Genomic DNA, 230,686 nt, shown 5'->3' on the forward strand with positions numbered 1-230,686 from the left:
GGCTTGCCAACAGAACAACATAGGCATCACCTCTTTCTTAATGAGATTTAGCCACCATTTTCACACTTTCCTACATTTAGATGATAACATAAGTCAACAGGTGATGCGAAATGGAAAGGTGAAACTTCGCCAAAAATTGTGAAGTCACACAAGTTTCCTCAGACAGAGTGTTGTTTTATAATTTAGAAATATTTCATGTTAAGATTATTTCTAAAATAATAGTTTTTATCGATCAGGAAAATCATTCTATTTTCAAATATTACCTTGTTGTGGCGGTGTTTTGTTGCTATATTAGAAAAAGGGGTGATTAAATGAATGAAATCGATTATTTAGCAGATGTTATTTCAAAAAATAGTTTTGCTATTGAGATTATAAATGCAGGTGGTAATAGCATCTATGACACTGCACGAAATAAGACGGTAAAGGATATACTCAGTAATGCTCCAATAAATTTTAAGCAACAACGTTTAACAGAAATGTTTGATTTTTTGATTGAGAGCGAATGTATCCTTGTTGCAAACGAGAAACCTTTTAAGAATTCTGGACATGATATATCACAGGAGTTAACAAAAAAATTCCTGAGTTAACTATATAGTAAATGGGTAAGAAATAGAGCTATCCTCGTTAATAGCTCTTAAGATTGTAAAAGCCAGTGAAATTTGTGTTTTTATACAAATTCCACTGGCTTTTTTATTTGATTGAATAATCCTAATTAAGGTAGATTAGATTCGTAAAGTTTAATGTAATCGTCGACAGATTGTCTACTGACGAGTTCTTCAATAAGAGTGTAAGGAATTTTATTGATATTACTAAAACGAATACAACTTTTCCCCATATTTAATTTGGTAGAAACATGGTGTGGATACTCGGCAACAAATCATTCTAATAAAGCAGGGTCTGCATAGAGTCCTAAATGATAGAGTGAAATGTGGTTCTTTTGAACACCTATACTTAAAAAGGGGAGTGGTAATTCAGGGGTAACATGGTAACCTGCTGGATACAATTCCTTTGGAATAACAAATGTAGGCATGTCGTATTGCATAATACAAACAAATCCCTCGGGTAAGGCATTGGTAACTGTTGTTAATAGTCTTTCGTAGGCTGATCGACGTGTTTCATCAATCGCCGCAATATATTCTGAAATAGTCATGTCATCACTCCCTTAGATACCTTTAATTTTAGCATAATGAAAGAATGATAGCTGGAAAATCTTCAGAATATAAAAAGGTAAAATACGCAATTGATGGAAAGGTATTTATAAGACAATAAGATAAACATTAGTGCTAGATACTCATAAGGCATTAATATCTGCATTAATGCTTAATTAAATATAAAGATGCTTATAAGACATGAATCAAATGAAATGGTACTCGCTTGCGCTAAGGATTGGTACTCGCATTCTTCGAAGGCTCCGTCCCATACTGTCCTTGTCCTTGTAAAGCTCATGTCTTCGCAACAATGTCAGCACCCATACTACTCTCGTAAAGCGGATAAATCCGCTACGATATTAGCACTCATACTGTCTTTGTATGCTCATGTCTTTGCTTTGATAACAGTAATTTAAAGAAACTCTTCCTGACAAAAAGCGTCAAAAAGAGTTTTTTCTCCAGCACTTCAAGCCAAAACTTGTGAGATTTCAAAGCTACTCATAGCAATAAAAATAATCGCTAATCATTCTTTTCCAATCTCTTCAGTTCTGAACGGGCTTTAAGGTACTTTTATTTATCTCCAGCACTTCAAGCCAAAACTTGTGAGATTTCAAAGCTACTCATAGCAATAAAAATAATCGCTAATCATTCTTTTCTAATCTCTTCAGTTCTGAACGGGCTTTAAGGTACTTTCAATTTTTCCAGTTTATTCGGAGCTGATCGTTTGGTTTTGCTTTTATTCAGTGATTTTAATTGTTTTGATTTTGATGTCTTTTTCTGGTTTATCATTGGCGCCGACTTCAGTTTCAGCAATTTTATCAACGATGTCTAAACCTTCGATTGTTTGTCCAAATACTGTGTAAGAGCCATCAAGAGAGGGTACGCCTTTTAATTTTTCATACGCTTCTTTAACGCTGTCAGTGTATTGAATTGAATCGTTTTTAATTTGATCCGCTGTTAAAAATTTATTTTGTACGATGTAGAATTGGCTGCCGTTTGTATCTGGGCCAGCATTTGCCATTGCAAGTGCACCACGGAAATGATACAGGTTGTTTGAAATCTCATTTTTGAAAGGTTTTTTCCAGATGCTTTCGCCGCCTGTACCGTCACCTTTAGGATCTCCTGATTGAATCATGAAATTATCGATTACACGGTGGAATAACAAACCATCATAATAACCGTCTTTTGCATGAGTGACGAAGTTTTCAACGGCTTTAGGTGCTTCTTTTGGGAAAAGTTTAATTTTTACAGTACCTTCAGTTGTTTCGATAGTTGCGACAGGTTGGCCTTTTTCAACTTTATCATCTAATTGTACCAATTTTGGTTCAGTTTTTTTCTCTGTTTTTGCTTCGTTATTGCTGTTTTCTTTTTTTGATGTGTCATCTTTAGAACTTGATGAACAGGCGGCTAGCGTAAACATGGCTATCGCAAGTGTAAGTAATAATGCAATTTTTTTCATTTGTAATTCCTCCTTAGGTCAATACTACGATTTTAGCATAATTTAAGGCCATATATAAAGCTAAATCCTTTCTATTTTTTACTATGTCAGGGAATTAGATGAAAGGCTGCGCGGTTCTATCATATTTAAGGGGAATTTGATATAATCATAAGGAGTTAATTATAGAGGAGAGTGACTATGCGTATATTATTTATTGGTGATGTGGTAGGTTCATTAGGACGCGAGATGATTACTACATATTTACCGTTATTGAAACAAAAACATCAACCTAACGTGACAATTATTAATGGTGAGAATGCTGCCAGCGGGCGTGGGATTACAGAGAAGATTTATAAAAAATTCATGACAGATGGCGCACAAATGATTACGATGGGAAACCATACGTGGGATAATCGTGACATTTTTGAATTTATTGATGATGCTAAATGCTTGATTCGTCCGGCTAATTTCCCGGAAGGAACACCTGGTAAAGGTTTAGCTTATGTTCGTTATAACAATGTTGAAGTGGCGGTTATCAATCTACAAGGACGTACTTTCTTAGCAGATTTGGATGACCCCTTCCGTAAAGCGGATGAGTTAATTGCTGAAGCGCGTGAACGTACAGATATGATTTTTGTTGATTTCCATGCTGAAACAACAAGTGAAAAAGAGGCGATGGGCTTTTACCTGGATGGGCGTGTTTCTGCCATTGTAGGTACACATACTCATGTTCAAACAGCAGATGAACGTATTTTACCAAGAGGAACTGCGTACATTACAGACGTTGGGATGACAGGCCCTTATGATGCGTGTCTCGGTATGAATAAAGAGGCAGTCATTAGTCGCTTTTTAACACAAATGCCTACACGTTTTGAAGTGCCAAAAGAAGGGCGTACAACGCTAAGCGGCACATTAGTAGATATTGATCCTAAAACAGGCTTGGCTAAACGTATCGAACGGATTGTAATTAATGAGGATCACCCGTTCCGACCAGAATAGGAGGAATAACATGTATTCTGAAGATGATATTATCAAAAAAACAGCGGAGTTAACAGCTGCAATCCAAAAAACTGAAGAAGTGGCATTTTATCGAGAAGTTGAAAAACAAATTGCGCAAAATCAAAAAATTTCTCAACGTGTGGATCAAATCAAAGCGCTCCAAAAAGAAGTTGTTAATCTTGAACATTATCAAAAGGTGAATGCCGCTAAAGAGATTAATGACCAAATAGATACATTACAAGAATCAATTAATGAATTGCCAATTGTACAACAGTTCCGTCATTCACAAATGGATGTCAACGAGTTGCTCCAATTAATGATGCGTAATATGTCAATCAGTGTGAATGAAGAAATGGAAAAGTCTACTACTAAAGAATAGAAGGAGTCGACATAGATGGCTTATACCCCAATGATTCAGCAATACCTTGCGATTAAAGAACAGCATCAAGACGCCTTTCTTTTTTTCCGACTAGGTGATTTTTATGAAATGTTCTTTGAAGATGCACTTAAAGCATCACAATTATTAGAAATTACGCTCACTGCACGTGATGGTGGAGACCAAGGTAAAATACCAATGTGCGGTGTTCCTTATCATGCCGTACAAGGTTATATCGATCGTTTAGTAGGCAAAGGGCATAAAATTGCAATTTGTGAACAGGTAGAAGATGCAAAACTCGCTAAAGGAATGGTTAAACGCGAAGTTGTGCAAGTTATTTCACAAGGAACATTAATGGAACGTGGCGGCTTGAATGAGAAAGAAAACAACTATTTAGCAGCTGTCGTTGAACATGCATCGCAACAATATGGTTTAGCTTACTGTGATTTATCAACAGGTGAAATGGCCATGACATACTTTGCAGCGGATTCGCAAAAATTAATTGATGAATTAAGTACAATTAATGCAAAAGAAGTAATTATGGCATCTGATACAGATGAAGCATTACTTGAACAATTACGATTGCAACTTAATGTGATGATTTCCCATAATGATGCCTTGAATTGTGCCAAATCACATGCCTCACTTTTGAGCCAAACAATTAATGAAGTTGAACATCAAGCGGTATCGCGTTTGTTGAATTATCTTGATGATACCCAAAAACGTGATTTAACACATCTACAACCTGCGAATCATTATGAATTAAACTTGTTTATGAAAATTGATTTTTATTCGAAGCGTAACCTTGAAATTACCGATTCAATTCGTGGTAAAGGACGTCAAGGAACGTTGTTGTGGTTATTAGATGAAACACAAACCGCAATGGGTGGCCGAATGCTGAAACAATGGTTAGATCGCCCGTTAATTGAACGCTCTCAAATTGAACGACGCCAAGATAACGTGGCTGCGTTGATGACTTATTTCTTTGAACGTCAAGAATTGGCGCAAGCACTGAAACAAGTTTATGATTTAGAACGTTTAAGTGGTCGTGTGGCATATGGTAATGTGAATGCCCGTGATTTAGTGCAATTGCGTCAATCACTGCAACAAATACCCGCAATTAAAGAGTTGTTAGAGTCGATGACAGATGCTAACTTAAAAACATTAGGCCAAAGGTTAAACCCTGTTACTGAATTACGCACACTGCTTGAAGAAGCGGTGGTAGATACACCGCCTATCGCACTCAAAGAAGGTGGCATGATTCGTAATGGCTATAATGCTGATTTAGATGTGTATCAAGATGCGATGCATAATGGTAAATCATGGTTGGCGGCGTTAGAAACACAAGAACGTGAAGCAACCGGGATTAAAAACCTTAAAATTGGTTATAACCGTGTGTTTGGTTATTACATTGAAATTACGCGCTCACATTTAGCGAATGTGCCAGAAGACCGTTATGAACGTAAACAAACCCTTTCAAATGCAGAACGTTTTATCACACCTGAATTGAAAGAGAAAGAACGTATTATTCTAGAAGCGGAAGAAAAAAGCTTAGCATTAGAATATAGCTTGTTCCTTGAGTTACGTGAGGCGGTAAAAGCATATATTGAACCGCTACAAACGTTAGCAAAAGCGATCAGTGAAATTGATGTGCTACAAAGTTTTGCTTCAGTAAGTGAATCACAACAATTCACACGACCGGTTTTCTCGAATAACCGCGAGATGAACATTGTAAATGGTCGTCACCCCGTCGTTGAAAAAGTACTGGGTCATCAAAGTTATGTCGCAAATGACTGTGTGATGCATAATGATCGACAGTTATTGTTGATTACAGGGCCAAACATGTCAGGTAAAAGTACGTACATGCGTCAAATCGCTTTAATTGCGATATTGGCTCAAGTCGGTTGCCAAGTACCTGCCACAGAAGCAGAATTGCCATTATTTGACCAAGTATTTACACGAATTGGTGCAGCCGATGATTTAATTTCAGGCCAAAGTACTTTTATGGTGGAGATGCTTGAAGCGAATAACGCGATTCAAAATGCAACACCGGACAGTTTGATTTTATTTGATGAAATTGGTCGAGGCACGGCAACTTATGACGGAATGGCATTAGCACAGTCAATGATTGAGTATATTGACGAAAATGTGCATGCTAAAACGCTCTTTTCAACACATTATCATGAATTAACAGCTTTATCTGATACGCTGGAACACCTTTTTAATGTACACGTAACTGCGGTAGAAGAAGATGGTAAAGTGGTATTCTTGCATAAGATAGAGGAAGGACCTGCTGATCAAAGTTATGGTATTCATGTGGCACGCTTAGCTCATTTACCTGATGCCTTAATCGAACGCGCCGGTCATATTTTAGAACAACTTGAACAAAAAGAACAGGTGATTATCCAAGCGCCATTAGAACGAAAAACGGCACCACTTCCAACTGTGGCGGTGAAAGAGGTTGTTAAAGAAGAGCAACAGCCGCAACAAACGCTGGAGGAACAACAATTATCTTTCTTTGAGGAGCCAGTTAAGCAACCAGCGCCATCAAAGGCAGAACAAAAAATTATTACACGCTTGAATGCATTGGATTTATTAGCAATGACACCGATGGAAGCAATGATGTCACTCTATGATATTCAAAAAGATTTAAAAGCAAAAAAATAATCCGTATTTCAAACCAGTTTCTGAGAGATCTCAGTGCTGGTTTTTTGTTGTGAACGATTTTGAGTGCGTCTAAAATTGTTTTTATGCTAAAATGGAGGAATAGAAAGAACTGCTTGAAGGGGGAAAGATGATGAATCGCATACAACAATTACCAGATATATTATCCAATCAAATCGCCGCTGGTGAAGTGGTCGAGCGACCGGCTTCTGTCGTAAAAGAATTAGTAGAAAATGCTATCGATGCAGAAGCGACTGTCATTGATATTTTAGTAGAAGAAGCAGGACTTAAAAGCATTGATATTATCGATAACGGTAACGGCATCGCACCTGAAGATGTAACGTTGGCTTTTTCACGTCATGCAACGAGTAAAATAAAAACAAAAGATGATTTATTTCGCATCGCTTCGTTAGGTTTCCGTGGTGAGGCGTTACCAAGTATTGCCTCAGTATCTGAATTAGATTTGACCACATCGACGGGAACAGTAGGTACGCATGTGTTGTTACAAGGTGGCGTCGAAACACTGCATGAATCGTCTTCCGCTCGTAAAGGGACGCATGTGAAAGTTAGTAATCTCTTTTACAATACACCCGCACGCTTAAAATACATCAAAAGTTTACCAACGGAGTTAGGACATATTACGGATGTCATCAATCGCTTATCATTAGCACATCCTAATATATCTTTCCGCCTTGTGCATGATGGAAAATCAGTTTTACGTACGGCAGGAAACGGTAATTTAAAACAAGTCCTTTCACAAATTTATGGTTTAGCCATCGCTCAAAAAGCGAAACCAATTAAATTAAGTACGAATGACTTTAACATACAAGGTTATCTTGTATTGCCAGAAATCAGCCGTGCCTCACGACAATATATTTCAACAATTATAAATGGTCGTTATATTCGTAACTTTGCGTTAGTAAAAGCGATACAAGAAGGCTTCCATACGTTATTGCCAATTGGACGTTACCCAATTGTTGTGTTGCAAATTGAGATGGATCCATTAATTGTTGATGTGAATGTCCATCCTTCTAAATTAGAAGTTCGCCTCAGTAAGGAAAAAGAACTTGGACAAGTGATAGCGCAAGGAATTAAAGCTGTTTTTAAGAAAGAACGACTAATACCGGATGGTCCTGAGAGTAAGCAACAAACCCAGGTAGCACCAGTCAATGATCAAGCGCGTTTCAACTTTGATTCGCTGATATCTAGTGCGCGCTCATATGATTCAGATACAAATACTTCCAGTGATTCGGTGCATGAAGCGGTTGAACCATTACCTGATGGCCCTGCCATAGTGGATGATTTGGACAGCGTGATTGAGCAAACAGTGATGTACGATAATGATACACCTGACTACAATCAAACACCCGTTGTCGAAGAAACAGATGAAGGCAGACAACGTCAACCACGGATGGCAAAACTGTATCCGATCGGTCAAATGCACGCGACCTATATTCTAGCGCAAAATGAAGAAGGTCTATTTATCATTGATCAACACGCCGCTCAAGAACGAATGAAATACGATTACTTTAAGATAAAGATCGGTGAAGTCGAAAACAGCGCTCAAAGCTTACTGATTCCGCTTGTATTAGAGTTTTCAATGGATGAAGCCTTACGCCTCACAGAAAAGTTAGAACGCCTCACAGCGATAGGTATTGAGATTGAAGCTTTTGGACAAGGGAGTTTTGTTGTTCGCTCATATCCAACTTGGTTCCCGAACGAAAACGTTGATCAAATTATTCGTGACATCGTGCAAGACGTGTTGGAACACCCTAATGTGGACGTCGCTAAATTCCGTGAGAAAACAGCCATTATGATGAGCTGTAAAAAATCAATTAAAGCGAATCATTACCTCAATAGCGAGGACATGCAACGTCTGTTAGATGACCTCCGCTATGCAGATGATCCCTTTACCTGCCCACACGGACGCCCCGTGGTTATTAAATACTCAGTCTATGAAATGGAGAAGATGTTTAAACGGGTGATGTAAGGTTCTGAAATGAAAGGCAGTGTGGGATAATAAAAATAAAAGAAAATGCCATTTAGTTAAAGATAACTCTTATTAAGTATAATTAAATAACTGAGCTAGTTGAAGTGCCAGCATGCGAACTAAATGAAGAGTTTTTAATTGTTTGATGCGCTGTGTTAGAATAACTGTACTTTTATAAATGAGGAGGAGTTAAGTTGAAATTACTAGTAGTAGAAGATGATTCTGATTTACGTTCGGCCTTAGTTGAGGGGTTGCGTCATTCAGGATATGCAGTTGATGAGGCAGAAAATGGCGAAGATGCTTTGTTTCAATATGAAACTGAAAACTATGACTTAATGATTTTAGATTTAAATCTTCCTGAACGTGATGGTTTTTCTGTTTTGGAAAAGATTAGAGAAGCTGATTTGGAATTTAAAGTCTTAATATTAAGTGCCCGTAACCAAGCGGAAGATAAAGTCAGAGGTTTGGATGTGGGTGCCAATGATTATCTTACGAAGCCCTTTGATTTTATTGAATTGGAAGCTCGTATTAGAAACTTATTGAGACGTCAATTCATCCAAGAAAAAACAGATTTAGAAGTAGCTGGGATTAAGATGAGTATCGATAAAAATCAAGTGTTGGTTAATGAAACAGAGTTAAAGTTAACCAAAAAAGAGTTTTCAATTTTACGTTACCTATTAATGACTCCTAACAAGGTAGTAAGTCAGGAAGAATTGATTTCTCATGTTTGGGATAGTCATGCTAATCAGTTTAGTAGTTCTATTCGTGTGCATATTGCTTCACTGCGTAAAAAGCTGAAAGAACAATTAGGCTATGATGTGATTGGAACTAAAGTTGGTGTTGGTTATTATTTAGTGAAAGAGACAGGTGAAGAACATGTTTGATAGAATTCCCATTCGGATAAAGTTTACTGCTATGACGATGATAATTTTGACAGTCTGTTGTCTAGGGTTAACTGTATTCACCAACATGTCTGCCAAAAGAATGTCGATCAACATTGCTGAGTCGACTATTCCAGCAGCTTCAATTAATCAGCATGACAATCAAGCGGTTGAGATTCCAGGAATAACTATGACTCCTAGTGTAGATGCTGTTGATAATCAAGTTCGTGCTGAACAAGAGCGGTTGTTAAAACAGTATTATATTAGTAGCGTTGGTTACATGTTAGTGATTATTATTCTTGGAGGAGTAGCTGCTTATTATTTTTCTGGCAAAGGTTTAACAAGCTTAAAGGAATTAAATAAAAAAATGAAGAATAGTTCTGTTGCCACCTTATCAGAAGAATTGCCAGTACCTCCTTCAAATGATGAGATTGCAGAATTGACTGAATCTTTCAATAAAATGAAACATCAGTTAAATGATTCATTTATTTTTCAACAACAGTTCTCTGCGAATGTCGCTCATGAATTACGAACACCATTAACCGTTTTAAATACAAAGTTAGAAGTTTTTAAACGGAAAAATCCTGAGATGGATGAAACGTCGGAAGTTTTAGTAACCGATTTAACCAAACAAGTCGCCCGTCTAATTGATATGGGTGAAAAATTATTGCAGTTAACAAATGATTATACATCAGAAGAATATAGTTCAATTATTGCTAGTGATTTATTTGAAAGTATAGCATCAGATTTAAAAGATAGGCTTATGGATAAAGAAATTCAGCTAACACTACCAACTGAAAGCCATGTGATTGAAGGTGATTTAGATTTGTTATACCAAGCCTTCTATAACTTACTTGAAAATAGTATTAAGTATAATAAGCAACAGGGAATTATTAGTATAGTGACAACTGAAAGTGCAGATGAGACAGTTGTAAATATAAAAGACACTGGCTGTGGCATTCCTAAATCACAGCGTGAAGACGTCTTTAAAACTTTATACCGAGTTGATGAAGCACGCAATCGTGATGCTAGTGTTGGTGGCTCGGGGCTAGGATTAGCCATTGTTAAGAAAATTATTGATAAGCACCAAGGACAGATTAAACTATTAGATAACATAGATGGTACGCAAGGGATTACCGTAACAGTTGTTTTACCAAAGAAAAAAGAAGCCTAGTGTGCTTCTTTTTTTCTTTACACAGATTTAACATCCTCTTTGATATAGTTTGAATAAATACTAGAGGAGGTTTATCATGATTGAATTAAAACAAGTGTCAAAACGTATTGAAGATAAAGTTATTTTGGATAACATTACCACAAACCTAGGTGAGGGATTAAGTTTCATTACCGGTCCATCGGGTAGTGGAAAATCAAGTTTGTTAAGAGTTATTGCTGGCATTGATCACGACTACCAAGGTGAATTAGTAGTCAATAATCAAGTATTAAGCCAACTAAACAGCCAAGAAGAGAGTTATTTATTAAACCAAACAATTGGCTTTGTTTGGCAAGATTATAAGTTGTTAAACGAATTGACTGTTAAAGAAAACATGCTTTTACCAACGTATATCAATAAAGGTAAACAACCAAACGCGGAGCGCATCATGGCTGAATTAGGCTTAACACGTTTAGCCAACCATCAAGTTAAAGATTTATCGGGTGGACAACGACAACGTGTTGCCATTGCTCGTGAATTGATGAAAAATCCTGACTATATTTTAGCCGATGAACCAACAAGTGCTTTAGATAAAAAAACGGCCGTACAAGTGATGACCATTCTTAGAGAATTAACTAAAAGTCATAATGTCATTATCGTCACTCATGATACGGCGCATATCCTCCCGACAGATCATGTGATTGAACTTGATAAAGGAGCCGTGCAACAAGTTATTAATGAGCAAGAAGAAAGCAATAAAAGATCAAGTCAGCTCAAAAGGAATAAATTATTAAACCTTAAAGGTGTTAAAAATATTTTAAAAACAAGCATTGGCCGTCATAAAGGGCGCTTTTTAACTGCTGTTATGACGTTATTAGTAGGGACAGGCTTATTATTAGGTGCAACAGGTGAGAATTTAAAAGCTAATAATGATAAAGCATTTGATGATGTTTTAAAAACGTACGGTGATCAAATTCTAGATATTAACTTAGTAGGAAGTTTTACAGGTGCGGATGGAACAGGTGGCGATGAGGCGTCTGGTCCGTCGGCTGATGTGAAACAAGATATTGGATCGTTATATAAAAAGTATCAAAGTGATGAACGTATTCAATTTGCAACGTATAGTCAAGCATTTGATGAAATTGATATCACTGTAGATAGAAAAAATTATACTGTTCCAAGTTCTGGTAATGCGCCAGTTATTAATACTATTTTAGCCGGTGACATGCCAAAAGGTTCTGGCAATGAAGTGGTTGTTCCTGAAAGCTTTGTTAAAAAGATGGGTATTTCAAATGAAGATGCTTTAGGGAAAGAAATAAATTTTAATTCTAAAATTGTTGTGTGGGATGGTGAAACATCAAACTTTAAACCGACAAATACGAAAGCTAAAATTGTTGGTGTTGTGGATACAACAATGAAAATGGGAACCGGAGCAGATTTGTTTGAATATGAGATCGAAGATTCGTTCTTCTTTAGTGAACCAGCGTTAAGTAAACTGTTAGAAGTATCAGATAAAAAATTAAATGATTCAAACTTTATCATTCGAACAACATCGCCGAAAACGTTAATTGAAGTCAGAGATGAGTTAAACAGCCAAGGAATTGTTCCTCTTGGTAACTTTGAAGTTGTAGAAGATGTCGTTAATTTAGGCGATCAATCAACAGAACAAACTTTTATGGTCAATCGTTTAATGATGGTTTTAGTAGCTGTAATGGTTGCTGCGGTTTACTTGATTAGTAGTATGTTAAGACGTAAGGAATACGCAACATTCAAACTGAATGGTTTTGATTCAACAAACTTAACACTGTTAAATATCATTGAGATTGTTGGAGAAGTTTTAGTAGCATTTGTCTTGTTAATCATTTTATCTCCGGTTTTAAATATAATGTCTAAAGCAATGTTTGGTAATCAAATGATTGCGTTAGATTCAATTGTAAAAGGTTTGATGACAGTCGTTGTACTTGGATTGATAGGGCTTGTTATTTCTGAAGTGATTATCAGAAAAACAACAATTATGAATGCATTCAAGGTAGGTAAGGAATAATGTATAGACTGAATAACGTTACGAAAAAGTATCGCAATCAAGTGATTTTAGATGAGGTGTCATTTGATTTTCCAGAAAGAGGACTAGTTTGTTTAATGGGAGAATCAGGGACAGGGAAGAGTACCTTGCTTAATCTATTAGCGGGATTAGATAATGACTATCAAGGGAAGATTAATTTTGAACAACAAGATTTATCGCGCTTGTCGGCAAATGAATTAACGCATTATAGAAAAGATTATATCGGTCTAGTTTTCCAAGATTATCAGTTGCTTGAAGGGTATACAGCTCTTGAAAATGTTTTGATGGTAGGTCAACTTCATAAGATGAGAAGAGTTGAAAAAAGAGCGACGGGACTTTTAGAAGAAGTAGGTTTAGCAGAACAAGTGAATCAAAAAATCGAACAGTTATCTGGTGGTCAAAAACAACGAGTCGCAATCGCGAGAGCATTGTTGAATGATCCTAAAGTGATTTTGGCCGATGAACCAACAGGGGCACTTGATCGAAAAACGGCTAATGACATAATGGGATTGATTCAAAGAGTTGCAAAGGAGCGTCTTGTTATTCTAATTACTCATGATCCGAAGATTTGTGAGTTTGCTGATGGGGTCATTTCAATTGAGGATAAAAAAATTGTGGTGAACAAATTTAATTCAAATGAGTTGCTGGTAGATGAAGCGACATTTAAGTTAACACCTTATTCTAAAATTAAGACATCTAAACTAGCCTTGAAAAATGTTAAAGTCAACATCATGCCATACTTATTATTGGCACTGATGTTTGCCGTAGCAGCAACTTCAGTTCTTTTTAGCTTCTCTGCTAACAATATAATGGGTCAGTCGATCCAACAATTTCAAGAGAAGAATAGTGCTTTAAGCAACGGCTATATAAAGGTGACTGAAAAAAATGGAAAAGATGTGTTGGCACAATTAAAGACTGATTCGCGGATTAGTAATTGTTATCAACAAATCATCTTAAAAGATATTGCCTTGAGTTTTAAAGATAAGGAAATTCAATTGCCAGAAGTTTTTCCAACACCTAAAGCAAAAGAATCGATTTCGTATGGTGTCATGCCACGAATTAGTAAAAATGAAATAGCAATCAGCGGAACCTTAGCGAAGCAACTTAATTCAAAAATCGATGAATTGATTGGGGAAACGATTAAAGTATTAGTGAATCAAAAGGAACTGTCATTAAAAATTAGCGGTATTTATAATGCTGGTTATGACGACTTATTTATTAGTTCAGATATAGAACAGCAGCTAATGGGGCAGGTAACAGACTCCGATGCTTATTCTATCAGTTTTGATGTTAGAGATTTTAAAGAGATTCCCTTAGTGTATGACAGATTAGTTAAAGATGAGCTAAAGCCTGAGATGGCTGTGGATGAAGTTAAAAGTATGTTGACATCATTTGATAAGATTAAAACAATCTTTATGATCATCACAGTCTTAGTTCTAGCGGTTTGCTTATTTATCTTATTAGTTATGTTAAATAAACTTCAAGGGACACGAGAGAAACTAGTAGCCTTGCTAGTGGCCCTAGGATTTAATCGGAAAATAATTAGTCGTTTCCTAGCAAAAGAGAATGCTCTGTTAGCGCTATTATCTACAGTTATGACGGTTATCTTAGTCGTAGCAGTCAAAAGTGTGGCTAAAATAGGTGGGCTATCTATCATGATTACTAGTAATCAATTGATTGTATTGTTGGTAGCAAGCTTTGTAATAGTGTGGCTATTAAGTGGACTGTTGAAGCAAAAATTATTAAGAGTTTCTGTAATAGAAACATTAAAGAAATAAAAGTAAAAGAGGTATGGAAAATGAAGAAAATAGTAATGGTAGTTGTCAGTTTGATGGCAATCAAAAATAATTAATTGTGTGTTATATTATAAAAAAAAATAAAAAAGAGGTGTTCAAATGTTACCAGGTATATTTTTAAGTGGGTTTGGTGCGTTATTGTCAGTATGGGGTTATGTGAGAATCAAACATGATTTCAAAGATAATAAAGAAATAAATAATTTCTTTTCTTTATTATTAACAGGACAAGCCTCTGGAATTGGACAGCTACTATCAGGAATCCTAGCGATTGTTGTTGGAATTGTTGTTATGTTCATGAATAAATAAAAAGCCTCCGCAGTTGCAGTTTTTTTGATTTCTGAAATAGCTCCTCAAAAACTAAATGCCATGTTAAATGCCATTTGAGTGAAAATGAATGATGCTTATTGATTTCATAAAATAATAAAATCATTGTGTTTATTGAGTTTGATACAAATATAATGCTACTGATTGTCCAAATGTTTAATGGAAGTCTTAGTAGGGCAATGAAAATAAGAAAAGATGAAAACAGCCTCTGTGTCAAATAGTGTTGGTGAGAAAAATTGCTAATATCGTAGCGAAGTCATGAGCGTACGAGAGTAGTATGGGACGGAGCGAAAGCGAGTATCAATCAATTCTATCGAATTAAGAAGCTTTTTGGATTGTAGATTAAGTTCTACAATCCTTTTTTGTATTCGATTAATTATCGAAACACAAAAGAATTCGATTATGAAAATCAGTGGAAGTTTCGTCAAAAATTGAGTATCATTTATTCGATGTATCTCGGTTGAACAACTTTATATATAACTACTATTAATCACGTATATTAATCACGTAAGGTTTTATTTTTTGCGTAAAAATAGTCTTAGCAACATATTTTGTCACCAACGTTATACATTATAGAGGCTAAAACAGGTTGGAAATGTTTAATTAGTATAGATTATGGCTTTTTTCAGAAGTAATAAAAAAACTAGACTCCTAAATTTTATAAAAATAAATTACAATGTTCATTGACCTTTGGGTAACCCTAAGGTTTATACTATTTATGAGGTGAGAAAATGACTGTGAATTTAATAACTATTTCAGAGTTAGCAAATATATTCGAAATAAATCAACATACGATCAGACACTATGAAGAGAAGGGGCTTTTAGCACCTGCAGAAGTTAGTGAAAATGGCTATAGAAAATACGGTTTAACCGAAGCTTATAAACTATCATTTGTTTTATTTTTAAGAGAATTAGGATTGAGTCTATCCGAAATTAATGAATTACTGGAAAGTGGTTCTAAAATTGATTATACGAAGGTTTTAATGGAGAGAAAATTAAAAATACAAGAAGAGAAACATCGACTAGACATGCTAAGTCAGATGGTGGATGAACAAATTCATCTGACTACGAAGATAAAAGAAAAAACATATGATGTTAAGTCACCTATAAGATTAAAGTGTCTAGTAAGAAAACAAATTACAGAAAATCTAACCATTTTAGACTTGCTTGAGTCGGGTTTGAAAAAAGAAATTTTTCTAGGAAGGGTATATTATATCATCTACGAAAATTTTTATGATGTTTGTATTGAGAATAAAGATGGTAAGGATTTTGAAATAGATTCTGGCAGATACGGCATGACCGTTATTGAGGTGAATAATGAAGTGGAATTGAATTATGAATTAGAAAAGATATTGTTGCTTCAAGAATTGCCGTTAATAGCTATTGAGGATAATGAACGCTTTTTATCATCAGGAGAACGCCTAACTATAAAGGTTTTAGGTGCTCAAAGATGAAAGAGATTTAAAAAAATTAGATGTTGACGGAATTAGAATTAATTTTCTTGTATCAAGCTTTCCCATGTTTTAAAATAATGATTGCTACTAAATTATAAGGTGTGTTGGATATGAAAAAATATTTATTTTTGACTGGAATAGTGATATTTGGTCTAATTGCAATTATTGTTTATACTAATGATTTTGCCATGACTATTAATGAGGACACCGTTAAATTTAAAGATAGAAGAATTGCGATTGAATATTCTGAACCTAAAAGTAGCCCCAAAAAACCAGGCTTAATTTTGTTTATCCATGGAGATGGCCCAGTGAATAAGAATAGCGATGAAGGGTATTATCCAGCCTGGGAAACTCTTGCCGAAGAAAATATTATATCCGTAAGTTGGGATAAACCTGGTGTTGGAAATTCAACTGGTAATTGGTTAGAACAAGATATGGAAGATCGCAAAGACGAGGCAGAAAGAGTATTGAAATGGGCACTTGATACCTTTGATGTTGATCCAAATCGAGTCGGTGTATGGGGAGCTAGTCAAGGGGGATGGGTTATCACTAAATTATTAAACAACAATATAGATATTAAATTCGCAATTGGTGTTGCTCCTGCAGTCAATTGGATGAGACAAGGTAAATTTAATACAGTTAGCGAGATGGAGTATGAAGGCTATTCATCAAAAGAAATTAATAAGAGATTGTCAATAGAATCCAAGGTTAATGACTATTTAAATCAACATGATTATCAAGGATATCTTAATAGTAAATTAGAAAAAGATATTATAGAAAAAGATAGATGGGACTTTATACGTAAAAATATGAGTTTGGATAATACTAAGGAGCTTGCTAAAATTAAAAAGCCTTATTATTTAATAGTGGGTGATCATGATATTAATGTTGATACTAAAGAAACAGAAGAAGTTTATCAAAAGCATATAACTAAAGAGTATTTGACGGTCTATAATATTAAAAATGCGACACATCGAATGCTAAAACCAAGACATCAAAAAGACAATGTTATGACAGTTGGTGAATCGATTTTTAATCCTAGAGAAATTTTTGCACCAGGATATTTGAAAGCATTAAAAGATATTGGCAAAGGGCTATAACTTATCTTTTGAAATAACTCAAACAACAAGTGTTATTGAAGCGGACAGGATAAAACCAAACTACTTTAAATAAACAGTGTGTGAGGGTGAAAAAATGATGTGCAATGAAAACTAATATAAGGATTGCAGTTCATTTCGGCTCTGTATCAAATAGTGTTGTATCACTGTTAAATTAAGATTTTTTTGGATTGTAGATTAATTTCTACAATCCTTTTTTGTTGGTTATATATATGATTAAGGTTAAAAAGTTCAACAGAAAGCAGATGATTCACTTATAAAAAGAGTAATAATCCCCACTTGTTACATATAAACGGCAAGTTGTTACAAGTGAAAAAAAAATCAGGGTATCCAAGGTATTATAGTTATAGCGATAGGGGAAATCAGATTTTCAATCGAAGAAATTTAAGAAGAATTGATTGAAGAATATTTTCACGACAAAATCTTTTGTCTGCTATTTTAGTCACAAGAATTTTATGGCAATTTAGGATTGATAAGAATACAGATGTTAACATCTTGCTTCAATTTATAAATGATAACCCTTTTCTGTTTCATGATATGAATCAAAATAAATTGAGATGTATAAAGGGAGTTAGTCTAATAATAACTCTCTGGTTAGTGCCAATTATAAACAAAATACTATCAGTATAATTGGGGGCAGATAGAGTTGAGTAAACAATTAGTATTACATTCACTGAGTAAAAAATATAATAAATCAGAAAAATTTGCTAATAAAAATATAAACTTAACTTTTTTCTCAGGTGAGATTTCCACAATCACAGGTCATAATGGTGCAGGAAAAACAACGATGTTGAACCAGGTGATTGGTATTACTAAACCCTCTAAAGGTTCCATCACTTTCAACGGAAAGTCTTTTGTAACAGAAAGCAAAGTAGCTAGGGAATATGTTTCAATGATGCCACAGCTACATGCACCACTCAATGGTGTAACAATGTCGCAATCAATTCGTTCAATATTACGTATTAGAGGTCTTTCCGAAAAAGAAGTGAAAAAGGAGACGACTAAAATATTGAAAGAGTTGGCTATTAATGATTGGAAAGATACGCCTGGTCAGAAGCTTTCGGGTGGATTAAGGAGGCTTACTTCTTTTGCAATGACTGTAGCATATCCAGCACCAATCCTTCTATTGGATGAGCCTACAAATGATGTGGATCCAATCAGACGACAGATAATTTGGAAGCATCTAAGAAAACTTGCTAAAAGCGGACATATTATTATTGTTGTCACCCATAATTTGCTTGAAGTTGAAAAGTATGCCGATCGTTATATTTTAATGAATAATGGAAAAGTTTTAGAAGATAAGCGGCTACAAGAGCGTTCACTTGAAGGCAGTCGGTTAAATAAATTAGTTGTGAACTTCAGTAGCGAAGAAGAGGCATTGTGTGTGAAGTTGCCAAAATCCTTAAAACATACATACAATTCTGAAGAAGTAGCTCACGAATTCGATATAGAAGCTGAAGAAATGGTAGCTGGAATATTTTGGTTGATGCAAATGATCGAAGAGAAGAAGGTTGTAAATTATTCGTTCAGTCCAAAATCTTTAAATGAGACCTATGGAGAGATGATAAATGGAGACGATGAAGAATAGAAACAAATCAACTTTAGTTGGATTATCTGCATTAATAAAGTGGAGTTTATTACGACATAAATCACTGTTGACAGTTTTTACGGCAACTCAAGCATTTTTATCAGTTGCGATTGTTTACGGATTAGCATTGTTGATACCAGATGTTGATAATACTACCGCAATTTATCTATCTTCTGGAGCAACAACACTTGGAATAATAGCAGTGGGTTGCGTTTTAGCTGCTCAAATTGTAAGTACTGCTAAACAAGATGGAATAGTTGACTATCAAAGGACTTTACCGGTATCAAGATTGAGTATTTTAATTGCTGATTTTGTTATTTGGGGGATGGCTTCGTTACCTGGCGTGTTGATGTCATTTTTGGCATCATACGTGAAGTTTAAGGTAGAGATTTTTCCCTCGATTAGTGCAATTTTAGCATTAATAGTAATACAAATTTGTATGATATCTATTGGCTTTTCAATTGCATATTGGTTAGCACCCAACGTAGTAGGCTTAGTAACTCAAATTATAATGATTGGAGGTCTTTTATTTTCTCCAATTACATATCCCACAGATAGACTACCTGCAACATTTGTGGCTATCTTCGAATTTCTACCGTTTGTTCCTGCAAGTAATGTCATACGGTCGTTATTTTTTGGATATGGAAGTTTTGATTTTAAAAATATAATGGTGTTACTTGCTTGGACAATCGTAACTTGTATTTTATCACTGAAAGCTTTATCGAGAAGGGACTAACTGTAATTATGAAAAATTTTAATATAAAGGAACTCATTAAAAGTACAAATGATTCATTTACACTGAATGTTAAAAACATTGAACTCCAACCTGGGACTATTTATGGTTTAGTGGGACCGAATGGAGCTGGAAAAACAACATTCATGAAATGTCTTTGTGGCTTATTTAGACCTGATAGTGTTTTTTTAGAGATAGATAATCGAAAAGCAGCTACATCTGACATGGATTTGCTAAGTACGGTAGGGACAAATTTTGTAAACTCCGACAGTTTAAGGGGGTTTAGCCTCAATGAGATATACAATGATCATATCTTTTACTACAGTGTAAAACTGCCACCTACAATTGAAGAATTAATAAATGATGTTGGATTGAATGTAACGAAGGAACTGCATTTTAATAAAATGTCCTTGGGCATGAAACAACGATTTTTGTTAGGAATGGCTACAATTCATAATCCTTCAATCATTTTGTTAGATGAGCCTTTTAATGGTCTAGATCCTGATGGTGTGGATTTGTTCATTAGAAATATAAAAGAGTTATCTGAGGATCGAATTCTGATTATTAGTAGTCATGTACTAAGAGATCTCGAACTTTTTTTAGATGAAATAATTTTTATTGATCAAGGCATTGTTAAAGAATCAAAATCAATGATTGAGATTGAACAAGAATACGAGAAGGGACTTAAAGAATATTATGATGAACAGAAAAATAGATCATTCAACTAAAACATCAACATCAAGTGTATTTGACTATGAGCTGTCCAAGCTAAATAATAAACGTTGCTCCTTATTTATAATGGCGATAACTATACAGTTACTTAGCTTTTCATTCTTTGTTTTAGTGGGGAAATTTGATACGGGTGAAGATACGATATCTAGCTTTAAAGGGATTATTGCTTTATCGAATACAGTAACTATGTGTGTGTACGTTATTATTGGATCGGTAATGTTGAGAAAGGACTTGGTTCGCTTTTATATTGGCGAACAAAGAAATAGATTGTTTCTTTTTCCAGTGGATAGAAAGAACCTCTTTATTAAAAAAACTTTTTCTGTTCAAGCAATTTTACTCAGCAGTTTTGTAACGGGTATTATAATAGCTCTTTTTATTGAAATAGCAGCAAATAGACTACTGCATTTTGATAGCCCAGGAATAGTAGCAGATGTAACGATTGGAATAACTTCAGCTGTTGTCAGCTGTTTATTGGTATTTATGATAGTGATTGGTTCCGAAATAATCGCGATATGGAAACAGTCTGAGATTGCAACAGTCGTTTCAGCTGTTGTTCTAATGCTGTTATTTTCAAACATTTCGGCAATCGGACTCATCAATTTTTCGTTTTTAACATTAGTTACAGTGATCGTTCTAAGCACACTGACGTTGTTTATTTTCGATAAATTTGCAAATAGTATTGAAACGATGGAATCCACTTAACTTCTAATCGCATAATTAAAAAAAGAGCTTCGGTATTCTTGGGAATGTCGGAGCTTTATTTTTATGTCTTCTTTTTATGATACACATTGAATAAAACGATGGAAACATAGTAACGATCATTTTCATGCCAATGCCGATATATCCCGCCAACATCTGCAATAAGTCCATCAATATTTTTCATGCCTAGAGCAGCTGTTTTTCTGCTTTGCCTTGTTATTAACTCCTCGCTATTGAAATTGTTTGAGACTTCAATGATTAAATCATTTTGAAACTGCTTGATTGTTACATTTATTTGTCTGCGTTTTTTTTCTAAGCGGTTAGAAGCTTCAATGGCGTTATCTATTATGTTTCCTAATACAATCGCTAATATATCATTGTCTATCTTTAGGTGTTTCGAAATGGATATCTGATGGCAGACTTCAATGTTCTTTTCTTTCGCACAATTAAGTTTATCACTTAATAAATAATTTAATACTCCATCAGCAGCATACATTGATAGTGGTGGTTCAAGAATTTGAAGTGAATTTTTAATATAATTCTTAGCTTCATGAGTTTTGTTGTTGTTAATCAGACCTAATATGACAAGATATTGATTTTTCAGGTCGTGTTTAAGCTTCAATACATTCGTTCGATTCTTCTTGACTTCGTCTAGTAAACGCCGCTCTGCAATCAAGGCATTCTTACTCAAGGTTATTTTATATAATTGGTGCTGATGATCGACTGTAATCTTATAAAGAAATATCACGCAGATGTTTAGCAAGATAACGCTACTAGTGATAGCTGTTTCAGATATGTTTTGGTTACTAATATTTTCCCCACGTATCAAAACACCAACTAATATAACAATTGATAATATTGGAATAGAGATTAATAATAAAGCGGTTGAGATATTAAGGGAGGGTGAAGGTATTCGGCCCTTAAATAGGGATGATTTCAATAGTACAAATACGACAATTCCAAGTAGTGTGGAAATGCTTGTCCCTAAAATCGCAAATTTGGGATTAGAATAAGAGGCAATTTCATTGGTGATTATTAGTTTCGTTATGTTCAATGATAACCATTCACATATCAGGGTAGCGGCTATTAGTAATATTGACCAAATCAATGTATCGAGATAAGCAACATTGTGTATTCTTGCCATTGAAAATATTAAAGTGAAACTTAGGATTAGATTGATGAAGGGGATAGTGGCTGTATCAACAAAGGCATCTGTAAACAAGCTTATTATCATTACGCTGAGGATCATTGTCAACCAAATAAGCTTTGAAGTACACTTTGTAAGTATTCGTTGGTTTGTCCCATTAGAAAAGAAGTAATAAAGCAATGCAATATAGGCAAGCAAGCTTACATTCCTAAGAATTATATATAACATCATAATTTACCTCTCATCGACATAACGATGTTTTCATGAGACTTATTTTTAAAGCGTCTACTTATGGAAAGTTCTATTGACTCTTGAGCATAATGTAAAAGCAAAAAATTACTACCTAATTCTTTTATATAAGAACAATTAATAATAAAAGAGGCGTGTATCTGTACAAAATCATTATTGAGTTGCCCAAGTAACTGGTTAGTCGATATATAAACTCTGTATTTTTCATTTAAAGAATGTATAATTACTTGTCTTTTATCTTTCTCAAAATAAACAATATCAGACATTTTCAACTTGAATTTATTTTTGTTGATGGAAAAAATAAAGGTATCTTCAACTTTATCAAGGTAAAGTTTTAGTCTATCTAAGACTTGAAAAAAGCGATTTTTATCAAGGGGCTTTAAAAGATAATCAAAAGTTTGCACTTGAAAAACCGCTTCCATATATTCTTTATAACTCGTTAGAAAGACAATAGGAGCTAAAATTCCTTTTTTTCGAATTAACGTGGCTAATTCCACACCATTAATAGTATCCATTTCAATATCTAAAATATAGCAGTCGAATTTTTCAGTGTCGATTTGTTGTATTAATTTTTTTGAACCGTAATAGGTAAACGTTTCGAACAATGTTGAGTCATATTGTATTAACAAGTCATTTACATGCTCGGCCAACGCTGGATCATCGTCGCAAATTGCAATTTTCAAAAAGAACACCTCCAATGTTTATAACTATTTACGCTATTAAATTAGTATGCTCGATTTTGAGATTGTTTTCAAATCAAAAAATGTAACTTTTTTACAGATATAATGCATAAAAAAGAATAGTAGGTCACTCCATAAGCTCAGTTTGCTTAACTCGTCGTGCTTCTTCCAATAAAATTGAGTTTTTAACCTTGTAATTGTAATTTTTGACATAATCTTTTGAGAAATAACCAGCATATAAAACATTCAAAATAAATAAAATAGATTCTTCAGTTGAAAAGTTACTGATTTTTTTATAAAGCTGTTATTTTGGGGGAATTGTAAAAAGAGGAATATAGCGATTCTGCCTTCGAAACAGGCTTAAGACGAATGCGATGAAGCGGTGTTTGTAACGAGTGAAAATAAAAAAGCATTTCTTGTTAAATTCGAACTGAATTGAACAGGAGATGCTTTTTTTTGTATGGAAACAAACTTAACTTATCGGAAATTATAAAATTGCTGGACAGATAGTGCGTGGTGACTTTCTATCTGATAGGTAAAACGTAGTTTGATTTGAGGAGGATTTTTTGCTAACACTCTACTGTTTCTTAATGTATAGTACTCGCAATATATCAAATAAAGCGGCTAGAAAAAATAAACAAAAAACGAATAAATGAATGATGCCATAGCCATATAAAAAACAATAGCTAACAAGTAGTATTCCCCAGATAATTAAACGATATTTAATTTTTGACATTAGTTTGCCTCCTTGAATGAGCTAGTGTTATTTATGTTGTCAGTGATGTTACAGCGACTCTAAGTTTTGCTATTCAAAATATCAATGACAATATTTTATAGCTTCTACACTTAGTATACATTATTTAATTGTTGCCTGATATAAAAAGCCAGATAGCAACATTTATTACCTCAAATATTTGTTAAACTATAATAAGAAAGGGGGGATTTGAAATGGTTAATAAGAATGATAGTTTAAAATTAAATACACCCGCGCTCTTTTCTTGGGGAGCAATATTAAATTATTTGAAGCGTGAACACAATGAAGTGATGTTTGAGGTGATTGATGACAAGGTAAGGCGCGCCTTTAGGGTTGGATCAGACACGTATTTGTGCGAGATTTCTTATAATGAAACAAAGCAGCTGATTGAAATAACCGTATTAAATGAACAAAGCTGGACAGAAAAGAGTATGAGCGAAATTGTTGCTTTTATAACAGATTGGTTCGATTTAAATACAGACTTAGAACCTTTTTATAGGCTAGCAGAGACAGATACAATCTTAAAGGACTTAACTACTAAATTTACCGGTCTTAGAATGGTGGGGATGCCGAATTTTTATGAAGCAATAACTTGGGGGATTTTTGGACAACAAATTAACCTTGGGTATACTTACACATTAAAACGACGTTTTACTGAAAAATACGGTGAGTGCCTTTCATTTGAGGGGAAAAAATACTGGATTTATCCAACAGCTGAAAAGATAGCGAGCGTATCAATAGCAGAACTGTTAGAATTGAAATTAACATTACGTAAAGCAGAGTATTTAATTGATATATCTCAGCAAATTGTTGCAGGAAAAATCTCAAAAGCTTACTATTCTAACTTTCAAAATAACGATGCGGCTGAAAAAGCGATGACAAAAATACGTGGTATCGGTCCTTGGACTGCTAATTATGTGTTGATGCGGTGCTTAAGGATGGGAGATGCGTTCCCCATGGCAGATATCGGTTTGTTAAATGGCATAAAAGTAATTGAAAACCTAGAAAGTAAGCCGGATGAGATTCATATGAAAATTTTGAAGGAACGATGGGGCCCCTGGTGTAGCTATGCGACCTTTTATATTTGGCGTTTGCTTTATTAAAAAGGTGATCAAAATAAGTGATATAATCACTTGATATAAGCGGCGGTAAGGAGTGAGTTATGGACAAACCAAAAATTGATATTCGTTTATTATTCGAAACACTTCTCAAAGAAATGGGCCCACAAGGGTGGTGGCCAGCAGAGAGTAAACCAGAAATTATCTTGGGTGCCATTCTGGTGCAAAATACCAATTGGTCCAATGTGGAAAAATCCTTGGAAAATTTGAAAGTAATCACCCAGTTTTCTTCGCATAAAATTAAAAGGTTATCTTTGGAAGAGTTGGAATTATTGATTCGTCCGAGTGGTTTCTATAAAAATAAGGCACAAACAATTAAAGCAGTCTTTGCTTGGTTCGAGCAATACAATTGGGATTATCAATTCATCAATCAGCAATATGGTGAAAAACTGAGGGAAGAGTTATTAACTATTAAGGGAATCGGGTTTGAAACGGCAGATGTGTTGTTGGTATATATCTTTGATCGACCTGTATTCATTGCTGATGCTTATGCAAGGCGTTTATTTGGTTGGTTACAGGATGACACCTTTGATACTTACGATAAGTTATATAAGGTTATCAAGTTACCAGAAGATTTCACCGATACTGAGGCACAAGAATTTCACGGCTTAATTGATGAGTTTGGAAAAAGATACCTCACTAATAAAACGAAAAAGGAGAATCCTTTTCTAAATAAAGTAGACTTCCTCTTTTAATACTAACCTTTAAAAGCTATTTGTAATTGGGCAATTAGCAATAGAGAGAATGTTGCGGGAGTATGAGCTACGTTGAATAATGATGACAAAATCCTTAAGCATGAGCTAATAGAGATAATGATAGTTAAAAATAATCTTTAGATGCACGAGGCTGAACAAATTGCCTCAAGGTTTTTAACGCATGATGATAAATAGAGCGGTTATTGCGTGGTAGTTAAGCGTGTTAATTTAAAAGCATTAACGTTTTATGTGGATTGTTATAGGTGGGTAATAACGTGAGGATGTTTATCTCTGTATAGGGTAAGCATAGTAGCAAATAAAAACAGCAACGTTCAAGACAAATGATGTCCTGGCGTTGCTGTTTCTTTCTTATGACTGAGAAGCGGTTACTTTCTTATCAATAAAATAAGCGAGGAGGCGTGTATCCTCTGTTAATTCAGGATGAAACGCTGTTGCTAATAAGGTGGGTGTTTCAACCGCGACAATTTTTGTATCGATACGTGCGAGTACTTTAACAGCGTTACCTACTGAGGCATAGAAAGGTGCACGAATAAACACAGTTGGGAAACTAATCGTGCCTGTCTCTAATTCAACGGGCAAGTGGTATTCGAAACTATCGATTTGACGACCAAAACCGTTACGTACAACCTCTGCTTCAAGGAAGGCACCCTCATTCAGCTGGCTTAATAAAACCATACCGGCACAGGTACCGAAGACGCCATGTCCTTCTTCGATAAAAGTAATCAGCGCTGGGATAAAATCAAAGGTTCCTAAGAGGATATGCATCGCTGTGCTTTCGCCTCCGGGTAGAATGAGACCGTCAATCGTTGCCAGTTGCGCGGGTAGGGTAATTGGCACTGCTTTATGACCCAAACCTTCTATTTGGGAAAGGTGCTCACTGACGGCACCTTGCAAGGCTAAAACACCAATTGTTTTCATATTAAATCCCTCTTTCCTGCATACGGTCTTCAGTTTGAAGTGACATCACGTCGATCCCTTTCATCGGTTCGCCGAGTCCTTTTGAAATTTCTGCTAACAAGGCATAGTCTGTGTAGTAAGTTGTTGCTTGAACAATCGCACGAGCAAATTTTTCAGGGTTTTCAGCTTTAAAGATACCAGAGCCAACAAACACACCGTCTGCGCCTAATGACATCATTAATGCAGCATCTGCAGGCGTTGCAACGCCACCAGCAGCAAAGTTAACAACGGGTAATTTCCCTGTTTCATGAATTTCTTTCACCAACTCATAAGGTGCGGCGATATCGCGAGAGAATGCCATTAATTCATCTGTTTGTAACGCTTGAACTTGTGCAATTTCACGATTAATCTGACGCATATGACGAACGGCTTCAACAATATTTCCAGTACCTGGCTCACCTTTAGTACGTAACATCGCGGCACCTTCACCAATACGGCGGAGTGCTTCACCTAAGTTACGACAGCCACAGACGAAGGGCACCGTGTATTCGTTCTTGAGTAAGTGATGTTCTTCATCGGCAGGTGTTAACACTTCACTTTCATCGATGTAGTCAACGCCCATTGCTTCTAAAATACGTGCTTCGGCAATATGACCAATACGTGCTTTTGCCATAACGGGGATTGAGACAGCCGCCATGACTTCTTCGACGATATTAGGGTTTGCCATACGTGCAACACCACCTGCTGCTCTGATATCAGATGGCACACGTTCTAGAGCCATGACAGCAACTGCTCCTGCTCGTTCAGCAATAATTGCCTGTTCTGCATTGATTACGTCCATAATAACGCCACCTTTTTGCATTTGTGCCATTCCTCGTTTCACTCGTTCAGTACCTGTTTGTTGATTCATTTGTCATCCCTCCAAGTTGGTTGTGTGATTGCCTTAATCTACTTCTTATGATAGAGTAGGAATACTTTTAAACAACAACCAATTGGTAGGTAAATGACCCAACCAATTTTGAGAGGAGTCTATTTATGTGGCAATTACCAGAGATGAGTGCCTTACCGAAGTACCATCAAATTATTCATGTGATTGAAGAGAAGTTAGGGCGTGGAGAGTTACAACCAGGGGAAAGATTGCCGACAGAACGCGCGTTGGCTGACTTGTTTCAAGTGAATCGCTCAACGGTGAAGCGGGCCTATGAAGAACTTGTTGCTAATGGGATAGTGATTGCCGAGCAGGGGAGAGGAACGTATATTAATCCTGACAAGTGGTTTCGTTATACAGGTAATCAGACAAATTGGCATAACTATATGAAACAAAGTCGTTTTTCATTAAGTGTGCCATTTATGGATGCCCTGAAAGCCAAACAACGAGAAGCTGATCCGGAGTTGCTTGATTTTGCATCAGGCGATTTACCGGTATCACTGACGCCGGAAATAGAATTGCCGCATCTATCATGGCAGACGTTGCTAAGTGAAGAGGCCAATGATGCACCGAGTGGGTACGAACCATTACGCACCGTATTTGCGGAACAATTAAGTCAGCGGAGTAATCAAGCGTTAACAAGTGAACATGTGCTGATTACATCAGGCGCGAAACAAGCGTTGTTCCTGATTACACAAGGGCTCCTCAGTCCGGGCGATGCGATTGCCATTGAAGCGCCCTCATATTCGTACTCATTGTCATTATTTCAATCTGCAGGGTTACGACTTTACCCCTTACCGATGACTGATAGTGAGGATTGGCGTGAACAACTAGAGACGCTATACGGGAAGCACCGTATTAAAATGGTATTTGTTAATCCGACTTATCAGAACCCGACTGGTAAAGTGATGTCACATGCTGCGCGTCAACGGTTGGTCGAAACCTGTGGCAAGTTACATATTCCCATCGTAGAAGATGATCCATTTGGTATGCTAACCCCATCATCCATTCAACCGCTTTATAGTTATGCGCCTGACAACGTGATTTACATCGGTTCACTTTCAAAAGTTGTTGGGGCAACTACACGGATTGGGTGGCTAACTGCTCCGCCTGAAGTCATCAAACGGTTGGCAGAGGCACGTAATGAAATGGAATTAGGCCTCAGTATTTTTCCACAAGTACTGGCATACAGCTTGTTAAAGTCAAATGGTTTTTCACAACATGTGGCTCATTTAATGCAACAAACTACTACATTACGTCAAACCTTTCAAAAACAGTTACGCTTAGTTTTTGATGAAGCCATTCAGTTCGAACCCATAACGGGTGGGTATCATCTCTGGGTAAGTCTACCTGACTATGTCACAACCCAGCGGGAATATGATCACTTATTAAAGCAAAATGTACTGTTGATGCCAGGGACGTTATTCGGCGATTCAGCAAAATATTTCAGGCTAAGTTTTATCCATTTTACAGAAGAGCGTTTGCTAGAAGCGGTTCTGTTATTAAAAAAACAACTTCAAGAGCTTAAATGAAAACCTTCTGCTATAATGAGTTTTGTGACATCAGTGTTTGAAGGGGGAAAATACATGAATAGAGCATTACTTGTAATTGACTACACCAATGATTTTGTTGCAACCGAAGGATCGTTAACTTGTGGAGAAGCAGGACAAGCGATTGAAGAGACGTTGCTTAATCTATTAGAAACCTTTGCTATCAACCAAGATGAAATTGTGATGGCGGTTGATTACCATCAACTTAATGATCGTTATCATCCTGAAAATAAATTATTTCCACCGCATAATATTAACGGAACAGCTGGACGTGAGCTTTATGGTTCTGTTCAGAACTGGTACGATGCGCATCAGCGCGATAAAAATGTTTTTTGGCTCGATAAAACACGTTACAGTGCCTTCGCAGGAACGAATTTGGACATGCATCTTCGTGAGCGCAATATTACGGAAGTTCATCTCGTTGGTGTCTGTACAGATATCTGTGTCCTACATACAGCCATATCAGCTTATAACTTAGGCTATAAAATTGTGGTGCATGAAGCGGGTGTCGCGAGTTTTAATCAGGCGGGGCATCAGTGGGCGTTATCTCATTTTAAAGCCAGCCTTGGGGCAGAGGTACGCTAAAAATAAAGAAACAAAAAAGACACTAACCTCAACTGTTATTTCAGTTTGTTAGCGTCTTTTTTTAGGCTCTAATTTTAGTATCTTCAAGTATTAATTCACATATTTCTTTAAAGGCCTGACGTGCTTCAGGAAAATAGTACATCATCCAGATATGGAGCATTTTGGGGTACTCACGATAATCAAATGGAATCTGACGTTCAGCTAATTGTTGTTGCAACTTTTTCGCATCCGGATTCGTTATATCATAGGTTCCTGTAAAAAGGCTTACAGGCGCAATTTTTTCAAAATCTGCATAAAAAGGACTCACTAATGGGTGTGTCACCGGCAAATCACAACGGTACCAGTCGGCAATAACAGTGAGTGAAGGCAGCGCTAAAACAGGGTCGTTTTTTTTCATGGCTTCAATCTCTGGATTGCTGAAAGAAAGATCAAGCGCAGGGGAGAGTGCAATAATAAGTCGAGGCTGCGAAAGACCTCTATCACTTAATAGATGAGCCAAAGCCAATGCAATCCCACCACCTGCAGAATCCCCCATTAAAACTAAATTGGGTGTGTAGAGCAGTCGGTAGAGCGGCACAGCCATTGAAAATACTTCATGATAGCTATTTTGTGGCGCCAATGGATAAATCGGGACTGAAACAATACTGCCAGTTGTGCGTACGAGTCGTGCTAAAAATTCCCAATGGAGAGGTGTGAGTGTATAAATATAGCCGCCTCCATGAAAGTAAAGAATCGGTGGTGCACTCGTGTTAATTTCTGACTCTTTTGGCGATAGACGATAATAAAGTTGATCGTCAAGATAATGCATCGTGATATTAATTTGTTTAGTAATGAGTTTGAGAGGTTGGTGACGGTCATTTTTTTGTTTATTGTGCACACGCTTTTCGAGTTTTTTACCTGTGAGTTGCCAATGTTGATTAAAATTCGACGCACGAAGCGTTCGATGAATCAGTTGACTGTGAATACTTTGCATAAAATCACCTACTTATAAAGATACTTTCAGTATATAGCTGAATGTTTTAGTTTGTACAGCTTAATGGCTTAATTGACTTCTAATTAAAACAAAAAAATAAAAAAGGCGAAAATGTGTCTAAATACTTGTAATAGTGAAGCGTTTTCATTATGATAAAGGAGTAGTAAGAGATTTATTAATCTTCAGATTGAATATTTCTTTTATTGCATCGAGTTATCCGTATTGTTTGGAATTAGTAATGTTCAGTGATTGAACTGAGCTAGTTTCCTCTTCGTTAGAGCAAGCCTCATAACTCAATACATTTTCAAGGAGGAGTTACACATGATTGAAGGAATTAAAGTATTCGCAGATGGAGCAGAATTAGATAAGATGGTCGCTTCTTACAAAGCAGGAGAAGTCAGTGGTTTTACGACAAATCCAAGTTTAATGAAAAAAGCCGGTATCACTGATTATAACGAATTTGCTAAAGCCGCTGTAACAGCTATTCCAGATATGCCACTCTCATTTGAAGTTTTTGCGGATGATTTTGAAACAATGGAAAAAGAAGCACGTAAAATCGCTACATTTGGCGATAATGTTTTTGTTAAAATTCCAATTACAAACACAAAAGGGGAGTCATCAATCCCACTTATTAAAAAATTATCTTCTGAAGGCGTGAGTTTAAACGTTACTGCGCTTTTAACATTAGAACAAGTACAGGACACTGTTGATGCATTAACTCCAGGCACTAATAACATCGTTTCAGTCTTCGCTGGACGTGTTGCTGATACTGGTGTTGATCCAACTGAATTAATGGTGAAATCACTTGAAATTTGTAAACAAAAACCGGGTGCTGAATTATTATGGGCAAGTACACGTGAATTAATCAACATTATCCAAGCAAAAGATATTGGTGTTGATATTATCACAGTTCCGCCTGCAATTATCGGCAAAATCAAAGATATCGGTAAAGATTTAAATCAAGTGTCACTTGATACTGTTATTGGTTTCAATAACGATATCAAAGCATTAGGTTATTCAATTCTTTAAGCGATTCAAATTACAGTATGCGGCCACTTTATGTGGCTGCTTTTTTTATAGTGAAAATTTCCTTTAATAGGCGTTGTTTGTCGGTTGTTTCTAAAATCACAAAAAAGCACTCAAACGATGCTGAGTGCTTTTTTTATAAGAAAACATCTTAAGTATAGCTATATAATTAGATTTAGACTGTGTAGTTAACAGCAATTAACAATGGCGTTAAAATCAAAATAAAGAAAATTATTATCCAAAATAAGATTTTTAAAAATAGTTTTAAATTGGCTGACATAAAAAAACCTCCTGCGATCAATTCATTTAAGTTTAACATGACTGTGAAAAATATTTAAGTGAATACATGTCAATTATACATAAAAACAACAGAAATGTGACCGTTTAAAAATTGATTAGGTAATTGGGTGTACATTTGCTAAAAAAGATAGATAAATACACAATGTTTAGACATGAAAATAAAGCTATCATTTGTAGGAGCTTTATATAGCATCAAAAAATAAAAACCAGTACACTGATTAGATTATTTCTGTTTAGTGTACTAGTTTTTAATTAACAAATTAAAAGGGGACTGTGTCTTTAATAATTTGAATTGATTTTTTGTCTAACATGATAACACCTCACTATTTGTCATTGAACAAGAACGGTAAAGTAGACAAAGAAAAACTTCTACAAAAACAGATATTTACAGATAAAAAAATTGGCAATTACCAAAGACAGAAACTGAAAAATAAATACTAAAAATCTGGCAGGAAGTACTTGAACTGGAATAGATCAGTAAAGATGGTAATTTCTTTAGCATAGGTGTAGACTCAATAAAAGCTATAACGATTGCAAACCTAATATATAAAGTTTAGGTGCTCAACTCTCAATGATTGATTTCTTGAATGCAATACAATTGTAGAACTTGCGGAAATTGCAGATGGCAATAACAGAGAGAAAATAGAAAAACAAGAACGTAGCCAATATCGTATCAATTAGTAGATGAATGAAGTCCAAAAATTCTTACTGAATAATTAAAAAATGATAGGAGGATTAATCTATTGAAAGAAACTATTAGTTCTAAACAAGCTAAGATTGTAGTAGAAAAAAAAGGTAGTAAAGAAGTGATTTTGTTATTACATGCCGGTATTTTAGACAAAAGAATGTGGGGAAATGAAGTTAACCTGCTATCTAAAGATTATTGTGTTATAGCAGTAGATTTACCAGGATTTGGTGAAAGTGAAATTCTAGGAAATAGGATCAATTATGTCGAAATAATTGAGACAGTATTAGAGCATTATGAACTTACAGAGGTATCGATTATAGCTGCTTCTTTTGGCGGGAAAATCGCTATTGATTTTTGTCTTATACATCCTGAAAAAGTAAAAAAGATGATTTTAATTTCTCCAGCAGTTAGTGGTTGGGAAGATTCTAAGGAATTAATCGATTATGAAGAACAAGAAAGTTTAACAACTGATGTAAAAGATTTGGTTACTATGAATTATGAATTTTGGATTACACGTGGTCGTGATGCTACAAATGTAAATGCTGAAGTTGAAAAACTAATTGTTGAAATGTTACAACACAATTTTTCATTAGAAGATAATCAAGCAGAAGAAATAAATATAATCGATAATAGTCTGAAAAAACTAGGAAATATTGAACAGTCACTATTGATTATAAATGGTGAAAAAGACGTTTCTGATTTTTTAGCCATTGGATCTTGTATTCATAATAAAGTACTGCTTTCACAAAGAGAAGTCATTCCTAATACAGCTCACTTGCCCAATTTGGAAAATAGCAATTTAGTCAGTCGATACATTACAGCATTTTTGAAAAAATCAGATTAATTACAGGAGAAATTTATACGAGGAAAGCTTTGAAATATTGGGTGACGATTAAGCAGCATGTTATTTTCAATAATTAAAATACACTTAAAGAGTTATTTACTAATAATAGTGACGAGGTTGAATTTGATAATATTATGTAAATATACGGAACGTTCTTAGAGGTTATAATGAAAACAACAAGGTGAACTTATTTAATCGATAAGTTCGCTTTTATTTTTCAATGTTAGGATAGTTAACTTAAACTCAGTAAAGAGGATAATTATAATTGTATAATTCATGTAGAAATTTAGTTGTACAATATTTTTTTCATAAATACCCAAAAGAGACACCGTGTTTGAAAAGTGGCTCTAATTTTCGTGCAATAAAATAGGAAAAGAGTGATTTAACCTTAAATCTATTAGCAATAATAATGTGTTGCAATTAATCTTGATATCTTACAATTGCATACAACTCCTAGATGTCATAATAAAGTGCAACAAAGTAGGCTGTATTATTGTTTGAATAGGAAAATAATCACACTCTAATTCGAGTGTATTATTCCCTTTATGAAACTAAAGGAATGTTTATAATTAAAAGATATTGGTGACAAAAATGTAAGTAGGCAACTTATTTTTCATTTGTTATATTGGATTTAATTACTAGTAATTAATTCAAATATAAGGATGGTGTCTATGAACAAGCTATTTAAAATGTCAATCATTACAACCATGGCGTTATTTACGGGATTGAGTACTATTATTCCTGAAAAATCTGTTTCAGCATCTACAACAGAAAGTAATACTACTGTTTCGCTATGGGATATCGAAGACGGTAATAATATTCGTTATGATGAAAAAGAAACACATCCAGAGGTTAAATTAACAACCGATGAATTGATTATTCAAGGGAAATCATATACAGCTTCTCAACTCATTGCTCTCTTAGAGACATCAACGGAAATAAATGGAACCAGTAGTAATGGGAGACAAAAAAGATTTGCTCCAGCTGCGGCTATCTATTTTATACCTGGAGTGGGTCAAGTAGCTTTAGCTGCTACAGGTGTTATCGCTATTGGTGGTGTTACCATTGGTGCCGGACATTGGGCATATAAAACGATTAAAAAATACTTTGCTAAAAAAGGAAAAAAAACTGCAAAGAAAAAAAAGAGTGTGAAAAATACACCTGCTAAACTCTATAATACTGCCAAGAAAAAGGGTATTAAAGTTAAAAATAGACATACAACTATAAAGGTTACTAAGAAAAATAGGTCTTTACCTTCTAGAGTATCTAAATCTTATTCGTCTAAAGACCTTATAAAAAATGGTAAGCTTGATATACGAAGATATTACGGGAAAAATGGTAAAGCAGAAGTAGATATTCATTATACAAATCATGGCAATGCTAAAAAACACCCTAAAGTTCCACACCGTCATGGTTGGCATAATGTAAACGGAAAATGGACGAAAAAAAATACTTGGTATTAGTAACAGAAAGGATGAAAAAGAATGGATCAAAACACATGGAAAAAATTCCAAGAAGCAATAGAAGAAGGTCAAGAAATAAGTTTTGATTACAAAAATGAAGAATGGTGGATTAGTAGAGTAGAAGAGGAACGCAGTTTTTTATTGACACGTTCTTCAGATAGTTATACTCAATCTTTTGCAACTGCAGAGGAGCTTTATAAAAAAGGTATTATTGATGGGGAAAAGTTTATAAACAGGGTTAAAGATTTATAAAAATGAATACAGTATATTTGGGAGTGTGACTTACCAATATAAGGATTTTTTTCTAAAAATCCAATTAAAATGAAATAGATACTATGATGGTAAAGTGAATGCCTCGATGGATATTGACTATCGTCATTCACTAAGTAGACATGAGAAAAAATATGTTAAACTTCCGCACAGACACTATTGGAAAAATGGAAAACGTTCACTTCACTAAATAGGAGGGTTTATCATGGATGATAATTTTTATTCAAGTAAGGCATCATTTGAGCTGCTTATGCAGCTTTTAGAAATTGGGCATGAAATTGAATTTACGTACAAAGATAAGGAATATTTCATTGGAAACTTTAGAGATGGAAGGTCTTTGATATTAGATTCAGAAGAATTATTTAGATATAAAGATGATAACTATAAATTTGTTGAAATGGCTAAAATTGATGGTATCACTCTTAAAGAATTATTTGCAAATCATAGTGACGAGATCGAATTTGGAACTATCTTCTAAATATACGAAACATTCTTAGACGTTATAATGAAAACAACAAGGCGAACTTATCTAAATGGATAAGTTCGCTTTTATTTTTCAATGATTACCAAAACCTAAGGTTTATGTAACGACTGTTTTGAGAAATCAGAAGGTTAGTATAACAGGCTTATCAAATTACAATAAATCATTATAAATATCTTTATACTAAATCTCTTGCAAAAAGAAAAGGAAATTAGGATAATTAACTTAAACTCAGTAAGGAGGATAATTATGATTATTGGTTATGCACGAGTATCTAAAGATGAACAAAATTTAGATCGCCAGATCAATCAATTAAATGACTATGGCGTTGAAAAATAATTCATGAAAAATATACTGGAACAAAAAAGCAAAGACCAGGCATGGATCAATTGATCCGGATAATTCGTCCCGAAGATACGGTTGTTGTAGAAAGTATTTCAAGATTAGGTAGAAATACTTTGGATATACTATTGTTTATTCAGCAATTAGACCACGATAACATTGCATTTATTTCTTTAAAGGAAAATATAGATACATCAACATCTACAGGTAAAGCAATGCTTCAAATGATGAGTGTGATTGCTGAACTAGAACGAAACCTATTAGCAGAGCGTGTTAAAGAAGGCATTGCAGCAAGTCGTCGTGGTACTGCTATCGGACGACCAAAAGTAGAACGTAGTAAATTGAATATGGCCATGCGACTGTATAATAGTGGTGACTATTCGGTCAAAGAGATTACAGAATCTTCAAAAATTTCTCAAGGCATTGTATAGCTACATTTATTGAGCGTAAGACACGACAATATGTTGCTATAAAAATACTTAAACAAGATAGTTTTAGTATTTTGAATGCTATGAAAGAATTAATTCAACGTTATCCTAAAGGAACAGTCAAATCCATTACGTGTAATCGTGGTGTAGAATTTGTTCATCAATTTAATGTTCATTTAATTGAGAGTAGCTTTGGTATCAAAATTTATTACGCTAATCCTTATTCACCACATGAAAGAGGCGCTAATGAGTATCACAATGGATTATTAAGAGAATATTATCCAAAACCGACAGCATTTAATAAAGTGTCCCAAAATCAACTAGATGAGTCTGTTAAATCAATAAATACACGACCAAGAAAAATATTGAAATAGAAATCTGCGATTCTTCGGTTTGATAGAGAATGTTTAACACTAAGATAAGCTATTGAAAGTATAATTCATGTAGAAATTTAGTTGTACAATATTTTTTTCATAAATACCCACAAGAGACACCGTGTTTGAAAAGTGACTCTAATTTTCATGCAATATCATAGGAAAAGAGTGATTTAAGCTTAAATCTATTAGAAATAATAATGTGTTGCAATTAATCTTGATATCTGCCATTCACATACAACTTCCGATAATATATATTATGTAAACTAGAATTAATATTTAAGTTTTATCTTTTGTTTATTATGTTAATATATCATTTTCAGCCTCTCTTCATGACTTTTTGCACCAAACTTTCTAAGCGAGTTTTAACTCACTGTTTTTCTGATTATTGCAGGATATTTTATGCGTTACTTAACTTAACAGCTATCACAGTAAATCTAATACTGATGTCTGTTGTTAAATTGAAAATTGTGATCCATAATAGATATTTTTTATCTAAGCAAATTAATCCGCTAAAACATTTTAACTGATTAGATGTAAAAGCTTTAAATGTACTTAAATATAGCATAACTGTCATATGAGACTGATTATTCAAATGATGAGATAAATACAGGATAAACATATTTTATTGATGTTGTATAACTGTGTGACAACGATAACTTTACGTTTGTGTTGTTATTATAATAATGTCAGTCTCAGAAGCTTTGTGTGCGCTTTTATTGATGATAAGTCCAACAGACCATTTTTATCACAAAAGCTTATGTATGCCAATTTCAAATGCTTATAACATCTTTGAAAATACATCTGAACAATGCATATATTTTAAACGGTATTAATTTACTCCATAGATGGATATGCTTAAATGCTATCTTATAAAAAATAGCATTATTTTGTAGTAAATAGATAGTTGGTATTGATTATTTAACCATTATCATATACTATGGAGTTGGAGTTATATCAGTAAATAGCTATTTAATAACAAACCTATGAAGGAGTGGATTTTATGAGTGAGCCCGAACAAAAACTTGAACGAAATTTGAGTAACCGTCATGTGCAGTTAATCGCAATTGGAGGTGCAATTGGTACAGGTCTCTTTTTAGGGGCTGGAAAAACAATTCATCTCGCCGGGCCTTCTCTTCTACTTGTTTATTTAATTGTTGGTATCGTTGTTTTTTTCATGATGCGAGCATTAGGTGAATTACTACTTTCCAACACAGAATTTGGTTCTTTTGCAGATATTGCGAATGAATATATCGGTCCATGGGCAGGTTTTTTTGTTGGTTGGACATATTGGTTATGTTGGATTGTGACAGGTATGGCAGAAATAACAGCTGTCGCAACCTATGTTGGTTTTTGGTTTCCTGATTTTCCCAACTGGATTTCCGCTTTGTTCTGTGTAGTCTTTTTGGTATTACTTAATTCGTTAACCGTTAAAGCATTTGGAGAAATTGAGTTTTGGTTCGCAATAATAAAAATTGTCACAATATTAGGACTAATTATTGTTGGTTTTGTGCTTATTTTCAACAAATTCCAATCAACACCTACAGCAACAGCATCAATTTCAAATCTTTGGCAACATGGTGGGTTCTTCCCTACTGGAATTTCTGGCTTCCTCCTCGCCTTTCAGATGGCAGTTTTCTCGTTTGTTGGGGTTGAATTAATCGGAGTAACAGCAGCAGAAACAAAAGACCCAGAAAAAACTATTCCAAAAGCAATTAATCAAATACCTTTACGTATTGTGTTGTTTTATGTGGGTTCATTATTTGTTATTATGTCTATTATTCCTTGGAATCAAATTGATCCAGAAAAAAGTCCTTTTGTTACCCTCTTTCTTTATGCAGGTATTCCAGCGGCCGTTGCAATCATCAACTTTGTTGTGTTAACAGCAGCTGCATCGTCTTGTAATTCAGGGATATTCTCAACAAGTCGGATGTTATATGGTTTAGCTAATCATAAACGTGCACCCAAAATTTTCCGCAAGTTAAACAGCCGCAACATTCCTGGTGCGAGTCTTTACTTCTCAAGTGCCGTTTTATTAATTGGAGTGTTATTAAACTACTTTATTAAAAATGCAATCACAGTTTTTACGATTGTAACAAGTATTTCATCATTGTTATTCATCTTTATCTGGTCAATGATTGTTATCTCGTTCGTCCGTTACCGTAAGTCTAATAAAGAATTAGCAGCTAAAAGCATCTTCAAAATGCCTGGTGCATCATTTATGCCTGCCTTTATGTTAATTTTCTTTGCAGGCGTGCTAGTAATGCTAGCCATTGCACCTGATACACGTATATCGCTGATTTGTGGTGCTGTATGGTTCCTACTGCTGTTTGTTATTTATAGAGTCTTTAACAAAAATGAGCTAAAGAAGGGTGAGAATTAAAAATGAAAATTGGTATTCCAAAAGAAATTAAAAACAATGAAAATCGTGTCGGTATTACACCAGCAGGCGTAAAAAGTTTTGTAAAAAGTGGCCATGATGTGGTGATTGAAAAAGCAGCTGGAATCGGTTCACATATCACTGATGAGCAGTATCGTTTAGCTGGTGCAACAGTGGTTGACACAGCGGCTGAAGTTTGGTCAGCTGAAATGGTCATTAAAGTGAAAGAACCCCTTGAGTCAGAGTATCAATACTTTTATGAAGGTTTGCTACTCTTTACCTACCTTCACCTGGCAGCTGAACGTAATTTAACGCGTGCTCTTATTGAAAAAGGTGTGACAGCTGTTGCTTATGAAACAATTCAATTAGAAAATGGTTCGTTACCGCTACTTGTTCCTATGAGTGAAATTGCTGGACGTATGTCAATCCAAATTGGTGCACAATTCCTTGAAAATACTCATTCAGGCAAAGGTATTCTACTTTCAGGTGTTCCAGGAGTGAGACGTGGGAATGTTGTTATCATCGGTGGTGGTTCTGCGGGTACAAACGCAGCACGTATTGCTGTTGGTATGGGAGCGAATGTTACAATCCTCGATATTAGTGCAGCCCGCCTTGCACAAATTGATGAACAATTTGGCAATTCACTTTCAACTTTGATTTCGGATTCTTATCACATTGAAGAAGCTGTTGCAAAAGCTGATTTAGTTATTGGGGCCGTGTTAATACCTGGATCAAAAGCACCAAAACTTGTATCAGAAGAAATGGTGAAACAAATGTCACCTGGTTCAGTCCTGGTTGATATTGCGATTGATCAAGGTGGTATTTTTGAAACCTCAGATCATATCACAACACATGATGATCCGATTTATATTAAACATGGTGTTGTGCATTATGCAGTGGCTAATATGCCAGGAGCTGTAGCTCAAACAGCAACATATGCGTTGACAAACGTAACAATTCCTTATGCATTACGTATTGCGAATCAAGGATTAGCAGAATTATGCGAAACAAACAGTGATGTTTTAGCAGGTATTAATACAATTAACGGTAATGTTACTTATAAAGCCGTAGCAGATGCCCACCTACTACCTTATGTTGAAGCAGGAACACAACTTTACTAATATCGTAGCGAATTTATGAGCTTACGAGATTAGTATGGGACGGAGCGACAGCGAGTACCAATCCTTTTGTTAAAATCGTAGCGAATTTATGAGCTTACGATAGTAGGTATAGGTGCTGAAATCGTAGCGAATTTATGAGCTTACGAGATTAGTATGGGTGATGACCTTGTTGCGAAGAAATGAGCTTACAAAGACATTATGGGACGGAGCGACAGCGAGTACCAATCCACAGGAAATTCTTTAGTGTTCATTTATTAATAACATAGTTTACTACCCCTTTGTTAGCGTCTTATAAGGATATTATTATCAATTCAGTCACACTTTGTGTGGCTTTTTTTTTGTAAAAAAATAGGCATCAGTGAAAATGCACCATTACCTTGGATGATATAGTTTATTCGAGACAGAGTGAAAGGTTATTATTGTTTCCATCAAAAAACCACATAAGAGTTAGGTTGTCGCCCTAGCTTTTATGTGGTTGCATAATTTAAATAATTTTAGTTTTCAGAGGGCATAATCCAATAAATGACGACTGCCATCGCGACTACTAAAACAGTAATACTACTAATCAATGTCATTTTAATTATCTCCCAACGTGATTAATTTATCCTATTTAATAGTTCTACACTATTACAATAACATATTTCACGTTGTTTTAATATAGTAATTTCTAAATTTGTCAAATAATAAGGGTCAGACTTCTACTTCTTCCCCTAATATTTTCACTTCTGGTTCAAGTTTCACATTATAATTTTGATGAATTACTTTTTGAACGTGCGCTATCAAATCAATATAATCTGTGGCAGTTCCTTGGTTGATATTCACCATAAAACCGGCATGTTTTAATGAGACTTGAACGCCACCAATAGTATGACCTTGTAACCCTGCTTCTTGAATCATCGGACCAACAAAACGTCCTTCTGGTCGCTTGAAAACACTACCGCATGAAGGGTATTCTAAGGGTTGACGTGATTCGCGTTGCTCGGTAAAATTCGCCATTTTAGCAGCAATCGTTTCTTCAGCATCAGGTGTTAATAAAAAATCAGCCTCTAGGACAATATAGTTTTTATCAGCGATAATACTATGGCGATACGACGCCCCTTCTTCTAGTGTTTGACGATCCAATTCAATTAGTTCGCCACTTGCTGTTAAAACGAGCGCGCGGTTTAATACGTCTTTGGTTTCGCCACCGTAGGCACCAGCATTCATGTATAGAGCACCACCAACGCTTCCAGGGATTCCACAAGCAAACTCTAATCCTGCTAGGCTTAATTTATGCGCTTCACGTGATACATCGATGATAGCGGCTCCTGTTTGAGCTGTGAGCGTATTGTTTTTATAAGTTATTTCTGTCAGATTCATAAGGTATAACACAATGCCGCGGATACCACCGTCACGAATGATTAGATTAGATCCATTACCTAAAACCATTAGAGGGATATCGTTTTTATAAGCATAAGTCACGACGATTTGTGCTTCTTCTATCGTCTGTGGAACAGCAAAAACATCTGCAGGTCCACCCGTTTTTGTATAGGTGTATTTATTCAAAGGTTCATTTGTTTTAACGAGAAGTGAATGGCTTAAGTCTTGTAGTTCTGTTGCTATTTTGTTAATCATAATTTACGCCTGCCTTTATCCAAATAATTAGTGTTACATTACAATAGTGTACCATAAAAAAAGACGTTTTAAACCAGATTCTGGTTAAACGTCTCCTGATAATTATTAATTTCGTAATAATGCTAATGTTTCTTTAGTTAGTGTTGGCTCATTTTCCAATTTTTTACGGTATTGTTTGTTGAAATCAACGAGACGTTCTTTGATTGGTAATGTTTCATCAACCGTGATGTCCTTAGTTAAATAATCAGCAGTAGCAATAACCTTCGTAAATACAAATTTCGCATTCAGTTCAGATAACAACATTGAAAAACGGCTCATATATTTTGCTTCCGTTTTTGTAAATTGTTTCATTTTACGAGAAATCCATCCTCTTACTTCTGCAATACTTTCTTGTGAGTCAATAAGCGTTTGGATTTGTTCATAGGCTGCTTGACCAATTGTTATGGCAGTATCAGTGAGGTAGTTCCAATCTGATTCAGAAACACCTTTTTGATCGGTCACCTTGTCAAGAATTAAAAAGAAGTCTTTAAGGTGTACATCCAGACAGAGTTGTTTTTCGACAAATATTTGTAATGCAGCTAAAGTTGACACAGCATCTTCCTGAATTGAATATGAAAATTCTTCAGGTCGAATGGTTGCTAATTCACTTTGGATGCGTACAGCAATTTCACTATCATGTGAACCTAATGATTTGTTACGGTGGATACTATACTGGGTAAGTTGGTGCAAATGGAATGCTTGTTTTAAGACAATTTGTGCGACTTCTCTAGATACAGCCTCACCAGATTCATTTACAATTACGTAGCCAGTTGTTTTACCCATTTTTTCGTACTTAATTAGCTCGTAGGTTGTACCTTCGATACTAAAACGATACGGCATTGTTTTTTCAATTTCAAGTCGACGTTTTAAATGTTTATAGGTTTTTTCCGTCATTTTCATCACCCTATTCAGATAATTATGGTACAACTCTATTATAATGCAAAAAAAGACATCTGTCAGTTATTTAAGCAACAGCACCCCTTTTTTTAATGGGCCTTGCTAAAAATAATTAACAGATGTTTATTTATCCTAGTCGAATTTCTAGGCGTTTTGAAATAATTGAGAGCACATAACAAACGATAAAATATAAAGCAGCCATTGCTACGAACATAGGGATAACAAAAGCAGTATCCTGTCCATATATTATTTTTGCATTGTGAGTTACTTCTGGTAAAGCAATAACGACGGCAAGTGATGTATCCTTAATAAGTGAAATAAACTGACTCACGATAGGTGGAATCATTTTTTTCAAAGCTTGAGGCATCACAATACTCATTAAAGCCTGCATATAGGTTAAACCAGTTGAACGTGCGGCTTCCATCTGACCTTTTGGTACAGCTTTCAAACCGCCACGGATAATTTCGGATAACATCGCCGATTCAAACACTGTCATAGCTGCAACAACTGACCAAAAAATATCTAAACGTAAACCCATTTTTGGCAACGCAAAGTATGTGAAAAAGATAATCAATAGCAAAGGTAAATTACGAACAATATCAGTGATAACCCCAACGATTTTAGAGAGATAGGGAATCTTCATGTAACGAATGACACCAATGATACCACCGATAACAAAACTAAAAACGATTGAAATCGCTGCAACTAAAATAGTCAGCCATAGACCTTCAAGTAAAAAGCGGATATTAATCCAACTGTAAGCGCCAATAAAATCCATCTGATCTCCTCCTTAATCGCTGATTGACCAGCGTTTTTCTAAATAATTCATAAAGTAGCTGAGCGGTAAAGTTAACACTAAGTAAAAACAAGCCACAACGATATAGGTTTCAAAGACATTAAAGTTAACAGATGAAATTAAATCACCTTGATACATTAAGTCTAAACCAGCAACCATCGCAAGAATGGATGAGTTTTTTACCAAGTTGATGAACTGATTGCCTAGTGGTGGTACGACAATTTTCATTGCTTGAGGCAACACAATTGATTTCATTGTTTCCGTATAAGTCAGCCCGGTTGAACGACCAGCTTCCATTTGTCCTTTTGGAACAGATAAAATACCGGCACGTACTGTTTCAGCAATAAAAGCAGACGTATACAATGTCAACCCAATAGTACCAGCTGTGAAACCGTTGATATTAAAGAAATACATTGGAATTACCACATAAAAAAACATTACAATAACAAGTAATGGTATATTTCGGAAAAATTCCACATAAATAGAAGCTAAAACTCTAGCAGGTTTGTTATGAGAAATTTGCAAAATAGCCATTACAACACCAATAATTAAACTGAAGACAAGTGCTAAAATACTGGAAAAGATAGTATATTTAAAACCACTAAGCAAGGCTTCATAGTTTGTCGTTAAAATTGAAAACATGTCATACCCCTTTCGCTAGTCATTTTTAGGAATCCACTTATCATATAATTTTTGATAAGTGCCATTTTCTTTTATTGTTTTTAAAGCAACATTTAACTCTTTCACAAAATCTTTTTGGCCTTTATTGACTGCAATACCATAAGGTTCATCAGTGAAATTACCACCAACGACAGCATAGTTTTTATCTTGAGCGACCATACCATATAAAATGCCGCTATCAGTAGTCATAACATCCCCTTGGTTTGATTTCAAGGCAGTGAAGGCTTCAGAGTAATTTTCTAATTCAAGGATTTTGGCATCAGGAGCTGATTTACGGATGTTGATTGCTGAAGTCGATCCTTTAACTGCTAAAACAGTTGTATCCGCATCCAAATCTTTAATCGAGCGAATTTTACTGCCTTTTTTAACTAAGAGCGATTGCCCTCCATCAAAATAAACATCTGAAAAATCCACGACTTGTTTACGTTCATCCGTAATTGACATCGTTGCAATAATGGCATCGATATTACCATTTTTCAATAGTGGAATACGTGTTTTTGAAGTTACTTCGACAAACACAGCCTTTGCATCTTTACCACCAATTTCTTTAGTAAGTGCTTTGGCAATATCAATATCAAATCCTTCAATTTCACCCGTTGCAATATTTGTTAAACCAAACAAACGCGTATCTGTTTTTACACCCCACGTAATGGTTGGCTTAGTTTGAATACGTTCGCTAATGCTTTGATCTGCTACTTGCTTACCACAACCTACTAAGAAGAGAGACAAAGTCATAAGGATAAAAATTAATTTCTTTTTCATCGTCATCCCCCTCTATTAGTGATTTATAATTTTACTCAAGAATTGACGCGCACGTTCTTCGTTAGGACCATCATAAAAAGCTACGGCTTCACGATCTTCTAAAATTGTTCCTTGATCCATAAAAATAACACGATCCGCCACTTCGCGAGCAAATCCCATTTCATGAGTGACCACAACCATTGTCATCCCATCTTGTGCAAGGCTCTTCATAACATCTAATACCTCACCAATCATTTCAGGATCTAGTGCTGATGTTGGTTCATCAAACAGAATTACTTCTGGTTCCATTGCTAAACCACGAGCAATTGCTACACGTTGTTGTTGCCCACCAGAAAGGCTTGCTGGGTAAACATCTGCTTTTTCAGCGAGTCCAACCTTGTTTAATAGTGCTAAACCAGTTTTCTTAGCTTCAGCAGGTGTTTTTTTCAATACTTTCATTGGAGCTAATGTAATATTTTCTAAAACAGTTTTATGAGGATAAAGATTAAAATGCTGGAAGACCATTCCGACATTTTTACGCACGATATTAATATTAGTGCCTTTATCATTTAAGTCATAATCATTTACAAGTAAATGACCAGAACTAATTTCTTCTAGACCATTAATAGTACGCAACATTGTACTTTTACCAGAACCAGATGGGCCGATAACAACGACAACCTCACCTTTTTTGATTTCTAAATTGATATTTCGTAAAGCATGATATGTGCCATAATACTTATCGACATTTTTAAATTCAATCATTCTGCATCCCCCTTGACTCTATATATTTAAAATTAATAGAATAAGCCTTTATTTTATGCCCAGCCGCTAGGTTTGTCAATAGTTCATCTTAACGTAAAAACAATTATACATAAGTATAGCTTATAGCCCGTCGCCATAAGTGCATTTTACAACGTTGATTTTAAGCGGAATTATTGATATAATAGAGCTTATGGAATAAAAACGATATTGAAAGAGGGTATTTAACTAAATGACAATCACAGTAAGTAATGTCGGACTACGTTTTTCTGACAAAAAGCTATTTGAAGATATCACAATGAAATTCACTCCCGGTAACTGCTACGGTTTAATTGGCGCGAATGGTGCGGGTAAATCAACATTTTTAAAAATTCTTTCAGGTGAAATTGAAGCACAAACTGGTGATATTCACATCACTCCAGGTGAACGTCTTGCCGTTTTAAAACAAGATCACTTTGAATTTGAAGAGCATCGTGTACTTGATGTTGTAATTATGGGACATCAACAACTATATGCAATTATGGAAGAAAAAAATGCCATTTATATGAAGGAAGATTTTAGTGATGCTGACGGATTACGTGCAGCAGAATTAGAAGGTGAATTCGGCGAAATGGGTGGTTGGGAATCTGAATCAGATGCAGCTATTCTATTAAAAGGACTTGGAATTGGTCCAAGTGATCACGATAAATTGATGAAAGAACTTGATGGTGGTGGGAAAGTAAAAGTTTTACTTGCTCAAGCACTCTTTGGTAAGCCTGATATCTTACTATTAGATGAGCCTACTAACCACTTGGACTTAAAAGCAATTATGTGGTTAGAAGATTTCTTAGCAAACTTTGAAAACACTGTTATCGCGATTTCCCATGACCGTCACTTCCTTAACCAGGTATGTACGCATATTGCGGATTTAGATTACAACAAAATCAAATTGTTTGTTGGTAACTATGACTTCTGGTATGAATCAAGCCAGTTAGCACAACGTATGCTACAAGATGGTAACAAGAAAAAAGAAGAAAAAATCAAAGAATTAGAAGCCTTTGTTGCGCGATTCTCTGCCAACGCTTCTAAATCTAAACAAGCAACATCACGTAAAAAAACATTGGATAAAATTACACTCGATGATATTCAACCATCATCACGTCGCTATCCATTTATCCGTTTCCAATCAGATCGTGAAGTTGGAAATGATATTTTACAAGTTTCAGGCCTTAGCAAAACAATCGATGGTGTGAAAGTATTGGATAACGTTTCCTTTACACTTGATCGTGATGATAAAGTTGCTTTCGTTGGCAATGACTCTTCATCTTCTGCCCTTCTTGCTATTTTAGCAGGAGATATGGAACCAGATGAAGGCACATTCAAATGGGGCGTTACAACCTCGCAAACATACTTCCCTAAAGACAACACTGAATTCTTCGAAGGTTCTAATTTAAACCTTGTTGATTGGTTACGTCAATATTCGCCAACAGAAGATGCTGAATCATTCTTGCGTGGATTCTTAGGACGTATGCTCTTCTCAGGAGACGAAGTACTTAAAAAAGTACGCGTCTTATCAGGGGGCGAAAAAGTACGTTGTATGTTAAGCCGTATGATGTTATCAGGTGGTAACACGTTGATTCTTGATGAACCAACTAACCACTTGGACTTAGAATCAATCACAGCCTTAAACGATGGTTTGTTAGACTTTAAAGGCGTTATGCTCTTTATCTGTCACGATCACCAGTTTACACAATCACTCGCTAACCGCGTAATTGATGTAACACCAGGCTCATTCTACAATAAAAAACAATCTTATGATGAGTATTTAGAAACTCAAAAATAATAAACTGTTGATAGCCACTCTTTGTGTGAGTTGCTTACGATTAGCGTGGCTCTATCAGCACACTATTTAAATTTAACATGTCGATTCAATCAGTTGTTATAGCGCATCATTTAAGTTGCTTCTATAACTAATTAAATGTAAAAAACAATCCCTAGATTATTCATTCTAGGGATTGTTTTTGTTTAAATTCTATTATTTGTATGAAAATCACAACTTACGATATGATCATCGATAAAACCTGTTGCTTGTAAAAAGGCATACATAATTGTGGGCCCAATAAAGGAGCAACCTCTTTTCTTCAAATCCTTACTTAAAGCGATAGATTCTTTACTTTCACTTGGTACGTCGTTGATTGTTTCCCAATGATTAATCATTGGTACTTCTGTAAAAAACGTACGTAAATAGTTTTCAATCGAGCCAAATTCAATGATGATTTTCTTAAAAGCGACTGCATTTTTACGGACGCTGGCAATTTTCAATTTATTGCGAACAATCATTGTATTCAAACGTGCTGCTTCAAGTTCTTCATCACTTAATTCTGCGCAACGTTCAATATCGAAATGATGAAACACCGTACGATAGCCTTCCCGTTTATTTAAAATAGTACGCCATGAGAGACCTGCTTGTGCTCCTTCTAATATTAAGAATTCAAAGTAAAGATCATTACTTTTAGTTGTAAATCTCCCCCACTCTTCATTATGGTAGATTCGTTCTTCTTCGTATTTTGTAGCCCAATCACAAATAGTCATCGTTTGCTCTCCCCTTTTCTCTTTTTACTAAAAAATACCACTCAAAAATGAGTGGTATGTGAGGTTTTAGTTAACTTCCATAATGACTGGTAAAATCATTGGACGTCGACGTGTTTGTTCAAATAAGTAACGGTTTAATTTATCACGAATCGCTTGTTTAAGGTTAGCCCATTCGAAGTTTTTATCTTCAAGCGTTTCTAACACAATTTTTTCAGCCATTTTTGTAGCTGATTCAATTAGTGCTTCTGATTCACGCATGTAAATGAAGCCACGTGACATCATTTCAGGTCCTGAGATGATACGTTTTTGACGGCGGCTAATTGTAACAACAACGATGAAAATACCATCTTCTGATAATAATTTACGATCGCGTAAGACGATATTACCAACATCACCAACACCCAAACCATCAATTAATGTGTTACCAGAGAATACACGGCTTCCCATTGCAAAGCGGCCTTCTTTGTATTCTAGAATATCACCTTTGTTAATGATAAAGATTTGTTCATTTGTAAAACCGATTGAGCGTGCTACTTTTGTATGCTCAATTAACATACGGTACTCACCATGAATCGGAACAAAATATTTTGGTTTCAAGAGATTCATCATCATCTTCAGCTCTTCTTGACTTGCGTGTCCAGAGATAAAGATATCTTTTGAGAATGTAGAAACAGCAGCATCGTTACGGTAGATTAAATCGACTGTTTTAGCCAATAAAGTTTCCGTTGCTGGATTGTTTGTCGCACCGATGAAAACAGTATCGCCAGGGCGTACATTCACTAAACGGTGTGTTTGTTTAGCCATTTTGTTCAATTGTAAAATAGGCTCTCCAAGATTGCCACTTTCAATAATAACAAGGTTATCATCAGCGACATCTTCAATATCTTTTAAGGGCACAATTCTTTCTTCATTATCAATTACTAATTTCTCTAGTTTAGCAGAGACTGTAATAACACGTTCTAGTTCTTTACCAAGAATGGCAACGCGACGGTTTGTTGCACTAGCTGCATCAAACACTTGTTGTAAGCGACTAACGTTAGAAGCCACAACAGCCACTATAATACGTCCAGATGCTTTTTTGAAGCCTTTAAGCATCTCTTGAGCAGCGACAGAGTCACTTGAAGTGTATCCAGGGTGTTCTGCTTCAGAACTGTCTGAAAGCAACGCTAACACACCTTTTTCACCGATTTTAGCAATTTGACCTAAATCCGTTTGATAGCCAGGTAATGAAGATTGATCAAATTTGAAATCACCAGTATAAACAATCGCACCATCTGCTGTATGTAATACAGTTCCTATTGAATCTGGAATAGAGTGTGTTGTCGCAAAGAAAGATACATTGATTTGTTCAAATGATAGACGAGAACGCGCATGTACCACATGGAAACGGTTGTATTTTAAGTCTTTGTGCTCTTTAATTGCTGCACGAGCAAGGGCAACTGTTAATTCTGTCCCATAAACTGGGATGTTGTTGATTTTCTTGAGGAGGTAAGGTAACGCTCCGATTGCATCCTCATGTCCGTGAGATAAGAATACAGCTTTAATACGATCTTGGTTTTCTTCTAAATATTTAATATCAGGTATAACGACATCAATACCGAGCAATTCATCTTCTGGGAAACGTAATCCGGCATCTAGGATAAAAATATCATCGTTTACTTCTACTACATACATGTTTTTTCCTAATTCCGCTACGCCACCGAGAGATAAAATTTTGATGTTTTCGACTGGTTTAATTGTCAAAATATACCCTCCTTTCGTTTTGTTTTTTAGTTTTTAATTAATGTTGTTTTTCTTTAAAATCTGTAATGCTTTTTTCGATTATTGTTGCTTCTTCATCTGTTACAGCAATAATTGGCAAACGTGGTTCGCCAGTTTCAATCCCTTGTTTATTCAACCAGAACTTCACTGGAGCTGGACTTGGTACTGAGAAACAAGCACCGATAACAGGCATGAGATCGCGATGTAATTGTTGCGCGCGAGCAACATCGCCAGCATCAAATGCATTAAGCATTGCTTGCATTTCTGTCCCTACAACGTGAGAACTTACAGAAATAACGCCTGAACCTCCAACGGCATATAACGGTAACGTCAACGCATCTTCACCACTATAAATGGCAAGTTGATCGCCTACTTTACTTTGCAATTGTGCAAGCATAGCAAAATCGGCTGTACAATCTTTAACAGCAGTGATATTTGGTATTTTCGCTAATTCAACCAGCGTATCAAGCTCAATTTTAACTGCGGAACGTCCTGGTATATTATAAACAACCACCGGTAAATCGGTTGCTGCTGCAATGGCTTTATAATGTGCATAAATCCCTGCTTGGCTGGGTTTGTTATAATATGGAACGACAGCTAACACACCGTCCGCACCTAAATCTGCAACTTCTTTAGTGAAACTAACTGATTCTGCTGTATTGTTTGAACCTGTCCCTAAGATAATAGGAACACGACCAGCTGCTGCTTTAATTGCATAGCTGAAGAGATCAAGTTTTTCATCGTGACTTAACGTTGGAGACTCCCCTGTTGTGCCTGCAACAATAAGACCATCGGAACCATTATCAATGAGATAATTAACTAATTGAGTTGTGAGCGCCTCGGTTATTTTTCCTTCAGCATCAAACGGTGTAACCATCGCGGTCATGACTTTCCCAAATTTCATGTGTGTTCCTCCTTTAAAACATATGCCTCTATTGATTAGAGGGTTTGATTAAATATATCATGCAATGAGTTAGCGGCTTGTATCATATTTACTTCATCCACCAATACCCACAAAGTGTTTGCATTTGATTTAGTTTGTAAAATTTGAATGTTCTCATTGTCTAACGCAGTTAGTATTGTTTGCGAAACATCCTTCATATGGCGATGTTCAATACCTACAACTGTAATTTTAGCACATTTTTCCCTTATTGTGACCACATTTCCGTTATTGACTAGAACATCTTCAATCAATTCACGTTTTACATCGGGCACACTAAATAACAGGTGTGTCTCATTAGTACTAATAAATGAGGCGTTTACCCGATTTTCTTTTAAAATTGCAGTAAGCGAATGTTCATCTAATTGTGCTGGTTTTGTAATACTGAACTGACACAGATTATTAATATGCGTCACGCCACAGAAAAGTGCACGATCCTGTTGCGCAGTTGTTTGCTCAACAGGCGAAATATCTGTAATAAGCGTTCCTTCATTCTGAGAGTAAGTTGAACGCACTCTCATTGGTACTTTCCCTTTGTTTGCTGTTTCCACAGCTCGTGGATGTATTACTTTAGCACCTTCAGTGGCCATTTGCATCACTTCGGTGTAAGAAATTTTATCTAACTGAATAGCTTTCTTCACAACGCGTGGATCAGCCGTCATAATCCCTTCAACATCTGTGAAGATATCAATAAACTCAGCTTTCACAGCAACGCCTAAAGCTGCTGCAGATGTGTCGCTTCCGCCACGGCCAAGTGTTGTAACGTCACCATTAGGTGCATGTCCTTGAAAACCTGCAACAACAACGACATCAGCACCGTTATTAAGTTCATGAAAAATTCGTTTAGGATTGACTGCTAGTATATCAGCATTTTGATAGTTTGCATCTGTCAGAATGCCTGCTTGCCCACCTGATAATGCTGCTGCCTTTATGCCAGCTTTGTTTAACATATCAGCAAAAACATTCGCTGATATTAATTCACCAACAGAGACAAGCATATCTTGTTCACGTAATGACAGAGCGGTATGTGGACTATCCACTAACCCTAATAAGGTATCCGTCGCATAGGGATCACCTGAACGACCAATTGCAGAAACAACCACAACTGATTGATAACCTTTTTTAAGAGCATTATTTATATGTCCGATTGCGAGTTGGCGTGACTCAGCTGTTTTTACTGAGGTACCACCAAATTTTTGTACAATTAGCTTCATTCTGTCATTGCTCCTTATCACTTATTCCGATTAGATAATATTTAATGCAACAAGACGTTCTGCGATTTGAACAGAGTTCCATGCTGCTCCTTTTAGTAAGTTATCTGAAACGACCCACATGTGGAAGCCTTTAGGTTCATCTAAATCACGACGCACACGACCCACAAATGTTTCGCGTTTATCAACGCAGTTCAACGCTTGTGGATACGTTTGTGTTGCTGGATCATCTTCTAGAACAATGCCAGGGGCAGTGCTAAGAATTTCTTTGATATCTGCAGCTGATACGTTGTCGTTATCAATTTCAAAGTAAACAGACTCTGAATGACCGCGAGAAATTGGGAGACGCACACATGTTGCTGCTACTTTTAATGTTGCATCGCTCATGATTTTTTTAGTTTCATTAATCATTTTATGCTCTTCATACGTGTAGTCATCTTCACCGAAAACATCGATTTGAGGAATGGCATTAAATGCAATTTGATAATGTTTCTTATCACCCGAAGCCGGTAAAATATTAGCTTCTACTGGTTTATTGTCAAGTACTGCTCGTGTTTGATCAAACAGTTCTTGATTCGCAAGATTCCCTGCACCTGATACGGCTTGATAGGTAGAAACAATCACTCGTTTAAGCCCATGTTTTTTACGGATAGGTTCTAATGCCGCAACCATTTGAATAGTTGAACAGTTAGGGTTGGCAATAATGCCGTTATGAGTGCGTAAAGCTTTTTCGTTAACTTCTGGTACAACTAATGGAACGTCTTCTGCCATACGGAAATGGCTTGTATTATCAATGACGATAGCGCCACGTTTAACTGCCTCTGGTGCGAGTTTTTCACTAATAGAACCACCTGCACTGAAAATGGCGATATCAACATCTGTGAAGCTTTCTGGCGTTGCTTCTTCAACGATAACATCTTCATTTTTAAATGAAAGGGTTGAACCTGCCGAACGTGGTGAAGATAAAAATTTGATTGTTGCAATTGGTAAGTCACTTTGCTCAAGTTGTAAGATGATTTGTTCTCCAACAGCGCCTGTTGCGCCGACGACAGCTACACTATATACTTTTGTCATTTATATAAGTCCCCTTTAGCAGTTTATTTTAATATTTGTTTAATACCACCTATTATACTGGTGTTTAAGGGATATGTCATCTTTTTGACAGCTCTTTTTTAGATAAAGAAGATTTTTTTACTGATTTTAGTCGGAAATTAATGTTTTCGCTCATTAAATAGAGCATTAACTGTTTGAGTAAGGATTGTAATGCCTTTTTCTATCTCTGTTTCCGCAACATTAGTAACATCTAAACAGAGTAAATTTCTTGGCGGGCTAGTTGTTATATAATTATTTTCGAGATTCATCAGATGGATATTTTGTTGGAGCAATTTTTTATACAAATAATTCACGGGTACTTCATCAGGTAAAAGCAGATGCGTTTTCATTGCTTTGGTCTCAAAGATTTGTAAGTGCCCTTCTGTGTCTTTTTCTTTTAGAGCTGCTATAAGAACTTTTGAACGTCTGATGTAGATGGCTTGTAATTGTTTTTGATGGCGGGCATACATCCCATTTTGTATGTAAATTGCAAAAGCTGCTTGTGAAAGCATACTACTATCAATATCTGCTAGAGCTTTATACGCTTTAAATGTAGTGATTAAAAGCTCTGGAATCACACACCAACCAATACGCAAACCAGGAAAAATTATTTTTGAAAAGCTTTTAAGGTAAATAACATGATTGGCAAGGTCATAACTATATAAAGGATCCGCTTTAGCATCTGTTTCAAACGCTTGTAAATAATCATCCTCCACCAGAAAGACATTATATTTGATTGCTAGCGCAACTAAACGTTGCTTTTCGGCTGTATTATATGAAGTGCCTAGCGGGTTATGAAAACGAGGCATCGTATAAAAAAATTTAATATCGTTCGTTTTAAATAGCTTTTCCAGAGCATTAAAATCTATACCCGCTGTGGTACGTGCGATTGTTTTGAAAGGGATATGTTTCAATTTAAGTAGTTGAATCATCGCATGATAACCTGGTTCCTCGATCAAAATCGTTTTTTTATTATTCGGAAACGGCATTTGGCATAAAATATCTAATGCTTGCTGAACACCTGAGGTCACAAAAATATTCGCGGTTTTCGTGAAAACTTGTTGTGTAGCTAGTTGCTTTTGAGCCATTCTTAATAAATCAGGTAAACCGTTTGGTGTGCCATATATAAACAATGCTTCTTGATAGGTTGTAATTGCTTGGTTGAGACAATGTTGAAAATCTTTATATGGAAAATAATGCCAATCTGGTCCGCCAGATTCAAAATGAATCGCAGGGTTTGTCATTGTAATTGGCAGTTGTTCTTTTTTGACCACATAATAACCACTTCGAGGAACAACGTAAAGCAAGTGTTCTTTTTCCAGTTGTTGTAACGCTTGAATAACCGTGCCGCGATGTTGTTTGTAGGTCTCACTTAATGAACGAATCGAAGGGATTTTTGTGCCCACCGGCCATTTATTAGCTTGTAATGCTTGTCGTAATTCTTCTGCTAACTGTTGATACTTATAAATAATAAACGCCTCCTATCACCACTATCTGTACCGGTACATTTACCTTATAATGCCATTGTACACGAATAACAACACAGCTACAATCAGTGTAGGGTCAAATAAGACCACTCACTTAGGAGGTGCTACCTTGCAACGCAAAAAAGCTTACTTAGCTTTACTCACACAAACGTTCATTATTGGTTTTTCATTTTTATTTGTCAAAATCGGGTTAAATTATGCCTCACCAATGGATGTTCTAGCCCATCGTTTCCTCTTGGCATTTTTAGTTGCCAATTTGATTGTAGCAAGTGGTAAAATCAGTCTGACAATAGATTTGAAAACAATCAAACGTTATGCGCCACTCGCGCTCTTTTATCCTGTGTTATTTTTCGCTTTTCAAGCTTATGGACTTGTTTACACAACTTCCTCAGAAGCAGGTATTATCCAAGCAACAGTTCCTGTTTTCACATTAATTATTGCGGGAATAATGTTAAAAGAACGAACCAACCTACTACAAAAAAGTGGAATAGTTCTATCTGTCGCTGGCGTGATCTATATCTCATTAATGAATAGTTCTGTATCCGGAAATTATAGTTTTAAAGGACTTGCTTTCATCACAGTTTCAGCGTTATCCTTTGCTTTTTATGGTGTACTTGTCCGGAAAACGATGCACAATACAAACAACTCCCCTTTTACATTAACTTATATTATTTTAATGTTAGGTGCGGTTGTCTTTACCAGTTTATCTGTGGGATTACATGTTAAAGAAAACAACTTACAAAACTTTTTTGCCCCTTTGTTACAGTGGGAATATGTAGTAGCACTCTTATTTTTGGCGGTGCTCTCATCATTAGCAAGCTCGTTTTTATCAATCTATGGCTTAAAGTATATTGAAGCCTCTAAAGCTGCTGTATTTAATAATCTGGCGACACTTATTACAGTTGTAGCCGGTGTGTTATTTTTAAATGAACAACTGCATTATTATCATGTGATCGGTGCTGTTATAATATTAGCTGGTGTTTTTTCTGCTAATCGAAAATAAAAGCATCATTACTATAAAACAGTATCTAAGTGACACCAACTAGAAAGGATGAGAATAAATGTCTAATAGAATTGCTTATGATAAAGTAGCACCTGCGGGATTGAAAAATTTATTTGCGATGGAGGGTTATTTAACACAAAAAACAGGCCTAGATAATAAATTGCGCGAGCTTGTTAAAATTCGCGTCTCGCAAATTAATGGTTGTGCCTTCTGCCTTAACATGCACACACAAGATGCCCGTAAAATTGGCGAAACTGAACAACGTCTTAATGTACTCGTTGCTTGGCGTGAAACATCATTGTTTACAGCAACTGAAGAAGCAGCGTTAGCGCTCGCTGAAAAGTTAACACGCATTGCGGACAATCAAATTTCAGAGGTGTTTTACCAAGAAATACGTGCCTTTTTTGATGAAAAAGATTTTACTGATTTGGTTCTTTTAATAACACAAATCAACACATGGAATAGAATTTCAATCGTAATGGCAAACGAAGTAGAGTAAGTTTTTTGCTACTCATAAAGACATCACACTATTTTAGCAAATGACAGGAGTCCCTTCCCTTCTAAAATCAACTAGAGGTGGTACAATTATAGTGTAGATGAGGAGGTGTAACGAATGAATTTAATTGAAGAAGATTTGCGCTTATATGAAAAAGAGGCTAATGGTGAACTCAAAGCCGAAGTAACATTTAGCCCTGTCAGTGATTCCGTTTGGGCTTTGGATCATACTTACGTCAATCCAGCCTATCGTGGACAAGGTTTAGCACAACAACTAGTTGAAGCTGCGGTCGCTAAAGCACGACGTGAAGGTAAACAAATTATTCCTAGTTGTTCGTATGCCAAAGCTCAATTTGAACGTGTACCTGAATATGCCGATATTTGGTATAAATAAGTCAAAAAACTAAGAAAAGCAGCATCTCGCCTAAATTAGGTAGGATTGCTGCTTTTTACTTTAATGTTTTTAGTTAACATAATAAAAATATGGTAACTTTATACGTTTGTAAATTTGACATCTACTTCCCCTAATACTCTTTTATATAGGATTATAATATATAGTCCTTAGAATTTTTTTACAGGTCTCTTAGTTTCAAAGTTAAAGACTGATTTTTATAGATAAATAAATTATTTCTTTTTAAAAATAAGTAGATATGAAATAATAATTTCTAAAATAATGTATGCATTTTCAAATATATAAGCAACAATATAAAAGTTTTAACTAATATCTTCCTCTGCTATAGGATAGTTTAAGTTTTTAAAACAAATAGCTCCTATAATAAAAACAATAATCATTAAAATATTTCTAACATAACCCATATTATCCATATCCCCTTTTATTTATAAGGAAACTTTTTTTTGAATTCAAAACCATACGCTTTTTTCGCAGTAGGTGTACCTTGTTTTTTCCACTTAGTAGAATTCCAAGCCGATTTTTTCACATTAAATTTTTTTATAAACAGGATACGCAGTAAAAGAACATTTTACTACCTTTTTATTATTATGTTTAGCAGGTACTTTATAACTGCCACCAATCTCTAAAGAAGAACTCCCTGTAATATTTAAGCCGATTTCTCCTGAAATAAATTTTGCAGAAGCACCAAATTTAGAGCTTATTGTAGTTGATATAGATTTAGTTTGTTTAATGGAAAGTATAGTTCCTGGACCGCCAACAGCTTTCGCGAACTTGGTTCCACCTTTAACATCTGTACTATTTTTAACAGATTTGATACGGTATTTATTTATTCCTAATCGTGCTTGTTTAATCGCTTCTAAATCATCTTCAAAGAATAGTTCATCCCCTTCATTCAGAAGTGACGGGTTAATAATTATAATTGATTCCTGATTAGGATCATCTAAAAAACTTTGCAAACTTTTTCACTATCAAGTTGATTGTCAACCCTAACTTTATTTTCCGATTCATTAGCCAATACTTGCATTGATGTTAATGAAAAAAATAACGCACTAATTATTAAAATTGTGGATAATTTATTTTCATCAATCGCTCTCCCTTTTTCTACTCTTATTATTTATTCAATAGCATAAGTATTGCTCAATAGATACTTAAGACAATATTTTAGCTGTTTTAATACGATTAAAATTGTTTGAAAAAGAGCTTTTTGACTTCGAACTATACAAATTTATACAAAAAAACAGCTACACAAATGTGCAGCTGTTTTGGTAATAATCTTTAAATAACAGTTGATTGTTAAGCAATTTCGCGAATGCTTAGTTTTTCTCTGGTTTGTCTAACAATGCTTTAATTGATAAGTTAACACGGCCTTTGTCATCTACAGCGATAACTTTAACCATGATTTCTTGATCCATTTTCAACACGTCTTCAACGTTAGCAACACGTTCATGCGCTAATTCAGAAATATGTGCTAAGCCATCTGTTCCTTTGAAAATCTCGATAAAGGCACCAAATTTCTCGATACGACGTACTTTACCCAAGTAGCTTGCGCCAACTTCAGCTTCACGTACAATGTTACCGATAATTTCTTTAGCGTTGTTAATCATGTCTTGATCAAGTGAAGCAATGTAAACTGTTCCATCTTGTTCAATATCAATCTTAACGCCTGTTTCTTCGATGATTTTGTTAATTTGTTTTCCGCCGGGTCCAATCACATCTTTGATTTTCGCTGGTTTAATTTGCATTGTAACGATTTTAGGAGCATATGCGCTTAGCTCTGGACGCGTTTCAGAAATAACACCCATTAAGTGAGCTAAAATATGTTCACGACCTGCTTTTGCTTGAGCAAGAGCTTCTTCAAGGATTTGACGGCTTAAGCCATCAACTTTAATATCCATTTGTAAAGCAGTGATACCTTTTGTAGTACCTGCTACTTTAAAGTCCATATCGCCGAAATGATCTTCCATTCCTTGGATATCTGAAAGAATTGTATAATCATCGCCAACTTTTACTAAGCCCATTGCAATACCAGCAACAGGAGCTTTAATTGGTACACCAGCATCCATTAATGCCAATGTTGACCCACAAATACTTGCTTGAGAGCTTGAACCGTTAGATTCTAAGACTTCAGACACAACACGAATTGTGTATGGGAATTCTTCTTCGCTAGGGATAACTTGTAGTAAAGCACGTTCACCTAATGCACCGTGACCAATTTCACGACGACCTGGTGCACGTTTTGGACCTGTTTCACCAACAGAAAACTGCGGGAAGTTGTAATGGTGCATGTAACGTTTCGTTTCTTCTTCACCTAAACCATCAATGATTTGGTGTTCACGTAAGGGACCTAATGTACAAACTGTTAAAGCTTGTGTTTGTCCACGTGTAAAGAGTCCAGAACCGTGAGTACGTGGTAAAATACCAACTTCTGATGCTAACGGACGAATCTCGTCAACTTTACGTCCATCAGGACGAATTTTATCGATTGAAATCAAACGACGCATTTCATCTTTTTCTAAGTCGCTCAAGATGCTTTTAAATTCGCCTAAAATATCAGCCAATTCAGCTTCTTCAGCATATTTTTCTTCATAAAAAGCAAGTGCAACTTCTTTTAAATCATCAATTGCAGCTTCGCGTGCTTTTTTCTCTTCAGTTTTAATAGCAGCTTTCATGTCAGCTTCGTAATCTGCTTTTACTTCAGCAACGTAGGCTGGGTTTGGAACAAATAACTTAATTTCACGTTTTTCTTTTCCAACAGCAGCAACGATTTTTTCTTGGAATTCAACCAAACGAATGATTTCCTCGTGACCGAACATAATAGCGCCTAACATTGCTTCTTCATCTACTTCTTTTGCCCCAGCTTCAACCATGTTGATTGCGTCTTTTGTTCCAGCAACAGTTAACTCGATGTCACTTTCTTTTTTCTGAGCAACAGAAGGGTTGATGATGTATTCACCGTTCACACGACCAACATGCACACCAGCAATTGGGCCTTCAAAAGGAATATCAGAAATACATAATGAAATTGATGAACCGATCATAGCAGCGATATCTGGTGCACAATCTTGTTCAACGCTCATTACTGTATTTGTGATTTGAACATCATTACGGAAACCATCTGCAAATAACGGACGGATTGGACGGTCAATTAAACGCGCAGTTAAAGTTGCGTGTTCACTTGGACGACCTTCACGTTTGATAAACCCTCCTGGAATTTTACCTACAGCGTAAAGTTTTTCTTCATAGTTGACAGTCAACGGGAAGAAATCATAAGGTTTCGGGTTTTTAGAACCCACAGAAGCTGTTAAGACAACTGTATCACCATAACGAATGAAAGCTGCGCCACTTGCTTGTTTTGCGATTTGGCCCACTTCGATTACGAATGGTTTACCGCCTAGTGTTGTTTCAAATACTTGTTTTTCAGTCATTAAAATAGTCCCCTTCCAAATTATAAAAATAAAACAGATCTGCACCGATTATAAGTAATGGTAAACACCATTTATCCAAAAAACTAACAATAAAGTTGTGTGATACTCACTATGCTATTCGCATACAAAGAATTAGTTAAAAAGCACCTTAAAGTCACTTTTTTGGATTCATAATCATGGCGTCAGTCTGTCTAAAATCAAATAAAAATGCGGGAGAACTTTCTCCCGCATTAATACAATCGTTAAAATTAACGACGTAATCCTAAACGTTGGATTAATTCACGGTAACGAGGAACTTCGTTGTTACGTAAGTAAGTCAACAAGTTACGACGACGACCGATCATTTTCATTAAACCACGTTGAGAATGGTAATCTTTTTTGTGTTCTTTTAAGTGACCGTTTAAAGAGTTGATATCAGCAGTCAATACAGCGATTTGAACTTCTGGTGAACCAGTGTCCCCTTCGTGTGTTGCGTATGCTTTGATGATTTCAGCTTTTTCTTGTTTTGAGATAGCCATTTTCTTTTCACCTCCAAATATTTTAAGTAGCCCCAGTTACTGAGCAAGCGCTGGTGAAAGTCGACAAGCCAAGTAAAGGTTAGTACACAAGGTACAATAGATACTATACACAATAATCGTCGTTAAATCAACTATTTATGTTAATTATCTTTTGATTGTCCGTTAAAAAAGTCACGCGTGTTAATTTCATCCAACTTCAACTGTTCAACCAATCCTTCAATGCCGTTAAATTTCAATTCTGGACGGAAATATTTATGCCATTCAATGATCACTTCTTCGCCATATATTTGATCATTAAAATCAAGAATATAAACCTCTGTCGAGAGAATTTTTTCATCTTTAAATGTGATATTATAGCCTACGCTTGTCATACTTTCATAACAGACGCCGTTAACAAGAATACGCGTTGCGTAGACACCGATTGGCGGCAACATCAGATCATGGTCAGTTAAAATGTTGGCAGTTGGGAAACCGATGGTCCGGCCACGTTTATCGCCGTGAATAACAGTTCCTTTTGTTTCATAAGGACGTCCCAATAGTTTAGTCACAGCTTCCATATCACCTTCGTTTAAATAACGACGGATCACAGTTGAACTGACTTTATCGTTCATATCGCTTAATTTACCAACTGTTGTCACTTCAAATTGTCCATTGCCATACTCGGCTAGTTGTTCCATTTTACCAGCGCCAAATTTACCATATGAATAATCAAAGCCAGCAACAACATGCACAGCTCCTAATTCAGAAATGTACTGTTGTACAAATTCTTCAGGAAGCAAGCTTGAAAAATGTGAAGTGAAACGTGTGACGTATAATATATCAACGCCTAATTTTGCCATTTCATCGCCCTTTTGAGCGAGTGGCGTTAAGTATTTGACTGTTTTTTTCACTTTGCTTAATACCATTGATGGATGTGGATCAAATGTCATTACTGCGCATTTAATGCCACGTTTTTTCGCTTCTGCTGCAGCTTCTCGAATAACAGCTTGATGGCCACGATGCACGCCATCAAAAAAACCTAGTGCAAGTACAATCGGTTCTGTTGTTTTAAATTCAGCAGCCAACGGGTGATGTAAACGTTTAATTTCCAATAATGTCAATCCTTTCTATGATGGGTTCAATCCTTAGTTTGAACCGTTTGTTTTAAGAATCATTTTTTCTGGTTTCCACATGCCCTCTTTGCGTGGGTGCGGTTTGTAAACAGCGACTAAAACATCATTATAAAGCAATGCACGAAGTTCGACTGTATCGCCTGGCTTAACTTGTACTTCTTCTTCTGTTAATGATCCACCGTGTTTAACGGTTGAATGGGCAGCATCTGAAAGATTTATTTTTGTTAAGTTTTGTACCGCTAACATCATATCATATAAAAAGTCTGCTGGCGTGTCTGTTGCTTTCCACTCGTTTAATTCTTCAAGCGTTATACAATCTTCACGCGTAAAAGTGCCACTCATTGTACGTACAAGGTCTTCCATATGTGCCGGGTAACCTAATAGTTCACCGAGCATTACTACTAATGTACGGACGTATGTGCCTTTACTACAGTCAATTCGAATTTTAAAGCTAGGGTTCTCAGCATTAACGACACCTGAATCTAAGCGTTCTAATGCATGAATTGTCACTTGACGCTCAGGGCGTTCTACTTCAATGCCAAGGCGTGCGTATTCATACAGTTTCCGACCATTTACTTTGACAGCTGAAAACATCGGTGGGATCTGTGTAATTTCTCCGGTCAATGCGTTTAAAGCAGCTTGAACGGCATCTGGGCTAATATCTGTGGTAAGCGCCTTTGTTTCAACAACTTCTCCCGTCGCATCTTCCGTTGTAGTGGTACTCCCAAGACAAATCGTTGCCTCATACATTTTTCCAGTAGCCGTCATATACTCGGATAATTTGGTAGCCTTACCGATCATAATCGGTAAAACACCTGTTACAGCTGGGTCAAGTGTGCCGGTATGACCGACTTTTTTTGTACCTAAAATCTTGCGCAATTTATAGACGCAATCATGTGAGGTAATGCCTGCGGGTTTCCACAGTGCTAAAATACCGTTCATTAGTCTCCTCCTCAAAAATAAAAACGCCCGCATACGTCGATAAACCTACGTTTGACAAGCGTTTTCTATATGTTACATTAATTAATCATTTTTGTTTAAGTTACGTAATAACTCATCAATATGGTTACCGTATTCTACTGATGCATCAATTTCAAAAAAGATTTCTGGAACGATACGTAAACGAATACGTTTACCAATTTCAGTGCGAATAAAGCCTTTAGATTTCTCTAAAGCAGCCATGCTGTTTTCTTTATCTTTTTCATGTCCCATAACAGAGACATAGACATTCGCTTGTGATAAATCACCAGTCACACGAACATCAGTTACTGTTACAAACCCAAGATTAGGATTTTTTAGCTTTTGGCTAATAATTTCGCCTAATTCTTTTTTCATTTGATCGCCTACGCGTTCTGCACGTAAATTACTCATCTATTTCACCTCAAGATAGCGTGATAACCCCTCAATAATTAAGGGGTTTTTCACGACTTATAGTATTATTTTTTCGGTTTACGTTTAATTTCTTCCATGATGTATGCTTCAATGATATCGTCTTCTTTCATATCGTTGAAGTTTTCTAATGTTATCCCACACTCGAAACCAGTTGTAACTTCTTTTGCATCGTCTTTGAAACGTTGCAATGAAGCAAGTAAACCATCGAAGATAACAATGCCGTTACGGATAACACGGATTTGACTCTTACGTGTAATTTTACCATCCGTTACGTATGTTCCAGCGATAGTACCAATTTTAGATACTGAGTAAGTTTGACGGATGATTGCTTTACCAATCACTTTCTCTTCAAACACAGGATCTAACATACCAGTCATTGCTGATTCGATTTCATCAATTGCGTTGTAGATAATGTTGTGTAAACGGATATCTACTTTTTCGATTGATGCAGCTTCTTCAGCTTGAGGTGTTGGACGAACGTTGAAACCAATAACAATTGCATTTGATGCAGCTGCTAAAGTAACATCTGATTCGTTGATAGCACCAACGGCAGTATGAATAATATCAACACGAACACCTTCAACTTCGATTTTACGTAATGATGCAGCTAATGCTTCTGCAGAACCTTGTACATCTGCTTTGATGATAACATTAACATTTTTCATTTCGCCCTCTTTCATTTGTTCGAAGAGGTTTTCTAAGCTTACACGGTTGTTCGAACGACGATGTTCAACAACAGCACGAGCTTCACGTGTTTCACCAACTGCACGCGCTTGTTTCTCATCAGCGAACACAACGAAGTGATCACCTGCTTGAGGAACTGCGTTTAAACCAGTGATTTCAACAGGTGTTGAAGGACCAGCAGTTTTAACACGACGACCTAAATCGTTGACCATAACGCGGACACGACCATAAGTATGACCAACAACAATTGAGTCAGTAACGTTTAATGTACCATCTTGTACTAATAATGTTGCAATCGGGCCACGGCTCTTATCAAGACGTGCTTCAATTACTGAACCAATAGCAGTACGTTTAGGGTTAGCGCGTAATTCTTGTACTTCTGCTACAAGAAGAACCATTTCTAACAACTCGTCTAAGTTTTGACCAAATTTAGCTGAAATTGGTACGAAGATTGTATCTCCACCCCAAGATTCAGGTACTAAGCCATGCTCAGTTAAAGCTTGCATTACGTTATCTGGATTTGCATCCGGTTTATCAATCTTGTTAACCGCAACAATAATTGGAACATCTGCTGCTTTAGCATGGTTGATTGCTTCAATTGTTTGAGGCATAACACCATCATCAGCTGCTACAACTAAGATTGTAATATCGGTAATTGACGCACCACGAGCACGCATTGTTGTAAAGGCAGCATGTCCCGGTGTATCTAAGAAAGTGATTTTTTTACCTTCAAGTTCAAGTTGGTAAGCACCAATATGTTGAGTGATCCCACCAGCTTCACCATCAGTAACTTTTGAGTTACGCAAGTTATCAAGTAAAGTTGTTTTACCGTGATCGACGTGTCCCATGATTGTTACAACAGCCGCACGTTCTGTTAAATCTTCAGCTTTTGTTTCTTCATCAAAGTAAAGGTTCAAGTCACTTGTATCAACTTTAACTTCTTCTTCAACTTCTACGCCGTAATCTTTACAGATTAATTCAACAGCATCTTTTTCTAATGATTGGTTAATTGTAGCAACAACACCAAGCATAAATAATTTTTTGATAACTTCTGAAGCTTCACGACCTAATGCTCTAGCTAATTCACTGACTGTCATTGTTTCGTCAATCGTGATTTTTTTAGGAAGTGGCACTAACATACGTTGTTTTTGAGCAGCAATTTGACTTGCTGATTGTTTTGGTTTGCGACGACGACGGTTGTTGAAACGGTTACCTGGTGTATAACGGCTGTTACCACCACGGTTGTTTCCTCCGCCAGTTGCTGGAGATGCTGCTGCCGCTGCTTTTGAAGCTGCAGATGGCGCTGGTGCTGCTTTTTTCTCCGTTTTTTTAGTTGTTGATGCTACAGGTTTTGCTGCAGGCTTGTTTGTTTTAACATCAGCTTTTTTTGTCGATGCATCTACTTTTTTAGCAGCTGGTTTTGCTGCAGGTTTTGGAGACGGCTTAGACGTTGCTGGCTTATTATTTTTAGTATCCGTTGCTTTTTCCACCTTATCTAACTCTTTAGTTTGAGCTTTATTTTTAGTTTGTTTAGGTGCTTCAATTTTTGCAGCATCTAATTTTTTCACTACTTCGTCATCTAACATTGACATATGATTGGTTACAGGGATTCCCATGTTATTCAATTCGTCAATTATTAACTTGTTTGTAACTCGTCTTTTTTTTGCGTATTCATGAATTCTGATTTTCGCCATGTCGAGCACCTCCGTTATTTGTCAGACAGTAATGAACGTATTTTCTTGGCAAATCCTCCATCAAGTACTCCTAAAACTACGCGATCAAATTTACCTATCGCAGCGCCTAAAGTTTCACGGGTGCCGAACAAGACATAAGGTGTCTCGTAATAAGTACATTTATCGATTAATTTCTTTTGAGTACGTTCTGAAGCATCTGTTGCGATGATGACCAATTTAGCTTTCGATTTTCTCGCATCTGCAATAACAAAATCTTCACCGGCAGTAATTTTGCCCGCTCGCATTGCCATTCCAATTGACGATAATACGCTATCACTAGTTTGCATTGTTGACCTCATTTTCCAAATAAGTTATCACATCATCATAAAATGTAGATAAATCATTTTTAGCATTAAATGCCGTTCCTAAGCTGTTGCGTTTTTTCGCTTTTTTTGCGACGTCAACAGACTTGGTTATATAAGCGCCACGTCCAGGTAGTTTCCCACCCGGATCAATAGCGATTGTACCATCTTTAGAATAAGTGATTCTAAGCAAATCTTGCTTAGGTAAACGTTCATTGGTGATGATGCATTTACGTAAAGGCGTTTTTTTCACCATGATCTAACCTCCGTTGCCAATTATTCTGCTGTTTTTTCTGCTGTATCGATATCAACTACAAATGTAGGCGCTGCTTCAACTTCTGCTTCGGTTACTTCTTCAGCAACTTCTACAGGTTCAACAACAGCAACATCTTCTTCGATAACTGTTTCCCCTTCAACGCGAGGGAAAATACCTAATTCAGCAGCATTTGTTTCGTTTTTGATGTCGATTTTCCAACCAGTTAACTTAGCAGCAAGACGCGCGTTTTGGCCACGTTTACCAATAGCTAATGATAATTGATAATCTGGAACAACGACAGTTGTTGATTGGTTGTTTTTATCGACCGTTACGTCAACAACCTGTGCAGGACTTAACGCATTAGAAACAAATTCTACTGGGTTTTCAGACCATTCAACAATATCAATTTTTTCACCTTTTAACTCATCAACAATCGCTTGTACACGTTGTCCTTTTGTTCCGACACAAGCACCGACAGCGTCGATTTCAGGATCAGATGAAAAGACAGAGATTTTAGAACGATCGCCAGCTTCACGTGAAACTGATTTGATTTCAACTAAACCATCATAGATTTCAGGCACTTCAATTTCAAACAAGCGCTTTAACAAACCAGGATGTGTACGAGACACATAGATTTGAGGACCTTTAGATGTTTTTTCAACTTTCGTAATATAAACTTTGATACGGTCATGTGCATGGTAACGCTCATTAGGCATCTGTTCATTTTTAGAAAGAATCGCTTCAACTTTACCTAAGTTAACGTAGATAAAACGTGAATCTTGACGTTCTACAATCCCCGTCATGATATCATCTTCACGATCGATAAACTCGTTATAAATGATGCCACGTTCAGCTTCACGTACACGTTGTGTAACGACTTGTTTAGCAGTTTGTGCTGCAACACGTCCAAAATCACGTGGTGTCACTTCAATTTCGACTGTATCTCCGACATTAAAGGCACTGTTATATTCATGTGCTTGCTCCAATGTAATTTCAAGACGCGAATCAAGAATCTCATCAACAACTTCTTTTTGTGCAAATACATGCATTGAACCTGTTGTTTGGTTGATATCTACACGTACATTTTGCGCTTGGTCAAAGTTACGTTTGTAAGCAGACTCTAAAGCCGCCTCTAATGCTTCAATAATAAAATCTTTGTCAATGCCTTTTTCATTCTCTAAAACCGTAAGAGCATCTAGCAATTCTGTGCCCATTTTGTCCACTCCCTTATTAAATTATCTCACTTGTTAAAACTGAATAGCTAAACGCGCCATTGCAATTTTACTAATGTCAAAATCAATGTCTTGGTCATCAATTGTTACAGTGACTGTTTCGCCATCGTAAGCTTTTAAGTAACCTTCATGCTCTTTGCTATCTTCAAACGGTTCGTACAACTTCACGTTAATGAATTGCCCGATTGCGCGTTCGAAGTCGCGTTTTTTCTTCAGTGGACGTTCTGCCCCTGGAGATGAAACTTCGAGGAAATAGTTTTGTTCGATTGGATCCAACTCATCTAATTTCTCACTAATTTCACGGCTAACGGCAGCACATTCTGAAATATCAATGCCTGCTTCCGTATCAACATAGATACGTAAAAACCAATTTGACCCCTCTTTAAGGAATTCCACGTCAACTAATTCGACATTTAAGCCGGCAACGATTGGTTCCGCAATTGCTGTGATTTGATCTGTAATTTTACTCATTTCGACCTCCTAACCTATGTTTACAACACGTTGGATGTAGCCATATTCGTGCTGATGTCAAAACGAAAGAGTGGGCGTATACCCACTCTCCGTTGACAACTATCTAAACTTTACATACTAAATATAGCATAAAAACGCTACTGTTGCAACAATCTGCCTTAAATGTCTGTTGTTGTTCAGACGATGCTAAAAAATAATTAGAAACAACACTAGTAACCTCTCAGTTTTGTTGCATTACTTAAATTCTAAACCGCTCTTGAAACACGTAGCATCAAGTATCCCTTTCGATACAGTAACTGTTATCATTTTTAGGGATAAAATAAATATCATTTAAATATTATTGAATTGGCTAAACCGTTAAGTTCAATTATACTTGTAAGGTAGATAACTTTTAAAGGTTTACATTATATAATGAAGAAAGATAGTTATTCCTGAAAGAAAGTACTCTCTCTTTTTATAGAAAATAGCCATTATTTGAAATTGACAATGATTAAGGAGGATTCTTATGTTTTCTATTTTTGTTAGTATGATTGATATCGTAATAATTACGGCAACTGTTTATTTACTACTTAAATTTTTCAATAAAGATACGACTGCCGATAAACAACGTGCTATAGCCATTATTATTACTGCACTTGTCTTTATTTACGCGCTTCTTCATTTTTTAAATAGCACGATATTATTTTCATAGATAGTAAAAGGGCATCACTACAAAATATAGTGATGCCCTTTTTTTACTTTGAAATTTATTCTACACGGTTACTTTCAACCTTATCTTTCACATTTTCAGTCGCTCTCGACGTCGCTTTTTTTACTTTTTCAGTTTGATGACTTACTGAATGACCTGCTTTTTCAGTAATGTCACTGACACGATCTTGAACAGTCACTGAATCTTCTTCATACTGTTCCTTCGACTTCACATCGACAACATTAACATTAACTTCCACAATTTTCAATCCAGTCATATCATCAACATTTTTTTGAATGGCTTGAATGATTTTTTCGAATAAATCAGGAATATTTTTACCATACTCAACAACAATATCTAAATCAACTGCTACTTGTTTTTTACCTACTTCAACATTAACACCTGTTGTTGTTGAATCTGTGTTGACGAGTTTTTCAGCTATATTTGAGAAAAAACCACCATCAATTGTCAATAAGCCGCTGACATCTTCCAAAGCAATACCGATGATTTTTTGCAAAACTTTATCTTCGTAAGTTAATTCTTTTGTGATTGCACCTGTACTCTCTACGTTAGTAGTGTTTGGTTTGTTTGTGAATTCTGTCATTTAAAAAACCCCTTTATCAATTATTTTAAATACTTTATTCGCTTATTGAGATAATAACCTATCATAAACCCACAAAATGTTAAAAATAGTAACAAAATTGTCTTAAAAAAACCGAGCGTTATGAATAATAAAGCAATGACGAAACCAACTGAAGCGCCAATTAAAGCATACTGATTCTCTTTTATTAATCCTTTCATATCAGTCTCCCTTTCTTACTATATTACTCGCTGTTTGCTGCTTGTTTTGATTTTACGAGGTTTGATTTTCAAACTTAATTGAATGTTTTCAGCCTCTAAGTTCAACATCTGTACGATGTCGCGATGTAATTCTTGCAAGAAAATTTTATTTCTCGCTGTGAAATCAGTATCGTCTAATACCTTACAGTGAATCTCGCCTGTGATTTTTTGTTTCTTTGTTTTAACAATAACCGTTGGCGAAACGTCTTCTAAAAATTGTTTTTGTTTTGCTTTTGTTAAAATGATTGATTCAATCGCTTTCTTTTGAATCTCTAAGGTGTTTTTATTCTCAGAGTATAACGTTAAAAAACGCTCTTTCGGTGGGATTAAGAAACTAATCACAAAAGCTAAGAATGCTAATGATAATAAACCAAAAGCAATCCAAAACAACACTAAATTATAATATGGGACATCGCGAACATAGGTTAATACGTCTCCCACATGAAACGGGGTGTTAGCTGAAGGTTGAACTTGCAAAATTACAAAATAAGCGATTAACATCACTAATATCGCTAAAAAGCCCATGATAAATTTTTGCGATTTTCTCAACTTGAAATTCACCTTCTTTCAAAGATAAGTACTTTTAGTAATAGGTGCACCTACTAAAAAGTACCCTTTAAAATTAAAATAAAACTTAAAACAAGCAATTTTTCTAAATTTTTTAGAAAAAAATGAAAAACACCTTGGGAATTAGAGCTGTTATCGACAGTTAGCTATCATTCAAAAAAAGCGATTAAAAAACACTTAATTTGTTTTTTCGAGTGACAAGATAGTATCTTTTGAGACGATTTTTATGACATACATTTTATGTCGCACCGATTGAATATCATAAAGCTAGCAGAATTAAAACATAACAAAAGACCTACTCGCAATGAGCAGGTCTTCTGTTTTTTTAGAAAAGTGACAATTGATTCTCATCAGGCAACCCTTCAAGGCAACCCATATCTGTCATATAATCAATGATTGATTGTGATACTTTACTACGTTGTTTCACATCTTCTTTCGATAGGAAAATACCGTCTGCACGAGCCGCTTCTAATTGTTTAGCGACGTTAGTTCCTAAACCAGGAATAGAATCAAACGGAGGTATTAATGAATCGCCTTCAATAATAAATTCAGCTGCTTTCGATTTATATAAATCAACTTTTTGGAATTTATAACCACGAGCAACCATTTCATTTGCTAATTCTAGAACAGTTAAAAGGTTTTTCTCTTTCGTTGAAGCTTCCATCCCTTTATCCGTGATGTTTTTCATGCTGGCTACTATTGCGTGTTTACCGTTAACCATTGAAATTAAATCAAAGTCATCCGCACGAACTGTAAAGTAGGTTGCATAGTAGAATAACGGGTGATGGACTTTAAAGTAAGCGATTCTTACCGCATTTAAGACATAAGCTGCTGCATGGGCTTTCGGGAACATGTATTTGATTTTTTTACATGAATCAATGTACCAATCAGGTACATTTTCAGCGCGCATAGCCGCTTCCCAATCTTCAGGAATTCCTTTTCCTTTACGAACGGATTCCATGATTTTGAAAGCTAATGATTCTTCGACGCCCATATAAATTAAACCAACCATGATATCATCACGACAACCAATTACTTCTGAAAGAACGGATTGACCTGATTTAATTAATTCTTCGGCGTTACCTAACCAAACATCTGTCCCGTGTGATAGTCCTGAAATTTGGAGCAATTCACTAAAAGTACTTGGGTTGGTTTGTTCTAACATTTGTCGAACAAAACGCGTTCCGAATTCAGGGACTCCTAAAGTTCCTGTTTTTGAATTAATATCTTCTGGTGTAACACCTAATGACGTTGTACCTGAAAACAATGCGAAGACTTCCGGATCATCCGTTGGGATTTGTTCCGGTGTAATACCACTTAAATCTTGTAACATACGAATCATTGTCGGATCATCGTGACCCAGTATATCTAACTTCAAGACGTTATCATGAATTGAGTGGAAATCAAAATGCGTTGTTTTCCAATCTGAGTTGACGTCATCGGCTGGGAATTGGATCGGTGAAAAATCATACACATCCATGTAATCAGGAATAACAATAATCCCCCCTGGATGTTGCCCGGTTGTCCGCTTCACTCCTGTACAGCCACTTACTAGGCGATCTGTTTCAGCGCCCCGAATATGAAGGTCATTGTCGCGCTCATAAGCTTTTACAAAACCATAAGCTGTTTTTTCGGCCACTGTTCCGATCGTTCCTGCACGGTAAACGTACTCTTCACCAAACAATACTTTCGTATAGTTATGAGCTTGTGCTTGATAGTCTCCTGAGAAGTTTAAATCGATATCGGGTACTTTATCCCCTTTAAAGCCTAAGAAAGTTTCGAAAGGAATATCGTGTCCGTCTTTATCGTAGTTAGTGCCACACTCTGTACATGGTTTATCTGGTAAATCAAAACCAGAACCCACTGAGCCGTCATGGAAAAACTCAGAATGCTGACATTTTGGACAGACATAATGTGGCGGTAAGGGATTAACCTCTGTGATTCCCGTCATCGTTGCAACGAAAGAAGAACCGACAGATCCACGAGAACCTACGATATAACCGTCATCATTTGATTTCTTAACGAGCTTTTGCGAGATTAAGTAAATAACACCGAATCCATGCCCGATAATACTCTTTAATTCTTTTTCTAAACGATCGATGATAATTTGCGGTAATTCTTCACCGTATTTAGCGCGTGCATTGTTGTAACTCATTTCTGTAACTTCTTCATCCGCCCCTTCAATTTTAGGCGTGTATAATTCATCCTTCACTGGAACGATAGGTTCACATTGATCTGCAATCGCGTTGGTGTTAGTTACAACTAATTCAAATGCTTTGTCTTCACCTAAAAAGGCAAATTCTTCCAACATTTCGTCTGTTGTACGGAAATGAACGTCAGGCATCGGGTAACGATTCAGAGGGTTGGCTCCCCCTTGAGAATTAATTAAAATTTTACGGTAAATTTTATCTTTTGGATCAAGGTAATGCACGTTACCTGTTGCGACAACTGTTTTACCTAATTTTTCACCTAAAGCAATTACATTTTTGATGATGTCTTGTAGTGCTTCGCGGTCACGTACCATTTCGTTTTCAATAAGCGTTTGATAAACAGTGGGTGGCATAACTTCAATATAATCATAGTAGGCTGCCGCATTTTCAGCTTCTACTGCCCCTTTTTGCATCATCGCCATAAAGACTTCACCACGATCACAACCCGACCCCACAATTAAACCTTCACGTAATTTGTTTAATAAGGTTCTTGGTACACGTGGTATACGATGGAAGTAACTGAGGTTTGCCTCAGAAATCAATTTGAACATGTTTTTTAAACCGACATAGTTAGTTGCTAAAACTGTCGCGTGTGAGGGACGTGCACGTTTATAAGCATCGCCTTCACCCACGTGTTCATTCAATTGATCGTGGAACAAAATAGTGTGTTCTTCTTCTGCATCCTTAATCAATTTCCACGCTAAGTATGCTGTAGCTTCCGAGTCAAAGATAGCCCGGTGATGTTGTTCAAGAATAATGTTAAATCGTTTGGTTAATGTATTAAGACGATGGTTTTTGAAGTGTGGGTATAAGAAACGCGCGAGTTCTAATGTATCTAGCACAGGGTTTTCGGCAACCCCCATATTATGGCGTTTATATGCCGTATTTAAGAAGCCCATATCAAAACTTGCGTTATGAGCAACAAGGATATCATCTCCTGCCCATTCTTTAAAACGCTTAAACACTTCTTCTTCTGTTGGTGTGTTAGCAACCATATCATCTGTAATACCTGTTAAGTTAATTGTTGTGGCACTTAAAGGATGACCTGGATTGATAAAGGCTTCAAATTCATCAACCTTTTCACCGTTAACCATTCTTACCGCACCTAACTCAATTACCTTATCGTAAACCGCAGATAGCCCTGTTGTTTCCACATCAAAAACGACATATGAAGCATCACGTAAATTACGATGTGACTCATTGTATACAATCGGTACGCCTTCATCGATTAAATTGATTTCTACACCGTATAAAATTTTAATGCCGTGTTTTTTTCCAGCAGCATGTGCATCAGGGAAGGACTGCGCCACAGAGTGATCGGTAATCGCAACTGCTTTATGCCCCCACTTCGCTGCTTGAGCAACTAAATCACCCGTTGGTGTTACAGCATCCATTGCACTCATCGGTGTATGTAAGTGTAACTCTACGCGTTTTTCAGCTGCTTTATCTTCACGACCTTTAACTGAAATTTCATTAATATCTTGCGCCATCAAGATTAACTCTCGAGAGAAGTTATCATTTTGGACAGAACCACGAACTTTTACCCATAAGCCTTTTTTTATACCTGCGAAGATTGAGCTATCATCTTTATCACGCGAGAACATCTTAACAATAATCGAGCTACGGTAATCAGTGATTTTAAACTGAACCAATGAACGACCGCTTCTCAGTTCACGTACCTCGGCATCAAAGATATAACCTTGCACTGTAACACGACGTTCTTCATCCACGATTGCATCTAATGTCATCATTTCTTCATTCGCTTTAATTGGTAAGCCCAATACTAATGGGCCACTAGGTACTGGATTATCTTTCGATTGGTTCTCCACACGTTTTTGCATTTCGTTTAAAGTTGCTAAGGCTTTAGCTTTATCTTCTTGTGCTTTATCTTCTGTAAATTTCTTAAATTCTTCTGATTCGCGATTAACAGACTGAACATCAATGATAAAAGTATAGCCCGTAATTCCCGCCTGTTCTAACAAAGGTAGAATTTGGTTCGTACACTTTTTACTCATTACCATTTTTTCTGTTTCGTTATCCGCTGACAACGTAATTTTCCGTTGAGAAACGGACGGTACTTGATCAGCAATACGTTGACCAATCATCGGTGAACCTTCACGGACTTTATTTGCAAAAAATGGCCAGTATTCTTGTAATAGTTCGCTTGTTAGTTCGCCACCTAATGATATGAATTTCAATTCTGATGAATGAATGTGATCAAAACTATTACCAAGCGCCTCAGTTAAAACGCGATATGTTGTTCCTGTTAAATACGTTGGAATTTGAATCACAAACTGCCAGCGTTGGCTTTGCTGATGCACGACAACCTTTTCTAATGATGCTGTTTGTAATTCATTTACAATAACTTCATTGTCGGAGAGGCCGATTTGTTCAATCAGAATGTTTAATTTATTTGTTTCGTTTGGGTTCCCCATCTGTTCATCTCCACCTGTTCCTATTTGATCTGTTCAACCTGTTAAGTATAGCAAATTTCGAGCATAAGGGACAGTCGCTACTATCTATAATCTAACTGTAATTTCGTAATAGCTTATTAATTTGTTAGCTAAAAGCACTTTATTTGGTTACAAAAGAAACGCTCTCGTTCTAAAACAATCATTTGGAAGGTAAACATAATTTAATAATGTATTTCACCTATTTATTTTATAAAACAAACCACAGTGTTATTTTTACCGGGCATTATAAAAACACTATTTTCGAATCGAAGGTTTTATATATTTTATAGAAACTCTTTTAAGTGCAATTTATCGAAAATAACAGCTCTTTCACGTACGAAAACTCCCGCAAAACGAGCGGGAGCTTCTGTGTTATTTACTTAAATCCAAATGCAACGTTACTTCTGCACCTGTCACGGATTTCCCATGATGCCAGTTTGTTTCTATTTGAAGTTTTGCTTGTAGCAATGGCCATGGCAAACGGTCTCTACCGTTATCAAAGAACTCGCGAAAAATATCTCTGATTAAATCTAAAATATCTTCACGCTTTTCAGCATAATCATAACAGGTGAATACAATATAAGCTGAGCGATTTTCTGCAAGAAAATTGTGGTCTTCCTGTCTATCCAGAACCATAAACGGATACTGATATTCCTCTATCGGGAAAGTCACTTGCACATCATGCCCTCGTTGCTGTATCCGGCTCTTAATATCTTCATAAACGCTTTGTAATACGTGTAATTGCGTCATTTAAGCTAGCTCCCTTCAGTTGTTTTAACGTGATACAACTAAAGTATAAACAAAGGAATGGCGTTTTGTAAAAACAGGAAAAAAGCAATTTGTCCCTTATTATAAAGCCATATTCGTATTATGGGGATGTGAATGATTAGCTTAAGTTACGAATCTGTTGCGAGAGTTCTTTAAAGGCTTTATCCAAATCATCATAACTCGAATCTTTTGGCGTCAATAAACTAAGTTGCCCCAAAATATGTTGGCGTTCATTCTCTAAAAGTAGCCGTTTGGTATCATTATCCTCGCCTGTGACTTGTTTTTCTAGCGGCTGTCCTATTTTTTTATCTTTAAGTAGTAATACTCTATCTGTAACTTTTTCGATGAAATAACGATCGTGTGACACAACGATTAACGTACCCGTAAAGGCAGCCAAAGTGACTTCCAATTGCTCGCGAGAAGGTAAATCTAAATGATTAGTGGGTTCATCTAATACAAGGACATTAGTTCCTTCAATGATATAGCGCATCAACTTACACTTAACTCTTTCCCCCATGCTCATTTCACTAATTGGATTGAACCATTGCTGCGCTTGAAAGCCTAGTTGTTTAAATAGATGACGAATACCTGCTATTTCAGAGCGATTATAAGGCGTGAATAACTTTTCAGGGCTTTTATCTAACGGCAAATCAAATACTTCTTGTGTTAAATAACCTATTTTAGCTGCAGGTGAACGCCAAACGCTTCCACTTGTGGGTGTTTCCCCCATAATAATATTTAACAAAGTTGTTTTTCCCGCACCGTTGGCTCCCGTTAAAGCTATTTTTTCCCCCTGCTGGATAGTGAAACTGACCGCTTCAAAAAGTGTCTCTTGCTGATATTTTTTAGTGATACCTTGAAGTTCCAAGATACGACGACCTTGTTTCGGCTGATTTTTCAGAGTAAAGGTAACTGCCTCTTCTTGTGTTATCGGGGCAAGATCCGCTTTATCAATTTCTTTTTGTAATCTTTTTTGTTTCGATTTAACTTGTGTATCCATCCGTTTCGCTTTACCACGGTAATATTCTTTAAAGCCTTCTTGTTTCGTTGATTGTGCATGGGCTTCACTTGACCATGATTGTAAGGTGTTCATTTGGTCGGATACGCGTTTGATTTCTTTTTTTTGTTTGTCAAAAGCCCGCGCTTGTTCTTTTTCTCGGTTTTCACGAACAGACTGATAATGCGAATAATTTCCGATCTGTTCAATAATTTTCTGAGATTCAATTGACCAAATTTTCGTCGCAACAGCATCGATAAAATAGCGATCATGGGATACCAGTACAACTGTACCCGTATAGCTTTTTATTTGTTCAATTAGGAACGCCGTGCTGTCTTTATCTAAGTGGTTGGTCGGTTCATCCAACAATAACAAACCATGTGGCTGCGCAAAGCCGAAAGCGAGACGTCGTTTGAGTTTCTCTCCACCACTTAATTTTTCATAGGGTAGATTTGGGACCTGCCATTGTGATAATAATTGTGCTTCTTTTGTTGAAACCATTTTATCTTCAACAAATGTTGCTGCTTCTTGAGCAACTAATAGTGGTTTAATTTGTGTATCAAACCACTGAATATGACCCGTACTTGGTAGTAAATCCTCTGTCATCAAACGCATTAAGGTCGATTTTCCTGCTCCATTTCGACCAATAATTGCTAAACATTCACCTTGTTGAATACCGATGTGTTCCGCTTTAAATAATAAATCCTCTTTAAATGTAACTGTGAGGTTATTCATTTTCATTAATTCTTTCATGTAATCATCCTCTCACGAAGGGAGAAAAAAATCCCTCCATCATAATAATGGAAGGATTAGTATATATGCCGCACTAAATAAACGTATACGTTATTTTTAGAGAAAATGGGCAGACTAATCCTATTGGTATCATTTGAAAAATTCAGTTCAAACGTTTACAACAAGATTATATTTTCATCGGCCACCCATCGTCCCTTCTGTTTTTAAGTTACTAAAATTATAACATGGCACTGAAAACTTAGCAAAAAAGCTTTTTTAGCCATTCGATTTATTTTACAAATCAGCGCTTTACATAATCTTAACATAACCTTTAAGTAGACTTCACCATTTAAAAATATATTTACTTTAAGATAAAGACATCACATCTTAAAGGAGCTACTATGAAAAAAATCACACAGCTTAGTATTGTCATCTTACTATTAATTTTCGCTTTCCTTCCCTTCAAAACAGTTGCAGCTGAGGCATCATTATCGCCGATTGTTGTCTACGATGTACCAATCTCAAGCCTTCACCCCACTCAAGCAGGTATCGGAAAAATTCAAATTTCCTATAAATTGACTGAATATCTCGCCAATGATGCTGCTTTAACAGCCAGTTTCTTTGAAGATTTTAATGAAGACAATGGTTATATCAAAGGCAACTATTTAACTGCTGATACACAAACTCCAAAGCAAGATAAAAATCTTTTGAAAACAGTTAATATGCGAGAAGAATTAGGGGCACTCGTCAACCCAGCGCTTGGAAGTTTATCTGTCCAAGTTGTGATTGGACCTCATAAAGAATATTATGCTATCGATGGTCATCATGGCTCAAATACTAATCAACTCATTAAAGAGATGACCGGACTGGGCTATGATAAAATTAATGTCGCAGTAATTGCTGACTATAGTGATTTAGATGAAAAAACTTTCTGGCAAACGATGTTAGCACAAAAGTATATGTATCCGAAAGCTTATAATGTAGCTACACATCAGTACGAAACAATTTCAGGCTTGAAATTGCCGAAACAAATGAATAACCAATTGTTTGTGAATGATCCCTTCCGCGGTTTGAACTACTTCTGGCGTTCAACTGCAATCAATAAAGATACTATTTCTGTTCCTTTTGCTGAGTTTTACTGGGGTGAGTTCATGTCACGCACACATGAATTTGATGAGTTGAATTTTCAAACACCTGGTGATTATCAAACAGCTTTTGAACGAGGCAATGTTATTTTCGAAAAACTGATTGCTGGCGATGCTAAATACACTAACCTGTTCAATGAAGTTGTTACGCAACAGTATGGCATAACAGCTAACCAAATTGCCTTACAAGACAGCTACAGTGCAGCTAAATTAGCAAAACAGCAAGATAAGCTCGATACAGCAAAAGCATATATGTTCTCACATCCGAATTTAACAACATCAAATCAAGCTGTTTTTGACGGCAATACACCCGTAGAGCCACCTACATCAGAAGATTCATCTACTGATGATAATACGAGCACCTCTGATACTGAAACAAGTTCAACTGCTAGTGATGATAGTTCTTCTTCTAGTGAACCAGATACGTCAGGAAGTGATACAAATTCTTCTGATACTGCAACAAGTTCAACTGCTAGTGATGATAGTTCTTCTTCTGCTAGTGAATCAGATACATCTGGAAGTGATACAAATTCTTCTGATACTGCAACAAGTTCAACTGATAGTGCTGATAGCTCTTCTTCTGCTAATGAATCAGATACATCTGGAAGTGATACAAACTCTTCTGACACTGAAACAAGTTCAACTGCTAGTGATAATAGCTCTTCTTCTAGTGAATCAGATACATCTGGAAGTGATACAAACTCTTCTGATACTGCAACAAGTTCAACTAATGGTGAGAATAGCTCTTCTTCTGCTAGTGAATCAGATACATCTGGAAGTGATACAAATTCTTCATCTAATTCACAAAAAAATTCATCTGAACGTGAAACGAGTTCTTCTACAGATGCTGCTATTTCACCAGTAGAACAAACACATTCTTCAGATAAAACAGCTACAACACAAATTGCTGATTCTACACTACCACACACGGGAGATAGCCCCATCCATTTTTGGTTAATCCTATTAGGTGCTGCTTGTGTGATTACTGCGGGTATTAAATTTTATCGCTTAAAGGAGTAACTTAATCACGCGCAAATAAAAAAGCCAACAAGCTGACGTTTAACTGTCAGTCTGTCGGCTTTTTATTATGACTTTAATCCTAAATGTAAAATAGGATATGGTTTACCACCGTCATCTCTTTCGTCTCGCGAAAGGACTTCAAAGTGTTGTTTAAGATAAAATCTAACTGCAGCAGCATTTTGTTCATTAACATCCACTGACTTAATCGCGAAATCAGAAAATAATTGAGCCATGATAGAACGCCCGTATCCTTGTCCGATGTATGGGGGTGCTATAAAAAACATTTCTAATTTTTGATTAGCTATCGCTGAAAAACCGATCGGCACATCGTCCTCTAACCATAGTTGCATATCTAATAAGGGTAAGTATTTAATTAATTGTATTTTAAATTCTTCGAAATCGCCTGGTAATAAAAAATCGTGTGTTTCACGAACAGAAGCTTCCCAGATACTGATAATAATAGCATCGTCTTTACGAATAGCAGGTTTCATTTTAATTGTCATCTGTATAAACTCCTTTAGTAATTAAGTCCAAAATAAATTATAAAAATTAATAAATAAACTGCAATTATAGTAATAACAAGGCCGATAATGAATAATAGTACCGCTAAAAAAAGAGGCATTGACGTACGTAACTTCCAACTGCTTCTTATTAATAACCAGCCAAAAATGATAACAATGAGTGCGATTAAAATGAATGATAATCGCTCTTTATACATAGCCCATATTTGCATGTATTAGCCCCCTTAGCCTCTCTTTATAATAACATATTACCCTTTGAAAAATATTTTTATACAATTGAATACCATCGTTTTCTCAACTCATCCACTACTATGTTTTACAAAGTAGGTGAAGTGTTATAAAATAGTAACTATAAGTAAAGGTGGTGCAATCTATGGAATCCGAGCTGAAAATCTCTTCGCAGATGCTCAAAGGTATACTTGAAGGGTGTATTTTGATTGTTATTAGTCGTGAAACAGTCTACGGTTATGAAATGAATAAAAAGTTACAGGCCTTTGGTTTTTCCCCCTTATCAGAAGGAACAATTTATCCCTTACTTCTAAAATTACAAAATAAAGGGCTAATTGAAAGTGAACAACGTCTTTCCCCCGATGGACCAAAACGAAAATATTTCAGTTTAAGCGACACCGGACAATTAGAATGCGAGCGATTCATCCAACAATGGCGTATCTTAAGACACTCCGTTGATCAACTAATTGAAGGAGGCGGTTCATGTGATGAAGGAACTAATAGCTGAAAATAATAACAAAAGACACGCTTTAACTAAACAAAATCAACTGTATTATGAAGATATATTACTCTATTTACGATTACGAGGCGGTTGGCGTTATCAAGAACAGCAAATTGAAGAGATATTGCTGGTGATTTTAGATGATTTATTAAGCGCACAAGCTGATAATATCACTGCTTTAGACTATTTTGGCAAGCATCCTCAACAGCTAGCAGATGCGATGTTAGTCGAAATAAAACCAAGTACATGGAGTGAACGTCTTTCTGCTTTTTTATATGCTTATGCTCCGTTCTTATTATTTTTCATCCTAATGACGTTTATTCAAACAGTGCCTGCCATTAATTTTGGTAAATTATTATTTGTTTTAGTAGCTCTAGTTCTTCTAATATCTATTTTACTTTTATTGATTCGCCGTTCGATTTATAGCAAAAAAATAAAATTCGAAAAAATTGTTCTTTATGGCGTTAGTTCACTAGGGATGATGGGGTTACTTTTGACAATGATTTACTTTCCGCCTTTTTTTGTAGTATCATTCAATAATTTAACCAGTATCCTCATAATTAGTTTATTTCTGGTAATCGGTTGTTACTTTTCTTTTAATAACAAAGAGAGTTTGTTACGTCCTTACTTCCCACTATTATTGTTAGTCTGCTTGCTCGCTTATGCTTACCGGGTGCCTATGTTACAGGGATGGTTAGATTCACTAACAGGCACTATTATAACAATTGGGTTACTCGTTATCGGCCTAATACTAAGTACCAAAACAGTTTTGCGTAAAAAATAAATAACAGAAGTGACGTCAAACAAGACGTTGCTTCTGTTATTTTTATTTACAGCTCTATTTTTTAGTCATTCCGCGCTAAACGTTCTCGCAATGCAGGATCACTAGCGAAAATATATAAACCGTTAATCCCCCGTTTCATGAGGATGTTAATCGAATTTAAAACGATTTTTTGTTTGATTAATTCAACATTATCAAAGCCTGTTTGGCCACTAAAAGCTGCCGTATCACAGTAGTTAGCTGTTATTATTTTAACAGAATCAGTCTCAACATCGTATGAAACAGAGGGACCTAAAATAACACCCACATAATTCAAATCAAAACCTTGTACCGTATATATTGAACCGACTTCATCAATTGAATCCTGTCTTTCAGCCCAAGTTTCGCTGCCTTTCACAGTCGTGTTCCAGGGCAACTTGAAATTAGTATCTTCAACATAATACACTTCATTGTTCTTTTTCATATGTACATAATCGAAAGTTGAAACAATGCGTGATAAACCTGCTGTCTTGTTTTTTTGTTTGATGGCCTCATACATTGCTAACGCACTATCAAATATTTTGAAATCAAAATTATCATCGTGTGGCAGTGGCTTGATTTCAGTTATTACAAAGCTATCAATCCAGTCAACGACCTCGTCATTGGCTTTCATTCTGAATTGATCCTTCGATTGATAGGGTTCTTCAGTTGTATAATCAACGTTAAGATGAGCTAATTTATTTTCATCCCAATAACTTTTCAATTTCAGTACTTGCTTCTCATCATAAACTGCGATTACTATTTTACTGCGTTTAATAATCTCTTCCAAGTGGTTATCTTCAACAAAACTATTATAACTATCTGATCGAGACAATAATAAATGTGCTTCATCTACAAATACAATATCAGCAAAATCATTATTTTTCTTCATGTCATTGATAAAAGTAGTTGGTTTCATAAAATTTTTCTTCTTAAGAGCTTTAACTTTTTTTGAAATTTTTTCATACGTCTTAAGCATTTCACCATGATTGACGAGTAGTTTATTATCTGTTTGATACAAGGGTGAGTTTTTATCCTGTGATAATTCCTGAATGCGATTAAAAACAGAACTTAAAATAACACTCTTACCGACACCAGCTTCACCCTTAATAAAATAAACAAATGGTTTTTGATCATTAATATGGGTTGTACACTTCTCAATAATAGTATTTTTTAAATCTAATTGCTCTGCTGATAATTGTTTAAAAGGTGATAATTTATAGATATCTTTATTTTCAATCTCATCAGCACTATACGAGGCTATCCCCTGAGTAAGGAGTTGTCGCCATAATGTTGTAAACACCTGCTCGTTAAAATAAGCTTTATTATGGTAGTTATGAGTGATACTTTGAACCGTTTGACTTTTATTTTGTAAGATATATTTTTGATCCGCTAAAAAGTAATTAATCAGCTTCGTTTCAATATTGTAGGTGGCGGATTGATTGAATTCATTATGGCTGATGACATGAGCTGTTGTAAGTTTACTGCGCTGTGGATTGGCTAAATGAGCACGCATTCTATTCTTCAGTGCAACAGTTTCGCCGATATACGCTTCTTTATCATTATTTAATAAATAAACAGTTGGATAGTCGACAATATAGTCATCACTAATTTGCTTAATCGCCTGTTTATCTAATTTAAATTGCTTAATTTTTAATCCAGTCATCCTCCAACCACCTTTAAGTAATGTTAATCTAGTTCTAGATTACCTTGCATAACAACGTTTGTCATGTTATTTTAAATGCCCTTTATTTAGTTGACATAATAAAGTTATAGATAACAAAAAGACATCCATTATATCAATGGACGTCACTCTCTTAATCATTCAATTTAACACAGCTCTAAAACTACATGACGGGTGTGTATACTGACGGTTTTGTTTTAATACCATTCAATTTAACACAGCTCTAAAACAGTTACTGACTTGTGCAGCTCGATATTTCAGTTTTAATACCATTCAATTTAACACAGCTCTAAAACCGAACACTATTGTACATATGAGGAACGTGGGTTTTAATACCATTCAATTTAACACAGCTCTAAAACACTGAGGGTATTCAGTACGTCGCTACTACGGTTTTAATACCATTCAATTTAACACAGCTCTAAAACATTGTCGTTCCTTGCGTAGTCGTTTGCTGTGTTTTAATACCATTCAATTTAACACAGCTCTAAAACCTCAAACAATGAAATTTTGTCATTACTGCTCTCGTTGCGCGATTCAAAAATGAAGGTATTACTGCCAAAATTCGATATAATCATTATCAATTTGTAATTTTCGTTCATATTGTAATTTGCCTTTTTTAAAGATTGGTTCAATCAGTAATAGCTTTATGTTTTTATAAAGTGCGTACTTGTATACTTCTAGAAGCTCTTGCTCTACAAAATAACACCTTACATTATTCAAAATAATGATACGAGCAATTTTCAATTGTGCGACAAGATCAATCAGTAGTAATAATCTATCCAAAATCGACTCTGTTTCAACCTCTATAGTAACATTAAACAGCTTATAAAGCGAAGATAGTTTTACTTCTTCATTCAGTTGTAGCGGTAAATCATAGTCATTTAACTGAATGCCTATAAGTTGACGGAGCTCTACTAATTGATCAGCAATAAGATCGATTTCCTTATTATTATGATACTGTTTCTCTAGCTGTTTATAAATTTTAGTAATAAAAACACGTTGTTTAAAGTCGAAGTCTAAGATATCCGTGATAATCACTGTTTCATTCGCAATATTTAATTCTTCATTGTTTTCATAAAGTCTCATTTCAATTGCAGGAGTTTCAAATTCTGAGATGCAGTGAAAACTTTCAATAAGTGACCGATAAAATTTAATGTTTTCTACTTCAACTATAATAACACTCGTATCATTAAACAGCAGGCTGTTATCTAATTGGAAAATTTCAAGATTCATATGATTGTCAATCTACTATCATCATCAAGTACTTTGTCTTGTTGAAAACCAACCATTAGATCAATATTGGCATATTGCTTTTCAGTAATAGTTAACACTTGTACCAGCCCCTTCGTTGGACATGCTTTTTTTATTCTGTTTTTCAATAAGTTTGCAGTCGTTCCATTCAAAACTAATTTAGAATAGACAGATTGTTGCAACATTATAAACCCTTCTTGGATTAAATATTTTCGGAAATGTCGATAGGCTCTTTTTTCAACAGTGGTTTCAACAGGTAGGTCAAAAAAAAGTAATATTCGCATGTAACGATAACTCACTGTGCGACTTCCAAAGACTTAATTAACTGTGGATTGCCTTCATCCAATGCTTTAAAAACACTTTTAAGATACAGGTGAATAGCCATAGTGACAAAGTGTTTTTGTCCTTGAATGATGACCTGTTCATTCAATAAATTGACTAACTGTAATTTGTAAGCAGTATCAAACGTATCATTCATATTGTTGTAGACTAGTGCATCAACCACAGGCCTAAAAGGTTCCATCAAATCGGATGACAAGTTAAAATAATTAAATTGATTCGTATGTTTTAAACCGATTTGAGTCAAATACCCTTGACTAACAATCTCCTTATTAAAAGTCGAAAGTAAGATAGTGTAGCCATAGTTCAGTGCTATATTAATAGTGTCATCTGACTCTCGTACGAAATCCTTGCCAAAAAGAGCATTAAAGTACACTTTAGCCGCATGACCTTCACGATTTGTAACATCATATAATTGTAAGTCGGCGAGATAATTTTTCAACTTTTGTGCTGCTGGTAGTCCTAATTTATTAAGCAATCGTTGTTGCTGCTGAATTTTTTCAGCAATAACGGCTGTCCAAATTTCTTGCTGAGCAGAAATTGACCATGCTAATTGTGCTTTAATTTTTTTGCTTGTATTATGAGCCCCATAATAAGGTACAATCTCACTTTCAGGCTGCCTTTTTTCATCGCAAAAAATGACTTTAATCTTTTGTTTCATCAATTCAGAAATCAAATAAGCTGTTAAAACTGCGCGCGTTGTATCAATCAGCAATGTGTGTATTTCAGATAAATGAATCATTTGTTCTTGCTCGCCTCGAACAATTAAATAGCCATTTTTATATGATAATTTCACATGTTTTGTAATCACAACCGTTCGCCAACTCATCGTTTCACTCGCTTTCTAATTATTATAATCCTCAATTGATTGATATAATCCAGTAACTGATTGATTGATAATTTTAAAATCCAACGCTACTGATACAGACCCTAGTCGTCCTTCCCTATTGCTCATCTTTAGTAACTTCAAATCTCCATTTGTTGCATTTGCTTGTGTTATTTTCAATAGTTCTTCAATCACTTTAACTTTTTCATTATAAGTACAGCTATAAAAATATACCTTGTTGACCTCTATTTTTTTGATGAGTTTTTCAAAAATTTGATAGTCTGCTGCTTGTTTTCGAATAAGTTCTTCAAAAACAGCTTCTAAATGTTCAAGTCGGTAGTATTTTAAAAACATAGCCTCATCTGCCTGTTTTGTGCTAATCAACCAAATGACTTTGGCAGCTTCATCACTAACGATTAACTGACGCGCATTGTGCCGTTCACTCGGGCCAGCAATATAAAGACGGTTCCCGTTATTACTAATTAATTGATATTTTAAAATTCGACCATTAAGAATTTCTACTTCAGATTTTATTTGCTCAGCAATGTAGGCTTGCAAACTAGTTTCACTGTTATCAATGCGTGTTTGAACTGCTAATGGGATACCGATAATTTCCCGCTTTAATTTGCGTCCTTTTTTAAACTGGATCAATGCATAACTGGCATAGTTAACAGCTGTATAACCACCATAGATAGCTGTATCCAAATGTTTTTTTAATGGAATTGTTTTTGATGATGACTCCTCTACAGGATAGATCGTTTCTTTAAACAGCGCACCTGATTGTTCCTCAACTTTTCTGACGATATTACATTGTTTAAAATTCAAAATCCGCTTCAATTTCGCAATATCTACTTCCGGGTTCCACTTCACTTCTCCCGTTGTGCTATTGTATTGCTGCTTACTTAAATTTTCTACAATAAAAGTGAACTTTGGTTTTGCTGCTGATTTCCCGACTTCATTTAAATAATGCTGATAGCCTTTAAATAAATATTCCATTTCTATTTTCGGGTAGTTAGAAGTTATATTCGTTCCTAAAAAAGCGACTAAAAAAGCATCTTGTGCATGGTGATAATCATTCACATTACGATTTTTAATAAACTCAAATTTACGGCGAAGACCACTCACTAACGTTGCTTTAATCGCAAAGACTTTTGTTGTGTCTTTGTACTCTTGTTGAAGTAACTGTGTCACATGTTTAGTAATTTGACGTGTTTCAACTAATTGTCTGGCAATAAAACCTTCTTTATCACGATCCGTTATTTTTGTTCGGGTTAAATTACGGAATTTTTTTTCACCAATTAAACCAGCATTTTTTAATTGTTCCCATCGACTATAATTCTGATTAATGATTGAACTGTTTAATAACAAACTATCTTTTTTTCGTTGATTTTCAACTTTCTTAACAAGCGCTAAATTTTCAATACTATTATCTTTAATATAACTTTGTGGTAAGATATGATCCACTTCATAAGAATCAAGTCTTTCAATATCTAAATGTTCACCACTATACATACATTTACCGTTCTGGATAAAGTATAAAAATAATCTTTGACTGCTAAGCTGTTTACTTCGTTGTTTCAGTTCTTTTAAGTGCTCCAAATTAAACGTGTCTGTTTCTTTTTTGAGTTGTGCATAAGCTTTTTCAATAAATTTATCTCGTGGCGTACTTCTCTTAGACTCTTCATCTGATCGAGCGAACTCAATAAAAATATTTTCAGCAGGTTGTTGCAATACTTTTTCTAATTCTTTCACTATTTTGATGGCTTGCCAAATTCCTTTTTTATTCGCAGGTGATGCGGCTAATTCATCAATCCGTTGTTTATTTAGTAACGCTGTTTCGTTCTCAAATTGCTCTTCAATGATTTTTTTAAACAGATAATCTTTATTTCGAATGATTTGCATGAAATTTTCATTAGTTTGCCATAATATCTCGTTAATAGATAACTTGTGATCCTCATCACCGGAAACGGGTGTTTTTATTCTATTAATGAGGCGTTGCGACAAGCGTCCCCAACCTCTGAAACGCACTTGCGCTAATTGTACTTGCTGTTGTTCTGTTAGTTGCGGGTATTCAGACAGTTTTCTACGCATAATTTTTTTATCTTCAAAGACAGTTGACCAATAGATTATTTTTTCGAACATTTCTTCATTCGCAGGATTCGATACTGTTTCACGATCAAAAATCTTCACAAAACGATGAAAAGCTTGTAATGAGGTCGCGAATTCTGTTTCTTTTTGCGTCCCTTGAACAACTGAAACGGTCATATGTTCATGCTCTGCCAACCATTTTTTTAGGCTTGTCTGCGTCACTTTCGTTTTTTCTAGGAAAAGTCCTTCGAAAATTCGTTTCTTCAACGGAATATCAATTGGTTTTCCATCCAATCTAATTTTATTAAGCTCATTTAAGACTTCGAATTTCGCATAACTAAATGAATGTTTTGGAATAACATCTTCATGAATTAAATACGTGCACTTATTTGTCATTCGTTTGATAAAGGCTTCTGATGATGCATCGATATCAACCATTTCTTCAAAATTAAACGGTGTTATTTTACCGGCTTGTTTACGTACCATCCACGCAAATTCACTGTCTTTTTGGTCGGCTAAAGGTCCAACATAATATGGAATCCTAAATGTTAGTAGTTTATGAATATTATCTTTCTGCTCTAACAAAAACGGGTAATAGGTTGCTTGATTTTCTAAAATTGCTACTAATTCTTTTTCATGTACTTGATAAGGAATCACTGCATTTCGACTACTTCTTTGTAATGGTAATAAACTCGCAAATGTAATATTTTTTTCTAATAAAGCATGTTCTACAGTCGTTAGAACGTTTTCCTTTGCTAATAATAGTTCGATATGTTTGAACAAACGTTCCTCTTTGCTGTATTTTCCATACGCAGCTGAGAGTCCTTTTTTTATGTTTTTGCTTTCTTCGTAATTTGAACTTTTTGCACCAATATAATCTGTATAAAAATATTCGAATTTTGCGCGTTCATCATTTGTAATAGCGTTGCTTTTAAGCATTTTTTTGACAAGTACAAGTTCTTCTTGATGTTTTCTATATGATTCTTTTTTTGCTTCTGCAAAATATTCATAACCGTCCATCGATTCATCCAAAATGATTGCACTGTATATTTTCTGAGCAGTTAATAAAAGGTCATACTCCTCATCAGCTAAAACGTCTGCTAGCGTTAACAAATCTAATTGAACTTGTTCAGTACTCATGTTCATTGTCTCTACAATTGTTGCTAAATTTTCTTGTTCAAAAATGCTTGCTGGTTTTGCTTTTAACCCCACAATTAAATTAAACAGCTCTTTTAACAGCGGTTTGTCTTGTTTATCTTCACCAGTCAATTCAATTAAAAATTTAACTTTGCTGGATCTATTCATCATTCTATCAAGCAATATTTTTTCAAAAACGTTTATATCAATAGTTTCCGGTATAATTATCCGATTTAAAGTGCTATTTATCATTGTTATAATAGCTTTAATATGATGTTGTAGTTGATTACCGTCAGTCGTGAATGTTTGATCTTCATAGATAAAATGACCGCGGTATTTAATAAGATGATGGATAGCTAAATAAACCTCACGAATATCAAATTGGCGATGTTGTGAAATAAGATCATAACGTAGATGATAAATCGTTTTATATTGTTCATAATAGTCTGCATCAGTATAATCTTTATCATTAAATAAAATATTACCTTTGAACTGTTTTTGCTCATCTTTGGGTGATAAAAAAGCTTCTTTTAAACGTATAAAAAATGATGGATCCTTGCTTAAAATTTCTTTTTCGAACATATCTTCTAATAAACGTAGTCGAAACTTGCGATGATTTAATCGACGTCTTGTACTCCGATATCCTCGACGCTCTGCTGCTGTTTTTCCTGCTTCGAAAAGAGAAACACCCCACAAGTTTTTATTTTTAGCTTTTAGTAGTTTGGAATGGCAACAGTAAATTGAACAAAAATTATAAGGGCTGTAATTTAAATTCGGTAGGCGTTAAATAACCCAATGTTCCATGAATACGGATGTTATTAAACCAATGAACGTAATCATTTAATTCAAGTTCCAGCTGATTAAGATTGGAAAAGTGAGCTTGGTTTGCGAATTCTGTTTTAAACACTTTGAATGTTGCTTCCGCTACAGCGTTATCGTAAGGACAACCCTTCATACTTAGTGAACGTTGAATATTAAATGTTTCAAGCGCTTCATCAATCAACCGATTATCAAATTCTTTCCCTCGATCCGTGTGAAACAGCTGTATGTCATTTAAATTTGCAGAAATGCTTGCTAATGCTTCATAGACAAGACTTGCAGTCTTGTTTTCTCCTACACTATGTCCAATAATTTCACGATTGAAAAGGTCTACAAATAAACATACATAATGCCACTTTCCACCGACACGAACGTATGTTAAATCACTTACAACGACAGCTAATTCTTTTTCTTGAATGAACGCACGTTTTAACTCGTTTCTTATAAGTGCCTCATTCGAACGTGATTTTTGCGGTTTAAATTGAGCCACAGTGTAGTTTGAAACTAAACCTAACGAATGCATTATGCGGCTAATTCGGCGTCTTGATACATGTTTAGGTTCAGCTAACTTTAATAATTCTCTTTTGATTTTACGCGTACCATAATTATTACGGCTTTCTTTGAAAATCCGTTCAATTTCTTTTGAAAGTGCGATGTCCTCTGTTTTTCGCTGCGAAGTGGCATCTAAATTTATATGATAATAATAGGTGCTCCTTTTAATCTCGAGGACGGCACACATTGCTGATACCGAATAAAGGTGAGCGTTATTACGAATCACATTTATTTTCGTCCCATGATCAGCGCCGCTTGCTTTAAAATATCATTCTCCATTAGTAACCGCTGATTTTCTTTACGTAATTTATTTAGTTCTATTTCATCTTCTGTTCGATTATCTTTAGCTGCGAACGAGCCAGTAGCTTGATGATTTTTAATCCATTTATCTAATCCCGAAGGGGTTAAATCATATTCACGAGCAATATCAGCACGTGACTTTCCATTTTCATAAAGCTTCACCATTTGCAGTTTAAATTCAGGCGTAAATGTTCGACGTTGACGTGGCATAGTAGCACACTCCTTTTTATTAGTAGTCTTAGTTTACAAGCCCTCATTTATTCTGTCTAACTTAGTGTAGCCTATCCAGTTTCTGTCCATCAGCATCTGTTACTGCCCATCCGACACTGGTTGTTCCGATATCTAATCCAATATTATATTTTTTATTTGTATTCAGAGACATTTTTTCACTCCTTCATTAAATTTATTATGTTGACATTTTTCTCGCAAAGTTATATTATTAAGTTGTATCATTCAATTGATGCCATTCAATTTAACACAGCGAGTTAAAATAAACATTTTTGTTTAGCGTCTTTAATTAGATGACCTGCCATCAGGTCTTTTTTTTTTGTCTTTTTTTAAATAGCGCTTACATAATTATCATACCGCTATTTAGATACGATGTCATCCAATTATAAGTTTTTTATTAATCTGTTGACCATTTGTTGTTAATTTGTCAATAAAAGCACTATAAAAGTTAACTAAATCTTATTTTTAGTAGGTCCATGAGAAAACTCACCCTCACGCTATTCTAACTTTCTATACTACAAACACTCAAAATCATATCTAATTACTCTCACCTATACTTAAGATTGATACTAATTGTGACATATAAGGTATTTCATTTAACATTATAATTTTATTATATATGTAATCCACGTATTTTATTTATTTAAATTTCACTAAAAAAGCATGGAATAATACAAAAATGTATAATCCATGCCTTAAACAATCATATAGTAACAGCTGCTTTATTTTCGATATGTGTTTTTCGAATATACTGTTGTTTTAAAATCAGCTGGCGTAATCAGAACGGGCCAATAAAAAGCGCCGCCCTTCCACCCTTGTTTTTCCTCTCCATTTTGCCTCAATAAAATAAGTGCGGGTATATCCGTAGCTAATACACGTGCTTCTGCTAATTCATCGTGGCTAGTATCAGGCGCATCTTCATAATGTTGATTGCTTTTACGAATGCGTGACATGTTACGATTTTCACGTAATACTAGCCATACAAGTCCTTTATCAGCAGATTTTGTTTCACGCGACATATACAAAAGCGCAGAAATAAAATGTCTACTATCCCATGGATGGGCATCTTTAACAGCGTAGGTTGCTACAATCTGCTCCAGAATAGTTTCGACATCTTCTACTTTCACTAAAAAAGACCGGTTGTCATCTTCATCAACAGCAACTGCTCTTTTACGAAGGTCCGCAATAAAAACATCCAATTTTTTCACCAAAGGTGCTAAATAACTTTTTGGTATTGTTTGAAAACCAATTGGCAATAAACGGCGGTGTGCTTTTAACATTTGAATGTTAGACAATAATAATTTATTAGGACTACATGGGATAATCTGATTGTTGTCATCTTTTTGAATAAATACAACCCCTTGTTGGTTAGAGCCACTTATGATCGCTTGACGTAAATCGGCATCAAAGTAATACATTTGCTCCATTACATCATAGATTGTTTGTGTTGTATAAAAACGAGTGACAGCTATATCAATTAGCGGTCGAGCCCCGTACATACGCGAGTGTTGTAACACAGTATCTTGTTGGAATTTCTGTGGATTCCGTCCATAGTAAAAACCGATTAAATTATCAATTGTAATCCCACGATCTAAAATTTGGCCTCCGATAAAAAAGTTCAAGGGTGTACGATGTTTAAGTTGGCCGCTCTTATCCAATAACAACTCAACGTCCTTTTCAGAGTTGACGACTTCAATTAGCAATTCTTCATTAACTAATGCTTGTTTAACTGCCATTAACACTGTTGGAAAAGCTGGAATGGAAGCTTTTTTTCTAAAGAGCGTTCTAAATCAGTATAAGCTTGTAAAATTAATGCCTCAAACAATTCCGGCTTTTCTGTCATCGCAATTGTTAATTGCTTTGCTAAATTTTTGACGATGTCTGCCTGCCATTGATGAGCAGCTTTTGTTGTCATTGTATGCATTAAAAAAGCATATTTTTCGGGGTAGTGTTGCTGTTCTTGTTGTTGAAGATTACGTAATTTCCCACCGACGATAAAGTTAATTAACGCCGAACGAATACCTTGATAACGTTCTCCAGTTAATAAAAAGTCAATTTTCACACGACGTTTATCACTTTTTTTGAAAATCTCTATTTCAGCTGTAGTTATTTCATGATATAGATAGCTGGCAAGATGATTTTTCTCTTTTGCTTTTTCAAAATATAGTTCTCCACCCACATATTTATCGTGCGTGGGTAAAATCGTTGTAAACGCAGGACGTTTTGGTTGATAACCATTAAATCCCGCGGTTACCTCATCATCCGGTTGTAAATAAAGTGAGTAAGGTGTTGCGGTCACTTGTAAATAAAATAATTGTGAAATTTTCCCGCGTATCTCATCTATTTGATTAGCGATAACTCGTAATTCTACTCTGTTTTTTTCACGATTTTGTTCGTATGAAACTGAGGCATAATCGGCTTCATCATCAATTACTAAAATACGTTTTTTCGACAATTCTGGGTAGTGTTCAAACAAAAGTGTATCTAGTCGTTGAAGATTGTTTTTCTCTTTCTTCACAACTAACGCTAATTTTTTAGCTAATTCGTATTTAACAAGTTGTTGTGGCATAGCTGTTATATCATAAATCGCTAACTTATCATGTGTAATACTTTCTTCAAACTCTGACTCTAAACGCTGTTTGGTTTGTCTCGCTAAAGCATTTGAGTTTTTTGTTAAAAGAATAACTACATCGATACCATTATCGTAAGCTAGACCCATTACTCCTATAAACGCTCGCGTTTTCCCTGACTGTACTTCACCTAGTAACATCCCAGGTTTTTTAAATGTTGTTGGTTTCTCTAATAGTTGTTTTATTGTTTGTTTCATTAAATTTTCTTCTACAGAATGATAACTATTTCGTTGTTTTAGAGCTGTGAAGAATAACGCTGTTTTTATTTTATTTGTTAGTTGCATCTTATACTCTCCTATTTAATCAATACCTTTACTTTATCATATTAAAGCTATTTACCAAACGATTATTTAGTTTTTAATTTAAAAACGATTGCTTCTTTATATATCTGATCTCAAAAGCATCGTGATATCCAAGAGGAAATATACTGCCTTAAAATTTATATTATTAGCTTTAGTTAATTTAAAAAATTGGCATAAAAAAGATCCTCGTTTCCGAGAACCTCAATGACTAAAAGTCATATTCACTATTGTTATGTATATTAAGTATTTTTTATTGATTATACGAATTAAATGCTGCAAAACCAATAAAAACGAAAAACAAGATGTACATGATTGCAAACGCTAAACCAATTAGAAACGAAATCCAGCCTGCACGGTTCCAAGTTTCTTGAACAGCCTTAAACGTTTCAATACTTTGGTAATTATTATTTTTCCAAGCCCATTCGTTGCCTTTAGCACCACAAACAAAAATCCAAATAATATTAAAAAATGGCACTAAACATAAAAGTGGTAGATATGACTTGTTACCAAAGCCCCAATTGATGTTAAAGCAAAAGGCACCCCAGTTCCATCCTTTAATTTCTTGTGGTACGACTCCATTTTGAACGTATTCACGCGAATACTCTTGCTCATTATTATCCATTGTCATCCCCCTTAAAATTTTTTCAGGTCTATCACTCTAGACTACTTTGAAGATAGTTGTGATACCTTAGTTTTATAGTACCATAAAATTAAGGCAATAAGTTATAGCAAAATAAGATGATTGATTACACAATTTGATTAAATAGCACTCTATTTATGATGTTGCTGTGTTTTCACTGATATGTTTTTTGAAAAAATAACAAGGAAACTATAACTGATTGATACTCTCGTGATTAAAAAAGGAGAATAACAGAAGGATTACTCTTAAAATATTAACAGAAAGAGTGGTACTCGCTTTCTTGAAGGTTTGGTACTCACTGTCGCTCCGTCCCATACTGTCTTTGTAAGCTCATGTCTTCGCAACAATGTCAGCACCCATACTACTCTCGTAAAGCGAATGAATTCGCTACGACAGTAGTAAAAAAGAGTGTCTGAGATACGCTCTCAGACACTCTTTACTTTCATAATATAGGTAATCGTGTGATTAGTTTAATATCTCATTGATTTTAGCTAATAAATCAGCTGTTTCAACTTCAAAACTTTCGCCTGTTGCACGTACTTTAACTTCAACGATACCTTCTGCTGCACGTTTACCAACTGTAATACGTACTGGTAATCCTATTAATTCACTATCAGCAAATTTAACGCCTGGGCGTTCTTTACGATCGTCAATTAATGATGTCAGGTTGTTTTCAGCTAATAATTTTTCAATTTCAGTTGTTAAAGCTGCTTGGTCCTCGTCTGCTGGTTTAATTGGGATTAAATGCACATGGTAGGGTGCTAACAATTTGTTCCAAACGAGTCCTTTATCATCGGCAGTTTGCTCAATGATTGCTGCTACCAGACGTGAAATTCCTAAACCATAACAGCCCATGATAAATGGTTGTTGACGTCCATTTTCATCAAGGTAGGTTGCTTTCATTGCTTCTGAATAAAGTGATCCTAATTTAAAGATATGTCCAACTTCAATTCCTTTAGCGAAACTTAGTGTGCCAACGCCATCTGGAGTAAGGTCACCTTCTTGTACCATTCGTAAATCAGCAAATGTTTCAACATTAAAATCAGTGCCATGATTGATGTTAATAAAGTGGTAACCTGTTTCATTAGCTCCTACTGAAGCATTAACGATATCTTGAACGGCAGAATCTGCATAAATTTTCATATCAGCTGGTACATTTACTGGCCCTAGTGAACCGTATTCAGCGCCCATTACCTCTAATGCAGCTGTTTCAGATGCCATTTCAATAACAGTAAGATCCAATAAGTTTTTCAATTTCACATCGTTGAACTCATGGTCGCCACGTAATAACACCATAACGATTTCTTCGTCTGCTTGTACGAGTAATGATTTGATTGTTTTTTCAATTGGAATAGATAAACCTTCCACAAGATCAGCAATTGAAGTCATTCCCGGTGTTGCTACTTTTTCTTTCGCTAATTTTTCTTCAGTTGAAGGGTTAGCTTTATAGTAAACTTCTGCCATTTCAACGTTAGCTGCATAATCGCTATTTTTATCATAAACTATAGTATCTTCACCAACATCAGCAATAACTTGGAATTCACGTGAACCAGTACCACCAATTGCACCTGAATCAGCAATTACAGAACGCCATTCTAAGCCACAACGGTCCAAAATACGACCATAAGCTGTTGCCATATCATCAAAAGTTGTATCTAATGAATCTGTCTCAGCATGGAAAGAATAAGCATCTTTCATTAAAAATTCACGGCCGCGTAATAAACCGAAGCGTGGGCGACGTTCATCACGGAATTTAGTTTGGATTTGGAAAACAGTTAATGGTAATTTTTTATACGAGTTAATATCATCACGTAATAAATCAGTTACCATCTCTTCATGTGTAGGTCCTAAGGCAAAATCACGATTATGACGGTCTTTCATTGTCATTAAATCAGCACCGTATTTATCCCAACGGCCTGACTCTTTCCAAATTTCTGCTGGTTGTAATACTGGCATTAAAATCTCAGTTGCACCAATTTCTGCTAATTCTTCGCGTACAATCGCTTCGATTTTATTTTTAACTGTTTGAGCCAATGGTAAATATGAATAAATACCTCGTGCGCTTTGACGCACATAACCCGCACGGATTAGGAATTGATGACTTTTAATTTCAGCATCACTTGGCACTTCTTTTAGTGTTGGGATGAAAATTTTAGATTGTTTCATATGTGATTCTCCTTAAGTTTTTTATTTGAAAAAGAAACGGGTAATGTCATTCCAGGTCACTAAGACCATCAATAACATTAATAGAGCAAAACCGATAACGGTCACCATACCTTCTTTTTTAGAATCTAATGGTTTACGACGAATAGCCTCGACAATTAAGAAGAGCAAACGTCCCCCATCTAATGCTGGTATTGGAAGAAGGTTAATAATTCCTAGATTGATACTTAATACCGCACCCCATTGTAATAACATAATTGCGCCGTTATTTACAACTGCTGCTGTACTTTGGTAAATATAAACAGGGCCGCCTAGTTTATCCAATGAAAATCCTCCAGTAATTAAATTACCTAAAGATACAAAAATTTGTTTAAACCAGAAAACAGTTTGATCCACACCGTAAGATAATTTTGCTCCAATAGAGCTATCCTTAGGTGCCATAACACCGATTTGGCCAACTTTTTCTTCACCTTGTGTTACTTTTTTTGGTGTAACCACTATTTTTTCGATTTCGCCATTACGTTCAATTGCAAAATTAAGTTTTTTATCGGGATTTGCACGAACAATTGTTGTCATATCTGTCCATGTTGCAATTTTTTTACCATCAATTTCCTTGATTAAATCATTTTCTTTGATGCCTGCAGTTGCTGCAGCAGAACCTGATTGAACATCTCCCATACGTGCATCATTTGATGGCACGCCACCTGATGCAAACGCAAAGATAATGAATAAGAAAAAGGCTAAAATAAAGTTAAATACTGGTCCAGCAGCAATTGTCATGAAACGATGGATCCAAGATTTTGAGCGGAATTGACGGTCATAAGGAGCGATTGCTCGCTTATCGTTTCCATCAACAATTTCACAATCTCTTGCAACTGTATAAGTAATTAATTCCTCTGTTTCATCGCCTAGTACAATTCCTTTAATAAACAAACTTGTTTCCAATTCAGCTGATGCTACTTCGAATGGTTCAATGTTAGGGTATTTTTCAAGATTTGATGTGACGATTTGTTTAACTTCACCTGCATCATTGAACAATAACCCCACACGATAACCTGCATTAAGGACAATCGGTTCATCATCCTGTCCAGCCATTTGAACGTAACCACCTAAGGGTAGTAGACGTATCGTATAGAGAGTCTCTTTCTTTTTATATGAGAATATTTTAGGTCCAAAACCAATCGCAAATTCGCGAACCAAGATGCCTGCATTTTTAGCAAACAAGAAATGGCCGAGTTCGTGGAAGAAAACAAGTAAACCAAAAACAACTATAAACGCAATTATATTTTCCATTTGTCACTCCTTCTGATTATAACCACGACGTGACACGCTGACGTGTCTCTGTTTCGATAGCTAAAATCGTTTCTAATTCAGGGTTTTTGATGATTGAATGGGCGAGCATCGCTTTTTCAACCAAATTTTCAATATCTAAAAAACTAATTTTTTTTGTTAAGAACGCTTCTACTGCAACTTCATTAGCTGCATTGAGAACAGTTGGCATTGAACCGCCTGCTTTACCTGCTTCATAAGACAGGTATAACGCACGAAATCTTTTCATATCAACAGCCTCGAATGATAATTGTCCAATTTTATTTAAATCAAACGGTTCATCATAACTAATGGGTAGACGATTCGGGTACGTTAAGGCATATTGAATCGGTAATCTCATATCAGGCGCACCCATCTGTGCAATCATACTACCATCCACGTATTTGACACATGAATGTATAATAGATTCACGATGAATGGTTACATTGATTTTATCATACGGTAATCCAAATAACCAATGTGCTTCGATAACCTCTAACCCTTTATTAAACAAGGTTGCCGAGTCTATCGTTATTTTTGGTCCCATCGCCCAATTAGGATGGTTTAATGCATCTGCTAATGTAACATTGGCTAACTGTTCACGTGTTTTATCACGAAAACTGCCACCCGAAGCTGTCAATAATATTGAATCTACTGCACGTTTCGAATTCCCCTGAAGCGATTGAAAAATGGCGGAGTGCTCACTATCAACCGGTAGCAATGTTACATTATGTTTTTTAACGGCATCCATCACAAGATGGCCTGCTGTGACAAGTGTTTCTTTATTGGCTAAAGCGATTGTTTTATGTGATTCAATGGCTCGCAAAGTGGGTAATAGTCCCCTACTCCCTAAAATGGCATTCACCAACATTGTACTTTTATGAAATGTCGCCACTTCAATCAAGCCAGCCATCCCATGATAAAAGGTGACAGTCGGAAATTGGTGTGCTAACTGACGCGCTATATCTTTTGTTGCAACACTAACAATTTCAGGTGAAAATTCGCGGATTATTTGAGCTCCTTTTTGAATATTCGATCCAAAAGCTAGTGCTACAATTTGGAAAGCGGCAGGATGTTGTCGCACAACCGCTAAGGTTTGTACTCCTACAGAGCCAGTTGCACCTAGCAAACTAATTTTCATCTCATCACCTCTTTTTTTACATAAATTGTAAAATAATCATCATTGGAAAGACAAACAACCAGCTATCAAAACGGTCATATAGCCCACCATGGCCTGGTAAGATTTTCCCTGAATCCTTGACGCCACAATAACGTTTGACACTAGATTCAACCAAATCACCACATTGACCTACAATAGATAATACAATTGTACCTATAATAATATGGAGAAGTGAGAGATCGATTGGGAAAATAAGGGTATAAATAACAGCGACAATAGTAGCAATCACTGTTCCACCGATAGAACCTTCAATTGTTTTATTGGGAGATATTGTTGGTGCTAATTTAGTTTTACCGAACTTGCGCCCTACAAAGTAAGCAAAACTATCTGTTAAAATAACAACTAAAATCCCAAACATTAAGAGATTAAAACTGTCACTTCTAACAGTGATAAACGAACGGAAACCTGCGGCAATATATAAAGAAAGAATAATACCAAGAGCCGCCTGTGCTACATTCACTTTATCAGCTGATAATACACTTGCTGTAAGGTTCATCATTACAATAACAGAGACAATTAAGATAAAACTAATGTTATACTCTGCAAGTCTGTCTAAAATCGATGTTGGGAGTAAAATCACCCATCCTAAAATAAACAGTAAAATACTATCGATAGCAAATAATGAACGTTTTTGCATACGAATAACTTCACCAATAGCAATTGTTGTTATTAAATACATCATTGCTTGAAAAGGCGTTCCGCCGATTACAAGGAAAGGTACAAAAACAGCTAATGCTAATATGGCTGTTATGATACGAGTTTTCATCTTTGTTCACACTCCAAGTTTTTTACTTCAAAATACCACCAAAACGACGGGTTCTATTTTGATACGTTGCGATTGCTTCGCATAAATCTTGATGACTAAAATCTGGCCAATGTTTTTCAACAAAATAGAATTCACTATAGGCAATTTGCCACAACATAAAATTACTCACTCGCATCTCACCGCTAGTACGGATAAGTAAATCGGGATCTGGAAAAGTATGCGTCATTAAGTGTTTTGCAATTAATTCTTCTGTTAAATCATCTGGCGTTAATTCCTGAGCTAATAGTTCACGCATTGCAGCTTGTGTTGCCGATACTATTTCAGCACGACCACCATAGTTAAGTGCAAAATTCAAAACCAAGCCTGTGTTATTTTTCGTTTTATCCATTGCATCTGTGATGACCTTTTGTGTATGTTTTGGTAAAACATCATGATATCCCATTACATGCACACGAACATTTTCTTTCATCAGATCCGGCATGAATGTTTCAAAAAAATCCACAGGTAATTTCATTAAAAATTGAACTTCTTCATCGGGTCGTTTCCAATTTTCTGTTGAAAAAGCGTATAAAGTTAATACTTCAACACCTAACTTACTGGCAGAGGTCGTAATTTTTTTCACGGTATTCATGCCCTCTTTATGCCCAGCAATTCGAGGTAAAAAACGTTTGTTAGCCCAACGGCCGTTACCATCCATAATGATTGCGATATGTTTCGGAATATTTTCTTTTGATAGTTGCGACTCGATATCGTCGCTGCCATTGTTATTATTAAATAATTTATTAAACATAGTTTATCCCCCACAAGGTTTTATTTCAAAAACCTGACTTATTGTACTCGTTTATCATACCAAAAATACACGTATGATGCATGATTTAGTGGTGAAACTCATCTAATTATTACTATATTATCATAATCAGAGTTGTTTTCTAATGAAATAACCGATCATTCACCCAAAAAAAGACAGGTGGATGACCGGTTATAATGGAATTTTTAGACAGACATAATCTCGTCTTCTTTATCTTTTGTAATGCTATCAATTTTTTTGATGCTAGCATCTGTGTATTTTTGAACTTCATCAGATAATTGACGTAATTCATCTTCAGTAATATCGCCAGCTTTTTCAGCTTTTTTCAAGTCATCATTTGCATCACGACGAACGTTACGCACTGATACTTTAGCGTTTTCAGCTTCAGATTTAACTTGTTTAGCTAATACTTTACGACGTTCTTCTGTCAATGCAGGAATAGTTAAACGAATCACTTCGCCATCATTTGAAGGTGTTAAACCTAAGTCTGATGCAAAAATAGCACGTTCAACATCTGATAAAGTACCTTTATCGAATGGTGCAATCATTAAAACGCGTGCTTCTGGCACAGAGATTGCAGCTAATTGGTTTAATGGTGTTTGTGCACCCCAGTATTCTACTGTAATACGATCTAAAATTGATGTATTAGCACGTCCCGCACGGATATTAGCAAGTTCGCGGCTTAAAGCGCCTTCTGCTCCTACCATACGTTCTTTAGCTGAGTTTAAAATTTCTTTTGTCATTTTAATATTTCCCCCTTACAGTCGTTCCAATTTTTTCGCCCATTGCTGCGCGTTTAATATTACCTTCTTCATTTAATGAGAAAACAACAAGTGGAATATCATTATCCATGCTTAATGAAGAAGCCGTTGTATCCATTACTTCTAAACCAGAAGAAATGATTTCAAGGTATGATAATTCTTCAAATTTAGTTGCTGTTGCGTCAGTTTTAGGATCAGCAGTATAAACACCATCAACATTGTTTTTACCCATTAAAATAACATCTGCTTCAATTTCAGCTGCACGTAATGCTGCCGTAGTATCTGTAGAGAAATAAGGGTTACCTGTTCCAGCTGCGAAGATAACAACGCGGCCTTTTTCAAGGTGACGAATAGCACGACGACGAATATACGGTTCTGCTACTTGACGCATTTCAATAGATGATTGTACACGTGTTGGTACACCCACATTTTCAAGTGAATCTTGTAAAGAAAGTGAGTTCATAACTGTAGCAAGCATGCCCATGTAATCGGCATTTGCACGATCCATACCCATTTCACTTCCAATTTTACCTCGCCAAATATTTCCGCCACCACAAACAATTGCAACTTCAATACCTAGTTCTACTACTTCTTTCACTTGTTTAGCAATTGAGTTCACGACTGTTGGATTGATACCAAAACCTTCTTCTCCTGCTAATGCCTCACCGCTTAACTTAAATACGATTCGTTTATATTTAGGTGTATTCATTATTAACCTCCACTCAATTTTACAATCGATTATTGATATTCTTTAAAAAAAGGGGAGCAAATGCTCCCCCATAGACTATTTAATTGTTATACCGTCGCTAGGTAGCTCCAGTAATCAATAGTCTGGTTATCTACGTGACACGTAATTAGTTGTTGATTTGGTTCATAACTTCTTCTGCAAAGTTTTCTTCGCGTTTCTCGATACCTTCGCCGACTTCAAAACGAGCAAATTCAAGAACTTTTGCGCCTTTTTCTTCAACAAATTTACCAACAGTTACGTCAGGGTTTTTAACAAATGGTTGGTCAACAAGGCTAATGTCAGACAAGAATTTGTTTAAACGACCAGTGATCATTTTTTCAACGATGTTAGCTGGTTTACCTTCGTTTAATGCTTGTTGAGTTAACACTTCTTTTTCATGTGCTAATTCTTCAGGAGCAACTTCATCACGAGTGATGTATTTAGGGTTAACTGCAGCGATGTGCATTGCAACGTCTTTAGCAGTTGCTTCATCAGTAGTACCTTCAATAACTGTTAAAGCACCGATACGTCCACCCATGTGTAAGTAAGCGCCAAAAGCAGAAGTTTCATTTTTTTCCATGATTACAAAACGGCGTAATGATAATTTTTCACCAATTTTGTTCATTGCAGTAGTGATGTATGTTTCAACAGTTTCGCCTGCGTTGATTTCAGAAGCAAGAGCAGCTTCAAGATCAGCTGGTTTAGAAGCTAATAAGTGCTCGCTTAATTCTTTAACAACAGTTTGGAAACCTTCGTTTTTAGCAACGAAGTCAGTTTCAGCATTTACTTCTAAAAGAACAGCAAAGTTACCATCAGTTAATACATTTGTAATACCTTCAGCAGCAATACGGTCTGCTTTTTTAGCAGCGTTAGAGATACCTTTTTCACGTAGGTAATCGATTGCAGCATCGATATCACCGTTTGTTTCAACTAAAGCTTTTTTACAGTCCATCATACCTGCACCTGTTTTTTCACGTAATTCTTTTACTTGAGCAGCACTAATTTGAGCCATTTTATGTTTCCTCCTAGGACTAAATGTCATTTTATTTTTGTCTTTAAAAAAAGGTGATAAACAAATCAATCTGCTTATCACCTTTTGTTTTTCCGAACGTTTTAGAAATTAGCCTTCAACAGTTTCAGTTGCAACTGCTTCTTCAACTACTTCTTCTTGTCCTTGTTTAGTTTCGATGATAGCGTCAGCCATACGACCTGTTAATAATTTAACAGCACGGATTGCATCGTCGTTTGCAGGGATAACGTAATCAATTTCGTCAGGATCACAGTTAGTATCTACAATACCTACGATTGGAATATTAAGTTTACGAGCTTCTTGAACTGCGATACGTTCTTTACGAGGATCAACGATGAATAATGCATCAGGAATATCTTGCATTTCTTTGATTCCGCCTAAGAAGCGTTCTAATTTCTCTTGCTCTTTCTTAAGTAATACAACTTCTTTTTTAGGTAATACTTCAAAAGTACCGTCTTCTGCCATTTTTTCGATGTCTTTAAGACGACGAACACGTTTTTTGATAGTACCAAAGTTAGTTAATGTTCCACCTAACCAACGGTGGTTAACGTAAAATTGACCTGAACGAATTGCTTCGTCTTTAACTGATTCTTGTGCTTGTTTTTTAGTTCCTACGAAAAGAACGCGTCCACCGTCTTCAGCGATTGATTTTACAAAGTTGAATGCTTCGTCAACTTTTTTCACTGTTTTTTGTAAGTCGATGATGTAGATACCGTTACGTTCTGTAAAGATAAATTTCTTCATTTTTGGGTTCCAACGACGAGTCTGGTGACCGAAGTGAACGCCTGCTTCTAATAATTGTTTCATTGAAATAACTGCCATGATGTTATTCCCTCCTGTGGTTTTATTTTTTTTTGCGATAAAATCGCCCTCTATAAGCATCATTTATACTAGGGACCATTTCCTTTGGTACCTCCCAGCATATCCGCATATATGTGGATTTTAACAACACTGATAATTATATCACGACATTTTTAATAATGCAACACTTAAAATCCTATCAAAACGCTTTTTATACACAAAAAGCTGTTTACTATAATTTTTTCATAAAAATAACTGAAAAATGCATCTGAATCTCACATTTGTCAAAAAAGGCACCCTTATGTAGGTGCCTCTTCTTCCATAATATTTATTAAACAGTTGCTACTGCTTTTTGGCGTAAAATTAATGGTAAAATTCCACCATTACGGTAGTAGATAACATCAATCAAACTGTCAAAACGAGCGATGACTTGGAATTTCTTCACTGTTTCTCCAAGTGTTGCTGTCACAGTCACTAATTGGCGAACGGTCGCATTATCATCAATTTCAATATCAAATGTTTCTTCACCTGTTAGACCTAATGATTCAGCTGTATCGCCTGGTTGATATTGCATGGGTAGAATTCCCATCAATACAAGGTTAGAGCGGTGAATACGCTCAAAGCTCTCAGCAATAACAGCCTGTACACCTAATAGTTTTGGACCTTTTGCTGCCCAGTCACGACTTGAACCCATACCATAGTCTTTACCTGCTAAGACAACTAATGGCGTCTGTGTCTCTTTGTAGGCCATCGCTGCCTCGTAAATAGACGTTACCTTTGTTTCAGGCCAATAGGTTGTGTAACCACCTTCTGTCCCCACAGCGATTTTATTGCGAATACGAATATTTGCAAAGGTGCCTCGCATCATCACATCATGGTGGCCACGTCGCGAACCGTATGAGTTAAATGAACGAATTGGTACATCTTGCTCACGTAAGTATTGTCCTGCAGGTGTATCTTTACCAATCGCACCGGCGGGTGAAATATGATCGGTTGTAACCGAGTCACCAAAATAAGCTAACACACGCCCACCTTTAATATCAGTAATCGGTGCAATATCCATTGATAGATCATCAAAGAATGGTGGATTAGCGATATACGTTGAATCGTCATTCCAATCATAAGATGCTTCATCTGTTGTTTCAATTGCATTCCACACGTCGTTATCATCAAATACTTGTGCATATTGTTCAATAAAGAGTTCCGGAGTCACAACTTCTTTAACTAATGCTTCAATTTCATGTTTTTCTGGCCAAATATCTCTTAGAAATACAGGTTGTCCTTCTTTATCCGTACCAAGTGATTCTGTTTCAAAATCAAATGCTGTACGCCCTGCTAATGCAAACGCAACAACAAGTGGTGGTGAAGCTAAATAGTTAGCTTTGACTAAAGGATGGATTCTTCCTTCAAAGTTTCGGTTACCACTTAAAACGGATGATACTAACAAGTCTTCTGCTTGAATCGCAGCTTCAATTTCTGGCAGTAAAGGACCTGAGTTACCGATACATGTTGTACAGCCATAACCGACAAGGTTAAAGCCTAATTCATCCATATAAGGTGTTAAACCAGCATTATCTAGATAAGCCGTTACAACCTTTGAGCCTGGAGCTAAGGATGGTTTAACATAATCTGGTACTTTCAAACCTAATTCAACCGCACGTTTAGCAAGCAAACCTGCGCTTAATAATACGTATGGATTGGAAGTATTTGTACACGATGTAATCGCAGCAATCACAACAGCTCCTGTTGGCATTGTCACTTGACGGCCATCATCAAACTTAACTACAGCTTCGCGTTCACTTTCCTCTTTTGATAAACCGAATCCTTGGTTACCTGAGGGTGCAACGAGTGCTGTTTCGAAAGATTCTTTCATCTCAGTTAACGGAATTAAATCTTGTGGGCGTTTAGGCCCTGCTAGGTTAGGTGCGATTTCACTTAAATCAATTGTCACATTAGAAGAATATGTAATTTCTTCGGTCACATCATGGAATAATGCATTTTCTTTTAAGTAACTCTCAATCACTTTGATTTGACGTTGCTTACGACCTGTTAAGGCTAAGTAGTTCAAAGTTTCATTATCAACTGGGAAAAAGCCACAGGTCGCCCCATATTCAGGTGCCATGTTAGCTACTGTCGCACGATCTGATAATGTTAATGTTGCTAAACCTTCACCTGTAAACTCAACGAATTTACCAACAACACCGTGTTCCCGTAAAACTTGGGTCACTTTTAATGCTAAATCGGTTGCTGTCGCACCTGGTGGTAACGCATTTGTTAATTTGACACCCACGACTTCAGGAATAGGGAAGTACGATGGCTGACCAAGCATCCCTGCTTCGGCTTCAATGCCACCTACACCCCATCCTAATACGCCCAAAGCGTTAACCATTGTTGTATGTGAATCAGTACCCACTAATGTATCAGGATATAGAATGGTTTTACCAGCTTCTTCTTTTTCGAACACCACACGCGCCAAAAATTCAAGGTTAACTTGGTGAACAATACCAGTTGCTGGCGGCACTGCTTGATAATTATCAAATGCTGATTGTGCCCATTTTAAAAATTCATAACGTTCTTGATTACGCTTGAATTCCAATGCCATGTTACGTTGCAAGGCATCTGCTGTTCCGTATGTATCTACTTGTACAGAGTGATCAATTACTAAGTCAACCGGTACTTCCGGGTTAATTGCCTCAGGGTTCCCACCGAGTTTCTGTAATGCGTCACGCATTGCTGCTAAATCAACTACAGCTGGTACACCCGTGAAATCTTGTAGAATAACACGTGCAGGTTTAAACGGTACTTCACCTGGTTGAACAGCTGGTTGCCATTGTGATAATGCCTCAACATGTTCTTCTGTAATAATCAGGCCATCAAATTGACGTAAGACTGATTCCAATAGCACTCGTATGCTGTATGGTAAAGTTGTCACATCATTTAATTGGTCTTTACAGTAGCTGGCAATATCAAAATAAGTGTACACTTCATTATCGACTGTCAGCTCTGACATATAATCATTGTGTTTTAACATAAGAAGCCCCCCGTTATCATATTTGTATACCTTTCACTATAGCCTTTTTAAGGTGATAAGTAAAATAATTTATATTTTAATTCTAACATAAGGAAAACTTATCATTAGAAGTTTAATATTTATTTAACAAAAGTTACTAATGCCTTAATGAGTTATACCCTAGCCTAACAATTTTTATTTTAGTATGTTTCCTTGCCGTATTCTTAGATAACATCGGGATAGTTGCTGGTGTGGTCTCGCATTTATACTTGCGCTTATACTTATACCGGCTAATAAAAATCACGCACTTCCAAATGCATCTAAACCCGTTATCCCTGTAACATGTGGTGTTGTCCTTGTTACAATCATACTTGTGTTCTTCAATTTAACCCCTATTTTTGAGAATTTTACCCGTTATGCCGCTATCTCTTTGCTGTTTTCATTGCTAGCTACTTTGTTAGTGATTGATTTAGTTGATTACTTTAAGAAACGAGCCACTAAAAAAGGGAAACAACTGCGGAATAAATATTTCATAAACATTAACAGTCCTCTGCAGCTGTTTTTTTATTCAAAATTGATAAAATCGAGTTTTTAAACGTAGATCTCTCTCCCCTATTAAGAATCGACAAAAAAGCAACTACCGAAAGGTAGTTGCTTAGATAGAATAATACGATAAAGATTCCAACATAAGGAATGGTACTCAATTGCTTGAAGGATTGGTACTCAATTGCTTGAAGGATTGGTACTCAACTGCTTGAAGGATTGGTACTCGCTGTCGCTGCGTCCCATACTGTACTTGTAAGCTCATTTCTTCGCAACAATGTCAGCACCCATACTACTCTCGCAAGTTCATAACTTCGCCACAATGTCAGCACCCATACTGTTCTCGTAAAGCGGATAAATCCGCTACGATATTAGCAAAGGATTGGTACTCAATTTCTGGCGAAATTTCCGTCCCATACTGTTCTCGTAAAGCGGATAAATCCGCTACGATAACAGCAGTTACTTATACAATTCCTTATAGATGTCTTGATAGTATAAAATGTCACGGACATAGATGTCAGAGTGGTTATAATCAAAGATCGCTTTTTTTAGATGTTTACGATCGATGCTGGCTTTTGTTTTATTCAGATAGTTTGCTGTACTATAAATAGCATCCACGGCATTCATTGGATCAGCGATACCATCACCGTCTCCATCAACACCATAACCGCCATATTTAGCGATTATTTTAACATCTGTCAGGTCTTTCTCCGTGACTTCGTTATTTTTCCCTGGATAGTTCCATCCTACCCAAGTTAATGGTAAAAACTGCATGGGTCCAATTGCTCCAGCATTGGATACCATTGATTTTGAACGCGAGAAGTTCGTTTCAACCCGATGTACTGCTGCTAGTAGCTGCCAATCGATGTTGTACTCTTTTCCAGCGGCTTTATATGTTTCAATATATTGTTTAGGAATGTGACCTTTGATTTTTATTGCTTGTGATTGCCAGAAACTTCCGAAGAGTAACGTAACAAACACAACTGTAAACAAGAGAAATCCAAAAGCGCGCACAACCCTTTTCATAAGTGTCATGAGCAACTCTCCTATCATGATAATTTATCGGTATTAAAAAGTAATTGTTTTAACTCATTAATGTTTATATTTGCTTTTTGTTCATTCGATGGTAGGATTTGATCAACTAATGATAGTTTTGATTGTTGTAAATCACGAATATTTTCTTCAATCGTACCTTTCGAGATAATTCGAACCACATCTACATCTTTTGTTTGACCAATTCGATGCGCACGCGCTGCTGCTTGTTGTTCAACTGCGGGATTCCACCATAAATCATAGAGAATAACGCGGGATGCACCGGTTAAGTTAAGTCCTGTTCCTCCGGCTTTAAGCGAAATTAGAAAGACGGTACGTTCACTATTGTTGAATGCCGTTGCCATTTCCATTCGTTTTGAAGCGTTTGTTTTTCCATCTAATAGGAAATAAGGAATGCCTAATTTTTCAAGTTCTTGTCCAATCAGTGGTAGCATTGAAGCAAATTGTGAAAAGATCAGCATCTGTTTATCTTCAGCGGCAGTTTCAGTCACTATTCGTAACAGTTCATCTAACTTCGCCGAGCCTCCTTGATAATCTTCTAAAATCAATCGTGGGTCATCACAAATTTGGCGTAAACGAGTCAACGCTGCTAATATCTGCATTCGTTGTTGTGGCTCGCTTTTATCTTCTTCAAGCGATACGCGCAAACTATTAATAACTTGCATGTAGATTCGTTTTTGCTCAGAGTTTAAATCAATCGATAAATTCGTTTCATTCAAACTAGGCAAATCTGAGAGAATATCTTGTTTCAGTCGACGTAAAATAAATGGTGCTGTTAATTTTTTCACTTCGGCTGGTGGCAATTTTTTAAATTGTGTTAAGACTGGTAAGTAGCCAGGTAAAATAATCTGGAATAACGCCCATAAATCGTCACTTCTATTTTCAATCGGCGTACCACTTAACGCGACTTTATGTTTCGCTTTAACGTGTTTAGCGGCTTGCGAAATAAGTGAACGTGAATTTTTCAATGATTGAGCTTCATCGAGTACAAAACAACCCAGATGATGTTGACGATATTCTTGTAAATCTTCACGCAACATCGCATAACTTGTAATGTAAATTTGATTCTCTTTCATTTCAGCGATAGCTTCTTGACGTTTTACTTTGTTACCATCGATAATTTGAGCTTTAATTTCAGGAGCAAACTTACTCCACTCATTTTGCCAGTTGTAAACAACTGATGATGGACAAACAATCAACGTTGGTTCAAAGGACTCGTATTTGTCTAATAGACTACAAATATAAGCAATTGTTTGAATTGTTTTACCGAGACCCATTTCATCCGCTAAAATACCATTTAACCCATACTGAGAAAGTAGACTTAACCAACTATAACCTTCAATTTGATGAGGTTGTAGCGTACCGCCCGTTAGTTTTTCACTGACTTTTTCTAAGTCCCAATCACCTGATTGCATCAGGATCATCAAGTCGTGTAATTGGTCAGTAATATGAATTTGTGTTTCGCGGTTTTGCATTAGTGGCAACGCACGATAGATAGATAAACGTAATTGGTTTTGTTGCCAATCTGCTGGTTTAATTCGCATCTTACGCAACAAAGCGTGAAGCGCTAATGCTTCTTCTGATTCTAAAGAGATTAAACGCCCTTCTTCATCTTCATACACTAGCTCACCTTCAAGTATATGTTCAATTAATGATTTAGAATGATCTCCTTCAAAGTCTTTAAATTGCACTGAGAAATTGACATAACCATCTTGTGAATCTTCATTAAAATAAGTCTCTACAGGCATTTCTGTAATGATATTTTCTAACGATTCATCCATGACGATTTCAGCGTGCTCTCTTAACAGAGGCACGATATATTTATAGAATACATATCGCTCACTTGCTTTCGCGCTGACCAATACAGTATTTTTTTTCACGTGTAAGGGGGCTTGTTCAAGAATTCGCATAACAGCATGCTCTGCATACGTATCACGAATAAATAATGCTTCGCCGCTTAATTCTGGCGTCCAACGATCAAAAAAGGGATCGTAACCAAAGTCATTATAATAATGAGTGACTTGTAAACGATGCTCGTTATCGATTACCGCAATTTCAATGACGGTATGAATAGGATGATGTACAACTTCCATCTCTTCGAATTCTGGCAACTGAATTAAGGTGATTTTTTCTAAACTTGTCAAAATATAAGAAAAGAAGTTTGAATAATCTTCTTGCAGAACAAAATGGACCGTTTCTTCCGTTTTTTTCAACCACTTTTTAATGATTGTGAACGGCTTAATCGTATGTTCTGAAAAGTGATAAAATGAGCCATCAAAAAAGACAAGTTGTTCTTGTTCGAACAGTAATAATTGCTCAAATTCTTGAAAATCAAAAGAGATGCCTTCTTCAACAAATTGATGATTCAAAGTGATTGGCACTTTTGTATTCTCATAAAACCCTTGAACAGGATAACTAACATCTTGATAAGTGAAAGAGGCTAACTGCATCGGCATTTGTTTTAGTATCCTTACCATCATTTCACTCGTTAACGTTAATTGTTTCTCTTCAGCATAGGTACGTGACCAATCGTTCGTATCATATATTCGCGCCATTCTTGCTAGCTCACTTAGATCAGTTAAAATTTGTTGGTGTGCCTTCGAAAACAAAATATCTTTAAAATCGATTGTTAGACGAGGGTTAACTATGTAATAGGTATCGTTTTCCCAAGCTTTTAAAAATGCACGAATATCTTTTATCACATAATGTGTTTGACCGACTTTACCAATCTGTAAAGAGATAGCGATTTTACGATCCGCTTCCGATACAAACAGCGGCATCAACATATAAGTCAGCTCATAGGGTGTACGTTCTGTTTTTTCGAAATCGTAATGGTAAGTGTCCTCTGCTAAATCCGAGGCAAAATCATTAATCAGTGAAACAGTGGTATTTTTAGGTCTTGGTTTAATTACTTTTTGCTGTACGAGTTCGTCAATGACTTTATTGATATGCACACATCCTGTTTTAGGGTCAGATTCGTATTCACGGCATTCACAACGATAAGTGGGGTCTTTTTCATTTAAGTGAAACGCAGAAACAATATAGCTCACCCGTGTATCTTTGACTGTGGCCATAATCATGTCATGCTCTTTGTCTTGACGCATATGAGTTATTGATAGCATTTATTTATCATCCCTTAATGGTAATATTCGAAACATTCTATTATACATATGATCGCCAATCTTTAAAGTACCGTCTGTTTTAAAACCGACACGCTCATATAGGGCACCTGCTTTAGGATTGTGCTGATCACAATTAAGACCTATACGCGTTTCACCCGCTTCGGCTGCCACTTCATTGGCATAATTCAGCAATGCAGAACCAATCCCTTTACCGCGAGCCTCAGAGGAGGTAACTAACGCATCGATGTACCATTCGCCAGGAAACGTTTCAACATCCGGGAAAAGCACCTCGTCGGGTGGAAGATTAAATGAAGCATTATACTGCTTAAATGGTTCATCTAAACGTGCGGCATCACTGCCAGAATAACCACATAAAAAGCCTAAGATAGTACCTGCTTGTTCATACACATAAAAGTTTTTATAACTATAACGTGATTCTTCACCTTCAATAATGGGAATTATTTTATTATTAAGTTCTTCATCAGACTTATATTGTGCAAATACTGGCAACTCGATATCTCTTAAAATAACAGAGAGTAAAGGTGCTATTTGTTTTGCATCTTCTTTTTGGGCATTTCTCATCATAACTATGCAAGTCCTTTCCTACATAAGTGTAAAACTCAATTGTATCTCTCTAAAGAATAGCACAAAAAGGGCATTAATTGAAACTAAAATGCGTTGTTGAGCCTTTTGCTGTTTGATTGATAACTAATTTGCTGTGAATGCGTGATTTTAGTTCGGGTACATGTGAAATGATACCTACTAAACGACCATTTGCTTGTGTATCGAGCAACATATCAATCGCTTGTTCAAGTGAATCTGGATCAAGTGTCCCAAACCCTTCATCAATAAAGATTGTCTCTAAAGACATACCGCCACTTAATTCTTGAATACAATCGGCCAAAGCCAAAGCTAACGCAAGTGACGCTTTAAAACTTTCACCACCGGAGAGTGTTTTTACATGCCTTGTTTTAGACGTATAAGCATCAATGACAGATAGTTCAAGACCGCTCTGTGCATTCCCTTTTGTTAATTCTGCTTGACGTTGGAGTTGATAACGACCATCAGTCATCGTGCGTAAACGTGGGTTTGCATATTCTAAAATTAAATCAAGAAATGCCGTCAGCACATAACGCTCAAACGTTAATTTAGAACCATTTTTACCACGGGCCACATTTGCTAAATAACTAACTTGTGAATACACAGACTCTGCTGATACAATCGCAGCCTGTTGCTTACGGTAGCCATTGATCAACTGCTCTTCTTGCCCCGCTTGTTGTTGATACACACGCACACGCTGTTCAATAACGTGACGTTCTTCGTTACAAAGGTTTAAATTATTTTGAATACTAGCAATGTCAGGGTAAGTTTGTCCGTCTAATACACCTACTAACGTTGCTAATTGCTCTTTTAATTGCGCATATTTTTGCTGATAAGCCGTGACTTGTTCTTTCAGTTCCAAGAAAACCTCAGAAGCTAAACAAGCTGCTTCAAAACTTGCTTGATCATTAAAACCTGCAGCTCGTTGTTTTTCAAGGATACTATTTGTCATTTCAGTTAAACGTTCTTGCTCTGTATGAAGTGCCTTTTCAGCTGAATCTAATGCTGCAGTTTGTTTAGTGAGCTGAATTTGGTTCGCTTGCACACGTTCAGATACACTTTGTTCTTCCGCTTCAAAAGCAGAAATAATCTGAGTGGCTTCTTCAACAGCTTTAATCACAGCCTTTAAATCATCTGGCCTTGGTGGTGTATCGGCTTCTAATCGCTGACGGTCACTGGCAATTCCTCTAATTTGGGCAACTGCCGTTTTAAGCGCTACTTCCAACGCTTGTTTTTCTTCGAGGTGACGGTTGTAATTAGCAATCAAACGTTGTTGCTTTGCCTTCGCTTCTTCGTATGTTAGTACATAATTAAGTGCGCTGAGTTCCGCTTGCTCATCTTTCAAAGCTTGAACATGCCATTCGTATTGTTCAGAAGCTGTTGTAGCTGTTACATTCAATTTTTCATAACTTGCCGCAATATGCCCAGCTGTTTGTTTTATTTGAAATTGTTTAGTTCTAATTTGAATTTTTGTTTCTTCTATTTGTGACAAAACACCCTTCATCAACTGCTCAATATCCGCAAGTGCTTTCTCACTATCAATCAAATGAGCCGCTTCTGCTATATGAGGATGAGACTCAGAACCACAAACAGGGCAAGCATCTCCTTCCTGTAGTTGTGACGCAATTTGTGCCACAAGCTGTTGACGTTCCTCTGCAATAATGTTCGAGCGCTCTTGTTGCAAGCGTTCGCTCTTGGCAACTTCTTTTGCAAGTTGTTGTTCAAGATAACCCACTGCCTCTGTGTCGCGTGACGAAGCATCAAGAAGTTCATCCACTTCACTATAAAGCTGCAACCAACGTTGTTGTTCTTCCATCCGTTGTGTTATAAGTAGACGTTGTGTTTCCTGACCTTGTGCACGCTCAACATGTTTTTCTGCTTCTACCACCAATTGATTATCCGTCTCTAATAGGACAACTTGACGATCAAATTTTTCCTTATTGGCTTCTTGAGCTTTGACGATAGTGTTCATTTGCTCCTGCAAACTTTGCAGTTGTTGCCAGGCAGGCAAATAGCGTTGCCATTCTGCTGTTTCTGCTTTTGTTGTGAGGTACTGTTCACGTTTTGCTTCCAATTCTGCTTTTGTTGTTGTTAATTGGTCTGTTGTACTATTTAACAACGTTAATTCTTCTGCAGCGGTTTTAACCAGCTGTTCTTTTTCAAGTATGGCAGCTTTAATTTTTTCTTGTTCACTGATCCATGCCATAATCGGTTGAGCTGCTGTTGCTTGTTCCAATAAATGACTTTGTCTAGACTGTTCCTCTGCCTGTTCTTCTAATGTTGCCAAAGATGTCGTTACTTGCTCACGCTGTTCCCATTGACGAATAAGCGTTTGTGCAATTGCAAGCTCCTGTTGGAGTTTTGTATGGCGCTGTTCAACGCTGTTTTTTTGCATCTCTGTACTTTCTAAAGCTGCTAAAGTTGCTTGATTCAACGTTGCTAAATGAGCCATAATATCGGAATGTTGTTGTAAATTTTCATCTGCTGCAGCCAATTCATGGTAATCATCACGTAACCCTTGCAATTGACGATCGATAACTTTCACAACTTCTTCAGATTCACGCTGTTTTTCAAAGAGTTGTTCCTGAATTTTTTTGTAGATGGCTGTATCCGCTAATTTTTGTAAAATCTCTTCTTTGTCTTTACTGTTGCTCATTAATAATTCACGGAATTCATTTTGAGGAATCATCATTATTTGACGAAATTGCGTAACGGTTAAAGGTATAATCCCTGCCATTGCCTCTTGAACATCGCGTATATTGGCGCCAAGTACTGTTTCAGTATCTGATTCGAGTTTAAATAACGAGGCTTCCCCGCTAATTAAGCGTTGGCCAGAGCCACGTTTTTTATTAAGTAATTGTTGTGGGCGTCGAACAATACGATACCTGACACCATTAGTGTCAAAAGTAAGGCTTACTTCTGTTGGTGTATCTGCATCCGCATAATCGGAGCGTAGTGATTGTGAATCGCGCATATCACCATTGGCTTCGCCATATAAAGCAAAGCTCATCGCATCAAAAAGGGTTGATTTCCCTGCACCTGTTTTCCCTGTAATTAAAAAGATATGTTCGGATGCTAACTCTCGGAAGTCAATCACCTGTTTTTTTGCATAGGGTCCAAATGCCTCTATTATCAATTCAATTGGTTTCATCTATTCACCTCTTCTACTCTCATCAATTACATTTTGCATAAACTCACGATCAACATCAGTAAGTGGTTGTTGCTCAACTGTTTCAAAAAACTGCGAAAACAGGGTTAGGATATCCGCTTGTTTTAAATCTTTGAATTGTTGCCCTTGTTGATGAATAGCCGTTTGTGCTGCCCGCTCTAAATGTAAAAGGTGTGGGAAAACTTCCTTCAAACGACGCATCGGTTCATAAACATCCCCCACATCAGTGAGTGTTATTTGTAAATAATCATCCACAGGTCCAAAAGCAGTCGGTTCAGCTAATAAAGCTGCCATCTCGGCTTTGACTAGACGCATGTCTCGTTGAGGGTGTAAAGGAACTTCACGCATCTGCAACTCTCCCTTTTGCGGGACAGTGATAATGCGAACACTTTTTTGATCCTTTACTTCGGAAAAAGAATATTTCAATAATGAACCAGAATAACTCACCGTCCCTTGAGGTAGGGTGTCTGTGGTTATTTTTCCTAAAGCATGTGGGCGATGTAAATGACCTAGAGCAGTATAATCAAATGCTTTAAATAGTTTTGCACTCACAGCATCAACACCCCCCATTGCTAATGGGCGTTCTGATTCGCTTGGTTCAGCGCCAGTTACGAATAGATGTGCCATTGCAATTTGACGTTTAGAGCGATCCATTAGTGGTTCAATCTGTTCAATAATCCGTCGCATCGCAGCTTCTTGCGTACGAATGGTACTGTCTTCAAAGTAGGCAGCCGCTTCGAGATTTTCAAAAAAAGGAATTAACCAAAATTGCACATCGCCAATGGTAACAGGTTTAAAAATTTGACTGATTTGAGTGGTCAAATAAAAACCATTTTTCTGATACCAACTGCTACCAAAATTTAAACGATTGCTACTATCATGATTTCCACTAATTGCGACAATCGGAATTTTAAGTTCTAAGTTAATCGTTGCTAACGTCTCATTTAAAAGTTCGACTGCTTCCAAAGGTGGAATAGCACGATCGTATAAATCACCTGCAATCATTAAAACATCAGCAGCTTCATCCTTAAGCAATTCAACGAGTTGTTGCAGTTGATAGGCCTGATCCTCAGTCAATGATTGTCCGGAAACGATTTTACCGAGATGCCAATCAGCTGTATGTACAATTTTCATTCTTGTCTCGTCCTTTCTGTATCTCTGTAATAGTCTAATTATACACTAAAAAAAGCTATTGCCCTCCCTTTTCTACACAATAAACAGTGTGAGGCATATCTATTTGTCTATAATGTTTTATAATCGTCTTAATTGGTGTCATCTGATTGCGTAACGCTACTGCCTGCGAGGCCCTATTTGTATCGCGAATAATTGAAAATACTTTATCAGCTCCCAATCTTTTAAAAGCATATTTTTTACACGCTATTGCAGCTTCAGTGGCAAAACCTTGATGCCAATAGTCGGCATTAAATAAGTAACCGACCTCTAATAAATGTTCACCTTCAACTTCTTGCCAGGTCAAACCACATTGTCCGATAAAGCGTCCATTTTCTTTTAAAATAACTGCCCATAATCCAATACCGTGATCACGGTAATTGCGTTGTTGTTTTGCTAACCAGTCTGAAACTTCTGTATCGTTAAACGCTCCTTCGTAGGCAGTCATTACTTTATCATCCTGTAATATTAAACATAAATCAGTGAAATCCTTCGTTGTCATTTCTCTTAAAAAAAGTCTTTCTGTGGTTATCATTTGCTCACATCCTTAACTATAATGATACTAGAAGGTACTATTTCCGTTTGTTTTCCCCCTAGCATTAGACCATTTGTGTAATAAATATTAACTTAAACCCTTTTCAATTAGCTGATAACCCTCTATAATTAATAAAGAAGTCTTTGAAAATCAATCGACAGGAGTGTCCTATCATGTTTTATAATTTTGCAAGATCTATTATTGCTTTTTGTCTCCTTGTAATTAATGGACGTTATACTGTCCAAAACAGAGACAAAGTAATTCCTACACCATTCGTACTTGTTTCACCTCACACATCGTGGCTTGAAATTTTGTACTTAGGTGTAACAATCAAACCGATAAAAATTCATTTTATGGCTAAAGAAGAACTCTTTCATAACAAATTATTTGGTAAAGTTTTACGCGGTTTAAAAGCATTTCCCGTCAATCGTACAAACCCTGGACCAAGCGCACTTAAAGTCCCTGTTAAGTTGTTAAAAGATGGTAATGTTCTTGGTATTTTCCCTTCAGGTACACGTAAAAACACTCACAACCAATTAAAACGTGGGGCTGTTACAATTGCTAAAATGGCCAAGGTACCGATTGTACCTGCTTATTACGATGGTCCTCAAAATGTGAAAGATTGGTTTAAACGCCATAAAGTTACGATTCGTTATGGTGAACCTATCTATATGGATGATGCTAAAACAAAAGAAGCACTTGAAGAAAAATCATTGTTATTAGTCGCTGCCTTTGAGAAACTTCGTTTAGAGGTTGAAGCCTCTAAAAAACAAAAATAGTATAAAAAGAATCATCCGCTATAATGGCAGATGATTCTTTTTTTGCAAAATAAACGTTAAAATTTCCGGCTGCTTCCACCGCCGCCGCTTGAACCGCCGCCTCCAAACGAGCCTCCTCCACCAAAACCGCCGCCAGATCCGCCGCCGAAGCCGCCTCCTGAACCACCACCACGGTTGTTGTTACTGAGTAGTGATAATATCCATAAAATAGTACCGACGTTATTGCCGCCTCCTGAACCGCCTTTTCCACCTCGACCACTAAAAAGTGCGAGTAGGATAACAATTAACAGGATAGCAATACCAATACCGCCACCAAAACCAGAAGAATTATCTTCTGATACACTCGTATCGACATCATAACCAGCAAAAATAGTATCGTTATTAAACTCATATTCTTTATTAACTTTTACTGCTACTTCTGTAAAGATACCTTTTAACGCTTTGTCAAAATCATCACTTTTCAAAGCAGCCATATTGTTATCCAAAATGGCACCTGTTCCGCTATCTGTGAGCGCACCTTCGAGCCCGTATCCTACTTCGATATGGATATTACGATCCCCTTTTGAGAACAGTATCAACACACCATTATCTGTTGCTTTATTTCCTATTTTCCATTTTTCAAATAGTTTAACAGCATAATCGTTAATCTCTTGACCTTGTAGACTGTCAACTGTTGCTACCACAATTTGTGGTTTTTCTTTGGTTGATTCATAATTCTTGTTGACATCAATCATGTATTTAGTCGTATCTGTTGTTAGAATCCCTGCTTCATCAGATACATAAAAAGCCTTTGTTGGTTCAGGATATTTAACAGCTGCATGAACGACTGGTAACGTCACAAATGATGTTAACATTATCAAAAGGATACTTACTAAAAAGAGCGGATGGTTTAATTTCCGCATAACGAGACACCTCCCAGTGACTTTAATTAGTCGAGATCAACGGTTGGTGCTTTGTCTGCTCCAGCTGTCGCTTCGAAGAATTTCATTTTCTCAAAACCAAACATTCCCGCAACAATTGAACCTGGGAAACGTTTTGTTTTGGCATTGTAATCTTTAACGACTTTATTATAACGATCACGTTCAACTGAAATACGGTTTTCTGTACCCGCTAACTCGTCCATTAATTTTGTAACATTTTCATTTGATTTTAAATCAGGATAATTCTCTGTGACTACTAACAAACGTGAAAGTGCGCTATCTAACTGATTACTAGCTTCAACCTTTTCATTTGTTGATTTCGCAGAACCATACTGAGTACGTGCTTCAGCAATTTGACCAAAGACTTCTTTTTCTTGTTTCATACTTCCTTTAACACTGTTTACTAGGTTAGGAATTAAATCAAAACGACGTTGTAATTTAGAATCAACGTTTGCCCATTGTTCTTCGACATCATTTTGTACAGTCACCAAACTATTGTAAGTACTCACAACTGGAATAGCTACAACTGCTAAAATAGCAACAATAATAATACCTATTTTCATCCAACTTTTCACTTTTCATTCCCCATTTCATTTCATCTAAATTAGTTACTATCCGACTAGTTTAATTATACACTAAAGTAAAAGTAGTTATCAATTGGATATCTTTTTATACTACACATTGCTATACTATCTACAATAGTTAAAAAATCATTTTCAGTAAATAACACTTGTAATAGAAGTAATGAAGAAACCGTATGTTTTTCTCATCAACTAGTACAAAAAGTCATAGTCACTTAAATAATGTTGAAGCTAAAAGGGGGTTGATAGAATGATCGCTAATATTATTGGTCCAATAATTGTTTTTCTTTCAATTACTGTAGGTGTTTTTGGACTTTTACTAATTATCATTAGTCTTTTTTCAAAAACAAAACTTTCTAAATATGGGCTAATTTGTATAATTGTCGGTATTTTGATGTATGCTGCGACATTTTTGTTCAACCTACTAGATTCCAGTCATTGCTGAAAAGTAATATGAAAAATAGACTGCTGATTTTCGATTAAATATCAAAAATAGACTGCTGATTTTCGATTAAATATCAAAAATCAACAGTCTAATTAAGTTTAGTTAATATAATAGAAGCACATTAATATTAGGGGGTAATGCTAGATCAGTTGTTTCTTTAACGTACAAAGTCAAACAGTATCAAATTAAGCATGCTGTTCTCATATTTTGTAAATTAAGAAATATAAGACTTCAAATAAATGCTATATTGCCTCTTTTATAAGTCCCCTATTTAATATGAACTCTATCTTATAAAAAGTCCGGATTTCTTTGGGGTACTAACGAGATCAACTATTAATTAACATGCTGAAATTCCGATTAATGTGAAGAATGGGACTGCGAAGAACCCAAGGATCGCTGCTGTAAACATTTGAACACCTCCTTTTTAACTTTTTTATAATTATTAACAAAATTTAATTGATGCTAATCCACCGACTAAAAGTAATGGTGCTGCAAATAAAAGTCCTACTACCATTATGCTCACCTCCTGTTCAACTTATTTTTGAAAATATATTTTTTCTGATTAACATGCTGAAATTCCGATTAACGTGAAGAATGGGACTGCGAAGAACCCAAGGATTGCTGCTGTAAACATTTGAACACCTCCTGCCTGTTTTAAATAATAATTAACGATAATAAGTGCTCCTGAAACATAAAATAGCACTAAGCATCATCTGTCACCTTATTTAATTTGCTGTCTATTTACTCATTAACATGCCGAAACTCCTACTAGTGCAAGAAATGGAATAAACGCCATACCTACTAATGTCAGTACCATCATCATAATCACCTCCTTAAAATCATAATTAAAATTGTGTCTTCACTGTATTACCAGTGAAGATATCATCGTTATTTTTTCAATATTGCAATTATTCAGGCTTCGAAAAACACCTTATAATTTTCAAGTGATTTTCCTTTTTACGCGTTGACCTTAATTTTAATAACCCCTTGTTTAAACAGTGATTTCTTATCATAAATTCACTTTTAGTGTCATTTATGAACCAAAAAAATATCATCAATAAAGACAGTCAATTAATATAGCTTAAAATCACACCTTTAATCAATACAATAAAAAAGAGAATTTCCAATCAATAATCGAAAATAAATCCTCTATTTTATGAGGGAATGTTCACTGATTTCAGATGTTCTTTCTGGTTTAATTACTAATTTTTGTCGCATTTCAACTTTAAGGCTGTTTTCATTTTATTGCTAAAAAGTCACTTTCAACTTATTAACATGTTGAAACGCCAACTAAAGCAAGAAACGGAATAAACGCCATACCTACTAACGTCAGTACCATCATTGATATCACCTCCTTAAAATTTTTGGAGAATATAGCTATTTACTATTCCTGTCAGATAAAACATTATGATAGCTTATTTGAATGTAAAAGAAACTTAACTGTGATTATTTGGAAGCTCTCTTTTGTCACTCGCTATCCTAGTTTTATAATACCTTGTTAATAATGTGATTTCTTATCATAATTTCACTTTTAGTGTCAGTTATAAACCAAAAAAAAAAAAGACACCCCAAATTGAGAATGTCCGTTAATATATTTTGATGTTGCATTTTAATCCTATGATGATATCACTACAGATAATAAAAAAGATGGGTTTCCGATTATTACCAGAAAACCCACCTTATACGTTAAGTGTATTACTAGATGAAGGTATCATTGTTTCACAAAATACTTCATTAGTTTAAAACACTACTTTTTTCTCGTAATTTTGATTTGAGTTGAAAATGCATCGCAATTCGCCAAGGCCAAATCATCGCTACACCAAGGATCCAAAACATCCCTGCTAACTCACCAAAATCAATTGTGTCTGCTAAAAAGTACTTAATAATTAAACGAATTACGAGTAACCCCATTAGTATATAAGGAAACGATTTTGTGCGAACAATGTAAATATCATCGCCACGAATATCGTATTTTGTTGTCCATATTAACACAATCGAGAATACTAAACCTAGCCCAATCGCTTCCAAAATATTTGGTGGCGAAACGCGAAACATCGGGACAACGAACATCAATCCTCCCGTTAGCATGCCTAGTGGTGGTATCCATATTTTTTTAAATGTCGCTGGATCTTTCGACGATTTCATGCGAATAATAATAATGGCAACACCAAACGCAAGTGTAATAATTGCTGAACCCCAAAAAGACATAACCATCCTCCTTTTAAACGTTATTCCACTCGTTATTATATGCTCTATTTATGATAAGGTCAAAGGAAATCATCATAAAAAAGCAACCATTTCTGGCTGCTTAATTACTAATTTTTATACCTGTTATTATATTTTAATCAATCACAGTTTCCGATTTATTTTGTAATTCATACATACTGAAGTAGATACCTCGTTGAGCCACTAGTTCATCATGCGTACCGCGTTCAACAATTTTACCATGATCCAATACAAGAATTTGTTCTGCATCACGAATCGTTGACAGACGATGTGCAATCGCAATCGTTGTACGTCCTTGACGAATTCGAACCAAACCTTCTTGAATAAGTTGTTCTGTTTCAGTATCAATGCTTGCTGTTGCTTCATCGAGCACTAAAATTTTCGGATCAGTCACAATTGTACGTGCAAATGAAAGTAATTGTTTTTGACCTTGTGAGAAGGCTGCACCACGTTCAACAACACGGTGTTCATACCCATTTGGAAATTCATTGATAAAACGGTCAGCTTGAACAAATTCAGCCGCTTCTTCAATTTGAGCTTGTGTTAAGTTCTCATTTTTCAATCGAATGTTATCAGAAATCGTTCCATAATAGAGGAATGAATCCTGTAAAACCAAGCCCATTTTCTCACGTAATTCTGCTGTTGGATACTCTTTAATTGATACACCATCAATCAAAATATCTCCACGTTCGAATTCGTAGAAGCGCATCATTAAGTTGATAATCGAGCTTTTACCACTTCCTGTATGCCCAACTAAAGCAACGGTTTCCCCTGGACGTGCGACGAAAGAGATATTCGATAACACATCTTGTTTACCATCATATGAAAAAGATACGTTTTTAAATTCAACTTCACCTTTTTTGATAACACGATGTGTTGTTTCTGCCTGTTTTGGTGCATATTCGTGATTATCCATCATTTTAAAGATACGTGACGATGCAACAACTGCTTGTTGGAAGAATGCCAAACGTTCCATAATTTGTTGGATTGGGTTAAAGAGTTGTTGGATATAGCTAATGAATACAAATACCACACCGACTGATACAGCACCTGAAAACGATGCCCAACCGAAGTAGAAAAGTATAATAGCAATCCCTAAACCTGAGAGTAATTGAATAGCAGGTCCTAATAATAAACCATTCAATTTAGTGTTTCTAAAGCTTGCTTCAAAGTATGCTTCATTGGTTTCCGAAAATTCGTTACGTAAACGTTTTTCTTGGCTAAATTGTTGAATAATCGGCATTCCCGAAATTGATTCTGCTAGCTTTGCATTCATTTCACTTAGTTGTTCACGAGCTTGTTGATAAAAAGTTGTACTGTATTTTTGGTACAAAAAGATAATCCAAATTGAAATCGGTAGTAGCAATAAACATATCAGCGCTAACTTAACGTTGAGGATAAACATTGTAATGTAGATACCTGTCAACATAAACACAGCCGAAACCGCTGTTGAAAGTACTGATACAAACATATCAGTGATCGCTTCTGTGTCATTGGTTAAACGCGAGACGATACTACCTGAAGGGACTTGATCATAAAAACGCATCCCTTTCTTTTGTAGGTCTTGAAATAAGCCTGTACGTAAATCTTGAACGATATGAAATGCCGTTTTTTGAAAACGTAATTGTTCTACATACCAAACAAGTGAGGTTACGACAAACGTTGCAAATGTAATTCCTGTCCACAATGAGAGCGCAGCAATATCGGTGCTCTTATCTTGGATGAAATTATCAAGAATGTATTTAATTAACAAAGGTGTTGCCAGGTTACCTAATGTGACGATTAACGTTAAAATCAATGTCCATGCAAGGCTTTTTTTGTAAGGTTTTGCATAACTGAGCAACCGTTTCAAAGTTGCTAACTGTTGTTTTCCAGTGAGTTTTTCAAACTTTTCCATTAGCCCTCACCTCCTTCTGACGCTTGTACAAGTTGTTGTTGTTCAAAAATTTGACTGTACCAACCATCGCTTAACATTAATTCTGCATGACGACCTGATTGAGCCAATTCACCATTTTCTAACACCAAAATTTGTTCACTGTGTTGAACTGAACTTAAACGGTGAGCACAAATAATTGTTGTTTTATCAGAACGTGTTTCTTTCAAGGCGCTGACAATCGCCTCTTCAGTTTTAGCATCTACTGCAGACAAGGCATCATCCAAAATGAGTAATTCGGGATTCATTAATAAGGCACGTGCAATCGAAATACGTTGCTTTTGTCCCCCGGATAATGAAACACCACGTTCACCGACTACTGTATCGTAACCTTCAGTAAAGGCCTCGATGTCGTCATGAATCGCTGTTAAACGAGTAACTGCTTCAACTTCTTCTTGTGTGGCTTCTGGACGACCAAAACGAATATTTTCACGAATCGTTGTTGAGAATAAAAATTGATCTTGTGGAACGTACCCAATTGAACGGCGTAGCGAATCAAGCGTGTAATCCTTAATGTCACGTCCACCAATTGTGATAAGTCCTTCATAATGATTCACTTGACGTAAGAGCATTTGAACAAGTGTCGTTTTACCTGCACCTGTGCGCCCAACGATACCTAATGTTTCACCTGCACCGATCTTGAAGTGAATATTGTGCAAGGCTAATTTATCATCCGCGTAACGGACTTCTTCAACGTCCACTGTAATATCACCTGTTGGTGTCACATCAACCGCGCCTTCACGATCAGTGACCTCTGCTTCGTTAGCCATTAAAATAGCGACACGGTCATAAGATGCCGATCCACGTTCAAGTATATTATATAAAAACCCAAAAGCGAGCATTGGCCATACTAACATACCTAAATATGTAATAAATGAAACTAAATCCCCAATCGTTATTTCTGATTGACGAATAAGGTAAGCACCACCAAATAAAGTCAATGCGTAACTTAAAGCAACGATAATATTAATCGCAGGGTCAAACGCTGAATCGAGACGTGCCACGATGACATTTTTTTTACGTACGTCATTTGTTTGTGACTGAAAATGCTTAATTTCAGCTTCTTCTTGACCAAATGTTTTAGTTACTTTTGTACCCCCGATTGTTTCTTGGGCGTAATCATTCATATCAGAGAAAGCACTTTGTGCATCTCTAAAACTGATATGTAATTTTTTACCTAAAAATTGCGAAGATATTGCAATTAAAGGCATTGGCAATAGAGCAATCAATGTTAATTTCCAGTTGATAAGTGTTGCCATTGTGACGATAACCATTCCCCCAGTTAAAACTGAATCGGCTAATGTCAAAATACCAGCACCCGCAACTTGTTGAATACTTTTCAAATCATTTGTTGCATGTGCCATCAAATCACCTGTACGATGTTTTTGAAAGAACGAACCTGACATGTTAGTAAGATGTTTGAACAAACTGTTACGCATTTGTCGTTCAAGTCGTAATGAAGAGCCGAAAATGTAAGCTCGCCAAACATAACGTAACCCATACATAATCCCAGCGGTAACGACGAGTGTTGCAATAATAGTAAGAAAAGATCCCATCGTTAAACTTCGGTCTGCAATGGCATCAACGGTTTTACCGATCAAACGCGCAGGAATTAATGATAACAATGAAACCGTTACCAAAGCAATTACCCCAATAATATACGCTCTTTTTTCTTGTTTGAAGAACCACCATAAATCTTTAAATATTTTCATTTTTCCACCTCTGTTTCCAATTAATTATCTATACAAAACAGCTCATACTGCGCTTGATGTAGTGGCGGACAGCATGGCTTTCCATAAGCAAACATTCATTTAGCTATCATACTATTCACCTATATTAAGGTCAAGAAGACTGTTTATATCCGACTAGTAGCCTCAGGATTGGTCTTTTGATGTTTTCGATGATATAAGCTAATTGATACAAATAAGACACCAATAACTCCTAAAACGATGATATAGACACTGATGTAGAATGCGCTGACAAAGCCGCCTAATGTTAAAGCAAAACCTGCAACTAGCTGAGCAAATTGAAATGATAAACCCGAAAAACTTAAGTAAGATGCTTGTTTATCATCAGGAATTAAGTCAACTTCTCTTGCGCTTAATAATGGCGTTGCAACCAATTCACCAATCGTAACGATGACCATAATCGGTACTAATAACGTGATACTATTTGCCGTTGCCATCACTCCATACCCTGTTACATAGATAAGTAGTCCAAAAAAGACAACATACTTTTCTTTTAAGCCTGCTGTTATACGCGTTAATAAAAAGGTTAAAAAAACAACCATTAACGTATTGATAACTTGTAAAACGCTCAACATTCTAACACCATCAATGGCAATGTTAAAGAGATGAATCATATCAAACTCTTTTGACAGACGCACACCTGTATAAGTTCCCATTGTGAATTCTGCCGCTTGATACAAAGCCATACCAACAACAAACATTAACCAACGGCGATCTTTCGCCACCTTTGCGTATGTTGAAAAAAGATGACGTATAACTTTAGTATCTTTACGATCCATTATCTTGTTTTCATATCGCAAGTTCATTTGTAGAAAAAACGTGACGATAAGCTGCATGATTACCGCTCCTATAAATAGCGGTAACAAATAATTTTTGAAGGCAAATCCACCGATTGATGCACCAATAGCCATCGATAAATTAAAAATCCAATATTCATATTGATAGACTTTCTTACGATTTTCCCTCGTGGTTGAATCCAACACAACAGCTGAGTATGCTGGCGTGTAGAAGTTATAAGCTGCTCCACAAATAAAGTAACCCACAACCAACCAATTAATGTGAGCGAGCAAACCACTGAGATTAAAAACAATTGTTAACAATCCAACAGCATACAGTGTTTGAAACACGAATAAAATTCGCTTTCGTTGATGGTTATCTGCCAAATAGCCACCAATAATTCCTGCTAAAAAAGATACAGCAACATTCAGAATAACAATAATTCCTGCTGTTCCTGTTGGCGTATGTTTTGCCAAGTAAATAATCATAAACGGCATCGTACAAGCGTAGATTAAACTGCTCATAAATGATGTTGTTAAGGTCGTTTTAATATTTTTTGATAATAAAATTTTCATAGAGCACCATCCTGTTGGTTTTTTATCGTGTCATTGGCGTCTCTTATTTTTGCGCACAAAAAAAGACTGCCTGGGTAACAAGCAGCCTTTTCATAAGTGAAAAAGAAAGGTCAACTACTCGTTGTTTTTGTATTAAATTTAAAAGAAGACAGATTATCCCCTTGAACATTGGAAATAAAAGCAAGCGTATTGTGGTAATTCTTCACTTCATTACGTAATACAAAAATTGTTGATCCCATCTTTTCCACCTCCGTTTCTTTTCGTTAAATTTAATATAGCATATCTTTGTAGTATTGCCTAGATTTTTTTGATTATTCTCACAATTTGTCTACATACTAAAAAAACACACCTCCTAAGAGATGTGTTTTCCGAATAGAATTCAATTAAAAGAGAAATTTTCATAATCATAATTTATATTAACTCTATAAACACAGATATATGCTATTATTTTTTCTTTTTCTTCTTTTCTTTTTCTTTAGCAGGTGCAGCCGCTTGTTGTTTGCTCATTGCAGACATCATTTGGTTGACCTTTTTTTGTGATGGTTTTTGACCCATTTGCGCCATCATCATTGTTAACATTTGCTCGTTAACAGGTGGGTTTTCTTGTAGATACTTCATCATATAGCGACGTGCTAAAAAGAAACCGAGTGCTAGACCCGCAGCAAGTGCAACTACAATAAGTGTAATTCCTAACCATAAACTCATTATTTACTTTCCCCCATTTCTTATTTATCTCTATTATTGTACTTGATAATTAACGTTATGACAATAGCTGTCATCAACTCTACTGTGATATTTCTACTTCGAGTTTGCAAAAAAAAGCAGGAGCGGTATCCCGCCCCTCACTTCTTCTTAAATTCGATTATAAAGATTCAACAGCTTTTACAACATTATCAACTGTAAAACCGTATTCCTCGATGATTTTTTCTCCTGGAGCAGAAGCACCGAAAGTATCAATTGCGATAACAGTACCATCTAAACCAACATATTTACCCCAACCGAATGAGCTACCCATTTCAATACCCACACGTTTACGAACAGCGTTTGGTAAAACAGACTCTTTATATTCAGCTGATTGTTTATCAAACAAGTTAAACGATGGAATGCTGACAACAGAAACATCAGTACCTTTAGCAGCCAACGCAGCTTGTGCTTGTACAGCTAAGTTAACTTCTGAACCAGTAGCAATTAAGATAGCATCAGCAACATCTTTAGTAGATGGTGAGATTACATAACCACCTTTACGAACGCCGTCTGCTGCTTTGCTTGCTGAACCTGCAACCACTGGTAAGTTTTGACGAGACAATACCAATGCTGTTGGATGATCTTGTGATTCCAACGCAATAGTCCATGCCGCTTTTACTTCGTTACCATCCGCTGGACGAATAACAACCATGTTCGGAATAGAACGTAAGCTTGCAAGTTGTTCTACTGGCTCATGTGTTGGGCCATCTTCACCTACAGCAACTGAATCATGTGTTAGCACGTAAGTTACAGGTTGGTGTTGAATTGCAGCTAAACGAGCTGCTGCTTTAAGGTAATCTGAGAATACGAAGAACGTACCACCGTAAACGCGTAAACCACCATGTAGCGACATACCGTTTAACGCAGTAGCCATTGCGAATTCACGTACACCAAACCAGATATTACGTTGTTCTGGAGCATCAACTGTAAATTGACCATCTGATTTAATAGTCGTATTATTTGATCCAGCTAAATCGGCAGAACCACCGAAGAAGAATGGAACTTTATCTGCGATTGCATTGATTACTTCACCGCTTGATGCACGAGAAGCTGTTGAAGAGCCTTCATCAAATGATGGAAGATCAGCATCCCAACCTGCAGGTAATTTACCTTCAAAAGAATCAACAAATTGTTGAGCTAATTCTGGGTATTCAGCTTTGTAAGAAGCAAATAATGCATTCCATTCGGTTTCAGCTTTTGCACCACGATCAGCAACGTTTGCTTGGTAGCGAGCATATACTTCTTCAGGCACTGTAAAGTCTGGTAAATCCCAACCATAAGCAGCTTTTGTTTCAGAAATACCTTCTGGACCAAGAGGCGCGCCATGGACAGCACTTGTACCTTGTTTTGGAGAACCAAAACCAATAACTGTTTTAATTTCGATAATTGTTGGCTGAGTAGTATTAGCTTTAGCTTCTGCAATTGCCGCTTCAATTTCAGCTAGATCATTACCATCTTTAACTAATAAATGTTGCCAGTTATAAGAATCAAAACGTTTTTGAACGCTCTCAGAGAATGAACGATCTAAATCACCGTCTAATGAAATATCATTAGAATCATAAAGGACAATTAATTTATCTAATTGCTCATGACCAGCCATTGAAACCGCTTCTGCTGAAACACCTTCCATTAAATCGCCATCACCACATAAAGCGTATGTATAATGGTCAACAACGTTGAATTTATCTTTGTTATACATCCCAGCTAAATGACGTTCTGCCATTGCAAAACCAACAGCCATACCGATACCTTGTCCAAGTGGACCAGTTGTTGCTTCTACGCCATCAGTATGTCCAAATTCAGGGTGTCCTGGAGTTAAACTATCCCATTGACGGAAGTTTTTAAGGTCTTCAATACTTAATTTGAAACCTGATAAATGTAACAAGCTGTATAACAACATTGAACCGTGTCCTGCTGAAAGCACAAAACGATCACGGTTTGACCATGTTGTATTGCTTGGGTTAACGTTTAAGAAACGTGACCATAGTGTGTATGCCATTGGTGCTGCACCTAACGGCAAACCTGGATGTCCTGAATTGGCCTTTTGAATAGCATCCATTGAAAGAGTTCTGATTGAATTCACTGCGAGTTGATCAACTTTATCAAACATTTAAAAACATCCCCTCAAAATATATTAATAATACCCATTACACACTGCTTCACTTTCTGCTAACTTTTTGAGTTATTAAAAACGTGAAACAGCTAAATTGCAATGTAACTAAGCATACAAGAATTATTATAAACCATTTCAGCGCAAATCACTAGAGATAGATATTAAAAAGCTTATAAAACCGCTGTTTATTGCCTATTTTTTATTTTAACTCTGCTTTTAGAACAATAAAATGATAGCGTATTCAGTCTGTCGTTAGTTAACACCTCACAAGCAAATTATTTTCCAATGATTGGGTCGTTTTGGTTCTTTTGTTAAATAAGGTGGAAATTATTCTGAATTGAACGGATACTTTTTCCCGAAATACAGTTATTCTTTTATCATAGGCAGTCATTAGTCATTAAATTGTTATTTAAAAACGCAAAAATTAGTAAATAAGACACATCTTTTCTAACTCAACGCTTTTAATATTAGTGATTTAAGATTATAATTAAAGCACACACACAAAGTTTTTAACTCTTTACAAAATAACAAGAAAAGGGATGATTTGAATGATAGGTTGCAGTAGTTTTACATTAACATCAAAAGATAATAAACATTTGCTTTCTCGAACAATGGACTTTGGAATCGAAATGGCGGAACAAGTTGTTTTTGTTCCACGCAACAAAACATTTGATTTAACTTATACAACGTCAGATTCAACAACATCAAAATTTGCTTTTATCGGTATGGGGCAAATTTTAAATAATTCACCGATTCTTTTTGATGGTATTAATGAAAAAGGTCTTATGGGAGCAACCCTCTATTTTCCAGGTTACGCAACTTATAAAGACACAGCAGCAGACGAAACACTCGCAATTTCTCCTGATAAAGTTATCCCCTACATATTATCGCAAGCAACAACGGTCGAAGATGTCAAAACACAGTTACTAGAATCTATTACACTTATTAATGATACCAACCCCATTATCAGTAAATTGCCACCTCTACATTTTATCTTTTCTGATAAAACAGGAGCAACAATTATTGTTGAACCGATGCCCAATGGTTTAAATATCATTGAAGATTCTATCGGGGTGATGACGAATAGTCCTGACTATTCTTGGCACGAAACAAATTTACGCAACTACATCACAGTGACACCTCACCAACATGAACCGATTACTCTGGCAAATAAAGAACTGTCAGCTTTCAGTCAAGGATCAGGTACATTTGGTTTACCAGGTGACTATACCCCTCCTGCTCGTTTTGTGAGAGTGGCTTACTTAAGAAACTTTTCTAAACAACCCGAAAATGAAATTGAAGCCGTCAGTTTATCTCATCATATTCTGGAATCAGTTAGTATTCCTAATGGAGTGGTGATTGATCCACAAGGTGAACCTGACTACACATGTTACAGTAGCTACATGTGCGCCGAATCATTAAGTTTTTATTTTGCTGTTTATAGCAACCAACGACTTCAAAAAATAACATTGAACGATGAACTTATCGCTTCAACCGAATATAAGGAATTTAAGGTACAGACTGAAGAGGATATCAACTGTCTTAACTAAGGGGTTTTATACAAAAACGCTACAACTAACATCGTGTTAATTGTAGCGTTTTTATTTATTCAATTTAGTTTTAATGCATTAACTTCAAAAGACTAATCATTATTTGCATACATGATTTCATCAGCAGTCTGTTGTTTTTTTACAGGAATGTAAATTTTAGTGCCCGCTTCCAATTTATTCTCATTAATAAGGTCGTTATTCTCACTCATCCATTGCACCATTGATTGTACTTCTTTAGTTGACGAGGCGTAATTTTCAGCAATTGTCCAAAGGTTATCTGATTCTACAATAGTATATTGTTCGTACTTACTTTCATCTATGCCAGCTGTTTTAAAACCTACTATTAGGAAAAAACAAGCACTAATAAGTGTAAAGATAATAACAAAAGAAAAATTAGTCCAAATACGTGATATTAAAGTTTTCATAAATTAAATCCCCCAGTCGAATGTATGTTCGTATTTATATCATATACCGAACATTTGTTCTTGTCAACACAAAAACAGAACAAACGTTTGTATTTGTCAAGAGCAAATGGTATACTAAAGATACAAAAAACCATACAGAGGTGTAATTATGAAACTTTCTAAACGTCAAAGTGAAATATTTGAATTTTTAAAAGACGAAGTAAAATCAAAAGGTTATCCGCCCTCTGTTCGAGAAATCGGTGAAGCAGTTGGCCTTGCATCAAGTTCTACTGTACACGGTCACCTTGAACGCCTTGAACAAAAAGGGCTAATCAAACGCGATCCTTCTAAACCAAGAGCAATCGAAATAATGGATGATTCACCTAAAGTTGGCACTGTGAATGTGCCATTGGTTGGTAAAGTAACAGCTGGTGTTCCTATTACTGCAATAGAAAATGTTGAGGAATACTTCCCGCTTCCTGAATCAATGCTTGTCAATGATGCCACATTATTCATGCTAAAAGTTGACGGTGAAAGTATGATAAATGCAGGTATTTTGGATGGAGATAAATTAATCGTCCGCCAACAAAATACGGCTTACGATAACGATATTGTTATTGCTATGACAGAGGATGACGAAGCAACTTGTAAACGATTCTTTAAGGAAAGTAACCGTATACGACTTCAACCTGAAAACGATTCGATGGAACCCATCTACTTACCAAATGTATCTATTCTTGGTAAAGTTGTAGGTGTATTTAGAGAAATGTAGCCTTTTCTTTCGCTACATCGGTTAATTATCTTAATACAATAATTAATACAATTAAAAAAAGAGTAATAGGCAGCTTGTTGCTTATTTCTCTTTTTTTGGATACTAAATCATTTTTAAAATACCTATAATCATGAATGACATTGCTAATGCTTTAAAATTATTTATGCTATAATTTCATTATTAAAAAAGAAAGAGGTCCTTTGATGAAGCCTTTAGCTGATGCTCTAATCATTATCGATTTACAGAATGGCGTGTGTTACAACGACACAGAAATTTTCAATCTATCTTCATTAGTTACTCTAATAAATAAACGTATGCTTGATTATACGTCTCAAGGGAAAAACATCATCATTGTTCAACATACTGACGAAGATTTGATTCAAGGACAGTCCCCTTGGGAAGTCATCCCCTCGTTGGACAAGGGAAAAGCGACTCATTATATTCAAAAAACACATGCCAATTCTTTTTATAAGACTAATTTAAAAGAATTGCTTGAACAAGAACATATAAACCGTATCGAAATTTGTGGTGCTCAAACCGAATATTGTGTGGATGCAACTGTAAAAAATGCTCATGCACTGGGTTATTTAATCCAAATGTTAAGAGGTGGCACAACAACTTATTCTAATGCTTTTATGAGTGCAGAAAATACGGTGCGTTTTTATGAAAATATATGGGATAATCGCTTTGCCACTTTTATTTAATTACACCAAAAAGGTATAAAACATATTGTTTTATACCTTTTTTTGGTTTTTGAAATACGAACGAAAACCTTCTATATGATAAGGATGCGCTTCATAAGCAACATTTAATCCCTTTTCTACAATAACAGCCGTTGTCACTGGTCCAATCGATAATAATGTCAATTGAGACAACAACTGATGTTCTTCAGCAGTTAATAAGTTAATAAAAGCAATAACAGCCGAAGGACTTGTAAACACAACCGTATCATCTGCCTTAAATTGAAACGGTTCTCTTTTTGCTTCAACGACAGTGTAGACACTTGTATGTTCAACCTCACAAACAGTCGCTAACTTTTCTGCTAATTCATTGGTTGCTCGTGCAGATTGCGGTAACCATATCCGATCTGTATCTTTCAGTTGTTGTGCTATAACCTCAAACAATCCACTTGATATAAAATCAGCAGCTTCAATCACAGGTTTAAGACCATAAGATTCTAATACCTGCGATGTTGCCGGACCGATTGAAATAGCTTTGAACTGTCTATTGGGTCCACTATCTAACACCCGATGAACGGTATTTTGGCTCGTGAATACAACAAAATCAGCAGCCGTTAATGCACGTAATTTTTTTGTGATTTCAGCCTGATTTAGAGGCTCAATTTTAAGAACAGGGAAAAGAACGGCTTCATGACCTGTCTCATTGATCAACTGACACAAAGTTGCTGCTTGATGAGGCATTCGAGTCACAATGATTCGTGCCATGGGCTTCCCTCCTTTTTAAGCTTGATCGATCCAACGACAAACATCTTTCGCATGATACGTCATGATGATATCTGCACCCGCACGTTTCATACCCAAAAGTGTTTCCATTACTATTTTCTCTTCTTCAATCCAACCATTTTGTGCAGCTGCTTTAACCATGGCGTATTCACCACTCACGTTATAAGCGACAATGGGTAAATCATGTGCATTACGAGTATCACGAATAATATCCATATACGCCATTGCTGGTTTTATGATTAGAAAATCCGCCCCTTCAGCGACATCTGATGCTGCTTCACGTTTTGCTTCACGACGATTGGCAGGATCCATTTGATACGATTTACGATCACCAAACTGAGGTGCACCGTCTGCTGCATCACGAAATGGACCATAATAAGCAGAGGCATATTTCACAGCATACGACATAATGGGAATATTTTCGTATCCCGCTTTATCAAGTGCTTGTCTAATTGCATACACAAAACCATCCATCATATTAGACGGAGCGATAATATCTGCACCTGCCTCAGCTTGTGAAACTGCTGTTTGAGAGAGGATTGCTAACGACTCATCATTTAAAATGGTCTCTCCCTCAATCACACCACAGTGGCCATGATCTGTGTATTCACATAGACATGTATCTGCAATTACAATCAAGTCAGGATAACGCGTTTTAATGTAACGTGTGGCCTCTTGAATAATACCATGCGTATGAAAAGCACCCGTTCCGATGGCATCTTTTTCTGCGGGAAGTCCAAAAAGAATCACTGACGGTATACCTAAAGCAACAATTTCAGCGAGCTCTTTATCAATAGTATCGAGTGAATATTGAAAAACGCCTGGCATAGAGGATACTTCTGTCATGACATTCTCACCTTCAACTACAAATAGTGGATAGATAAGATCTGCTTTTTCTAATTTATTTTCTCGAACTAATGAGCGCATTGCGGATGTAGTTCGTAAACGACGGTGACGTGAAAATTGAAACATGTGAATTCCTTCTTTCATTTAATTGTTTACTCTTCAATATTAAGAGCAGCAATCATCGCTGCTGCACCTTGTTCAAATAATTTTTCTTTTGCTGATTGCCCCACTGTTTTGCTCTCTTCGCCTATTACCTGTGAATGAATCACACGTTGTCCATCAACACTTGCTAATAAACTGCGCAATACAATCCCTTGATTTTCTAAAGTGGCGTAACCTCCCACAGGCATATGACAGCTACCTTCCATTTCAGCTAAAAAGGCACGTTCTGTCAAAACAGTCAATGCTGTTTCCGGATCATGAATTGTTGCTAATAGCTTTCGTACATCTTCATCGTCTGAACGACACTCGATAGCTAACGCACCTTGACCCACTGCAGGCAGACAATCTTCAATCGGCAATGGGTACATTTCTGTTTCATTAAATAAGCCCAACCGTTTTAAACCAGCTGCAGCTAAAATAATTGCATCATATTGGCCTTCACGTAATTTACGAAGACGTGAATCAACATTACCACGTAATAATTTAATTTCTAAATCAGGACGTAGCGCTAATAATTGTGCCTGACGTCTTAAGCTACTTGTTCCAACAACTGCATTCTTCTTTAAATCCTTTACAGAACGCCCATCTGAACTTACTAATACGTCCCTTGCATCCTCACGAATAGGGATAGCTCCAATTTTTAATTCTCCTGGCAATTCGGCAGGCATATCTTTCATGCTATGCACAGCAATATCGATATCACTGTTAAGCAAAGCCCATTCTATCTCTTTAATGAAAAGTCCTTTACCGCCAATTTTAGAAAGCGATTCTTCTAATCGAATATCACCTTTTGTGACAATTTCCTTAACCTCAAAAACGACATCTGGATAGTTCGCTTGTAATGCTTTAATAACGTGACCTGTTTGTGTCGTTGCTAACTGTGAACGTCTGGTACCTACGGTAATTACTTTTCGCATAACTCTGCCTCGTTTCTATCATTTGCGGTTTGCAAACCAAAAAGATGTTCAACAAACGCTAATTTATCCAATGCATCCTCTTCAAGTGCCAATTCTTTCGTTTTAATAATAGGTTCTTTGATAATTTGATTAACAATACTTTTCGTTAATTTATGAATCACCTTGAGTTCATGATCGCTTAAATTAGGCAACTTTCTTTCCATATGAGCCATTGCTGTTTCATAGATGGTTAACGTCTTATCACGCAATTCGTGGATGACTGGTGTTGCTTTTAATGTTAAACGCCATTTATGAAAAGATTCTTGTGCCTCAACTACCATTTTACTAACCTCTACCATAGCAGCTTCGCGCTGTTGTTTATTTTGATCAGCTATCCGTTCAATATCATCCATATCATAACGACTAATTTGCGGATGTACATCTAAAATCGGATCCGCATTACGCGGCATACCTAAATCAACAATTGCTAGATAACGTAATTGTTCCTCGAGCAGTTTTTGCGTCAGAATATAATCATCTGAACGCAACGCACTAAACACGACATCCGCAGAAGCTAATACTTGTTGCAACGCTTCTTTCGGAGCTGCTTTGGTTTTATATTTCATCGCTAAGGAAATTGCATTTTCATATGTTCGATTAACAATCGTAATTTGTTCCATCGGAAAATGTGGTTTTAAATAATCAAGAATTAAAACACTCATTTTCCCTGCTCCAAGAATGACGAGTTCTTTTTTATGCATCATATCAAACTGCTGAGATTCAATAAGTTTTACAGCAACTGTGCTTAATGATACTGAACCTTCACCAATTAATGTTTCTGACTGCGCTTGTTTACCGACTGTAATTGCTCGTTTAAATAACTCGTTTAAGACAACACCTGTTGTGTTTACTTCACGCGCACACTCAAAGCTATCTTTCACTTGACCTAAAATTTGTGTTTCTCCTACAATCATCGATGCTAAACTCGTACTCACTTCAAATAAGTGTGCGATTGCCGCATCATTTTCGAGAAAAATCACCTGTTCTGCAACTTCATCGTAAGTCATATTGAATAACGCTGCTAAATATTTACGGACATAATAGCGGCCGCGACTAATTTCATCCACCACTAAATAAAGCTCCGTGCGGTTACATGTTGATAAAATAACATTTTCAAGCACGCTATTTTGTTGATTTAGCGTTATCATAGCCTGTGCTACTGATTCCTCATCAATATGAAATTTTTCGCGATGGGCAACGGATACTGCTTTAAAATTGATGGTTGCTACAAGTACTTCCATTTTCTATCCCTACCTAATCTATGAGTTCTGACTTTTATATGCCTGCACATGTGCAGTTACTTGTTTAATTACTGCTGGATTAGCTTCTGGGAAAACACCATGACCTAAGTTAAAAATATAGCCTGGTGCGGTTGTGCCGTCTGCTAATACGCGATTTAATTCTTGTTCTAAAACAGGCCATGGCGCTGTCAAATAAGCAGGATCCATATTCCCTTGAATTGCTTTGGTGATGCCTTGTTTACGGGCTGCAGCCATGGACATACGCCAATCCATTCCAATGACATCTAATGGCATTTTATTCCACTCTTGTAACAAGTGCGTGGCATGGACACCGTGCATAATTTTAATAGCTGTACTATCTTCTAATGCTGCAAGTATTTTTTTAATCCCCGGAGCGATATAACGATTGTAATCAATCAAACTCACATCGCCAATCCAAGAATCAAATAATTGTACAGCTGATACACCGGCTTCTATCTGTGCTTTCAAATAAACAATCACCATGTCAGCTAGTTTATCCATCAGCAAATGCCATTCATCCTCATGTTGATACATAAAACTTTTTGTTTTAAGATGCGTTTTTGAAGGGCCTCCTTCAATTAAATAGCTCGCTAATGTGTAGGGCGCTCCTGAAAAACCAATCAACGGAACCGTGAGCATTTCTGCTGTCAATAACTTGATGGTATCCAACACATAAGGAATATCTCGCTGTGGATCTAAACTGCCAAGCGCGTCAATATCTTGACGTGTTTTGATTGGCGACTTAATAACAGGTCCAATTCCTGTTTCGATTGTGACATCAACACCGATACCGTGTAAAGGTGTCATGATATCTTTATATAAAACAGCCGCATCAACGCCATAGTTATTAACAGGTAATGCTGTCACATAGGCACATAATTCTGGTTGATGCGTAATTTCAAACAACGAGTATTTCGCTTTAATTTCACGGTATTCTGGTTGTGAACGCCCCGCTTGACGCATAAACCACACGGGTACATGATCCGTTACTTCGCCACGTGCTGCTTGTAAAAACGTCTGATTCGTTATTTTAGTTGGTATCGTCATTAAAAATCCTCCTCTTATACACTTCTGCCACTCAATTATAGCAATAATAAAAGCCTTGTCGTACCTTTTTGACTCTTTTGTGAATTATTTCATATTTTCGACACATTCATTAAGTGATTGCTAAAAAAGCATTGACTAAACTCACCTTTCAAACGAATGATACAATCAACACGTTAACTTTAACAAAACAATCAAACAATGACTTTTATCTGCTTACGCTGCACAGATTGATTCAATAGCACTGCGCTTTATTATTGGAGACACCAAAACGCTAAAGCAGTCTTTATGCAAAAAGAAAACTGAGTATAAATTTGCTTTTAAATAAACGGTACTATGTTTAAACATTAGTTGAAAGTTTGAACTAAGCAATCAATCTATCTGTTACATAATCGGTTTAATGCATTATACAATTAAACAGTTATTAAAATAGGGACTTGAAAGATACAATAACAAAATAAATTTCATAAAATACTTAGTTTTAATTACGCCGATTGTAAAATTAAGCTAGACAATTAAAAAAATCATTTGTGATACACTCAAATTGTATTTCCGACGAAAGAAAACAAGGAGAGTGATCACAAATGACCTATACACATCTTACTACAGATGAACTCGTTTTAATAGAATCATATTATCATCAAACTAAGAAAGTTAAATTTGTTGCAGAGACTTTAAAACGTTCGAGACAAACTATTTATAATGTTTACAACGCTTTAGATGATGGTTTATCTATGCTAGATTACTACCAACGATACAAAAATAATAAAAAAAATTGTGGGAGACTTCCTATCCTTTTACCTGATAATGAAACTGACTATATTCAAAAGAAAGTGGCTCAAGGGTGGACACCAGACGTGATTATTGGTCGTAACGAGTTTCCTATTTCTTGTTCTGTTCGTACTCTTTATAGACTATTTAAGCGTGGCTATTTTAACTTAGCCGCCTTACCAATGAAAGGGAAAAGAAAGCCGAATGGTCACAAAGAAAAGAGAGGTAAACAAGCTTTTAAAAGAACGATTCATCAGCGTGATAAGGAAAATCGTCACTTCAAAAGTGAGTTTGGTCACCTTGAAGGTGACACTATCGTTGGCAGAAATCATAAAAGTGCTGTTATTACCTTAGTTGAAAGACTATCAAAAGTAATTATTACGTTGAAACCTACCGGCAGACAAGCAATAGATATTGAAAACAGTTTAAACAACTGGTTTAAAACAATTCCCACTCATTTATTTAAGTCTATTACGTTTGATTGTGGTAAAGAATTTTCTAATTGGAAATCTGTCAGTAACTCCAATGATATTAATATCTACTTTGCTGATCCAGGTACTCCCTCACAAAGAGGGTTAAATGAGAACTCCAACGGATTATTACGCAAGGACGGACTACCTAAGAGAATGAATTTCAATGAAGTTGATGAAGCGTTCATTCAGTCTGTTGCTTCTAAAAGAAATAACATTCCTAGAAAGTCATTGAACTATAAAACACCATTGGAAGTATTTTTGAGTTATGTTAATAATGATATTTTGTCTAGCTTAATTTGACAAATAAAATTATAAATAATTCACTATTTACCCTAATTTTAAAATCCACACTATTTAACACAGAACCATCTAATCTCAATAGTTTCATATCTTTAGCAGAAGCAGTTTTTATTTAGACAAAAAAAGAAAGCCATTATAAATGGCTTTCTTTTTACTATTATTTCGCGTATTCAACAGCTCTCGTTTCACGAACAACCGTCACTTTAATGTGACCTGGATAGTTCAATTCACTTTCAATTGATTTACGAATTTCTCGTGCAAGACGAATCGATTCTAAATCATCCACATCATCGGGTTTTACGATGACGCGAATTTCTCGACCAGCTTGAATGGCGAAGGCTTTCTCTACGCCTTTGAAGCTTTCAGGAATTGATTCTAAGCGCTCTAAGCGATGAATATAATTCTCTAACGTTTCACTACGTGCTCCTGGACGAGCTGCTGATAAAGCATCTGCGGCCGCCACAAGGATTGAGATAATTGAAGTAGGTTCCGTATCACCATGATGTGATGCAATCGCGTTGATAACTGTTTCATGTTCTTTATATTTGGTTGCCAATTCGACACCAATTTCAACATGACTACCTTCAATTTCATGATCAATGGCTTTCCCAATATCATGGAAAAGACCTGCACGTTTTGCCAAAGTAACATCTTCGCCTAATTCACCAGCTAAGATACCACTTAAGCGAGCAACCTCGATAGAATGATTTAATACATTTTGTCCATAGCTTGTACGATAACGAAGGCGACCTAATATTTTAATTAAGTCGGGATGAACGGCATGTAAGCCAAGTTCAAATGTTGCTTGTTCACCAAGCTCACGAATGTGTTCATCCACCTCTTTACGAGCCTTGTCGATCATTTCTTCAATACGAGCTGGATGTATACGACCATCCTCTACTAGCTTCTCAAGCGCGATGCGAGCAATCTCACGACGTACCGGATCAAAGCCTGATAAAATAACTGCTTCCGGTGTATCATCAATGATTAAATCAATACCAGTTAGCGTTTCAATTGTACGAATGTTACGACCTTCACGACCAATAATTCGACCCTTCATTTCATCATTTGGCAAGTTAACAACGGATACAGTTGTTTCTGATACAAAATCAGCTGCAGAACGTTGTATTGCTAATGATAAAAGATCTTTGGCTTTTTTATCGGACGTTTCTTTCGCATCATCCTCGCTCTCTTTAATCATAACAGCTATATCATGAGATAATTCTTTTTCAGTTAGAGTTAATATTTCTTCTTTCGCTTGGTCTTTCGTCAAAGCCGAAATGCGTTCAAGTTCAAGTTTCTCATCTGCTACCAATTTTTCTACATGAGCTTTTTTCTGTTCAATTAGTTGTTGTTTCTGAGCAATTTTTTCCTCTTTACTCTCTAGCGATTCCTCTTTATTATCAAGAGTCTCCGCCTTACGATCGAGGATTTCTTCACGTTGTAAAAGTCGGCTCTCTTTAGTTTTCAAATCAAAACGACGTTCACGCAGTTCATTCTCAGTTTCAGTTCGATAGCGTTGGTTTTCTTCTTTTGCTTCTAAAAGAGCTTCTTTTTTAAGACTCTCTGCGTCTTTCAACGCATCCGCTTTAATGTGCTCTGCCGTCGTGCGGCTAGCTTCCATATTTCGTTGATTAGAATCATTCGCTATTTTTCTTCCTACAACAATACCAATGATCGAGAAAAGGAATACGAGGATGATAGTAATTACGTAGGTCATACATTCACCTCCATTCTTATTCAAATTCATGTCATATTGTCGGCTGACTTATTGTACAGCACACTACATTAGTGATTCAATATATAAGATAATATCTCTTAAAGTAAAATTATCTTACAATTTACATTATACCGATAAAATGGCGTTTTGTGAAATAAATAATTTGATTTATATGTAGAAAATCGCCTTTTATATGCACATTTTCTAATAATTATCATTACGCTTGTAATAAAACGAGTAGAAACGTTGCTATACAAAGGTTTTCGAGCAATAAAAAAAGATAGACAAAATGTCTATCTTTTCGTTTTTATTTTTTATTTTTCAACATTTTCCGTATCAACAGTCGCTTCTTCTACTACTTCAGCAGATTCTGGTAAGTCATCGCCAATACCATAAGCATTACGAACTTTTCCAGAAATTTCTAAACGAGTGTCAGTATGTTCACGTAAATATTGTTTTGCATTTTCACGACCTTGGCCAATTCGTTCGCCTTCATAAGAATACCATGAACCACTTTTGATAATGATATCTTCTTCAGCTGCCATATCAACCAATTCACCTTCACGTGAAATTCCTTCTCCGTATACAATATCAACTTCTGCAATACGGAAAGGTGGCGCTACTTTATTTTTAACAACTTTAATTCGTGTTTTGTTACCGATAATATCAGTACCTTGTTTTAGTTGTTCAGCACGACGTACTTCTAAACGAACTGACGCATAAAATTTCAATGCACGACCACCTGGTGTAATTTCAGGGTTACCAAACATAACACCGACTTTTTCACGAATTTGGTTAATGAACAGTGCAATTGTTTTCGATTTGTTGATTGAACCTGATAATTTACGTAAAGCTTGTGACATTAAACGCGCTTGAAGACCAACGTGTGAGTCTCCCATTTCGCCTTCAATTTCAGCTTTTGGTACCAAAGCAGCTACTGAATCGACAACAACGATATCAACGGCTCCTGAACGTACTAACGCTTCACATATTTCAAGTGCTTGTTCACCTGTATCAGGTTGAGAAAGTAGTAATTCATCAATATTAACGCCTAATTTTTTAGCATAAGCTGGATCAAGTGCATGCTCTGCATCGATAAACGCCGCTGTTCCGCCTTGTTCTTGAACTTCTGCAATTGCATGTAATGCTACAGTTGTTTTACCTGAACTTTCTGGACCGTATACTTCAACAACACGTCCACGAGGATAACCACCAACACCTAATGCCACATCAAGTGCCAACGAGCCACTTGGAATAGTTTTTATATTGGTATCAGTTTTTTCACCTAATTTCATGATAGAACCTTTACCGAATTGCTTTTCAATTTGTTTTAATGCCTGTTCTAAGGCTGCTTGACGATTATCCAACTTATTTCCTCCTTCGTAACAAAACGAAATTTATTATCTATAGTTATTACTATAAACGTTCTTTAACCTAATTACAAGCAAAAGAACGAACGTATATTCGGTTTTGGTGTAAAAAAGCTGCTACTAAAGCATTTCTAATGTGAAGTTTTTGCTGTTTTTTCTTCCCAATACTTGTATAATTGCCAAAAAGCTTCTTTTACTGCTCTTTCACGATTATATTGGCGGTCCCTTGCAAATAAATGATGTTTTGCAGTTGTGGACGTTTCATCGCTAAACCCAATCCAAACACTACCTGAAGGTTCACCGTCATGAGAACCTGGTCCTGCAACACCTGTGAAACTAACACCGATGTTAGCAGCTGTTTGTTGACGAACATTATTCGCCATCGTTTTTGCAGTGGCTTCACTGACGACACCGTTTTCTGTTAATAGCTCTTCAGGCACACCCAACAGGCTTGTTTTTGTATCGGTTGCATAAGTGACCAAACCACCACGTAAAACGCGCGATGCGCCTGGAACAGAGGCTAATGTCGCTTGGAATAAACCGGCTGTTAAACTCTCTGCGGCTGAAACAGTCAAATTTTGTTCCGTCAACAAACGCACAACTTTTTCTTCAAGGCTTTCACCATCGTAGCCAAAAAAGTAAGCGCCTAAACGACTCAGTACTTTTTCTTCAAGTTCATCGATTAATGGCGTTAATTCAGCTGCATTTTGCGAAGAAGCTGTTATTCTTAACGTTACCTCATGTTTACCTGCATATGTGCCTAGTGTAGGATTTGTTTGTTTTGTAATCAAATCATCTAGCTGATCAGCGAGGCGTGATTCGCCAATACCATAAAAGTGTAAAACACGCGATTCTAGTCGATAATCACCTGCAGCTTTTTCAAGGCGGTTTCGCACTTCATTGGTAAACATCGTTTTCATTTCGGTTGGTACCCCAGGCATTAATATGTATGTGACACCCTCATGTTCCAACATCATTCCTGGTGCAAAGCCAACAACGTTATCGAGTACATCGGCACCTTCAATGACATCGGCCTGCAACAGATTATTAGCTGTCATGGGCCCGTCACCACGGCGTTTAAAGAAATTTAGGATGACCTCTTCAGCCTTGGCGTCACGAACAAGTTCTAATCCAAGAACATCCGCAATCGTTTTTTTTGTTAAATCATCTTGAGTTGGGCCTAATCCACCTGTAATAATAATAAGGTTTGCACGCTTCTGAGCTGTGCGAATAACATCACTGAGTCGTTGTGGGTTATCACCAACAACCGTATGATAATACATATTATGTCCTGTTAATGCGAGCTCTTCGGAGATGAATTGAGCATTTGTATTAGTAATTTGTCCAAGCAATAGTTCTGTTCCTACAGCGATCATTTCAGCATTCATTTAAACATCCTCTTCCCCTATTTTATATCTATCTACACGCTGTATTATACCATTCACAGGTCATCATTTTAACTTATCAGTCTGTTAGTTAACATAATTTTATTATTCAGTACTTATGAATAATAAAAAACCCCAGATATATAATCTGAGGTCTCAAACGACTAATTGTTTCTTTATTTAAATCCGTCACTAAAGACATGACGGTTTTGATAAAAATAATTGATACCTGATAACACTGTGAAAAAGACACAGACATAAAAGATAATTAAATCGACACGTATACCTGTTGCTGCAAAGGGAAAGTTACTTAACATTAATAGCGGTATAGCTACAAGTTGTGTAAATGTTTTAATTTTACCTAACATATTTGCAGCATTGACCTCCCCACCCTCAGCTAACAAGAGACGTAAGCCAGTGATTGCCAATTCGCGTGAAACAATCAAAACAACTGCCCAAGACGGAATAATATCAGCTCCTACCAAGGCAATAAAAGCCGCCATTACCAATAATTTATCTGCTAATGGATCCGCAAATTTACCAAAATTAGTCACTAGGTTGTGTTTACGAGCTAAATAACCATCTAACCAATCTGTAATTGATGCAACAACAAAAACAATAGTTGCAATTAAATGAGCAACAGTAATTGTAGAGTCTAAGACGGTAAAAGTTCCCCAATTAAACGGAATCAAAAATAGTATTAGAAAGACAGGGATTAATAGGATACGTAAAACCGTAAGTTGATTTGGAATATTCATCATTTTTCTCCTTTAAAAAAGGCGTAAGCTGCCCAATATAATAAAAGTCATTGAGTATTTTCAAGACTTTTATTACAATTTGCAGTTACCCCTCACTTTTATTTTTGTGTAATATTTAATGTGATATTTTGTGTAATAGAATCTGAAGCGAAGGTTAATTTTTCACCGTCGATAGTCACCTCTAGAGCTTGTGAATTTCCGACAGTCACATTGACACTTGTTTGACCCGAGAGCTCAACTTCTTGTTTATTACCCGAAGCAAGTAAGCCTGACTCTAATGATTCTCCTGTTGAAGAAGTAATTGAATTCCAGCTATCACCACTTGTAGCATCTAATACCAATTTAAGTTTGGCGCTCTTTGGAGCTTCGATTTCATAAACATTTGATTCTGAGTCTTTATCCGGTGCCGAAATTTTAACATCTCCAGCATCTTGATCTTCTTCTTTAGAATCACTTGATTCAGATTCTTTACTACTTGACTCCACTTTCGATTCGCCTGATTTGTTAGCTTCATCGATTGAGATACTTGTTGCAGGTGATTTATCTACCACTGTATCCGTTGACGTTTGTCCTTTGTTATATAACATCCACCATAACGCACCTACAATAACTACTACAATCACTGCTAACACAATTTTAAAGCCTTTGCCCAATAAAAAAGCAGGAACTTCACGAGGAGCCTTTTTTGGTTTCTCTCTTGTTGCTGTTGTATCGGTTGCATTAACTTCTGTTTTTATTGAAGGTAGTTCATTGCGATAGGTCGCCATTATTTCATCGCCATCAAGTCCAACGACTTCAGCATATGTACGTATGAAAGCTCGCGTATAAAAATCGCCCGGCAACACACTGAAATTCCCTTGTTCAATAGCTTCTAAATATCTTTTTTGTATTTTTGTTTTTTGTTGAAGTTCGTCTAAAGTCATTTTCTTCTCTTTACGACTTTTCTTTAGCAAATTACCTAATTCGCTCATACTTTTCACCTGCCATCGCCTTGTTATTTTATGAATCAATCACCAAAAACGAGCATTTATTACTAGATTTTTTAAGGCAGTTGCAACTTGCCATCTCCAAAATATTAATGTCTCTGCAGGGATCGTATTCTTGTAGTACTTTTTCATCTTATATTAGTTTGATTTTCTAAAGCATCAATCACTTGAATGATTAATCAGCTTGATTCGCTAAAGTAGAAGCAACAATTACTTGTTATTATTCTAAAAGTAAAAAGAAAGTTACTTTCAGACTGAAGATAAACGCCAATCTAGGTATACATACACCCGCTCAGCATTTCTATTCAGTCTGCCGATTTTGTTAAAAATGAGCACTTTATTTTTCAACAGTACCAACCTTCACTTTTTGCTCGTACTGGCTGATTCATCAATTCAAATCCACACAACACTGTCATTTGGTTGGAAATTTTATTATATATACTACCACCATATTATTAAAATTTCATAAAAATATGAGCATATGCAAGATTACCAAAACAAACGTTCGTGTTTTGGTAAAAATACAGTGTGATTTAAGATAAAAACCTCTAATTTAACATAAAAATGCACTAACATCATTTTAGCACGTCACCTTGCACTTGTCACTTCTAATCAGGTATCGTTTTACAACTATTTTTGTGGCTTAATTTTAAATGCCAAACTTGACGTTTTTGCAAGTATTGTCTCTGCAAGACTAGACAAATTATCCAACGTAATTTCAGCTAAAATTGATAGCACATCATCAGGATCCGCCTCTTTAAAATGATAGTCTGCTAACCATTCACTATAGGCCTCGAAATTATCTGATAAAGTAACTAACGTACCAATCAATTCACGCTTAGCACATGTGAAAACGTGGTCATTTAATATATCTGGGTGATGCGCAGTTTTTAAAAGTTGCTTGAGTGCTGCGACAGCTTCATCACCACCGGTTCCCATCAACAACAAATAACTAAAATTATCCTCATACACAAAATGGCTACTAAATGATTCATCGATAATCCCTTTTGCATAAAGTGTATTATAGTTGCTGGAAAGCGGGCTTAACAAAACATCTGTTAATAGTTGTCGTTCCAACACACTTTTAATATAGGTACGCCCAGTCTCTTTTACAGCAGGCCAACGAACACCTACTGCAAACTTGTCTAGCTGAATCGGCATGCTCATTTGTGCATCATTACCTATTTCTTTAAGAGGGTCACTATGATAGCTTAGTTTACTTGTTGGCATTGTATTAATTTCCCACTGTTTTTCAAGCTGTAACATGCTCTTAAAGAGGTTATCAGCATTAAAATTACCGGTAATCACCCAAAGCATTTCTTCTGGACGATACATTTGCGCATGCGTCTTTTGTACCGTTTCAAGATCGATTTTTGCAACATCTTCTTTTGTACCTGTAATATCAGTTGCAATTAATTGATTTGGAAATAACCCTCCCAGACTCATTTGCATCAATGCGGTGTACACATCATCTTCATACATTTCTTGCTCTTGTAGTATTATCGCCTGTTCATGTGCGACATGTTCTGCTGTCCATTGCGGCTGTAGAACCATTTTCGCTAAACGATTAATTAAAGGTTCAATATCATCTGTCGCCAATACAGTGTAGCTCGTTGACGTTGTTGTTGTAAAAGCATTGATATTTGCGTGTTTTTCAACAAAAAATTTACTGATATCCAGTGTTTCGGATTGGAACATCATATGTTCAATAAAATGAGCTACCCCTGTTAGTGGTGTCTCTAATTCTGTGGTTGAGCCAAATGGCACAGTTAACTGTATAAAACTATGATGTGATTCCGGTTTTTCAAGCAGCATCACAGTCATTCCGTTTGCTAATTTTTTCTTAATTGGTGCTTTCAATTGATCGCTCCTTTTTTAAGAGGCAATAACTGCCCTTATATTCCCATTGTTGCATCATCTTTTGAATCATTTTTGGCGTGATTTCTGCAATCATTTGTTGCCATTCTGAAAGCGACAACGTATGAGGTAATAATTGACGAGAAAATGCGATATCATTGACTCCTTCTATTTCATCTAATTCTAACTGTAAATCATGCCATAATGTTTTTTTAGCAAGGTCAATTTCTTCCTGGGTCACGCCTTGCTCTGCCATTGCTTGTTGTTGGCGTTTCATTAACTCTAGAGCCTTTTCAGTTTGTTTACTCTCAACACCAGCTATAGCGTATGCTAATTGTTTTGTAATATTCATGCTGCCGTATATTTCATAAGCCAATTGTGCTTGTTCTCTGACTTCTTCAAACAAACGTGAGTGACTATCAACCGCCCAAATATAATAAGCCAATTGTAAAACTACGCGTTCTTGTTGAGAAGTAATCAGCGGCAATTGGTATGTAATAATCGTTTTTGCTTGCATTACATCATGATGTTTTACAGTTTTTCCTAAATCCGCTAACTCACTCTTCCTAAAAGAATAACGTTGGATTTTTTTTACATTGCCCGTTGGAAATTGATCGAGCTGTTTTTTGATATTGTTCCATTCAACGTCCCCCGTAATCGTAATTAACTGTTCATCTTCCACCATCATTTTCTGATAGGTTTCTTGAAGTGCTTGTAAATTAATTGTAGTAACATCTTCTTTCACACCAATTGCGTGATAACGGTAGACATCGTTTTGATACAATTTTTGCAATACATCCTCCATGGCAATATCTGTAGGATCTTCTTGGATGGAGTCAAACCGTTTAATTAATGTTTCTTGTTCACGAGCAAACAGTTCTTCTAACGCACTTGTTGGAGTGAATATTGGTTTGAATAGCGTGGATTGTAAGAAAGACCATACATCATCTTCATAATTAATATCATCGATTAGTTTCGGATTAGGATAAATTAACGTGCAATGAACAATATGATAATCCCCACTCTTTTCAACGATAGCGTCAAGTGATGCGCCAAATAAATACGATAGTCGTTGTTGAAAAGCGTTTAAAGTTGGATAATCTTCGCTTAATCCAAACCAATTAGCAAAAAGAGAGCGCTTGGTAATGGTGTCACGCTCAATCAGCGCCTTAAAATGCCACGAGACTTCGACTTGTTGAAATTGTGTCGTTGCTTCTAACATAACGGGATAACCGTTGATTGTCTGGATTGTTTCATTATTTTTAATTTTTATCATCCCCTATTCCGATTCTTGAATCGGCCATTCCGTGACATTGACACGACGTGGCTTACTGCCTTCATGTGGTCCAACGATTCCTCGATTTTCCATTTCGTCAACAATACGTGCTGCTCTATTATAACCAACTTTAAATTTTCGTTGTAACATCGATACTGAGGCTGCTTGTTGTTGAACAAACATTTGAACCGCCTCATCAAACAATTCATCATCTGGTTCGGCTTGGTTGGTATCAATCTCATCTGGTATCATTTCTTCTTGGTATTGTGCTTTTTGTTGCTCTATACAGGCATCAACAATCGTTTCTACCTCTTGATCTGATAAAAATGCCCCTTGAATACGCGTTGGTTTTGAGGAATCGGCTGTTTTAAAGAGCATATCTCCCATACCTAATAATTTCTCGCCACCTGACATATCAAGGATTGTACGAGAATCGATTGCTGAAGAGACAGCAAATGAAATACGTGCCGGAATATTCGCTTTAATTACACCTGTAATAACGTCAACTGACGGACGTTGTGTTGCAACAATCATATGAATACCTGATGCACGACCCATTTGCGTAATGCGCATAATTGCACTTTCAACATCATTGGATGCGACCAACATTAAGTCGGCTAATTCATCAACAATGGTTACGATATAAGGTAACGGTGTTTGTTTAACCGATTCCGTTTCGTTGTTTTCAGCGACAATTTGGTTATAACCTTCAATATTACGCGTTCCATAATGAGAAAATAAATCATAACGACGTTCCATTTCTGCCACTACTTTTTGTAGTGCTTGAGCTGCTTTTTTAGGATTTGTGACAACGGGTGTTAAAAGATGTGGTACGCCATTGTACACGCTTAATTCGACCATTTTAGGGTCAATAAGCATCATTTTAACTTCGTGTGGTTTTGCTTTTAATAAAATACTCGTAATAATCGAGTTAATACACACTGATTTACCACTACCTGTTGCACCGGCAACGAGCAAATGCGGCATTTTATTTAGTTTAGCCATTACTGCTTCACCAGATATATCACGCCCTAAAGCGATTTGTAATTTTTCACTCGGAATATTTTGAGGGTTGTCCTCTAATATTTCACGCAATGTCACCATGGCAACATTTTTATTGGGTACCTCGATACCTATCACTGATTTACCTGGAATAGGCGCTTGGATACGAACTTCTTTTGCTGCTAATGCCAAAGCAATATCATCAGTTAAACTCACAACCTTGCTAACTTTCACACCTACAGCTGGTTGAACTTCGTATTCTGTTACAGCCGGTCCTAAATGAACCTCGGTCACTTTAGCATCCACACCAAAACTTTTGAAAGTCGCTTCCAAGATTTTAGCATTTTCATTAATTTGACGTTTTTCATCGCTTTGATCAACAAACTTTGTAGGATTCAATAAAGTTGTACTTGGTAATTCATAGCTTGTATCGATCAAAGGCGCTGTAAACGGCACAACATCAGGCGTGTTTCCAATGACAGGGTCATCATTTTCTGGCACTTCTTTTGCTAGCTCAGTGATTGGTTGTGGTTTTGCAGCATTCCCCAACACTTCTGCACGTAAGTCTGGCATTTGTTTACCTTCATTAAATGATTTTATACGTGGTGGTTCATAGGCAACGTTTTTGGCTGGTTCTGGTTCAATTTCCTCTGATTCTTTTACAGGTTGACGTTCCACGGTTTTTTTAACTTTTGGTTTTTTTTCTTTATATGCTTTAATTTTTTGACTAATTTTAGCAACTAACCAATTTAAAACTTCACGCGGTGAGTGATCGGTCACTAAAAAGACACCTTCAATAAATAATAAAGTTGCCAAAATATAGGTACCTACAGCGGCGAATAAGAAATAAGTTAACGTAACAAGTAAGGCCGTAATATACCCCCCGCCGACAGAAACTAATGAAATCGTTTCTAAGCGATAGTTGTTCACTAGCTGATTACTGACTTGCATAACACTTAAATCACCAAATAATAGCGGTTGAACAATGGCTGTATGATAGATAACCATAATTGCAAACAACATAAAAAACACACCTAAGAAATGTGGTTTTAAAAGCGCTGGCCATTTTCTTTTAACAATAAAGTGAATACCCAATAATCCGATAAGAATTAATAAAACACCTGCAAAAGTACCTGCAAGGACAACACTCATCTCAAATAAAAAGCGACCGACGAAACCAAACTGCCCCATCCCAAAAATCGCTAAAATAATCAATATAATACCTGCTGATTCAAATGGTACTGGCCATTTTTTTAAATCTAGAACTTTCTTTTTTTTCTTTTTTGTCGTTTTCTTACGTTGTGACCGTTGTTGGGCCAAATCTGCCACCCTCTTCTATATAAATAATTGACTGAATAATCATTCCTAATTATACCATAATCTCTTTAAAACAGAACGTATAGACATATTTATGTCCCCCTCCGTCTTTTAGTTGACAATAATATCATTATGTTCGCTAAAGTTATCGCAAATAAACACAAAATATGACTGTTATTTTAGAAGACTGCTTTTTACTTACCTTTTTAAAGCTGATTGGTACTAAATTTAACGTCCCTTTTCAGCTAAATGCAGGCGTGTCCTTTTAAACAGCGCATTATTTAACCTGTTATATTTATACGTTTATTCAAAAAGCATTCATTGGCTTTTACTTTTCCCTCTTCTTAGAATGTGAGCGCCCTGCTTTTTATTGAGGGAAAGCTAGCTTAATCAGCTGTAAATAGCATCTGAAATTAAAGGCTAATCCTTATATAGGTTAGCAATATTCTGGATTCTATTTTTAAGTTCTGTTCGAATATGCAAAGGTTCTAAAAATTGACATTTATCACCAAAACTTAAAATAATGTTGTAATAATAGTCGTTTTCTATCAATGGAAAGTCAACAATGTAATGTTCTTCGCCATCTGATGTAAAGTCTTCGTAGACACAAAAATCAAGCACTCTATCCATGATAGACTTGTGAATTCGGATTGTTGTCCTTATTTGTATACTTGTCCAAGTATCTGTAAAATCTAATAAAGGTTTTTGATAATCTTTTGGCTTAAAGAAACTATTTTCAATTTTTAATTTTGATACACGAGACAGTTTGAAAAGACGAAAGTCCTTTCTTGTATAACAATAGCCATGAAAATACCAATGATTACTTTTCAATATAATCTGATAGGGTTCTGTTTTCCGTTCTGTTTTTATGCCGTGAGCATTTGTATATTCAAATGAGAGGATGTTGTAATTTTGTAACGCTAATTTTATTATGTTTAGATTCTTCTCCACATTCCCATCACTTATCCACTGGTTTAAATCTATTTGGATTTGATTCGTTTGAAATTCAATTTCATTTACTTTGTCAGCAGGAATGAAACTTTTAACTTTTGTGAGGGCATTTGTTAATTCTGCGCTTTTTATTATATTTGAAAAGCCAGAAAGTCCAATTAAAATAGAAGAAATATCTGTAGATGAGAAAGTTTTTTGATCGATTTTATATCTTTTCATTATTTCAAAACCACCACCTACGCCAGATGTTGAATAGACGGGAATACCGGCTAAGTTGATCGCATCTATATCACGATAAATGGTCCGTTTTGAAACTTCAAATATATTAGCTAATTCGTGTGCACTTACTCGTTCTTTATCAAGTAGTATCATTATAATACTAATAAGCCTGCTAATTTTCATCCTGTATTTACCTCATCGTTTTTCTTCATTTTAGATTGTTGCCATACAGTTGTCAACAATCCCCCCGTATACTAATAGAGTACCAAAAATTATAATAAATGGAGGAACTTTATGAAAACTATTTATATTTATGTACTTGATACTCTTGCTGATTGGGAGCTGGGACATATTACTTCGGAGCTAAATTCTAGACGATTTTTTAAACCTGATGCCGATCAACTAGCAATTAAAACAGTGAGTTATTCAAATAAACCCATTCGAACAATGGGTGGTATGACAATCATTCCTGATTGTACTGTTGATGATATTGTCATCAATGAGACAAACATGCTTCTATTACCTGGTGCAGATACTTGGAATAACGCAAAACACACAGCGGTTCTCAGTAAAGTAAGTGAGTTCCTTTCTGTTGGTGCTACAGTGTGCGCTATCTGTGGTGCTACTGCAGCACTTGCTGACTTTGGTATTTTAGATGAGCGTCCCCATACTAGCAATGGTGAAGGTTTTCTTGAAATGGTAAGTTCCAGTTACAATGGACAAAAATTTTATGTGGACCAACCTTCAGTATCAGATAATCATCTTATTACTGCCGGGTCAACAGCCTCATTATTGTGGACAAAACAAATTATTGACGACCTCGATGTTTATAAAAAAAGCACATTAGACGCTTGGTATGCTTACTTTAATACAGGTGACTCCAAATATTTCTTCGAACTTATGGACACTTTATCATCTAATGACAAGAATTAAACACTGTAACTCAAACACTTATTTTATTAGGCAGCATCAACAATAAAAAATCAAAAAATAAAGAGACTACCCTAATTGGTAATCTCTTTATTTTTTGTCTCTAGTATAATAAGCCAAAACTTATGAAATTTCAAAACAAACAAAAATACATTAGACTTGAAATTCAACTTTGAGATAAGAATTTTTTTCTCCAACTACAACAACCGGTGCTTTTTGCTATTTCAAAAAACTCATCAGACACAGATAGCCTCCCTCGTTTTTCTACAATATCTTCAACACCAAATAGGTTGTTTTCGTTCTCGCCTTTCTCCAATTTCTTCAGTTCTGAATGGGCTTATTTTACTTTTATTTTTTGTCTCCAGGATAATAAGCCAAAACTTGTGAAATTTCATAACAAACAAAAATACATTAGACCTGAAATTCAACTTTGAGATACTAATGTTTTTCTCCAACTGCAACAACCGGTGTTTTTTGCTATTTCAAAAAACTCATCAGGCACAGATAGCCTCCCTCGTTTTTCTACAATCGCTTCAACACCAAATAGGTTGTTTTCGTTCTCGCCTTTTCCAATTTCTTCAGTTCTGAATGGGCTTATTTTACTTTTAGTATTTTTCTTGAGAGGCGTTTCAATCCATAAAACAGTGGGATTGCGCTGATCATCAATGGGATGTATACAACTGCTAAGTGCCATTGGAAGAGGTTATCTAACGCAAATATCTTCCCACCAAAAATAAATAATGCTAAGAAGAGGCTAATTGATGTTGCTATCATTAAACCGATTTTCCAATTAAATGGTTGTGATACATAATAAAGTGCAACATAACAAACCATTCCTGTCATCCAAACTGTAATTGTTGATGTTTCATTATAGGTCCAACCGAATTGTTGACCAATTATTAAAATTATCATCGCATAAATGACAACACTGACGCCACTTGCTAAAGCGGGTTCCAAAACATTTTTTAGAAAGCGCCCTTTAATAGGTGCAACATTTGGTCTTAACGCTAAAAAGAATGATGGGATGCCTACTGTTAATGAACTGATTGGGCTTAATTGTATGGGTTGGAATGGATAAGGTGCTGCAATAAAAATAAATAACACTGCCAATATAATAGAGAAAACTGTTTTTGTAAGGTACAGTGACGCTACTCGTTGAATGTTATTGACCACTTTCCGTCCTTCCAAGACAACTCCGACCATTGAATCAAAGTTAGAGTCTAATAATACAAAGTTAGAGATGCCTTTTGCTGCATCACTCCCATTCTCCATCACAATACTACAGTCTGCTTTTTTCAGTGCCAATATGTCATTGACGCCATCGCCTGTCATACCTACTGTTCGTCCATTTGCCTGCAATGCTTCTACCAATGAACGTTTTTGTTCAGGGCTAACACGTCCGTATATACGATGTGTTTTTACTAATTTACGGTAGTCTGTCTCTGCTGGCAATTTACTCATATCAATCATTTGATCTGCTCCTGAAACACCGGCGCGTCTTGCAATTTGTGCAACGGTCTGTGGGTGATCTCCTGAAATGATACAAATCTCAACATCTTGTTTCATAAAATAGGCCAAGGTTTGTGGTGCTTCAGCACGAATCTCATCTTCCAAATAAATAAAGCCAATTAACTCTAAAGAGTTGGGTAATGTTTGATTCGATAACGATGTTGCTGTTTTAGCAACGGCTAATACGCGTAAGCCATTGCTTGTCGCTTTGGCCATTGCTTGCGTTTCTAGTTCAGAAAACGAGTCAAACAAGTATTCAGGTGCACCCATAACAAAACTCTCACCATGTCCGTACTCTACAGCACTCCATTTACGTGCTGAAGAAAATGGAATTATATGTGCTGTTTCCCAGTCCGATTCCTTTTGTTTGAAGTTTGACATGAGGGCTAACCCAGTGGCATTGTCCTCGTTTAAATCATGTGAAACGTGTCCGATAATCGCTTCGAATTCCTCTGTTGTCAGACCATTGACGGCTGTGACATCTGTCACTTTTAATTCGCCACTTGTAAGTGTTCCTGTCTTATCTAGACAAAGAATATCAACACGTGCTAGCGTTTCAATTGAGTCCATTGTTTTAACTAATACACGTCGTTGTGTTAATCGAATAACGCTGATTGCTAAAGCTACAGAAGTTAATAAAATTAAGCCTTCTGGAATCATACCAATCACTGCGGCGGCGGTTCCTAATATTGCTTGATTAACATCCATATTACTGAAACGGCTAGTAATAAAAAGTATTGCTCCTATCGGAATAATCCCAAATGTTAACACTCTGATAATCCGTTTCATCGTATGTACCAGTTCACTGTATACTTTTTTCGATCCTTTTGCTTCCATCGTTAATTTAGAGGTATAACTATTTTTTCCTACATGCGTTGCTTCAATCAAGGCGGTGCCACTGACTACAAAACTACCCGAAAAGACTTTATCTCCTGTATTTTTGAGAATAGCATCCGCCTCGCCTGTCAACTGAGATTCATCGCACTCGATGCCACGCGTCTCTAGCAGAATCCCATCAACCATTACTTGATGCCCACGTTTAATTTCAATGAGATCATTTTTAACGATTTCATCCTGTGCAATTTCATATTTTTGGCTATTACGTATAACTGTCGCTTTTGCTTGGTTCAATAACGTCAATTCATCTATATTTTTTTTGGCTCGTAGTTCTTGATAAATCCCAATGGTTGTATTAACAACAATGACACCTAAAAAAAGTAAATTTTTATAACTGCCAGTATAAATAACAAAGCTGGCAATGATTAGATTAATAAAATTAAACAATGTCAGGCTATTTTCAAGGTATATTTGTTTAAAACTCCGCGTCATTGGTTCTAACGCTTCATTTGTTTCCCCGCGTGCCTTTCGTTCTTCGACTTCAGCGAAGGAAAGGCCTGGATAAGTATTTTTATCTGCCATAAAGCCTCCCATGGTGCATTTTTAAAAGCCTTTCCATCGTGTTAAGCGTTGATTTAACAGGCTATTTGTCACTCATTATAGCTAACCGTTTGGTTGATTGCAAATGATAGTACAAAATAAGCGCTCGACATGTTTAAAGAACGTTAGTACCTATTTTCATACGATAAAAAAACTCACCACAATCAAAAGCGATATTTCTGCTACTTTTGTAGTGGTGAGCTTATATTACAGAAAATTAGTTAGCCAGAATAGCTTTTAATGCTGCTATACAGCCTTCATTTTGTTCAGCTGTTCCGATTGTTACACGCAACCAACCGGGTCTCAAACCAGCTCGTACAATGTAACCTCGTTTTAGTAATTCATCAAAGACTGGCGCTGTTTCACGCTCAATATTAAAGAAAATAAAGTTAGTTTGTGAAGGATAAAAGTCATAATTATTCGCGGAAAGGAACGCTTCCCATTGCGCCATACCCAAACGATTGTTTTTACGACATTCCGCAATAAAAGCCTGATCTGCTAAGGCAACACTTGCTGCTGACTGAGCCACACGTGAAGTATTAAATGGTAGTCTCACAACATTCAATTTATCATTAAGTTTTTTTGATGTGACACCAAAACCAATACGTAATGCTGCTAAACCATAAGCTTTCGAAAATGTGCGCATTACCATTAAGTTTGAATGTTTTTCTATCAATGGCATTGTATCTGGATAATCTTCAGCAATCGCATATTCAGCATAAGCTTCATCAACAATAACCAACACATGATCTGGCACACGACTTAAAACATTAATTAGTTCTTCATGTGAAAAATAAGTTCCGGTCGGGTTATTGGGATTGCAGAGCCATAAAATTTTAGTGTTGTGGTCAACCGCTTCCATCATCGCTTTTAAATCATGAAAACCATCTGCATCAACTGGCACTGATTTAACTTCTACACCCTCAATATCAGCATGTAGTGCGTATTGTGAAAAAGTCGGTGTCGCTTGTACAATGTTATCACCAGCTGTTAGAACAGCACGGCTTACAATTTGGATTACTTCATCTAGTCCAGCACCAATAACAAGTTGTTCGCCATCTACTTTATAAAAATCAGCTAATTCCGCACGTAAATTAACGGCATACCCATCAGGGTAAATCGACGTGTCTGATAACGCTGCGATAGCCGCTGCTTTTGCTGCTTTAGATGAACCTAATGGGTTTTCATTTGATGCCAGCTTCGCAATTGAAGTCAAACCTAGTTCTTTTTGAACTTCTTCAATCGGTTTTCCGGGCTTGTATGCTTGTAAATCGTTCAAGACTGCTTTTATTTTGATAGACATCTGTTTCGCTCCTCTATAACGTTTTAATTTCTTTTCGATCGGTTGTTTTTGATAACTTCCCTTCACGGCTTTGTAACTCCGCTTCCAGTTCAGCAAGGGTGATGTCTTTTTCAGCGAGCAACACCATCACATGGTACATCAAATCTGCGACCTCTAGTAAAATTTCTGGTTTATCATTATTTTTGGCTGCAATCACAACCTCAGTTGCCTCTTCACCAATTTTCTTAAGAATTTTATCCTGACCTTTATCAAAAAGATAGTTTGTATAACTGCCTGTTTTTGGCGTGATTTTACGTTGATTAATTTCAGTCATTAGACGTTCAAGTGCTTCCATGTAATCTCCTCCAAACTATTCTCTTTCGCTCTATTATATACAAAGCGCTTCCCATTCTGCAACCTTAAAACAATATTTAAAAAAGCATAGAATAATGAGGCTTTTCCATGCTCGTCAACTTATTGAAGTTCTTTAAAAAAGCAGGATTTTGCTCCTGTATGGCAAGCGCTCCCACCTTGTTGTTTCACTCGAATTAATAAGGTATCATTGTCACAATCTGTAATGATTTTACACACTTCTTGATAATGACCACTGGTTGCACCTTTATGCCACAATTCGTCGCGGGATCGTGAATAAAACCAAGTATGCCCGCTAGTTAATGTTTTTTGGTACGATTCTTCATTCATATAACCAAGCATAAGCACATCACCTGTTAAGTCTTCTACAATAATAGCGGGAATTAAGCCCTCTTGTTTCGAAAATGCTAATTCAGTCATACACGCACCGCCAATCCATTGTTTGCCAGTTCTTCTTTTACCTGAGCAATATTCACGTCGCCATAATGAAAAATAGAAGCGGCTAATGCGGCATCCACGTTTGTTTCTTTGAACACATCAACAATATGTTGGGATGTGCCACAACCTCCTGAAGCAATAACTGGAATAGAAACAGCTGCAGTGATAGCATTAAGTAGTTGAGTATCGTAACCATCTTTCGTACCGTCTTTATCCATGCTCGTTACCAATAATTCACCTGCACCCAAAGCTTCCACCTCTTTTGCCCAAACAATGGCATCTAATCCTGTCGCAATACGTCCACCTGCGGAATAAACTTCCCATCCCGTCACACAGCGCTTCACATCCATCGCAACCACGATGCATTGCGAACCAAATTTTTGAGCCCCGTCTGTAATTAATGTTGGTTGCTTTATTGCTGCAGAATTTAATGAAATTTTATCTGCACCTGCTTGCAACATGGCTTTCATTTCAGCCACTGATTGAATCCCTCCACCCACTGTTAATGGAATAAACACTTCCGCGGCAGTACGTTCCACTACATCAATCATCGTTGCTCGTTTTTCTACGGTGGCTGTAATGTCTAGAAAAACTAATTCATCAGCACCTTCGGCATTGTATTGTTTTGCTATCGCGACTGGATCACCCACATCTTGTAATTCTACAAAGTTAACCCCTTTAACAACACGACCCGCAGTTACATCTAAACAGGGAATGATTCGTTTAGTTAGCATTATTTTCCACCTCCACTACTTCTGCCATTGTTAGTTTTCCTTCATAAAGCGCCTTGCCGCTGATTACCCCGTATAAACCTAACTGTGAGCAAGCCAACAAATCTGCTTTTGATGAAATCCCTCCTGATGCTATCACATCAAGTCCTGGTACCGTGTTTATTTCTGTGAGCTCCATTAAGTTGGGGCCACTCATCGTTCCATCACGACCAATGTCTGTATAAACAATCCGCGTGACGCCACGACGTACCATTTCTTGAGCTAAATCAAGGTAACTCACTGTGCTGGTTTCTAACCAACCTTCCGTTGCAACTTTACCTGCACGCGCATCAATTCCGACAACAATTTTTTCCGTGCCAAAACGTGTTATTGCTTCTTCGACTAATTCAGGTGCTTGTAAAGCAATCGAACCTAAAATAACGCGTGATACACCTAACTTTAATAGCGCTTGGATTTGTTCAATAGTCCGAATCCCACCACCTAATTGGACAGGAATATTGACTGCCTCAACAATGTTTGCCACAACATCAAGGTTAGCTGAAGCACCTTGTACGGCTCCGTCTAAATCAACGATGTGTAAATACCGCGCCCCTGCGTTCTCGAATGTTCGCGCTTGTGCGACTGGATCAGGATTAACAATGGTTTTTTTATTAAAATCACCTTGGTAAAGCCTCACCGATAAGCCGTCTTTTAAATCGATTGCTGGGAAGATGAACATGCGACCACCACCTCTTTAAATAATTTTAAAACTTGAAACCCTGCATCACCGCTTTTTTCAGGGTGAAACTGTGTTCCAAAGACGTTGTTTTTCTGTACAATTCCAGGTATTTTAACGCCATAATCACTGCTCGCCAAGATATAGTCCGAAGCAGTCACCGCATAGTAAGAGTGAACATAATACACATACGCGTGGTTCACTAGATTAAATAATGAGTCTTGCTGGCTTTCAAGCTGATTCCATCCCATATGTGGCACCTTTAAGTTTGATTCGGGTAATCGTTCAACACGACCAGGGATTAATCCTAGCCCTCGTGTTTCACCGTACTCTGTACTTGAGTCAAATAAGAGTTGCATGCCTACACAGACGCCCAACAAAGGTTTTCCGTTTTGAACCACCTCTTTAATGAGTGTATCTAGACCACGTGTCTCCATATTTGCCATTGCCTGAGCGAAGGCACCCACGCCTGGTAAAATAATACCGTCGCTTTGGCGAATGATGGCGGGATCAGCGGTAATAATATGTTCTAAACCGATATGTGTCAATGCTTTTCCAACACTGCGTGTGTTACCTGTATCGTAGTCCACCACGGCAATCATAATAAACTCCCTTTCGTTGAATTGACACCGTTGATACTTGTATCAATCGTAACCGCTTCACGTAAAGCACGGCCAAAAGCTTTAAAAAGCGCTTCAATTTTATGATGAGTGTTTGTGCCATACAACACTTTAACATGACAGTTCATTTCAGCATTGAACGTCACTGCTTGGAAAAATTCTAATACGAGCTCTGTGTCAAATAAACCTAATTTAGGATTGCTAAAGTTCGCATCAAATACCAAATATGAACGGCCACTTAAATCAATTGATACTTGACCAAGCGCTTCATCCATTGGTACAAACTGAGTACCATAGCGTACAATTTGCGATTTATCACCGAGTGCGTCTTTCAAGCATTGTCCCAACACAATACCAATATCTTCAACTGTATGATGTGCATCTACTTCAATATCACCCTCTGCTTTTACAATTAAACCAAAACGGCCATGTTTTGCAAATAAGTGGAGCATATGATCAAAAAAAGGCACGCCTGTTTGGATATCGATTGTTGTTTCATCATCAAGATTAAGGGCTAAGACAATTTGTGTTTCACCTGTTTTACGACTTAACTCTGCTGTTCGCATATTATTCCTCCTCAAATCGAATTTTTATCGCTCGTGCATGTGCATCTAAACCTTCTTTTTCTGCTAAATAAATAACATCATCCATATCTCTTTTAAGAGCATCTTTTGTATAGGAAATAAACGACGATTTTTTACAAAAATCATCCACATTAAGACCAGAAAAGAAGCGTGCGGTGCCACTTGTCGGTAATACATGATTTGGACCGGCGAGGTAATCACCTAATGGTTCCGAGGCATAGGCACCTAAAAAGATAGAACCAGCATTATGAATGGCTGCTAAATGACTCATGGCATCCGTTACTTGAACTTCTAAGTGTTCAGGAGCTATGACGTTAACTACTTCAAAGGCTTCAGCTAAAGAGTTTACCACGATGGCTGTACCATAGGTTGCAATCGCTTCACGAGCAATCGCTTCTCGCGGCAGATCGCGCAGTTGTTTTTCGACTTCAGCGGCAACTGCTGTCGCTTGTTGCAATGAAGGGGTGACTAGGATGGCTCGAGAACGTTGGTCATGTTCAGCCTGTGACAATAAATCAGCTGCGATAAAACGTGGGTTAGCAAACGCATCTGCAACGACAACTACTTCAGAGGGACCCGCAATCATATCAATGCCTACCTGCCCAAAGACTTGTTTTTTTGCCGTTGCAACATACACATTACCTGGTCCAACGATCTTATCAACTGCTGTAATTGACTCTGTGCCATACGCCAAAGCTGCAATAGCCTGAACCCCGCCTACTTGATAAACTTCTGTCACACCTGCAATCTTTGCAGCTGCCAAAATATAAGGATTGACACCTTTTTCACTCGGTGGTGTTACCATCGTTATCCTTGGAACACCCGCAATTTTAGCTGGCAACACATTCATTAACACGGAGGATGGATAAGCTGCCGTACCGCCAGGCACATAAACGCCAACCGCAGCAATTGGTCGAATCAATTGCCCGCGTATAATACCTGGTTCGTTTGCATCCATATAATTATGACGTTTTTGCTGTTCGTGATAAGAAGTGATGTTTCGTTTTGCATGTGTCATTGCTTGAATAAAAGCAGATTCGACTGATTGGTAGGCGGCATCAATTTCGGCCTCACTCACACGAAAATCGGCTAACGTGACATGATCGTATGTTTCAGTATATGAACGAATGGCCGTATCTCCTTCAATCTTTATCTTCTGAAGCATTTCACTTACTTGTGTTTCGATGGCTTGATGGATTGTTGCTTCACCTTGGTCCCATTCGCTGAGAAGATTTCGAACAGCATCAACTGTCATTTTTTCAATTTTCATACGTCAGCCTCCTGTCTGTTTTCAATGTAAGTGTCTAAACGATCAATCAAATCAAAAATCGGTTGCGTATGTTTTTTCAGTGCTGTACGATTAACGATTAAACGCGCGGATATAGGTGCTAATTTATCAAAAATGACCAAACCATTTTCACGTAATGTTTCACCTGTTTCAACGATATCCACAATAGCATCTGCTAACCCTAATAGTGGTGCGATTTCTACTGATCCTTCTATTTTAATGATTTCGACATCTTGACCTTGCTGGCGAAAATAATGAGCGGCTACATTTGGGTATTTTGTTGCAATGACTTTTCGACGCTGGCTTTCTGGGTCATAGCTTGGAACGGAAGCCAAACAAAAATCACATTTTCCAAATTGTAAATCCAGCATTTCAAAATCATCTTTACCATTTTCTAGCAACACATCTTTACCGACAATACCGATGTCTGCCACACCATGTTCAACATAGGTAAGAACGTCGACGGCTTTGACAAGAATGAAGCGGAAATCACGATTCTGACTTTGAAGGATGAGCTTGCGTCCTTTATCTTTAACCTCTGTACAATCAATACCAAGTGACTCAAGGATACGTATTGTTTCTTTTTCTAAACGGCCCTTAGTGAGTGCAATTGTAATTGGTGTAGTCATGATGTCTCCCCCTTTTCAACAGACTCAGTCGTAACGCCATCTTTTTGACAAATAACAAGCGTCTGAAAGCCATGTTCTATGGCATATTCACGGGATTCAACGACTGTTTCACATACGCTCAATTCATTCAACGGTCCCTGAGCACGTTTCAATGCATCAACAACTGCTGCTTCCTCGTAGTGGATCAATGTGCGAATGGCTTTATTCGTTAGTTCGCTTTGTTGTTGTTTCAGACGTACAATTTCATCGAGATTAACGCCCACTCCAACTGCGGCGCGTTTTTGACCTTCAAAACGTTGGAATAGATCATCATACCGTCCCCCACTTAAAAATTCAGTGGCCGAAGACGTGGCATAACCTCTAAAAATAACACCTGTATAGTATTCAAATGTTTGAACCATCCCTAAATCCACACTTAGTGCCGTGCCATAGCCAAGTAAGGTTAATTGATACACAAGTGCTTCAATACGATCGATCGCTTGATGAATCGAACGACTGGTTGTTAACCCACGAACATGTGTCAGCAACGACGTTTCTCCGAATAAACGTGGCAATTCTAACAAGAACGCTTTCTCTTGTGGGTGTTCCGCTGCAAAAGCTCGAATACCTGATAAGCTTTTACTTGTTAACAATGAAGCAAAGTGCAATCGTTGTTCTTCATCAAGACCTAATTCACTGCAAAGTGACTGATATATTTCTGCATGACCAATTTCAATGATTGTATCGTCTAATCCAACGGCTTGTAAGCTTTGGATAACAGTTGCAACAGCCTCAACTTCTGCTTTTAACGGATCACCACCGATGATTTCAATACCCGTTTGCATTTGCTCGTTATTCTTACCGGTATAATCATCAAATACGCGAAATACCTTGCCGCTGTATGTTAATTTCAACGGCCCTTTCAAACCAATCGTTGAAACCACGCGACCAATCGGCAATGTCATATCAGGACGTAAAGCTAACGTACGACCTCGATCATCAAAAAATTGATAGAGCCTTTGTTCACGTTCTTCGCGCCCTCTTGAAAAAACATCTTTATACTCAAATGTCGGCGTTTCAATCTGACGATATCCCTTCGTATAAAAAAAAGCCATCATCTTATACGCTGTTTCAGTCATTTGACGTGATTCACCAAACAATTTATCGCGTGTCCCATAGGGTAATGCTCGATTCCAACTCATTTAAGCCCTCCTTCATTCCGTTTCGCTTTATCTTGTTATCATAGTAACGCACTAAAGCGTTTTTATCAAGTATTTTTTACCTATAAACAAAAAATTCTGATTTTTCAACAACTGAATGAGTATATATAATTGAAAAAAAAAAGATAGAGCATTAAATACTCTATCTTTCGCTTCTATTATTTCACAACGCGTTTTGCGAAGCTTGGTTTATAATATTTTGTTTGTGTTACTTTTACACGATCGCCTGGTTTAGGTGCATGTACCATCTTACCTTGACCAATATAAACACCGACGTGGTAAGAAGCTTTTTCGCTGCCGTAAAACAATAAATCACCTGGTTGTACTTGCTTCAAGTTAACTTTTTTCGCTTTCACTTTTCCTTGTTGTTGAGAAGTACGTGGAAGCTTAGTTTTAACTGCTTTTTTATACACATACTGAGTTAGGCCTGAACAATCAAAACCTTTTGTTGTTGTTCCACCCATTTTGTATTTAACACCAATCGTTTTCTTTACTTCTGAAACAATTTTTCCTTGTTTCGTCGTTGCTGCAGCTGCTTCATGCATTGGAAAAACACTGCTAAAAAAAGCAACAAGCATTAAAATTGATAATAGACGTTTCATGCAATCTAACCCCCAGATAATTTAAGCGCTTCACATATTACCCCTAATACGTCAGCTACTCAGATATACTTAACTTTTTAAGAATACCATGCTTATATTACAGTTAGATTGCAGTTACTTTAATATCTTAAGTGTTTTTACTTTTGATACCTGCAATAAGATTGAGGATACCTTGTAGAGAAAATATCTCGAAAATCCCCATAATGATTAAAGTAATGCCCCAAGCACGTGCAGGTTTTTCTACAATACGGAGTTGGCTATTGGCAATAAAACCAAGAGTCGCCAATATGATATGATAAAAACCCCATAAAACTACCATTAATATTAATTGATTGAGCAGATTTTCAGCATCCGCTTGCTCTGGGTAACCGTATTCGACAAGGCTCTGCTGCAACTCTGTAATATTTGTTTGACTATACAATAGATAGGCACTGAAAAAAGTGATGAGTCCGACAAAAACATTAACAATTGCGGCAATGAGTACCATGGTTATACTTGCTTTCCTTTTCACTTTGATACACCTCCTTTTCCTCTTTATTTAATAGGTCTCTTCTATTAAAACATACTTCATTAAAAAGCCAAACTAATTACAGATAAAACACGTTTACAAATCGGTCTATTTATGTTTGACGAAAATAAATAGTTCTCATTAACTAGTTACAAAATATTTGCAAAACAATATTATGGACTTATTTAGCTTCTACAGCTTGTAGAAACGGGATTTGACGCTTAAGCAATACAGCGAATTATTGTTCTTTTAAAATAACTAGTAAAAAATGAGCTGGCTATTAATCAAATACGTGGTATAGTTAATATATATAGTAGGAGGTGAAATATATGAACATGCATCCTGTTGATTCAGAAGAAATCATTAGCATTGGATACAGCCAATCGAAACAAGAATTACATGTTGAACTATCTACCTCAACGAATGCCTACCTTAACGTACCTTCTTATATTTTTCAGGGACTTATGTCGGCGGCTTCAAAAGGAGAATATTATAACGTCTATATCGAAAACAGCTTTGAACATCGTCAAGTTACCGAAGCGTAAATTAAATTTACAGTGTATGCTAATCTTGAGTCCAAAAGGATTCAGGGTTTTTATTTTGGTTTGATATTCAAATGAAACATAAAACGAACACCTTTACGCTCAACAGCCTACTCTTTATTCAAATTAATTAAAAATTATTCACACAGCTATCTTTTGATAGTTGTTTTTTTTGAAATAAAAAAGCCACCCGTTTAAAGGATGGCTTCTAAGAAGTAAAATCTAGCTAAGTTTTTATTCAGAAATTATTTTTCGTTATCGATTGGAATAAATGAATCATCCAATATTTTACGTAAAACACCAGCTGAGTTTTCCATTGCTTTTTGTTCTTCTTCATTCAATGGTACTTCAGCAATTTTAACGACACCGTTAGCACCTAATACAGCTGGTGTTCCAACATATACATCGTTTAATCCGTAATTTGAACCATCCATATAAACGCTTAAAGGTAAAACTGCGTTTTCGTTGTTTAAGATAACGCGAGTTATACGTGCTAATGCACTAGCAACACCATATGCTGTTGCGCCTTTACGTTCAATAATATAGTAAGCTGCGTCACGAACTTTAGCTAAAACTGCTTCTTTTTTCTCAGCATCTAATGGGCCAGTCCAGCTTTCAATTGGCAAGTTACCAATACGAATATTTGACCAAGCGATAAATTCTGAATCACCGTGTTCGCCTAAAACATAACCATGAACACTACCTGCTTCAACGTCAATTAATTCAGCGACTGTTTGGCGTAAACGAGCTGTATCTAATGAAGTACCTGATCCGATAACACGTTCTGGTGGGAAACCTGTCCATTTCATTGTTGCATATGACAAGATGTCCACTGGGTTTGCTGCAATAAGGAAGATTCCATTAAAATCAGTTTTCATAATTTCACCTAAAATTGATTTTAGAATACGTAGGTTACGTGATACAAGTTCCAAACGAGTTTCGCCTGGTTTTTGAGCTGTACCAGCTGTAATACAGATAACATCTGCATCGCCACAGTCAGAATAATCTGCTGAATAAACTTTCATTGGTGATAAGAATGGTAAAGCATGTTTCAAATCTAATGCGTCACCTTCTGTACGACGTTTATCTACATCAATAATACCTAATTCATTTCCGATGCCTTGGTTTACTAATGAGAACGCATAGGCAGAACCTACTGCTCCATCTCCTACTAAGATTACTTTTTTGTTGTTTGGAATAATTGCTGTCATTTTAAATTCCCCCTGAGTTGTTTTTGTAATTTACACCCTTATTATATGATTAAGCCTTAAACTATTACAATAGATAATAACACGATTAATGATATAAATACTTTAATATGAACAACATGTGACAGCCCGTGAACGTTGCTACATCAATATTCGTATTCAACTATCATTTGTGACGGGTTTCGCTTTTTTGTCACATTTTCCTGTCACATGCTACAAAAGCAATGGAAGCGTTTCCGCATCTTCATAGTCACACTTTAAAGTGAAATTCAAAAAAAATAGTACGTACTTTTAGCTAAAAACGGTTATACTATAGATGCAAAGGCAAAAGGCTTTAGACAGCTGTTTGCAAATAACTATATATAAAGAGGAGTCGGTTTTTTATGAATGAATGGGCGCAGATTTATAATCCATTAGGTAACATTGCATTATCAGGTATTGTTGCAGCACTACCAATTATCACTTTCCTACTATGTTTAACTGTTTTCAAATTACAAGGTTACATTTCAGGTCTTATTAGTATCATCGTAGCTGCAGTTATTGCAGTCTCTGTTTATGGCTTTCCAGTTCAAAAAGTTTTCGGTGCTACAACATTAGGTGTTTTATCAGCTATATGGCCTGTAGCAAGTATCATTGTTACTGCTATCTTCCTATATAAACTTACTGTTAAAACAGGATACTTCGAAATCATTAAAAGTTCTATCACATCAGTAACAGCCGATCAACGGATTCAAGTCATCATCGTAGCCTTTTCATTCGGTGCTTTCTTAGAAGGTGCTGCTGGCTTTGGTGCACCTGTTGCAATTACAGCTGCTATCCTTGTAGGACTTGGCTTCAAACCGCTTTATGCTGCTGGGCTTTGTCTCCTCGCTAATATCGCTGGTGGTGCTTACGGCGCTATGGGTATTCCCGTACTTTCGCCAGCGCTATTAACAAACTTAGACCCACTTTCAGTATCAGCTTACACATCTGTATTAATGCCAATCATTTCATTTATTATCGTTTTCATCCTCATCTTCACAATTGATGGTATTAAAGGTATTCGTCAAACAATGCCTGCAATTCTTGTCAGTGGTGGTGTGTTCGCAGTTGTTCAATTCGCTATTCTTAATACAATTGGACCTGCACTCGTTGATATTTTCTCTGCACTTGCAAGTTTAATTGCTCTAATCGTACTCTTACGTTTCTGGCAACCAAAAGAAATTTATCGTATTAATAAAGATGAAAAAGTTGAAGCAGAAGAAGATAAAGTTAAATACTCATTTAAACAAATTTCATTTGCTTGGTTACCATTCCTTTTACTAACAATTTTTGTTACTATTTTAAACCTCGGTTTTGTTAAAGCATTATTTGCACCAGATGGCCCTTTAAACAAATTGATTTTCAACATTCAAATTCCAGGGCTACATAATTCAGTCGTACAATCTGCTCCTGTTGTTGAAACACAAACAACAATGGCCGCAATATTCAAGCTTGATTTATTCACAAACACAACGACTGCCATTGCTTTAGCAGCGTTAATCACAATGATTATCTTTAAAGTAAGCTTCAAAACATATAAAGACACAGCGTTAGAAACAATTAAAGAATTATGGCGTCCAATCTTAACTATCTGTAGTGTGTTAGCACTCTCATTCATCTGTACATACTCAGGTATTTCAGCTACAATGGGGATCGCACTTGCAAGTACAGGAAACCTTTTCCCTCTCTTCTCTCCAGTATTAGGTTGGTTAGGCGTATTCTTAACAGGATCAGTTGTAAACAGTGGTTCTCTCTTTGCACCTTTACAAGCCGTTACAGCAACACAAATCGGTATTGACCCTGCATTCCTAGTAGCAATCAATGTACTCGGTGGCGACATGGCTAAGATGATTTCACCACAATCAATCGCAGTTGCAACAGCCGCAGTAGGTTTAGTAGGACGTGAAAGCGAACTATTCAAATTTACAATTAAATTCAGTGTCATCTTCTTGGTAGCAGTTGGCTTGTTCAGCTTAGTATTCTCAATGCTGTTTCTATAAAAGATTGAAAGAATAACAAGCTCATTCTAATTTATCCAAATTGAAATGCTAAAAAAATCACTCATTAGACTAAGGAAATTAAATTGTTATAGACTGGTCATCGAAAGAAAGAGAAACTCGTTTTACTTTCATCCAAATTGAAATGCTAAAAAAATCACTCATTAGACTAAAGAAATTAAATTGTTATAGACTGGTCCATGTCTATACTCCAATTTGATTTTCAGGTCTAGTGATTTTTTTATGTGTTTATGAAATTTTGATAAAGTAAGCTTGGAATTCTGGAGACAGAAAATGCAAGCAACATTAACCTCGTAAAAACACTGATAAATTGGAATCTATAAACCATCCACTACTTTTTGACTAAGGAATTTAAGTTGGATAGACTGATTACTGAAAGAAAAGCAAGCTCGTTCTACTTTATCTCAATTGGAATACAATAAAAAATACGGCGTGTTAGACTAGAAATTTTAATCGTTATAGACTGATCCATGTCTATTTCTGATTTAAATTTCAGGTCTCGCCGTATTTTTTTGTCGTTATGAAATTTTTGTTGAATTGTCTTGAAGTACTAGAGAACAGTATAAGTAGCTTCAAGACAATTACTTTACGAGAAGAGTATGGGTGTTGACCTTGTTGTTAAGAAATGAGCTTACAAAGATATTATGGGACGGAGCCTTCGATAAATGATAGTACCATTCCATTATTAAAGCAGTTGAGTCCCATTCCATTTGTTAATTACTTAGAGTACCATCCCAAACTTTAATTCCTGGTCATTCCATTTTTCATATTTCTATAAATTTAATAAATAATAAAAACGCCTAGACTTTTGTCAGGGCGTTTTTTTAGTTATTGATAATATAAATTTGCATTTTTAGCTTATTATAGCTCTAAAAACATCGAATCCTCATCATAATATTTAACACCATCGAACATTGCATTAGGTTCGGTGCCGTATGTCTCAAAACCAAATGTTTCATAAAAAGCTTTAGCTCGCTCATTCTCAGAGACGACAATTAATGTGAGCATCTTAAGGCCTTCCAAAGTACGGGCATGTGCGATAGTATATTCAATCACTGCTTTCGCAATCCCAGTTCCTCGATAGGCTTTTTCACAATATATACCTGCTAGACTACCTTTATGTTGCTCTTTTTCTTCATCTGCTCTAATAAATGATGCTGTACATACGAGCTGATTCTCTTCGAAACCACCAACAACAAATTGTTCTTCAGAAGGCACTAAACGTTGTTCAAATTCTTTTAACGGTAAGTCACATTCCAACTCATAGGTTGAACCGAAGGCGCTTGCATCTGTTTGAAGACCTTTAAGCCGTAGTTTTCTAAACTCTTCTGCATCTTTTTCTGTTAAAATCCTCATTTTCATACGCTTTTCCTCCTTGAAAAGATCATTCAGTTTATATCTTAAAATAGTATAGGTAGCTGCGTAAAAATATTGCTCCTATTAACATACCTCACGTTTTTTTAGTAACGCTTACTTATTATTTTAACAAAAAATGATTATAAATGTTGATTGTGTGCATCTCGACAGTAATAATATCCTCAAATACTAAAACGTTCACACAATAAAACAGTTATCTAAAGGTAGGTTGGCTATCGAAAGTTTAGAAGCGACTGATTGTACCCAACTCAAAAAATCTAACCGAAAAGAATATACTATCATCCCTAATAGCAAAGGTATCAAAATAATAACATCTCAGTAAAGATTTCATTAATTTGATATATGTCTCTATAATTTAGTGAGTGAGTAAGCAATTATTAGTAGCTATTTCCATCAAAAAAATATCAAAGCCATGCACAAATAAAAGAAGTAAAGTGAGCTCATTTAGAAGGACGTTATTTGAAAAAAAAGCCACAAAAAAATTGTGGCTGCTTTAATGACAATTTAAAATTCATTAATCAATTAAGCTGATTGCTTCTTTAAATTCAAATTCACCCTCCGAATAATCAAATTTAAGAATACAACAGTTTGTAAATTTAATGTTTTTTATCCGCTCTTGTGATACCCATTTTTGGATAAAGCGGTACATCGCTCCCCCATGACTCACACATAAAATAGTATTGTGATTTTCATTTTCCATCACTTCAATTAAAGTACTATTCATTCTCTTTTGAACTTGCTCACTAGATTCTCCACCATAATCTACAAAAAAATAACCATAGGAAGTCTCACCCTCCTTAATTTTCGGATTTAATTGTTCACTTTCTCCTTCAAATAGGCCAAAATTCCATTCCTTAATACCTTTTAAATGAGCTACATTTTTATAGCTACACACTATTTCGGCTGTATCGACAGCTCTTTCTTGTGTTGACGAATAAGCAAAATCAAAGTTTATCTCATGATTAATAAAATAGTCCCTAACAATTTCAGCTTGCTTAATTCCTTCATCTGTTAACGGTGAATCACAAGCTCCTTGTATCTTACCTCTTAAATTAAAAAGTGTTTGACCATGTCTCATCAAATACAATGTTTTCATATTTTTACCTTCCTTTCTTATCCACCCTCTTTATTTTGTATATTAATTATAGTACATTATACTATTTTAAACCATGAGCCTGAGTTTTGAATCGTTGGCTATTATTTGCGGTAATTTCACTTCTTCTAGGTGACTTTTTTTATTGTTAATTTAAGTTTTTACCGACTCACTATTCACTGCTTTTTCAACCGTTATAAATACTGGCCCACTTACTGGTAACACGTTATTTATAGCCTGATTTTTTTGCGATTTTTGTCATTTCAAATCTCATCAAACAGCAAATTTCACCTGATTCCTAAAAAAAATCAGAGCTACAATGTAGCCCTGATTTTCTGTTCTTTATCATTAATCAAACTGTATCATTACCTGTCCTTTTGGATGACCTTTTGCTACTAATTCTAGCATTTTATCAATATCTTCCAAATTGAATTTTGTCGGATTAATCGCTTGAACAATCTTATTTTTACGATATATCAGATATTTATTTTAATTGTTTTATTTCTGATTGAACAAAAAATGAAATGATATTCAATTTTTTCAGCTTTACTTTATGATACTTACTTTTGTAGCCAATCTGCAGGGTATGTCACGTAAACAAAACGCGCGTCACCTTGAACTGAGAATTTAATAGCACTACCTTTAGGTACAAGTATGATTTCACCTGGTCCTGCTGAGATCGTTCGTCCTTCAACTATCACATCTAAACGACCTTCAATAATGTAATCAATCTCATCATATTCTAGTTTCCAGTCAAACGTTGTATCTTTCATCACCATTAGACCACAGCCTAAACGTGGGCTTTCCTCTAACGATACTAAATCTTTACAATAGACAACATCATTGGGGTTACCAGTATCTAAACGATCATCTTCTGATACATCTAATTGGGGTAGTTTTATCGAGATTACACCACTGGGGTCAACGACGCGATTTGATTGAGTGATACCATTTTCCATTAAAAGGTTACGCACAATCGCTTCAATTGCTGAACGGTCAATATTTGTCATTTTAAACACTCCTCTTATTACATAATTGTTGTTATTATATACAGTTTGTCGTGTATTATTTTTTAGCTTGTTTGTTATTTTTTAACATGCGGTTTGCCATAAACATTGCGACAAAGACTGCACATACACCGGCAATAATCTTACCTACCATCATTGGGAAAATCATCTCAGGTGCAACACCCGCTGTAAATCCAAGGTGATCGCCTAAAACAAATGATGCGGATACTGCAAAAGCAACGTTGATAATTTTACCGCGGTTATCCATATCTTTCATCATTTGAAACATCGGAATGCTATTTGCTAATGTCGCTACCATACCCGCTGCAGCAATATCATTGATGCCTAGTAGTTTACCTAATTTCATCAATGGTTTTCTGAAGACTTTTGTTAACACATATACAAAACAGAAAGCTCCGGCAAGTGTTAAAGCAATACCGCCGACAACTTCAATCCCTTCAGTAACAGGTGTTAACCCTTCAATAATGGTGATATTAAGCAATTGCTCTGTCGCACCGAGTGCTAAACCAAGAATCGCAACAATCACAACACCTTTTCCAAAGACAGTAAAGCCTCTAATCATCGCATCTGGTTTAAACCATAGTCCTGCCATAATAATGGCTGCTACAAGAACGATAGGTACTAAGTTATGCAAAATCATCGCAATTGGGAAACCGGCTACTAACCCACCTGCCAATAAACCGATTGGAATCGTAATCAAACCTGAAAGAACACCTGTTGCCAAGTATTGATTATCATTTTTGTTGATAATTCCTAACGCTACTGGAATAGTAAATACAAGCGTCGGTCTCATCATTGCTCCTAAGATAGTCCCTGCAAATAAACCAGCTTCAGGCGTATTCGCCATTTCCACAGCTAATTGATACCCACCCATATCGTTTGCTAACAAGGTTGTTGCAAACATAGCTGGATCAGCACCTAAAAAGCTATAAATGGGTACAACAATTGGGCTTAATAATTTAGCCAAAAGAGTTGCAATTGTTATAATACCGACCATTGAAAGTGTTAAAGCGCCCATCGCCATAATACCCTCTTCAAAGCGTTCGCCTAAACCGAATTTATTGCCAAAACATTTATCAAGTGCTCCTAATATCATAAAGAACACCATGATGTACATAATAATTTCATTAATACTCATCATTTTCCTCCTAATTCGTTATTCAATTCAACTGGATACCAGTTAATTGCCACGATCAACGGAATCAATAATCCCAACAATCATCGCATCTAACGGTACATCTGGATGTGATGCAGCCACACGTGCGGCACTGCCTTCAGTGACAAGAACAAGGTCTCCTAAACCGGCTCCAACAATATCACCCGCGACAAGTGATCGCTGAGTGTGTGTGGTTTCATCGGTACATACAGTCACAATTAAAAAGGTAATACCATTCAATTTTTCATCTTTACGTGTGGACCATAAACTACCGGTTACTTTACCGATTAACATGAGCTATCGTCCCTTTCTTAGTCTGTTACAACCGTCATATCATGTTGACGTATATAATCGGTTGCCAATGCAGTGAGAATTGTATTTTTAGGCAGATGAATGGTTGTTGTTCCTGCAGATAACAGTTCTTTTACATCCACTTCTGCTAAAACTTTTTTTGCTTGAGGTTGTATAGGTGTCTTTTTAGACAGGTGCACTGGAAATTTCGCAGCCTCTATATCTGCAACTGACATAAAAACAACACCATAACGCTCAAGTGTGGCACGTACTTCTTGCATTTTTTGATACAATGCGTAGCGTGTTGCTTTACGTGTATCAGACCAGTTTATCTCATCCAGGATGATTAGTGGTTTCCCAGCAAGTAACTGTTCTAGATAAAGCGTTTCATCTTCTTGGGGCATTAACGCTGCTAAACGCGCCATAGTAGGAAACGTTAACTCCCCGCAAAAAATTATATCCACTGTTGTTGGGTCCCAACATGTTGTAAGTTGATACTTTTTAGACAGCTGCTCTTTTATATCAGCCTTACACTGCATATTCATTATTAAAAGCGTTGGTTTTGTAGATTGTAAGCGACAGAGCAATTCGTCAGTTACTTTTTTTACTAGCTGCTCAAATGCTTGAGCATCCATTACTTTTCACTCTTCTTAATAATTTCACCACGAATACCTTTTTTGAAACCAACAGCATTGGCTTCATCATAATCAATGTGCATCGATGTGGCATAATCAGCACTGACACGAATAACAACATCATCAAAAATCAAAGCACGCGCTCCCTCAATTTTCACTTGGACAATTTCACCTTTGCTGACGTTAAAACGACGCGCATCTTCTTCTGTAATATGAATATGACGTTTCGCTACGATTACACCTGTTTTTAAAATAACACTTTGAGTGCCGTTGATTAACACAATCCCTGGTGTCCCTTCGATGTCTCCACTTTCACGTACAGGCACTCGCAAACCAAGCGATGTCGCATCTGTTGCAGATACTTCTACTTGTGCTGCCGGACGTTCAGGTCCTAAAATAACAACATTTTGGAACGAATTTTTGCCACTCGCAATTGTGATACGTTCCTTACATGCATATTGGCCAGGTTGTGATAAATCTTTAGCTTTTGTTAATTGGTAACCTTCACCAAATAAAGCATCGATTGTAGGGCGATCAAGGTGGATATGACGGCCTGAGGCTTCCACTTCGACTGTATTGACTTCTGGTTTAATCCGTTTGACTATCTCATCAACTAATTGATCGATGTTATTCATCTAAAACCCTCCTATAATTTAAAAATAGAAAGGGTCTGGATTCAGATAACCCTCCAAGCCCTTTCTATTTTAATACTCCTAATGGTTACACTTATTTTGGTAAGATAGCATCAACATCTGTATGTGGACGTGGGATAACGTGTACTGATAATAATTCGCCTACGCGTTCACATGCTGCAGCACCTGCATCTGTTGCCGCTTTAACTGCACCAACATCACCGCGAACCATCACTGTTACTAAACCACCACCGACTTGTTCTTTACCGATTAATTGAACGTTAGCTGCTTTCACCATAGCGTCTGCTGCTTCGATTGCGCCTACTAAACCTTTTGTTTCTACCATTCCTAATGCGTTATTCATAATAAATTCCTCCTAGTATAATTGTTTTTTTATTTATTATAATAATAGCTTTGCCACAACAGTTTTTTTGCTGCTGTCTCAAGTTATTAGTGTAATCGTTCCAATACTTTTTCAATCAGAGTGTTGATTAATTGTTCTTGTGACGTTGCGTCTGTTGAAACGGGTTCACCACGTAAATCTTCTAACTCACGTTTACCATAAGCCACACGGCGAATATTAAAGAGATTCGCAGGTCCAATATTATCAGAAGTTGAACTGCCACCGACTGCGCCACAACCAAGTGTTAAAGCAGGCATTAAGTTGGTTGTTGCACCAATCCCACCTAAAGCACCGGGTGTGTTAACTAACAAACGCGACACGGGTTTATGCAAAGCAAACTCACGAATGACATTCTTATCTTCCGAATGAATAATCATTGTGTGACCTGCCCCTTCTTGATGCAAAATTTCCATACTTAACGCACAAGCTGCTTCCCAAGTTGCCGTTGTGTAAAAGGCTAAAATTGGTGCTAACTTTTCTCGTGAGTAAGGTGCTTTGGGGCCAACATTTGTTTCTTCAGCGATTAAAACACGGGCCGATTGTGGCACTGTTAAGCCTGCTAAATCAGCAATGCGTTGCACCGATTTACCAACAATCAATGGATTCATTGTGCCATTCGCACGCATGATGAATTTTTCTAATTGCTTCGCTTCAGCAACAGATAAGAAATGCGCTCCCTGTTTTTTTAGTTCGGCAATAACAGCTGCTTTACTGACTTCCTCCACAATAATTGATTGTTCAGAAGCACAAATAGTGCCGTTATCAAATGTTTTTGAATCTAAAATATGTTTAACGGCTTGTGGAATATTCGCAGTACGCTCAATAAACGCAGGACCGTTACCTGGTCCAACACCAATTGCTGGTGTTCCTGATGAATATGCCGCTTTAACCATTGCTGATCCACCCGTTGCTAAAATAACAGCTGTATCCGTGTGTTTCATTAATTCAGCTGTCCCTTGCATGGTTGCTTTTGTCATACAGCTGACTAATCCGGCAGGACCGCCTGCTGTAGCAATTGCGGCATTAATAATGTTTATCGTCTCTAAAATGCTTTTTAACGCATTTGGATGAGGCGAAAACACAATACCATTACCTGCTTTAACAGAAATCAGTGTTTTGTACATTACTGTTGAAGTAGGATTTGTTGAAGGAATCAAGCCTGCCACTACACCCAGTGGGACAGCAACTTCCATAATACCTTCTTCGGTGTTTTCACTTAAAATACCAATCGTTTTCATGTGTTTGATTTTCTCAAATACAATTTTAGAACCAAAAGTATTTTTAACCACTTTATCCTGCCAAATACCAAAACCAGTTTCTTCATGAGCCATCTTCGCTAATTTTTCACTGTTTTCATAACACGCATTGGCAATTGCATGGCAAATATCGTTAATTTTTTCTTGTGGGAATGTAGCTAATTGCTGTTGTGCTTTTTTAGAAGCAGCTAATAGATCGCGTACTTCTTGAATTGATGCAAGATCTTTATCTAATATCATTCGTTGTCACCACTTTCTGAATGGTCTAATAAGGCTTTTACTAGCTTCGCTTTATTAGCAAATTTAATATCACCTTTTTTAATCGCCTTCACTTGTTTTTCTAACGCTAATTTTCGCAATTGATCGACCTTCATTTTTTCCAATTGTTGTAATTTAGTCATTGAAGAAGCTGTTGTTTTCTTTTCAGGCACTGTTTCAACCGTTTGTTTCACTTTTTTTTTTTCAATCAGTAAGGCCTGTGTGTCAGCATCCATGCGAGCAATCACATGACTGGATAATAAACAACCCAGTGACTCTGCAACAACACGTCCACTTTCCACTCCAGCGGTAACCGCACCAACATCCCCCATGACTTGGATGGTAGTTAAGCCGCCACTGATTTTTTCGGCATTGACCAATTCAACATCTGCTGCTTTTAATGTGGCATCCGCCGTTGCAATTGCACCGAGATAGCCATACACTTCAATTAAGCCTAGCGCTCTATTTTCCATAAAAATCCCCTACCTTTTAATAATTTAGTGGATTTTCAGCCACTTCAATCACTGCACGTTCAAACGCATCACATGCTGCTGAACAAGCAGATTGTGAACCTGTTAATAGTGCGCCAACAAAGTTTGTTTCTGAAGGCGGTCCATAAAATGCAGCCAAACTAACATCTGCTGCTTTTAATGCAAAATCTAAGGCATAAAGGGCTTCCATCGGTGGTGCAATTAAATAAGCAATCGCTTCACCCTCAGTAATGTTAGCTTCTTTCGCTAAATGACTTCCTGTACGTGCAATACAATAGGCTAAGTAAGGCACAGAATCATCGTCATTTGCGCTAATAAAAGAAGGACCATTTTCAATTGTTGCCAGCGCAACATCCAACCCACTTTTCACTTCAGCGGGACTTGGACCAGCAATAATTCCAATCACTTCACCCGCTAATTTTGTTTGAGCATTCCCAGCACCGCCATAAAAACTACGCGCATAAACGACATCTACAGGTACTGCTTTTGTTGCTTCATCTAATGCAATGTAAGTGACATCATCACAATCAGCAGTAATAATTCCTAAACTCCGTTGTGCCGGGTTAAGATTCAATTGTTTTGCCATTGCTTCATCAACGTTTGAAATGATTTTCGCACTCAATACTGTCGTTCCTAATCGATCTGCTTTCATCTACTTTTCCTCCGCTCTTTAGCTTTCTTTTAAGTCGATTCCTGATTTTTGTTTATCGAGCATTTCTTTGATTAATTCAGCAACAAATGCACCGGCTTCAACAGGTGGTGTTCCACCTTTATGAATGTTTGAAATAACGGTACGACGTGCTTCTGGCATTCCCACAGTTGGACGGTAAGCGATATAAGCACTCATTGATTCTGCTGTGACTAACCCAGGACGTTCACCAATTAGTAAACAGACAACGCCGGCATCTGTTAATTCGCCAATTTGATCCATTGCATGTACACGACAATGTTTAACAAAAATGACTTCATTAAATTCAAGGTTAAACATTTTTAAGCCTTGTTTAATAGAAGGTAAAATTTCACGAATGTTAGCTCCAATTGCAGCTGAACTTAACCCATCCCCTACAACGACTTGGATTTTAGCTGCTTTCGTCGTATGACTCGTGATTTTTTGAGCCATTTCCTCAGAGAAAACGCGGCCCAGATCGGGGCGGGTCACATACTCATCTTTATCACGACACAGTGTTTCGGTTGAAACAAATTGCATCTCTTCTACAAGCGCTTCATCTACATATGAGAACACGGCATCTTGAGCAGCGGCATGATCGGCACGGAAACGTAACACCGATTGTGTTTTATAACGTGTACCTGCACGACCTAAACCTAAACGTGCGGGTGTAAATTGTTTCATTTTCATATAACCCGCTTTATCACGCGGATTCTCTACCATAAATTGTTCTTTAATGACTACTTCTGTAATATCAGGAATCATCCCATCTTCCACAACGGAAACAGCATTATTTGGTGTTTCGCTTTTTGGATTTTCTGGTGTTTTTTCCGTTTTCGCTCCTGTCATTTCAGTTAAGATATCTTCAATCATTACTTTTAAGTCTTTTTCGTTCAAAATACTCACCCTTTCGTTATTATTTGAGGAAGATTGATGCGTCACCGGCACGGCTTGTTAATTTACCATTTTCACTCAAGCCCATTTTTTCCATCCATTGATCAAATTCACTGATTGGTTTTAAGCCAAAGGTATCGCGTAATGTTGCCGTTTCATGATAGCCTGTTGTTTGATAGTTCAACATGACATCATCCCCATGTGGAATACCCATAATGTAGGTACAGCCTGCAGCTGTTAATAAAACAGACAAGTTTTCGATGTCATTTTGGTCCGTTTTCATATGATTGGTGTAACACACATCAACACCCATCGAAATACCTGTTAATTTACCCATAAAATGATCTTCAAGTCCGGCACGAATCACTTGTTTTGAGTCATATAAATACTCGGGTCCGATGAAGCCAACCACTGTATTAACTAAAAACGGATCGTATTTTTTAGCGAAGCCATAACAACGTGCTTCCATTGTTAATTGATCACAACCATAATGGGCATCTGATGATAACTCAGAACCTTGACCTGTTTCAAAGTACATCACGTTTGGTCCAGCAGCCATTCCAGTTTCTAATGCCATTTGGTTCGCATCGCTAATCGTTCCCCCATCAAAACCAAACGCTGTATTCCCTTTTTCAGAGCCAGCAATTGATTGGAATACTAAACCAGTAGGTGCGCCTTGTTTCATTGCTTCCATTTGTGTTTTAACATGAGCAAGCACACACGTTTGTGTTGGAATATCCCATTCAGAACGGAATTCTTCAAAACGATGTAACACACGTTTCACACTTTCAGTTGAATCATCTACAGGATTTAAACCGATTACTGCATCACCAATCCCATAAGATAAACCTTCCATTAACGATGCCATAATACCATCTGGATCATCTGTTGGATGATTGGGTTGTAAACGTGCTGAGAAAGTTCCTGCACGACCAATTGTAGTATTGGCCGTTTTTTCGATATGAATTTTTTTAGCTGCAACAACTAAATCGAGATTCGACATTAATTTTGTGACTGCCGCAATCATTTCTGCAGTTAAACCACGTGAAATATGTTTAATGTTAAAGTCTGTTGTGTTTGTATCAAGCAACCATTCGCGGAATTCTTCAACCGTCCAATTTTTAATACTTTCATAAATACGGAGATTGACTTGGTCAACAATAATACGTGTCACTTCATCTTTTTCATACGGTACTGCAGGGTTATTAAATAAATCCTTTAATTGCAACTGTGCCAGCACAACTTTTGCTGCTACACGTTCTTCTGCTGAGTTTGCCGCGACACCAGCTAAGCGGTCACCCGATTTTTCTTCATTGGCTTTCGCCATTACTTCCATTACTGATTGAAAAGCATACACTTTTCCAAATAAACTTGTTTTTAAAATCATTTTATTTCCTCCTTTAATTTTGTTGCTTGAAGTCACTTATTAATTGCCTCATTTTCCTAAGTGATGCATGTGCTTCTCTTCAGTCTGCCTTAATTGAAGACGAGTGTTTTAACGATAACAGGTAACACTTTTCCTTCTGCTACCGGTAAACCAATGTCAATATAGTCGCCATTTTCTACCTTGACACTGTCAAGACAAACAAAGGGATGCGCTTGTGGTAATTCAGCAAACAATGCTTGACCTAACGCTTTTGCCATATCTTGAGCAACAACAATCACAACTGGATAGTTCTTCTCAATAAGGGGCTGTAAACCTGTGACAATTGCCTTCGCTAGGGATTGGATACGTGTAAAGCTTGGGCTGGGTTCACCTTCAAATCCTAAAGCTATCATTTGAAACTCTTCATTTACCTTGTACCAACCGAGTTTTTCAGTGATACTCTTCGCCAACGGTTCACTTTCTAAACGGTTGTCTGCATCAGTTAGTTTTAATACTGGTAAATTTCGTAGCGGCAAACTCGCACCTGTATACGAAATCGTACTGCCGCTGATTTCTGCGGTATGCGAACCTGCACCAACAACGGTGGCTCGAATCGTTTCAACTGAAGGAATAATTGCCATTGCTTGAAACGCTGATGATTGAGCAATTGCCCAACCTAATAACTGCCCCATATCACCAAATTCAAACGGATCACTTCCCAGCTCAACAGCGATACAGTCGGCAACCCCGCCAGAGAATGATACATAATCACTTGCCACATTACTTGTTAAGCCATGGTGCGTAATTGATTGTTCATAATAAGGGCTTTTTTCAGCTGCACCAATGCTTTGAGCCAATATACATGCCATTTCTTGTGCTAATGGTGTTAACTTTTTAACGCTGGCTGTTTGACCCACTTTGATATCCCAACCTGCAGAAGCAATAACCCGTTTGATTTTCTCTGTAATAAAAGTGATTTCACGGGTGTCTGGATTGATTTTAACTAAGCGCCCTCCGATATCAAAACAAGCGGTATCGATCAGTTCTCCATCAGTAAACACAGCTAGATTAGTCGTACCACCACCAATATCGAGGTTGACCACCGATTTGCGCGTTTTTTCTGAATACGTATGTGCACCTGCACCTTTAGCTGCAATAATACTTTCTAAATCTGGTCCCGCTGTTGCCACTACAAAATCTCCTGAAAAACCACTTAATGCCTCTAGAACTAAGGCTGAATTTTCTTTTCGCGCGGTTTCACCTGTGATGATAACGGCACCCATTTGGATGTGTTCTTTTTTAATACCTGCTTTTTGGTATTGTTGAGAAACAAATGTTTTAATTGCTTCTGCATCAATCACTTCTTCTGAAAGAAGCGGCGTGAATATAATATCACTGCGATAAATCACGCGTTTATCAGAAATAGTAATTCGCGGCACACTGAAGGCGGATGCGAGGTTTTCAATCGTTAATTCCGACAATACGAGTTGTGTGGTTGACGTTCCTAAATCGATCCCGACAGTTAACATCTTTTCTAACATAACTTTGCCTCCTCTAAAAAAAGATGCTTGAAGAAAGCACATACAACCTATAGTCGCATGTTACTGTTCTCCAAGCATCTTTGCCTGAATCACTTAAACGTCACTGTTCAAGTGTGTTTTTAAAGAGAATATGGGTCGTTGTCCCTTTTTCTCCTGATGAGATTGATAATTTACCTTTTAATTTTTCGCTGACATAACTTTTAATAATCATTAAACCTAAACTTGTTTGACCCGCGGTTTTGGTATTATAGCCACAGCCAAAATCAGTAATTGTTAAATCAACAATTTGATTGTGTTTTTTCACGGTAATTATCACACGCCCCATACTGCCTTGCGGATACGCATATTCGTAAACGTTTTGGAGTATTTCATTGATAACAAGTGATAAACTCACCATCTGATTACCATTTAAGTAGATGTTATCCGTCATTATTATCTCAAGTGTTAGCGGTTGAATATTAGTAAATAACCGTTCAATATTATGAGAGATCGATGTTAGAATGGGTTTTAGCTCTAACGCATCCTCCACTTGCATTGATAACATTTCATGTGTTTGAGCAATCACCAACATACGATTAATGCTCTCTTGCAGTGCAATTTTAGCCTCTTCGCTTGTCACTCGTCTTGCTTGTATTCTTAGCAATGAAACAACAGACTGTAAAATATTTTTAACGCGATGATGTATTTCCAAAATAGCAACTGACTTCGAAATAATTTCTGCTTCTTTGTTTTTGATATCTGTGACATCCCGAATAATCATCATCAATTGATCATCGTGCTTCGTCCATATCTTTTTAATGGACAAGTGGTAATTATCATATTTAATGACTGTCTCTGTTTCATGTTTTTGACGTTCTAATTGATACAGTAAAAAATCATAAGTAGTGCTATCCAGCGCTAAATTATCATAATGTAACCCCTGAATTCTACCGATATACCCAATCTGTTGATAAAAAAGATGAGCTGCTCTATTTGCTTTAATGAGAATCCCTTGATTATCAAACACAAGTAGTTCTTCGTTGATTTCATCTGCTAAGATGGCATCTTCTAAATGGAAGAAGGGTTCAACTTGAAGACTCGTTCTTTTATGGGGTTCTCGTGCTGCTTCCTCAACAATCAAAACACCTATTGTACGGCAATCATTCCGAATAGGATACACTGTTTGTTTGATTAAACGCTGTTCTTGACTATTTGCATATAGCCCCATCGAATTTAAACTTGTTGTCATCGTACGATAAACACCGGGTTCATTTTTTTTATTCGCTTCCAAACCCACAACATTACCTTGATAAAGAGATGGTAAACAAACGGGTCGTTTATGATAAACAACCACTGCTTCGCGAGTCACCTGATCAAAAATATCAATAAAAACATCTACTTCTTCATATCGAGATGATGTTTCAAGTTCTTCTGAAACACGGACGAGTTCTGCAATATCTGCCGAGCTTAAATCCAAATGTTTTTCACAAAGACGTCTCAGTTCTGCTTTACTCATCGGTCATCACGATCAACTCAGCGATTTCACTCATGCGACACCGTTTATTCATGCTCAATTCACGGATTGTTTTATAAGCGTCATCCTCTGTCATATGGTCGCGCAACATCAAGCACCCCTTTGCTTTTTCAATAATTTTACGCTCATCAAGTTTTAAGGATAATTTTTCAATTTTTTTGATAAGATTTGTGGTTTCTTGTCCTTTTGCGATAGCCATTTCAACCGTGGGAATTAATGATTTTTCATGCAGAGGTTTCACGAGATACCCGATTGCACCTGCTTTTTTTGCTCGTTCTGTATGTTCAACACCACTAAATGCCGATAAAAAGATAATACCTTGTGCTAACTGGTCAGCGAGAATTTTTTTACCTGCTTTTAAACCATCTAAAATTGGCATTTGTATATCCATAATGATTAAATCGGGGCGATGTTTTTACATGCTTCAATTGCTTCGAAACCATCTGAAGCTTCAGCCACTACGTCGTAACCCGCTTCTTCCAATACATCACGAATATCCATTCTTGTAATAGGTTCATCATCGACTACTACAATGCGTCCATTCATCACGTCACGTCCATTTCTATCTCGTATTGTGTTGCTATGTTCTGGTGATTTTTGTGCCTGTAAATCCGAGTATCGTTTGTAAACCAACTAACACTTCACTGATAGCTGCTTCAACAGATGATACATCGCCTGTTAAAACAACAGAACCACTAAAACGGTCGATAAAACCAATCTCGACGGCTCCTGCTTTTGTCGCAATATCAACAGCTATTATTGCTGCCTCACTAGGCGTAATCGTTAAAATACCAATCGCACCATAACTTTCATCGGCTAAACCAAGTTTTGTATAGATTTCGCGGTTAGGGCTCGCAATAATATGTGCCAAAGTGACTTGTTTACCAGGAACATATTCTTGAATCATACGTTGTTTTTCTTGTTCAGACATTGTTTCACCTCTTTACTAAAATTAAAAAAGCTCCTAAACAAACAAAATATCGGTTGATATCTCGTAGGTTAGGAGCTCCATTGCTCTAATTAGCGACACATCCTTGTGTCTTATACCATTATTATAGTGATTGTTAAAATTGATGTCAAGATGATGCCGAGTGCTGAAAAATTTTTTAAAGGACATGTCGTAAAATCGACACAACTTCATCATTTGTCGGTACACGTGGATTAGTTGCTGTACAACCATCAACGAGTGCAGCTGTTGCTATTTCAACTTCTAGCGCTGTGATTGTGTCTACTGTAACACCACATTGTTTTAATGTGGCTGGCATTTCAAGTGTTTGTCGTAATTTTTCAATCGCTCGCATCAAGTTTTTAACTGCCACGCGTCTATTCGTGATGGACAATCCCAACAATTTTGCCAAATGTGCGTAACGTTCTGCTGCAAGATTAGCGGGTACACCCTGTACCTCGTCAATATGACTGTTATAGCGAATAATGGCTGGCATTAATACGGTATTTAAACGACCATGAGCGATATGTAATTTGGCCCCCGCTGCATGTGCAATCCCGTGGTTAATTCCGAGTGATGCCATATTAAATGCCATTCCGGCCATGCACGAAGCCATATGCATTTTCTCACGCGCTTCCATGTCAGCACCATTTTTATAAGCACGCGGTAAGTATTCAAAAACAAGCTGTACTACTTTTTCAGCTAAAGCGTCACTCACATCGTTCGCGTTGGTCGAAACATAGGCTTCTAAAGCATGTGTTAACACATCCATTCCTGTATCCGCTGTAATATGAGGTGGCACTGATTTCACAAGGTTTGTTTCGAGAATCGCAATATCTGGTAAAATTGCGTTTGTGACAAGTGGATATTTAACGCCTTTATCAGCACTGGTAATAATCGAAAAATTCGTGACTTCAGAGCCAGTTCCGCTCGTTGTTGGAATAACAATGAACTGTGTGCCTTTTAGATTGCGTAAGGTTTCACCGAAATATTTCATCGCTTTCGCCGCATCGATTGCTGAACCGCCCCCCACTGCTAAAATAATATCAGCAGCAAATTCTGCCATTGTATCAATGCCTTTAACCACTGTTTCAATCGGTGGATCTGGTGTTATTTCACTAAAAACAAGATGTTCGACTGATTGTTGCAAACGGCTTGTGACTTGTTCGATCATACCTGATGATACGATAAATGGATCAGTGACAATAAACACTTTTTTGTTTGCGATTGTTGCCAAATGTCCCAATGCATCTTCCCCTGTGTATACCGTTGTTTTAATGCTAATTTCTTTCATTTTCTATTCCTCCTTAAATAAGACCGTAAAAAAGAAGCTCGAAAGAACTGCCAGAATGACAGCCTTTAAGCTTCTTTGCTTTGCACACATACAACAATGTATGTGTCTATTTATTTGGTGTAGCTGTTAGTGTACATTAAATAAGGCATTCACAAAACGACCTTGTTTTGATCCACTTACGCCATTGGAAGTGACATGCCCATTGCTTTTAAGTTGCACTTCAGTGTGCTGGCATCGGTACACATTCACTTGCTACTGCGTTGTTAAAACAATGGGCGTCTTCAATTTCGAAAAACAGCCTGTTTTACCACGAAACAGTCCGCAATAGCAGAATACAATCAAAGACCTGACTTAAAGCACAATGTACTTATCACAGTGGCGGGACCGCGTTGGATTTACACCAAACTTCCATTTTTGTATTCTAAATACTATTTGTGTAGGAATTACCAAGTTAGTTCATTCTAACTGATTCCAGTCTAGCATGCGCATCTTGAAAATTCAAGCTTTAAAAATTATGAAAAACCTTATCTGAATTTTGATAAAAGACATCTGTTTGGCCTTGACGCGTATTGACCGCACGAGCTACTGCATAAAAATAATCTGAGAGGCGATTAAGGAAACGTAAGGCCGCCCCATTTATTTCTTCTTCTTGTAATAGTGCGACAACATGACGTTCGGCACGACGGGTCGTTGTTCGAGCCACATGTAATAACGCAGCATCTCGTGTGCCTCCTGGTATGATAAAATGTTCAATCATTGGGGGTTCATCCGCATAAACATCGATGCGCCCTTCAAGCCAAATAACATCCTTTTCACTTAAGCGATACGCACGATGACCCGCTGGTGTTGCCAAGTCTGTGCCACAATCAAATAACAGTTGTTGAATCGTTTCGATATCGTAACAAATATCAGCATGCAGCGGATTAAGTTGTATTAACGTATAACCCAACCATGCGTTTAATTCATCAATCGTTCCGTAAGATGCCACACGTTCCGAAGATTTAGCAACACTTGTACCCCCGACCAGTTTTGTTTGACCCGCATCACCTGTTTTTGTATAAAGTTTCATTTAATTTCTTCCTCCTCTAGATAAGCTAATAACTCCTTAACACCCATTTCATCCACAGCTGATAAGCAAAAAACTTGGCGTGCCCCTGCTTCACGCAAGCGTTGTTTCGTTTGTTGTATCACTGCATCGGATTCAGCAATATCAGTTTTTGACACAATCCCAATGACTGGTTTTGGAAAGATACTACCAAATCCGGGTGAATAAACTTGTGTTTTATCTGTGGCACTTTGCATTAAAGCGATAACATCAGCTTCTGCTGCAGTAACTGATAATGCACTGTAATACTGGCGATGTAAAATATATTCCCCTGGCGTGTCAATAATATCAAGGTAAAAAGCCACTGCCTGTGTTTTATCATACTGTAAAGCGAGCCCTAACATTCTTTGTGATAATGTCGTTTTCCCGCAACCTACTGGGCCCATAAAGATAACTTTTTTCAACTTAAACCCACCTTCTTCCAGATTTATTTTCAAAAAAAAGACCCAAACTTTCCGATGGTAAACATCGGAAAATCTGGGCCTCTTTGCCAATCACGTCGTGTACGTCTTTGTACACCGATATTAAAATGATAGCTTAATCATACTGTTTATTTTTTTATTTGTCAATTTTGATTTTTGTCATTTATAAGTGAAAAAACAGTTGTTACACACCTCAATGGGATTGCAACAACTGCTATCAGTCTTTTTATAAATTTTCACCATTGCTGGCAATGACTTCTTTATACCAGTTAAAACTTTTTTTCTTCGAGCGTGCCATTGTGCCACTACCATCATCATGTTTATCTACATAGATAAAACCATAACGTTTTTTGTACTCACCTGTTGTAAAGGATACACAATCGATACATCCCCACGGTGTATAACCCATTAAATCCACACCATCTAAAGTGACAGCTTTTGTCATTTCTTCGATATGTGCCTTTAAGTAAGCAATGCGATAATCGTCGTTAATTGTCCCATCAGCTTCAGGCGTATCAATTGCACCAAATCCATTTTCCACAATGAATAATGGTAATTGATAACGTTCATGTAGTAAGTTCAAAGCATAACGCAAACCAACCGGATCAATTTGCCAGCCCCAATCTGATACTTTAACATGCGGATTGGGAACACTCCCTTCAAAACCAGCCGTTGCGGTGCCTTCACCTTTAACACCTGCACGTACAGTATTGGTCATGTAATAACTTAGACCGACATAATCGACCGTTCCAGCACGTAAAGCGGCACTATCTTCTGCTGTAATCTCAATATTGAAACCTTTACGCTCCCACTCTTTATAAGCGTAACTTGGGTATTCACCTCGAACATGTACATCCCCAAACAGGTAACGATCATGCATTGATTCAACTGATAACATCATATCATCAGGGTGACATGAATACGGATATAGCGGCACAACTGCAATCATACAACCGATTTGCATGTCTTTGTTAATTTCATGACCTATTGTCACAACTTTTGCACTTGCTACTAATTGATGATGCACGACTTGATACATCGTTTCCTCCGGGTTTTCCGCATCATTAAAAATAACACCTGAGTTTGTGTAACCGAATAACGGTGCTTTAAAACTCTTTTGATTGTTAATTTCATTGAATGTCATCCAGTATTTAACTTTTTTCTGATAACGACGCATGACCACCTCTGAATAATGGACAAAAAAATCAATGACTTGACGGTTTTTCCAACCGCCGTATGCTGTCACTAAATGATTTGGCATTTCAAAATGTGATAATGTTACAACGGGTTCGATACCATATTTAAGCAATTCATCAAATAAGTCATCATAAAATTGTAAACCTGCTTCATTCGCTTCTGTTTCATCCCCTTTCGGGAAAATGCGAGACCATGCGATTGAGGTTCTGAAACACTTGAAGCCCATCTCAGCAAAGAGCGCAATATCTTCCTTATAGGTATGATAAAAATCGACCGCTTCGTGATTTGGATAACGATATTTATATTCGATTTCTGTTGTAATGATACGGTCAACACCATGTGCACCACCAGTTAAGACATCTGCAATACTTGGGCCTTTACCTCCCACATTCCATGCGCCTTCAACTTGATGGGCCGCAACAGCGCCACCCCATAAAAAATCATCATTTAACTTAGTCATGTCAATATCCTCCTCATTTTTGGTTTAGGTTTATTTTGCTTCTTCTTTAAAGCCAACAACGTAAGTTAATACTAAGCCAAGTACAAACGCAACGACGATTGAAATTAACAAGCCGATAAATTCTGTTGCATGACCACTCTTGAAAAAGGCCGGTAATGTTGCGATACCGGGCATGTTGTATGCCCAAGATACTGAACGGAAAGCACCAGCAATTGCACCACCGACAGCTCCGGCAATACAACCCATGATAAAGGGTGTTTTCAAACGTAATGTAACACCGTAAATCGCTGGTTCTGTGATACCAAAGAAACCTGTGATAGCTGCAGGTAATGCAACACCTCGCATTGCGCTATCGCGTGATTTGAAGAATACACCGAGTGCAGCGCCTGCTTGCGCAAACACAGCTGAGGCTTGTAATGCGGTGAACGTATCGTAGCCTAGAGATGCGTAGTTCCCTACTGTCACTGGTGTAATACCCCAGTGAACGCCGAAGATAACAAGCACTTCCCAGAACCCACCTACGATGGCTCCCGCGATAATTGGGCTAAGACCGTATAAGAAGTTATATACATCACCAATTGCGCCACCGATTGTACTACCAACTGGTCCAAATACTAATAAAGTCATTGGTACAATAATTACTAAGCTTAATAATGGCGTGAATAAGTTACGAATAACTGATGGTAAAATACGTTCAAAGAAACGTTGGACATACGATAAAATCCAAATTGCTAAAATAATTGGAATAACCGATGAAGTATAACTTAACATTTTGATAGGTAAGCCTAAGAAATCAAGCGGTTGTGATAGAACAGGAATGCCTAATACATCATTAATTAATTTCATTGTATCAGGGTTATTTGTTGCTTGTGTAATCATTGATTGCACTTTTGGATCTGCTGAAGCATTGTTTAAAAAATCATTGGCTGCAAACATTTTCATGAAATCAGGGTTAACAAGTGCACATGCCGTTACAACTGCCACATAAATGTTAGCACCAAATTTTTTCGCTGCTGTAATCGCAATCAACACGGGTAAGAATGTAAAACCAGTCCATGAAACGAAGTTTAAAATACGGTAAGTCCCACCAGCAGTATCTAACCAACCTAAAGCTACCATTACACCTAACAACCCTTGTAAAATACCACAAGCTGCTAAAGTATATAAGAACGGTGCAAAAATACTTGAGATAACATCGATAATACGACTGAATACACCGACTTTATTTTTGTTGTTTGAATTCGATGCTTTACTATCGTCTACTTTAATGTCTTGCATGATCAATTCGTAAACATCTTTGACGTGATTACCAATCACGACTTGGAATTGCCCGCCTGCTTCCATTGTAGTGATAACGCCTTCAATTTTATTCACTTCGTCTTTATTCACTATTTTGTCGTCGTTTAAAATGAAACGTAAACGCGTAGCACAGTGTGTCAGGCTGTTGATGTTTTCATCGCCACCCACTGCTTTGATAATTTCTTTTGCTGACTTTGTATAATTGATAGCCATTTCTTATCCTCCTATGATGTAAGCCTTTACTTTTTGTTAACAAGTATATCTTATCAAAATATTTGCGAAAATAAAGCGTATTCATTGATTAAAACACTCGTATTTCATTGGGAAATTTGTTACATAAAAAAAACACCTTGTATTTTTTACAGCAAAAAAATAACCATCTCATCCTTATTAGGATCAAATGGTTGGGTTGTTACTGTTAGGTTATTTTATCGGCAAACGTCGAGCGATTTCTTCGATAATATAAATGACAGGTACTTGACTCGCTGTATTGTAATCACCTGCAATGCGCTCATTCGACATATAATAAGAGATTGTTTCGACCGACATTCGGCTAATCGTTGCGTTCTCTTGGTTTGTTATACTTACAATTTGGCAGCCGTGTTGCTTTAATTTATCTAATAATAAGACTGTTTCTTCGGTTTCGCCTGAAACAGATAAAGCAATAACAACTGTTTTATGGTCCAATTCTTCCATTACTGGATAAAAAGGATCTTCGATGTAATGGCTAAATTTGCCATTCATTGAAAAATAACGTGCCCCATATTTTCCAATCGCACCTGACGTCCCAATACCAACGAACACAATTCGATTAGAATCACGTACTAATGATACGATGCGATTAACTTTACCATCAAAGACAGGGTTATCGATGTATTTAAAATAATTCATAATTTCCGAAATTGAATTTGATTCGCGACGTTTTTCTGTCTCTTTAGCCAAGCTCATTTTAAAACGAAAGCGAAATTCTGTATAACCTTCACAGCCCGTTTTTTTACAAAAACGCATCACAGTTGAAGTGGAAACATGTACCGCATCTGCTAGTTCACGAACAGTCATGTATAAAATTTCACGTGGGTGCTTTTGGATATATTCATAGAGAGCAAGTTCTAATGAGTTAAACTTTTGAATAATTTCATATGTAAACATAAAACCACTCCTTTACTTCGGTTGGTCGTGCTTTGAGCCTCTTGTACGGATAATGCCTTCTGCAATATAGTAAGCAATAATAATCCCCGCCAAAACAAGACTCAGTGTATAGCCAATTTGTTTTTGGAAGATTAGTAGCCCTAAGATAATCAATGTAAAGAAAATATTTCTTACTCGTTTTTTAGTCATAATGCCTCCTTAATTTTTAACGTTCGCCAGCCCACTCCGCATAAAATTGTTCAAGGTACGTTTCCAAAAACAAATGCCGTTGCTCTGCGAGTTTTTTTCCAGTTAGTGTATTCATTGTATCCTTTAAAGTCAGTAATTTCTCATAAAAATGCATAATTGCTGTATCTTCGTCATTTCGGTATTCTGCCAGTGTCATGTTTAGACGTGGTTGCGCATTCGGAAGATGCATCGGGCGACCTTTACTACCACTATATACCATCGTACGCGCAATCCCAATCGCACCAAGCGCATCAATACGATCAGCATCTTGCACCACTTTACCCTCGAGCGATAAAACTTTATCCGCATTACTACCACCTTTAAAAGACATATCTGCAATGATCTGCATAATTTGCCGAACAACGTTCTCTTCTAACTGTTGCTCAAACAACCAATCTAAAAGTTCAGTTTGCGCTATTTTTTCGTCAGCTACCAACTTGTCATCCACTGTATCATGAAGCAATGCAGCCATTTCACAAATAAACAGATCTGCCTGCTCTTCTTTTGCAAGCGTTAAAGTTAACTTTCGCACACGATGAATATGCCACCAATCATGACCTGTGGTATCTGCAGCTAACAATTGTTTTACATGTTGTTCGGTTGCTAACAAGCAGCTTTCTTTTATTGCGTTTGTTGGCATCATGCGCACCCTCTTTCAAAATGTCATCGTTTTCATTCCACTCTTACATTATAAGGCAAGCTTGTGAAAATAGAAACTGCTTCAACGCTAAAAAATATGACTTGTGTCCCCTACACGTTCATGCCATAATAAAACTATTAACTTGATAACTATCAAGAACCAGAAAGGATGTTGCATGATGGGAGTTTTAACTACATTATACGCCGTTGTAAATCAATTAGAGATGAGGGCGAAGATTTCCTAACAGTGCTTCTCCCTCAATTATGAGGAGAGATTATTTATGTACACACTAGAACAACTCGGATGGCACACGTTTTTCGAAGATACACTCACTGAGCAAGAACGCTCACGATTGGCACGCATAACTGTGACCGGACAAAATACTTACCAAGCATTAACGCTCGAAGGTAAAATAAACCTTAAATTAACTGGGAGCTTTTCACGTACGATCACAACAAAATTTGAGCTACCGGCTGTCGGTGATTGGGTGGTGACCGATGAAACAAAACAGGTGATCCATCGACGCTTACCGCGCCAAACAAACTTTGTGCGTAATATTCCCGGTGAGAAAGACGAACGTCAAGTAGTTGCCGCTAATATTGAAGAAGTTTGGTTGGTGATGAGCCTTAACAAGGATTTCAACTTGAAACGACTGAACCGCTATGTGACAACAGCTTGGGACAGTGGTGCTATCCCTGTGATTGTTTTAACAAAAAGTGATTTAGTGACAGACCTCGAAGATTACCTTGCCCAAGTTGAAAGTGAACATATGGGCATCGAAATTATTGCTTGCAGTGCTTTAAATGGGGCTGGTTTTGATCGTTTAAACAAGCGCCTTGTTGAGCACCGAACAATCGCGCTTGTGGGTTCATCGGGTGCAGGTAAATCAACGTTGCTCAATTATTTAGCAGGTGAAGAAATTCAAACAACGAGCGGTATTCGTGACGACGATAGTCGTGGCCGCCATACAACCACCTCGCGCTTTTTATTACCGGTCGGTGACGCTTGGATTATTGATACACCTGGTATGCGCGAACTACAGCTTTGGGCTGATTCAGAAAGCTTAGATACTACTTTTACCGATATCAAGGAACTGACTGCAAACTGTCGTTTCAATAACTGTACGCATAACAATGAACCGGGATGTGCAGTCACAGCGGCATTGACAGACGGAACTCTTTCGACACAACGTTGGGCTGAATATACGAAACTGCAAAAAGAACTGGCTTACCTTGAACGAAAAGCTAACCCCGTCAGTCAACGTCAGTACATGAAAGCGATAATTAAGAAGTATAAGAAAAAATAAAATGTTTTAAAATTATAATTATTTTCCACACTCAAAAACCACCCTTTTGGGTGGTTTTTTTGGTTCTCTATTAAACTGTTCAACTTTCTGTTTGTTTACACACCAACTAGCAGATAACATAAAAATAAGGCTTCATTTGATTTAAGAGATAATCCGGTTTGTTCATAAAACCGTTGAATGCGATATAACAATGTATTCCGATGAATAAATAATTTTTGGGCAGTATGAGCAATGTTCCCTTCATTTTTCCATAATTCCTTAATTAAAGAAACAGTATCAGGTTGTGCAATTAACACCTCTTTTAATTGTTGTAAGATAACGCTATCTGCCGTCATTTGACTCGCATGTTCTTTAAATAACAACTTAGGAATGTTCACAACACTATCTCCTGTTAAATGTTGTAAATGAACTTGAAATAAACGCTTTTCTTCTATAAAATAAGCGGGTAATTGTGGTGAAACATCATAATATGAACCGATCACACAACTTGAATGGGCATAAAAATCACTATCTAAGACCGTCAGTATTGACGCCAGACTTTCATCTGTTAGAGCATCCGTTGTTTTTTCTTCTACCAATACGCCACTCGTTTCAGTTAATAGAAAACGAGTGCGACGCCCTTCAAATAATGCATCGAATAAATTTAACCACTCCCCCATTTGTTGAGTGTTATCTGCAAAACGGACATCAAAATAGATACAACGTACGGGTGCAGATACCGAGGGAAGGATCGCAGTTTCTCCCGTTAAAAAGGCATGCCAAGGTGACCGTTTAATTGAAGGCTTTGAAACGATTTCTTGTTGGTAGAGCGAGGTCAACAATGCTATTTCACTAGCCGTTAAATCGGTCTCAGGAATGCTAAGATATTGCGTTTCATGAGGGATATTAATATGAGCCGGTAAAGGGTTTGAACCCGTTTTAGCCGTCGGATAGATGGTTAGTAATTTTGTAGGTGTCATGTGAATTCCTCCTTTTAATGTAAGCCTTTACATATTTGGTTAGTTTGCTACTTTTTTTGTGCGATGTGTCTATACGCTATTGTTTATTGGCATTATATACTAGTAATAGATAAAACAAACAAAGGGGTTTTTAAAATGGTACAAATGGCATTGCGTAATATTTATAAAAAGTATGACAACTCAGACGGTTTCGCAGTAACAGATTTTAACCTTGAAATTGCTGATCAAGAATTCATTGTTTTCGTTGGACCTTCAGGCTGTGGTAAATCAACAACCCTTCGTATGGTTGCTGGACTTGAAGACATAAGTGATGGTGAACTTTACATCGGCGATAAATTGATGAATGAAGTGGCACCTAAAGACCGTGACATCGGGATGGTATTCCAAAACTATGCGCTTTATCCACATATGAGTATTTATGATAATATGGCATTTGGTTTGAAATTACGTAAATACAGTAAAGCTGAAATCAAGCAACGAGTAACAGATGCTGCAGATATCTTAGGATTAACGGAATATTTGGAACGTAAACCCGCTGCATTATCAGGTGGACAACGCCAACGTGTTGCTTTAGGACGTGCGATTGTGCGTGATGCAAAAGTCTTTTTAATGGATGAACCACTATCTAACTTAGATGCTAAATTACGTGTAGCGATGCGTGCTGAAATCGCAAAACTACATAACCGTTTAAAAACAACAACAATTTATGTAACACATGATCAAACAGAAGCAATGACGATGGCAGATAGAATTGTTATTATGAAAGACGGATTTGTTCAACAAATCGGCTCTCCAAAGGAAGTTTATAACCACCCTAACAACGTTTTTGTAGCCGGCTTTATTGGCTCACCAGCAATGAACTTCTTCAATGTTGAATTGAAAAATGGTTACATTAGCACTGAAGGCGGCGACATGAACTTCCACGTGCCTGAAGGTAAATACAAAGTGTTAAAAGCACAAGGCTATGAAGGTAAAAAACTTGTTTTTGGTATTCGACCAGAAGATATTCATAACGAACCCTTAGTGTTAGAAACATTAGCAGAAAGTACAATGGACGTTGAAGTAGTCGTTTCAGAATTATTAGGCGCTGAAACAATGTTATATACTAAGATTGAAGACACAGAATTTGTATCTAAGGTGCCCGCACGCGACGATTATGAAGCCGGAGATATTATTAAATTAGCCTTCAACCTCAGCAAAGCACACTTCTTCGACACTGAAACTGAATTAGTAATTAAGTAGTGAAAGTGGAAACACCTCGTCGATTCTCTAAAAAATTGGAAAAATAAAAAACATTCATTAGACTAGAAATTTTAGTTAGGATAGACTGATTACCGAAAGAAAGCTAAGCTCATTTTACTTTATCGAAATTAGAATGGATTAAAAATCGAACGTGTTAGACTAGAAATTTCAGTTGAGGTAGGCTGATTCATGCCTACTAAAGCACTTAAATTTCAGGTCTCGTTATATTATTGAATCCCGTTATGAAATTTTGATACAGTAAGCTTAGTTTTTCTGGAGGAATGTCTATTTAAAACTTAAATGTCAGGTCTAATGTTTTTTTGTGCGTTTATGAAATTACTGACATTGTTGCGAAGCTAAAAGCTTACAAAGACAGTATGGGTGCTGACGTTGTGCGAAGCTATGAGCTTACAAAGACAGTATGGGACGGAGCGACAGCGAGTACCACTCCTTTGCTAATATCGTAGCGAATTCATTCGCTTTACGAGAGTACCACTCCTTCTGTTGATGTACTAATTTCCCATTTCACTCCTCATGTTTTTTCAACTACTCTTCATTACCAAATTGTTGGCGATAATCTCTTGGTGAAATACCGGATACATTTTTAAAGTTTTTATAAAAATAGCCTGTGCTGGTGTATCCAATTTTTTCACTAATTTCATTGATGTTATAATCCGAATGTAACAATAAATCTTTTGCTTTTGTGATGCGATAATGATTTAAATATTGTGAGAAACTCTTTTTTGTTTCTTTTTTAAAGAGTTGTCCTAAATACATCGCATTTAAATGCAATTGTTCAGCTACCTCTTTTAATGTTAAATCTGTGCGGTAACGCTCCATAATAATTTGTAAAACATGTTGTATATTAGGACTAAATTGTTTCACGTCAATTTCACGTTCCACTTGTTTAATACTTGTCTCAATTATTTTTTGCAGTTTTTGAAATGTTTTTATCGTAGAAATTTCTAGCAGCGCCTCTTGGTAAGCCACTTGATCTGCTTGGTTGAATCTTCGATAAATATCAGCCAGTGTCAAGAAGCTAATGTGTGTCACATAACTAGGTGTCATTTCTTGTTCATACATTAACGTGAAGATCGCTTGAACCTCTGCTTCTATCGTTGTCATTTTTCCCAGTGTCAGTGCATGATGTAACTTATCCAACGAAATTTCTTGTGGCACTTCTGATTCATCAAGGCTAGCGAGTAGTCGTTTTAGTTGTTGAACACCTGATAATTCGTAAAAACTACAGAGCGTTAATACTTGCTGCGCTTGCTCATAACTGTGTGCTACTTCTGTGTATGGTACTTCTGTTTTCCCTAGTCCTAATTTAAAATCAGCTTCCTTGAGTAATTCACGTAATTGCCGTAAAAAATCACGCAACTCATACTTCAATCCGCGAAAAACAATCATGAAAATATCTTCTTGGAAGAAAAAATACGGCTGTTTATTTTTCTTTACTAAATCCATTAAGAAACCATGGTGCTTTTCCAATCCTTTAAAAATCAATGCCGTATAGCGTTCATTTTCAATCGTGTAGCCATATGTCGCCATCTCTGTCACGAAGTTTTCCGTTACATTCGGCAGGTTCAGCCATTCTTGAATCAGTGTTTGAAACTGTTGCGGTTGCCCACTATTACTTGTTTCAATCATACTTATTTTTTCTACGATACTTTCAACATTCTTTAAAAGCTCGCTCTTATCGACAGGTTTTACTAAATAATTTTCGGCACCCAGTACCAAACCTTCTTTAACATAACTGAATTCTTGATAACCTGACATGATAATAAAATGGAAACGATAACCATCATTTTGCGCTTGTTGAACAAATTCAATCCCTGACATGGCTGGCATTGTTACATCAGTTATCACAATATCAACGGGATGTTCACGTATAAAATCAAGTGCTTCTTGTCCATTTTTAGCAGTACCGCTAATTTCAATGCCCATATTTTCCCAGTTGATAATTTTTTTCAAACCATTGAGTATCATATACTCATCGTCTACTAACAACAATTTATACATCAGTTATTTCCTCCTCAAAGGTTAGTCGTACAATCACTCCGCCTGACAAATTGTGATACAACACCATAGTGGCATTGTCTCCAAAAACTAATTTCAAACGATCGCTGACATTCATTAAACCAATAGATGTTTGGTGCCGTTCCTTGCTTACATCCTCTACTAATAAACGATTAACTTCCGTTAAACGCTCGTCCGACATTCCTTTACCGTTATCAATCACATCAATCACGACAGACGTGTTTTTACGATACACTTTCACGCTAATTGCATTATCAATCCGTGAGAAATCAATGCCATGTACAAAATAATTTTCAATAAGCGGTTGTACAATATATTTCGGTACCATCACATCATCTATTTCAGAATCCACTGTAAAGTGATAAGCAATCCGATCAGGATAACGCATTTGATAGAGGAAAACATATTTTTCACAAAATTCTAATTCTCTTTGTAGCGTCACCGTTTTTTCTTGCATCGTATTATTCCGAAGTAAACTCGCAAATGAGTATACAACTTCAGCTAACTCATCAACCCCTTCACTCACTGCGTACATGCGGATATATTCCAACGTATTATACAAAAAATGTGGGTTAATCTGTGACTGTAATGCCCTCATGTGCGCATCTTTTTGCTCTATTTCTAGCAAATAAATATCTTTCACCTGCTGATTAATATCATCCAACATCAGGTTGATGCCGACGGCAATTTCTTTCAACTCACGTTGCTTATTCTCTTCATTTATCCGAACCGATAGATTACTGTCAGTCACATGATTCATCGTCACTAATATATCCTCGACTTGACGACTATAAGCGCCAAATGTACGGAATAAAATAATCAATAAAATACCATCTAATAATAAACTTCCCATTAAAATCCAACTGTAGTTTTTAAAAGCTGCCTCGTAGATAATATTTTTGGGTGTTAAAACAACGACTTTTAAATTCGCACCACTTGCATTTTGTGTCATAAAATAGTTATCGTCTAACACATTCTCTTTCAAGGAAATGATACTTTTTAAATCTTTACGTGCATCAAGTGGTTTCGTGACTTTATTGCCAGTATAGCTATACATTAACTGGTCAGTTTGTGAATAAATCAGAATCTGTTGTTGCCGAGCGCCGCTCATTGAGGTGATAATATTTTTAATCATCGCCTCATCCGCAATCAACGAAAAAGTCCCCGTACTATTAATGCTTTCTGTTTGGGTAATCGGTTTGCTAATAACTAATTGATTTTTAGGCTGAGGTAACGCCTTAATTTTTTCACCAGCTTTTTTAGATTGATTTGAATAATAAGTCTCATCAAAATCATTTAACGAGACTTGGATACCACCAATACCTATTTGAAGCTGGTACAATTGCTTCACCATTTGTGGCCAATAACGTTGTTCTGTCCCTTCTCTTTTAAGAGTAGCTCGCAAATATTCTGCATGCCCAAGGTTAAAATACTCATAAAGATTTTCAATGCTTTTACTATCATTTAATAAATTATCAACAATTAAGTCTGTCTGTTGTTCAAGATTATTAACTGTATCCGTTAAAAAATTCGCCGTTTGTTCATTATCTTTTTGGGCATCTTCTACATATGTTTGGAAAATTGTATACCCTACAATTAACGTAAAAAGAGTGATGATTATAATCATCACCACTGCATAGATACGTAATAAAGTATTCATCAAGTTTGTTTGTTTCATATTATTCATCGTCCGCTGCAAGTTTATCCTCAATAATTGATACCCACTGTTTTGCTGTAAATATGCAGATGATTTGAATTAATGCCATCGTTGCAAACATGATTAATCCTGGGAATTTGTACGTAATAAATAATACAATCCCAATTCCAAAAATCAATTTAACAAGCATGAAAAAATTCGAATAAAATGTGATAAACGCTAATTTAATCAAATTCGCTAGCCCCATATCAAAGCGACTGTGTAGCACTAAACTGTAACTGTAAGTAACAAACAGACAGAAGAGTACAAAAACAAGTAAAAAATCTATTACGAGGAATAAGATACCTTGAACTTGCACTGATAAATAAAGGTTATAGCCAATAAATAAACTAAGTCCCGCATAAATTCCAAATAAAGCATTCCCACGTTTCCAGTTTTGTTTATAGGTTAACCAGGCATTCTTCCAAGTTATTTTTTTATAATCCCATTCATGTTCTGTGAAAAGTTGATTGATTGTTAAAAAGGCCGGGCCGATTCCAACAACAATTAACCCCATCACTGTCAATAATATGAAGTATAAATTCAACTTAATTATCACATAACACCGTATAAAGACATTTTCTAACATTTCACCAATCATTGTTATTCCCCTTTTCTCATATCCACTCTGCTGCTTAATTTTAGCATAGATATATTCGTTCGTAATACATATTCAGCAAATAAACTAAATGACAGGAAACTTGCGCATCCTGTCATTCGATTTAGCTACGAATACGCTTATTTAGCTTCTGCCATAAAAGCATCGTATTGTTTTTGCATTTCTTTTTGAACTTTAGAGAAGCCAGCTGTTTCCAGTTTTTTGTTCATTTCTGGTACTGCAACTGTTGGATCTAATGTTCCTGTGTTTAAGCCATCAAGGTATTGGCTCATCACGTTGTTTAAGTTACTGATTTCGTTTTTAACTGTTTCTGTGTTAAAGACAAAACCAAGAATTGGCGATTCAATTGCATCTTCAATCGATTTATCACGCGCTTCGATTTGTTTGTCTGTAATTGTTTCATCTGCATATAAAATCTTGTTGTTTGCAGTGTTCCATGCAGCCATGTGCATGTTTGGTTGGTAACCTTCTAATAATTTAGAACGATCATCTCCAACTTTTTCCCACGCTTCGCCTTCAACACCTAATACAAGGCCATTAAGCAATTCTGGATCTGAATTTAACAAACCTAAGAATTCAACTGATTTGTCGATGTTTTTAGAACCACTTGAAACAACAAAACTTGCCATTTGAGCAGCTTGAGTTGTTTTCAATGGTACAGAAATAGCTTTAGAAACAAGCTCTTGACCAGCTGCTTGCGTTAATATTGTATCACCATAATCAAAGGGTCCTTGTGTTTCTTGACGAGCGAACCAAGTTGATGAATCCAACGGATACTCTGTGTTACTTGTAGACGCATCTTTTGCAATGTAACCCGCTTTGTAGAAATCATGTAACGTTTGGTAAGCTGTCATCATCCCTTTTTCTTCAAATGGGTTGATGATTTTTTTAGTATCACCATTTAGATCAACACCAAACGGTAAACCATTACCTAAAGCAAAATCAAAACCTGCTTCAGCACGGAAACCTTGTCCGACTGCGATTGGCATTACTTTAGGTTCTTTTTCTTTAATCGTTTCTAATAATGGTTCAACATCAGCATATGTTTTTACTTTGCTAATATCTAAGTTATATTTATCAACGAATTTTTTATTAAATGTTAACATTTGTTGTGAAAAGATGTTTGCGTTTACAGGGAATGCGTACATTTTGCCATCAATCGTGTTACCTTTGATGTATGACTCATCGAGCATTTTGTAAGCAGCTTCTGCTTTTTCAGGTAATAACTTAGTCAAGTCAGCGTATGCACCTTTTTGAGCATTAGTTACATAGTTTTTAGCAAGCGCAATATCATAATTTTCTCCAGAAGATACAATTACAGACATTTTTTGCTCGTAATCACCCCAACCAATGTACTGAATGTTTACTTTCGCACCAATTTTATCTTCAATGCGTTTGTTAGCAATTTCCATTAATTGATCGTAATTTTTTGGTTTATCACCAATTTGGTACATTAACAATGTTGGTGTATCCCCTTTATCAGTTGTTTTTGCTTTTTTATCCCCCGATAAACTACCACAACCTGCTAATGCTCCTACTGCTAAAACTGTCACTAATGATGTTGCAACGACTTTACTCCACTTTTTCATCATTATACCCCCAATTTTTTTATTCTTTCACGCCACCAATTGTTAAGCCACTTACAAAGTATTTTTGGAAGAATGGATAGCTTAAAGCAATCGGCAACGTTGAAATTACTACCATTGCCATACGTGTTGCTTCTTTTGGTATCGCTTGAGCACCACTACTCAATGCTGTACTCATACTCGCATTTTGTGTCATGTACTCAATGTTAGCTTGAATCTTCATTAAAAGGTATTGCAATGGAACTAAATTGTCGCTTTGAATGTATAACAAAGCATTGAACCAATCGTTCCAAAATCCTAGTGCTGCAAACAAACTAATGGTTGCAATCCCAGGCACTGCTAAAGGTAAAACAATTTGACCGAAAATACGCAACTCGCTCGCACCATCAATACGTGCAGATTCAATGATTGCATCTGGCACCGTTCGTTTAAAGAACGTACGCATTACAATGATATTGAACGGGCTGATAGCCATCGGTAAAATCAATGCCCAAATTGTATCTTTTAAACCCAACATCGATGTCATAACAATGTAGTTTGGTACCATTCCGGCACTGAAAAGCATTGTGATTAAACAAGCGATTGTAAAGAATTTACGTAAGATAAAGTCTGGACGTGAGATTGCATAGGCATAAGTTGATGTGAACGTTGTATTAATCAACGTCCCTACAACTGTTACCATCACAGTCACAAATAATGATTGGAGCAATTGCTCTTTAAGATCCGCTAAATAGCGGTAACCATCTAAACTCCACTCGGATGGCCATAATGAATAACCATTCGTTACGAGAGAGTTTTCACTTGTCAGTGAGATGATTATTACGAAAAGAAAGGGAAATACGCATGATAAGGCAAACAACGCTAGAAACACATTAAAGAATATATCAGCTTTTTTTCCGAAGGAACGTACTCCCACTTTTTGTATTTTTTTCTTACGCATAGGTTCGTCTCTCCTTCTTTTTAGAATAATGCTGATGAATCATCTAGCTTACGCACGACTGCATTCGCAGCGATTAATAGAACACACCCAACAACTGATTGATACAATCCAGCTGCAGCAGCCATTCCAATATCTCCTGTGTTTGCTAAACCGTTGTAAACATATGTGTCTAGTACAGAAGTTACTTCGTAAAGCACCCCTGAGTTACGTGTTACCTGGTAAAACAGTCCAAAATCCGCTTTGAAAATATTACCCACTGAAAGAATTGATAAGATTGTAATTAACGGAATCAGTTGTGGTAAAGTAACGTGGCGAATTTGTTGCCACTTAGTTGCACCATCAACCATTGCTGCTTCGTAGTATGTTGGGTTAATACCCATAATCGCTGCGAAGTAGATGATACTGCTGTAACCAACGGATTTCCATACACCGAGTACAATTAAGATAAACGGCCAATATTTCGGTTCGTTATACCAGTTAATTGCTTCACCACCGAATGATGTAATCATTGAGTTAAGGAGTCCTTTGTCCGGGCTTAAGAAAGCGTATACAAAATAACCAATAATTACCCATGATAAAAAGTAAGGCAGTAACATTGATGTTTGATAAATCTTAATCATCTTACGTGAGCGAATTTCACTCAATACAACTGCAAAGAGGATCGCACATACCAAACCAATCAGGATAAACGCAATGTTATACAATAATGTATTTCTTGTAATTAGATAGGCATCTGACGAAGAAAACAAGAACTTAAAGTTATCAAATCCGATCCATGGGCTATTTTTCAAACTGGCAAGGAAGCCGTCTGGCGAATAGCGGAAATCTTTGAAGGCAACAATGTTTCCTAATACAGGAATATAGAAGAAGAAGATCATCCATATAAAACCTGGTAATGCCATAAATATTAATGCACGATGTTTATAACACTTTTTTAGCTTTTTTTTCATTTTTCCACCTCCCCCATAAATGAAGCGCTTACTTCTATAACTATCATAATAATTTACGCACTGAAAAGTAAGTCACAAAGTATAGGTATATCATTACAAATTATAGGTATGATGACATAATTAAAAAAACACGCTGAAAAAGGGTAACACACATTTGTGATTTTTACAGCACAAACACGTATTATACCGCTTCCAGCATGTGTTTAAAACTAATGATTAGTTGTTAATGAAAATGGTTTTTCTGCGTTACTATACTCACGATCTACTGGTGCTAAAGCCATCGTAAACTTGAGGTTTCCACCTGCCATTAAGCTTTCATGTTGAATAGCTAAGGCTGTATGGGGTGTCTCGTTTAATGCGACTTCACTCACAAAGTTCGTGTGTGCCTGGTTGCCAGCCGCCTCAACAACAAGCGTTTTGCCATTAGCTAAGTGAACAGTTGCTTTATCAAACAATGGGATCCCTAACACATATTCGCCAGAACCTGGACATACCGGATAGAATCCTAAGCTCGAAAAGATATACCAACCTGACATGCTGCCATTATCCTCGTCGCCTGGGAAACCATCCCAGCCCGCATTAAAGAGTTCTGTCATTAATTGTTTCACAACTACTTGTGTAGAAGCTGGTTTACCCACATAGTTGAATAAATAAGGCAGATGGAAACTTGGTTGATTTGATAATGCCACTTGTCCAAAATCAACGGCTGCCATTTCACTCATCTCATGTATTTCAAAACCATAGCCCTCTACACCATAAGTCGGTGGCGTGTTACACAACGTGGTCAACTTATCAAAGAAGGCACGTTCGCCCCCATAAGCAGCGATTAACGCTGCAAAGTCATGGTACGTCGCAAAACCATTTTGCCATGTTGAGCCCTCAGCATAATCTAAGCCCCAACGGTCATGTTTAAAGTCATGACGGAAATTACCTTCTTTGTCTTTTGCTCGCATAAAACCAGTGTTCGCATCAAAGATGTTAAGGAAATTGCGTGATTGTTTTTGATACGTTGCTTGTATATCCCCTTTGCCTAATACACGCGCCACTTGGCTAATACAGAAATCACTGTAGGCATAATCTAAGGTATGATTCACGCTTTCATGATAATCGAGTGGCACATAACCGTATTTCAAGTAATCGAGCGTACCACGACGGCCGTAGTTTCCAGAGGCACTTTTTGTTGTTGCTCCTGCTAACATACCTTCTAAAAATTCTGGCATTAAATCAGTGGCAAGACCTTTGACAGCAGCATCGGCAATCACAGCATCAATCAGTGTACCTGGCATCATCCCACGTTCATCTGGCGATAACCATTTCGGTAAAAAGCCCGCTTCACGGTAGGATTGTAGGTAACCTTGTAACATCTCTTCATATTCCTCATGTGCAATTAAAGAATACAAAGGATACACCGTTTTGTAAGTATCCCAAAAACCATTGTTTGTATACAAATAACCTGGCTGTACTTTTTTCGCAAGTGTGTTGTAATGTTGGGGTTGGTTTGCTTCATCTAATTCGTAAAATTTTTGTGGGAATAAGCACGTACGGTACAAGCACGCATAAAACGTTTTGATTTGCTCTTTATTACGATTTTCAATTTCAATTTTATTTAAATAACTCAACCATTTATCAGCGGCGGCTTGCTTGATCGTATCAAATGAATCATTTTCAATGCGTGAGAGATTTAAATCCGCTTGGTCTTGTGATAAAAAGCTCGTTGCTAAATGTGTTGTAAGTGTTTCTGCTGCTGGGAAACGAATGTCAAAAATCGGATCCGTTCCAGCATACGTTGTACTCGGCACCAAGGCATCATCTGTGTAATACCCTGTCGTTGCCGCATCAATCGCTTGGTCAAAACGAAGTGTAAAGTACATTTTAAAGTCTTTATCCTCACTACCTGAAGCATTTGTAATATAACCTCGTACTGTTTTGTTTGCAACATCTACTGCTATTTCACTCGGCCCTTGCGAACGGATGAATAATCCTGGTTGTGAATTTTTGAGGTAACGACTTTGTAAGACACCACCGTATGTCGTTGGGCTAAATTCTGTTGTAATTTGATAACGTTCTTGTTTCACTTTAAGATAAAACGGTGAAAATACCGCTTCTTCTGTACGATAGCTGCTTTGATGATGGAATAAATCACTCTTTACGACGTGACCTACCGTTGGTGCTAATAAAAGTTGTGAAAAATCACCCATCCACGGGCTGGGTTGATGCGTTAAACGAATGCCTTGGAATGTGCGATCATGCGGGTTAAAATACCAGCTACCGCGTTGATCTGCTGTTTGTACCACAAAATGGTTCATCCCGAAAGGGACGCCTGTATAAGGTAAGCAGTTCCCGTGTGAAAACGTGTGTTGATTGTTCGTCCCTTGTCTTGTATCTATTTGCAATAAATCCTCTATGTGTAACATCCCTTATCCTCCGCTCTCTATCTGACTGCTTTTTCGTACAATCAGTTCGACCGGCACGATGTGCTTCTCCTTCACTTGAGTTGGCTGACTAATTTCTGCCAACAGCGTTTGACTGGCAATCGTACCCATCTCTTCAAATTTTTGTGAAATCGTTGTTAAACTAGGTTCCAATAGGCTCGCTGCTTGAATGTTATCAAAACCAACGACTGCAAAATCAGCTGGTACCTGGTAACCCATTTGTTTCATTGTATTGATTAATTGAATAGCGATAATATCATTTTCCGCAATGACCCCTGTGATGCCTTGATCAAGCAATTGACGCGTCACCTGTTCTAAGTAAATACTCACTTCTTCCGTTCCCGTTTTTTTGAGGTGGATGGGCTGTGTGGCCCCCGCTGCATGTAACGCCTTCATGTAACCGAAGTAACGCTCGCGTACAGATGACACTTCACCCAGATGTTCAGTGCTTACAAATGCGACTTGCTGATGCCCTTGTGCAATTAAATGTTGTGTCGCTTCAAAACCACCTTGTTGGTTATCCGCAACGACTGCACTAAATGGTAAACTCTCAAATTCTTTATCTAATAAAACGGTTGGTAATGCATTGAGATGTAAGCCGTAAAGCAACTCCAAATCCGAACTGTTATTCGTTGGATAATAAATGATGCCGGCATATTGCGCCACAATCTCTGCAACATCAGTAGAAGAAAGATACTGGTGTGGCTGTACTTGTAAACGATAAGACGTTTCTTCTAAACAGCGCAACATCCCTTGCGTATAATCTCCTAAACCTGCATTGTGTGGAAAAGGCATAATAAAGAGAATATCCGTTTTTGCGACGGTTTTTTCTTCTGTTAAGCCATCTTTGGCACAAACAAAACTTCCTTTGCCACGCAAACGATAAATCATCCCCTCATTTTCTAATTCGACCAATGCGCGCTTTGATGTGATACGACTTACCCCATAACGCTCGGAAAGCTCCAATTCAGTCGGTAATTTATCTTCTGGCAAATAAGTTCCCGCTGTAATGTCTGCTTTTAAATCATTTAATATTTGTTGATACAATGGTTGCTTCATTACTCGTTTCTCCTCTCACCCAATCGCATTTGATATACTATTATTTCATTTTATCATACCATTGGTATATTATTAACACTTTCCCTCAAAAGACACTGCCAGAATCGCCAATTAAGTTTATTAAAAATTAACAATGAAAGCGCTAGACAAATTAAATGATATACCATATAATTAAAAATGTAAATAATGATATATCAAATAAAAGGAGTGTTTTTTAATGACTTACACAACAGTACCCACATCAGTACAACAATTTATGGATGATATGACAAAACGCGCAGAAGCAGAAAACCCACGTTGGGCGGAGATTTTCAATAAATGTTTTGCCAACACATTACTTACAACAGTTAAACGCTTTGACGATGGTTCGACGTTTCTTTTAACAGGTGATATTCCTGCCATGTGGCTACGTGACTCAACAGCTCAAGTTCGCCCTTACTTAGCAATCGCTAAAGAAGATGACGATTTGCAAGCAATGATTGCAGGCTTAGTAAAACGTCAATTCCGTTACATTAACCTTGATCCTTATGCGAATGCCTTTAATGAAGAAGCTAACAACGCAGGACATCAAACGGATCACACCGAAATGAACCCCTGGATTTGGGAACGTAAATATGAAATTGATTCATTATGTTACCCGATTCAGCTCGCTTACCTTCTCTATAAAGAAACAGGCCGTCGTGATCAATTTGACGCTTCATTTGAAAGCGGTATCACTGAAATTTTGAAGGTGTGGGAAACTGAACAAAATCATGATCAATCGCCTTACACGTTCGAACGTGACACAACGCGTGTTGAAGATACATTAACACATGACGGTCGCGGCACTCCCGTTGGACCAACAGGCATGACATGGTCTGGCTTCCGTCCAAGTGATGATGTGTGTAAATACGGTTACTTAGTGCCTTCAAATATGTTTGCCGTGGTTGTATTGAGTTACTTAGAAGAAATTTACACTGATTTATTGCCGCAACCCGACGTTGTTGCCCGTGTGACAAAACTTAAAAATGAAATTGATGCGGGGATTAAAGAATATGCTCAAGTTGCAAATGCAGCGGGTGAAACAGTCTTTGCTTTTGAAGTTGATGGATTAGGTAACCATTCCATTCATGACGATTCAAATGTACCAAGCCTGATGGCAGCACCTTACTTAGGTTATTGTGCACAAGATGACCCCATTTACTTGGCAACACGTAAAACATTATTAAGCAGTGAAAACCCTTACTATTACGAAGGTAAAAATGCCAAAGGTATCGGTAGTTCTCATACGCCTGAAAACTATATTTGGCCGATTGCACTTGCAATTGAAGGCTTAACTACCTCCGATAAAGCAGATAAAAAACGTATTTTAGATATGTTAGTTGATAACGATGGTGGCACAAACTTAATGCATGAAGGTTTCGACGTCAACGATGCAAACAATTACACTCGTGAGTGGTTCTCATGGGCAAACATGATGTTCTGTGAATTATTAATGGATTATTACGATATTAAAATCACTGCCTAAGCGCACTGAAAAAGGAGACGAACAATGACAACTAAAAAAGTTTATATTATTTCGCACAGCCACTGGGATCGCGAGTGGTACATGGCCTACGAACAACATCATATGCGTTTAGTCGCTTTGATGGATGACTTACTCCACCTCTTTAAGACAAATCCTGATTTCCACAGTTTTCATTTGGATGGTCAAACGATTGCGATTGACGATTATTTAGAAGTCCGCCCTGAAAAACGTGAAGAAGTCCAAGCAGCGATTACAGCAGGTAAGTTAAAAATCGGTCCGTTTTATATCTTACAAGATGATTTCTTAATCAGTAGCGAATCTAATACCCGCAACATGTTGGTTGGCCTAGAAGAAAGTCGTAAATGGGGCGATCCTGTGATGCTTGGTTATTTCCCTGATACGTTTGGTAACATGGGACAAGCGCCTCAGATGATGAAAGAAGGCGGCATTGAAGCTGCTGCTTTCGGACGTGGTGTTAAACCCACTGGCTTTAACAACGTAGTCATTAACGATGAGAAATATACGTCACAATTCTCTGAAATGTGGTGGGAAGGTGCTGATAAATCGAAAATTTTCAGTCTCCTCTTTGCTAACTGGTACAGCAATGGTAATGAAATCCCCGTGGAAAAAGAAGCAGCTCAAGCTTTCTGGAAAGAAAAATTAGCTGATGCGGAACAATTCACTTCAACCGATCATATCTTAATGATGAATGGTGTCGATCACCAACCGGTACAAATGGATGTAACGGATGCCATCAAGGTTGCCAATGATTTATACGATGATTATGAATTCATCCACAGCAGCTTTGACGAATACTTAGAAGCTGTGATGAACGATGTGCCCGCTGATTTAAGCACCGTTTCAGGTGAGTTAACAAGCCAAGAAACAGATGGTTGGTACACACTGGCAAACACTGCCTCTGCTCGTATTTACCTCAAACAAAAAAATACGGATGTTCAACGCCAACTAGAAAATATCACAGAACCATTAGCAACGATGGCATTTGATGTGACTGGTGAATACCCACACGATCAATTGCGTTATGCTTGGAAATTATTAATGCAAAACCACCCACATGATAGTATTTGTGGCTGTAGTGTGGATGAAGTCCACCGAGAAATGATCACACGTTACGATAAAGCGTTAGAAGTTGGAAAATTCTTGGCAAGCGAAGCGGTTGAAAGTTTAACAGCATCCATCGATACCAGCCTCTTCCCAACTGATAGCAAACCCTTTGTGGTCTTTAACACAGCAGGTAGTGCTAAAACGGGAACAATTGAAACTGAAATCGAATGGAAACGCCTACCATTTTCTCAAGGTGTGCCAGAAGAACTTTATGCGCAATTAAAGAATGAGACCTTGCCTGAATTGACAGTGATAGATGCAAAAGGACAAGCTGTTGCAGCTGAAATTTTATCGCATGAGGTTCGCTTCAACTACGACTTGCCTAAAGACGCGTTCCGCGTACCTTTCATGGCAATTTATGTCAAAGTTCGAGTTGTTGTGACGGATATGCCTGCTGTTTCTTGGGAAAGTTTAGCGTTAACAGTGGGTCAAAATACAACTTCTACTTTACCAACGATTGTATCAGAAGCCGACAATCGCTTAGAAAATGAATTCCTTCACGTTAAAGTTGAAAGCAATGGTCAATTAACTGTAACTGATAAGACAACAAGCATTACCTATCCAAACGTATTAACTTACGAAAATGTCGGTGATATTGCCAATGAATATATCTTTAAACAGCCTGAAGGCGACCAAGCGATTTATGCACATGACTTCCCTGCTACAACGACAGTCGCTATCAACACAACAAAAATCGGTGAAATTACGTTAACACAAACATTGATGATTCCCGTTTCAGCTGACGAAACATTGGCAGAGGAAATGAAAGCTGTTGTTGAAATGCGTCAACGTAAAGCACAACGTAGCAAAGAACTAGCACCGTTTACATTAACAACGAAAATTCGTCTTGAACAAGGCAGTCGTCAATTGAAGTTCTCTACACACTTTGATAACCAAATGAAAGATCATCGTTTGCGCGTGTTGTTCCCAACAAATATTACAACAGATAAACACTACGCTGAGAGTATTTTTGAAGTTGTTGAACGTCCAAACGGCGTGAGTGCTTCGTGGGAAAACCCAATGAATCCACAACATCAACATTCATTTGTTAACGTACAAGATGCCACACATGGTATGACTGTTTCAAACTATGGCTTAAATGAATATGAAATTCTAGCGGACAACACAACAATCGCTTTAACCTTACATCGTTCAGTCGGTGAGCTGGGTGACTGGGGTTACTTCCCAACACCTGAAGCACAATGTATGGGTGAACAAACCGTTGCTTTTGCCTTGGCGTTCCATGGTGCCGATGACCAAAATCGTACGTTCCATGACGGTCAAAACTTCCAAATTCCATTTACAGTTGCTCAAACATCTGTACACAATGGTCGTTGGGCGCCTAAAGCTGCTTATTTAACGATTGATAGTTCTGCCTACGCATTGACTGCTTTAAAACGTAAAGAACATCAAACAGAAATCGTGACACGTGGTTTCAACCTCTCAAATACAGCAGCCGCTCCACTTGAAATTAAAATTTCAGGTTACACACCGTCACGTTGTACCTTGATTGAAACACCGCACGAAAAACCATTATCTGCTATACTTGAACCAGCTGAAATCAACAGCTTGCTTTGGACAAAATCAGCGTCGGTGAACGACTAAAGGAGAGAATGTTATGTTACTTGGAGCAATTGAAGCTGGCGGCACTAAATTTGTCTGTGCCGTCTCAGATTTAGAGTTAAACATTGTCGAACGTATTTCACTACCCACGACAACACCTGAAGAAACACTTAATGCTGTGTATACTTTTTTTGATAACTACACGTTAAATGCACTTGCCATCGGATCATTTGGCCCGATTGATGTGAATAAAAAATCACCAACTTACGGTTATATCACATCAACACCCAAAACAGCTTGGAAAAAATTTAATTTGTTAGGTGCTCTAAAAGAACGTTATAACCTTCCTATCGCCTTTACAACCGATGTTAATGCTGCTGCCTATGGCGAGCTAAAACACGGTGCTGCCAAAGGAAAAGAGAGTTGTATTTATTTAACAGTGGGAACCGGTATTGGTGGCGGTGTTGTGATTAACAACAAAGTGATTGAAGGCTTTAGCCACCCTGAAATGGGCCATTTAGTTGTTAAACGTCATCCCGACGATCATTTTGATGGGGTATGTCCGTATCATGGCGATTGTTTAGAAGGCCTCGCAGCAGGCCCTGCCATTGAAGGACGTTTCCAACAAAAAGCATTTGAACTACCAAATGATCATCCAGCATGGGATATCGAAGCCTTTTATCTTGCTCAAGCAGCAGTCAACTATACCTTAACACTCTCACCGGAAATCATTATTTTTGGTGGAGGTGTCAGCAAGCAAGAACAGTTATACCCTAATATGCGTCAGTATTTTGCTGAATTGATGAATGGTTATTATGCAACACCTCCGTTAGAAGATTATCTCGTTTATTGTGACTTAGGTGACAACGCCGGGATTACAGGTACACTCTTATTAGCAAAAGAAGCCATTAAATAGTAAAAAAAGAAGCAACTCCGTTAATACGCCGGGAGTTGCTTTTTTGTATTTTATTTAGCAGCCCTCAATTAAAGCAATTTCAAAATTGTTGAAACTGATTGACCACAATTAATCACTAGCATTCCAATCAAAAACTAGCATTGCAACAACGTATCCATAAGGAAACGTTCGAGTAACAGGAAAAAGAACGCCAAGAACAACTGTTAATTGAAAAAGAACAACAGAAAGCTACTCGAATAGCATGCTTCAACTCAAGTACCCTCGTTTAAAAGAATTACATTATAAATATGATATGACTAGATCAACTATATCGCTTAAAATATCTTAACCAATTTCAATCTAAAAAAGCTTTTTATTCCGATCAAATTAGTGGATAGCGCGATGATTTTTCACTGGAATTGAATGCGCTTTTAACAAATAATAAGACACATAATTTGTTCTCATATAAAGATATATAAACAAAACAACCGCTCTCCTCTAAAAGAGCGGTCGCTTTCATTATTCTTCAAATTAATCCCAATACCCTTGATGCACTGCGGCGACTTCATCTTCAATTTCTGTAAAAGGTCCTAGAACAACGATATCTTTTTGCCCTCTCGCTAAAACCTCACGACAGGGTAAATCAAATGTCGGATTTTGTTCCGCATCACCTGTTAACTCTAACAATCTTTTTTCAGTCATTGAGTATACAATCGTACCTACATTACTCCAATAAATCGCACAGGGTTTAGCTGTTGTGTACAAAGTACAGCTCGCTAAAAAAACTTACCGTATTGTTGTGATGCACGTTGCACTAATGTTGGTTCGGCATGTCCAGTACAAATTGTTTGTGTTATTTCAATATTTTCTTGTTCTAAACTAATGTAATGTTAACATTTACGTAAACTTTCCATCAACCATTTTTTAAACAAGGTACTATCGATATCAACACAAACTTTAGCATTCGGGGTTTTCCCCATACTCCCTGCTAGATCGACAACCGTTGCACCGGCAGTATACTCACCTTGCGTTTCAATCGCAACATAGGCATCAACCGTTTGGTATATTTCCGGTACGAGTAAATAAGCGATGGCACACGCATCATACATCGCCGAACCGTTCACTGCTTGTACATTACGATAACGCTGTAAAATATGGTAAATCATTTCACCTGTCGCATTCATTTGTCTAATTTCTTCGCTATCACTAGCATAAACAAGTGCTTTTAGTCCAACATCTAACGGCGCCATTACAATTGGCAGACCACTTTCGAACACAATACGTGCGGCTTCTGGGTCGACGACAATGTTAAATTCAGCTAAAATACCTTTATTTCCTCGGCCAAGTGCACCGCCCATCAACACGATTTCAGCTATTTTACTCGATACTTCTGGATGTGTACGTAATAATAAGGCGATATTAGTTAAAGGTCCAATCGCAACAATGGTCAACGGCTCCTCCGCTTTACTCAATAGCTGATACATTGCTGTGACGGCATCCTCTTTCATTAATAAATGATCGGCTTGTTTTGGAAAGTCATAACCGTCCATCCCTGTTTCACCATGCACTTCGCTCGCATCAACAGGCGCTCGTAAAAGTGGCTGTTTTGCACCTTTTGCTACCGGTATTTCCTTTTTAAAAAGCGCCAATAATTTCAAGGCATTATTTGTCACTTTACTCAAACTAACATTGCCTGCAACTGTTGTAATGAGCTTAACATCTAAGGCGTCAGATGCTGTTGCAATGGCAATCGCGATTGCATCATCAATCCCTGGGTCCGTATCAATAATAATTGGTCGTTTCATCAACATCTCTCCTTTAACTTTATCATAAAAGACTTTACTTATCTGTTACCCTTAGTACAACACCATCATAGCAACTAATGTAACCGCTGTCAAAAACCACTTTACCTTAAACATAAACAAAACAAAAAACAGTTACACACAAGAGATGTTCACTTGTTGTAACTGTTTCTGTTTAATTACCACAGGCCGTATCAACCAAGCGTTTTTGTGCTTGGAATTTACGCCAATCCGCTTCAACAATTTTCTCAGCGCGAATATCAGCTTGCAAGCGCGCTACTGTTTGGAAGTATTGATCCAGAATATAATCCCGATACGTCAAAACATCTGCCATATCTGCCAAGGTAACGCGGAAGTCACCCCAATCAGAAGCTGGTGCAACCATTGTGGGTGCTGAAGGGTACATTACTTGAAAAGCGTCAATATTCCCCCGCAAACTAATAAAACGAGATTTCGAATTATAAGTAATGCGCGCAAATGGATAATAACCATCCAAACTGAGCGTTTTACTCACATGTTTCATCGCAAAAAAGCTGGCCATCCGTTGTCCCTGTAGAAACACATTAATACTTTGATATAAACGTAATTCATCTGTTTCAAACGTATCACTTTGCGGTGGTACTACTGGTTTAATGTTAGTACCTACAGTCCCGATTCGCTGTTTTTCAGGTGTTTTATGCCAACAGTTCATGTAGACTTTACCTGTTACAATACAATCCTCTAATGCGTCATGTGATTGATGTTCAAGACCTAAGTAATCCTTCAACGTTTCTAATTTATGATTCGGTGTATCAAAAAATTTCCGTGCTAATGGCACTGTATCAATTACTTCATAAACAATTGATTCCAACCGTAAATCTTGCGATGTCGCCAGTAAAAATTTCATATCAAACGACGCATTGTGTGCCACAAGTACTTCACCGTTAATATAACTTAAAAATTCAGGCCAAACATCTTCGACTGCAGGTGCTTCTGCTAAAATATCATCCGTTATACCTGTGATACGTACAATCGTATCGGATAATGCTTCAAATGGATTAATATAGCTACTATAGGTCGACACTTGCTCGCCGTTCGCATATTTTACAGCTCCAATTTGAATAATTTGATTACGATCCGCACTTAATCCTGTTGTTTCAAAATCAACCACTACAAAATTAGCAGGGAGCTTTGTTGGTTTTGCATAAGCTTTTGTTTTTGCTGTTGTACGCCCACGTTTTGCGCCAGACGCACGACGATAATTGTATCCACTCATTTTGTCACAGCCTTACTGTCAGATTTATGTCTCATTTTCTATTTTACACGAAAGTGATAACAATATCATCTGCTAAGAAATCAATTTTAGACCTACTGTTGCAGCAATAATAAGTGTGATAAACAGAATACGTCTTACACTTTTAGCATCGCCAAAAAAGAACATGCCGACGATTGCCGAACCAGCTGTACCAATACTTGTCCATACTGCATAAGCTGTTCCCATTGGGATCGTGTTCATCGCATACGATAACAGCGCAAAACTTAAGGCAAAAGCAATAACTAATTCTACCATGTGCTTAATATTCTTTTTATTAACCCAACGGTTAATACTTGCCACACCGACTACTTCAAAACATCCACCAATAATTAATATTATCCAAGCCATTTCAGTAACACATCCTTCCTATTTTTCTGTTGATGTTAATTTCAATCCCACAACACCTGTCATTAATATCACTAATAGTCCTGCTTTTAATACTGTCATTGGTTCTCCGAAAAAAAAGACACTCGATAAAACGGTCCCTAATGTTCCTAATCCAACAAACAATGCATATGATGTACTGACAGCATTGGTCTCGCTAACTTTAATTAAGAGTCCGAATGAAACGGCAATACAAACAACGGTCAATCCCCACTCCAATACGTTGGTAGAATGTTTTAGACCAATGACCCAACCCACTTCTGCTAAACTTGCTAGCACAATTAATAACGTACTTTTACTCATGGCTTAACGCCTCCTCTATCAAAATAAAAAACCTAAGAAAAACGAAAATTCGTTTCTCCCAGGCTTTTGTCCTTCCGTGTCACACCCATAGCGGCTGCGCATTTCTCTCGGACCAGGCCAACAGTAAACTGTCGCGGAACCCTAGAAATGTTTTCGTATTTAATTAGTCATTTAACTATAGCACAGTTTAAAATAACAAACAAACTAAAATTTTATTTTTAACGTTAAACTATCATACGCAGGAACTTCAAAATTTTGTTCTTGTCTTGTTTCTATGGCGTTAACGACTGTTACTTTACTCAAATCTAGCGTGCTTGTATCTAACGGGAAGGTTGTCTTTGTGGGGTTTTGCACACGCACAATCCAACTATCCGCATCATAATATGAGGGGTGACAGGCTGTTACTAACGTATTATCTGGGAATCTGATGATTTCTAACCGTTGTGCCAAATTCAGTAAACGTTCTGATTTTTGAATTTTATTATCGATACGATGCAAGAAAAAATTAAGTGTTTGATGTTGATAATCAATATTTTCTTGTTCATATGCTGCTGCTAATTCTGCAGTGTTTTGTTCATCAAACGCCGCTTCTGCCACATAAAAACCAAATTCAAAACAATGCTCTCCACGTAATTGTGACTCTTCGGTTGGAATAAAGACATGACCTCGTTTTGTTGTATCACCAGATGCACGACCTGGACGATATAATAAATCGGGTTTACCTAATTGGCCGGTTGTCGCTAATAACGTCACACAAATTTGATGGCGTGACACTTCATATTCTTTGATCCCTTTAGTTAAAACGGTAAAGACGTTCTCTTCATCTGACATCGACACACTTTTAACTAGCGGTTCGATATTCACTGGGCGTTCAACATAATTTTTTTCCCAATCGGGCACGTCATGATTTTCGCGTGTTACAAAGCCAAAAGGCAACGACGCAATACTTTGTTCATTCGCAATGTCTGTTTGAAACAACACACGTAAACGATGACTATCCACTTGATTGTTCACACGTAAAGCGCTTTGAATAATTGAGCTGCCTGTTGCTAGTTCTATCGTCAATTCCACAGCAACCTCGCCTGTTTCTTGTGTATCGATACGTTGTTCTAAATTAAGTGGTAACTGATAGGTTGCCGTTAAAATCAAGCGTGAGAAAGTGGGTGATTCTTCCACTCTCGCATGATCAAACCCTAATAACAAAGCTTGTTCGTTTTCTAAAGGTGAGAAATCATAGGTGTCGCCATTATTGCCAATATCCTCTAATTGAATCACGTGCTCGATAATTTTTCCAGAAGCTAAATGTAAATTGAGTTGCTTATTCTCGAAAACAAGCGTGTAGTTTTCATTTCCAATTTGCTTTGCATCAGTGGGTACAATCGTTTGCAGTTCTTTTTCTGCATTTGCAAATTCAATCACTTTATAGCCTAAAGCAGGTAATTCCACAGCAATACGTACTTTTAAAATAAAGTAACCCGGTTCTTGAATAAAGATATTACCGTTAGGTGTTTCTTGCATGATATTATCACGTGCGGCAACAAATTCTTCTGCAATGATAGTCGCATCTCGATGATTCACAAATTGAATGTCTTTTGTTTCAGTAATCACCGTGATTGTTTTATAGCCGTTGAATACTGTCAAGTCTGTGTTAAAGATGATAACTTCTTTATCTGTTAAAGCTAAATCATCTGCAATTTTCTTAACAATTGTATTCTCAATACTATCGGCCATTTCGTTAGCCTCTTTCATTCGGTGCATAATATCTTCTGCCACAGCATCAGATACACAGCCTGCTAAACTATCGTGCGCTTGACCTTCTAACACTTTTTTCCAAATTAACATTAACAATCGTTCTGAAATATTGATGCCACATGCTTTGGAAATGACTAATAACGGTTCAATTCGCTTCAATAATTTCTGTTCCATGTGATAGTTCGCTACTTTAATGTTCATCCGACTTGAACCAATTGTTTTATGCACACGCGCCAATTTTGGCTCACGAAATTCACCTTGATACTGTTCCAATTCTGGTAATGTTTCAACATAGGCTATGAAGTCTTGATATGTGCTCATTTGATAGTCATGTTGACCAATTTCATTTAACCCTGCGATTTTATCACTAAAATCATGAATAATATTTAATTGATCATTCCCTGATGGAATTAAGACTTCCTCCGTTTGACTCCGTTCAGCAATAAAATCAATGGCAGGATCTAAACGTCCCTCAGCAAAAGCACTGCTTGCTTCCAACAACATTCCCGTACCATAACCATGGGGCATGTTAATCGCCGTTACCTCTCGATTTTCTGCTAAGCCGCGCCATTTAAAATAAGGTGACGTAACTTGTGTACCTAAATCAATCCCACGCCAGAAAATCAATGATTTGAAGCCCACTTGATTCAGTAAAGTCGGTATTTGCGCATTGAAACCAAACGTATCTGGTAAATAACCTATCGGTAAATAATCGCCGTATTTTTTACTATCAAAAATCCCAATCATCGCATTGCGTAAAATGGATTCCCCTTGCGTAAAAAAGGCATCTGTTTGTGTATACCATGGGCCGATAAACAATTGTTTATCAGCGACTAATTGGCGGATGGCCTCTAACTTATCAGGGTGTAACGTCATGTAGTCATCTAAAATCGAAATCTGTCCGTCCAGTACAAAGGTTGCTTCAGGATGTGCTAACAACTCTTCAATCACCTCTGTAAACAATTGTTCACTGAGTACTAATGAATCTGCTGAAGTAAAGTACCATTCACGATCCCAATGCGTATGATTGACAATATGTGCTTTCGTCATAATAACCTCCTATTGTTAATTTATGCTTCCCACTCTGCTTCATCAATATCATCAATGACTGTTTCTTCATCTACAATCACTGGGTTTCCACGTAAGAGTATCGTTAATCCTGCTACTACAAATGTACCGACTGCGATAGAAAGAACGTAGATTGGCCACATTTCAACTGTGAACCAGCCATAAAAACCGCTGATTGGCGCTTTATTAACCGAACCTAAACCAACTGCTAATGCACTACCAATTGCGGAACCGATCACAGTGACTGGCATAACTTTTAGTGGTGATTCAACTGCAAATGGAATTGCACCCTCACTGATACCCACAAAGCCCATTACTAATGAAGATTTACCCGCTTCGCGCAATTCTGTGTTATATTTACGTTTCGCTAAAATTGTCGCTAAACCTAAACCAAGTGGTGGAATAATAATCGCAACTTGTGCCGCTGTGTTCGGTGCATAGATCCCTGTTGTTAACAATGCCATTGCTGTTGTGACTGCTGCTTTGTTAACAGGTCCACCTAGGTCAAACCCAACCATACCACCGATAATCGCTGCCATTAAAATTTGGTTTGTACCTGAAAGACCATTTAACCAGTTTTCTAAGCCTGTATTTAAACTTGCAAACGGGATACCTACAACGTAGTTAATTAAAAGAACGGTAATCAATGTACCAAATACGGGTACGATAAAGACGGGAACAACGGATGCCGCTGCTTTTGGTAATTTTACATATTTCTTTAACAATAAACAGGTATAACCTGCAATTAAACCGGCTGCTAAAGCACCTAGGAAACCAGCACCAATATCTTTTACTAACATCCCAGCAACTAAACCTGGGGCAATTGCTAACTTATCGGAAATTGAGTACCCAATAAAAGCTGCGATTACAGGGAACATTAACCCTAATGCCATGCCCCCAAAACCATCTAAGCTATGTAACAAACGAATTAAGTTGTTAGCACTTTCAGCATGCTTCGCATCCCAAATATCTGCAATGCCATAAATAGAACCACCCACGCGTGATATTGCCATTATAACTGCCCCTGCAATAACCAATGGAATCATATACGAAATCCCTGTTAGTACGTGTTTTTTTAGTTCACTCCCAATTGTTTTCATCATTATCTTCATCCTCATTTCCCTATTTTAGTGGTATTAGTTATCAACTAAATTTAAAGCATCTTGAATCACTTTTTGACCATCTTTAATTGGTGCATTCACAGGTACTTCTAAAATGTGTTTTCCAGCAAAACGTTCTTTGTCACGAACTTTGGTATCCACTGCAAAGATAACAACTTCGGCAATTCCTGCATCTTTTTCAGTGAGCGCATTCTCAATCCCCAATGCCCCTTGCGTTTCGACCTTAATAAGGACATCCATTTGTTTTGCTGCTTTCTTGAGCGCTTGAGCGGCCATAAATGTATGAGCCACCCCTGTTGCACATGCTGTAATTGCGATTACTTTTCTTTTCATATTATTCATCCCCTTTACTTAATATTGTAAGTACTGCTTCAGGTGTTGTTGCTTCTTTCAATGCTGCGACGATATCATCATCCATTAATTTTGTGGCAATTTCGGATAATAAACGTAAATGACCATCGGTTTTATCCGCATCACTGATTGCCAATAATATCAGTAAGTTAACGGGTTGATCATCCAATGATTCCCATTCAATATCCTGTGACGTCCTCGCGAATACAATCGTGGATTCCGTTACTGTGGTACTTTTACCATGAGGAATAGCAATCGCATTGCCAATCCCAGTTGTGGCATGTATTTCACGTTCTAGTACAGACGCTAAAAACACTTCCGCATCTGCTACAAAACCAGCATGTGCTAATTTTTGACTGATCTCACCGATGACTTCTTCTTTTTTTGTGCCTTGTAAATCAAATAAAACATTTTGTTTTTTTAGAATTTCTTCAACTTTCATACGTATCACCCTTCATTAATAATTGATATAGTGTGTCGTTTGTTCGTGCTGCTGTTAATTGTTGGAGGTTATGTTCGTTATCTAATAAATTGAAAAAGGCTTCATACACACGCTCAAAGTCCAATGTTTGATCATTTTGTAAAGCGATGAAAAAGACTTTATCAACCATGATGTCACCCCATAAAAGAGGTTCAACTAATGTCATCACAACAATGTTTGATTTTTGAATGAAACGTGGGTCAGCATGCGGGGTTGCTAATGCATTGAACGACGTATACGAAAGGACTTCGCGTTGAATCGCACTCTCAATAACACCCTCTGTCGCATAGCCCTTTGCAATTAAATCAGTACCAATCGCCTGAATCACATCTTCCATTGTTTTAAAGTCAGCTTGTGCATAACAATTTTCTTCGCGTAATAATGATAAAAAAGGATTAATCCCTGCAGGCGTTGCATGTTTTAACTGCACCAAACTCTGTTCCATTATTTTAATATCTTCGCGTGTCATCATCGGTGAAACAACAATGGTCGGCATATCCATGAACTCCAGATAAATGGTACTGATGACAACATCTGATGTAATATCCTTGTCCATTTCCTCTTGTAATGAATAAATTGCTTTAATATCAATATCTGGAAAATACTTCCGAATCCGTGCAGCTAGTAACTGTGCTGAACCTAATCCTGTGCTGCAAACAAGTACTGCTGATATGCCTTTTTTAGCACTTGGTAACCGTTCATAAAACGCTTCAAAATGCAGCGCAATATAAGCTGTTTCATCATCGTCAATCATCACAAAATACTCTTTTTCGATAATCGCCTTAAACCTAGCGGCTTCTTCAAACGCGTGTGTAAAGTTGAATTTAATACTTTCAACATAAGGGTTCTTAATACTAAAACCATACGTTAACCGATTGATAGCAGATTGAATATGTGTCATCAAACCTTCAATTAATTGTCCATCGTAACTTGAATGCGTGAAATGTTGTTTGATAATGCCACGTAAACGTTTGATAGTGTCTGTTGTATCCGTTTGTTTATTCGGTGTGAGTAAGTGATCAGAAGCTGCCGCTAAGTGAATCGTTATGTATGATATTTCTGATTCGGGAATAATGATAGCCAATTCATCCTCAATCATTTTTGCTAAATAATGTGCCTTTTCGATACTATCGGTATCATCGCTAGACAAGAAATGTTTAGCTTCATCATGGATGTATTCACCTTGTTTAATTCGTTCGACTGCAATAGCTAGATGAATCACAATCGATTGAAAAGCATAATCAGTAAACTTAAACTGTTTACTTTCACTAAAGGCTTTTACAATTTTAATTATTTTCTTTAAACTATCCTCTGAAAATAAACTTTGAACTTCTTCAGGTATAATTTCAAATGCTTGTCGTGCTTTTTCTGCATCTTTTGATAGGTGCCAATTTTCTCCCCAAAAGTTATGTATTAACAATGAAGTTAAACGACGTTTTTCATCTTCTGTGACAGTCAGCCTGATCCCATATCCTTTACGACGCTCTAGTATAAAACGTTCTTGTCTAAGCAAACGCTCCACGATAATTAAATCGCTTTCGATCGTCCCTCGACTGATATAAAGTTCTTCTGCTAAATCAGTCATTGTAATATAGCCTTCTGCTTTAATTAGCTGGATAAAAATAAAAGTGATGCGTTCTTCTTTTGTCGAGGGAACCATTTTAGTTTGATAGTCCATCACATTGATAACGCTGCGAATCTCTTTTAAATCACCGTCAATAAAGACGCCAATCTTAGGTTTCCGAACGACTGAAAGCCTATAGTCTTGTAGAAAATCATCAATCACTTTCAGTGAATTGGAAACTGTCTTTTCAGACAAATTCATAAACTCAGCAATGTGTTTCACTGTCGTGACGTCTTTTTTCAATAGATATTGTAAGATGCGTTTTTCCCGACTGTCTGTATCCATTGACAACGCTTTCATTTTGTTCCCCTCCCTTAATTACATAATAGTATAGAATAGATTTTTTCCATACAGCTAAAGTTACCGTTTTTAATACGGTAATTTTGTCAAATGCCTTATTTGATGCCATCAAAAAAACATAAAGACACTACTTATCGCTATTATAAGCGTAACAGTGCTTTATGTCCTATCTTATTTTGATATAAATAGCTAGTCCTTAGTCTTCGTCCATTTCATGACTAACGCCGCTTCATTTGTGTCTTCATCGTGTTTCTCTGCTGTGATAACAAAGTCTTCACGTTGGTAAAAAGCGATTGCCTTTGTATTCTTTTGGTACACTTCTAACAATAATTCTGAACTGTGAGCCTTAGCTGAGTCCAGTAATAACTTACCGATTCCATTTGATTGGCTGGCGCTATCAACGAAAATACCCGCAATAAAAGTTGCCATCGTCCCAATAAAACCTTCTATCTTATGTGTTTGCTTATTTTCAGCTACCATAATAGTGGCTTGTGGTAACAGCTCTTTTACGTTTTCAAAATTACTTTCCCAATAACTTTTAGCAATATAATGATGTGCTTCACAATTTGTTTTAAGCCAAATCAGCATCAGCTCATCTAAATCACTTGGTTTAAAAGGTCTAATCATTTCTTGCCCTCAATTCTCTTTAAGTCAAGTTATACTTCTAATTTAGAGTCTTTATATACATTAATCGCGCAACGGCTTATTATAGCCTTTTTCATCAAACGGTTGTAATTTTTCGAACCATTCTTTTTTTAGTTGCTTTAACTCAAACTTCATATCAATGACATCATCTGTCTTTTTCTCCCATAATACTTCGTAACTGAATGCCGTTTCACCTTGTTCATTCCAATCCGTTTGCAAATCGGTATGACGGTAAAAATTGTTGCAAAGATTCAACTTGTAAAAATGCCAACGATTCTTTGTATTTGGGACTGTATCAAGAAAAATTTTACCATTATGATTATTCTTTATTTGAATGACACCGTAATAGGTTGTCATTTCTTTGTATTCGCGTTGTAACGCTTTTTTCCGTTCATTATCCATTAAATTTCCTCCTTTAATTTTAAGAACAACGCCAGTATGTCCGTCCATCTGCTGTCCGATCTAAAAAGCCATATTCTATTAAATAGCGGCGCAATATCACATAGTCAAAGTAAATATCTTTTAGAAGGGCTGTCGTTTCTTTATCTGTGTAGTGTTTGTTGTGCTGAAATTCTTCAATCACACGATGCAAAAGTGTGATGATAACTTTTTGTTGTTTTGGCCAACGTCGCAACTCTAAACGGTCATTGCTAAAATCAAAATAGCGTTTGACTGTTGCCGTATACTCTTCCTCTGTTATAGCAAAACGCGCATCAACATCAACATCCATTGCTCGTTCAGGCACCGCTAACAGCGACACTTCAGTTTGCTCAAAACACATTTCATACGTTGCCAAATACAATTTTGCTTGCTTTGCTTTCTCACGAAATGTAAAACGTTGGTGACGAATCGTTGCGGGTGATACACCCATTTCAGTAGCAATCGCCTTATCTTTTGCTCCACTGCTAAAAACAACTAATAAGTCGCGCTGTTTTTCCGTTAACGTATTGTATTTACTATCCAATTGGATTAATTGTAGATGATTTGGACCGTGCAGTGTTTTAAGATGTGCTGCCATCAATTCTGGGGATTCCTTTTGCATCAAAGGAAATACACAATCACAATAATTACAATGCAATTGTTGATTTTGCTCATGGTACCCCTGTTTAAGCTCATTAAGGCTTAATTCCAATAAATTCATACCCTCAACTCCTCACACTATTATTATATAACGTTTACTAAAATTGTCAACACGTTTATATTGTTTATTATTTTAGCAAACAAAAACACCACAGTAAATACCCTGATGTTTTTGTCTTATAAATTATCGCTATAGCCTGCTATACGCTCTTCAATTGTACCTGTATGTAGTTCGAGTAAATGGTTATCATAATCATAGAGATAAAATGATTGTGCCTCCGTTTGTATCCTTAATAAAACTTTTGTACTATTTAAAGTTTGTTAAAGACCTAAATAAATGGTTAAATAACAATAATAGTATACCAAATACACCTAATGAGGACAATTAGAGGCAAACTTTGAGCTAAAACAAAAAAACAACAATTATCGGGGATGATAATCGTTGTTTTAAAGTATTTAAGGAATGTTACTCTCGTAGAGCGAATACACTCAATACGATGTCAGCACCCATACTACTCTCGTACACGCACAACTTCGTTAGGATGGTAGCAAAGGAATGGTACTCAATTGCTTATGGATTGGTACTCAATTGCTAACGCAATTTCCGTCCCATACTACTCTCGTAAAGTGAATAAATTCACTACGATGTCAGCACCCATACTACTTTCGTAAAGTGAATAAATTCACTACGATAATAGTACTCAATTCTTAACTAGCTGCCTTGTTTCGTCGCAGCAATCACCAGCTCGCGAATGCTGACTTCTTGTGGTAAGTCGTACATAAACTTCACAGAGTTAGCCACGTGTTTAGGATCAAGCGAAATGCCACCCATTGTTTCTTTCCATTCATTGTAACCTTCTTTGATGTCGTTATCTGTTGTGTGTTGTAACAACTCGGTTTCAGCTGCCCCAGGAGCCACAAGCATCACACGTACATTTGTAGCACTGACTTCTTCACGAATCGTTTCAGTCAAAGCATGCACACCATATTTAGTCGCTGAATAGGCTGCGTGATTACCAAATGTTTTTTTACCTGCGATGGATGAGACGTTAATAATTGAGCCTTCATTACGCGCCATCATATCTGCTAATACAATTTTGGTCCCATTTAAAACACCTTGTACATTGACATTAAGCATCGTTTGCCATTCAGCAGGATCTTGTGTCCAAATATTACCTAATAACATTAACCCCGCATTATTAACGAGTAAATCAACTTTACCGTAGATAGATTCAGCTTCATGAATCGCTGCTTCAAATGCTTTGTAATCCGTCACATCTACTTCTTTAACGAGTGTATTTGGAAGATTTAATGCTAACATGGGGGCTGTACGCCTAGCTAATAATAACAAAGGATGTCCTGCCGCACTAAAATGGAGCGCCATTTCTTTTCCAAAACCACTGCTGGCACCTGTAATTACGATTAATTTTTTCATGACCGTTCCTTCTCTCTTTTATATGATACTATTAGTATAGAACAAACTAGCAATAATACTAGTACGCACATTTAGGTCAGTCAGTTACCTTGAGGTAAGTAAGGAGCTATTTATCATGTATTTAAATGAATTTGATGCCACTATGAAGCACATTCAAGGCAAATGGAAAATTGTGATTATGTATGAATTATATGAAAGAAAAGTTGTACGGTTTAATGAATTACAACGGTACATTGCTTCAATATCACCTAAAACCTTAACGAATCAATTGAAAGAAATGGAAAAAGACGGCCTCATTAAACGTGTCGTTTATCCTGTTGTTCCCCCACATGTCGAGTATTCATTGACACCCAAAGGCGACTCACTGATTCCGGTTTTAAATGTCATTTGTAATTGGGGATTAAGCGTTATTCCTAGCGATCAATTGCAACGCACCTTATGCGATGAATAACACCGAGCATTCAACTTGGTGATTAAAAAAAGCTGTGTTATACTTTCACTGTTTCAGAAAGACAAACTAAAAAAGAAAGCGTGGCGTTGTTAGTATGATACAACCATTTGATTTTTATAACCCTACCCATATCGTGTTTGGACCTGAGCGTTTAAATGAATTGGATTCATTAATCCCACAGGAAGCACGTGTTTTAATTTTATTCGGTGGCGAGTCTGCTCGTCGTTTTGGAACAATTGATAAAGTCCGTGAAGGATTAGGCAAACGTACTGTTTTGGAATTTGCTGGCGTTGAAGCTAACCCTACCTATGAAACACTGATGAAAGCTGTCGCTGTTGTGAAAGACGAAAAAATCGATTTCTTATTAGCTGTCGGTGGTGGTTCTGTTATTGATGGGACTAAATTTGTTGCTGCTGCAGCGGAATTTGATGGCGATCCTATTGATATGTTTGGTGGCGGTATTGGTAAACAATTACCCATCCATTCAGCATTACCATTCGGTAGCGTTTTAACGCTTCCTGCCACTGCCTCAGAAATGAACGCAGGTAGTGTCATTACTTTCGTTGAAAAAGGGGCTAAATTAGGTTTTGGGAGTGCACATACCTTCCCTAAATTCTCTTTCTTAGATCCAACTTTGACCTATACTTTACCAAAACGTCAATTAGCCAATGGGATTGTTGATGCCTTTGTTCATATCTTTGAGCAATACATGACTTACGATGCTGGCGCTCTTGTCACTGATCGTTTTTCTGAAGGTTTATTACAAACATTAATTGAAATTGGACCTCGTGTTGTGAATGATTCAGAACCCGACTACAATGATCGTGCCAACTTTATGTGGGCAGCAACAAACGCATTAAATGGCGTTTTACGTCCAGGCGTGCCACAAGATTGGGCAACACATATGATTGGACATGAAATTACCAACCTCTTCCATATTGACCATGCACGTACATTAGCTGCTATTTTACCAGCAATGCTAACTGTCCGCAAAACACAAAAACAATCAAAATTATTACAATACGGCGAGCGTGTTTGGGGTATCACAACAGGAACTGACGACGAACGAATCACTGCTGCTATCGACAAAACAGCTGCTTTCCTTGAGTCATTAGAAGTTCCTACATCGCTTAGCGCGTATGACCTAACTGCTAAAGATGTTGATGCCCTTGTGGCAAACTTGATTGCACATGATCAAGTGAAATTATCAGAACATGGTGATTTAACACCTGAGATTAGTCGTGAAATATTGTTAGCAAGCCTTTAATTAAACAGCTCACTCTATTTTTATCTCATCAAAAAAAGCGATTCAGCACTGTGCTGGATCGCTTTTTCTTTGGTGAAATATAACTTATCTAGCCAAACAAAGCTTGCTTAGCGATTTGATCGACCATTTCATTGTATTCTACACCTGTATGCGCTGCAACTTTATGGAAAGTAATCTTAATATTATTGATTGAACTGACATATTCGCGATAACCTTTTGTTAGAGTATTATTTGTTTTCCATTCGCCTTTAGCCCAGTGCTCAATGCCGGTATAATCATAATAAATACCGACATCTTTGCCTAATTCTGACGCGTATTCAATCGCCCGTTTTGCACCATAAACTTCCCCTGCAACGTTACGCATCGGTGAAAATTCATTTTTAAATTTGCGACCTTCTTGATGGATGACTTTATCATTATCAATAATCACCATACCGTATGAAAATTCTTCCGTGTTTTTGTTGTAACTACCATCGACGTATGCCACTAATTCACCTGGATTATAAGCCACAATGTGTGCTGGTTGTGCACTATTAATCCCTTGAACAAAGTCTTCAGCCTCTTTTTTTGTGGGGAAACTTTTGTATATCGCTCCAGAGTATCCTTTAGTTAACGCTTGGCATTCCGCCCATGTATTAACAATTCCCACTCGATGGCCTTTCTTGATTGCATAAAATTTTTGTTTTGCCATTCTATCGCCTCACTCTCTCTTTTCTATCTTACCTTAAAATTATCCACTTTGCCATCTTGCAATTACCTCTCAGAAGAACTATTATAGAGAGAGTATTCTCAATTAGAAATCTCACTAAAAAACCACTCACCTGTAATTAATACCTTTATTAACCATGTTATTACAGTGTTTTCAATTTATAAACATACGGTTTTTCTACCACGCTTCTCCGAGATATTCTCAATTAGAACAAATTCAACTGAAATGGGGATAGTCTACATATGATTAAAAATTTTATAGGGTATTATCGACCCTATCGTAAGTTATTTATTTTAGATTTTACCTGTGCTGTTTTTGCTGCACTGTTAGAATTAGCTTTTCCACTTGCAGTCAATCGTGTGATTGATACATTGTTGCCTTCGCAAAATTGGACAATGATTGTCACAGCAGTTGTCGCATTGTTTGCCTTTTATATCATTAATAGTTTCATGCAATACATTGTAACTTTTTGGGGGCATATTTTGGGATTAAATATCGAATCAGATATGCGTCGTGACTTGTATGAACACTTGCAAACACAATCATTTGATTATTATGATAATCAACGCACAGGTAAATTAATGTCACGTATGACGAATGATTTATTTGAAATTGGTGAAGTCGCACATCATGGTCCTGAAGATGTGTTCATTGCGATCATGACAATTATTGGTACTTTCCTTATTATGATGCGTATTCACGTTGAATTAGCGATTGCCACTGTTATTTTAGTACCGCTTATTGCCTTCTTGATTGTTTATTTCAACAAGCGTATGACAGGTGTAAACTCAAAGATTTTCAAGTCACTCGCCAATTTTAACGCCGGTCTTGAAAATGCAATTGGTGGTATTCGTGTAGTAAAAGCTTTTGCTAATGAAGATTATGAGCGAAAACGTTTTGGTGTCATCAATGATGGCTATAAATATGCTAAAACAGCATTTTATCGCACCATGGCAAAAAGTTCTTCCATTAACTACCTTTTAATTCGTCTAATGACACTCTTCACACTCTTCATGGGTTCTTATTACAGCATTAACGGAGCAATGACTAACGGTGAATTTGTTGCATTTATCTTGCTCGCTAATGTATTGGTACGCCCCATTGAAAAAATCAACGCCGTGATTGAAAGTTACCCTAAAGGGATAGCGGGTTTCAAACGTTTTACAGAAACAATGAACCAAGCGCCAACGATTGTTGATGCTGAAGATGCGATTGAAGCACCTGCGTTAACTGGCAATATTGTTTACGATCATGTAACGTTTGGTTATGAAGGCTCGAAAACAGTGCTGAATAATATCGACTTAACGATTAAAAATGGTGAGACAATTGCATTTGTTGGCCCTTCTGGCGCAGGTAAAACAACACTTTGTAGTTTATTGCCACGCTTTTACGATGTGAAAGAGGGAGCCATTCGTGTGGATGATATCGATATTCGTAAGATGACACTCCATTCTTTACGTAAAAACATTGGGATTGTGCAACAAGATGTGTACCTTTTTTCTGGTACGGTTCGTGAAAATATTGCTTATGGACGTTTGGATGCAACGGATGATGAAATCTGGCATGTTGCTCGTCTCGCGAATCTTGAAGAAGTCATTAACAATATGACAGATGGCATTGATACGATTATTGGTGAACGCGGTGTTAAATTATCAGGCGGTCAAAAACAACGCCTTGCTATCGCCCGTATGTTCCTTAAAAACCCACCTATTTTAATTTTAGATGAAGCAACGTCTGCTTTGGATACAGAAACCGAACGTATCATTCAAACATCATTGGACAAATTAACAGAAGGTCGTACAACACTTATTATTGCTCATCGTTTAGCAACAATTCGTAATGCCGATCGCATTATTGTTATTAACGAAAGCGGGATTGCAGAACAAGGCACGCATGAACAATTAATTGCTAATGCTGGCCCGTATAAAGCGCT

Annotated in this window: 202 protein-coding genes, 2 pseudogenes, 1 CRISPR repeat array and 2 riboswitches (1 of these 207 running past the window's edge); of the genes and pseudogenes, 54 read left to right on the forward strand and 150 right to left on the reverse strand. The window is 36.8% G+C overall.

Going from position 1 to position 230,686, the window contains the following annotated elements; genetic code table 11:
* Nucleotides 1-311 precede the first annotated feature (311 nt).
* On the forward strand, nucleotides 312-587 hold the full coding sequence (locus V6S17_RS06545) for a hypothetical protein (protein ID WP_029090976.1): 276 nt from the start codon (nucleotides 312-314) through the stop codon (nucleotides 585-587).
* Nucleotides 588-877: 290 nt separating this feature from the next.
* Here the strand turns inward: V6S17_RS06545 and V6S17_RS06550 are convergent, their stop codons facing one another.
* The gene (locus V6S17_RS06550) at nucleotides 878-1,150 is read right to left on the reverse strand and encodes a DUF1801 domain-containing protein (RefSeq protein WP_244877102.1); all 273 of its coding nucleotides are present in this window, start codon (nucleotides 1,148-1,150) and stop codon (nucleotides 878-880) included.
* Nucleotides 1,151-1,884: 734 nt separating this feature from the next.
* Complete coding sequence (locus tag V6S17_RS06555; protein WP_029090975.1) at nucleotides 1,885-2,607, reverse strand: peptidylprolyl isomerase; 723 nt, start codon at nucleotides 2,605-2,607, stop codon at nucleotides 1,885-1,887.
* A 177-nt stretch (nucleotides 2,608-2,784) separates the two neighbouring features.
* On the opposite strand from V6S17_RS06555, the gene V6S17_RS06560 reads away from it, so the two are divergent.
* The 15 genes from V6S17_RS06560 to V6S17_RS06630 all read left to right on the forward strand — a co-directional run bounded on the left by V6S17_RS06560 (nucleotide 2,785) and on the right by V6S17_RS06630 (nucleotide 21,155).
* Nucleotides 2,785-3,585, forward strand: a complete 801-nt coding sequence (locus V6S17_RS06560; RefSeq protein ID WP_029090974.1) for a TIGR00282 family metallophosphoesterase — start codon at nucleotides 2,785-2,787, stop codon at nucleotides 3,583-3,585.
* Nucleotides 3,586-3,595: 10 nt separating this feature from the next.
* Nucleotides 3,596-3,964, forward strand: coding sequence for a RicAFT regulatory complex protein RicA family protein (locus tag V6S17_RS06565; RefSeq protein WP_029090973.1), 369 nt, complete (start codon nucleotides 3,596-3,598; stop codon nucleotides 3,962-3,964).
* Between the two features lie 15 nt (nucleotides 3,965-3,979).
* On the forward strand, nucleotides 3,980-6,628 hold the full coding sequence (mutS, locus tag V6S17_RS06570; RefSeq protein ID WP_029090972.1) for a DNA mismatch repair protein MutS: 2,649 nt from the start codon (nucleotides 3,980-3,982) through the stop codon (nucleotides 6,626-6,628).
* A 130-nt stretch (nucleotides 6,629-6,758) separates the two neighbouring features.
* Nucleotides 6,759-8,615 carry a DNA mismatch repair endonuclease MutL gene (mutL, locus tag V6S17_RS06575; protein ID WP_036026958.1) on the forward strand — a complete coding sequence of 619 codons (1,857 nt, stop codon included), beginning with the start codon at nucleotides 6,759-6,761 and terminating at the stop codon, nucleotides 8,613-8,615.
* 194 nt (nucleotides 8,616-8,809) lie between these two features.
* Nucleotides 8,810-9,499, forward strand: a complete 690-nt coding sequence (locus V6S17_RS06580; RefSeq protein WP_029090970.1) for a response regulator transcription factor — start codon at nucleotides 8,810-8,812, stop codon at nucleotides 9,497-9,499.
* Between the two features lie 85 nt (nucleotides 9,500-9,584).
* Nucleotides 9,585-10,670: a HAMP domain-containing sensor histidine kinase gene (locus V6S17_RS06585; protein WP_169817182.1), complete on the forward strand. Its 1,086-nt coding sequence runs from the start codon at nucleotides 9,585-9,587 to the stop codon at nucleotides 10,668-10,670.
* Between the two features lie 76 nt (nucleotides 10,671-10,746).
* Nucleotides 10,747-12,690 carry an ATP-binding cassette domain-containing protein gene (locus V6S17_RS06590; protein WP_029090968.1) on the forward strand — a complete coding sequence of 648 codons (1,944 nt, stop codon included), beginning with the start codon at nucleotides 10,747-10,749 and terminating at the stop codon, nucleotides 12,688-12,690.
* The gene (locus tag V6S17_RS06595) at nucleotides 12,690-14,486 is read left to right on the forward strand and encodes an ATP-binding cassette domain-containing protein (RefSeq protein ID WP_029090967.1); all 1,797 of its coding nucleotides are present in this window, start codon (nucleotides 12,690-12,692) and stop codon (nucleotides 14,484-14,486) included. Before V6S17_RS06590 ends, V6S17_RS06595 begins: the two co-directional genes overlap by 1 nt.
* Before the next feature lie 117 nt (nucleotides 14,487-14,603).
* On the forward strand, nucleotides 14,604-14,810 hold the full coding sequence (locus V6S17_RS06600; protein WP_029090966.1) for a hypothetical protein: 207 nt from the start codon (nucleotides 14,604-14,606) through the stop codon (nucleotides 14,808-14,810).
* A gap of 749 nt (nucleotides 14,811-15,559) precedes the next feature.
* The gene (locus V6S17_RS06605; protein WP_029090965.1) at nucleotides 15,560-16,282 is read left to right on the forward strand and encodes a MerR family transcriptional regulator; all 723 of its coding nucleotides are present in this window, start codon (nucleotides 15,560-15,562) and stop codon (nucleotides 16,280-16,282) included.
* A gap of 110 nt (nucleotides 16,283-16,392) precedes the next feature.
* A complete protein-coding gene (locus V6S17_RS06610) occupies nucleotides 16,393-17,382 on the forward strand; it encodes an alpha/beta hydrolase family protein (RefSeq protein WP_036026953.1) in 990 nt (329 codons plus the stop codon).
* A 664-nt stretch (nucleotides 17,383-18,046) separates the two neighbouring features.
* Complete coding sequence (locus tag V6S17_RS06615) at nucleotides 18,047-18,988, forward strand: ABC transporter ATP-binding protein (RefSeq protein ID WP_029090964.1); 942 nt, start codon at nucleotides 18,047-18,049, stop codon at nucleotides 18,986-18,988.
* Nucleotides 18,969-19,724 (forward strand): ABC transporter permease, encoded by a 756-nt coding sequence (locus tag V6S17_RS06620; protein ID WP_029090963.1) that lies wholly within the window; start codon nucleotides 18,969-18,971, stop codon nucleotides 19,722-19,724. Before V6S17_RS06615 ends, V6S17_RS06620 begins: the two co-directional genes overlap by 20 nt.
* Nucleotides 19,725-19,732: 8 nt before the next feature.
* The gene (locus V6S17_RS06625) at nucleotides 19,733-20,449 is read left to right on the forward strand and encodes an ABC transporter ATP-binding protein (RefSeq protein WP_029090962.1); all 717 of its coding nucleotides are present in this window, start codon (nucleotides 19,733-19,735) and stop codon (nucleotides 20,447-20,449) included.
* On the forward strand, nucleotides 20,418-21,155 hold the full coding sequence (locus V6S17_RS06630) for a hypothetical protein (RefSeq protein ID WP_029090961.1): 738 nt from the start codon (nucleotides 20,418-20,420) through the stop codon (nucleotides 21,153-21,155). The genes V6S17_RS06625 and V6S17_RS06630 overlap by 32 nt, the downstream gene beginning before the upstream one ends.
* A 61-nt stretch (nucleotides 21,156-21,216) precedes the next feature.
* Here the strand turns inward: V6S17_RS06630 and V6S17_RS06635 are convergent, their stop codons facing one another.
* On the reverse strand, nucleotides 21,217-22,530 hold the full coding sequence (locus V6S17_RS06635; RefSeq protein WP_211250332.1) for a sensor histidine kinase: 1,314 nt from the start codon (nucleotides 22,528-22,530) through the stop codon (nucleotides 21,217-21,219).
* On the reverse strand, nucleotides 22,527-23,231 hold the full coding sequence (locus tag V6S17_RS06640) for a LytR/AlgR family response regulator transcription factor (RefSeq protein ID WP_029090959.1): 705 nt from the start codon (nucleotides 23,229-23,231) through the stop codon (nucleotides 22,527-22,529). The genes V6S17_RS06635 and V6S17_RS06640 overlap by 4 nt, the downstream gene beginning before the upstream one ends.
* Nucleotides 23,232-24,176: 945 nt before the next feature.
* Between V6S17_RS06640 and V6S17_RS06645 the strand changes: the two genes are divergently transcribed.
* Nucleotides 24,177-25,085 (forward strand): DNA-3-methyladenine glycosylase 2, encoded by a 909-nt coding sequence (locus tag V6S17_RS06645; RefSeq protein WP_029090958.1) that lies wholly within the window; start codon nucleotides 24,177-24,179, stop codon nucleotides 25,083-25,085.
* A gap of 59 nt (nucleotides 25,086-25,144) precedes the next feature.
* Nucleotides 25,145-25,795 (forward strand): endonuclease III domain-containing protein, encoded by a 651-nt coding sequence (locus V6S17_RS06650; RefSeq protein WP_036026949.1) that lies wholly within the window; start codon nucleotides 25,145-25,147, stop codon nucleotides 25,793-25,795.
* Nucleotides 25,796-26,164: 369 nt separating this feature from the next.
* Here V6S17_RS06650 and pdxT read toward each other — a convergent pair whose 3' ends face one another.
* Together pdxT and pdxS are read right to left on the reverse strand one after the other, a co-directional pair.
* On the reverse strand, nucleotides 26,165-26,734 hold the full coding sequence (gene pdxT, locus V6S17_RS06655) for a pyridoxal 5'-phosphate synthase glutaminase subunit PdxT (RefSeq protein ID WP_029090956.1): 570 nt from the start codon (nucleotides 26,732-26,734) through the stop codon (nucleotides 26,165-26,167).
* Between the two features lies 1 nt (nucleotide 26,735).
* Nucleotides 26,736-27,623, reverse strand: a complete 888-nt coding sequence (pdxS, locus tag V6S17_RS06660; RefSeq protein ID WP_029090955.1) for a pyridoxal 5'-phosphate synthase lyase subunit PdxS — start codon at nucleotides 27,621-27,623, stop codon at nucleotides 26,736-26,738.
* A gap of 125 nt (nucleotides 27,624-27,748) precedes the next feature.
* Between pdxS and V6S17_RS06665 the strand changes: the two genes are divergently transcribed.
* Entirely contained in the window at nucleotides 27,749-29,173 is a 1,425-nt protein-coding gene (locus tag V6S17_RS06665; protein WP_029090954.1) for a PLP-dependent aminotransferase family protein, read from the forward strand.
* Between the two features lie 54 nt (nucleotides 29,174-29,227).
* Nucleotides 29,228-29,776, forward strand: coding sequence for a cysteine hydrolase family protein (locus V6S17_RS06670; RefSeq protein ID WP_029090953.1), 549 nt, complete (start codon nucleotides 29,228-29,230; stop codon nucleotides 29,774-29,776).
* Nucleotides 29,777-29,837: 61 nt separating this feature from the next.
* On the opposite strand, the gene V6S17_RS06675 is transcribed toward V6S17_RS06670, so the two are convergent.
* Entirely contained in the window at nucleotides 29,838-30,749 is a 912-nt protein-coding gene (locus V6S17_RS06675; RefSeq protein WP_051535949.1) for an alpha/beta hydrolase fold domain-containing protein, read from the reverse strand.
* Nucleotides 30,750-31,070: 321 nt separating this feature from the next.
* Here V6S17_RS06675 and V6S17_RS06680 point away from each other — a divergent pair, with 321 nt between their 5' ends.
* The 10 genes and pseudogenes from V6S17_RS06680 (at nucleotide 31,071) to ald (ending at nucleotide 40,466) form a co-directional block, all read left to right on the forward strand.
* Nucleotides 31,071-31,778, forward strand: a complete 708-nt coding sequence (locus tag V6S17_RS06680) for a transaldolase (protein WP_029090952.1) — start codon at nucleotides 31,071-31,073, stop codon at nucleotides 31,776-31,778.
* Between the two features lie 770 nt (nucleotides 31,779-32,548).
* Nucleotides 32,549-32,632 carry a phosphopantetheine-binding protein gene (locus V6S17_RS12680; protein ID WP_366945932.1) on the forward strand — a complete coding sequence of 28 codons (84 nt, stop codon included), beginning with the start codon at nucleotides 32,549-32,551 and terminating at the stop codon, nucleotides 32,630-32,632.
* Nucleotides 32,633-32,818: 186 nt separating this feature from the next.
* Nucleotides 32,819-33,607: an alpha/beta fold hydrolase gene (locus V6S17_RS06685; RefSeq protein WP_051535948.1), complete on the forward strand. Its 789-nt coding sequence runs from the start codon at nucleotides 32,819-32,821 to the stop codon at nucleotides 33,605-33,607.
* Nucleotides 33,608-34,278: 671 nt separating this feature from the next.
* Nucleotides 34,279-35,070 carry a hypothetical protein gene (locus V6S17_RS06690; protein ID WP_051535947.1) on the forward strand — a complete coding sequence of 264 codons (792 nt, stop codon included), beginning with the start codon at nucleotides 34,279-34,281 and terminating at the stop codon, nucleotides 35,068-35,070.
* Between the two features lie 21 nt (nucleotides 35,071-35,091).
* Nucleotides 35,092-35,322, forward strand: coding sequence for a hypothetical protein (locus V6S17_RS06695; protein ID WP_029090951.1), 231 nt, complete (start codon nucleotides 35,092-35,094; stop codon nucleotides 35,320-35,322).
* Between the two features lie 223 nt (nucleotides 35,323-35,545).
* Entirely contained in the window at nucleotides 35,546-35,818 is a 273-nt protein-coding gene (locus tag V6S17_RS06700; RefSeq protein WP_029090950.1) for a hypothetical protein, read from the forward strand.
* A gap of 252 nt (nucleotides 35,819-36,070) precedes the next feature.
* Nucleotides 36,071-36,594, forward strand: a pseudogene (locus V6S17_RS06705) (recombinase family protein).
* 44 nt (nucleotides 36,595-36,638) lie between these two features.
* Nucleotides 36,639-36,965, forward strand: a complete 327-nt coding sequence (locus V6S17_RS06710; RefSeq protein WP_244877104.1) for an IS30 family transposase — start codon at nucleotides 36,639-36,641, stop codon at nucleotides 36,963-36,965.
* A 1,003-nt stretch (nucleotides 36,966-37,968) separates the two neighbouring features.
* Entirely contained in the window at nucleotides 37,969-39,348 is a 1,380-nt protein-coding gene (locus V6S17_RS06715) for an amino acid permease (RefSeq protein WP_029090948.1), read from the forward strand.
* A 2-nt stretch (nucleotides 39,349-39,350) separates the two neighbouring features.
* Entirely contained in the window at nucleotides 39,351-40,466 is a 1,116-nt protein-coding gene (ald, locus tag V6S17_RS06720) for an alanine dehydrogenase (protein WP_029090947.1), read from the forward strand.
* A 690-nt stretch (nucleotides 40,467-41,156) separates the two neighbouring features.
* Here the strand turns inward: ald and murB are convergent.
* The 6 genes from murB to V6S17_RS06750 form a co-directional block, all read right to left on the reverse strand.
* Nucleotides 41,157-42,080 carry a UDP-N-acetylmuramate dehydrogenase gene (gene murB, locus V6S17_RS06725; RefSeq protein WP_051457302.1) on the reverse strand — a complete coding sequence of 308 codons (924 nt, stop codon included), beginning with the start codon at nucleotides 42,078-42,080 and terminating at the stop codon, nucleotides 41,157-41,159.
* Nucleotides 42,081-42,185: 105 nt separating this feature from the next.
* Nucleotides 42,186-43,013, reverse strand: a complete 828-nt coding sequence (locus tag V6S17_RS06730) for a hypothetical protein (protein ID WP_029090945.1) — start codon at nucleotides 43,011-43,013, stop codon at nucleotides 42,186-42,188.
* Nucleotides 43,014-43,143: 130 nt separating this feature from the next.
* Complete coding sequence (locus V6S17_RS06735) at nucleotides 43,144-43,794, reverse strand: amino acid ABC transporter permease (protein WP_029090944.1); 651 nt, start codon at nucleotides 43,792-43,794, stop codon at nucleotides 43,144-43,146.
* Between the two features lie 12 nt (nucleotides 43,795-43,806).
* Nucleotides 43,807-44,454, reverse strand: coding sequence for an amino acid ABC transporter permease (locus V6S17_RS06740; RefSeq protein WP_029090943.1), 648 nt, complete (start codon nucleotides 44,452-44,454; stop codon nucleotides 43,807-43,809).
* 15 nt (nucleotides 44,455-44,469) lie between these two features.
* The gene (locus V6S17_RS06745) at nucleotides 44,470-45,261 is read right to left on the reverse strand and encodes a glutamate ABC transporter substrate-binding protein (RefSeq protein WP_373453448.1); all 792 of its coding nucleotides are present in this window, start codon (nucleotides 45,259-45,261) and stop codon (nucleotides 44,470-44,472) included.
* A 9-nt stretch (nucleotides 45,262-45,270) separates the two neighbouring features.
* Nucleotides 45,271-45,999: an amino acid ABC transporter ATP-binding protein gene (locus V6S17_RS06750; RefSeq protein ID WP_029090941.1), complete on the reverse strand. Its 729-nt coding sequence runs from the start codon at nucleotides 45,997-45,999 to the stop codon at nucleotides 45,271-45,273.
* A 229-nt stretch (nucleotides 46,000-46,228) separates the two neighbouring features.
* Here V6S17_RS06750 and V6S17_RS06755 point away from each other — a divergent pair, with 229 nt between their 5' ends.
* Complete coding sequence (locus V6S17_RS06755; protein ID WP_029090940.1) at nucleotides 46,229-47,818, forward strand: ABC-F family ATP-binding cassette domain-containing protein; 1,590 nt, start codon at nucleotides 46,229-46,231, stop codon at nucleotides 47,816-47,818.
* A gap of 182 nt (nucleotides 47,819-48,000) precedes the next feature.
* On the opposite strand, the gene V6S17_RS06760 is transcribed toward V6S17_RS06755, so the two are convergent.
* The 6 genes from V6S17_RS06760 to V6S17_RS06785 all read right to left on the reverse strand — a co-directional run bounded on the left by V6S17_RS06760 (nucleotide 48,001) and on the right by V6S17_RS06785 (nucleotide 55,043).
* The gene (locus tag V6S17_RS06760) at nucleotides 48,001-48,567 is read right to left on the reverse strand and encodes a DNA-3-methyladenine glycosylase I (protein ID WP_029090939.1); all 567 of its coding nucleotides are present in this window, start codon (nucleotides 48,565-48,567) and stop codon (nucleotides 48,001-48,003) included.
* Between the two features lie 66 nt (nucleotides 48,568-48,633).
* Nucleotides 48,634-50,310 carry a ribonuclease J gene (locus tag V6S17_RS06765; protein ID WP_029090938.1) on the reverse strand — a complete coding sequence of 559 codons (1,677 nt, stop codon included), beginning with the start codon at nucleotides 50,308-50,310 and terminating at the stop codon, nucleotides 48,634-48,636.
* A 37-nt stretch (nucleotides 50,311-50,347) separates the two neighbouring features.
* Nucleotides 50,348-51,232, reverse strand: a complete 885-nt coding sequence (gene dapA, locus V6S17_RS06770; RefSeq protein ID WP_029090937.1) for a 4-hydroxy-tetrahydrodipicolinate synthase — start codon at nucleotides 51,230-51,232, stop codon at nucleotides 50,348-50,350.
* 35 nt (nucleotides 51,233-51,267) lie between these two features.
* Nucleotides 51,268-52,482: an aspartate kinase gene (gene dapG / locus V6S17_RS06775; RefSeq protein ID WP_029090936.1), complete on the reverse strand. Its 1,215-nt coding sequence runs from the start codon at nucleotides 52,480-52,482 to the stop codon at nucleotides 51,268-51,270.
* A gap of 30 nt (nucleotides 52,483-52,512) precedes the next feature.
* Nucleotides 52,513-53,553: an aspartate-semialdehyde dehydrogenase gene (locus tag V6S17_RS06780; RefSeq protein ID WP_029090935.1), complete on the reverse strand. Its 1,041-nt coding sequence runs from the start codon at nucleotides 53,551-53,553 to the stop codon at nucleotides 52,513-52,515.
* A 137-nt stretch (nucleotides 53,554-53,690) separates the two neighbouring features.
* Nucleotides 53,691-55,043, reverse strand: a complete 1,353-nt coding sequence (locus V6S17_RS06785) for a PLP-dependent aminotransferase family protein (protein ID WP_338515868.1) — start codon at nucleotides 55,041-55,043, stop codon at nucleotides 53,691-53,693.
* A 124-nt stretch (nucleotides 55,044-55,167) separates the two neighbouring features.
* Between V6S17_RS06785 and V6S17_RS06790 the strand changes: the two genes are divergently transcribed.
* From V6S17_RS06790 to V6S17_RS06800, 3 genes are all read left to right on the forward strand, one after another.
* Entirely contained in the window at nucleotides 55,168-56,061 is an 894-nt protein-coding gene (locus V6S17_RS06790) for a DMT family transporter (RefSeq protein WP_036026942.1), read from the forward strand.
* A gap of 58 nt (nucleotides 56,062-56,119) precedes the next feature.
* Nucleotides 56,120-56,560: a carboxymuconolactone decarboxylase family protein gene (locus tag V6S17_RS06795; protein WP_029090933.1), complete on the forward strand. Its 441-nt coding sequence runs from the start codon at nucleotides 56,120-56,122 to the stop codon at nucleotides 56,558-56,560.
* Between the two features lie 114 nt (nucleotides 56,561-56,674).
* Complete coding sequence (locus V6S17_RS06800) at nucleotides 56,675-56,950, forward strand: GNAT family N-acetyltransferase (protein WP_029090932.1); 276 nt, start codon at nucleotides 56,675-56,677, stop codon at nucleotides 56,948-56,950.
* A gap of 545 nt (nucleotides 56,951-57,495) precedes the next feature.
* Here V6S17_RS06800 and V6S17_RS06805 read toward each other — a convergent pair.
* The 11 genes from V6S17_RS06805 to rimP all read right to left on the reverse strand — a co-directional run bounded on the left by V6S17_RS06805 (nucleotide 57,496) and on the right by rimP (nucleotide 68,093).
* Nucleotides 57,496-57,924 (reverse strand): hypothetical protein, encoded by a 429-nt coding sequence (locus V6S17_RS06805; RefSeq protein WP_029090931.1) that lies wholly within the window; start codon nucleotides 57,922-57,924, stop codon nucleotides 57,496-57,498.
* A gap of 357 nt (nucleotides 57,925-58,281) precedes the next feature.
* A complete protein-coding gene (gene pnp, locus V6S17_RS06810) occupies nucleotides 58,282-60,393 on the reverse strand; it encodes a polyribonucleotide nucleotidyltransferase (RefSeq protein WP_029090930.1) in 2,112 nt (703 codons plus the stop codon).
* A gap of 248 nt (nucleotides 60,394-60,641) precedes the next feature.
* Nucleotides 60,642-60,911: a 30S ribosomal protein S15 gene (rpsO, locus tag V6S17_RS06815; RefSeq protein ID WP_029090929.1), complete on the reverse strand. Its 270-nt coding sequence runs from the start codon at nucleotides 60,909-60,911 to the stop codon at nucleotides 60,642-60,644.
* A gap of 140 nt (nucleotides 60,912-61,051) precedes the next feature.
* Nucleotides 61,052-62,002: a bifunctional riboflavin kinase/FAD synthetase gene (locus tag V6S17_RS06820; RefSeq protein WP_029090928.1), complete on the reverse strand. Its 951-nt coding sequence runs from the start codon at nucleotides 62,000-62,002 to the stop codon at nucleotides 61,052-61,054.
* A gap of 33 nt (nucleotides 62,003-62,035) precedes the next feature.
* Nucleotides 62,036-62,965, reverse strand: coding sequence for a tRNA pseudouridine(55) synthase TruB (truB, locus tag V6S17_RS06825; RefSeq protein WP_029090927.1), 930 nt, complete (start codon nucleotides 62,963-62,965; stop codon nucleotides 62,036-62,038).
* Between the two features lie 81 nt (nucleotides 62,966-63,046).
* A complete protein-coding gene (gene rbfA / locus V6S17_RS06830) occupies nucleotides 63,047-63,394 on the reverse strand; it encodes a 30S ribosome-binding factor RbfA (protein WP_029090926.1) in 348 nt (115 codons plus the stop codon).
* Between the two features lie 65 nt (nucleotides 63,395-63,459).
* Complete coding sequence (gene infB, locus V6S17_RS06835; protein ID WP_029090925.1) at nucleotides 63,460-65,793, reverse strand: translation initiation factor IF-2; 2,334 nt, start codon at nucleotides 65,791-65,793, stop codon at nucleotides 63,460-63,462.
* 14 nt (nucleotides 65,794-65,807) lie between these two features.
* Nucleotides 65,808-66,119: a L7Ae/L30e/S12e/Gadd45 family ribosomal protein gene (locus V6S17_RS06840; protein WP_029090924.1), complete on the reverse strand. Its 312-nt coding sequence runs from the start codon at nucleotides 66,117-66,119 to the stop codon at nucleotides 65,808-65,810.
* Nucleotides 66,109-66,390, reverse strand: a complete 282-nt coding sequence (rnpM, locus tag V6S17_RS06845; protein WP_029090923.1) for an RNase P modulator RnpM — start codon at nucleotides 66,388-66,390, stop codon at nucleotides 66,109-66,111. The genes V6S17_RS06840 and rnpM overlap by 11 nt, the downstream gene beginning before the upstream one ends.
* 20 nt (nucleotides 66,391-66,410) lie before the next feature.
* Complete coding sequence (nusA, locus tag V6S17_RS06850; protein ID WP_029090922.1) at nucleotides 66,411-67,604, reverse strand: transcription termination factor NusA; 1,194 nt, start codon at nucleotides 67,602-67,604, stop codon at nucleotides 66,411-66,413.
* 33 nt (nucleotides 67,605-67,637) lie between these two features.
* The gene (rimP, locus tag V6S17_RS06855) at nucleotides 67,638-68,093 is read right to left on the reverse strand and encodes a ribosome maturation factor RimP (protein WP_029090921.1); all 456 of its coding nucleotides are present in this window, start codon (nucleotides 68,091-68,093) and stop codon (nucleotides 67,638-67,640) included.
* A gap of 505 nt (nucleotides 68,094-68,598) precedes the next feature.
* Between rimP and V6S17_RS06860 the strand changes: the two genes are divergently transcribed.
* Nucleotides 68,599-68,784 (forward strand): hypothetical protein, encoded by a 186-nt coding sequence (locus tag V6S17_RS06860; RefSeq protein WP_029090920.1) that lies wholly within the window; start codon nucleotides 68,599-68,601, stop codon nucleotides 68,782-68,784.
* A 55-nt stretch (nucleotides 68,785-68,839) separates the two neighbouring features.
* Here the strand turns inward: V6S17_RS06860 and V6S17_RS06865 are convergent, their stop codons facing one another.
* The 6 genes from V6S17_RS06865 to abc-f form a co-directional block, all read right to left on the reverse strand.
* Nucleotides 68,840-69,385, reverse strand: a complete 546-nt coding sequence (locus V6S17_RS06865) for an Asp23/Gls24 family envelope stress response protein (RefSeq protein ID WP_029090919.1) — start codon at nucleotides 69,383-69,385, stop codon at nucleotides 68,840-68,842.
* Nucleotides 69,386-69,405: 20 nt separating this feature from the next.
* Nucleotides 69,406-69,582, reverse strand: coding sequence for a DUF2273 domain-containing protein (locus V6S17_RS06870; RefSeq protein WP_080712867.1), 177 nt, complete (start codon nucleotides 69,580-69,582; stop codon nucleotides 69,406-69,408).
* Nucleotides 69,583-69,600: 18 nt separating this feature from the next.
* Entirely contained in the window at nucleotides 69,601-70,170 is a 570-nt protein-coding gene (gene amaP, locus V6S17_RS06875) for an alkaline shock response membrane anchor protein AmaP (RefSeq protein WP_029090918.1), read from the reverse strand.
* Nucleotides 70,171-70,513: 343 nt separating this feature from the next.
* A complete protein-coding gene (locus V6S17_RS06880; protein WP_029090917.1) occupies nucleotides 70,514-74,833 on the reverse strand; it encodes a PolC-type DNA polymerase III in 4,320 nt (1,439 codons plus the stop codon).
* A gap of 390 nt (nucleotides 74,834-75,223) precedes the next feature.
* Nucleotides 75,224-75,601, reverse strand: coding sequence for a hypothetical protein (locus V6S17_RS06885; protein WP_029090916.1), 378 nt, complete (start codon nucleotides 75,599-75,601; stop codon nucleotides 75,224-75,226).
* A 136-nt stretch (nucleotides 75,602-75,737) separates the two neighbouring features.
* Nucleotides 75,738-77,369, reverse strand: a complete 1,632-nt coding sequence (gene abc-f / locus V6S17_RS06890; protein ID WP_029090915.1) for a ribosomal protection-like ABC-F family protein — start codon at nucleotides 77,367-77,369, stop codon at nucleotides 75,738-75,740.
* Nucleotides 77,370-77,749: 380 nt separating this feature from the next.
* Here abc-f and V6S17_RS06895 point away from each other — a divergent pair, with 380 nt between their 5' ends.
* Complete coding sequence (locus tag V6S17_RS06895) at nucleotides 77,750-79,513, forward strand: ParB/Srx family N-terminal domain-containing protein (protein WP_029090914.1); 1,764 nt, start codon at nucleotides 77,750-77,752, stop codon at nucleotides 79,511-79,513.
* A 65-nt stretch (nucleotides 79,514-79,578) separates the two neighbouring features.
* On the opposite strand, the gene V6S17_RS06900 is transcribed toward V6S17_RS06895, so the two are convergent.
* A complete protein-coding gene (locus V6S17_RS06900; RefSeq protein ID WP_244877100.1) occupies nucleotides 79,579-80,016 on the reverse strand; it encodes a GNAT family N-acetyltransferase in 438 nt (145 codons plus the stop codon).
* A 14-nt stretch (nucleotides 80,017-80,030) separates the two neighbouring features.
* Nucleotides 80,031-80,246: a hypothetical protein gene (locus V6S17_RS06905; protein ID WP_029090912.1), complete on the reverse strand. Its 216-nt coding sequence runs from the start codon at nucleotides 80,244-80,246 to the stop codon at nucleotides 80,031-80,033.
* Nucleotides 80,247-80,407: 161 nt separating this feature from the next.
* On the opposite strand from V6S17_RS06905, the gene V6S17_RS06910 reads away from it, so the two are divergent.
* Nucleotides 80,408-80,770, forward strand: a complete 363-nt coding sequence (locus V6S17_RS06910) for a PadR family transcriptional regulator (RefSeq protein WP_036026939.1) — start codon at nucleotides 80,408-80,410, stop codon at nucleotides 80,768-80,770.
* Nucleotides 80,748-81,548 (forward strand): hypothetical protein, encoded by an 801-nt coding sequence (locus tag V6S17_RS06915; RefSeq protein ID WP_338515644.1) that lies wholly within the window; start codon nucleotides 80,748-80,750, stop codon nucleotides 81,546-81,548. The genes V6S17_RS06910 and V6S17_RS06915 overlap by 23 nt, the downstream gene beginning before the upstream one ends.
* Nucleotides 81,549-81,609: 61 nt before the next feature.
* Here the strand turns inward: V6S17_RS06915 and V6S17_RS06920 are convergent, their stop codons facing one another.
* The 25 genes from V6S17_RS06920 to V6S17_RS07040 all read right to left on the reverse strand — a co-directional run bounded on the left by V6S17_RS06920 (nucleotide 81,610) and on the right by V6S17_RS07040 (nucleotide 117,108).
* On the reverse strand, nucleotides 81,610-83,229 hold the full coding sequence (locus V6S17_RS06920) for a DUF2075 domain-containing protein (RefSeq protein ID WP_029090909.1): 1,620 nt from the start codon (nucleotides 83,227-83,229) through the stop codon (nucleotides 81,610-81,612).
* 146 nt (nucleotides 83,230-83,375) lie between these two features.
* A CRISPR array of direct repeats spans nucleotides 83,376-83,741; the repeat unit is 36 nt; unit sequence GTTTTAATACCATTCAATTTAACACAGCTCTAAAAC.
* A 58-nt stretch (nucleotides 83,742-83,799) separates the two neighbouring features.
* Nucleotides 83,800-84,483: a type II-A CRISPR-associated protein Csn2 gene (csn2, locus tag V6S17_RS06925; protein ID WP_029090908.1), complete on the reverse strand. Its 684-nt coding sequence runs from the start codon at nucleotides 84,481-84,483 to the stop codon at nucleotides 83,800-83,802.
* Nucleotides 84,480-84,800: a CRISPR-associated endonuclease Cas2 gene (gene cas2, locus V6S17_RS06930; protein ID WP_029090907.1), complete on the reverse strand. Its 321-nt coding sequence runs from the start codon at nucleotides 84,798-84,800 to the stop codon at nucleotides 84,480-84,482. The genes csn2 and cas2 overlap by 4 nt, the downstream gene beginning before the upstream one ends.
* Nucleotides 84,797-85,669 (reverse strand): type II CRISPR-associated endonuclease Cas1, encoded by an 873-nt coding sequence (cas1, locus tag V6S17_RS06935; protein WP_029090906.1) that lies wholly within the window; start codon nucleotides 85,667-85,669, stop codon nucleotides 84,797-84,799. Before cas1 ends, cas2 begins: the two co-directional genes overlap by 4 nt.
* 15 nt (nucleotides 85,670-85,684) lie before the next feature.
* Nucleotides 85,685-89,587, reverse strand: coding sequence for a type II CRISPR RNA-guided endonuclease Cas9 (cas9, locus tag V6S17_RS06940; RefSeq protein WP_029090905.1), 3,903 nt, complete (start codon nucleotides 89,585-89,587; stop codon nucleotides 85,685-85,687).
* A 55-nt stretch (nucleotides 89,588-89,642) separates the two neighbouring features.
* Nucleotides 89,643-90,772 (reverse strand): IS3 family transposase gene (locus V6S17_RS06945; protein ID WP_141690152.1). Its coding sequence is split into 2 segments (ribosomal slippage): nucleotides 89,643-90,526 and nucleotides 90,526-90,772, totalling 1,131 coding nucleotides; the frame shifts between segments, so codons are not numbered across the junction.
* 740 nt (nucleotides 90,773-91,512) lie between these two features.
* Complete coding sequence (locus V6S17_RS06950) at nucleotides 91,513-92,526, reverse strand: Z1 domain-containing protein (protein WP_051457453.1); 1,014 nt, start codon at nucleotides 92,524-92,526, stop codon at nucleotides 91,513-91,515.
* The gene (locus V6S17_RS06955; protein ID WP_051457452.1) at nucleotides 92,526-93,704 is read right to left on the reverse strand and encodes a DEAD/DEAH box helicase; all 1,179 of its coding nucleotides are present in this window, start codon (nucleotides 93,702-93,704) and stop codon (nucleotides 92,526-92,528) included. Before V6S17_RS06955 ends, V6S17_RS06950 begins: the two co-directional genes overlap by 1 nt.
* Nucleotides 93,705-93,972: 268 nt before the next feature.
* Nucleotides 93,973-94,344 (reverse strand): hypothetical protein, encoded by a 372-nt coding sequence (locus tag V6S17_RS06960; RefSeq protein ID WP_051457451.1) that lies wholly within the window; start codon nucleotides 94,342-94,344, stop codon nucleotides 93,973-93,975.
* Nucleotides 94,345-94,827: 483 nt separating this feature from the next.
* On the reverse strand, nucleotides 94,828-96,528 hold the full coding sequence (locus V6S17_RS06965; protein ID WP_029091780.1) for a proline--tRNA ligase: 1,701 nt from the start codon (nucleotides 96,526-96,528) through the stop codon (nucleotides 94,828-94,830).
* 21 nt (nucleotides 96,529-96,549) lie between these two features.
* The gene (gene rseP, locus V6S17_RS06970; RefSeq protein WP_029091781.1) at nucleotides 96,550-97,818 is read right to left on the reverse strand and encodes an RIP metalloprotease RseP; all 1,269 of its coding nucleotides are present in this window, start codon (nucleotides 97,816-97,818) and stop codon (nucleotides 96,550-96,552) included.
* A gap of 16 nt (nucleotides 97,819-97,834) precedes the next feature.
* The gene (locus tag V6S17_RS06975; RefSeq protein ID WP_029091782.1) at nucleotides 97,835-98,974 is read right to left on the reverse strand and encodes a 1-deoxy-D-xylulose-5-phosphate reductoisomerase; all 1,140 of its coding nucleotides are present in this window, start codon (nucleotides 98,972-98,974) and stop codon (nucleotides 97,835-97,837) included.
* A 16-nt stretch (nucleotides 98,975-98,990) separates the two neighbouring features.
* Nucleotides 98,991-99,779: a phosphatidate cytidylyltransferase gene (locus V6S17_RS06980; protein ID WP_029091783.1), complete on the reverse strand. Its 789-nt coding sequence runs from the start codon at nucleotides 99,777-99,779 to the stop codon at nucleotides 98,991-98,993.
* A 22-nt stretch (nucleotides 99,780-99,801) separates the two neighbouring features.
* Nucleotides 99,802-100,569: an isoprenyl transferase gene (locus V6S17_RS06985; RefSeq protein ID WP_029091784.1), complete on the reverse strand. Its 768-nt coding sequence runs from the start codon at nucleotides 100,567-100,569 to the stop codon at nucleotides 99,802-99,804.
* A gap of 203 nt (nucleotides 100,570-100,772) precedes the next feature.
* Nucleotides 100,773-101,330: a ribosome recycling factor gene (gene frr / locus V6S17_RS06990; protein WP_029091785.1), complete on the reverse strand. Its 558-nt coding sequence runs from the start codon at nucleotides 101,328-101,330 to the stop codon at nucleotides 100,773-100,775.
* A gap of 1 nt (nucleotide 101,331) precedes the next feature.
* Entirely contained in the window at nucleotides 101,332-102,057 is a 726-nt protein-coding gene (gene pyrH, locus V6S17_RS06995; protein WP_029091786.1) for a UMP kinase, read from the reverse strand.
* 145 nt (nucleotides 102,058-102,202) lie between these two features.
* On the reverse strand, nucleotides 102,203-103,087 hold the full coding sequence (gene tsf / locus V6S17_RS07000; protein WP_029091787.1) for a translation elongation factor Ts: 885 nt from the start codon (nucleotides 103,085-103,087) through the stop codon (nucleotides 102,203-102,205).
* 108 nt (nucleotides 103,088-103,195) lie between these two features.
* Nucleotides 103,196-103,927 (reverse strand): 30S ribosomal protein S2, encoded by a 732-nt coding sequence (gene rpsB, locus V6S17_RS07005; protein WP_029091788.1) that lies wholly within the window; start codon nucleotides 103,925-103,927, stop codon nucleotides 103,196-103,198.
* A 310-nt stretch (nucleotides 103,928-104,237) separates the two neighbouring features.
* Nucleotides 104,238-106,937: an aconitate hydratase AcnA gene (gene acnA, locus V6S17_RS07010; protein WP_029091789.1), complete on the reverse strand. Its 2,700-nt coding sequence runs from the start codon at nucleotides 106,935-106,937 to the stop codon at nucleotides 104,238-104,240.
* A gap of 981 nt (nucleotides 106,938-107,918) precedes the next feature.
* Entirely contained in the window at nucleotides 107,919-108,494 is a 576-nt protein-coding gene (locus tag V6S17_RS07015) for a lytic transglycosylase domain-containing protein (RefSeq protein WP_051535990.1), read from the reverse strand.
* A gap of 14 nt (nucleotides 108,495-108,508) precedes the next feature.
* Nucleotides 108,509-111,634, reverse strand: coding sequence for a DEAD/DEAH box helicase (locus V6S17_RS07020; protein ID WP_029091791.1), 3,126 nt, complete (start codon nucleotides 111,632-111,634; stop codon nucleotides 108,509-108,511).
* The gene (locus V6S17_RS07025; RefSeq protein WP_029091792.1) at nucleotides 111,635-112,219 is read right to left on the reverse strand and encodes a GNAT family N-acetyltransferase; all 585 of its coding nucleotides are present in this window, start codon (nucleotides 112,217-112,219) and stop codon (nucleotides 111,635-111,637) included.
* Between the two features lie 73 nt (nucleotides 112,220-112,292).
* Nucleotides 112,293-115,385 (reverse strand): AAA family ATPase, encoded by a 3,093-nt coding sequence (locus V6S17_RS07030; RefSeq protein WP_029091793.1) that lies wholly within the window; start codon nucleotides 115,383-115,385, stop codon nucleotides 112,293-112,295.
* On the reverse strand, nucleotides 115,386-116,537 hold the full coding sequence (locus V6S17_RS07035) for an exonuclease SbcCD subunit D (RefSeq protein WP_029091794.1): 1,152 nt from the start codon (nucleotides 116,535-116,537) through the stop codon (nucleotides 115,386-115,388). It abuts the gene before it with no gap.
* Nucleotides 116,538-116,592: 55 nt separating this feature from the next.
* Nucleotides 116,593-117,108 carry a GNAT family N-acetyltransferase gene (locus V6S17_RS07040; protein WP_029091795.1) on the reverse strand — a complete coding sequence of 172 codons (516 nt, stop codon included), beginning with the start codon at nucleotides 117,106-117,108 and terminating at the stop codon, nucleotides 116,593-116,595.
* 173 nt (nucleotides 117,109-117,281) lie between these two features.
* Between V6S17_RS07040 and V6S17_RS07045 the strand changes: the two genes are divergently transcribed.
* Nucleotides 117,282-117,887: a lysophospholipid acyltransferase family protein gene (locus V6S17_RS07045; protein ID WP_029091796.1), complete on the forward strand. Its 606-nt coding sequence runs from the start codon at nucleotides 117,282-117,284 to the stop codon at nucleotides 117,885-117,887.
* 56 nt (nucleotides 117,888-117,943) lie between these two features.
* Here V6S17_RS07045 and V6S17_RS07050 read toward each other — a convergent pair whose 3' ends face one another.
* The 9 genes from V6S17_RS07050 to tkt all read right to left on the reverse strand — a co-directional run bounded on the left by V6S17_RS07050 (nucleotide 117,944) and on the right by tkt (nucleotide 129,946).
* A complete protein-coding gene (locus V6S17_RS07050; RefSeq protein ID WP_029091797.1) occupies nucleotides 117,944-118,789 on the reverse strand; it encodes a TPM domain-containing protein in 846 nt (281 codons plus the stop codon).
* Between the two features lie 26 nt (nucleotides 118,790-118,815).
* The gene (locus V6S17_RS07055; protein ID WP_029091798.1) at nucleotides 118,816-119,382 is read right to left on the reverse strand and encodes a LemA family protein; all 567 of its coding nucleotides are present in this window, start codon (nucleotides 119,380-119,382) and stop codon (nucleotides 118,816-118,818) included.
* Between the two features lie 2,185 nt (nucleotides 119,383-121,567).
* The gene (locus V6S17_RS07060) at nucleotides 121,568-122,041 is read right to left on the reverse strand and encodes a CcdC family protein (protein ID WP_029091800.1); all 474 of its coding nucleotides are present in this window, start codon (nucleotides 122,039-122,041) and stop codon (nucleotides 121,568-121,570) included.
* Between the two features lie 133 nt (nucleotides 122,042-122,174).
* On the reverse strand, nucleotides 122,175-123,956 hold the full coding sequence (locus V6S17_RS07065) for an ABC transporter ATP-binding protein (protein WP_029091801.1): 1,782 nt from the start codon (nucleotides 123,954-123,956) through the stop codon (nucleotides 122,175-122,177).
* Complete coding sequence (locus tag V6S17_RS07070) at nucleotides 123,956-125,704, reverse strand: ABC transporter ATP-binding protein (RefSeq protein ID WP_029091802.1); 1,749 nt, start codon at nucleotides 125,702-125,704, stop codon at nucleotides 123,956-123,958. The genes V6S17_RS07065 and V6S17_RS07070 overlap by 1 nt, the downstream gene beginning before the upstream one ends.
* A gap of 143 nt (nucleotides 125,705-125,847) precedes the next feature.
* Nucleotides 125,848-127,092: an MFS transporter gene (locus tag V6S17_RS07075; protein ID WP_029091803.1), complete on the reverse strand. Its 1,245-nt coding sequence runs from the start codon at nucleotides 127,090-127,092 to the stop codon at nucleotides 125,848-125,850.
* A 110-nt stretch (nucleotides 127,093-127,202) separates the two neighbouring features.
* Complete coding sequence (locus V6S17_RS07080) at nucleotides 127,203-127,331, reverse strand: hypothetical protein (RefSeq protein WP_256084816.1); 129 nt, start codon at nucleotides 127,329-127,331, stop codon at nucleotides 127,203-127,205.
* Nucleotides 127,332-127,536: 205 nt separating this feature from the next.
* Nucleotides 127,537-127,797 (reverse strand): YneF family protein, encoded by a 261-nt coding sequence (locus V6S17_RS07085; protein ID WP_029091804.1) that lies wholly within the window; start codon nucleotides 127,795-127,797, stop codon nucleotides 127,537-127,539.
* Nucleotides 127,798-127,954: 157 nt separating this feature from the next.
* A complete protein-coding gene (gene tkt, locus V6S17_RS07090) occupies nucleotides 127,955-129,946 on the reverse strand; it encodes a transketolase (RefSeq protein ID WP_029091805.1) in 1,992 nt (663 codons plus the stop codon).
* Between the two features lie 551 nt (nucleotides 129,947-130,497).
* Between tkt and V6S17_RS07095 the strand changes: the two genes are divergently transcribed.
* Entirely contained in the window at nucleotides 130,498-131,499 is a 1,002-nt protein-coding gene (locus V6S17_RS07095) for a choloylglycine hydrolase family protein (RefSeq protein WP_029091806.1), read from the forward strand.
* A 92-nt stretch (nucleotides 131,500-131,591) separates the two neighbouring features.
* On the opposite strand, the gene yneA is transcribed toward V6S17_RS07095, so the two are convergent.
* A complete protein-coding gene (gene yneA / locus V6S17_RS07100; protein ID WP_029091807.1) occupies nucleotides 131,592-131,924 on the reverse strand; it encodes a cell division suppressor protein YneA in 333 nt (110 codons plus the stop codon).
* Nucleotides 131,925-132,072: 148 nt separating this feature from the next.
* Here yneA and lexA point away from each other — a divergent pair, with 148 nt between their 5' ends.
* Both lexA and V6S17_RS07110 read left to right on the forward strand, forming a co-directional pair.
* Nucleotides 132,073-132,675 (forward strand): transcriptional repressor LexA, encoded by a 603-nt coding sequence (gene lexA / locus V6S17_RS07105; protein WP_029091808.1) that lies wholly within the window; start codon nucleotides 132,073-132,075, stop codon nucleotides 132,673-132,675.
* Nucleotides 132,676-132,878: 203 nt separating this feature from the next.
* Nucleotides 132,879-133,379, forward strand: coding sequence for a cysteine hydrolase family protein (locus V6S17_RS07110; protein ID WP_029091809.1), 501 nt, complete (start codon nucleotides 132,879-132,881; stop codon nucleotides 133,377-133,379).
* A gap of 30 nt (nucleotides 133,380-133,409) precedes the next feature.
* Here the strand turns inward: V6S17_RS07110 and V6S17_RS07115 are convergent, their stop codons facing one another.
* The 5 genes from V6S17_RS07115 to hemE are packed head-to-tail and all read right to left on the reverse strand — an operon-like array spanning nucleotide 133,410 to nucleotide 138,411.
* On the reverse strand, nucleotides 133,410-134,120 hold the full coding sequence (locus V6S17_RS07115; protein WP_029091810.1) for a uroporphyrinogen-III synthase: 711 nt from the start codon (nucleotides 134,118-134,120) through the stop codon (nucleotides 133,410-133,412).
* A 15-nt stretch (nucleotides 134,121-134,135) separates the two neighbouring features.
* Nucleotides 134,136-135,128, reverse strand: coding sequence for a porphobilinogen synthase (hemB, locus tag V6S17_RS07120; protein WP_029091811.1), 993 nt, complete (start codon nucleotides 135,126-135,128; stop codon nucleotides 134,136-134,138).
* 8 nt (nucleotides 135,129-135,136) lie between these two features.
* A complete protein-coding gene (gene hemC / locus V6S17_RS07125) occupies nucleotides 135,137-136,063 on the reverse strand; it encodes a hydroxymethylbilane synthase (RefSeq protein WP_029091812.1) in 927 nt (308 codons plus the stop codon).
* Nucleotides 136,051-137,343 (reverse strand): glutamyl-tRNA reductase, encoded by a 1,293-nt coding sequence (hemA, locus tag V6S17_RS07130; protein ID WP_051457447.1) that lies wholly within the window; start codon nucleotides 137,341-137,343, stop codon nucleotides 136,051-136,053. The genes hemC and hemA overlap by 13 nt, the downstream gene beginning before the upstream one ends.
* Before the next feature lie 18 nt (nucleotides 137,344-137,361).
* Nucleotides 137,362-138,411 carry a uroporphyrinogen decarboxylase gene (gene hemE / locus V6S17_RS07135; RefSeq protein ID WP_029091813.1) on the reverse strand — a complete coding sequence of 350 codons (1,050 nt, stop codon included), beginning with the start codon at nucleotides 138,409-138,411 and terminating at the stop codon, nucleotides 137,362-137,364.
* 581 nt (nucleotides 138,412-138,992) lie between these two features.
* Between hemE and V6S17_RS07140 the strand changes: the two genes are divergently transcribed.
* Nucleotides 138,993-139,952 (forward strand): IS30 family transposase, encoded by a 960-nt coding sequence (locus V6S17_RS07140; RefSeq protein ID WP_069124469.1) that lies wholly within the window; start codon nucleotides 138,993-138,995, stop codon nucleotides 139,950-139,952.
* Between the two features lie 157 nt (nucleotides 139,953-140,109).
* Here V6S17_RS07140 and rny read toward each other — a convergent pair whose 3' ends face one another.
* The 9 genes from rny to V6S17_RS07185 form a co-directional block, all read right to left on the reverse strand.
* Complete coding sequence (rny, locus tag V6S17_RS07145) at nucleotides 140,110-141,672, reverse strand: ribonuclease Y (protein WP_029091997.1); 1,563 nt, start codon at nucleotides 141,670-141,672, stop codon at nucleotides 140,110-140,112.
* A 314-nt stretch (nucleotides 141,673-141,986) separates the two neighbouring features.
* Nucleotides 141,987-143,039 (reverse strand): recombinase RecA, encoded by a 1,053-nt coding sequence (gene recA / locus V6S17_RS07150; protein ID WP_029091998.1) that lies wholly within the window; start codon nucleotides 143,037-143,039, stop codon nucleotides 141,987-141,989.
* A 134-nt stretch (nucleotides 143,040-143,173) separates the two neighbouring features.
* Nucleotides 143,174-144,430, reverse strand: coding sequence for a competence/damage-inducible protein A (locus V6S17_RS07155; protein ID WP_029091999.1), 1,257 nt, complete (start codon nucleotides 144,428-144,430; stop codon nucleotides 143,174-143,176).
* A 173-nt stretch (nucleotides 144,431-144,603) separates the two neighbouring features.
* Nucleotides 144,604-145,185 carry a CDP-diacylglycerol--glycerol-3-phosphate 3-phosphatidyltransferase gene (gene pgsA, locus V6S17_RS07160; RefSeq protein WP_029092000.1) on the reverse strand — a complete coding sequence of 194 codons (582 nt, stop codon included), beginning with the start codon at nucleotides 145,183-145,185 and terminating at the stop codon, nucleotides 144,604-144,606.
* 98 nt (nucleotides 145,186-145,283) lie between these two features.
* A complete protein-coding gene (locus V6S17_RS07165) occupies nucleotides 145,284-146,156 on the reverse strand; it encodes a helix-turn-helix domain-containing protein (protein WP_029092001.1) in 873 nt (290 codons plus the stop codon).
* 645 nt (nucleotides 146,157-146,801) lie between these two features.
* Nucleotides 146,802-148,031: an EF-P 5-aminopentanol modification-associated protein YfmH gene (yfmH, locus tag V6S17_RS07170; protein ID WP_029092002.1), complete on the reverse strand. Its 1,230-nt coding sequence runs from the start codon at nucleotides 148,029-148,031 to the stop codon at nucleotides 146,802-146,804.
* Nucleotides 148,015-149,304 (reverse strand): M16 family metallopeptidase, encoded by a 1,290-nt coding sequence (locus tag V6S17_RS07175; RefSeq protein ID WP_029092003.1) that lies wholly within the window; start codon nucleotides 149,302-149,304, stop codon nucleotides 148,015-148,017. The genes yfmH and V6S17_RS07175 overlap by 17 nt, the downstream gene beginning before the upstream one ends.
* Nucleotides 149,305-149,307: 3 nt before the next feature.
* A complete protein-coding gene (locus V6S17_RS07180) occupies nucleotides 149,308-151,635 on the reverse strand; it encodes a DNA translocase FtsK (RefSeq protein WP_029092004.1) in 2,328 nt (775 codons plus the stop codon).
* A gap of 408 nt (nucleotides 151,636-152,043) precedes the next feature.
* Entirely contained in the window at nucleotides 152,044-152,976 is a 933-nt protein-coding gene (locus tag V6S17_RS07185; RefSeq protein ID WP_029092005.1) for a helix-turn-helix transcriptional regulator, read from the reverse strand.
* A 111-nt stretch (nucleotides 152,977-153,087) separates the two neighbouring features.
* Here V6S17_RS07185 and V6S17_RS07190 point away from each other — a divergent pair, with 111 nt between their 5' ends.
* On the forward strand, nucleotides 153,088-153,726 hold the full coding sequence (locus tag V6S17_RS07190; protein WP_029092006.1) for a DJ-1/PfpI family protein: 639 nt from the start codon (nucleotides 153,088-153,090) through the stop codon (nucleotides 153,724-153,726).
* Between the two features lie 591 nt (nucleotides 153,727-154,317).
* On the opposite strand, the gene V6S17_RS07195 is transcribed toward V6S17_RS07190, so the two are convergent.
* From V6S17_RS07195 to V6S17_RS07255, 13 genes are all read right to left on the reverse strand, one after another.
* Nucleotides 154,318-156,651, reverse strand: coding sequence for an HAD-IC family P-type ATPase (locus tag V6S17_RS07195; RefSeq protein ID WP_029092007.1), 2,334 nt, complete (start codon nucleotides 156,649-156,651; stop codon nucleotides 154,318-154,320).
* A 235-nt stretch (nucleotides 156,652-156,886) separates the two neighbouring features.
* Entirely contained in the window at nucleotides 156,887-157,966 is a 1,080-nt protein-coding gene (gene hisC / locus V6S17_RS07200; protein WP_029092008.1) for a histidinol-phosphate transaminase, read from the reverse strand.
* A gap of 19 nt (nucleotides 157,967-157,985) precedes the next feature.
* Nucleotides 157,986-158,306, reverse strand: coding sequence for a phosphoribosyl-ATP diphosphatase (hisE, locus tag V6S17_RS07205; protein WP_051457168.1), 321 nt, complete (start codon nucleotides 158,304-158,306; stop codon nucleotides 157,986-157,988).
* Nucleotides 158,307-158,425: 119 nt separating this feature from the next.
* Nucleotides 158,426-158,743, reverse strand: coding sequence for a phosphoribosyl-AMP cyclohydrolase (gene hisI, locus V6S17_RS07210; RefSeq protein WP_029092010.1), 318 nt, complete (start codon nucleotides 158,741-158,743; stop codon nucleotides 158,426-158,428).
* Nucleotides 158,740-159,495: an imidazole glycerol phosphate synthase subunit HisF gene (gene hisF / locus V6S17_RS07215; RefSeq protein ID WP_029092011.1), complete on the reverse strand. Its 756-nt coding sequence runs from the start codon at nucleotides 159,493-159,495 to the stop codon at nucleotides 158,740-158,742. The genes hisI and hisF overlap by 4 nt, the downstream gene beginning before the upstream one ends.
* Nucleotides 159,485-160,210: a 1-(5-phosphoribosyl)-5-[(5-phosphoribosylamino)methylideneamino]imidazole-4-carboxamide isomerase gene (gene hisA / locus V6S17_RS07220; protein WP_029092012.1), complete on the reverse strand. Its 726-nt coding sequence runs from the start codon at nucleotides 160,208-160,210 to the stop codon at nucleotides 159,485-159,487. Before hisA ends, hisF begins: the two co-directional genes overlap by 11 nt.
* The gene (gene hisH, locus V6S17_RS07225) at nucleotides 160,183-160,809 is read right to left on the reverse strand and encodes an imidazole glycerol phosphate synthase subunit HisH (RefSeq protein ID WP_029092013.1); all 627 of its coding nucleotides are present in this window, start codon (nucleotides 160,807-160,809) and stop codon (nucleotides 160,183-160,185) included. The genes hisA and hisH overlap by 28 nt, the downstream gene beginning before the upstream one ends.
* A complete protein-coding gene (hisB, locus tag V6S17_RS07230; protein ID WP_029092014.1) occupies nucleotides 160,806-161,393 on the reverse strand; it encodes an imidazoleglycerol-phosphate dehydratase HisB in 588 nt (195 codons plus the stop codon). Before hisB ends, hisH begins: the two co-directional genes overlap by 4 nt.
* A 1-nt stretch (nucleotide 161,394) precedes the next feature.
* Nucleotides 161,395-162,681, reverse strand: a complete 1,287-nt coding sequence (gene hisD / locus V6S17_RS07235; RefSeq protein WP_029092015.1) for a histidinol dehydrogenase — start codon at nucleotides 162,679-162,681, stop codon at nucleotides 161,395-161,397.
* Nucleotides 162,678-163,328 (reverse strand): ATP phosphoribosyltransferase, encoded by a 651-nt coding sequence (hisG, locus tag V6S17_RS07240; RefSeq protein ID WP_036027554.1) that lies wholly within the window; start codon nucleotides 163,326-163,328, stop codon nucleotides 162,678-162,680. The genes hisD and hisG overlap by 4 nt, the downstream gene beginning before the upstream one ends.
* Nucleotides 163,325-164,509, reverse strand: coding sequence for an ATP phosphoribosyltransferase regulatory subunit (hisZ, locus tag V6S17_RS07245; protein WP_029092017.1), 1,185 nt, complete (start codon nucleotides 164,507-164,509; stop codon nucleotides 163,325-163,327). The genes hisG and hisZ overlap by 4 nt, the downstream gene beginning before the upstream one ends.
* 176 nt (nucleotides 164,510-164,685) lie before the next feature.
* Entirely contained in the window at nucleotides 164,686-165,129 is a 444-nt protein-coding gene (locus V6S17_RS07250; RefSeq protein WP_029092018.1) for a C40 family peptidase, read from the reverse strand.
* Nucleotides 165,130-165,256: 127 nt separating this feature from the next.
* The gene (locus V6S17_RS07255; RefSeq protein ID WP_029092019.1) at nucleotides 165,257-165,640 is read right to left on the reverse strand and encodes a DUF4064 domain-containing protein; all 384 of its coding nucleotides are present in this window, start codon (nucleotides 165,638-165,640) and stop codon (nucleotides 165,257-165,259) included.
* Nucleotides 165,641-165,966: 326 nt separating this feature from the next.
* Between V6S17_RS07255 and V6S17_RS07260 the strand changes: the two genes are divergently transcribed.
* Nucleotides 165,967-166,182 carry a KTSC domain-containing protein gene (locus tag V6S17_RS07260; RefSeq protein ID WP_029092020.1) on the forward strand — a complete coding sequence of 72 codons (216 nt, stop codon included), beginning with the start codon at nucleotides 165,967-165,969 and terminating at the stop codon, nucleotides 166,180-166,182.
* A gap of 242 nt (nucleotides 166,183-166,424) precedes the next feature.
* Here the strand turns inward: V6S17_RS07260 and V6S17_RS07265 are convergent, their stop codons facing one another.
* The gene (locus V6S17_RS07265) at nucleotides 166,425-167,378 is read right to left on the reverse strand and encodes an L-lactate dehydrogenase (RefSeq protein WP_119905327.1); all 954 of its coding nucleotides are present in this window, start codon (nucleotides 167,376-167,378) and stop codon (nucleotides 166,425-166,427) included.
* Between the two features lie 392 nt (nucleotides 167,379-167,770).
* Here V6S17_RS07265 and V6S17_RS07270 point away from each other — a divergent pair, with 392 nt between their 5' ends.
* Nucleotides 167,771-169,408: an L-lactate permease gene (locus V6S17_RS07270; RefSeq protein ID WP_029092022.1), complete on the forward strand. Its 1,638-nt coding sequence runs from the start codon at nucleotides 167,771-167,773 to the stop codon at nucleotides 169,406-169,408.
* 879 nt (nucleotides 169,409-170,287) lie between these two features.
* Here V6S17_RS07270 and V6S17_RS07275 read toward each other — a convergent pair.
* The 25 genes and pseudogenes from V6S17_RS07275 to V6S17_RS07395 form a co-directional block, all read right to left on the reverse strand.
* Nucleotides 170,288-170,788, reverse strand: a complete 501-nt coding sequence (locus V6S17_RS07275) for a GNAT family N-acetyltransferase (protein ID WP_029092023.1) — start codon at nucleotides 170,786-170,788, stop codon at nucleotides 170,288-170,290.
* Nucleotides 170,789-171,317: 529 nt separating this feature from the next.
* Nucleotides 171,318-171,899 (reverse strand): histidine phosphatase family protein, encoded by a 582-nt coding sequence (locus V6S17_RS07280; protein ID WP_029092024.1) that lies wholly within the window; start codon nucleotides 171,897-171,899, stop codon nucleotides 171,318-171,320.
* A gap of 557 nt (nucleotides 171,900-172,456) precedes the next feature.
* Entirely contained in the window at nucleotides 172,457-172,906 is a 450-nt protein-coding gene (locus V6S17_RS07285) for a cupin domain-containing protein (protein WP_029092025.1), read from the reverse strand.
* 55 nt (nucleotides 172,907-172,961) lie between these two features.
* On the reverse strand, nucleotides 172,962-174,062 hold the full coding sequence (eutH, locus tag V6S17_RS07290; RefSeq protein ID WP_029092026.1) for an ethanolamine utilization protein EutH: 1,101 nt from the start codon (nucleotides 174,060-174,062) through the stop codon (nucleotides 172,962-172,964).
* Nucleotides 174,063-174,104: 42 nt separating this feature from the next.
* Nucleotides 174,105-174,374, reverse strand: coding sequence for a EutN/CcmL family microcompartment protein (locus V6S17_RS07295; RefSeq protein ID WP_029092027.1), 270 nt, complete (start codon nucleotides 174,372-174,374; stop codon nucleotides 174,105-174,107).
* 17 nt (nucleotides 174,375-174,391) lie between these two features.
* Nucleotides 174,392-175,006, reverse strand: coding sequence for a hypothetical protein (locus V6S17_RS07300; protein ID WP_029092028.1), 615 nt, complete (start codon nucleotides 175,004-175,006; stop codon nucleotides 174,392-174,394).
* The gene (gene eutD, locus V6S17_RS07305) at nucleotides 175,006-175,641 is read right to left on the reverse strand and encodes an ethanolamine utilization phosphate acetyltransferase EutD (protein ID WP_029092029.1); all 636 of its coding nucleotides are present in this window, start codon (nucleotides 175,639-175,641) and stop codon (nucleotides 175,006-175,008) included. Before eutD ends, V6S17_RS07300 begins: the two co-directional genes overlap by 1 nt.
* A gap of 91 nt (nucleotides 175,642-175,732) precedes the next feature.
* Entirely contained in the window at nucleotides 175,733-176,002 is a 270-nt protein-coding gene (locus V6S17_RS07310) for a BMC domain-containing protein (protein WP_036027556.1), read from the reverse strand.
* Between the two features lie 86 nt (nucleotides 176,003-176,088).
* Nucleotides 176,089-177,537 (reverse strand): acetaldehyde dehydrogenase (acetylating), encoded by a 1,449-nt coding sequence (locus V6S17_RS07315; protein ID WP_051457170.1) that lies wholly within the window; start codon nucleotides 177,535-177,537, stop codon nucleotides 176,089-176,091.
* Nucleotides 177,534-178,028, reverse strand: a complete 495-nt coding sequence (locus V6S17_RS07320; protein WP_029092031.1) for a BMC domain-containing protein — start codon at nucleotides 178,026-178,028, stop codon at nucleotides 177,534-177,536. The genes V6S17_RS07315 and V6S17_RS07320 overlap by 4 nt, the downstream gene beginning before the upstream one ends.
* 16 nt (nucleotides 178,029-178,044) lie before the next feature.
* On the reverse strand, nucleotides 178,045-178,698 hold the full coding sequence (eutL, locus tag V6S17_RS07325; RefSeq protein ID WP_029092032.1) for an ethanolamine utilization microcompartment protein EutL: 654 nt from the start codon (nucleotides 178,696-178,698) through the stop codon (nucleotides 178,045-178,047).
* 18 nt (nucleotides 178,699-178,716) lie between these two features.
* Nucleotides 178,717-179,610, reverse strand: a complete 894-nt coding sequence (gene eutC / locus V6S17_RS07330) for an ethanolamine ammonia-lyase subunit EutC (RefSeq protein ID WP_029092033.1) — start codon at nucleotides 179,608-179,610, stop codon at nucleotides 178,717-178,719.
* 19 nt (nucleotides 179,611-179,629) lie between these two features.
* Nucleotides 179,630-180,994, reverse strand: coding sequence for an ethanolamine ammonia-lyase subunit EutB (locus V6S17_RS07335; protein ID WP_029092034.1), 1,365 nt, complete (start codon nucleotides 180,992-180,994; stop codon nucleotides 179,630-179,632).
* A gap of 89 nt (nucleotides 180,995-181,083) precedes the next feature.
* Nucleotides 181,084-182,514 carry an ethanolamine ammonia-lyase reactivating factor EutA gene (gene eutA, locus V6S17_RS07340; protein ID WP_029092035.1) on the reverse strand — a complete coding sequence of 477 codons (1,431 nt, stop codon included), beginning with the start codon at nucleotides 182,512-182,514 and terminating at the stop codon, nucleotides 181,084-181,086.
* A gap of 100 nt (nucleotides 182,515-182,614) precedes the next feature.
* Nucleotides 182,615-184,009 (reverse strand): sensor histidine kinase, encoded by a 1,395-nt coding sequence (locus tag V6S17_RS07345; RefSeq protein WP_029092036.1) that lies wholly within the window; start codon nucleotides 184,007-184,009, stop codon nucleotides 182,615-182,617.
* Nucleotides 184,002-184,573, reverse strand: a pseudogene (locus tag V6S17_RS07350) (ANTAR domain-containing response regulator). The gene V6S17_RS07345 and the pseudogene V6S17_RS07350 overlap by 8 nt, the downstream one beginning before the upstream one ends.
* A gap of 34 nt (nucleotides 184,574-184,607) precedes the next feature.
* Complete coding sequence (locus V6S17_RS07355) at nucleotides 184,608-184,958, reverse strand: BMC domain-containing protein (RefSeq protein WP_029092037.1); 351 nt, start codon at nucleotides 184,956-184,958, stop codon at nucleotides 184,608-184,610.
* 175 nt (nucleotides 184,959-185,133) lie between these two features.
* A complete protein-coding gene (locus tag V6S17_RS07360; protein WP_029092038.1) occupies nucleotides 185,134-186,267 on the reverse strand; it encodes a 1-propanol dehydrogenase PduQ in 1,134 nt (377 codons plus the stop codon).
* Between the two features lie 289 nt (nucleotides 186,268-186,556).
* A riboswitch (adenosylcobalamin (AdoCbl) riboswitch) is annotated at nucleotides 186,557-186,704 on the reverse strand.
* A 68-nt stretch (nucleotides 186,705-186,772) separates the two neighbouring features.
* A complete protein-coding gene (locus tag V6S17_RS07365) occupies nucleotides 186,773-187,336 on the reverse strand; it encodes a cob(I)yrinic acid a,c-diamide adenosyltransferase (protein WP_029092039.1) in 564 nt (187 codons plus the stop codon).
* Nucleotides 187,333-187,776: a EutP/PduV family microcompartment system protein gene (locus V6S17_RS07370; RefSeq protein ID WP_029092040.1), complete on the reverse strand. Its 444-nt coding sequence runs from the start codon at nucleotides 187,774-187,776 to the stop codon at nucleotides 187,333-187,335. Before V6S17_RS07370 ends, V6S17_RS07365 begins: the two co-directional genes overlap by 4 nt.
* Before the next feature lie 244 nt (nucleotides 187,777-188,020).
* Nucleotides 188,021-189,451: a 6-phospho-beta-glucosidase gene (locus V6S17_RS07375; protein WP_029092041.1), complete on the reverse strand. Its 1,431-nt coding sequence runs from the start codon at nucleotides 189,449-189,451 to the stop codon at nucleotides 188,021-188,023.
* A 30-nt stretch (nucleotides 189,452-189,481) separates the two neighbouring features.
* Complete coding sequence (locus V6S17_RS07380; protein WP_029092042.1) at nucleotides 189,482-190,963, reverse strand: PTS transporter subunit EIIC; 1,482 nt, start codon at nucleotides 190,961-190,963, stop codon at nucleotides 189,482-189,484.
* A gap of 210 nt (nucleotides 190,964-191,173) precedes the next feature.
* Nucleotides 191,174-191,899 carry a MurR/RpiR family transcriptional regulator gene (locus V6S17_RS07385; RefSeq protein ID WP_029092043.1) on the reverse strand — a complete coding sequence of 242 codons (726 nt, stop codon included), beginning with the start codon at nucleotides 191,897-191,899 and terminating at the stop codon, nucleotides 191,174-191,176.
* A gap of 12 nt (nucleotides 191,900-191,911) precedes the next feature.
* Nucleotides 191,912-192,088: a hypothetical protein gene (locus V6S17_RS07390; RefSeq protein ID WP_154657743.1), complete on the reverse strand. Its 177-nt coding sequence runs from the start codon at nucleotides 192,086-192,088 to the stop codon at nucleotides 191,912-191,914.
* A 16-nt stretch (nucleotides 192,089-192,104) separates the two neighbouring features.
* Nucleotides 192,105-192,770 carry an HD domain-containing protein gene (locus V6S17_RS07395; RefSeq protein WP_244877112.1) on the reverse strand — a complete coding sequence of 222 codons (666 nt, stop codon included), beginning with the start codon at nucleotides 192,768-192,770 and terminating at the stop codon, nucleotides 192,105-192,107.
* Nucleotides 192,771-193,047: 277 nt separating this feature from the next.
* Here V6S17_RS07395 and rsgA point away from each other — a divergent pair, with 277 nt between their 5' ends.
* On the forward strand, nucleotides 193,048-194,073 hold the full coding sequence (gene rsgA, locus V6S17_RS07400) for a ribosome small subunit-dependent GTPase A (RefSeq protein WP_029092045.1): 1,026 nt from the start codon (nucleotides 193,048-193,050) through the stop codon (nucleotides 194,071-194,073).
* A gap of 95 nt (nucleotides 194,074-194,168) precedes the next feature.
* Here rsgA and V6S17_RS07405 read toward each other — a convergent pair whose 3' ends face one another.
* The gene (locus V6S17_RS07405) at nucleotides 194,169-195,032 is read right to left on the reverse strand and encodes a helix-turn-helix domain-containing protein (RefSeq protein WP_029092046.1); all 864 of its coding nucleotides are present in this window, start codon (nucleotides 195,030-195,032) and stop codon (nucleotides 194,169-194,171) included.
* Between the two features lie 135 nt (nucleotides 195,033-195,167).
* On the opposite strand from V6S17_RS07405, the gene V6S17_RS07410 reads away from it, so the two are divergent.
* Complete coding sequence (locus V6S17_RS07410; RefSeq protein WP_029092047.1) at nucleotides 195,168-196,274, forward strand: ABC transporter ATP-binding protein; 1,107 nt, start codon at nucleotides 195,168-195,170, stop codon at nucleotides 196,272-196,274.
* A gap of 546 nt (nucleotides 196,275-196,820) precedes the next feature.
* Here V6S17_RS07410 and V6S17_RS07415 read toward each other — a convergent pair.
* From V6S17_RS07415 to V6S17_RS07450, 8 genes are all read right to left on the reverse strand, one after another.
* The gene (locus V6S17_RS07415) at nucleotides 196,821-198,296 is read right to left on the reverse strand and encodes a response regulator transcription factor (RefSeq protein ID WP_029092048.1); all 1,476 of its coding nucleotides are present in this window, start codon (nucleotides 198,294-198,296) and stop codon (nucleotides 196,821-196,823) included.
* Nucleotides 198,289-199,992, reverse strand: coding sequence for a sensor histidine kinase (locus V6S17_RS07420; RefSeq protein ID WP_069124605.1), 1,704 nt, complete (start codon nucleotides 199,990-199,992; stop codon nucleotides 198,289-198,291). Before V6S17_RS07420 ends, V6S17_RS07415 begins: the two co-directional genes overlap by 8 nt.
* Nucleotide 199,993: 1 nt before the next feature.
* Nucleotides 199,994-200,611: a YesL family protein gene (locus V6S17_RS07425; protein WP_029092050.1), complete on the reverse strand. Its 618-nt coding sequence runs from the start codon at nucleotides 200,609-200,611 to the stop codon at nucleotides 199,994-199,996.
* 137 nt (nucleotides 200,612-200,748) lie between these two features.
* Complete coding sequence (locus tag V6S17_RS07430; protein ID WP_232515086.1) at nucleotides 200,749-202,221, reverse strand: ABC transporter substrate-binding protein; 1,473 nt, start codon at nucleotides 202,219-202,221, stop codon at nucleotides 200,749-200,751.
* Between the two features lie 16 nt (nucleotides 202,222-202,237).
* Nucleotides 202,238-203,155 (reverse strand): carbohydrate ABC transporter permease, encoded by a 918-nt coding sequence (locus V6S17_RS07435; RefSeq protein ID WP_029092052.1) that lies wholly within the window; start codon nucleotides 203,153-203,155, stop codon nucleotides 202,238-202,240.
* Between the two features lie 20 nt (nucleotides 203,156-203,175).
* Nucleotides 203,176-204,105, reverse strand: coding sequence for an ABC transporter permease (locus V6S17_RS07440; protein ID WP_029092053.1), 930 nt, complete (start codon nucleotides 204,103-204,105; stop codon nucleotides 203,176-203,178).
* A gap of 209 nt (nucleotides 204,106-204,314) precedes the next feature.
* Nucleotides 204,315-206,519 (reverse strand): GH92 family glycosyl hydrolase, encoded by a 2,205-nt coding sequence (locus V6S17_RS07445; protein ID WP_029092054.1) that lies wholly within the window; start codon nucleotides 206,517-206,519, stop codon nucleotides 204,315-204,317.
* Between the two features lie 3 nt (nucleotides 206,520-206,522).
* Nucleotides 206,523-207,596: a GntR family transcriptional regulator gene (locus V6S17_RS07450; RefSeq protein ID WP_029092055.1), complete on the reverse strand. Its 1,074-nt coding sequence runs from the start codon at nucleotides 207,594-207,596 to the stop codon at nucleotides 206,523-206,525.
* Nucleotides 207,597-207,813: 217 nt separating this feature from the next.
* On the opposite strand from V6S17_RS07450, the gene V6S17_RS07455 reads away from it, so the two are divergent.
* The 3 genes from V6S17_RS07455 to V6S17_RS07465 are packed head-to-tail and all read left to right on the forward strand — an operon-like array spanning nucleotide 207,814 to nucleotide 212,707.
* Nucleotides 207,814-209,103, forward strand: coding sequence for a glycoside hydrolase family 125 protein (locus tag V6S17_RS07455; protein ID WP_029092056.1), 1,290 nt, complete (start codon nucleotides 207,814-207,816; stop codon nucleotides 209,101-209,103).
* A gap of 24 nt (nucleotides 209,104-209,127) precedes the next feature.
* A complete protein-coding gene (locus tag V6S17_RS07460; protein ID WP_029092057.1) occupies nucleotides 209,128-211,833 on the forward strand; it encodes an alpha-mannosidase in 2,706 nt (901 codons plus the stop codon).
* Nucleotides 211,834-211,846: 13 nt separating this feature from the next.
* A complete protein-coding gene (locus tag V6S17_RS07465) occupies nucleotides 211,847-212,707 on the forward strand; it encodes an ROK family protein (protein ID WP_029092058.1) in 861 nt (286 codons plus the stop codon).
* Nucleotides 212,708-213,217: 510 nt separating this feature from the next.
* Here the strand turns inward: V6S17_RS07465 and V6S17_RS07470 are convergent.
* The 14 genes from V6S17_RS07470 to V6S17_RS07535 all read right to left on the reverse strand — a co-directional run bounded on the left by V6S17_RS07470 (nucleotide 213,218) and on the right by V6S17_RS07535 (nucleotide 226,326).
* Nucleotides 213,218-213,388, reverse strand: a complete 171-nt coding sequence (locus V6S17_RS07470) for a hypothetical protein (protein WP_198400957.1) — start codon at nucleotides 213,386-213,388, stop codon at nucleotides 213,218-213,220.
* A 188-nt stretch (nucleotides 213,389-213,576) separates the two neighbouring features.
* Nucleotides 213,577-214,491 (reverse strand): ribonucleoside hydrolase RihC, encoded by a 915-nt coding sequence (gene rihC / locus V6S17_RS07475; protein ID WP_338515646.1) that lies wholly within the window; start codon nucleotides 214,489-214,491, stop codon nucleotides 213,577-213,579.
* 172 nt (nucleotides 214,492-214,663) lie between these two features.
* Nucleotides 214,664-215,743: an exonuclease domain-containing protein gene (locus tag V6S17_RS07480; RefSeq protein ID WP_036027560.1), complete on the reverse strand. Its 1,080-nt coding sequence runs from the start codon at nucleotides 215,741-215,743 to the stop codon at nucleotides 214,664-214,666.
* A gap of 72 nt (nucleotides 215,744-215,815) precedes the next feature.
* A complete protein-coding gene (locus tag V6S17_RS07485) occupies nucleotides 215,816-216,130 on the reverse strand; it encodes a DMT family transporter (RefSeq protein ID WP_029092060.1) in 315 nt (104 codons plus the stop codon).
* Nucleotides 216,131-216,148: 18 nt separating this feature from the next.
* Nucleotides 216,149-216,469 (reverse strand): DMT family transporter, encoded by a 321-nt coding sequence (locus V6S17_RS07490; protein WP_029092061.1) that lies wholly within the window; start codon nucleotides 216,467-216,469, stop codon nucleotides 216,149-216,151.
* Nucleotides 216,470-216,522: 53 nt separating this feature from the next.
* A riboswitch (guanidine-I (ykkC/yxkD leader) is annotated at nucleotides 216,523-216,625 on the reverse strand.
* A gap of 48 nt (nucleotides 216,626-216,673) precedes the next feature.
* Nucleotides 216,674-219,271 carry an alpha-mannosidase gene (locus V6S17_RS07495; RefSeq protein ID WP_029092062.1) on the reverse strand — a complete coding sequence of 866 codons (2,598 nt, stop codon included), beginning with the start codon at nucleotides 219,269-219,271 and terminating at the stop codon, nucleotides 216,674-216,676.
* Between the two features lie 20 nt (nucleotides 219,272-219,291).
* Nucleotides 219,292-220,392 carry a PTS fructose transporter subunit IIC gene (locus V6S17_RS07500; protein WP_029092063.1) on the reverse strand — a complete coding sequence of 367 codons (1,101 nt, stop codon included), beginning with the start codon at nucleotides 220,390-220,392 and terminating at the stop codon, nucleotides 219,292-219,294.
* Nucleotides 220,393-220,425: 33 nt separating this feature from the next.
* Nucleotides 220,426-220,743: a PTS fructose transporter subunit IIB gene (locus V6S17_RS07505; protein ID WP_029092064.1), complete on the reverse strand. Its 318-nt coding sequence runs from the start codon at nucleotides 220,741-220,743 to the stop codon at nucleotides 220,426-220,428.
* Nucleotide 220,744: 1 nt separating this feature from the next.
* Nucleotides 220,745-221,203 (reverse strand): PTS sugar transporter subunit IIA, encoded by a 459-nt coding sequence (locus tag V6S17_RS07510; protein ID WP_029092065.1) that lies wholly within the window; start codon nucleotides 221,201-221,203, stop codon nucleotides 220,745-220,747.
* Entirely contained in the window at nucleotides 221,193-223,166 is a 1,974-nt protein-coding gene (locus tag V6S17_RS07515; protein ID WP_029092066.1) for a BglG family transcription antiterminator, read from the reverse strand. Before V6S17_RS07515 ends, V6S17_RS07510 begins: the two co-directional genes overlap by 11 nt.
* 189 nt (nucleotides 223,167-223,355) lie before the next feature.
* A complete protein-coding gene (locus tag V6S17_RS07520; RefSeq protein ID WP_029092067.1) occupies nucleotides 223,356-223,793 on the reverse strand; it encodes a GNAT family N-acetyltransferase in 438 nt (145 codons plus the stop codon).
* A gap of 60 nt (nucleotides 223,794-223,853) precedes the next feature.
* The gene (locus V6S17_RS07525; RefSeq protein WP_029092068.1) at nucleotides 223,854-224,213 is read right to left on the reverse strand and encodes a GIY-YIG nuclease family protein; all 360 of its coding nucleotides are present in this window, start codon (nucleotides 224,211-224,213) and stop codon (nucleotides 223,854-223,856) included.
* Between the two features lie 19 nt (nucleotides 224,214-224,232).
* A complete protein-coding gene (locus tag V6S17_RS07530; protein WP_029092069.1) occupies nucleotides 224,233-224,952 on the reverse strand; it encodes a DUF2087 domain-containing protein in 720 nt (239 codons plus the stop codon).
* A gap of 651 nt (nucleotides 224,953-225,603) precedes the next feature.
* On the reverse strand, nucleotides 225,604-226,326 hold the full coding sequence (locus V6S17_RS07535) for an SDR family oxidoreductase (RefSeq protein WP_029092070.1): 723 nt from the start codon (nucleotides 226,324-226,326) through the stop codon (nucleotides 225,604-225,606).
* A 115-nt stretch (nucleotides 226,327-226,441) separates the two neighbouring features.
* Here V6S17_RS07535 and V6S17_RS07540 point away from each other — a divergent pair, with 115 nt between their 5' ends.
* Nucleotides 226,442-226,777, forward strand: a complete 336-nt coding sequence (locus V6S17_RS07540) for a winged helix-turn-helix transcriptional regulator (RefSeq protein WP_036027563.1) — start codon at nucleotides 226,442-226,444, stop codon at nucleotides 226,775-226,777.
* Nucleotides 226,778-226,871: 94 nt separating this feature from the next.
* Nucleotides 226,872-228,044: an iron-containing alcohol dehydrogenase gene (locus tag V6S17_RS07545; protein WP_029092072.1), complete on the forward strand. Its 1,173-nt coding sequence runs from the start codon at nucleotides 226,872-226,874 to the stop codon at nucleotides 228,042-228,044.
* 88 nt (nucleotides 228,045-228,132) lie between these two features.
* Here V6S17_RS07545 and V6S17_RS07550 read toward each other — a convergent pair whose 3' ends face one another.
* Complete coding sequence (locus V6S17_RS07550) at nucleotides 228,133-228,735, reverse strand: viroplasmin family protein (RefSeq protein WP_029092073.1); 603 nt, start codon at nucleotides 228,733-228,735, stop codon at nucleotides 228,133-228,135.
* A gap of 260 nt (nucleotides 228,736-228,995) precedes the next feature.
* On the opposite strand from V6S17_RS07550, the gene V6S17_RS07555 reads away from it, so the two are divergent.
* Nucleotides 228,996-230,686, forward strand: the 5' portion of a protein-coding gene (locus V6S17_RS07555; RefSeq protein ID WP_029092074.1) for an ABC transporter ATP-binding protein. It continues 25 nt past the right edge of the window; the window shows 1,691 of its 1,716 coding nt (coding positions 1-1,691); its start codon is at nucleotides 228,996-228,998; its stop codon lies beyond the right edge, outside the window.

It is taken from the genome of Brochothrix thermosphacta DSM 20171 = FSL F6-1036 (assembly GCF_036884295.1).
In the GTDB taxonomy this organism is placed as follows: Bacteria; Bacillota; Bacilli; order Lactobacillales; family Listeriaceae; genus Brochothrix; species Brochothrix thermosphacta.

Bases quoted from the DNA above. Each gene is read 5' to 3' on its own strand.
- tsf (WP_029091787.1), bottom strand. From the start codon at position 103,087: ATGGCTCAAATTAGTGCTGCTCAAGTAAAAGAATTACGTGAAAAAACA.
- V6S17_RS06885 (WP_029090916.1), bottom strand. From the start codon at position 75,601: ATGACGCAATTACACGTATTACAAAGCGTTTATGAAGATATTAAGAGC.
- hemC (WP_029091812.1), bottom strand. From the start codon at position 136,063: ATGCGAAAAGTAATTACCGTAGGTACCAGACGTTCACAGTTAGCAACG.
- csn2 (WP_029090908.1), bottom strand. From the start codon at position 84,483: ATGAATCTTGAAATTTTCCAATTAGATAACAGCCTGCTGTTTAATGAT.
- V6S17_RS06965 (WP_029091780.1), bottom strand. From the start codon at position 96,528: ATGAAACAATCTAAAATTTTCATCCCAACACTAAAAGAAGTGCCAAGT.
- V6S17_RS07015 (WP_051535990.1), bottom strand. From the start codon at position 108,494: ATGACACTTATGAAAAGGGTTGTGCGCGCTTTTGGATTTCTCTTGTTT.
- V6S17_RS07140 (WP_069124469.1), top strand. From the start codon at position 138,993: ATGACCTATACACATCTTACTACAGATGAACTCGTTTTAATAGAATCA.
- cas1 (WP_029090906.1), bottom strand. From the start codon at position 85,669: ATGAGTTGGCGAACGGTTGTGATTACAAAACATGTGAAATTATCATAT.
- V6S17_RS06715 (WP_029090948.1), top strand. From the start codon at position 37,969: ATGAGTGAGCCCGAACAAAAACTTGAACGAAATTTGAGTAACCGTCAT.
- V6S17_RS07355 (WP_029092037.1), bottom strand. From the start codon at position 184,958: ATGTCTGAACAAGAAAAACAACGTATGATTCAAGAATATGTTCCTGGT.
- rimP (WP_029090921.1), bottom strand. From the start codon at position 68,093: ATGAGTAAAATTACAGATCAAATCACAGCAATTGCGGAACCAATCGTT.
- V6S17_RS06730 (WP_029090945.1), bottom strand. From the start codon at position 43,013: ATGACGGAAAAAACCTATAAACATTTAAAACGTCGACTTGAAATTGAA.
- V6S17_RS07365 (WP_029092039.1), bottom strand. From the start codon at position 187,336: ATGAAACTTTATACAAAAACAGGTGATGCGGGTCAAACAAAACTGGTC.
- V6S17_RS06860 (WP_029090920.1), top strand. From the start codon at position 68,599: ATGTTTTCTATTTTTGTTAGTATGATTGATATCGTAATAATTACGGCA.
- V6S17_RS07045 (WP_029091796.1), top strand. From the start codon at position 117,282: ATGTTTTATAATTTTGCAAGATCTATTATTGCTTTTTGTCTCCTTGTA.
- V6S17_RS07500 (WP_029092063.1), bottom strand. From the start codon at position 220,392: ATGATGAAAACAATTGGGAGTGAACTAAAAAAACACGTACTAACAGGG.
- V6S17_RS07450 (WP_029092055.1), bottom strand. From the start codon at position 207,596: ATGAAGCAACCATTGTATCAACAAATATTAAATGATTTAAAAGCAGAC.
- pdxS (WP_029090955.1), bottom strand. From the start codon at position 27,623: ATGAATCAACAAACAGGTACTGAACGAGTGAAACGAGGAATGGCACAA.
- V6S17_RS06795 (WP_029090933.1), top strand. From the start codon at position 56,120: ATGTCTAATAGAATTGCTTATGATAAAGTAGCACCTGCGGGATTGAAA.
- pgsA (WP_029092000.1), bottom strand. From the start codon at position 145,185: ATGAATATTCCAAATCAACTTACGGTTTTACGTATCCTATTAATCCCT.
- V6S17_RS07435 (WP_029092052.1), bottom strand. From the start codon at position 203,155: ATGCGTAAGAAAAAAATACAAAAAGTGGGAGTACGTTCCTTCGGAAAA.
- V6S17_RS06700 (WP_029090950.1), top strand. From the start codon at position 35,546: ATGGATGATAATTTTTATTCAAGTAAGGCATCATTTGAGCTGCTTATG.
- V6S17_RS06750 (WP_029090941.1), bottom strand. From the start codon at position 45,999: ATGATTGAATTTAAAAATGTCGATAAGTATTATGGCACATATCATGCT.
- V6S17_RS06545 (WP_029090976.1), top strand. From the start codon at position 312: ATGAATGAAATCGATTATTTAGCAGATGTTATTTCAAAAAATAGTTTT.
- ald (WP_029090947.1), top strand. From the start codon at position 39,351: ATGAAAATTGGTATTCCAAAAGAAATTAAAAACAATGAAAATCGTGTC.
- rnpM (WP_029090923.1), bottom strand. From the start codon at position 66,390: ATGGTGAAAAAAACGCCTTTACGTAAATGCATCATCACCAATGAACGT.
- hisA (WP_029092012.1), bottom strand. From the start codon at position 160,210: ATGTTCATCTTCCCAGCAATCGATTTAAAAGACGGCTTATCGGTGAGG.
- nusA (WP_029090922.1), bottom strand. From the start codon at position 67,604: ATGGGCACAGAATTGCTAGATGCTCTTACGGTTTTAGAGAATGAAAAA.
- hemB (WP_029091811.1), bottom strand. From the start codon at position 135,128: ATGAAAGAAGGAATTCACATGTTTCAATTTTCACGTCACCGTCGTTTA.
- mutL (WP_036026958.1), top strand. From the start codon at position 6,759: ATGAATCGCATACAACAATTACCAGATATATTATCCAATCAAATCGCC.
- V6S17_RS07190 (WP_029092006.1), top strand. From the start codon at position 153,088: ATGAAAACTATTTATATTTATGTACTTGATACTCTTGCTGATTGGGAG.
- dapG (WP_029090936.1), bottom strand. From the start codon at position 52,482: ATGAAGCTAATTGTACAAAAATTTGGTGGTACCTCAGTAAAAACAGCT.
- V6S17_RS07525 (WP_029092068.1), bottom strand. From the start codon at position 224,213: ATGGATAATGAACGGAAAAAAGCGTTACAACGCGAATACAAAGAAATG.
- V6S17_RS06690 (WP_051535947.1), top strand. From the start codon at position 34,279: ATGAACAAGCTATTTAAAATGTCAATCATTACAACCATGGCGTTATTT.
- V6S17_RS07460 (WP_029092057.1), top strand. From the start codon at position 209,128: ATGACAACTAAAAAAGTTTATATTATTTCGCACAGCCACTGGGATCGC.
- V6S17_RS07495 (WP_029092062.1), bottom strand. From the start codon at position 219,271: ATGACGAAAGCACATATTGTCAATCATACGCATTGGGATCGTGAATGG.
- V6S17_RS06900 (WP_244877100.1), bottom strand. From the start codon at position 80,016: ATGACAATTAAAATGAAACCTGCTATTCGTAAAGACGATGCTATTATT.
- V6S17_RS06920 (WP_029090909.1), bottom strand. From the start codon at position 83,229: ATGACTGGATTAAAAATTAAGCAATTTAAATTAGATAAACAGGCGATT.
- V6S17_RS07470 (WP_198400957.1), bottom strand. From the start codon at position 213,388: ATGACTGAAAAAAGATTGTTAGAGTTAACAGGTGATGCGGAACAAAAT.
- V6S17_RS07550 (WP_029092073.1), bottom strand. From the start codon at position 228,735: ATGGCAAAACAAAAATTTTATGCAATCAAGAAAGGCCATCGAGTGGGA.
- V6S17_RS07390 (WP_154657743.1), bottom strand. From the start codon at position 192,088: ATGACTAAAAAACGAGTAAGAAATATTTTCTTTACATTGATTATCTTA.
- V6S17_RS06980 (WP_029091783.1), bottom strand. From the start codon at position 99,779: ATGAAAACTCGTATCATAACAGCCATATTAGCATTAGCTGTTTTTGTA.
- rihC (WP_338515646.1), bottom strand. From the start codon at position 214,491: ATGAAACGACCAATTATTATTGATACGGACCCAGGGATTGATGATGCA.
- V6S17_RS07035 (WP_029091794.1), bottom strand. From the start codon at position 116,537: ATGAAAATTGTACATACAGCTGATTGGCATCTCGGTAAAATCGTTTCC.
- V6S17_RS06565 (WP_029090973.1), top strand. From the start codon at position 3,596: ATGTATTCTGAAGATGATATTATCAAAAAAACAGCGGAGTTAACAGCT.
- V6S17_RS07545 (WP_029092072.1), top strand. From the start codon at position 226,872: ATGATACAACCATTTGATTTTTATAACCCTACCCATATCGTGTTTGGA.
- hemA (WP_051457447.1), bottom strand. From the start codon at position 137,343: ATGGAAGTACTTGTAGCAACCATCAATTTTAAAGCAGTATCCGTTGCC.
- V6S17_RS06625 (WP_029090962.1), top strand. From the start codon at position 19,733: ATGAAAAATTTTAATATAAAGGAACTCATTAAAAGTACAAATGATTCA.
- V6S17_RS06865 (WP_029090919.1), bottom strand. From the start codon at position 69,385: ATGACAGAATTCACAAACAAACCAAACACTACTAACGTAGAGAGTACA.
- rpsO (WP_029090929.1), bottom strand. From the start codon at position 60,911: ATGGCTATCTCAAAACAAGAAAAAGCTGAAATCATCAAAGCATACGCA.
- V6S17_RS07110 (WP_029091809.1), top strand. From the start codon at position 132,879: ATGAAGCCTTTAGCTGATGCTCTAATCATTATCGATTTACAGAATGGC.
- V6S17_RS06590 (WP_029090968.1), top strand. From the start codon at position 10,747: ATGATTGAATTAAAACAAGTGTCAAAACGTATTGAAGATAAAGTTATT.
- pdxT (WP_029090956.1), bottom strand. From the start codon at position 26,734: ATGAAAACAATTGGTGTTTTAGCCTTGCAAGGTGCCGTCAGTGAGCAC.
- abc-f (WP_029090915.1), bottom strand. From the start codon at position 77,369: ATGAAAGAATTAATGAAAATGAATAACCTCACAGTTACATTTAAAGAG.
- V6S17_RS07510 (WP_029092065.1), bottom strand. From the start codon at position 221,203: ATGAAAGTTGAAGAAATTCTAAAAAAACAAAATGTTTTATTTGATTTA.
- V6S17_RS06610 (WP_036026953.1), top strand. From the start codon at position 16,393: ATGAAAAAATATTTATTTTTGACTGGAATAGTGATATTTGGTCTAATT.
- rpsB (WP_029091788.1), bottom strand. From the start codon at position 103,927: ATGGCAGTTATTTCAATGAAACAATTATTAGAAGCAGGCGTTCACTTC.
- infB (WP_029090925.1), bottom strand. From the start codon at position 65,793: ATGGCGAAAATCAGAATTCATGAATACGCAAAAAAAAGACGAGTTACA.
- V6S17_RS06605 (WP_029090965.1), top strand. From the start codon at position 15,560: ATGACTGTGAATTTAATAACTATTTCAGAGTTAGCAAATATATTCGAA.
- V6S17_RS07080 (WP_256084816.1), bottom strand. From the start codon at position 127,331: ATGGGATCAACAATTTTTGTATTACGTAATGAAGTGAAGAATTACCAC.
- V6S17_RS07425 (WP_029092050.1), bottom strand. From the start codon at position 200,611: ATGATTGGTGAAATGTTAGAAAATGTCTTTATACGGTGTTATGTGATA.
- V6S17_RS06960 (WP_051457451.1), bottom strand. From the start codon at position 94,344: ATGGATAATAATGAGCAAGAGTATTCGCGTGAATACGTTCAAAATGGA.
- V6S17_RS06755 (WP_029090940.1), top strand. From the start codon at position 46,229: ATGACAATCACAGTAAGTAATGTCGGACTACGTTTTTCTGACAAAAAG.
- eutL (WP_029092032.1), bottom strand. From the start codon at position 178,698: ATGAAAGCAGATCGATTAGGAACGACAGTATTGAGTGCGAAAATCATT.
- V6S17_RS06905 (WP_029090912.1), bottom strand. From the start codon at position 80,246: ATGCAAATATGGGCTATGTATAAAGAGCGATTATCATTCATTTTAATC.
- V6S17_RS06735 (WP_029090944.1), bottom strand. From the start codon at position 43,794: ATGGATTTTATTGGCGCTTACAGTTGGATTAATATCCGCTTTTTACTT.
- mutS (WP_029090972.1), top strand. From the start codon at position 3,980: ATGGCTTATACCCCAATGATTCAGCAATACCTTGCGATTAAAGAACAG.
- V6S17_RS06550 (WP_244877102.1), bottom strand. From the start codon at position 1,150: ATGACTATTTCAGAATATATTGCGGCGATTGATGAAACACGTCGATCA.
- V6S17_RS07270 (WP_029092022.1), top strand. From the start codon at position 167,771: ATGAATGAATGGGCGCAGATTTATAATCCATTAGGTAACATTGCATTA.
- V6S17_RS06650 (WP_036026949.1), top strand. From the start codon at position 25,145: ATGGACAAACCAAAAATTGATATTCGTTTATTATTCGAAACACTTCTC.
- acnA (WP_029091789.1), bottom strand. From the start codon at position 106,937: ATGTTAAAACACAATGATTATATGTCAGAGCTGACAGTCGATAATGAA.
- V6S17_RS07465 (WP_029092058.1), top strand. From the start codon at position 211,847: ATGTTACTTGGAGCAATTGAAGCTGGCGGCACTAAATTTGTCTGTGCC.
- V6S17_RS07315 (WP_051457170.1), bottom strand. From the start codon at position 177,537: ATGATATTAGATAAAGATCTTGCATCAATTCAAGAAGTACGCGATCTA.
- V6S17_RS07085 (WP_029091804.1), bottom strand. From the start codon at position 127,797: ATGAGTTTATGGTTAGGAATTACACTTATTGTAGTTGCACTTGCTGCG.
- V6S17_RS07440 (WP_029092053.1), bottom strand. From the start codon at position 204,105: ATGAAAAAAAAGCTAAAAAAGTGTTATAAACATCGTGCATTAATATTT.
- V6S17_RS07300 (WP_029092028.1), bottom strand. From the start codon at position 175,006: ATGGATGCTCAAGCATTTGAGCAGCTAGTAAAAAAAGTAACTGACGAA.
- V6S17_RS06985 (WP_029091784.1), bottom strand. From the start codon at position 100,569: ATGTTTAATAAATTATTTAATAATAACAATGGCAGCGACGATATCGAG.
- V6S17_RS07380 (WP_029092042.1), bottom strand. From the start codon at position 190,963: ATGGCTATCAATTATACAAAGTCAGCAAAAGAAATTATCAAAGCAGTG.
- hisF (WP_029092011.1), bottom strand. From the start codon at position 159,495: ATGCTAACTAAACGAATCATTCCCTGTTTAGATGTAACTGCGGGTCGT.
- dapA (WP_029090937.1), bottom strand. From the start codon at position 51,232: ATGAAATTTGGGAAAGTCATGACCGCGATGGTTACACCGTTTGATGCT.
- V6S17_RS07345 (WP_029092036.1), bottom strand. From the start codon at position 184,009: ATGAGTAAAGCAGAACTGAGACGTCTTTGTGAAAAACATTTGGATTTA.
- V6S17_RS07040 (WP_029091795.1), bottom strand. From the start codon at position 117,108: ATGATAACCACAGAAAGACTTTTTTTAAGAGAAATGACAACGAAGGAT.
- eutD (WP_029092029.1), bottom strand. From the start codon at position 175,641: ATGAATAACATCGATCAATTAGTTGATGAGATAGTCAAACGGATTAAA.
- rseP (WP_029091781.1), bottom strand. From the start codon at position 97,818: ATGGAAAATATAATTGCGTTTATAGTTGTTTTTGGTTTACTTGTTTTC.
- V6S17_RS07530 (WP_029092069.1), bottom strand. From the start codon at position 224,952: ATGAATTTATTGGAATTAAGCCTTAATGAGCTTAAACAGGGGTACCAT.
- V6S17_RS06645 (WP_029090958.1), top strand. From the start codon at position 24,177: ATGGTTAATAAGAATGATAGTTTAAAATTAAATACACCCGCGCTCTTT.
- V6S17_RS06800 (WP_029090932.1), top strand. From the start codon at position 56,675: ATGAATTTAATTGAAGAAGATTTGCGCTTATATGAAAAAGAGGCTAAT.
- V6S17_RS07415 (WP_029092048.1), bottom strand. From the start codon at position 198,296: ATGTATAAATTGTTGTTAGTAGACGATGAGTATATGATACTCAATGGT.
- murB (WP_051457302.1), bottom strand. From the start codon at position 42,080: ATGATTAACAAAATAGCAACAGAACTACAAGACTTAAGCCATTCACTT.
- hisD (WP_029092015.1), bottom strand. From the start codon at position 162,681: ATGAAAATTGAAAAAATGACAGTTGATGCTGTTCGAAATCTTCTCAGC.
- V6S17_RS07250 (WP_029092018.1), bottom strand. From the start codon at position 165,129: ATGAAACGTCTATTATCAATTTTAATGCTTGTTGCTTTTTTTAGCAGT.
- hisZ (WP_029092017.1), bottom strand. From the start codon at position 164,509: ATGAGTTGGAATCGAGCATTACCCTATGGGACACGCGATAAATTGTTT.
- V6S17_RS07375 (WP_029092041.1), bottom strand. From the start codon at position 189,451: ATGACTAAGTTAAATGATGATTTTTTATGGGGTGGCGCTGTTGCGGCC.
- V6S17_RS06955 (WP_051457452.1), bottom strand. From the start codon at position 93,704: ATGCAACTAACAAATAAAATAAAAACAGCGTTATTCTTCACAGCTCTA.
- eutH (WP_029092026.1), bottom strand. From the start codon at position 174,062: ATGAGTATTAATGAAATTATTATGTACATCATGGTGTTCTTTATGATA.
- V6S17_RS07445 (WP_029092054.1), bottom strand. From the start codon at position 206,519: ATGTTACACATAGAGGATTTATTGCAAATAGATACAAGACAAGGGACG.
- V6S17_RS07320 (WP_029092031.1), bottom strand. From the start codon at position 178,028: ATGGAAAATAGAGCGCTAGGCTTAATTGAAGTGTATGGCTATCTCGGT.
- V6S17_RS07540 (WP_036027563.1), top strand. From the start codon at position 226,442: ATGTATTTAAATGAATTTGATGCCACTATGAAGCACATTCAAGGCAAA.
- V6S17_RS07275 (WP_029092023.1), bottom strand. From the start codon at position 170,788: ATGAAAATGAGGATTTTAACAGAAAAAGATGCAGAAGAGTTTAGAAAA.
- V6S17_RS07065 (WP_029091801.1), bottom strand. From the start codon at position 123,956: ATGGAAAAGTTTGAAAAACTCACTGGAAAACAACAGTTAGCAACTTTG.
- V6S17_RS06680 (WP_029090952.1), top strand. From the start codon at position 31,071: ATGATTGAAGGAATTAAAGTATTCGCAGATGGAGCAGAATTAGATAAG.
- V6S17_RS07185 (WP_029092005.1), bottom strand. From the start codon at position 152,976: ATGAAAATTAGCAGGCTTATTAGTATTATAATGATACTACTTGATAAA.
- V6S17_RS06740 (WP_029090943.1), bottom strand. From the start codon at position 44,454: ATGTTTTCAATTTTAACGACAAACTATGAAGCCTTGCTTAGTGGTTTT.
- V6S17_RS07395 (WP_244877112.1), bottom strand. From the start codon at position 192,770: ATGATGCCAACAAACGCAATAAAAGAAAGCTGCTTGTTAGCAACCGAA.
- V6S17_RS07050 (WP_029091797.1), bottom strand. From the start codon at position 118,789: ATGCGGAAATTAAACCATCCGCTCTTTTTAGTAAGTATCCTTTTGATA.
- pyrH (WP_029091786.1), bottom strand. From the start codon at position 102,057: ATGAATACACCTAAATATAAACGAATCGTATTTAAGTTAAGCGGTGAG.
- V6S17_RS07360 (WP_029092038.1), bottom strand. From the start codon at position 186,267: ATGAAAGAAATTAGCATTAAAACAACGGTATACACAGGGGAAGATGCA.
- V6S17_RS07520 (WP_029092067.1), bottom strand. From the start codon at position 223,793: ATGATTAGACCTTTTAAACCAAGTGATTTAGATGAGCTGATGCTGATT.
- V6S17_RS07165 (WP_029092001.1), bottom strand. From the start codon at position 146,156: ATGAGCGAATTAGGTAATTTGCTAAAGAAAAGTCGTAAAGAGAAGAAA.
- V6S17_RS06895 (WP_029090914.1), top strand. From the start codon at position 77,750: ATGAAAAAAATCACACAGCTTAGTATTGTCATCTTACTATTAATTTTC.
- V6S17_RS07505 (WP_029092064.1), bottom strand. From the start codon at position 220,743: ATGAAAAGAAAAGTAATCGCAATTACAGCATGTGCAACAGGGGTGGCT.
- V6S17_RS06950 (WP_051457453.1), bottom strand. From the start codon at position 92,526: ATGGCAGTTAAACAAGCATTAGTTAATGAAGAATTGCTAATTGAAGTC.
- V6S17_RS07285 (WP_029092025.1), bottom strand. From the start codon at position 172,906: ATGACAAATATTGACCGTTCAGCAATTGAAGCGATTGTGCGTAACCTT.
- V6S17_RS07490 (WP_029092061.1), bottom strand. From the start codon at position 216,469: ATGAGTAAAAGTACGTTATTAATTGTGCTAGCAAGTTTAGCAGAAGTG.
- V6S17_RS07455 (WP_029092056.1), top strand. From the start codon at position 207,814: ATGACTTACACAACAGTACCCACATCAGTACAACAATTTATGGATGAT.
- V6S17_RS07060 (WP_029091800.1), bottom strand. From the start codon at position 122,041: ATGTCTTTTTGGGGTTCAGCAATTATTACACTTGCGTTTGGTGTTGCC.
- V6S17_RS06910 (WP_036026939.1), top strand. From the start codon at position 80,408: ATGGAATCCGAGCTGAAAATCTCTTCGCAGATGCTCAAAGGTATACTT.
- V6S17_RS06620 (WP_029090963.1), top strand. From the start codon at position 18,969: ATGGAGACGATGAAGAATAGAAACAAATCAACTTTAGTTGGATTATCT.
- V6S17_RS07175 (WP_029092003.1), bottom strand. From the start codon at position 149,304: ATGATAAAAATTAAAAATAATGAAACAATCCAGACAATCAACGGTTAT.
- V6S17_RS06665 (WP_029090954.1), top strand. From the start codon at position 27,749: ATGTGGCAATTACCAGAGATGAGTGCCTTACCGAAGTACCATCAAATT.
- hisI (WP_029092010.1), bottom strand. From the start codon at position 158,743: ATGACTGAATTAGCATTTTCGAAACAAGAGGGCTTAATTCCCGCTATT.
- V6S17_RS06555 (WP_029090975.1), bottom strand. From the start codon at position 2,607: ATGAAAAAAATTGCATTATTACTTACACTTGCGATAGCCATGTTTACG.
- hisE (WP_051457168.1), bottom strand. From the start codon at position 158,306: ATGGAAGCACTTGAACGTCTAATGACTGAAATTAATCAACGTAAAATC.
- V6S17_RS06840 (WP_029090924.1), bottom strand. From the start codon at position 66,119: ATGCAAACTAGTGATAGCGTATTATCGTCAATTGGAATGGCAATGCGA.
- V6S17_RS06880 (WP_029090917.1), bottom strand. From the start codon at position 74,833: ATGGGGAACCCAAACGAAACAAATAAATTAAACATTCTGATTGAACAA.
- V6S17_RS07515 (WP_029092066.1), bottom strand. From the start codon at position 223,166: ATGAAAGCGTTGTCAATGGATACAGACAGTCGGGAAAAACGCATCTTA.
- V6S17_RS07115 (WP_029091810.1), bottom strand. From the start codon at position 134,120: ATGGCACGAATCATTGTGACTCGAATGCCTCATCAAGCAGCAACTTTG.
- V6S17_RS06670 (WP_029090953.1), top strand. From the start codon at position 29,228: ATGAATAGAGCATTACTTGTAATTGACTACACCAATGATTTTGTTGCA.
- V6S17_RS06560 (WP_029090974.1), top strand. From the start codon at position 2,785: ATGCGTATATTATTTATTGGTGATGTGGTAGGTTCATTAGGACGCGAG.
- V6S17_RS07020 (WP_029091791.1), bottom strand. From the start codon at position 111,634: ATGCTATCAATAACTCATATGCGTCAAGACAAAGAGCATGACATGATT.
- V6S17_RS06600 (WP_029090966.1), top strand. From the start codon at position 14,604: ATGTTACCAGGTATATTTTTAAGTGGGTTTGGTGCGTTATTGTCAGTA.
- V6S17_RS06975 (WP_029091782.1), bottom strand. From the start codon at position 98,974: ATGAAAATTAGTTTGCTAGGTGCAACTGGCTCTGTAGGAGTACAAACC.
- V6S17_RS06630 (WP_029090961.1), top strand. From the start codon at position 20,418: ATGATGAACAGAAAAATAGATCATTCAACTAAAACATCAACATCAAGT.
- V6S17_RS06760 (WP_029090939.1), bottom strand. From the start codon at position 48,567: ATGACTATTTGTGATTGGGCTACAAAATACGAAGAAGAACGAATCTAC.
- V6S17_RS07070 (WP_029091802.1), bottom strand. From the start codon at position 125,704: ATGAAAATATTTAAAGATTTATGGTGGTTCTTCAAACAAGAAAAAAGA.
- V6S17_RS07485 (WP_029092060.1), bottom strand. From the start codon at position 216,130: ATGGCTTGGATAATATTAATTATTGGTGGATGTTTTGAAGTAGTCGGT.
- V6S17_RS07480 (WP_036027560.1), bottom strand. From the start codon at position 215,743: ATGAGTGGATACAATTATCGTCGTGCGTCTGGCGCAAAACGTGGGCGT.
- truB (WP_029090927.1), bottom strand. From the start codon at position 62,965: ATGAACGGTATTTTAGCACTGTGGAAACCCGCAGGCATTACCTCACAT.
- V6S17_RS07410 (WP_029092047.1), top strand. From the start codon at position 195,168: ATGGTACAAATGGCATTGCGTAATATTTATAAAAAGTATGACAACTCA.
- V6S17_RS06585 (WP_169817182.1), top strand. From the start codon at position 9,585: ATGTCTGCCAAAAGAATGTCGATCAACATTGCTGAGTCGACTATTCCA.
- V6S17_RS07195 (WP_029092007.1), bottom strand. From the start codon at position 156,651: ATGGCAGATAAAAATACTTATCCAGGCCTTTCCTTCGCTGAAGTCGAA.
- V6S17_RS07535 (WP_029092070.1), bottom strand. From the start codon at position 226,326: ATGAAAAAATTAATCGTAATTACAGGTGCCAGCAGTGGTTTTGGAAAA.
- rsgA (WP_029092045.1), top strand. From the start codon at position 193,048: ATGTACACACTAGAACAACTCGGATGGCACACGTTTTTCGAAGATACA.
- V6S17_RS07385 (WP_029092043.1), bottom strand. From the start codon at position 191,899: ATGTTTACATATGAAATTATTCAAAAGTTTAACTCATTAGAACTTGCT.
- V6S17_RS07310 (WP_036027556.1), bottom strand. From the start codon at position 176,002: ATGAATAACGCATTAGGAATGGTAGAAACAAAAGGTTTAGTAGGCGCA.
- V6S17_RS07430 (WP_232515086.1), bottom strand. From the start codon at position 202,221: ATGATGAAAAAGTGGAGTAAAGTCGTTGCAACATCATTAGTGACAGTT.
- V6S17_RS06695 (WP_029090951.1), top strand. From the start codon at position 35,092: ATGGATCAAAACACATGGAAAAAATTCCAAGAAGCAATAGAAGAAGGT.
- hisB (WP_029092014.1), bottom strand. From the start codon at position 161,393: ATGCGAACAGCAGAGTTAAGTCGTAAAACAGGTGAAACACAAATTGTC.
- V6S17_RS06745 (WP_373453448.1), bottom strand. From the start codon at position 45,261: ATGACGATGAAAAAGAAATTAATTTTTATCCTTATGACTTTGTCTCTC.
- rny (WP_029091997.1), bottom strand. From the start codon at position 141,672: ATGACCTACGTAATTACTATCATCCTCGTATTCCTTTTCTCGATCATT.
- V6S17_RS07420 (WP_069124605.1), bottom strand. From the start codon at position 199,992: ATGAAACAAACAAACTTGATGAATACTTTATTACGTATCTATGCAGTG.
- lexA (WP_029091808.1), top strand. From the start codon at position 132,073: ATGAAACTTTCTAAACGTCAAAGTGAAATATTTGAATTTTTAAAAGAC.
- V6S17_RS07295 (WP_029092027.1), bottom strand. From the start codon at position 174,374: ATGTTAATCGGTAAAGTAACCGGTAGTTTATGGTCCACACGTAAAGAT.
- V6S17_RS06595 (WP_029090967.1), top strand. From the start codon at position 12,690: ATGTATAGACTGAATAACGTTACGAAAAAGTATCGCAATCAAGTGATT.
- V6S17_RS07405 (WP_029092046.1), bottom strand. From the start codon at position 195,032: ATGACACCTACAAAATTACTAACCATCTATCCGACGGCTAAAACGGGT.
- V6S17_RS07335 (WP_029092034.1), bottom strand. From the start codon at position 180,994: ATGATTTTAAAAACAAGTTTATTTGGAAAAGTGTATGCTTTTCAATCA.
- V6S17_RS07025 (WP_029091792.1), bottom strand. From the start codon at position 112,219: ATGATGAGAAATGCCCAAAAAGAAGATGCAAAACAAATAGCACCTTTA.
- V6S17_RS07095 (WP_029091806.1), top strand. From the start codon at position 130,498: ATGATAGGTTGCAGTAGTTTTACATTAACATCAAAAGATAATAAACAT.
- V6S17_RS06870 (WP_080712867.1), bottom strand. From the start codon at position 69,582: ATGAAAGGATTAATAAAAGAGAATCAGTATGCTTTAATTGGCGCTTCA.
- V6S17_RS06780 (WP_029090935.1), bottom strand. From the start codon at position 53,553: ATGACAAAAGTATATAGTGTAGCTGTCGTCGGCGCAACAGGCGCTGTT.
- rbfA (WP_029090926.1), bottom strand. From the start codon at position 63,394: ATGAGTAATTTACGTGCAGAACGCGTAGGCGATCAAATGAAAAAAGAA.
- V6S17_RS07260 (WP_029092020.1), top strand. From the start codon at position 165,967: ATGAACATGCATCCTGTTGATTCAGAAGAAATCATTAGCATTGGATAC.
- V6S17_RS06675 (WP_051535949.1), bottom strand. From the start codon at position 30,749: ATGCAAAGTATTCACAGTCAACTGATTCATCGAACGCTTCGTGCGTCG.
- hisH (WP_029092013.1), bottom strand. From the start codon at position 160,809: ATGATTGCCGTGGTGGACTACGATACAGGTAACACACGCAGTGTTGGA.
- V6S17_RS07280 (WP_029092024.1), bottom strand. From the start codon at position 171,899: ATGAAAACATTGTATTTGATGAGACATGGTCAAACACTTTTTAATTTA.
- yneA (WP_029091807.1), bottom strand. From the start codon at position 131,924: ATGAAAACTTTAATATCACGTATTTGGACTAATTTTTCTTTTGTTATT.
- V6S17_RS07075 (WP_029091803.1), bottom strand. From the start codon at position 127,092: ATGAAAATTTTATTATCAAAAAATATTAAAACGACCTTAACAACATCA.
- frr (WP_029091785.1), bottom strand. From the start codon at position 101,330: ATGACAAAAGAAATTTTAAACTCAGCTAAAGAACGTATGGTAGGAGCA.
- hemE (WP_029091813.1), bottom strand. From the start codon at position 138,411: ATGACGATACCAACTAAAATAACGAATCAGACGTTTTTACAAGCAGCA.
- V6S17_RS06635 (WP_211250332.1), bottom strand. From the start codon at position 22,530: ATGATGTTATATATAATTCTTAGGAATGTAAGCTTGCTTGCCTATATT.
- hisG (WP_036027554.1), bottom strand. From the start codon at position 163,328: ATGACTACACCAATTACAATTGCACTCACTAAGGGCCGTTTAGAAAAA.
- eutA (WP_029092035.1), bottom strand. From the start codon at position 182,514: ATGTTAGAAAAGATGTTAACTGTCGGGATCGATTTAGGAACGTCAACC.
- tkt (WP_029091805.1), bottom strand. From the start codon at position 129,946: ATGTTTGATAAAGTTGATCAACTCGCAGTGAATTCAATCAGAACTCTT.
- V6S17_RS07030 (WP_029091793.1), bottom strand. From the start codon at position 115,385: ATGAAACCAATTGAATTGATAATAGAGGCATTTGGACCCTATGCAAAA.
- V6S17_RS07155 (WP_029091999.1), bottom strand. From the start codon at position 144,430: ATGAATGCTGAAATGATCGCTGTAGGAACAGAACTATTGCTTGGACAA.
- pnp (WP_029090930.1), bottom strand. From the start codon at position 60,393: ATGACTGAAAAACAAGTATTTGAAACAACACTAGGCGGTAAACCATTC.